Source organism: Eisenbergiella massiliensis (assembly GCF_003435485.1).
In genome coordinates, this window is record NZ_QVLV01000002.1 from 173,015 (window position 1) to 403,700 (window position 230,686).

The following is a 230,686-nucleotide window of genomic DNA, read 5'->3' on the forward strand; positions in this document are numbered from 1 at the left end:
ATAACCTGGAATATCTACCCCCGCAGGACAGAGTGCCACGCAGGGCACCGGCTGGGTGATGGAATAAGAGCATTTTCCGTGCTCAATATGATAGATAAAGTCATCTCTGCAGCCTTGGAGTCCTGCCAGCACCATGTGGGCGGCTTCAAAGCCGATGGCGCAGTCTGCGGAATCCGTAATGTTGTTGGCGGTTTCTTCGATAAGCGCCAGGGTATCCATGGTTGCGGTGCCGTCCAGAACCTGTTCCAGCAGATTCTGAAGCTGTCCCAGGCCTATACGGCAGGGTACACACTTACCGCAGGTCTGCGCATGGCACAGCTTGAGAAATGACAGCTGCAAATCCACCGGGCACAGACCCGGCGGGCTGGCAACGATATGACGCTCCAAATCCTTGTACAACCGTTCCACAGTCAGCTGGGCCCGGTCTGGTGTGCTGATTTTCAGTCGGCTCATTGATATGTAACTTCCCCTTTCCTTCTGCTTTTGCATATTTTATGTATTTTCTGATTCTGAGGATTTTAAGACTGTTAAAATTATAACATATATTTATCCTGTATACTAGCATAATTGAATAATTTTACCTTTTATATTTAAAAAAAATTAATATATTTTTACAAGAAGCAAATCAATTGTGTACACTTTAATATTCAATTGTGCCTTGCGTTTTACATAAATTCATGTATTTCACAGTCATTTTGACTGTAAAAAAGAATAATTAGGATAAGAAAATACAGGGAAGCTTTTCAGGAAACGAATCCGCAGGCTTTATGATTAAATAAAAAAAGCAGCGGCATCAGATGTTAAAAATCCGATGCGCTGCGTTTAAAAAATATTATGAGGAAGCACTTTCCAGAATAACCTCCACCGCCTTTTCAATCAGTTCATCACGGCCTTCCCGGATTCCCTGGATGGTGGGTTCCACATAAATATCCGGAGTCAGCCCCACCCTCTGTGTCTGCGACATATCCGTATCATAGACGCCCAGGCTTGTCATGGAGGTATGCACAGCTCCCGGAAATACCATGTTGGCCACATTGCCGTCGGCTCCGATGGAAGGGGAACCTATGACAACCGCGTTGGGCGCCTGCCTGAGCGCCATGATAGTAAATTCCGCCTGGCTCTGGGTACATTCATTCATCAAAAGAACCACTTTCCCTTTATAGTAATCCGGATTATCAACACCAACATACATGGGTTTATCTAAAATAAACCGGCCGGGGACCGTCAGGGACGGCCGGGACATGATAACATAGTTCTTCTGTTCCGGCATAATAAGGCAGCCCAGGGAATAAACGATGAAATCGCTGGGATAATGGCGCAGATCCACAATGATACCCAACGTATCCTTAAATTCTTCCATGATGGTAAAGATTTCTTTTGCCTTCAATGCACCCGGATCGATATAGCCGATGGAATTCTCAAGCAGCCGATGGGAAACCGGTTCAGGCTCATTGGAGGATTCACTCCTGACCCGTTCAATGCAGGGAACGGCAATATCAAAAATTTCATCGTCCCTTTTTACGGTCAGCGTGATTTCATCCGCATATCCCCGAAAAATATCTTCAGGCAGGTCATTGAGCACCACAGTGTCCCGGGAGCGGGATTTGATTTTGCTTTTCTCCGCGATATAATCCCATATCTCTATGCCGTCTGTTTTCAGGATGATGTCACCCGGCAGTACGGTTTCAATACCGGGCGGATAATCCGCGTCAATTCCGTCCACAACAATATTTTCTCCCGTATGGGTAAAAGTGAACGGTGCAATCAGCACGCCTCCCATCAGAGCTGCTGCCTCATCGAAAGCATAAGCATGGGAATCGTGTATTTTCGTTGTCAGCTCAGCACAGGCCATTTTATAAGAAAGCTCATCCGTACCCTCCATAAAACGGGGCAGGAATTCCAGGAATACACTGTCCCAGTCCTCCCCGATTATGTCCTTATAAGGATAATAATACTCTATCATATTCCAGTAACGGAAAAGGCCCAGCATTCGGTAGCCCTGATCGGCATAATTCATGTCAGGGTAGCTTTCCTCACCGGTGAAATGGGGAACCATTATATTATCAAAGGAAACATAGGAACGGTTTTTATCTATATAGCCTGATTTGGAAATATTGATAAGAAGGCTGCTCAGCTCCGGGGATAAGTAGCTGCTGTCATAAATCCAGTCCGTTCCGGCCTCCAGGGCTATCTCGCCTTTTTCCTCAGATTCATTCTCCTTAACCGTCCCCAGCTTATGAATCCAGCCATATAAAACAGCATTGACTTCCTCTTCGTCCGATGCGCCGATAACAGCCGGAAGGACGCGGAAAAGCTCATAATCCCAGTTGACATCGCCCTTCAGGATTTTAGGATGGTAATACTTTGCAAAACCCCAGACCCGGCACAGCTTATGAAGCCGCTGCGACATTTCCTGATCCGGCGAGCCGATGGAAACACGGCTTCCATCATCAAATTCATGATCAAACTGTCTGCCCCCTGCTTCTATCCTGTAGCAGAGAAAACAGATTAGAACCGTTATGCATGCAATCAGCCCCCATTTAACCCATGCGCGCGGCCCCTTCTTCCAATTTGACATATCCGGCCCCTCCTATACACATATACTTGCAATAACAGTCCGGCCCTGGACTGTTACTGCATCCGCCCATTAAAATTAGCCTTCGGCAAGGGGCGAATGCCTGCTGTCACCACGTTCCCTCACGGTTTGCGCAGTGGATGCGCAGACCTGCCTGAACTGTTATTGCTTTTTATCAGTATACCATCTTTCCAATAAAAAGTCCCGGCTTTTCGGTTAGTATATGGCAGTAAAAAAGGCGCTTATTCGCAACGGATGGCGCTGGGCTGTTACGCCTATTCTTTCACTCTGACAGCGGCCTGCAGGATATAGTCCTCATTTTCCCCGTTTTCATGTTCTATGGTAAAGACCTTCTGTATGAGATATTCTCCCGGCACTGTTCCCTCATACATAATGGAAAAATCGATGGTTTCTTCGGCGCTGCCTCCGGCGGGGATGACCCGCAGGACCTGAAGCCATGCCGTATTTTCCTTCATGGGCAGCTCGCGGTAGCCTCCGTTTTCTTTTAACAGCATACGGTATTCGTCATCGTAATAAACGGTCTGTCCGGTAAAGTTTGAAATGGTCAGGGTAATCCTGGTATCATCTGCGGTGCAGGTATCCCTGTCGGTTTCCATGAGAATACCCTCCTCCGGCTGTACCGGAGGAAACAGCTCGGCTTCTTCCTTTGTCATAAAATCAATGTTGGAATTTAGGATTTGACCGATAACAGCGGGATATAAACCATCAGGATACTTCTCTGAAGCATAGGCTTCCAGCTTCGCCAGAAGCTGTCTTGTTTTATCCCTGTCTGCGGAATACTCATACAGGGGGCCGAAAACCTCCTCCAGGCTGCTTCGTTCATACTGATAATAATAGGTGTTATTGCCTTCCTCGATAGCATAGCTGATTTTCCCTGCATTTTCTATTGTGGCGAAAAGCAAAACCGCATTGGAAAAGATCCACCCGGTATCCTCCGGCCGCTGGCTGCCGTCCTTTACCCGGTAGATCATACGCAGCTCATAAGGTTCCTCTGAGGTCTGCAGTTCCATTTTCTCATAGACCAGCTTCTCCGGTACGGGGAGCCTTCCAAACAAAGCCTGATCCTGGAAGGGGCTTCCGATATAAGGGGTCCTTCCGGCGGAAAGATAAGCAGCCAGCTCGTCTGCTGACAAAGCCTCCTCATCTGCTGGAATTGTCTCTGCCACAGCTTCCGGTCCGGGCTCTTTTCTTACCGGAGAAGTCAGAAGGACGACTGCAGCTGCCGCCACCAGAAGCAGCGCCGCAGCGCATAGCCAGCCGGCAGGCTTCCTGAAGCCAAGAGCGTGCTGAATCCGTTTTTTGGTATTGCTTTCTCCGAAGGCCATGGGCGCAAGCAGATGGATTCCGCTGCTTTTCATCCCCAGCTGCAGCAGTGTTTCCGCATAGCCGGCACGTTCCTGTGCCGTCATTCTGCGCAGCACCCTGTCATCGCAGGAGCGCTCCATGTCCTCTGTCATCAGCTTGAAATAAAGCCAGACAAGGGGATTAAACCAATGCAGCAGGGCGGCAAGAAAACAGAACGGCTTCACAAGATAATCCCGGCGGGAAAAGTGTTCGTTTTCATGGGAAATCACATGGCGCTGCTCTTCCTGGGACATCCCGGCGGGCAGGTAGATCACTGGATGGAAAAATCCCAGCAGAAAGGGTGTTTCCAACGCTGCCGATTCGTAAACCGGCGCCTGTCCTTTCTTTTTTGCCACAAGAATTACAGCTTGGGCCGTTCTTTTTTTCAGGCGCAGAAAGGTGCGCAATGCAGCCGCCAGTATTATGAACATTCCTAACAGCCACAGAGTAAAAAACATTCCCATCAGCAGTCTGTCCGGCGCGATGCCGCTTCTTCCGGCGGCGGCTGTCGCCCTGCGTATGGCGCTGTCCGGCGCAAGGCTGTTAACTACGGAGGTATAGGCCTGAAAGCTGGTGGAAACCATCCCTTTATAGGTTACCGTATCCTGCCGGACCGGAATAAGGCTGAGAGCCGATTCCAGGCTGAAGGGACACAGAAATCTTAAAAACACCATGAGCCAGAGCGCATAAAAATACCCCGCAGGCACTTTTTTCAGTAAGGCTCTCAGAAGCAGGACCACAATGCCCGCACAGGAAGCGGACAGGGTCATATTCAGTATTGTTGGAAAAATATGCAGCAGGCCTTCCATATTTTTTCTCTCCCTTCTTATGAATCGTTTCGTCCATCCGACATGCTTGCGGCATCTATCAGACGTTTCAGCTCCTCCGCTTCCTGCCGGGTCAGCTTTTTATCCCTGAGAAAAGCGGCGACAAAGGCAGGCAGGGAATTTCCGAAGCTCCGGTGTATCAGCTGTTCGCTTTCCTGCCTGCATACCTCGTCTTTTTTTACAATTGCGGTTACGGTTGCATTTTCATTTTTCAGGATGCCTTTTTCACACAGCTTTCTTAAAACGGTGTAGCTGGTGGCTTTCTTCCAGCCAAGGCGTTCCTGGGCTGTCTTAATCAGGGCTGTGGAATTTATGGGCTCGCTCTCCCATACAAGATCTGCAAAACGGTATTCTCCATCCGGGATTTTCGGTATTTCCATGAATGTCGGGCCTCGCTTTCTTATTTAGTGGTTAAAAAATGGTTTTGTTTATGTATGCAAAAAGGTTTATCATCATAAACCTAGTTTATAACAATAAACCTTTCCTGTCAATTTATATTGCCGCAATATTTTTTGGTAAATTTCAGCTTTTTTCCGGGTTTTCCGGGCAGACGTAACGAATCAGGCCCTTACTGTGTCCTCCGTATTCAATCGCTTCCGCCGGGCAGCGGCAGATACAGGCCATGCAGTGGGTGCAGTTCTTGCCCCATACTGGTTTTCCGTCTGCCAGGCGGATATTGTCCAGGGGACAGACCTGAACGCATTTGCCGCAGGAAATGCAGGAGTCGTCAGCATAAAATTTCCGGGCATGGACGAATACCGGATAAAAAATATCATTCACAATACCGCTGCTTATTTTATCCTTTAATGCGATGGCGGGCCGGGGAAAAGCCTTGCCCGTTTTTATCAAAAGGGCGGCCTCATCCAGTACTTTTCCCGACCGCCGGATAATCTCCCGCGCCTCGGCCTGTGCCGGCGCGGAATACATCGCAATATAGTTTTCCGGCATCACCACTTCCATGCAGCCGCAGTAATCAAGCTTCTTTGCATTGCATAATTTTTCAAGATAAGCGCCTGCGTTTCCGATACTGCCGCCGCAGGTCATTACAAAATAGATGCTTCTGTTTCCCGTAAGCTTTGTGTTCTCCAGCCATTCCTGCACGATGCGCGGTATCCTCCAGGCATAGGTGGGGACAACGATAACCCAGGGCCTGTTTGAGTGCAGCTGTGAAAAATCGCGGCTGCGGATTTTCTCAAATAAATTGACTGCGTCGTCATTGATTGTTTTGCCGATTCTCTTCGCGGCATATTCACTGTTTCCTGTCCCGGAAAAAAATAAAATCATAAGCTTCTTCCTCCTGTCATGATTTGCTGATATGCCGGACGCTTGCGTAGATAAGATTGATTACATCTGAAATCTCTTTCCACTGCGTTTCATCGGCGCTCAGATAATAATAATTTTTTGTTCCCTCTCTCCGCATTGCGACGATTCCGGCTTCTTTCAGGATCTGCAGATGATGGGAAACGGAAGGCCTCGTTAAATGGGTTTTTTCCGCAATCTCCCCCACCCGGATTCCCGACAGATCACTTTCCAAAAGCACGAGAAGAATCAACTGTCTCGTTTCATCGCCAATAGCGGTGAACGCATTCCGGCAGTCCCGGAACCCGGCCACGATTTTCTGTAAATTTTCTTCACATTCTTTTGCCATTTTTATTCCTCTACATATATTTGACGATTAATTTTTCGCGTTGTACGGAACGTAAGAATTTCACCTCCGGATAGCCCAGCACCAATGTCATGGCGGCACGTTTTCCCTTCGGAATGCCTATTGCCTTCCTGATTTTAGGGGAGGTATTTGCCGCCATTGTGAAAAATCCACTGAATAACACGCCCAGGCCGTTCGCCTCCGCCACAAATTCCATATTCTGTGCGGCGAGGATACCATTCGTTTTATCCCTGGCCAGAATAACAATCACTGTCGGGGCGTTAAAAAAGAAGAAGTGTTCATCGATTTTATTTTTTCGTGCCATGGGGCTGAACAAATCGGCAAACGGCTTTATTTTCCGGAACAGGCTGACAGCCATTTGCTCAATGCGGCCCTTTTCCTTATTGAGTACGACAAAGGAAACGTCCTGCATGTTTTTGGCCGTATGGGTAAGCCTGCCTGCTTCCAGAATCTGGCTGATTACTTCCTTTGGGATTTCTTTTTGTTTAAACTGCCTTATGGATCTTCGGAAACGGATGACGTCCAAAACCTCCTCGGGCTTCAGGCGGAGATCTTCTTTTTTCTCAATTTGTCCGGTATCGTAGCCGCTGATTGAAACGGCCCTCATAGGGCAGACTGCGGTGCATTGCCCGCACATCAGGCAATCGTCCAACAGGGTTACTGCTTTTTTGTCCTTTATCTCTATGCTGTGCGCGGGGCATACCCTGGTGCACATACCGCAGCCAATGCATTTTGACGTATCAATTTCCACTTGATGCTGTTTCATTATCCGGGCTCCTTTCGTTTAAGTTCATTAACCATTATACTATAACGAATCGGTCGGATTATTCAACATCGGTAAAGAAAATCGTTACCAAGCTTTTTATTCGCTCTGTGCTTCCCATGCTCTTTTCAGAAAGAAGGATGCGCCACAATAAAAAAGGATTCCGGCCGCTGTGCGGCTGACGAAATCCTTTTTTTCGGGAATTAATCCGGTATTGGTTTGAATATATAATTATGTTGCAAAAAATATCATGCTATAGCAAACTGATCATTTGAAAACTTTTCAAAATTATTTGTTACAAAAACCGGTTCCTGTAAGCGGAAGGCGACTCTCCCTCCATGCTCTTAAACACCTTGGTAAATACCCTGTAATCATGGAACCCGGCTTCACCTGAAATTTCGCATATACTCTTCCTGGTTGCAGCAAGCAGTGTTTTCGCTTTATCTATGCGGAGCCTTGTCAGGTAATCATGGTATTTCATGCCCAGCTCATTTTTGAACAGCTGGCTGATATAGGATGGATTCATGTGAAACTCATCCGCCAGGCTCTGAAGTGTGATATCCTCTGACAAATGCTGCTGCAGATAGGCTGCCAGCTGGAATACCGGCTTATTGTCTTTTTCTTCCGCCGCCGGCTGCTTTTCCCGGATAAGCTTAAGTTTTACGGCGTCGATTACCTTGCCGAATTCCCTGAAATCAACCGGCTTTAAGATATAATCCGTTATTTGCAGGCGGAGGGCTTCCCGGCAGTATTCAAATTCATCATAGCCGCTTACAATAATGCAGGCACAGTTCTCATTATGGCTCCGAATCATGCGCAGGGCATCCAGGCCGGACATTACCGGGATATTGATATCCATTATGATAATATCCGGCTTATATGTTTTTGCCAGATTGACAGCCATTACCCCGTCGTATGCTTCACAGACGATTTCACAGCCATAGGCCTTCCAGTCAAACAGCCTTTTAAACCCTTCCAATATTGTCACTTCATCATCAACCAGCATCACCTTCAGAGAATTTCCCATGCCTGCCTCCAGTTTAAAAATTATGCCTCTCTCATCAGTGTAACCTTAACCGCGCCGGAAGAATGTCTGCCTTCCAGAGATACTTCAATTATAAATTCCAGCCTGCCGCCGTCAAACATATCCGCATTAAAAACGATTTCAGCTTCAGCCTTTGAGCCGTACAGATTATTCAGGGGGAGCGTAAAGGCCCTTCCGTTTTTCAGTTCCACGCCGGACGGCATATAAACCGTAATCCTGGCCCACTGCTGCTGCCTCATCGTATGAGAATTGGTCACGGTTACTTTTACCTTACGCTCTTCTCCTGCTTTGAAGAAAACGGAATTTTCATAATCAACCATAAGATTAAAGGCAGGGAAGGAATATCTTACCACATAGGGAGACAGGCTGCAAAGCTCTCTGATGGGAAGCGCCTCATCCTTTCCGTTGCCGTTTATTTTAGGCAGATAATCCGTCGTCCTGCTGCAATACAGTGCTTTGCCCTCTTTGCATTCGATTGTCATTCCGCCCTCGGCAAAAATATCGCAGATATCCTGGCCCAGGAACCCGGGGGCTGCCTTCATTACCCGTTCTGTCAGTTCGGTTACCGTGGAGGGCACCCAGATTCCCCCGCTTGTTTTGTCAATACAGAGCGTTGCAATTTTGTCGTCAAGGGGAGCTGTCCATTCCTCCGGAAGGCCTGATGCGCCGGCTATGATTCCCAGTACTGCGCCTAATGTGGCGCATGTGCAGTCCGTATCTTCGCCGCAGGCCACCGCCATGCAGAGGCTTCTGCCGAAATCCTCTCCGCCATATAACCAGCCTGCAATAGTGAATGCCACATTTTCAGGAGCGTCAAAGCCCGGTGCTCCTGTCTCCATCCCTTCATTTCCTTCCACAGGGATTTCACTGAGGGTGCCGCTTTGAATGCCGAAGGTACCGGGAGCCGTGTTATGGATCTGGATGCGGGCTTCCCTGAAATCCGTATGCTTGTCGTAGCATTCCAGAGCCTTCAGGATCGCTTTTGCTGTTGCGCTTTCCTCAGGTATATAGGACAGGGCGATATCTATCAGGGTCCGTTTGTCGCTTTCCACAAAGGCGGCGCTCTGCAGAGCCGCGAAGAAAATTTCACCATACATGCCTTCGCCTTCATGATCGACAATGGCATCCTCGTAGGCATAGCGAGCCGCCAGATCCGGATTGCCGGGAGCCAGGCAGGCCCAGATTTCGGAGCGGATATAGCAGCCGCAGCTGTCCTTATAAGTATTATCGATCAGGCCCGAAAGGGGAGGCTGCAGGCCCGCCCGCAGGTTAGCCTTTCCTGTCCCGTATTCCACCCAGTTGGGAATACAATAGGAAAGCCAGTATTCTCCCAAAACAGAAGCATTTACATTCCTTCCATAACGCTCCACCGCGGCCAGCCAGATAATCTGCAGATCCAGATCATCGTTGGGCGGAGGCCCCATGGACAGATCCTGCGTGTAGAAGGAAATATCGTTTACCTGTCGCTTTCCTTCGAAGGGCGCCCCCAGCACGCCTCCGATGTTTTTTCCTGCCCAGCAGCCCATCACCTTGTCTTTGTAGGTTGCAAAACCCAGTTTCATTTTTTCATACCCTCTCTTTCTAAATTGTTGTTTATTATTAATGTCACCGTTACGCCGCCTTCCGGATTATCCTGATACGACAGGCCCGCCGTATCAGGGTAAAACATTTTCAGCCGCCTTTGTACATTAACAATCCCTATGTGCATTTCTTCCGATCCTGTTTCACAGGATTCATCCCCTGCATTCTTGAGCACATTCTCCAGAAGACTTTTCGTTCCCCGGGACATGCCTGCCCCGTTATCATAAATTTTTATTATAATTTTCTCTTCATTTTCTTCATCGCGGCATACGGAAAGCTTTACTTTCCCGCGGTATACCACCGCACGAAGGCCGTGCATGACGCTGTTCTCTATCAAAGGCTGGAGGATAAAATTAGGCATTTCCACCTGCAGCAGGGTTTCGTCTATTTCGTACTCACAGATAAGCTGCGGATATCTGCAGCACATCAGCTTCAGATATGCCTGTATCAGCCGGATTTCATGGCTTACCGTAACCATCTGGCTGTCCGCCTTTACGCTGAGCCTGAAAAAATCCACCATCTGCATAATCATTGCCGCCACGTCCCGGTCTCCATTCAGCTCCGCCTTTATCCGTATGGTATCCAGCGTATTGTAAAGAAAATGGGGATTGATCTGATTTTTTAAATAAAGCAGTGACATTCTCTGCTGTTTCAGCTCCGCTTCTTTCAGCCGGACCTTTCCCTCATATTCAGATTCAATCAGCTGGTTGATGATATCCATCATATTATTGAAGGAGGCAACCAGTTGGCCTGTTTCATCCTGTGTGGTGACCACAAAACGCATCCCCATATCGTCCTGGTCAAAATGAGCCATTGAATCTGACAGGAATTTCAGCGGCCGCAACATCCTTTTTGTCCCGTGAAAGGTCAGCCATACGGTAATTCCCAGCAAAATAACAAATATGATTACGGTTATACCGATAAAACGCATGGCATCCTTCCATATCAGCCCGACAGCCCTCCTGGTAACGAGGATCATACCGCTGTAATCCGATTTCTGGTAGGTGATAAGCCAGGGCACACCGTTGATATTTTCCTGAAAAACACCGCTGCTGCCGTTCATTTTATAATATATTTCAGGTGCTGCATTTTTCATGTTTTTTCCAAGACATACGGAGGCCTCGTCGCAGACAATGTCTCCCTCCTCCGTGAGCAGCGTATATTCAACCTCATCATCCAGATACTCATTCAGCACATCCCGGATATCCTCCATATTGGTAATGAGTACGATATGCCCTATCTGCTCATTGGGAGAAAAACTTTTAATCCCCCTGACCAGATAAATGCAGTGATTGGTGTATTCATTTTCAAGCCGTCTTAAGCTGTAGCGCATAAAGTCCGGCTGGGTACCCACAACAAGCCGGCATCCGGACACACTTTTTTCCCTTCGTTCCCACTCCTCCATTTTTTTGATAAAGCTACTCATGTCATAATTCCTTCTCTGGGAAGGATCCATGTTGTCCTGCCAGAAAATCAGGGAATCCAGGTCAAAAAGGTAAACGGAATTGATATCTTCCCTTATGGTAATCAGTGAGGTGTATAATTTTCTCAGATATTCCACACTTTCAAGCTGTTTGGCATACTCGTAGGAATTATAGGACTTTAATATTTCCTGGGTCCTTTCATCGGAATAGGTCATGAGGGAAACACGTCCCATATCCTTCAGCTTGTTATCTATGGAACTCAGCGTATTGGAAATATAAACATTCATTTTCTGCTTTTCATTCCCCAGCGTCAGTTGATAATTGATGGATACGGTTGCAATTATCAGGGTGATGAAAATCAGTAGAATAATGCTCACATTCATCCAAGTAATCTTGGCGCTGAGGCTCTTTTGGATCCGAAGTTTGTAAAGAATGCCTTTCATGCTTCCTCTTTTCGGGACTGCTTATCCTTTGATGGCTCCCTGTGTCAGTCCGGCGATTAAAAATCTGGAACCAAAGATGTAAAAAACTGCAATCGGACTCAGACAGATGACCAACGCCGCATACATAACCTCCAGAGGGAAGCCCTGTACTCCTGCCGTCTGTGTAAAACGCAGCGGGACTACCGAAATCGGCTGCAACGCTGTGTCATTTATAAAAATCATTGCCATCTGCAGCTCGTTCCAGGCGGAAAGAAATGTCTGAATCAGCACAAAAGCCAGTCCGGGTACAGCGATAGGCATCATGATGCTTGTAAAAATCCGTCCCTTTCCCGCGCCGTCAATTCGGGCGGATTCCATTAATTCATTGGGCAGCGCATCAAAATAATTTTTCAGTACCATCAAATTAAAGCAGCAGTTCAGGGTTGCGTACGGAAAAATCAGGGAAAAAGGGGTATTATTTATTTTAAGCCCTTTTACGATTTGAAACAATGGGAAAATCAATGCAGAGGTCGGTATCATCATTCCCGTTAAAAGCATATAGTAAATCGCCTTTTTGAAAGGAAAATCCAGCTTGGAAAAGGCAAAAGCCGCCATTGCCGCCACAGCAGATACAATGACAAGGGTACCGAAAACAACCGCGATGCTGGTAAGGAAATTGGGCGCCAGATTTACCGTTTTAAAAACCTGCACATAATTATTGATGCCACTTCCCTGAAAAGAGCGGATTACCATGAGCACCAGCGGAAACAGGAATACCGCGGTAGCCGCCAGACAGATCAGCTGTCCGGTTATTTTAAAAAGTAATGATTTTCTCATCAGCCTGCCAACTCCTTATCCTTATCATTCCGATAATAAAATTTCAGCTGTATCAGCGTTATTATCATTGCAATCAGAAACATCACAACTACAATTGCGGAGGCGGGACCCTGCTTAAACAGATTAAAGGACTGTTTATAAATATAGGTGGAAAAGAATTCCGTCGCATAATTGGGGCCTCCCTTCGTCAGTACATAGGGAAGATCAAAGCATTTCAGCGATCCCAGCATTCCCATAATGAAAAGCGTATAATGGGTGCCACGAAGCAGCGGAAAAGTGATTTTCACAAACTGCTGTATCTGCCCTGCGCCATCAATGGTCGCCGCTTCATAAAGATCCTGAGGAATATTCAGCATGTTTGCGTAGTACATCAGCATACTGTAGCCGGTCCACTGCCAGATATTTACGAAAATAATACATACCAGCGCCCATTTGGGATCGGCCAGCCACTGCTGGCAGAAGCCGTCCAAATGAAGGAACCGCAGGAATACATTCAGATATCCCCTGTTTGTTTCGAAAATTTTGGAAAAAACATTACCTACAATTGCAGGGGTAGCAATTACCGGGATATAAAAAATAATCCGGTAAAATTGCGAAAACTTAAGCTGCCTGATAAAAAAATTGGCAAATACCAACCCGAAAAATGCCTGGATGATTATGGTGAACAACGCAAAAACAACGAAGTTTTTAATAATCTTACGCATTATCGGATCACGAAGAACCGTTTTGTAGTTATCGAATCCCACAAATAATTTTTCGATATTAATCCCATTCCATTCAAAAAAACTGATAACGAAATTGTAACATATAGGATAGACAATAAATATCAGAAACAATATTATGATGGGAAGGATAAACAGGTAGCCTGAATAATCTTTCTTTTTCACGGTTGCCCTTCCTTTCAATACAGCGGCGCCCCTGTCCGGGCACCGCTGCGGGTATTATGGTTATCGGGACTGTGTCTGCGAAGCGGCTTCAATTGTGGCTGCCGCTTCCTCCGGTGTGGCTTCCCCTAAGGCAAGGACCGTCAGCTGGTCACTGATTACCTGTTTCAGATCCGCATAAGCCATTTCACGATAGCCGCCCAGATTATTTTCAGCCTGTTCCAATATGTAAGCCAGGTTGTCAAGCCCATCCTGGTTCATTCCCTGTACCTTCAGATCCAGATCTTTTCTGGAAGGACAATAGGAAAAATAATGGTTTATCAGTATATCCTGTCCCTCATGCAGCATGAAATCGATAAAGGTCCAGGCCGCATCCGCATTCTTAGTGTTTTTATTCATGCACAGACATACGTCAACAGAAGCCGTAACCGGACAGACCTTGCCGTCGTTATTCCAGTCAATCAGAAAAATATCATGGTCCGCGCCTTCCGAATTGAATACCTTATCCTGGTCCGGATCACCGCTTACATAAAAGCCAGCGGCCCAGGAACCATTCTGTATCATGGGAATGCTTCCTTCTTTTTCAAAAAGGTCTGAGGTATCATTATAAACACCCACGCCTAACGCTCCGTCCTGAAAAATCCCTTCCGTAAAGCAGGACTGCCAGATTCTGAAGGATTCCACCAGATCAGGATCGGTAAAAGGCGTTTTTCCCTCAATTGCTGAGTACAGCTTTTCTGAATTGATATCATTTGCCATGCTCATCCATGTATCGATGTTAATCCAGGCATCTTTAGCTCCAATGGTAAGCGGATATTGTCCATTCTCCCTGAGAACCCGGGCGCATTCTTTCAGAGCGTCATAGGAGCCGGGGACTTCCAGACCATATTCCTTAAGCATATTTACATCCGCCCAGGTAAAGCCGGCGTAGGTAAGTCCTAAAGGAAGGCCGTAATAGTGCCCGTCCTCGTTCAGGAGATCCATGCAGAAGTCCATGTATTGTGACTGCCAGTCGGAGCCCCAGGAGTTTTCCGCATATGGAGTCAAATCCATCTCAAAGTCTCTGAATTCCTTGATTGTTGCACCTGTCTGCATTCCGAAAACATCGGCTCCCTCGCCGCTTGCCAGATCAATTTTCAGCTTTTCCACATGATCAGTATAGGGCATATAAACATGATTTACTTTGATGTTGGAATACTTTTCCTCAAAAGCTGCAATGACCTCATCAATAGCTGCCCCTTCACCCGGATTCCATGTCTGGAAATTGATTGTCACCTGCTCCTGCGTTCCTTCGGACTGAGCAGTATTTTTACCAGTGCCCTGCTCAGGAGCTTCGCTTCCCGCGCTCCCTCCTGTCTGGGCAGGGCTGTTTCCGCAACCTGCCGTCAGTGAAGCCGCCATAAGAATTGCTAACACCATACATCCTAACCTTCTCTTCATAACGAATTCCTCCACAATTCAATACATTTGTTTTTAGTTGACAAAATTATTATATAAATTTATTTTGTGCACTTATACCCATTATTTATTGAAATATGTGTTATTTTTTTAGAATTTTATAAGCTGGTGATTATGATTAATTGGCCGCATTGTAAAATTGCTTATAATACAGCCTTTTTGCATATTGTAAGCAAACATTTTTATGAGACGGAAGTTGGTATTTTGATAGAGATATAATACAGGCGGATATATGATATTCTGATGGCGGTATAATCCAGACGGACAAATGATTTTCAGCAGATGAATGTATAATGCAAAAAATACCGGTTCCATTGTCAGGGAACCGGTATTTTTTAAATAAGTCTGTTCTATCATTGATTGTCAACTTGTTATTGTTAGCGAGTCACCGCATTCGCTGTACTGGCCAGCATAAAGTGCTGAACATGTGATAATTAAAATCTGTTTTACGATTCATATATCTCTATTTCCATAAATTTCGGTATTTTGGCTTTGCAACCTTTTCCCCCGGACAATATACGAAGAAACCCTTCTTCCTCCATTTTTACAGCTTCTTTTCTGGACCAGCCGAAATGGCTGCATAACAACTTATCCAGTCTCAGCGATAAGCCATATTGATTGTAAATAGCTACCAGGACTTTTTCCTTGATAAATTCCTGCCCACATTCAGTCGGGGATATTTGTGTCTTTTTATACTGTTTCTGAGACAATTGCGTCTGAAGCAAAGGTAATTTCGTAATCTCTACATCATACTCCACCTGTTCCCACAGCGCTTCCGCCTTGTTCCGGCTTAAAATCTCCTTACAGCAGCCATACTCTAATGCTGTTGTCCTGTCATTTCGCTGGAAACGTTCGTACAGCCTTCTGTCCAGGAAACCGGGAGAGATCCTTGTATAAATATCCAGATTCCAGCTAAAATTACATTTTTCACACCGGTAGATAAGCCACACATCTATTTTATTACCATTGGCATTTATCCGGAAGCTTTCACTGCTGTGAAATGCCGTTTTCCGACGGCATCCCGGACAGTTTCTGATGATTTCAGGTGCGGTTTTAGGCACTATGGCCCATTTTTCTATTTTCATAAGCTTGTCTGCATCTCCTTATTGTGTCTGATTGACATATACGGAAGCAGAAGCTATTTTATATTTTTAAGTCGATAAACTGTTCAATATCTTCACAGTTATTATATTTCATACAATAGCTTCTGCTATGCATGAAAAATATCTTCTGTCATAAATCGATCCTCCCTCTTGGGAAAAGAACAGTCCTTACCGGCAACAATTCAGATAACCGGACTGTTGCTTTAACTATTCTTTTTTCCCTGTATTTGCCGGCTTTTGTATTGTAACATTTCAAACCGGCTGCGGCGCTCCCAAATTCTTTTCTGAAAAAATGATGCGCCAAGCTGACAGTTCAAGGAACTGAACAGTCATGGCTGAACAAAAAAAAGGATCCCGTCCCGCCCTGCGGTTTACGAAATCCTTTCCCCTCCGGCTGCTCATGCCGGTCTCTTTTTCTCTTTTGCAATAATTCTCTGGATACTTTTTTCAGAAAGAAAATACTTCATGGATAATGTATCCGTTTTCATGCCTGACAGATAGTCCTCATAAATCCGGCGGTTCCTCTCATCCATTTCCCGGCGGTAATCCGTGGATTCTCCCCAGCATTTCCTGTTTTCTTCTTTCCTTGGTATATAAATATATTCTCCGTCCACATATTGCTGTATCAGTGCCACCACCTCCGGCGGCAATATTTTTTCTGCCTTTCTGTAGCCCATTCTGCCCTCCTGAAAAGTCAAATCCCCCGCAGTAAGCTGCGGACATTTGATTCCCTCGGCAGAAGCCAATTGGATATATAACCTGGCAGTGTTCACTGCATATCCGGCCGGCCTGCTGTCCGCGGGAATAGTTTCCCGGATGAGCAAAGGCTATTACAAGTCTTTCATATTATATGATTTATTGTCTGCAATAGCCTTTGCTATGCAGAATATATATCTGTAGTCATACAACAACCACCCTCCTTTTGCCTTAACCTTTCCTCATTATATACTATGGTGCTGCATCAGTCCAGCAAGAACTGATGCTACATTCCTCTGCTCCTGTATTCCTTAGGCGTCATCCCCGCCGCGTCCCGGAAAACACGGTTAAAGCTTCTCTGGCTTTCAAAACCTGCATCTTCCCATATTTCCGTCAGCGGCTTTCCGGTGGTGCGTATGAGCTGCATGGCATATTCCAGGCGGATACGGTTCAGGTATTCCCGGAAGCTCATCTGCAGGCGGCCGGAAAAGGTATGGGACAGGTAGTATTTATTAACATGCAGCTTCTTTGCCAGCTCTTCCAGGGTCAGAGGCTCCTGGAAATGCTCCATAATGTATTGTACCAGACGATAGGTCAGATCCATATTTTCCGGGCTTTCATCTTCGCAAAGCGTCAGGCGGGGAAACAGATACGCCAGTACCACCTGGATCCAGGCGCCGCACAGGCCCGGATCAGAGTTTATTTCTTTTTTGCACAGCCGTCTGAAAGCAAGGGCGGCATCCGCTGGGATATCCTTTTTCCCCAAAAAAGGATTGGCAGGATAATATTTCCGGATGCTTCCCGCATAAGCTCCGGCGATGGCCGAACCGAAAATCAAAAGAAGCGCTTTGCATGTATGCTCCGTCGTATAGCTGTGTACCCGCTCGGGGAAAATAACCGCGCATTCGCCGCTTTGCAGCAATCTTGTTTCCCCCATAACGGAAACCCGGATTTCCCCTTCCATGCAATAAAGCATTTCCACATCATCATGCAGATGCGCCGGAAAATTCATATTGTCCGATACACCGATCTGAAGCCTGCCGCTCCGCCTTTCATAAAAAGGATTCATTCCCCTTCTCCCTCCCGGAATATTGCCTGTGGCTGGAATGACCGCAATTTATGGCCACTAATGTTTTAGTTATGGCAATCATTATACGCGCCGTCCTGCTATAATACAAGCATAATCAAGAAAAGCGGAGGATTTGCTATGACAGAGAAAAATGTTTTGATTTTCCAGGGCGGATGGGATGGCCATGAACCGGTCAAGGTCGCCGCAAGATTTGCGAAGCTGATGGAGAAAAACGGCTACACATGCAAGATTTACGACAATCAGGAGGTGCTTCTTGATCTGGATCTGCTGATGCGTCAGGATCTTATTATTCCCTGCTGGACAATGGGCAAGATCGATGCCGCAGCAAGGGCAAACATTGTGAAGGCCGTAGCGGCCGGCACCGGACTTGCCGGATGCCACGGTGGGATGTGCGATGCGTTCCGTGAGGATGTGGAATGGCAATTTATGACTGGTGGACAGTGGGTAAGCCATCCCGGCGGCGATGGCATCTCCTATCAGGTTAATATCTGCAAGGGATCCAGCCCTATTGTGGAAGGCCTGGAGGATTTCCCGGTATGCAGCGAACAATATTATCTGCATGTGGATCCGGCGGTAGAGGTGCTTGCAACCACACGTTTCCCCATTGTTCCCTACTATCATATTTCCAATAAAGAAGTGGATATGCCTGTAGCCTGGACAAAATTCTGGGGCAACGGCCGGGTGTTCTATAATTCGCTGGGACATCACGATGACGTTTTTGAAAAATCCCCTGAGGCACAGATTCTTATGGAGCGCGGTATGCTTTGGGCAGCTCAGGGTAAAGAATATGCCTCAGAGCACAAGCTGACCACGGAGCGGTTTGAAAATACGGCAAAAATGTATTGATATCCGGATATTCCCCAGCAGGCCAGCGCAGTATCTGTGACGGAACTGAGCCGTTATGATACCTGTAATAATTCAACTATCTGAACCGATACATAGCATTGCCGGAAAGGAGTAATTATGGAAAAAGTAAGAATCGGCATTCTGGGACTGGGTGCCATCAGCGGAATTTATCTGAAAAATCTGACCGGGCTGTTTAAGGAAGTGGAGGTAATCGGCGTTTATGACCTTATTCCGGAAAAAACAGCACAGGCCCAGAAAGAATATGGAATCCCCAAAGCCTATACCTCTATGGAAGAAATGCTTCAGGATGAGGAGGTGGAAATCGTCCTTAACCTCACCCGCCCCTTTGAACATTATGCCACCACCAAAGCGGCTCTTCTGGCGGGAAAGCACGTATACAGTGAAAAGCCGCTGGCGGCCACTCTGGAAGAAGGCAAGGAGCTGGTTGCCCTGGCCCGGGAAAAAGGACTGCTTCTCGCAGGAGCGCCTGATACCTTCATGGGGGCGGCGATCCAGACCTGCCGTAAGCTCATTGACGATGGCTTTATCGGCCGGCCCATAGGCGCAACAGCGCAGATGATCTGCCATGGGCATGAGAGCTGGCATCCGGCACCTGCCTTTTACTATCAGTACGGAGGCGGCCCCATGATGGATATGGGTCCCTATTATATGACTGCACTGGTCAACCTTCTGGGCGGAGTTAAAGGATTGACCGGATTGACTGCAAAATCCTTTGAAACGCGCACCATTACCAGCGAACCCCAGTGCGGTACTGTAATTCCGGTGGAGGTTCCAACCCATGTAAATGGTATCCTTCAGTTCGTAAACGGTGCGGTAGCTACTGTTACCACCACCTTTGACGTGTATTATGACAGACAGGATAAACTTGAAATCTATGGGACACAAGGCACCCTGCGCGTTCCTGATCCCAACTGCTTCGGCGGGAGCATCACTCTCCTGCGCCCTGAAGACGGCAGCTTCAAGGAAATTCCTTTGGCCTTCGATTATCAGGAAAACAGCCGCGGCCTGGGTGTCGCCGATATGGCAAAAGCACTTCGCACCGGAAGGGCCTGCAGGGCAGACTGCAGCCAGACTCTGCATGTACTGGAAATCATGACCGCTTTTGAAAAAAGCAGCCTTGAGGGCCGCTATCTGGAACTGGAAACCACCTATGAGAGAGGCCCTGCCATGGCTCATAACCCTGTCCGCGGCATCCTCGATTAATGTTCTTCATTGACCGGTTTGGTAAATCATAAAGTGCCTGCTCTCCTGGTTTTCCGGGAAGGCAGGCACTTATCTTTCAGCAGATTTTCAGGTATGCTGGTAATAATCCAGAAATTATTCAAACTTTTTTCTTATCATTATCCTAACATAGATCCAAGTCTCCAGCACTGTGTAAGCTGCCATCCAGAAGAAATAAATCCACAGCCTGGAAAAATGAAAGTATTCCTCAGCACAATAATTAACACTTAAATCATATACCGGCGGCAGAACCCAGGTCACCAGACGTACGGCAGCGAACTTTTCGCCCACAGCCCCTTTAAGGACTATAATCAGTCCCATTAACACACTGAGAATCAAGGCTGTTTCTCTCTTATGGAAAATCCTCCTGTTGGCAAAAAGTCCCGTAATGCCTCCACTGATCCCTATAATCCAGAAAAGGAAAAAAGCGCTGATGATATCTGCAGCGGTCAGAGGTCTCATAAACAACCCTTTTTTATTCACCAGATCGCATAAAAAAGGATACACCGCGCTGACAGCGGCAGTCTCCAGACTGATATAAGCCACCAGAAGGCACCGGCCGCCAAACAGCAGCCCTTTTTCCTCCGTTTTGATAAATACGGTCTGATCAATCATGGGAAAGATAATATCCTCATACATAACCCCCATGGCAAGCATCAGGAGAAATACCACAAGGGAACAGATGCTGAAGCTGTCAAGTACATACTGGGGCGCCATAGAATAGGCTAAACCCAGATAAAAAAACAAAAGGATGGCCGGAAGGATCATCCGGCTGCTGTGCTTATATTTTTCCCTTTCATAACGGAAGATTTCCAGAAGATGTGCCGCCCGGGTAAAACGCTTTGAACCTGGAGCATTCGTTTCAGCTGTCATGTCTCATCCGCCTCCTCATATCTGACAATATGCCACTGCTTTTCCAGGCAGATTCCGAACAGCTTATCCGCCAGAGCGGTATCGGCCTCTATTCTGCAGATTGTCCCAAAATCCGTAATATTCCAGCCTTCTTCAGGAAGACATTGCTTCAGGATTTCCATTACACCCTGCCTGCTGCAGGGCTTAAAGAGAAGGCTGCATTGTTTTCTGTGTGTTCCATACACATAGGGAATGCCGTCAGCCAGCTCTCCTTCTTTGATCTCATAAATCCGGTCAGCCAGCTCTTCAATGAGATAGGTTTCATGGCAGGCCATAATCAGCGCCATTCCCTTTTCTTTTCTCTCTCGCAGCTCCTGTATCAGGGTCATCTGGGACAGCGTATCCTGTCCGGAAAGGGGTTCATCCAGAAACATCAGATCTCTTTTCCCAAGCAGAGCCTGAATCACCGCCGCCTTCTGCAGCGTTCCTTTGGAAAGATATTTCATGGGAGTTTTCAGCATGGTCTCCAGATGAAACTGATGCAGATAATGCGCCATACGGTCACGGCCTTCTCTTTCCGTTTCCATAAGATACATATGCTCCATGAACTTTCCAAGTGTCATATTGATCTTCTCATAACGGTCGGGAATGAAGGCCATGCGGGTTCCTGCCTGCAGGCTCACTTCTCCTGAGGATGGATTGCTGAGGCCGGCCAGAATCCGCAGCAGCGTGCTTTTTCCGCAGCCATTTACGCCCACAAGGCCAACAGCTTCCCCTCTTTGCGCCTGTAGTGAAATATCTTTCAGTACAGTTTTGTCATCGTATTTCTTTCTGATATTACTTGCCTCAATAATAAATTGTCCCACGCTCTTTCTCCTGCCGTTTTCTGCTGGCGGTAATCAATTACCGATTATTACTTTTTCTCCCGTTTGAAAATCTTCTCTGCCAGCATAATGAATGCGGTTCCAAAGGAAAACAATACCAGAACGGCAATTGCGATGCGCAGCAGAAAAAGTCCGAATTCATGGGAATCATTCCATTTATCATTAATGCAGTAAAAAACATCATCCATGGGAACATCATATTCATAGCAGATTCCATCAAGGCTGCCCTTCGCCTGCATATTAAGCGGTATTTTCCGGCCGACGGGCAGGGTGATTTCTTTTCCCATTTTCAGCTTCCTTGCCTCTTCCATCGGCAGCTGGGCCAGTATGTACGATTCATCCGGCAGCTGAAGCAGATAGAATTCCCCATATTCGTTGAAAACGTCCAATGCTGTATTGGTTATTACAGGCGCTTTCCAGCCGCCTCTGTTTCTGCGTGTCGGGGTGGTGTATGCGTCAACCCAGGGATGAAGGGCACCTACTCCTGTGGATATAATGCCCACAGGCTGTATCGTTATATAGTCAGTTGCCCAGGCTTCCTCCCAGCTATGTCCGTCCTCAATGAGGGGGATATCCCCGCCGGCAGGCCTGCCGATGTAATCCTCAGGAAGGCCGCCCTCAGTCATGGACAGGGTAACAGGCTCCTCCTTGCCCCGCATCAGATATTCCAGCCCGATATTTTTTCCTACATATACAGCCAGTACTATGGCTGCAATCACAAGTACGAAATCCAGTATTTTTAAAAACTTATCCATAGATTATTCTCCTGCGGTCTGCAGATCCTTTCTGATATTACCGGTGCTACCTGCCCCAGTTCATTTCCTCCCATTGTTCCGTCAGGGGACGGAATGGCTCATAAGGGAGAATATAAGTCCCTTTCAGATATTCTTCTCCCCTCACCTGAAGGAAATCCTTGATCCGCACCTGTCTTTCATCACATTTGGTACAGGTGAAAACCTCAAGCCAGCATGCGCGCCGTCCTGTGGGGATCTGCTCCTTTCCCGCAATCGGCTTCATATTCCTGCTCAGATACCCCTCGGGATCCCCATACTCCTGCTCAAAAGAGGCAGGTATCAGGAACAGATAAGTACGGGTAGAAGATTTTACAGCAGGAGCCTGGCATTTCCGGCAGAGAATTTTGCCTTCCGTATCGGCGGCAAGCGCACGTATCAGGGAAATGACGCCAAAAACCGCAATTACTGCCGCTATAACGAAGAGAATTTCCGGCATATAATATAACCAGCCCATTGCTACATCCTTCCTTCCGCCCTGGCCTTTGCCGCCTTCAGTATTTCCACGAAGGCATCGGCCTTAGATACCGCCTCAGCACCTATTCCGGATTTCGTACTCACCACCCGGTTGGTCAGAAGGGTCGGCATGGTTATTTTTTTACCATCCAGATAAAAAACAAAACGTATCCCTGTCATGGCGGAAGCGATTGTTTCAATACGGTCAATGCGGGAGGCATTGAAAATCTGGATTTTAAAAGGATTGTAGGAAGAAATAAAGCCAATCACGCCGTTTGTCATGTCGATATAGAGAATTCCGCCTCTCCCCTGAAAAGAGCTGTCAAACCGGTAAGGAAGCGAGTCAACCTCCTTCGCCGTCTTTTTTACAAACAGGCTCGAAAAATTACCCCATGCAATCATCATCAGCATGATAATCCAGATCATAATTCCGAAAATAAGCGACATAGCGAGAACCAGATCCACTCTGATCTCACCCATAACAATACACATGATTAATGATGCGACCAACGGGAGGATAATCCCTGCTGCCAGCACAAGCAGGATATAGCTCCTGCCCACTCTTTCAAATTTTTCTGTTTCCTTGTCCCTCATTGTCTTTTTTCCTTTCTTCTTTAGTAAATGCAAAGCATGCCCTGTGCCAGAGTCCTGCCCCGGCAAAAATATACCGGCATGCACTGGCAGCCGGCATATTTTTGCTCATTGCAAGGACTATTATACCATTTTCTGAATGCATACAGCAATTACTTATTTCTTAAAGATCCTTTAAGAATATTTGCTATATCATTTGAAAGTTATACATGTTACACATTGAAAATGTTATTTCTGCGCAATCAGAAGAAATGACAGAGGGAACCCTTTTTTATCATATGCTTCCGTTAAACCGATATCGTAGTCATACTCATTCAGTTTGCATACATTCATTTTCGAAAAGCAGACCGCATTGATAATGTCGGACATGGTGTGTGAAAAACTGGTAAAGGTTTTGGAGACATATTGCTCCGACATATATCCCATTCCTTCATTTTCGATCCATGGTTCCCTCCTGAAATAAGAATAGGCAATCTGATTCAGGTGCTTTTCATCAAATGCAGGCTCACCGGGCATGGCCAGCATATTCATAAGAGGATGATAATCATGGATAAGAAGAATGCCGCCCGGCCTCAGGCAGTCCGCCACTTTGGAAAATAGCTGCTCAAGATCCTCAAACCAGGTAATTGCACCGATGGTGAACATCACAAAATCAAAGCGGTTGTTGTATTCCTCCGGTATTTCCAGAATGTTGCAGGCAGTAAACCGGCAATTGTCAATTTCGGCCTTTTGAGCCGTATCGCGGGCCTGACCGATTATGTTTTCCGCAATATCAAAGCCATAGCCCTCCTTTGCGCCAAGCTGCATCAGAGAAAGCAGTTCCCGCCCATTGTTGCAGCAAAACTGCGCTGCTGTTTTCCCTTTAAAATCCATGGCTTCCAGCTCTTTTGCCAAATCAGGGCAAAAAAAGGGAAGGTGTTCATTCATCAGCCTTTCGTAGTTTTCTTCTCCCCATCCGGGAAGTTTGTGTTCGAAGGCCTCTTCCCAGGCCTTTTTGTTTTCATTAAAATAATTCATTTATTTTCTCCAATTCTGGTTATTAGTATATATATATTTGCATGTTTATAACAGCGCTTAATTACTGTTTCTTCCCTTCTGCATATTATTGGTAGTATTGTGCCTGAGCATTCCATAATTCATAGTATTTTCCATTCCTGTTTTGAAGAAGCTCATCATGTGTTCCGCACTGAATAATTTTTCCTTGATCGAATACCAATATCCTTTTGCAAAATCTGCAGGATGAAAGTCTGTGTGAAATGAATATGGCTGCTTTTGTACCGACAATCTGATTAAATTTGCTATAAATTTCAGATTCTGCAATTGGATCAAGAGCTGCAGTAGGCTCATCAAAAATAATAAAAGGGGCATCTTTATAGAAAGCTCTTGCAATTGCAAGCTTCTGCTCTTCTCCGCCTGAGATTTCCAGACCTTCAGCATCTATATTTTTAAATAGATACTGGTTAAGCTTTTCAGGCAGGCTTTCAGTCTTCTCATTAAGACCAGCCTTCGCTAGCGCATCCCATACTCTGTTTTCATCATAATGGACAGAAGCTGCAACATTTTCTCCTATTGGGAATGCAAAGATCCTGAAATCCTGAAATACAACAGAGAATAGTTCAAGGTATGCATCACGATCATAATTATTAATCCTGATCCCATTCAAAGTGATATATCCTTCCTGAGGCTGATAAAACCCACATAACAATTTTATCATTGTCGTTTTACCGGAACCATTTACTCCAACAACAGCGGTCTGGCTGTTTGATGTTATCCTAAAAGATATATTTTTTAATGCATATTCATCTGCTGAGGGATATTTAAAGCTTACATTATGAAATTCTATTTCCCAGCCCTTTTGTGCTTTTGGAATCAGACCTTCTTTGGACGATATCTTCGATATATCAATATATTCATACAAAACTTTCAGATAATCATTATTACTGATGATCTGTGATACCGAAACAAAAAGATTTTGAATAGAAGAAATCAGAATTACGATGGACGCGTAGCTTTGAGATACATTACCTAAACTGATATATCCTTTAAGTGCTCTTAAACCAATAACAACATATGTAAATCCACCAATAAATGTTGAAATGATTACATTGGTACCAAAATACTTTTGTGTCAGTCCGGATCTTCTGATTAAGATATTCATCCAGGGTTTGCGGGCTTTATTCCACAATTCATCAATAATTAAATCTCTTTGTTTAAAGATACGTATATCTTTGGCAGCCTTATCATCCTCCATGTAATTAAAATGGTAATAATCAACATAGCGGTTCGTGGCACAATTTTTATAAAGGCCAAATTCCTCCTTGCTTTCTTTGCGAGAATTTCTTACAGTCAATGCAATACACCCAATTATAATTAAAGTGTATAAAAAGCCGGCTCCAAATGAAGAAAAAAGATTACTTTTCCCAGATGTTTTTATAAGAACTCTTGCAATGATAATCACTGCAGTTATAAATGAGATACTGTTAGCTGCCATACTTGTAATCAGGTCAATGATACTTGTAATCCCTCCATTTGTCATAAACATGGAGCCCACAATCTTGGAATGAAGCTCATTATACTTTGGATCTTCCATTTTGTCATAATCTAATTTCAGCTTAAGGTTATTCAGAAATTTTTTGAATTCATGATGAAACGACACATTCATAATATTTATCTTTTCTTGCAAAAAGATAGATAATATATTGAAAAACAAAGTGCCTGATATTACAATAAGAACACAGCAAATTAATACATCAGAATTTCTCTCTCCGGCCAATTCGTCAATAATCAAAGCTGACAAACAGATTGCTATATAAGGAGTTAAGGCATCTATAAATGCTTTTATTAAATTGATATTTAACATATTAGGCGATAATTGTGAAATTATGGATAAAGCCCTCTTTATTAAACCTATATTCTCAGAAAAACTGCTCTTCTCTCCTTTCATTCTTTTCACGCCTCTACCTCCACGGCATCACCCTTATAGTATTGACTTTGTACGTCATATAGTTCTTTGTATTTTCCTGACAAATTCATTAATTCATCATGTGTTCCGCTTTCCACGATTATTCCATGATCTAACAATATGATGCGATCACAGAATTTTGTTGATGAAAGACGGTGTGAAATATAAATTGCAGTACGATTTTTAGTAAGCTCATTATATTTTAAGTACATTTCCTGTTCTGCAATTGGGTCCAGGGCGGCCGTTGGTTCGTCCATAACAATTAATGGGGCTTCTTTAAAGATTGCACGTGCCAGCATTAACTTCTGTGTTTCTCCGCCGGACAAGTTAATTCCGCCTTCAGTCACAGAAGGCACTAATTCTGTGTCCATACCATATGGCAGCGATAAAAGTTTTTCTTCCAATCCGGCCAATTTTACAGCCTTATGCAGTTTTTCCCTGTTGATACTGTTTTCATTGTTATATCCGACGTTCATTGCTATGCTCATTGGCAGAAGGCACACATTCTGAAATGACGCACTGATCATTTTATAATATTCATCCCTGTTATATTCACTTATATCAATTCCATTGAAGAAAATTTTACCTGATTTTGGCGGTAGAAGTCCGCAGGCCAGCTTAATCAGAGTAGTCTTTCCAGCCCCATTATTTCCCACCAATGCAAGCTTCTCACCTTTATGTATCGTTAAATTGATATGATTTAATATGGGACGATCAGTTCCCTCATATTGAAAACTTACATCTTCGAATTTTATTTCACATGCTGCCTTCACATTCGGGTTTACAGAGCTCTTTTCTCTGTTCATATGATCTTTAGTCTCAATCAGGTTACGATAATCATCTACAAGATAGTTGGCAATAGTTAAATTGCCGATTCTCGTTACGATTTGGCTTAACCATTGTCCCAGACCGGTAATTGCTCCAAAATAAAGCGTAAAATCACCGATTGTCATATTGGAATGGAACATTTTCCATAACAAATAAAAATATGCCCCTCCGGTACGGACAAATACCAATAATGCTTCTGCCAGATGCTGGTTTGTATCCTTTCTTAGCACCCTCTTCTCTAATTCATTTGATTCCTTTATATACTTATCCGTATTTTCATTGATCCAATTCATCATCTTATAGATTTTAATATCTTTTGCCATGAGTGAATTGCCAATATCGTCCAAAACATAACCCAGGCGCCTATTTACAGAAGCTCTTTCTTCTTTAACACTGTTTTTTCCTTTTTGTACTTTGACTGAAATAACTCCATCGATCAAATATGTAATAAGCAAAATCAATATAACAACCGGATCCAATAACAAAATAACTGTACTAAAGGAAATCAGTACCAGCACGCTCTTCAGAAATTCGGTCAGATTGATATAGTAGGATGCCATGTTAACATATACGTTTCTGTTTATGGCACTATGTCCTTTTTCAATCTTCATTTTTCCCTCTTTTGATGTTGCTATGCTATAATCCATATCCAGAGTTTTCCAGTCTTTCCCCAGGTAAAAGCGCATATTTAAGATTCGGATTGCTCCAATTATTATGCTTTGTTCTGAATAAAAACTTAAGTAACGGAAAATAACTAATACCACTGTTAAAATAACAATATGAAATAAAAATTCACTGCTGGAAATAGACCGGCTGATGGAATCCAATACTGCTTTTGGAAAATAGATTGCTGTTAATGAAACGACTAATTCGGAAAAAATACGTATTAACCATACAAACACTGGTTTTTTCTCAAAGTTCCATTGTTCCTTGAGCATAAACCTGAAATTATTTAGTACGCCGTGAGTTGTATGTTCCTTATTCCGTACATTGACATTCATGAAGCTTCCCCTTATATGCACTGACATTTTTATTCTGGCAATCGCTTTCCAGAACTGAAGCTGTTTAAGCTGTTTTAAGTTCTATTGTCGCAATATCACCAAACCTTCGGCCGGTAGCGCATATCTGTGACCGTATAAACCGTTATAAATGCCTCCGGATCCTCATGGTTAATATAATTCATCAGCTTCTGGTACTCGCTTTTATTTACAATAGTAATGATTTCGTTATGCTTTTCCAGATTGTAAGCGCCGATTGCCTCATAGACGGTAGCGCCACTGTGCAGGGTATTGATAATAAAATCTCTCAGCTGTTCTTCTTTTTTAGTGATGATGCAGACCCGCCGCTTTACATTCTGCCCGAAGATAAAATGATCCAAAATCATGCCGTTCAGGTAGGTTCCCAGGATGCTGAGGATTACCGTCTTTTTGTCATAAATCAGGGCGGAGGAAAGCGCCACGCACATTCCGGAAAGAGACATGGCCTTACCCAATTCCATATGCAGGTACTTATTCATGATTTTAGCCACAATATCCAGCCCGCCGGAAGAAGCATTTCTGTTGAATAAAATACTCAGCCCGATGCTGACTACGAAAATATAGCAGACCACATCCAGCTCCGCGCTGCCCGTCATTGACTGGTTATCCGGCAGTATCCGTTCAAAAATGCCTAAGAATACGGGCAAAAGAATGCTTGTGTAGACCGTCTTAACACCAAAGGTCTTTCCGCAGGTAAAGAAACCAATCACCAAAAGTATCACATTTAAAATCATTGTGATGGCTGATATGGATAAGGGAACAAAATTGGAAAGCACTATGGCCAATCCGGAAATACTGCTCACCGAAGCATGGCTGGGTATCAGGAAAAAATATACCGCCGCCGAAATAACGGCTACCGCTGCTGTCAATACCAGCATTTCCATAAACCATCCTGCCTGTTTTGCCTGCTTTTTTTGATTCTTTTCCATAGTTCCATTCTCCTTTTACCTGCTTTTTTCAGGACGCTTCCTGAAAGGAACGATTAAAACGTTCCCTTTTATTATCATTCATTTTTACCCTTCCGTCAATTCCAGCCATTCCTCCATTTTTTCATCAATCTGGTTTTCCAGCCTTTTTTTCTCAGTTTCCAGCTCCAGCAGCCTCTCATAATCAGTTCCTGCCGCTGCCGCATCGGCCTCGCAGGTGTTTTTTAATTCCTCCAGCATCCTGATTTCCTGCTCCAGCTGCTTCTGGCGGTATTGGTTCCGTCCGCTTCCTGTCGCAGCCGGTTTAGCCGGGGCAGTGTTTGTTTCCCACCTCCTTTCCGTTTTCTTTTCCGTTTCCTGAGCGGGCGCAATTGGCATGGCGGCTCTTTTTGCCTTTTCCTGCCGGTAATATTCATAATTGCCGGCATAGCTGCAGGCGCCCGTTTGCGTGATTTCCACCATCCTGTCAGCCATTTTGTTCAGGAAATACCTGTCGTGGGATACAATAAGAAGCGTCCCCTTAAATTGTTCCAGCGCTGTTTCCAGATTTTCTCTGGAAAGAATGTCCAGATGGTTGGTTGGCTCATCCAGTATCAGGAAATTGATGCCCTGGCTATTTTCTCCGGGAGTATACACCCCGGTCTGCATCAGCCTGGCCAGATAAAGTCGGCTTTTCTCGCCGCCGGACAGATTTTCCACCTTTTTAAAAACACTTTCACCGGTAAAAAGATATCTTGACAGTTCTTCACGTGCCTTGCCCTCCCCGATAACCAGTCCATCCCGAAAGGCCTCCAATACGGACACATCCTCCCTGGGGAAACGCACCTGCTGCGGCAGATAGCCGATTCTGGCGCTGGCGCCCACACGGATGCTCCCTGCGTCTGCCGGGAGCTCTCCCAGTATCATACGGAGCAGCGTTGTCTTTCCGCACCCGTTTCTTCCAAGCAGAGCCACATGTTCCTGATAATACACCTCCAGATCGAGATTGGAAAAAAGCTTTTTATTACCAAAGCTTTTTGCAACGCCTTCCAACAGCAGAACATCCTTTCCGGAACGCTCACCCTCCTCAAAAGTTACCCGCATTCCCGGGCCCTCGTTTTTCGGACGCTCCACTTTTTCCATCCGATCCAGCCTCTTCTGCATGGAAGCTGCCCGCTTATACATACTCTCATTATCAGCCTGCGCGGCCCAGGAACGCATATCCTTGATTGCCTTTTCCATAGCCTTAACTTTCTTCTGCTGTTCTTTGTAAGCATCCAGCTGCCGCTGCCTGCGCCGTTCCTTTTCCTCCAGGTAATAAGAATAATTCCCCAGATATTCCACGGCCGTCCCGTCCTCTACCTCCAGGATTCTGGTAGCCGCGGCATCCAGAAAATACCTGTCGTGGGAAACCATAAGCACAGTCCCTTTATAGTTCTTCAAATATTCCTCCAGCCACTGCAGCATGGACATATCCAGATGGTTCGTAGGTTCATCAAGCACCAGGATATCCGGATTCTGCAAAAGGACCTTTGCCAGGCAGGCCAGCGTCTTTTCACCTCCGCTGAGCGTCCTGAACTCCGCCTCCAGAAATTCGCCGGACAGCTTAAGCCCCGTACAGATACGCGCAAAACGCTCCTCCATTTCATATCCGCCGCCTGCCTCATACCTTTCCTGCAAAAGGGTATATTTTTTCAAAAGAACATCAATATCCTCTTCGCCCCCGGAACCTGCAGCATTCTCCAACGCTCTTTCCAGCGCCTGCATCTGCTCCTGCAGCATTACTAACTCGCAAAAAGCCTGCTCGCACACCTGCCTTACCGTCATTTTCTCTTCATAAACAGGCATCTGCTCCAGATAACCTGTCACCGCATTTTTGCGGATGGATACACATCCTTCATCCGGCGCCTCCACTCTGGTAATCAGCTTCAGAATGGTGGATTTCCCGCAGCCGTTTTTTCCAATTACGGCCACCCGCTCACCCTCCTGCACCTCAAAGGTAATGTTTTCAAGCACCAGCTGTGCTCCATAATACTTTTTCAATTGACTGCATGATAACTCTATCATTTTTTACTCTCCTTCTTCCCGAACCGGCCCACTCCCCTCATCCTGCCTGAGCCGGCTCCAACGCGCCTGTCACACGTTCTGCCGCCATAAAAAAAGCACCAACAGGCTGCCATAATTCAACGCAGCCTGCCAGGGCCTCTCCTTCTGTATACGATAAACACTCCGCGGCCCCGCACAAAAAAATGCAAAGCCCTGCCGGCTGTTCATCATATCCATCCATATAATCCTCAGATATACAAAAAAAGACCCGGGGAGCAATACCGCCCGGATCCTGATATCATCCTATAACTTCTCGATCGCCGCTTCCCGCACTGAAAGAATACGGAAAACCAAGTTCAGAAATCACTTACCCTGCCGCACAAAACGCGGCTTCCGGTTTCGGTTGCTCACTTCCTGATATGCAATTTTGGGCAGACTCCACCTGTGATCCGGAATAAACATGTATAATTCCGCACATAGATATCGGCAATCTGTCTAAAATTGTATGACCAGGAACAAATCCGACCATCTTTCTTTCCTTCCTTTGCAATCTTTGTGTTTTATGATAACATGACATAACAATAAAAGCAAGCCGGAATCTCAAACTCTTCGACAAACGAAATCCAGTCCCTACAGTTTTTCAAGCCGTTCGCACACGCGGTCTATGTCCTGAGCCTTCAGAAACCGTCTGTTATGGCGGAATATATCCGCCACCGCCGCAGAAAGCCCATAAACAGGCAGGGCGAAACGGTTTTCTCCCATATATCCGGCCGTAGCCAGCAAACCCGCCTTTCCGAAAACCGCGATGGAATAATAAGGAAGCCAGGGCATGTCTTTAAACTCCCACTGCATCCGGTCCAGAATCCGCTTATTTTCCAGGAAAGGATTATACAGATAATTGCGGCAAGAAAGAAACCAGCCCTCCCGGAAGGACTGTATCCAGTAACGCCCCTCCGGATTGCCGGAGATCACTCCCGGGAAATTCCCGGAATAAATTACATAAATACCTGATTCATGGATCATCACAACATCCGCACCGCCGGTCCGTCCCAATTCATCCGTCAGACACAGATCTGTCAGAATCCTTTTATATCCGGCCACAGGCCTGAGAATATCCAGAATCTCCTCCGTACAGGTTTCCCTTTTAGTAAAGGAGCAGTCATAATAAGAGCTATGACTGTACTTTACATCGTAGGGATTATAGGAGGCTCTTTTTTTATACATATAAATAAACAACAAAATTAAAACGAGTAAGCTCAGCATAATTTCCGCCGCTTTCCTCCTGCACTAACGGTACAGGACGTAATCCTGCATTTCTCTGATAAAACCGGCGCCGGACAGCGCGCCGGACACTTCTGCGGGATAATCCTTCACAACAATCCGTTTCAATCCGGCAAAAATACGCTTCTGCCGGAAATCCTCCACAAACAGCTGCATGAGCGCAAGGCATTCCTCCGGTGGACATCCGCCGAAAAAGCGGAGTGTTTTTCCCTGCCGCTCCATGACCGCAATGGGATTTCCGCCCTTCATGGCAACCAGGGTTCCGGGAATACAGGTAAAGCCTTTCCCCTCCTGATGCGTCAGCACCTTTCCCCAGATCTGCGCCGGATCAGACGCATTCAGCCATTTTATTTCCTGTTCTGGTTTTTCCAGGGCCAGTACCGTACTGTGAAAATCCTTTTCCCGGATAAACTGTGCCCCGGAAAGACCTTCCACAAAATACCCCCTGCGGACCTGTCCCGTATATTCCCGGATACGCAGGACGGAAAGCGCCGCCTGCCAGGACATATTCCAGGAGGCCACAGTTTCCCGGCACAAAATAATGCTGCGGTCAAAGCAGCGTTCCCATTCCTGGCCGTTTGTTTCCTTCTGAGGCCTTACCACGTCCCAGCGCCCTGCCTGCAGGGCCATTACGCGCGCGTTCACCCGCTGCCTTGCGGTTGCTTTTTTTATTTTATCCCGATCAAGCCACTGCCTGACGGGGACAAAGCTGTCTGCATATACAAGTCCCTTTTCCAGAAGGGAGAGCAGAATCCCGTGGGGAGATTCCCCTTCCAGCAGACCCTTCAGCGCCTGCATAAAGCTGGCGCCGCGCTTTAACAGAGCCTGGTAGATGATTTGTTCCTTTTCCGATAACGTTTCCAGATTAGGGGAAAGATCTGCTTCCCAGTCAGTGTTTTCCGGATCATCAAAGCGGAGCATACCGCCTTCCTCCATATGCCAGAAAAAGGTGCCTTCAGCTAAAATGGCGTCCAGCAGGGACTCTCTGTAGCCCTTCACTCTCGCCGGCAGAATAACGCTTTCCCATAATGACGCAGGGAAAGGGTGTCCTGCAAATATGGATAAGGTCCGTTCCAGCTGTTCCCCGGAAGGCGCATGAATACTCATTCTGGAAAGGAGCAGCGCTTCATAGGAGGCGGCTGGCCGTGTCTGTATCTGGTTTCGCCTGTTTTTCAGAGTCTGCCTGCGGGCTCTGTCATACAGTTTTCCGTGATAATACACACCTTCACTTTCCACGGCCTCTTCCCGGCAGACAAGCTCGTTCAGTATTTCCAGGACTTCTGTTTCCGTCCAGAAATAACGCTGTGCCGTCTGCCAGGCGGTCTGCCCTCCCCGGTATCTGAGCAGCCGCCTGACAATGTGAAGCCGTGCCTGGACCGTCTCTGTGTCCGTTTCCGGTTTTGCAAGCGGCAGAAGTTCCCCATCCTCTGATTCACAGACGGAAAGCGCATGGAGATATTCCTCCCTGTGTTCCATGGCTATCCACAGTCCGGGCTCAAGATATGCCGCCCGGCCCTGGGCAGCCAGACTTTCCAGCCACTCCACAGGGACCTCCAGTTCCCCGGCGGTAAGATCTCCTTCCGTCATCAGCAGGGTATGCAGCTGCTTTTCATCCTCCGGAAGATGGCGGCGTTGCTGCACATCCGCCAGTTCCTCTTTCCCGGCGGCAATCATCTGCGCCTGCTTCAGCTCATCCTCCACCGCAGCCTGGACTCCTCTGGTGGTGGGATAATAATCATACATGACCGCGGCTTCCTGTGCCCACTGCAGGGGAAGTGACATGGGAGAAGGTGTTTCCGAATGAAATTCGCGTACGCTGATTGCGCCGGATCGGATGTCATGAAGAATCTCCTTCACTCCCTCCGGATCCCATATCTGTGTCAGGCATTCCCGCATTGTCTCCCGGATCAACGGATGAGCCTTCTCCAGGGACACTCCTCCGGAAGTATCCTTTACCAACGTATCCAGCATTTCCGCACTGCGGAGACGCTGCATCCACAGAGGAAGCCTGCCGCTTTTTTTGACCCCCATCATCAAAGCCCTGCCGCTGTTATAACGGAAAGCAATACCGAAAATAGGCGTTGCCGGAAGAAGGGCTTCCAAAACAGGAACCACACTTTCCGGATCCACCTGATAAAGCAGGCCCTCCGGCATCCGCTCCTCTCCGTAGGAATACAGAAGGATGCCATCCTCTTCCTCCACACAGCCAACATTGATGCCGGCCTGCTGCCTGGCAGCCTGCTGCAGAAGCAGCGCAAGCGGCGCATTTACACGTTTGCCGAACAGGGAATGTATCATAATCTGCGCGTTGCCGGACTGATCCCGGAAATGCTCCACAAGAATCGTCTTATCGTCAGGCAGGCCATCCGTTGCCTGGACCTGTCTTTTAATAAAGCCAGCCGACAGATCAGCGGCCGCATCATCCAATCCAAGCCTGTTCAGCGCCTGAACCAGGCTTCCTTTCTCACAGGCCTCCTGCAATTCATGGTAAATACGGCCAAAGGCCTTACTGGTACGAAGATCCCTTCCTTTTAACTCTCCTTTCCAGAACGGCACTCTGGCTCCCTCCAAAGGCGCCTGGGCAACGGTGACCGAATCCCGGCTGATATCCTGAATCTTCCATGCAAAAGCGCCCAGCAGAAAACGGTCGCCCTTCTGGGATTCGTATACGAATTCCTCGTCTACCTCCCCCACCTTGACTCCATCGCCTGTACGTACTGTATAAAGACCTTTATCCGGTATGGTACCTCCGGCGGATACGGCAAGCATCCGGCTGTATCCGTCTCCTTCCACACGCCCGTGAATCCTGTCATATAATATCCTCGGGCGGACCGGAATATCCCTGTCATGCTCAAAATCCCCTGCCAGCATGCCAAGAACAGAGTGGACATCCTCCCTGGTTATTTCCCGGAAGGGATAAGCGCGCGGCAGGATTTCCATAACCTCATCCACCTCATAACCGCGGAAAGCCGCCATGGATACCAGATGCTGCGCCAGCACATCCAGGCAGCCCTCCGGCGGATTGGCATGCTCCACCCCGCCCCGCCTGGCCAGTTCTGCCGTCATGCCGCACCAAACGCCCTCAGGCGCTGTACGGGGAAAAAGATACATCACGCTCACCCGCCCCGGGTTATGCCCGGCGCGGCCCAGCCGCTGCATGGTGCCGGAAATGGTTTTCGGGCAGCCGACCTGAAGCACCTGGTCGATTTCTCCCACATCAATGCCCAGCTCCATGGAAGAGGTGGCGCACAAAAGGCGCAGGCTTCCGTCACGCAGCGACTGCTCCACCTCAAAACGCTGTTCTTTTGACAGGCTGCCATGATGAACCCTGGCAAAGCCGTCTCCTCCCAGAAGATTCACATAGTAAGCCAGTTTTTCCGCATAACGGCGTCCCTCAACAAAAGCGATGACGCTGCGGCTTCCCTGACAATGGCGGTAGACCAGCTCCGCCAGCTCTTCCCAGACAGGATCCTTGCGTTTCCCCTTAGCGGCATCCGCAAAGGGACTGGTTATCACAAGCTCCACTTCTTTTTTCATGCCTGGGGACACAATGGTTACCGGATCAGGTGACAGATAGGCCGCCGCCAGGGAAAGCGGTTCTATGGTTGCTGAAAGCCCGATGCGCTGCAGAGGCGCTTCGCAGATTTTATCCAGCCTGGCGACGGAAAGCATCAGATGCGCTCCGCGTTTGGTATCAATCATGGCGTGAAGCTCATCCAGGATAATGGCCCTGGCGCTGCTAAGCACCGACTGTCCTGATTTGCTTGTGAGCATCAGATACAGGGATTCCGGCGTGGTAATCAGAATGTGCGGCGGATATTTCACCATGCGCTGCCTGTCCCTCTGAGGCGTATCTCCGGTACGGATTGCCACGTCGATCAGATCGGTCCCGCCGCCGGAAATACCGTCCAGAGGACGGCGCAGATTTTCCCTGATATCGCCTGCCAGGGATTTTAACGGCGAAATGTAAATCAGCTGCAGCTTCCTTGGAAGCGTCCCCTCTCTCGCCTGCTTCATCAGCCTGTCAATGAACACAAGAAAGGCGGAAAGCGTTTTGCCCGTTCCTGTGGGAGCTGATACAAGCGTATGCTTTCCTCCTGCAATCGCAGGCCAGGCTTCCTTCTGCACTTGAGTGGGTTCTCCCAGCGCAGCCGCAAACCAGTCCGCAGTTGTCTTATCAAAAATTGTCCGCATATCCGTCATTCATATTCCTCATTCATTACTGTAAAAGGGACCGACAGACGGATTTCGACAGCAGTTCTAAAACTGAAGTGCCGCCTTTTTCCTCTGTCTGTCGCTTTTTTTATTTATATTTCATCCGCTTCCTCTGCATCCGGATTCTCCGCACTATTTTCTTCCGGCACGCTGTTTTCAGAGATACTGTTAGCTGATACGGAATTTTCGGAAATTCCCGGAAGCAGCCGCCAGGAAGCTGTCACCTCCTGTCCGATAATCCGGGACGCCCATTCTTCTATTTTTTCAAGCTGCGCCTTATCCAGGGGAGTATCTGTCTGAAGGATAAGCAGGTATTTTTCCACAACCACCTTCTTCTCTTCATCCAGCCCTCCCAGCGCGGCACAGTCCAGGTCCTTGATCTGGGGATAGAAAAGGGGGAGTTCGTCCATCAGCTGTTCCTTCAGAGAGGCGCTGAAGGAAAACTGGGCATAGGCAGGCCAGTACAGCTCTGTTTTCTCTGACAATGCCTTGGTTTTTTCCTCATAATCCAACTGGATTTCCTCTCCTGCCGCAATTTCCGAATTAATCAGGTTTTCCACCTCTTCCTTACTGATACCGCCCGTAAATTCCGTCTGCGTCAGGTACAGCTTCATGCCCTTTAGCTGGCTGTAATCTGCCAGAGACTGTTCGATTGCATCCCGTGTGGCGCTGTCCAGGCGCTTGCCCACCACAGCCACGCGTATGATTCCGTTCTGCGTATCCAGGCTTTTGGAAACCACCTGCGTCTCATCAAAATCAAACTGTTTGGAAATAAAGCTGCTAAACTGGCTGTTGACCGCGCTGGTATTGATCATCTGGTAGGCTAAATAGACGCTTGGCAGCACAGTGATAATCCCTACCAGCATCACATATATTTTCTGCTTGCGCAGCACCTTCCCGGAAATTTCCTGCTTTGCATGGACATGCATGATCTTGAGGACCACCACGGCCGAAAGGCAGATAAAAAAGCAGTTAATGAAAAAGAGGTACATGGCCCCGCCGAAAAACTTCCAGGAATGACGGGCGATGCCATAGCCCGCCGTACAAAGGGGCGGCATCAGGGCGGTGGCAATTGCCACACCGGGGATAACGTTGCTTACCTTCTCTTCCCTTGTAGTTCCGATAATTCCTGCAAGGCCGCCGAAAACGGCTATCAGGACATCCCATATGGTGGGCGAGGTTCTGGCCAGCAGCTCGTTGGACGGCGCTGTTATGGGCGACAGCATGAAATATACGGTGGATACCATCACACAGAACACCACCTGGAAGGCAAGCTTCATAAACGCATGTCTGACATATGCCATGTCATAGGTGGCAATCCCGTAGCCTATATTCATGATCCCGCCCATGAGCGGCGAAATCAGCATTGCCCCTATAATAACCGCGGTGCTGTTCATATTCAGTCCAATGGAAGCGATAAACATGGCTAAAATCATAATGCACATGTTCGTTCCCCTCAGCTGCCCTCCGCTCTTTATTCTGTCCGCTATTTCCTCCTGAGACGCACAGTCCGTGTTCAGATTAAAGGTGTCGATCAATATTTTCCGCAGCTGGTTCATTTCGTGGTACCGCCTTCCATAGGTTTCTTTTGTACAATTTGTTATGAAAATAGTAATGCTTTGACTTTCCTATTATATCGCGTTCCGTGATAGAATCCAAACGTATTTTTAATATTTTCAGGAACTGTTTTTAAATTTTTTTGAAACTGTCCGGTTCCTTCACAATTACTGCTTTCCTGACTGCCTTGAATACGCGTCATATATTTCCCTATTTATACATAAGGCCTTTCATCCCTGTAATAGACGGCATGTCCCTGATTATGCTTCAATCCTATGGAGCGGTAGATATCCTCTTCCGTTCCTTCCACAATATAGGCAACCGTAAAAGTATTTCCCAGTTTCCGGAGTTCTTCGGTAAGCAGGTTCCCCATACGGCCTGCAATCCCGTATTTATCCTGTTCAATTACAGAACCGTTATTATATTTAAGATTATCCCCCTGAAGCTCACATTCCAGACAGAATTCCCGGATATCTGCCGATAATCCGTCAAACATGGCGCGTATCAGCCCGACCAGCTTGTCCTCATAAAAAGCGCCGACGATGTATGCGGGAAATTTTAATGGCTTTACCGCGGTTTCTTTTCCATAACCGACCTCGCATATATCGTTGCGTATATAAAAATCCCATAACTGATCCTCTGTAATTTCAGGCATATATTGAATTATTATTTTGCTTTGCTCCATTAATTTTTCCCCTTTCCCCTTTCTACTGCATGAAGGCAGTTTGCTATTACAGTATTGTTTATACTCCGGTATTCCGATCGGCTTTTTGACATACGCATGGGCAGCTTGCGCATCCGTTCTTCCAACCGGCATAAACAGCGTATCGAATCCTCCGAGTGATTTTCCCATAGGGTCTGGAAAAAATATAACTCTGTCTGGCATACCGTATTTTTGGCGCCCGACAAAATAGTATCGGTTATATTAGTAATATACAAATCAATCATCTCCGCCGCCTTCATCCCCAACTGACGCATAAGCCCGTCCTCCCTGCTTTTCAGTTCGTTTCATTGATACCTATGCCTATCATACATTCCTTTCAAGGTTCCGGCAACTTGAATCTGCACGAGATGGAAAAACATCATTAAAATTATTTGATTTCGTCATAGACACGCAGCATTACAGTACCGCCTGCCATCCGAATGGAAAATTTTTATATTTGCATAATACCAGTTATAATACAGACAAAAACCAAACGACAGGTGCGCCTTGCGCAGAAAGGTAAAATATGAAGGAATGCCCTAACTGTCACGAACTGGTCGGCGACAGCGTAAAAATCTGCTTCAACTGCCATTATGATTTCAGCCTGAAAAGGGTGGTTGATTCCTCCCGGATTGCTGAAGAGAGAAGGAATGAGGAACTGCGTATCCAACAGCTCAAGGAGAACCAGAGGGAAGAAATAAAAAAAGGAACTTGTTATACCTGAATTCCGAATATAAATATGAAACTGTCGTTATAAACGATTTAATAACGGGAGAAATTGATTCGGAAAAGCTTCAGAAAAAACTGGAGAGCTATGCCCTTAACGGCTGGCGTCTGCATTCTGTATTTACAAATGAAGTGGGCAGGAACTCAGGCGGTTCTTTTACAAGCTTTCAGGGTGTTTCCATCAATGCTGCCATTGATCAGACCATACTTATTTTTGAACGGCGTATCAAGGTGTAAAAATTAATGACAGAACCGCCCGGCAAAGTCACTTTACCGGACGGTTCTGGTTTTGTATTCTCCAGAAAGCTTGCTGCTTTCCCTTAATTTTATACAAAGAGATTAACATTGGAGACTTCTGCATCTCCCAGATAAGAAGCTACGCCGGCTAACTCCACACCATCGATAAGCTCTTCTTTTGTTATGCCCATCACGTCCATGGACATGGTGCAGGCCACCAGGCGGACACCCTGGGCCATGGCCTGGCGCATCAGCTCCTCCAGAGAGCTTACGTTTTTATCCTTCATTACCTTTTTCATGAGCCTGGTTCCCATGCCGCACATGTTCATGTTGGAAAGCTTCAGCTTCCCTGTGCCCCTTGGCATCATCATTCCGAACATACGATCCAGGAACGGTTTTTTCACCTTTACCTTTTCCGGCTTACGCAGTGCGTTCAGGCCCCAGAAGGTAAAAAACATGGTAACCGGCCTGCCCATGGCCGCCGCCCCGTTGGCGATAATAAAGGCTGCCAGCACCTTATCCAGCTCACCGTCAAAAACGATGATGGTCTTACCCTGGTTTTCGGCAGGATACTGCGTTGTTCCGGAACCGGACGGACAGGCGCAGCCTGACGCGGCGTTTCCCTCCGCGGGATTTTTGCACCCTTTTTCAATCGTAACCTTATTTTCACGGTTTTCTCTTTCCACGTTTACCAGCCGGTTTCCGGTTCTGCTGCACCAGGCCTGCACATCCCTGGCAAAGCCCATATCTGTGGCTGTGACGCAGAGCTGCTCCCCCTCTTCCATCTCTTTGAGCGCTTCATTTACCTTCATGATAGGCCCCGGGCACTGCATGCCGCAGCAATCCAGGAGCTTTATGCTTCTCTCCTTTTTCGAAAGGCTTTCCTCTTTCATCTGCGGCTCCTTCTGAGGAAGGCTTCCCGCATATTCTTTGTAGTGATAGGATTTATAAAAGGCGCTGCCGCCCTCCAGGACCCGTACCTTCAGAAAGCCGGACTGCTGCAGGATGCGGGCCGCATTATAGGAACGCACGCCGATTGCGCAGTAGGGAATAATCAGCTTTGAACGATCCAGCTCATCCAGCCTGTCGCGCAGCTCTCCCAGGGGAATGTGGACGGAACCCGGCAGCGCGAAAACCATGTGTTCCACATTTTCCGTGATATCCAGGATCTGGTAAGTGTCCTTCGCAGCCTCATCTGCCTGCAGCTTTTCCAGTTCACGGACGCCTATGAAGGAAACCAGCCCGTTTCTCACATTTTCAGCAACAAAGCCGGCCATATTTACAGGATCCTTGGCGGAGGAATAGGGCGGCGCATAGGCCAGCTCCAGTTCTGCCAAAGCATCTGTTGTGCCGTGCAGACGCATGACGGAGGCAATGGTATCCACTCTTTTATCCACGCCGTCCTGACCGATGATCTGCGCGCCTAAAATCTTTGCCGCCCCATCAAAAATTAGTTTCAGCGTCATGGGAACCGCGCCGGGATAATAGCCTGCATGGGATTTCTGCTGAATCAGTATTGTGTCATAATCCCGCCCCTTCTTTTTCCCGGAGGCGAGGAGCGTCTTTTCATTGATTCCCACGGCGGCAGCCGTCAGGTCAAAGCATTTCGCCACACTGGCGCCCAGAGTCCCTTCATATACTTTTTTATCACCTACGATGTTGTCCGCACAGATTCTGGCCTGCTTGTTTGCCGGGCCGGCGAGGGGGATCATGGTTTTATTACCCGTAGTAAACTGAGTCACCTCAATCACATCTCCCACCGCATAAATGTTGGGGACGCTGGTCTGCAGATGGCCGTTGACCACAATGCCTCCCCTTTCGTTCAGCGCCAGGCCGGCATCGGCGGCAAGCGCGCTGTTAGGACGTACGCCGATGGAAAGAATGACCATATCCGCGTTTACCTTCCTGCCGCCAGACAGCAGGATTTTCACCTGCCCGTTCTCCTGTCCGAAGCTCTTAACCCCATCCTCAAGCAGCAGCCTCACACCGTTCAATTCCATGTTTTCATGGAGCAGTTGGGCCATTTCATAATCCATGGGAGCCATTACCTGGTTCTGCATTTCTATAATGGATACCGCAAGCCCTGCCGCATGAAGGTTTTCTGCCATCTCCACCCCGATAAAACCGCCTCCGATCACAGCTGCGCTGCGGGGATGGTTTTCCTGCACAAAGGCTTTGATCCGATCTGTGTCGGCGATATTCCACAGGGTAAAGATATGTTCTCCGTTAATTCCCGGAATACCGGGCTTCAGCGGGGATGAGCCTGTGGCGATAATCAGGTGATCATAGCTTTCCTCATAGGTTTCTCCCGTAAGCAGGTTTTTTACCGTTACCTTATTTTCTTCGGGCCGGATGGCGGTTACCTCATTCTTCACCCGGACATCAATATTAAATTTACTCTTCATTCCTTCCGGCGTCTGAAGCAGAAGCGCCTCCCTGCTTCGGATTACATCTCCTATATAATAGGGCAGCCCGCAGTTGGCAAAGGAAATATAACCGCCCTTCTCCAAAACCACGATTTCCATGCCCTCATCCCTGCGGCGCAGTCTTGCTGCTGCTGTGGCTCCGCCGGCCACACCGCCGATAATCACTGTTTTACTCATAAAAAATACACTCCTTTACAGTAAGCTGATGGACTCATCTTACCTTATGGAGTGTATTTCTTCCGTAACCAGGTCACATAACATACAGGGGTCCCTGCGCCCTTCATCATTCGGGAAAAGATACGTTTTGACGGCTGATTGATTCTGCTGCCATACACACCCTTCCTGCCGTTACTGCCTGGCCAGCTCCTTCAGCCGTTTCTTATCTTTCAGCCGGACCCTGCCCCGGCCCAGCTCCACTATATCCTCATTTTCAAAATATTTAAGCATCCGTGAAACAACCTCACGCGCGCTTCCCGTATATTTGGCGATCTGGTCATGGGTCATGGTCAGCGTATCCTTTCCTGTCTTTGCGGACTCATCGATGAGAAAAACTGCCAGCCTGCGGTCAAAGCTCATGAACAGGATCTGCTGCATCGTCCACATCACATCGGAAAAACGTTCTGTGGTCTGCTTGTAAACAAAATTTTCCACATATATATTTTCATCGGAAAGCTTCTTAAAAACAGCGGTGGGGATGACAGTTACCCTGCTGTCTTCCTCTGCGTCAATGAGAATCTCAAAGGTGATTTCCTGCATAAAACAGGATGCACTAAGAATACAGGCCTCCCCCTCTTCAATACGGAAAAGCGTAATATCCCTGCCATCCTCTGACTGGATATATACCCGCAGCGCTCCTGCCTGCACAAGGATTACCCCCACACAGTCCTCCGAAGCCTTGTGAATGAAGCTTCCCCTGGAATACGTCATCTCAGCGGCGCTGCGGCAGATACTTTCCATTTCCGCAGCAGTCAGCTTCTCCCAGAAAGGGAAAAAATCTTTCAGCTGCCCACCTTTTTCCTTCTCCATATATTCTCCCCTTTCCCGGCTGTTTCCTGCCGATATCTGAAAAAGTCCCGATAAATGAAAAGGGACCGCCGCAGGCGATCCTATTTCACCGGTACGAACTTCGCCTGGTTCATCAGCGGATGCTCCAGGGAAATCGCCCCTTTATTCGGGCAGGCCATTACACAACTGCCACAATAATAACATTCTCCCGGATAAATAACAAGAGGGTGCTTTCCCCTGACCGGGTTTGGTATCATAATATCCACCTGGCATACATCGGCGCAGCGGTTGCAGCCGACACACAGGCTTTCGTCAAACTTCAGCGGCCTTGCACTGCAGGGCACTACGGAAGCCGTCAGTTCCTTTTCCATGCTCGCTTCTCCTTCTACCGTAATCTGCTGCCAATATAATCCTGGTTCCGTTTTTCATATTCCTCTTCCACATCCCCGAAATATCCAAGCGGCACTCTTCCCTTCACGGCTTTCCCGTTTTCCTGGCGGATGGTGATAAAGCATTTGTCGGCTTCCGGGTCCATCTGCGGATAATCGCTTCGTTCAAAGCACAGAGGCTTTGAACTGGATTCCCGGAACAGACATGCCTGCAGAATCATTTTTGCAACCTCTAAAATATCAAACACCTCATGGGCGCGCATCAGCTCATGCGGGTTATCCGCCTTTACCAGGGGAACCGCTTCCTTCTCATAGCTGTTTAAGAGGGCCAGCCCCTCCTCCAGGAGAGCGCTGCATTTTATTCCGCCGCAGTAGTTCTGCATGGCCTTGGAAACCGCCATATTCAGCTCCCTCCAGTCCATGCCGTCCTCCACATAAAGCGGTGCATACAGGCGTGTTTTTTCCGCCTCGATTTGCTGCCTGTCTGGTACTGCCAGTTCCATATCCTCTATGGAATCCGCAGCCTTTCTGCCCGCATAATATCCGGTTGCGGCAGCAAAACCACAGCAGTCCGAGGCAAAAAGCTGATCCCCGGCAGCATAGATCCCGTCAATATTCGTTTTCAGATCCCAGTCATGCATGATGCCGCCGGGCGCGCCGAACAGCTGCCGTTCCTGAGCCAAAAAAGCCGCGGACTGCCAGCCGTTTCCGTAGCTCTGCAGCATATGCTTTTCCGGATCAAAGCCGCGTTTGGTGTAGTTTTCCAGAATCGGGATCTTGGTTTTTCCCTCTTCGCCTACCATCATACCCCAGATAACCTTGCGTTCCATTTCAGGCATTCGGCTCAAATCCGCATAAAAAGGAAGCTGGTAGCCGCGTTTTATCAGTTCGTCAAAGGGCAGGGTTTCCGGTCCTCTGTATTCATATTTCGCTTCGTCAATTACGCCGCCCTTGAGGAAGAATTTCTGCCCGGGCGCAGGATAATAACGTTCTGATACGGTTTTCAGCTCCTTGCCGTCCCGGTCCACATAAGGGATTTCCACGCCCCTGGCATCCACCATGGTGGCCGCGTACCAGGTATTGTGGTTATTTCCGGTGCCATAGGGAGGAAAGCTCCGGCCGGCCGCTGAAAACTCGCCCTTCACCGACTTTTCCATCATGGTAAATTCGATCCCGGCCCGGTATCCCATGGCATGGCCGCTGCCGATGCTCTGGGTGGGACGGAATTCGCACAGTCCAACCAGGTCAGGATTAAAAAGCCATACCCGGGCGGGACGAGACATGGTGAGTATTGTGGCCTTTGCCCTGAAAATCATGAATTTACCGGTACGCACATTCATGCCCAGCGCGCCTGTCCCTCTTTTTTTCCCATTTACCACGGCCGTCAGCAGGGCTGTGGCTTCCGTTCTGTCATAAACGGCCACACCAAGCTTTTTCAGCTCACGGTACAAAGCAGGCTTGAAGGTACTTCCCCACACACGGAGCGTAAAACGGTTTTTATAATCATAGGCGAACATGAGCCTGGTTTCTTCATCCCTGAACTCTGCGCCCTTGAACTCATCCTCCGTGTCCCGCACCTTTCCGCCGAAGCTTTCCATATCCAGCAGACGATCGTAGCCCTCCCTGCATTCGATATAGTGGGCGATACCGTTGCTGTAATAATCCTGCTCTTCAATATAAGCCTCTGCGATTTCCTTGGGAGTCACCCGGGAACAGGGATTGGTACAGGCGGATTCCCAGTGGTCAAAGCCGCTGCCGGCCGCGCCGCTGCGCTCGGTAGCCCCTTTTTCCACAACGATCACCTTTTTCCCTTTCCGGGCCGCCGCGATTGCCGCATAGCAGCCGGCAAGTCCGCCTCCCAGGACGAGGACGTCGCAGGAAACCTCCTCCTCCTGCCCGATTTCATTTTTATATGGCCACTGATATGTACTCATATTTCCTCACAAAATAATTATTTTCTGTAACTGTCCGGAATCCTCGCAGTTACTGTTTTTTTACAATACGGAGCATGCTTGGTGCGCTGTGCAGCCATTTGCCCTGCCGTATTTACACATGTACTTTTTTCCCGTCCTTATCCAGGCTGCTGAAAATAACCAGCGCCGCAGCGGATACCAGATAAGCGATCATCAGGGACAGGTCCACATTGATGATGCCGTAAAGCGGTCCGGGAATTCCGATAAAGAAGGAAACCACACCCACAATACCGCCGGCAATGGCAGCTGCGAACGCTCCTTTTCTGGTAGCGCCCTTCCATAAAAGTCCGCCCAGAAGGGGAACCAGCATACTTCCCATATACGGATAATTGAAAATAATCATGGCATCCAGGATGTCGGTCATTTTAAATGCAAACAAGATACCCGCGATGCTTCCGCCGAATACGGCAGCGCGTGAAATAAGCTTGGCCTTCGGAAGCTCGTCCAGGTTCTCCACCTCAGGATGGAGGAATTTATTGTAGAAGTCTCTGGAAAAAGAAGCTCCCAGGGACAGGATAACGCAGTTTGCGCTGGACATTGCCGCGGAAAGGATCGCTGCAATTACAATTCCGGCCAGGACCGGATGAAGCACGCCGGTTGCGGCAATGGTAAAAATACCGTCGGTTACGCCGGGGAACAGTATGGTTGACGCCGCACCGATGGTGGAACACAGAAGCCCGATGACAATGACGATAACACCGCCCCAGATACATCCCTTCGTAGCCGTCTTCGCATCCTTCGCCGACTGTATTCTCGCGTAAGCGTCATAGGATACGGAAATGGAAAGGAAGAAAGGCAGTACAAGATAAATGAATTTCGTTCCCATTCCCTGAGGAATAAACGGTGTCATATAGATATCGGCAATGCTTCCGCCCGCATGCATAAACTGAATCAGCGTGGCAATGGCCAGTATGGGAATACCCACAATAATAATTCCTGTCTGAATCACATCGGTTAAAACAACGCCCCACATGCCGCCGATGGTGCAGTAAATCAGAATAACCACGGCCGTGATTACAACACCTGCGCCGAAGGGAATGCCAAAGCCCGCCAGGATGCCGCCGCAGGCCAGCAGCTGGGCTATGAATATTCCAAGGAGGCTGGGAACATTGCTGATCCAGGCCCAGAAACGGATGCCTTTGCTGTCGCCGTAGCGCTTGGCAAAATAGTCAAGCGGTACATAGCCTTCCTCCTGACGCAGCTTTCTTGCGGTAAGAAGCCCTGCCAGAATCAGTCCGCCGCCGCAGCCTATAGAGTAATAGATTCCGGGCCATACGCCTTCGTTGTAGCCATTGGTCGCGCTGCTGAGCACGATTCCCACGCCAATTTGAACTGCCGCAAGGGTGATTGCCGTCATCGGCGCATTCAGCTTCCGTCCTGCCACCAGGAAATCCGAGGCCTTCTTATTTTTTCTGGATGCATAGATTCCCGTGCCGATCATGACCAGGAAATACACCACACAAATTGTTACAATAACTGTGTTTCCCCCCATAATTTCTGTCTCCTTTAGATGATTTATCTTGGGTTTTGCTTCGCTGCTTTTATGTGCTTTATTGCGCACACGCTTTAAAGCAGTAAAGCCATATTATTGTAACATTCCTGTACAAGGAAAGCAAGTCATTTTTCATTTCTTTTGCCTGCCTGAACTGTTACCCTGCTTTTTCGAAAGCTGAAGCTCTGTTTTTTTCTTATCCACCATGAAATTATCCCATAGGCCTGAAGCCGGCGTTCTCTGCTATCTCCTGTTCCCGGAACAGACTGCGGACGGCCTCCTCATAATCGCACAGACGCTGCGCTTTCCTGATCTTTTTTACATATTTTTCAGAGTTGGAAAACAGGCAGCCCAGATAGTACCATAATTCCTTCATCCGGAACAGTACATCCCGTTCGCCGGAAAGCACCTCTCTGTAATCCTGTTCCAGCTGTTCAAGGAAACGCTTTATTTCCTGCTTTCCTGGCCGCTCCTCTCCCGCCAGTTCTCCCGGCAGGCCGGGATTTGCCAGGATTCCCCTGCCCAGCATTACCGTTTCAGTCTGCGGAAAGGCAGAGGAAAAACGTAGGTAATCCTCTGTGGTAAAAATGTCCCCATTATAAGCGACCGGATTCCGGCTTAATTCCTGCGCTTTCCCAAAGGCCTCCCAGTCGGGCTTATTTTTATAATAATCCGTCTGTACCCTGGGATGGATAATCAGCTCCTTTAGCCGAAATTTATTGAAGATTTCCAGTAAAGGGCCGAATTCCTCAGCTTCCTCCAGCCCCAGCCTGGTTTTCAGGGATATCTGCATATCCAGAGCTTCAAATACTTCCGCAAGGAACCGTTCCAATGCTTCCCTCTCCCCCAGAAAGCCTGCCCCTTTTTTCTTGGACACCACGGTTCCCGAAGGGCAGCCCAGATTCAGGTTCACCTCCCGGTAGCCATATTCGGCAAGCTTTTTGGCCGTGCGGATAAAATCCTCCGCTCTGTTGGTCAGAATCTGCGGAACTACATACATCCCCTGATTGTGCTCCGGCAGAATATCATTCCGTTCTTTTGAATTCAGGGTCTTGTCCTGCTTTGGCGCAATAAAGGGTGTAAAATACTTGTCCATGGGATGGAATATACTATGGTAGGCATTCCTATATATGTAGCCTGTAATTCCTTCCATGGGGGCAAAATATAATTTCATTTCTGTTTTCCTTTCTGCATTGCTGTATCCCTGTGACGTTAAACGGGCCGGAGAATTTTCCCCCGGTCCAATGTTTGATTTTGCATACAAAAAATAACTTTTTTTCTACTCTATTTTTGTTAAACAGCAGCTCATTATAATCCGGTTACCATGACTTCCTCAGTTTTAATGCTCCTGATTCCCATAGAAACGGATATACATTAATTATTTCAAAACCTACCCCTTGATAAAAGGCAACAGTTGAATAATAAACCGGTTTTGATTCCGGCAATACCGTCATGACTTCTATCTGCCGAAAACCAATACTTTCCACATAGGCAGAAAATTGACTGATTAATAATGTGCCATAGCCCTTCCCTCTAAATTCTCGTTTAGTCGCAAACAGTGTTATATGCGGACTGCCATCTAAACACGTAAAAACTAAAAATGACACGATCTCACTCTCGTTCATAAGATAAGCAACGCTTTGAAAAAGCAGATCATTTGTGGTATCCGCTGGTACATTATCCGTGAAGAAATCTTCAGTATAACTTTCAGTAATTGAGATAATCTGTCTGACTGTACCTGCGGAGGCTTCCTTTTCTATACAAAAACGCATATATTTATCCTCTTATTAACTCTGCCGCATGTTTCTTTCATTTTCCTATTATACTACGTTGTGTATGAATAAGGAAAGGAAAGAATCTTGCTTTAATTGCTCTGGCCTTGGCAGAAGAACTACTGCTGCTTATTTATCGTATAACAACAGCCATCCCGCAGATTCTCGGGCAGGCTGCCGTTCTGTGATACGCCCTGTTTTCCGGTGTACCTTCTCATATGCCGCCGTTAGCCCAAGATAGCTTTTCATAGAAATGCTATCACCGCCGCTTCTATTCACTTCGTCGCTATTTTGCAGCTTTATCCCAATATACGGGACATCCTCTATTTCCTTCATAAGCTCTACCTTCTTTCAAGGTAAAACATAGCAATGAAAAATGACTTTTAAGTGAATCCCAGCTTATATAATTGTAAGGGGCAAAAACGGATTCGCATAATTTTAATGCTTTTACACATACTGTCAAAGAGGTGAAGCTGTAGTCTGAGTCGCCTCGGAACAGCCAAAGCTGTAAAAATAAAGGTACAGATCCATAGTGTCTTTTCAAAATATATCAGAGATGGAGCAGAATACCCAGAGATTTCTGGGAGAAAGGAAAAATCCAATTACTATCTGAATAATTGGATTATACGCGAGAATATGGCATCCTATGTATCCCCGGCAGTCCGGGATAAATTTGAATCATTATCAATTAATCTGAAAAATGTGATATTGGAAAGAAACGTTCAAATCAATGACGTTTACGATTTGATTGACGTCCTGGAAAGTATCGTTAAGGAGGAGGAGCAATAGCTTCCCCTCCTTAATTTCAGGTAGAATTTTGCTTTCAGTGAAATACTGTTGCGCCTCTGGAAATTTATTCTGCTTTCATAAGATATATCTTTTCCAGACTATAGTTATCAAAATCCATAATTCCATCTTTCACGGTATAGTTATTGGAAATGAACAGGGCTCTGCTTCCTGGTGTAAAACACATGGCGGCCCCGTTGGGGAGTTCATACTGTGCACGCGTGGCAACAGCCTTCTGGTCTCCGATATTATAGGTATAAATACCATAAGGTCCCCAGATTAGCAGATCTGAGTCTCTCCCGGCTCCCATCGTATCAAAGGCTCCCACATCATCAGGAAGGACATTGCTGTATTTTTCATCAATTGTGAAGTTTTGTATATCAAAGCCAACTATAGTAGGGATCCATTCATGCCCAGCCATAAGCACTCCGTAGACCTCTCCGTTTCTGGCCCGTCCCAGCCCCCGGACATCGCCGTCGTCACAGGTAATGCTGCCTGCCAGGGTGCAGTCTTCATTCAGAACCAGTATTCTCTGACTCTTCTTGGCGCCTTTCCATTCTGCCAGATAAATTCTGCCGTCTTTATCTGCAGCAATCGCCTGATAAGGCATTTTCGTCCCACTGATTTGATTAATATCAGCCTTTTCAAGTTCCTCTCCCTCAGGCGAAAGCTTCCACAGACAGGAGCGTACATTCTCGAAGGAACCATTTTCTGACTGGGTAAGAAGAAGGCAAAGATTCCCTTTCCCGTCGCATGTCATCATGGAAATATCCATGCCGTCAGGCACCTGTACCTCCATTTTCACCGGCTTATCACTGCCAAGCTCCAGCTGATACAAGCATGCCTGACTTCCATTCGCTTTATTGCTTCTTTCTCCGATATAAAGAGTATTGCCGAAAGCTGCCGCAGCATCAATGCGCATTTCGCCGCTGTAATTTATAATCTGATCCTGAGCCGTCAGCTCTAACTGTACCGGTTCATAGATTGCATCATACGCAGAATCATCCAGTTCTCCGGCGGCAGCTTTGCTTTCGGCCTCATGTATACTAAATTCCCGTTTTTCCCGGAAATCAATAATTTGCAGGATTTCTTCATCATTCAGTTCTTTTTCCGGTAAAAAGAATGTGCCGCGCGATGCAAGGAAGGCGACTCCGTTCCCATCATATTCCGATGCAGCCTCTATTCGTTTCAATGTTCCCTCCGGAAATACGCCCTCGTTATAATATTTCCCCTTCAGCTCTTCCATTTTCTTTTTTTCCATATCGGTCAGTTCCCTGGAATAAAAATCAGCCGGTGCGGCATTCAGCGATGCCTGGAAATGACTTGATCTTTCAGCCTCATTCATAGCCTCCATCCGCTGCCTAACGTAATTAACCGCTGCTGTTACCGTAACAGACAGTGTTGCAGCCAATGCTGCCGCAAGTATTATCACCTTCTTCCATGTAAACCGCCTTTTTTTCCCTGCGGGAAGGCAGCTCAGGATATTTTCGATATGTTTGTCAAAGTTTTGAGGCAGCTTCGGAGTTCTGTCCGCTTCTTTTTGAGCCAGCTTCATTATTTTTTTATCAAAATTATCAATCATAGTCCGCTCCTTTCCATCCAGAATCATACCAGCTGTTTCTTTAATATATCCTTAGCCCTGGACATCCTGGATTTAACGGTTCCCTCCGTGATATGGAGAATTTCACTGATTTCCTTTATTTTCATTTGATCATAATAAAATAAAATGATTACGGAGCGATATTTTTCATCAAGGGTTAATATAATGTCCCACAGTTCATCGTGTTTATCATTTTGTGACATTCCATACCGACTCACATCCTCAGTCAGTTCCACCCTTTTCCTTTTCCGGAAAATATGTTTTGCTTCGTTTGCGGTAATCATCATAATCCATTGCCTGAACTTATCGATCTCCCTTAAAGAATCCAGATGCTCATAGGCTTTTATCACCGCTTCGCCTACGGCATCCTCCGCATCCATTTCATTTTGCAGTATTCCATAAGAAAGCCGGTACATGGGCAGCTTATATTCTCTGATTAAATCCGCAAATTTTTCTTTTGTTATCCGCACCTGCTTTCACCTCTCTTTTTCAGAAGCTTATGATTATAAGAGTATCCTGTATGGAGAAAGGTTCCGTTTCACTTATAAAAATTTACAGAAGCAATTGCTGTTTTATGGAAATATATGTTGGTTAATGGAAAATAAAATGATAGTACTGATTGGCACAGGTAATAACCCGATGGTTGGCATGACCGCGGATTTTGCTGTCTCTATCGAAGAAACTGTAATTATGTCCGAAGAATTTACAGATTTTTCAAAAAAAAACCGTACCAACCATAAAAGGTCGGTACGGTCAATTATATATTTATGTCATTTACTTAGAACTTGCCAGCCTGAGCAGCCTCTTCAATACTAACAGCAACAGCCACGGTCATGCCGACCATCGGATTGTTACCTGCACCAATCAGACCCATCATCTCAACGTGAGCCGGAACAGAAGAAGAACCAGCGAACTGAGCGTCAGAGTGCATACGTCCCATGGTATCTGTCATACCGTAGGAAGCAGGGCCTGCTGCCATGTTATCGGGATGAAGTGTACGGCCTGTACCACCGCCGGAAGCAACGGAGAAGTATTTCTTACCCTGCTCGATGCATTCCTTCTTGTAGGTACCTGCAACGGGATGCTGGAATCTTGTGGGGTTGGTGGAGTTACCGGTAATGGAAACGTCAACACCTTCTTTGTGCATGATAGCAACGCCTTCACAAACATCGTTTGCACCGTAGCAGTTAACTTTTGCGCGAAGTCCTTCGGAATAGGATTTGCGGTATACTTCCTTTACAGTGTTGGTGTAAGGATCATATTCTGTCTCAACGAAAGTAAATCCGTTGATTCTGGAGATAATCTGAGCTGCATCTTTTCCAAGGCCGTTCAGGATAACTCTTAAGGGTTTCTTACGAACCTTGTTTGCTTTCTCTGCGATACCGATAGCGCCTTCAGCTGCTGCGAAGGACTCATGTCCAGCCAGGAAGCAGAAGCATTCGGTTTCTTCTTCAAGAAGCATCTTTCCAAGATTACCATGGCCAAGGCCTACTTTACGGGTATCAGCAACGGAACCGGGAATACAGAAAGCCTGAAGTCCTTCGCCGATTGCTGCAGCTGCGTCAGCTGCTCTCTTGCAGCCCTTCTTAATTGCAATTGCAGCGCCTACAATGTAAGCCCAGCAAGCATTTTCAAAGCAGATAGGCTGGATTTTCTTAACCTGGTCATATACGTCAAGTCCAGCGTCTTTTGTGATTTTTTCAGCTTCTTCAAGGGAAGCGATGCCGTAGCTGTTCAGTACGGCATTGATTTTATCAATACGTCTTTCATATGATTCAAATAAAGCCATTTTCGCTACCTCCTCTTATTCTTTTCTCGGATCGATGATCTTAACAGCATCAGCAACACGACCGTACTGACCTTTTGCTTTTTCATAAGCTGTGTTCGGATCGTCGCCCTGCTTGATAAAGTCTGTCATTTTTCCAAGGCTTACGAACTGGTAGCCGATAATCTGATCTTCTTCGTCAAGAGCGATGCCTGTTACATAGCCTTCTGCCATTTCCAGATAACGAGGGCCTTTCTTCAGGGTACCATACATAGTACCAACCTGGCTTCTTAAGCCCTTTCCAAGGTCTTCCAGGCCTGCACCTACAGGAAGTCCGTCTTCGGAGAACGCGCTCTGTGTTCTGCCGTAAGCGATCTGTAAGAACAGTTCTCTCATAGCTGTGTTGATAGCATCACATACAAGGTCTGTATTTAAAGCTTCCAGAACAGTTCTGCCCGGAAGGATCTCTGCTGCCATAGCTGCGGAGTGGGTCATACCGGAGCATCCGATTGTCTCAACCAAAGCTTCCTGGATAATACCTTCCTTAACGTTCAGGGTAAGCTTGCAGGCACCCTGCTGAGGAGCACACCAGCCAACACCGTGTGTCAGACCGGAAATGTCTTTTACTTCTTTGGATTTTACCCATTTTGCTTCTTCAGGGATCGGAGCACAGCCGTGAGCAACGCCTTGTGCTACTGGACACATTTCTTCAACTTCTTTTGAATAGATCATGTGAAAACTCCTTTCGATATGTAGATTGTATTAGCAAACAGTGCGGCGTCGTATGGTAAGGCGCCTTATTGATAACAAAATACCTCTGCGGCAAAAAGGCCGCAAAAATACCTGTCCCTAATCGCTCGTATTATTTTCTCATATTTCATCTTAAAAATCCAGCCTTTTTGAAAAAATTTGTCAAAGAATTGTCGAAGTGGTAAAAATAAGCGTATCCGATGCTTATGAAGGCTTCGGATACGCTTATAAAATCCACATTTCTGTTATCAGTTCAACATCATCCGGTCATAAACGACCGAACCAACTTTTCTGTTATCAGTTCAACATCATCCGGTCGCAAACGACCGAACCAACGTTATTGTTATCAGTTCAACATCATTCGGTCGTTGGCGAATTCTCCGCCGCTGGCCTGTTCGAATTTCTTCAGGAGGTCTGATACCTGAAGCTTCTTCTTCTCTTCTCCTGACACGTCATAGATAACTCTTCCTTCATGCATCATGATAAGGCGGTTTCCGTGAGCGATGGCATCCTTCATATTATGGGTAATCATCAGGGTTGTCAGGTGATCCCTGTCAACGATTTTTTCCGTGATATCCAGAACCTTTGCCGCTGTTTTCGGATCCAGCGCCGCCGTATGCTCGTCAAGGAGCAGAAGTCTGGGCTTTTTCAGGGTTGCCATAAGCAGGGTCAGCGCCTGGCGCTGGCCTCCGGAAAGGAGGCCGACCTTGCTGGTCATGCGGAATTCCAGTCCGAGCTCCAGAATTTTCAGCTGTTCCTGGTACTCTTCTCTTTCCTTCTGCGTAATTCCCAGCCTGAGGGTGCGGTGGCCTCCGCGGCGTGCCGCCAGGGCCAGATTCTCTTCTATCTGCATATTGGCGGCAGTGCCCGTCATCGGATCCTGAAACACGCGTCCCAGATATTTAGCCCGTTTATATTCCGGCAGCTTGGTCACATCGATGCCGTCAATGCTTATCGTACCCGCATCCGCATAAAAAACACCCGCCACTGCATTGAGCATCGTTGACTTTCCTGCACCGTTCCCGCCAATGACGGTCACAAAGTCTCCCTCCTGAAGCTCAAGGGAAAGGCCGTTCAGAGCTGTTTTTTCATTAATCGTACCTGCGTTGAAGGTTTTGGTAATATCTGTTAGCTTAAGCACGGGAAGCACCTCCTTTTTTTACCGTCTTTTTGGAATATCTGTCCTTCAGGTAAGGGATTGCCAGGAACAGAGCCACAACCAGGGCTGAGAACAGCTTCAGATCGTTGGAATTCAGGCCCAGCCACAGAACCACCTGCAGAACGATATAGTAGATAATTGCTCCCAGGGCCGCCGAAAACAGCTTGAAAGCAAAGTTCCCACGGACACGGCTGAAAATTACTTCACCGATAATAACAGCCGCCAGGCCGATAACGATAGCGCCCCGTCCCATATTTACATCCGCAAAGCCCTGATACTGGGCATAAAGCGCACTGGCAAAAGCAACGATTCCGTTGGAAAGCATAAGTCCCAGGATTTTACAGAAATCCGTATTGATTCCCTGTGCCCTGGACATATTCGGGTTGGAGCCGGTGGCGCGGATGGAGCATCCAAGCTCAGTACCGAAAAACCAGTAAAGTAAAGCGATCAGTACAATAAGAATTACGATACAAATCAGTATTGTATTTTTATAAAAAGGAACGCCCTTTATGTAGCGCAGTGAAACCAGCAGGGAATACTTATCCACGCTGACTGCCTGATTGGAGCTGTTGGCAAGAATTCTCAGGTTAATGGAATAAAGGCCGAGCTGGGTCAGTATTCCTGCAAGAATTGCCGGGATTCCCATGGCCGTATGAAAAATTCCCGTAACCAGTCCGGCAAGCGCCCCTGCCAGAACCGCGCATAAGAGGGAAAGGCCGATGGAATGTCCGCTTCGTATCATCATAATACAGACAGCGCCTCCGGTGGCCATTGTTCCATCCACTGTCAGGTCCGCCAGATCCAGTATCTTGTAGGTAATATAAACCCCGATTGCCATAATGCCCCAGATCAATCCCTGGGCGCAGGCGCCTGGCAGCGCGTTAAAGAGCGACATGATATTCACTTCATTTTACCTCCGCGTATCTTTTTAATTAAGCCTCTTTGGACTTTTCTTCATTTTTAGGGCTTTTACGTATTTTCACAGCCAAATATATATATTTATAACAGGAAAAAATATGATCTTCATCTCCAACTATAGAGTACGACAAAAAGCGGTAAAAAAGCAGGGCTTTTTTAACCGCTTCTGTACGTAAGGAACTAAAACTGTTCCCCAGTTCACCGCAGATGGCTGCGGGGATGTACTTTATGTTAGAAACATTGGTTATTCGGCTTTGATGGCAACATAGTCATCAGGCACTGTAATATTCAGTTCTTTGCAGATTGCTTCATTGTATTCCTTGGTTACATTGGGAGCGGATTCAATCGCCATGGTTGTAATATCCGCGCCGTTTACAAGAATATCCACTGCCATCTCGCCGGCTTTATATCCGATATCGTAATAGTTGATGGACAGGGTGGCCACGCCGCAGCCCTTGCAGATTCCTTCTTCACCGGCGATGACGGGAACGCCTGCGGGCAGACATACATTATTGATAACCTCTGTATTGGAAGCAGCCGTATTGTCTGTGGGGACATAGATTACATCACACTCTCCCGCCGCATTGGTGGTTACGGAAGCGATATCATTGGAGTCTGCGAAGGTGTAGGTCTTGCAGGTATATCCCAGCCCTTCCAGATGTTCCTGGATGGTGTTTGCCTGATATACGGAATTGGCTTCTGCAGAGCAGTAAAGCAGGCCGACAGTTTTGGCATCCGGGAAAAGCTCATTCAGCATGGCTGCCTGTTCCTTCAGGGGAGCCAGATCGGATGTTCCGGAGATATTCTTGCCGGTGGTTCCTGTCCACTCGTCAATTTCCAGCGCAGTCGCATAGTCTGTGATGGAGGTTCCAAGAATCGGAATGGTTCCGGTCCCTGCCGCTGCTGCCTGAAGGGAAGCTGTTGCATTTGCCAGAATCAGATCCACGTCTGCAGAAACAAACTGATTGATAATGGTTGCGCAGGTCGCGGAATCACCGGAAGCATTCTGCTCGTCAAATTCCACGTTATCCTCGCCAAGCTTTTCTATCATGGCTTCCTTGAAGCCCTTTGTTGCGGCGTCAAGCGCTTCGTGCTGCAAAAGCTGGCAGATACCGATCCTGTATACTTTATCCGAATCGGTCTGCGCTGCGGGCGCTTCACTGTCGGCTGCCGCCTGGCTTTCCGCAGGTGCCTGGACCGACTCCTGTACAGCCGGCTCCGAAGCCGTGGAAGCAGCATTCTGTGCACTGCTGCCGCAGCCGGCCAGCATGGCTGCCGTCATTGTTAAAACGGTTGCTACTGCTAATAACCTTTTCATAACTTTTTCCTCTTTTCTATGTATCTTTTACAGTTCGACGCTTTAGCGCGTGCAAGCATTAACGCGTCTAACAGTAACTATACACGAAAATAAGGCTTTCGTCAATAATAATTTCAATATTTCGTATATGGCCCGCAATATTTTGTAGCAGCTCATTTATTGAAGCTGTTATAAAATTTACCACTTATTCAAAAAAACTCATGTATTCCCCATAAAAATGGCAATCAAAAAAAGCGGGCAGATGCTCCACCCGCTTTTTTGATATATAAATATCCGGTTCATTCCATTGAAATTACTGTTTATCCGCCGTTTGCCAGTACTTACTGTCTGTCCGTACCAGCCTGTGTGCCGCGTTTTTCGGATATTTCCGTTCTGGTTTTATAAATGCTGTTGGCAGGTACAAAGCCCCTTACCATAGAGGTGGGATAAATATTGCTGTCCCTGCCGATTACCGTTCCAGGATTCAGGACGGAATTACAGCCGACCTCCACATTATCGCCCAGCATGGCGCCGAATTTCTTCAGGCCCGTATGGAATTCCTCTCCATTGCATCTGACTACAACGAGGGTTTTATCGCTCTTTACATTGGAGGTAATGGAACCGGCTCCCATGTGTGATTTAAAGCCGAGAATGCTGTCTCCCACATAATTATAATGGGGAACCTGCACCTTATTGAACAGGATTACATTTTTAAGCTCAGTGGAATTGCCTACCACGGCTCCTTTTCCAACGATGGCGCTGCCCCTGATAAAGGCACAGTGGCGGATCTCCGCTTCCTCGTCTACGATGGCCGGACCGTTGATATAAGCGGTAGGCGCAACTTTGGCAGATTTTGCAATCCACACATCCTCGCCGATTTTGTTGAATTTATCTGCAGGAAGCGTATTTCCCAGTTGTATGATAAAAGCCTTGATTTTCGGTAATGCCTCCCAGGGATAGGTAAGGCCCTCAAATAAAGGCGCTGCAATCGTTTCATTCAAGTTATACAGATTTATGATTTTACATTCTTCCATGTCTGCTCCTTACTGTGTCCGTGACACTTGCTGCCTGCTTACACGCTGCCTGCTGCCCCTTGGCCCGGTCAGGCTTCCTTCGCCTCCGGTTTCTTTCCGGCAGCCGCCCTGGAGGGCTGCTTCGTGTAATACTTTGAATTTTCCTCAAACTGCCTGTACAGAATCTGTTGATTGTTCAGCTGCTTCACGATGTTGGTTCTGCGTCCAACAAAATCGGTCAGCTTTTTCATATACTCCTGTGATGTAATCGTGCCGTCCGCTACCATGGTCAGGCCTTTTTCCCAGCTGGCCGTAAGTGCCGGATTCAGCAGAGGCCTGATGGAATCGGATACCACGTCATAAATCATTTCCCCCATCTGCGTGGGCGTGATGATCTGTGTTTTTTTATTCAGATCAAGATACTGGATGGATACCAGCTTCTTCAGGATCTCCGCCCTTGTGGCGCTGGTCCCGATACCGCTTCCCTTAATCTGGGCGCGAAGTTCGTCATCTTCAATGAACTGGCCGGCGTTTTCCATCGTCAGGATCATGGTTCCTGAATTATAGCGCTTTGGCGGAGATGTCTCCCCTTCCTTGATCTCCAGGCTCTCATTTACAAGCGGCGTGCCTTTTTTCAGCCCCTGGAGTATTTTCAGGAAGGCGGCATCGCATTTCACATCCTCCTGTGAGCCGTCTTTCTCCTCATTTCTGTTCTCTGCATTTGCAGGAACGTCTTCTTTTTTCCTGGAAAAAGAGAACTGGCTCACCTTCAGGTAGCCTTCCTCCGTCAGCACCCTGAAGCTGGCAAAAAAACGCTCTCCCTTCATAATACTGACCAGAGATACCTTCTGATATACCGCAGGCGGATAAAAAATACTTAAAAACCGTCTCACGATAATTTCATAAACCTTTGCGGCCGTGGCGGAAACGCTTTTCAGCGCCCCCAGTCCCTGTCCGGTAGGAATAATCGCATAGTGATCCGTAATCTGTTTATCATTGACGTATCTTGTTTTGGCAATTCCCTGATAGCTTTTGCTTTCCAGAATCTGCGCCGCAAAGGGGGCAACGGAACTGATTCCCCGAAGCCCGCTGATATTTTTGCTGATTTCCTTTGCAACAGCGGTGGAAAGCACACGGGCATCCGTTCTCGGATAGGTAGTCAGCTTTTTTTCATAAAGCTCCTGGACGATCCGCAGTGTCTCATCCGGGCTGATTTTAAAATATTTGGAGCAGTCATTCTGAAGCTCTGCCAGATTATACAAAAGCGGCGGATTCTTCTGTTCTTTCTTCCGCTCGATTTTATCCACAACGGGAATTTCCCTGGGCTCCTCCTCCAGGAAATTTATCAGCTTCTGCGCTTCTTCCTTATCCTTAAAGCCGTTTTCCTTATACAGTAAGGGCGACTGGAACCATCTGGAGCCTTCCACTGCCCTCCATTCTCCTTCAAAGCTGCGGCTGCCGTTCTCAGCGGCCGCCAAAGAAGCACTTGCCTGGTTGTCCTTCGCCTGGCAGGCAATGGAAAAGCGCCCGGTTACCCTGTAAAACGGCGTCTTCACAAACTGCCGGATTTCCCGCTCGCGGTTTACCACCATTCCCAGGACACAGGTCATTACCCGGCCTACGGAAATAACGGCCTTGTCTCTTTTCAGGTAGTTCTTCACCGGCGTGCCGTATTTCAGGGTCAGGACCCGGGAAAAATTGATGCCCATCAGATAATCTTCCTTGGCGCGCAGATAAGCCGCATCGCAAAGGCTGTCATAGGCAGAAAGATCCTTGGCTTCCCGGATGCCTCTGAGAATCTCTTCCTCTGTCTGGGAATCAATCCAGACCCGGCGGCGTTCCTTGCCATGGACGCCGGCCTGCCTTTCCACCAGACGGTAGATATATTCTCCCTCCCGTCCGGAGTCGGTACAGACATAAATTCTGGTGACATCGGCCCGGTTCAGCAGGCCGCTCACAATGTCAAACTGCTTCTGGACGCCGGGAATTACTTCATATTTATATTCCTCCGGAATAAAAGGCAGCGTTTTTAACGTCCACCTTTTTAATTCCGGGTCATAAGCATCCGGGTAGCTCATGGTTACCAGATGTCCGACACACCATGTGACGATGGCCTCGTTTGATTCCATGTAGCCGTCCCGGTTGCTCATATTGTATTTTAAAGCTTTTGCAAATTCGCGGGCAACACTGGGTTTTTCCGCAATAAATAAATCTTTGCCCAAATCATACCTCTTTTTTCAGGGCTTATTTTTTAGTAATATATCCCTGTGCTTTCAGCAGTTCCGCACACAGAACGGCTCCGCCTGCTGCTCCACGGACCGTATTATGGGAAAGTCCGATGAACTTCCAGTCATAAACCGTATCTTCACGGAGACGTCCCACGGAAATCCCCATGCCCTTTTCATAATCCACATCCAGGGAAACCTGCGGACGGTTATCTTCCTCCAGATACTGGATGAACTGCTTCGGCGCGCTGGGAAGCTCCAGCTCCTGAGGCAGGCCTTTGAAATTCACAAGCTTTTCAATCAGCTGCTCTTTGGTGGGCTTCTTGTTAAACTTCACGAAAACAGCGGCCGTATGTCCATTGAGTACGGGAACGCGGATACACTGGCAGGTGATCACCGGGCTTGTCGCCGGAACGATGACGCCGTCTTCAATTTTACCCCAGATACGGAGAGGTTCTTTTTCACTCTTTTCTTCTTCTCCGCCAATATAGGGAATGATGTTTCCAACCATCTCCGGCCAGTCCTTAAAGGTCTTTCCGGCGCCGGAAATCGCCTGATAGGTGGTGGCTACCACTTCTGTAGGCTCGAATTCCTTCCAGGCGGTCAGCACGGGGGCATAGCTCTGGATGGAGCAGTTGGGCTTTACGGCAACAAAGCCTCTTGTGGTTCCCAGGCGCTTCTTCTGGAAATCTATTACCTTCATGTGCTCCGGATTGATTTCCGGCACTACCATGGGAACATCCGGGGTCCAGCGGTGTGCGCTGTTGTTGGATACCACAGGGGTTTCCGTTTTCGCATATTCCTCTTCAATCTTCTTGATCTCTTCCTTTGTCATATCAACGGCGCTGAAAACAAAATCCACCTGAGCGGCAACCTTTTCCACTTCGTTGACATTCATAACCACGATTTTCTTAACCGCTTCCGGCATGGGAGTGGTCATTTTCCATCTGTCACCCACGGCATCCTCATAAGTTTTGCCTGCGGATCTGGGACTTGCAGCAATTGTGGTCACTTCAAACCAGGGATGATTCTCCAGCAGGGATATAAAACGCTGTCCCACCATACCTGTTCCGCCTAAAATACCTACCTTCAGTTTCTCACTCATTTTTTCTCTCCTCATCTTTCTTCTATATATATTCTAAATGTAACTGTTTAGGACGGTGTATCTTCTTAAATGTGGTTTAAGAATGCCATTCTTCCTTCAGGTATTCCCTGTTAACACGGATGACTTCCTTCATGGCCTCCATACCTGGCGCTCCCAGTGTCAGCCTTTTTTCCACGCAGGTTTTCAGTGATACCGCATCGAAAATATCTTCCTCAAATACAGGGCTGACGTTTTTGAGTTCCTCCAGGCTTAAGCTGTCAATGCTGGTATTCTTCTCAATGCAGTACAGCACCAGCCTGCCGATAATGCCGTGGGCATCCCGGAAGGGCACGCCTTTTCCCACAAGATAATCGGCGGCGTCCGTGGCATTGGTGAAGCCGTTTACCGCGCTCTTTTCCATGACGGCTTTGTTAAAGCGCATGGTCTTTACCATTCCGTTAAAAAGGATCAGGCAGTTCTTTACTGTATCTATGGCGTCAAAGGTCAGTTCCTTGTCTTCCTGCATGTCTTTGTTATAGGCGAGAGGAATTCCCTTCATTGTTGTCAGAATAGAAACAAGCGCTCCGTAAACACGTCCAGTCTTGCCTCTTGTCAGCTCAGCAATGTCCGGATTCTTCTTCTGCGGCATGATGCTGCTGCCGGTGGAATAGGCGTCGTCGATCTCCACAAATCGATATTCATTGGAGTTCCAGGTGATTATCTCCTCCGAAAAACGGCTTAAGTGCATCATCACCGTGGAAAGCGCTGATAAAAACTCTATCAGATAGTCTCTGTCGGAAACGGAATCCATGCTGTTTAACGTAGGACCCGCGAACCCCAGCAGGGAAGCCGTAATACTGCGATCCAGCGGATAGGTGGTACCCGCCAGAGCGCCGGCTCCCAGAGGGCAGTAATTCATGCGCGCATAAATATCCTTCATCCGAAGCCTGTCTCTTTTAAACATTTCAAAGTAAGCTCCCAGATGGTGTGCCAGCGTGGTAGGCTGCGCCTTCTGCATATGGGTGAAGCCTGGCATATAGGTATCCAGGTTCTCTTCCATCAGCGTTATCAGCGTTTCCAGCAGGTCCTTCAGGCAGCCGTCGATTTCCAGCAGCTCCTGACGCACATACAGCCTCATATCCAGAGCTACCTGATCGTTGCGGCTCCTTCCGGTGTGAAGCTTCTTTCCGGCATCCCCGATCCGGTCAATCAGGTTTGCTTCCACAAAGCTGTGGATATCCTCATATTCTTCGGTAATCACAAGACGTCCCTCTTCCACATCCCTGCGGATGCCGGTCAGGCCCTCCGTGATTGCTTCCTTCTCTTCCTCCGTCAGGATTCCCTGCTCCTTAAGCATCGCCGCATGGGCAATGCTTCCTTCAATATCCTGTGCGAAAAACCTTTTGTCAAAATTAATAGACGCATTGAACTGATATGCCAGCCTGTCCGTTTCCTTGGTAAAACGTCCGCCCCAGAGCTGTGCCATAAACATCCTCCATTCCGCCAAAAATCCGGCCTTTTATTCGATAAAAAATGACCTTAAAAATCAATTTAAAAATGATACTACCATAAAATGAACTTTATTGCAATAAAGTTTTCTTATCAAACGCCAGTATCTTCCGCAGACAGACAAAAAGCACCAGACCTGATGCCACAGTAAAGACAGCGGCCGCACTCCGGCGATTCCATAGCTGATTATTCTCCTCTCCCAGCGTCATTGCCACAGAAGCCAGATTGGACACGGCATGGACCAGAAACGCCGCCAAAAAACCGCCGCATTTTTCATAGGCCGCCGCCAGCACAAGCCCCAGTCCCGCCGCGTAGATCGCCTGAACCGGCCGAAGGTGGTAAATTCCGAAAAAAAGGGCGGTTATCAAAGCAGCCGCTCCAAAGCCCACTTCCTCCCGGAGCCTGCCGTATCCCAGCTCACGGAAAACCAGCTCCTCCGCAAAAGGAATCAGGAGACAGGAAAGCAGCAGCTGTTCCCAAACTGCGCTGCCGTAGATAAGCTCCGCCATCCCGTCATACATTCCGGACGCGCTTTCCAGCCCGGTGAGAATCAATAAGCCGTTAAGCGTAATGCATACCGAGATCCCCGCAGGGATGAGAAGCCAACCGCAGCCCAGGGCCTTTCCTCCCCAAAACAGCCTGTCCGTCAGGCCCTTTCCTTTTTGCAAACGTTCCCAGGCGAGCAGGGTAAGGATTGCTGCAGCAGCGCCAATCCCCGTCACCTCCAGCACGGAAAAACTGTGGGGACAGGAGAATGCAGCAGCTCCCAATGCCGCCAGGAACCATAGAAAAGGCCATAACAACCCCCACATAAGCTTCAAGCCCCGCATATATGCAGTCCCCCTTACATAAGCCGACAAAAAGCTGGCTTTTTCTTTTTATTTTACCATTTTTCCCTGTTTTCTTCCACTCGAAAAATACCGGGAAGGAACCATTTCCCCCCGGTTTCATATGATATGTTATATAACTGACCGGACCTGGATTGCCGCTGTGGGACCTGCCGCTTCCTTTCCCGGCCAGATTGGAGGATTGACATGGAAGATATCATACTCTCATTGAAAAATATAGCATTCTCCTATCACAGCCTGAATGGAGAAATAAAAGCACTCAACAATATATCCTTTTCGGTCAAAACCGGAGAATTCCTGGCCATCGTCGGTCCCAGCGGCTGCGGAAAATCCACGATTTTATCACTTATTGCCGGATTGCTTCAGCCTGAATCCGGCGATATTACTTTTTATACAAAGGATCCTCAGGACAAAAAGCCCGGCATCGGGTATATGCTTCAGCACGACCACCTGTTTGAATGGCGGGATATTTATAAAAACGTTATGCTGGGCCTGGAGATCAATAAGCAGATGACGCCTGAGAAGAAGGAAAAGGTTCTTGCCATGGTGGATGATTACGGGCTTACACCGTTCCTTCACAAGAAGCCCAGCGAGCTTTCAGGGGGGCTGAAGCAGCGTGCCGCACTGGTGCGCACCCTGGCTTTGGAGCCGGAAATACTGCTGCTTGACGAACCCTTCAGCGCCCTGGATTACCAGACGCGCCTGACCGTATCGGCTGATATCTGCCGCATTATACGTTCCGCCGGGAAAACAGCCATCCTGATCACTCATGATCTTTCAGAAGCCGTCAGCCTCGCAGAACGAGTCATTGTACTGAGCAACCGGCCCGCCCGGGTTAAGGCGGAAATTCCCATCCATCTGACCCTGAAGGACGACTCTCCGCTGGCCTCCAGAAATGCGCCTGAATTCAAGGATTATTTTAATCTGCTATGGGAGGAACTGACAGATGAATCATAAAAATAAAATGAAAAATATGACTCCGGCAGAGCTTTCCGCGTCTGCCCAGGAGCGTTTTGTTGCTGATCACAGAAGGCACCACAGAATGGTAACCTTCATGCGTTTTTTTATCCTGCTTGTATTCCTGGCTGTCTGGGAGCTGTGCGCTGATTTGAAAATCATCGACTCCTTTTTCTTTTCCAGTCCCAGCCGGGTGGTTACCTGTTTTATTACTATGCTGCAGAAGAACTCCTTATGCATGCATATTGGAGTAACGCTGTATGAAACCATTTTAAGCTTTCTGCTGGTATTCGGCTTCAGCATGCTGTGCGCCACCCTGCTGTGGTATTCCTCCAGGCTGACGGAAATTCTGGAGCCTTATCTGGTGGTGCTTAACAGCCTTCCCAAATCCGCCCTGGCGCCGCTTCTTATCGTATGGCTGGGAACCGGAATGAATACGATTATCGTGGCCGGTATTTCCGTTGCTATCTTCGGCGCCATTATCAATCTTTACACCGGCTTCCGTCAGGTGGATGAGGAAAAAATCAAACTGATTTACACCCTGGGCGGGAACCGGAGGGATACACTTTTTAAGGTGGTGCTTCCCGGTTCCATTCCTATTATTTTGAGCACCATGAAGGTGAATATCGGTCTTGCCCTTGTGGGTGTAATCATCGGGGAATTCCTGGCGGCAAGAAGAGGGCTTGGGTATCTGATCATTTATGGAAGCCAGGTCTTCCAGCTGAATATGGTAATTACTTCTATTATTATACTCTGTATTATTGCCATGGGACTTTATCAGATGATTCAGTGGCTGGAGCATTATTATAAAAAGAAATGATAAAAGAAAGGCCGTACAGCTTTGGTGTGCTGTATGGCCTTTCCTGTATTTTTCGCCGGATGCATTTTCAGGACGGATTTTCCTTCGCTGCAAACCTACATAAAATTTTTCCCTTCGCTGTAAAGCTGTACAAAAATGAGCTTTCTAAAGCCTGGTGTCCCACCTGCCGCAGAATACATTTTCCTGGTAACGTCCTTTGAATTCTGATTTTCCCATAATCTTTTCTATCGCGGCTTCCATAACTGTTTCGGAATCAAGATAGGCGTTGATATAGGTCCTGGCCATCGGTACATCAATGAGGTGGTTGGGAAAGCCAAGCGATAAAAAGATGGTGGGGATCTGTGAGACATACCAGGGCTGATCCGCAGGTGAGGCCCATTTGACACGCATCGAATTATACTGGGCAAAGCCTGTCACATGGAGGGCGACAATGCAGGCATCGTATTTTGCCTGGAAATCCTCCATTTTCCCTTTTCCCTGAGGCGTCTGGGCATCCACCTGGAAGCCCTGCTGCTGTAGCAGGCGGATCAGCTGTTCTTTTACTTTCTCACTGTTGTCCTTGATCAGCTTGCCGGCCACCACCATGCCTTCTCCGCCGCCGATAAATACAAGCTTCAGCCGCCTGCTTTTTTCAGGGGTCAGCGGAAGGATGCTTTGGGTATCCTTTACCAGTGTAATGAACTGATCCGCAGCCTTTTTCGCTATCCAGCGGTGTTCCCTGCAGCCCACAACCTCCAACGCTTCCCTGGGAGGCATAAGGGTGCCTTCCGCCTGCTTACGGTGGAGGCCGATGGCTGCTTTTACGCCCAGGATCCTGTAAAGCGCATCCTTCAGCCTTTCTTCCGTGATGATACCGCTGCGATAGCCCTCCAGCATATAGCCGAAGTCTTCTTCGGGATCATTAAAAAAGAGGAAGCAGTCACAGCCTGCGGCAATTGCCCTCGGCACCTGTTCCTTTCTCGGCATGGCGGCGAACATGCCTATCATATGGGACGCATCTGTTACCACCAGGCCATGGAACTGCATTTTTTCCTTTAAAAGCCCGGTAATAAGCTCAGGCGACAGTGTGGCCGGTAAAATCTCTTCATTTTTCAGGCCGGGATGGAGTTCCCTTTGGTAGGAAGGCAGGGCAATGTGGCCTGCCATAATAGTCATTACACCGTCGTCTATCAGTTCCTGGTATACTCTGCCGAAGGTATTGTCCCACTGCGTACAGGAAAGATCATTGATACCCATAAGCAGATGCTGATCGTTCTCTTCCGTCCCATCTCCGGGAAAATGCTTGCAGCAGGTAGCGAAGCCTTTTTCCTTTGCGCCGCGCATAAAGGCCTTTGCATAACGTATGGTATCCTCCGGGCTGTCATTGAAGGCCCTTGTCTGCACAATGGTATTTCTCCAGTTAAAAAGCAGATCCACAACCGGGGCAAAATTCCAGTTGCAGCCCACGGCGGCGGATTCGGAAGCGCCTACACAGGACATTTCATAGGCCAGCTCCTCAGAATCCGCTGCGGCGACCGCAGCTCCGTTGGCAACCGCGGTCCCGCCCTCAATTCCGCCATTTCCTCCGGCTTCACAGTTGGAGGCTATTAAAAGAGGAATTTTTGAATTTCCCTGAAGTATCCGGTTCTGTTCATACAGTTCTTCCTTAGGCGCATTGTGATAACGGATTGCTCCCACATGGAAACGGTCAAGAACCGATTTCATGACTGCTGGATCGCGGTTAGTTACCATATATACAAACAGCTGGCCGATTTTTTCCTCTGTGGTCATGCCGGCTATGGTTTCCTCCACCCATTTAATATCTTCCTCTTTCAGGTAGAAGGGTTTTTCTTTCAAATTTACCATGTTTCCTTTATCCTTTCATAACTGCGCAGCAATTTCACAGTTACATCCTTTCCATATTATGCTTTGCCTTTCAGATTGTCATGAAACAGGGCTGTCAGTTCTTCCTGGTACGTCCCGGCATAGCTCCCCTGCAGGAATTTGGGCAGCGCCTGCGTGCGAAAGCGTTCCCAGCTGGCCGTTTCCTGTTTTACAAGAACAGGGTAAAAAAGTACGTTGTTTGCCAGGGCCGCTTTTTCGTCCCCGGGGGCATCTCCCAGCATCAGGACATTTTCCGGAAAATATCCTTTTTTTATGAGTTCGCCGATACAGAAGGCTTTGGAACCGTCATCCTGCGTGAGGAGGACATCCGTCATGGGGGCAAGCCCGCAGCGCTGCCATTCTTCTTCCACCGCTTTTTTGTTGGCAGAAGATACGACGGCGATATCTGCTTCCCTGTGAGCCGCCTCCAGCGCTTCTTTTACTCCGGGAAAGGGCTGAAGCTCGTCCAGAGGCAGGGCTGCAATCTGTTCGTTTACCTTTCGCGACCAGGAAAGTGCTTTTTCCAGTATTTGAATTTCTTTCTGGTCTTCTTTTTCCCTGCTGTCCGCGATTTCCTTTTCCAGCGCCCTGTTGGAAAGCTCGTGTGAAGAAGCGGTCCATGAAAGCAGCCTGTCAATTCCAGGAATATGCCGATAGCTGCGGTCCGCTTCCTCCAGGGCTATCGAAAGCCCCTGGAAACGGTTGATTCCACGGGTCATGGAATACAGATTCGTGTTGTTCCAGCGTTGAAGGATTTCTTCCTGCCAGGGGGTAAGGGACCACTCTTCCACCATGGCAGGCCCGAAGCACCGAAAATGCTTGATATCCATGGTATCCATAGCACAGCCGTCGGAATCTACACAGATGAGATGGGAATGTTTGGAGGTGAGATGCATGTTTGTGTCCTTTCCCGGACATTGTCCGCATGCCTCTGCTTTAAAAAGCAGAAGCTTTCGTATTTAATATTTCCAGCAGGAAACGGAAATATGCTGAAACTGCGGTTTTTCCAGTCCCGGCCGTTTTACGAAAACATTATGGGAAACTATCGGATACCCCAACAGAAAATATACAAACAGAATGTTCTGAAAGTGTTTTTTAATTAGTTTACTGACAATATGTCATGGCTTCTCACAACCTGTATCCATATTGGCACTTTTCTTTGCACATTCTGCTTCATTTACTGTAGCACTATGGAGTTTTTTCAGAAATTTTGCTATTCTTATGCCATAATTATTAATATAGGGGGATTATATATGAGCGACACAAAATTCACTTTACTTACAGTCAGCTCTCTGGATAAAATTTTTCCGGATGAGCCGTTCCAGCCGCAGACTCCATGTACCGGCGCCGCCATGTTTCTGAATGAGCGTTTTTCTTTTCAGGCCGCCTATTGCCTGGAAGGCCCGCAGATTCTTCACGCAAACGTGGCGCTGTCTGGTTCCCTGAAGGATGAAGTTGTATTCAGACAGACGGGGCTTGTACCCAGTGAGCTTCCGATTTTTCCGGAGGCGGATGATTTTCTACTGCGTACCACGCCCGGACTGTATCCGGATCCTCTCTATCCGGTAAAGGAGCCTCTCACGTTGATACCCGGACAATGGCGTGGCCTGTGGTTTACGGTTCCGGCAGAATGTACGCTTCCGGCAGGAAGCTATGATCTTACTATCACCTTTACCTGTGATGATGGAGCTGTTCTCGGGAGCTGTACCTTTACTGTGGAACGTCTGGATGCCTGTCTTCCGGAGCAGACGCTGCTTCATACGGAATGGTTCCATACAGACTGTATTGCTGACTGGTACAAAACTCCTGTTTTCAGTGAAGAATACTGGACGCTTGTGGAAAAATACATGAAGGAAGCTGCAAAATATGGTATCAACATGCTTCTGACGCCTCTTTTCACCCCTCCGCTGGATACGGCTCCGGGAGGAGAACGCACAACGGTGCAGCTGATAGATGTATCTCTTTCGGACGGTACCTATACCTTTAATTTCGAAAAACTGGAACGCTGGCTTTCCCTTTGCGAACGCAGCGGTATCCGTTATATGGAGTTCTCCCATCTTTTCACACAGTGGGGAGCAGGACATGCGCCTAAAATTATGGCAAAGGTTGCAAACACAGGGGAAGGGATGCAGGGAAAAGAGACGGTAAAGCAGATATTCGGCTGGGCTACGGATGCGGCGAGTGATGAGTACAGGGAATTTCTGGAAGCATTCCTGCCTGGGCTGATGGAATTCATTGATGGGCATCAGCTGCGCGGGCGCTGCTATTTCCATGTTTCAGACGAGCCCTCCAGGCAGCATATTCCCGCCTACCTGTATGCGAAAAAGCTTCTGGAGTCCCAGATTGACGGCCTTCCCATTATGGATGCGCTGTCGGACTATGAATTTTATGCCCAGGGGCTGGTGGGTGTTCCTGTATGCAGTAATAACCATATTGAACCATTTCTGGAGAATAAGGTTCCCGGCCTTTGGACCTACTATTGCTGCGGGCAGTATCAGGAGGTGTCCAACCGCTTCTTCTGTATGCCGTCACAGAGAAACAGGATTCTCGGTATCCAGCTTTATAAATTCAGTATCCGGGGCTTTTTGCAGTGGGGCTTTAATTTCTGGAATGCTTCGCTTTCCCGCTACCGCATTAATCCTTACTGCGTTACCGACGCTGCCTGCGCATTTCCTTCCGGCGATGCCTTCCTTGTTTATCCGGGCGAGGACGGCCCGGTGGCTTCCATACGGGCTGAGGTGCTGATGGAGGGGCTTCAGGATATGAGGGTTCTGCAGCTGCTGGAAGAGCTGACCGACAGGGATACGGTTATTGCCCTTATGGAGGATGGCCTGGATACACCCGTTACCTTCAAGCAGTATCCGCGCGAAGCCTCCTGGCTGCTTTCTTTCAGGGAAAAATGCAACCGGGAAATTATCAGGCTTCTTTCTCAGAAATAAAACTTGCAGGGGGAACGGCCAAGAGGCTGTTCCCCTTTTTGGACGCGGTGAAAAACAGCCTCTTCCCGCCGCGCAGGATAATACAAAATTACCAGGCCAGAGGTGATTACAGAACCCGCTGAATCAACTTTGTCACCCCCGCCGAATAAGTTTCTTGCTTTTTCTGCGGGAATTGATTATGATAGAAAGACAAATACGAATGAAACACAGGAGGTAACGAATGATATCCTTTTTATTATCCATTTTATATGGGGCTCTTGCCGGCTGGATTTCCAGCAGAATCATGAAAACAACAGGCGGCACTCTCCGCAATATCATTACAGGTATCATCGGCGGTATGATTGGCAGCTTCCTCTTCAGCCTGATTGGCTTTTATGCCCATGGTTTCCTTGCAAACCTGATTGTATCCGTAGTGGGTGCATGTATTTTTATTTATATCGGCAAAAAGCTGTTTGGCGGCATGAAGTAAAAAAAAGGAAGTGGATTTTCCTGTATCATACAGGAATTCCCTTCCTTTTTTACTGCATAGATAATTCACGGTTTATTTTAAAACATCTGATTTCACATATCCAGTCTCGCCCTGGAACTTAACGCGTGTCCAGCCATCTGCCTGTTTCATCAGTATTTCAAGCTTCTCTCCTGAATAACACACTCCGATTCTGTCGGAATTTTCATTGGCGCTCTTTCTTACATTTACGGTCTCCGAAACCGTAAATTCACCACTGTTAGGCACCTTGCCGGAACTAGCTGCTGGCTGAGAGGGTGTAGGTGCCGGTTCTGGCTCTGAAGATGGCGTACCCATGCCTTCCTTTGACGTGCCTTCCTGAGACTGTGTATTCTCTGCAGACGCTTCCGGGCTTTCCGGTGCGTTCTTCTGTTCCGTCAGCGCTTCTCCAACAGCTACCTTCATATCATCCACATAGCCTGCCAGGAATGCGGAAAGCGCTTCGTCCCCCGCTTTCTTCTCTTCCGCTCCGGTCCTGATTCTGTCGTACAGTGCAGTGACATCCGCCTGCGCCGTAACTTCGTTGGAATAGGCGGCCGCCTCGGGATCGTGCTCCCAGTCATGAATATAGAAGCTTCCTTCCGCGTTTTTGCTTACATAAAAAGGCGTAAGTCCGGGAACCAGCGTGTCAAAACCTTCGAATTTCACATCATAGCAGGCATATACCACATAGCTGTCCGGTTCCAGACCGGATTTCGTATAGCAGACAATATTGTTATAGGACTCAATGTGGGAGCTGTTCTCCTGCATACGAAGAAGTTCCTTATCCTCCGAATAATCAAGCAGAGACTTTACTGTATCCAGATCGTCGGACTGCAACGCCGCATAATAACGGGTTATCAGTTCATTTACCTCAGGGTAGGCATTTTCAAGCAGCGGTTCCGCAGCCTCCTGTGATTCTCCTGTTTGTCCGCTTTCCTCCTGGGAAGCATTTTCCTGGAAAGCTGTTTCCTGTGAAGAGCCTTCCGTTTCACCGGAAGCCTTCTCCGTTTTCCCTTTACTCATGCCCCAGCTGACTAAAATAATGGTCCCAATCACAACTGCCAGCAGAACTCCCAGCACTGCGGACATGGCTTTATTCTTAATCATCCACTTTACGAGCATTGACGGGTATTCCAGCGGGCTTATTTTCCGTTTTCTTCTTTTCCTGTGACGGTTATTGTAATGCGAAGGATTTCTTCTTCTGTTATCCATATTCATTCTTCACTTCTTCCTGTATATATAAAATAAGCAGCAGCTGTTCCGTTTACGCACAGCTGCGGCAAATTATCTTAATTGTATTGTCCCATGCAATTAATCATAGCATAAGCAGTATTTATTGTCCATATAAGGAAAACTTAAGAAATTATGAATGTTTTATGACAAAAAGAAAATTCGCGTGAAAAGTGATTATATGAAAGGCCGGTAATAATCAAACAAATTGATAATATCATAATCGGATAAAACATCCTGGTGAAACGCCTTTTTACTAAAACCCGAACTAAAGTTTTGTCGCTTCAGTATATGGCAGAGGCATGCTCCAGCGATATCTGATATTCATTACCGAAATCGCCGTCAAACCAGTAGCTGATGCTTTGTGTTTCCTGATCGTAAGCCATGGACCATCGCGTCTTCCATTCTCCCTCCTGCGCAGTCCGCCTGAGAACCTCCGTCACCTGCTGTCTCGTCATTACTCCTGCGTTTGCTTCATAAGCGGAGCACAGTTCTTCATAGCGCTTCTGCGCGTTTTCCCCGCCGGCAGAGCTGTCGCCCTTCGCCAGATTAAAATTGGTGGCGCAGCTGGCGTTCACAGTGATCATCTTCCCGTCCATAAACTCCAGTACAACGGATTTTCCCGTGGCATCGGAAACAGCCAGATGATGGCTGATGCCGCCCGATGCATGGATATCATATTTTTCAAGCAGCGCTATCGCCTCGTCAGCCGTTGCGGCCTGATTCAGCAGCAGCCGGGTTGCTGTTGTCATAGTCAGATCCGGCCTGTCGGTATCCATATCTGTCATACCGCCTTCATTGACCTCCAAATCAGCGACACAGAGTCCCGCCTCATTAATTCCGTCCATGGGGACATAAAGAGCCGCTATCGTAAGCATTTTATTCATAAGATTATCCGGCCTGAGCTCCGTGCTGTTTGTAATATTCTGCAGATCACAGGTGGATATGGAAGCATAGCCGTCATCAGGAACACATTTTACAAGAACCGTCACAGTTTCTGTCCAGTCAAAATTGCGTCCCCACACATGCTTCCCATTTTCATCCATTGCGGAGATTACGCTGCATCCGGGGCCGCTCTCTTCTATTTCAACAGAGTAAAAGCCTTTTGATATATATTGGGTAAGAAAGGCAGCCACTTCATCGTCGGAAGAAGCTCCGCCCGCTTCCAGGAATTCCTGAAAATGATAGTCTCCGTTTACTTCCATGTAATAGACCGGAAGTTCCTCTGATTCCTTCCGGATACTTCCTGTAATCGCCAGTTCCTCCCGGAACGCAAGCCATGCTCCCCCTGCTGCCAGCAAAACCAGTACCACAACTATTATCAGTACAATCCAGACCATGTTCTTTTTTCGGCCGTTCCTTTTCATTTCTGCTCCTATCCGCCGCACCTGCAGGCACTTTTTACTCCAGCTGCTTCTCTTATCCTGAAAAACAGTTTGAAATTTTCCTGTCTGGTCAGTATAAAGCTTTGCTGCCTGTCCCGGCAACCAGCGATATCGTATCCTGCAGATTTACGGAGGTAAGATGCAAAAAAGGGACGGTAAGCTTCGCCCCGTCCCATAAAAATCCATTATGGAAAAACATTCCTGTACAAAAACACTTCCGGCCGGTAGTATCAGCAGAATAGGAAAAACACCGTACATCCGGCCTGGAAAACCACATTCTTATTCTGTATGATACCGCTCCTTCAGGCTGTCATTCATCCTGTCTGCCGTTTTTTTATCCTGATAGAAGGAAACGGCCAGCGTAATGGCATACACCCCCAGTATAAGAAGAATATATACAGCAACCTCCGCCGCCCTGTATATATTAATCCAGTTCCATCGCCATGCAAACCACAGCACAACGGCCACCACCAGAGGAATATGGATACAGAAACGCAGAAGCATTTTCTTTTTACCAAGCTCCTTCCGGGAACAGAATACAAGAAAGGTGGCGTCACTGAGCAGGCCCACCAGCAGAATCCCGCCAATATCAACAGGCGAAAAAACCGCCTCCGGATAAAAAATCAGGCAGGACAAATACATGGCCAGGGTCACCCCTGTCACTATGACAAAAAAAGATTGGAACATCACTTTCAGCAGATCCCTGACAGGCATTATATATCCCTCCTAAATCCCCAGCCTCTTTTTCAGGCCGGCAACGTATTGTCTGGAAATGATAACCCGTTCCCCATTATCCAGAATGGCTTCAAACCTGCCGTTCAGCGCAGGGCTGAGGCTTTTTATTTTACTCAGATTCAGCATCACAGATTTTGATATCCGCAGCATATCACTGTTGGCCAGGGATTCCTCCAGCTCGTAAAGCTTCTGTTTTGACTCATACACGGCCTCTTTACAGTAAAAAAAGGTTTTATTCTCCACCACTTCAATATAATAAATATCGGATGGCCGGATGCGGTGGATTTGCGTCCCAAGGTTTGCAACCAGTCCCTCCTGCGCTTTAAGGCGGGCTATGATTTGGAGAAGCTCAGGAGTCATTTCACGGCATCTGAAAATAATCTGTTCTTCTTCAGATTCCTTCGGCTCCTCAATTATAATTTTCAATGCCTCACCTCCTGCTTTCCTTTTACATCGTCAGTTTAACATATCTTCGCCTTCCCAGCCACCCTTTTTCCCGTCCACACGGAATCTTCTGCCGCCCGCCTGCTGATACAGGCGGTGTGATATGGAAATTACAGTACGCCGTTTTGATGCCTCCTGCAGCGCTGCCAGGACTTTTTTTTCGGTAACTGAATCCAGGTTGGCGGTAATTTCATCCAGCAAAAGTATAGCCGGCTCAGCCGCTACCGCTCTTGCAATGGACAGCAGCTGCAGCTGTCCCTGAGAGAACAGGCCGGGCTTGTAAGGAGTATCCCAGCCCTTTTCCAAAGCATTGACAGATTCCCACAGGCCTGCTGTTTTCAGCGCTTTTTCTATCTGTTCCGCGGAAATATCCGGGCTTTTAAGCGTAATCTGATCTGCTATGGTACCTGGAATTACGGGAAAGGACTGCTCCACATATCCGAAAAGCTTTCTTTTCTGCCTGTCCGGAATCTGATCCGCGTCCATTCCGAATATCCTTATCCGGCCGCTCCAGGGGCGGTACAACCCCAGCAAAAGCTTGAAAATTGTACTTTTCCCCGCGCCGGTGCGGCCGATAAGAGTTACATTCTCTCCGGGCATCACCGTCAAATCCACGTCATGAAGTATTTCCTGTTCCCTTTCATAACCAAAGCTTACCTTATCAAGCTCTGCCGCAGGCATATTGGTTCCGGCGCCAGGGGGTGCGCCGAAGTGGGCGGAATAACTGTTTTGGATATTCCGGAGCTTTGGCAGTTCTATATCCTCCGGCGGCATTTTCCGTTCTTCTTCCCGCAGGAATTCATTAATTCTGTACACGCCGGCCACCGCAGACTGAATATTCTGTATTTCCATGCCGATGCTTTCCAATGGTTCGAATACTTTTCCCACATAGGCGATAACCGCGACCGCCGTTCCGGCAGACATACCGAAAAAAGCCTGCATCGCTCCCCCCTTTGCAGCAAAAATCATCATAACCGCAATCAATACCGAGCTTATCGTAATGACAATCGGAGAATAGACTGCGTCATAGAAATTGGCTTTTTCCACCGCATGGTAGCTTTGCTGTATATAGCTGCCGTACTTTTTTTCCATAAAAGCTTCTTTATGGAAGGAACGGATCATTCTGATATTTTTTATCGTTTCTGGCACATGATTATTCGCCCGTCCAACCGCCGCCCGGTTGACCAGCTGGGCGGAAAGCATACGCTTCTGAAACAGGCGCGTCAACGCATATAAAAGCGGGGTAACGAGCATCATCAGGATTCCCAGGCCTTTGCTTTTAACGAAAATAACGGCAAGAATACTGATTACCTTACATAGATCTGCGGCCATGCCGATTATTCCGGAGGTAAAGAGCGCCTCCACCGTATCTACGTCATTAACAAAACGGGAAGCCGTAACGCCGGGTTCGTACTTCTGGAAATAAGCGGCAGGAAGCCTGGAAAGCTTGGCACACATCTCATGGCGCAGCCCCCGGGTAATCTTCTGCCCGAAAACCGTAATCAGGCTTTCTTTGGATGCGTCGAAGAGGCCGGCGGCAGTCAGGAGAAAAAAATAGGAAAATACAAGGAACGTCGAAAAAGTCCTGCCTTCTGTCAGCCGGTTAATCAATGTCTCCAGAACCAGCGGCGGTAAGATTCCCAGAATAGTCGCTCCTGCAATTGTAAACAGCAGGCCGGCGGAAAGCAAGGGATGTTCTCTTATCGTAACCAGAGCGGAGGAAAATACCGGGCTTTTATGCTTCATGGTGTCCGCCTCCCTTCTCCTGCATCCGATATAAAGCGGCATAATCAGCGTTCGTTCTCATCAGCGCCTCATGGCAGGATACGGTAACCCTGCCGTCGGACATCCAGAGCACCTGATTCAGTTCAGGAAAAAGCGCCAGCCTGTGTGTCAGAAGAAGGACAATGCTGTCGCGGGCCAATTCCCTTAGATTTTTCATAATTTCTTTTTCCGTTTCTGTGTCCACTGCGGAAAAAGGATCATCCAGTATCATTACCGGCTTTCTGTGGCAGAGCGTCCTTGCCAGTGCGATTCTCGCCTGCTGTCCTCCCGACAGACGCACACCGCCGTTTCCCACAAGCGTATGTATTCCATCCGGCATTTTGGCAGTTTCTTCTTCCATGCGGACCGCACGCAGATATTTTAGTGCATTTCCTTCGTCGCCCAGCAGGATATTTTCTTCAATATCCGCACTGATAAGCTCCGGCTGATGTCCCATGTATCCCACCATGCCGCTGAGCTCCTCCTGCGTCATTACGGACAGTTCCCGCCCGCCAATACGGATGCTTCCCTGGTAATCGGACTCCTGAAGGAACACTCTTCCCAGGGTGGATTTTCCGCAGGCGACCGGACCAGTTACGCCAATGATTTCACCCGGGCCGGCTGAGAAGGAAACCTCCTGAAAGACCGGAGGGCCGCCCTGGTAGGAAAAGGACAGTCCGGATACCACGAGACCCGCCGGCTCCCCTGCTGTTATATCCTGTTCCGGCTCCGCATCCTGCATAAAAGGCTGAATCCGTTTCCATGACACCTGTGCCTTCTGCACCGAATTAAACAGCTTGGCCGCCTTGGAGGATTTGGCAGCCAGCTTGGTAAAGCAGGAAAGAAATGTGGTAAATGCCGCGATATCCCAGGCGGTCCAGCCGCTGCCCAGCACATTTTTGCCGCCAAACCACAGAATAAAAACAGCTCCCATCATGGATATGATCTGATACAAAGGCTGCATGGCGTTTTCCCAGATATTCGCACTCACTGCTTTTTTCTCATAATCGGCAAGGCAGATTTCATAGTCGGCATTCCTGTTCTCGTCCTGTCCGTAGACCCGGTAGGTCAATGCGTTTTCCACACGATCAAGCGTGACCTCATTCAAACGCCCTGCGCTTTCCTTTCCGGCCGCAGCACAGCGTGATACTGTCTTTTTCAGCTTCTCCGCAATGAAATATGCGGCCGGAGGGAAACACATGGAAAGCAATGTAAGGCGCCAATCATAAATAAACAGCATAACGAGATAAGCCGCCATGACCACGCCCGTGTCAAAAATTTCCGTCGTGAATTTCCTCATTCCCTCCACACAGACATCCACATCGGAAATCGCTCTGGTCATCATGGCGCCTGCGCTTTCCTTCTCCAGCGCTTCTTTTTTCTTATGCACCAGGCTGCGGTAAAGGACCTGCTTCATGTCCCGGTTAATATGGTTTGCAAACCGCCTGACAAACAGCCGTTTCATATAACGCATGGTCTGCACCACAAGGATAACGGCCACATAGAGCAATGCCAGCCCCACCATATCCGCAAAAACCTTTTTCCCCAGAATAATATCACACAGACGCTGAGCCAGCTGACCTTCAAACCAGGGGCCTGCCGTCATGCCCACGTTGTAAAAAATACCGGTGACCGTTATGACGGCCAACGTCCATTTTTCCAGATGAAAATAGGTCGCAATCCGCTCCGGCTTTTCAATTCTCCGAGACTCCCCCTCCATGCTCAGTCCTCCTCCCCGCCGGAAAGCGTTTCCGGTCCGGGATGTTCCGCTCGTCCCCCTTCATCCTTCAGCCGTTTTGTAACATGGGGAAAGCCATTTCTGCTTTCTGTTTTGGAACGCAGGTAAAGAAGCTCAAGAATCTGTAAAAAATCCGCTTTTTCCTGTTCCGGCAGTTCCTCTATAAGCCATTCATAAAAAGCAGCTTCCACCGAGGCCTTGGAATTTTTAAGAGTATCCGCCTTATCAGTGGCGTAAAGCAGCTGGCTCCGGCCGTCTGCAGGGTTTCCTCTCCGGATAAGATATCCTTTCTGTTCCAGGCTCGCCACCCTCCTTGCCACCGCGCCCTTATCCATGTTCAAACGACAGCTGATTTCCTTCTGGGAAATCCCAGGCTCATGTCTTACCAGATGAATCAGATCAAATTCTCCCGTTCCAATACCTGACTCCCTCATTGTATGCAAAGTCAGTTTATTTACTTCTCTTGCGATTTTAGTGATTTGCCTTTTTGTTGCATCCATATTTATCCTCTTGATAAGTACTATTTTTTATTGGAAAGATATTGCAGTAAAGATGTACCATCAACTAAATAGATGATAGTACATCTTTCTCTTTAAAGCAACAAAATTTATTGCAGATATCATATTTGTATGACAAGTATACCTTTCAATGCTATAATCATAATATTGCTTTGCGTTTAAGGAGGATGATTATGTCAGGACGCTGTATGGAAAATCAAAAATTAATAAACGAAAAAACTTTACAGAGATATATTTATGAAATATTAACATATGGCAGTAAGAAGAAATTCTTATCCCTGTTTCCTGAGAAATTTAAGGGATTAGCACAGAAAAAAGTCAAGGTTATAATTCCTGAATATCCTGTTTCCTATAATGGACACAATAAACACATTACGGATTTCCGTATAATATTTACTGATCTTTCTTACCTTAATATCGAAGTTGAATGGCAGGTATCAAGATTTAATCATGGTAAAGAAGTTTATGATTATGCCTACAGCGGCACAAAGGGATTTATACTGGTTGTCAGTAATGATCGAAAAGCTGATTCCTTCATAGATTCGGATAATATATCTGTATTGGATGCTATTGATTTTTCTTACTGGTTTCTAAAAAAAGCAAAACATATAGTAGATGGCACAATAGGTAATTATCTCTCAGAGTATGAATCAAGAGCAAGTAAATGCTGGCTCGTCTTTCTTCCTTCTGCCGGCCGAAACGATGGTGACAGTCTGAATGATTATGTACTGCGTGGACGCAGCAAGGGAGTATGGGCCTTCAGATACAGTAATACACAGACTGTCATGAAAAATATTCTGGACATAACAGCAGGGGATACTGTAATTTTTGCTTATAATTTTAAATATGGAGAAGGAGTGAAGGGAAGGCAATTATATCCTGAAACAGAATGGAAATTTACAGGTTTAGATATCTTAAAAGTAAAAAAGGGGTATTATTGTGATTTAAGTGATGATACATTTGAAATTGAAGAGTGGACGCGGCTTCCAGAGGAAGATAAAATAAATTCCAAGCGTTATATGCATTACTTTCAGTATTTATTTCCTCCTGCAGATAATAATGAAAAATATTTTACCAGCAGCAAACTTCCTGTAACCCTTCGTAATGATTCTTCTACTCTCCCAGGGTGGTATGAATTTATTGAAAGTCTTCGTTGGTCCTGCTCTAATCAGGGCGCTCCTGCTGAATTATCTGATGAAGCAATGAATGCTTTATATTGTATTATTGGTGACGTCAATTAAATTTATGAAAATAACTAACTATGAAAGCAGAAGACATATGGGCAAAAACCTTCATATATCTTCTGCTTATTTTTATAAATCCTGCAAGATACTTATCCCAGCACCTCTTTATACACCCTCAGCACATTCCCGGAAAGAATTTTATCCATCTCAGATGCGCGGAAGCCTCCCTTTTCAAATGCGTTCACAAGCAGCGGCATACAGGAAGCATCCGGCAGCTCATCATGCGTCTTGATCCCGTCAAAATCAGTTCCAAGACCGAGGCAGTCAATCCCTCCCACCTTCACAATGTGCTTCGCATGCTCTACAATCGCGTCAATCGAACCATAGGTAGCCTCGCCATCCGGAACGTCGGTCAGAAATGCAGGGCAAAAATTAAGACCTGTCACACCGCCTTTTTCCGCCAGCAGGCGGATCATATCATCCGTCAGATTCCTCACCCAGCCGCAGACGGAACGGGCATTGGAGTGGCTGGCGACAAAAGGTTTTTTTGAAACACGCAGCACATCCATAAAGCCGGCATCGGACAGGTGGGACACATCAACGATCATGCCCAGCCGCTCCATTTCCTCAACAAAAGCAATCCCGGTCTCCGTCAGCCCTTGCGTAGTATTGGCTTTTCTGAAATCCGGGCGGAAGCTTTCTCTGTCTACTCCCTGTCCCGGCTGTTCCAGATTGGGCCAGCCCAGTTCATTGGGATAGTTCCAGGTAAGGGTAAGCATACGGACGCCCAGACGGTATAAAACTCTTAAAAAAGCCGGATTTCCCTTGCAGACGCCGCCCTCCTCGATTGTCAGAACAGAAGACATTTTTCCTGCAGCCCTGTTGTTCTCAATATCCGTATAGGAAAAGGCGGGCAGAATCAAATCTGAATTTTTCCCAATCTCTTCATAATATAAATCGGCCAGCTCCAAAACCTCTTCCAGCGGATTTTCACAGCCGCGAAGATGCACAAATAATGCAAAATTCTGAAAAAGGTAACCAGCCTTTTTCATTTTTTCCAGATCAATATGTAATTTGTTGTGTCTTAAGGTATTCTCCCTGATTTCCTCCGGATCACCCTTTCTTCTTATCTCCAGAAGTTCCGATATGGTGTCGCAGTGCATGTCTGCAATTCTCATGTCATATCCTTTCCGCGCATACCTTCCATGCGCCTGTTTTATTTTGGCCGGTAAAAATATCCAATTATTTCCCCGCAGTATGCTGCAAAGCTGAAAAGATATCAGCTTTCATACCACGGCCCTGCAATTCATCTATATTCGTTTAGTTCTGCTTCGATTCCAATCCCATATCCGGCAGTTCATTAAAAAGGGACGGCAGCTTAAAAAAACTGTCCGTCCATTCTCAATACTGCCCAAAAACCGTCTGCCGTTCCTGTTCTATTCCTTTCCGGAATCTTCTGCGGCATCCTCCGGCGCATCTTCCTTTTCCGGCTCTGATGTATTATCTGATTCCGGATGTTCATCGTCCGTTTTATTCTCCGCGGCTGAAGCAGCCTCTCCAGCTTCAGCGCTCTCAGGCTCTGCCTGCCAGGCAGTTCCGCCAGGGCCGACCCTAAAGGCCTTGACCCCTTTATTGGCAAGCATCTGGGAAACGATTACCAGGATAATGCCTGCAATCAGGGTAAAAATAGCGATAAACTGAGAGGTAGACAGACTGCCTACACTTCCTCTGCCCAGATCTCCCCGGTAAAATTCCAGGATAAAGCGGCCTATACTGTAAAAAATCAGATAAAACGCGCCGACCTGCCCTTCCGCCTTCTTCCTTTTTGCAATATTAATGAGTATAAAAAAGTTTACAAAATTCAGCAGGCTGGATATTTCCTGCGTGGGAATCAGGGCTACGCCGTTCGGTGCAAAATCCGAATGGGTAAAGGTAATTCCCAGAGGACTTTCAGTCTCTCGTCCATAGCAGCAGCCAGCCAGGAAACAGCCGATACGGCCGAAGCCCTGTGCCAGAGCAACGGAAGGCACCGCCAGGTCAAAGTAGGAAAGGAAGTTCACCTTCTTATGCCTGCAATACAGATATCCGCCCAGAATACCTCCTATCAGGCCGCCGTAAACCACCCAGCCGTTCTGAAGGGAATGCAGGATAAAAGCCGGATCGGCAATAATTTCATCAATTACGGTAATACAGTAAAGTATTTTAGAACCAAGATAACCGAAAATCAGGCACCACAACACCAGTCCGAATATCTTCTCCGGATCCAGCTTCAGCTTCTTTGCCCGGCTTTCCGCCGTCAGATATGCCGCAATGATACCGATTCCTATCATCAGTCCATACCCATAAACAGTAAATGGGCCAATGGAAAATAACTCATTCTTCATATGTTTCTTCCTTCCTTTATGCAGACTATCCATCAGTTACCGGCTTTTTCGTCAAACTGCCAAAAAAGCTTATCTGCTATTCTACCATTCTTCTTCTGACAGCGCAATCTTTTTAAAGGGCAAACTTCCGGCAATCTTTTAAAGGGCAATAAAAATCACTGCCGCTCCCAGCATAATCTGAATGATGGCAAAACGGAACACTGTCTGCGTATTGGACCATTCCCACACCTTCCTGGCCTGATCATGAAGCGGGGTCCTTACCCTGGTAAGGATTCTGATTTTGAGAAAGCGGAGCAGGAAAACCTTCACCAGTCCCAGCCCGCCGTCCAGGATCAGCACAAGAGCTACCGGGATGTACAAAAGAGGGCTTCCTGTTTTCAGCACCGCAATGCTGATAAACAGCCCCATGGCCCGGGATCCGGCATCCCCCATCATCAGCCTGCTGGGCGTGGCATTATACCACAGATATCCCAGAATGCACACACAGAACAGTAAAATCAGGTAGGAAAAACTATCGCCCCTGCTCTGCAGCAAATCCACCAGATATATTATCATCAGCGTAATAATGGTCAGCGTTCCGGATAATCCGTCCACGCCGTCCGAACAGTTCGTCACATTAATGGACACCCATACGAGCACCACAGTCAGAATGCCAAACAGGACAGGCGGTACGGTTATCGTAGTTCCCGTAAGAAGGATGGTAATATCATTGGAATTAAAGTTAAGGAAGGTTACGGCTACCATAACCGCAATCACCAAATCCAGGAACCCTTTTTTATACTCTCCCCATGGAGTCTTGGCGCAGTCATCAAGAAAACCTGTAATCATCGCCGCTCCTGTAAGTATCAGGTAAATCACCATCTCCCTGTTTACCTGTCCAAAAAGAAGTGCCGCCGCAATAAATACCAGGACAAATAAAAATCCGGCTCCTCTCGGTTTACCGGCGGATTTTTTCCCGTCTACTGCAAATTCCCTTCCCTGATCTCTGGGAAGCATTCCCATTCCCTTCCACATTACGAGGCACGTTGCCGCAAAGGCAAATAAAATCCCAATAAATGCTGTGGTCTTGATTCCGGCTTCTCCGGCGATAAAATTTATCATCTGTTTCAGATACCTTTCTGTAAAGATTGAATGTTCTGGCCATTCTTACATATTCTATCATTAACATGTCCAAAATGGAATGATATATTTCAATAAAAATCGGTTTTGCCCTTTTCAAATCCAACGAAAAAGGCTACAATAATAATGTTAAAGGAGGTATGCCTGTTATGAAAATCGACATGCATTGCCATGTAAAGGAAGGCTCTATTGACAGCAGGGTTTCCATGGAGGAATATATACAGCTTCTTCAGTCGAAAGGCTTCGGCGGCATGGTCATCACAGACCACGACACCTACAACGGCTACCGTTTCTGGAAGAAAAATCTGAAGGATAAAAAATATACGGATTTTAAAGTTTTTAAAGGAATCGAATATGACACCATCGGTGCCGGGCATATTCTGGTTATCGTCCCGGAGACGATCAAGCTGCGCATTCTGGAGCTGCGCGGCCTGCCTCTTAATATCCTGATTTCCATCGTCCATTCCTATGGCGGTGTGCTCGGTCCGGCCCATCCCTGCGGGGAAAAATATATGAGCTTCCGCAACACAAGAACCTACCGGCGTGACCCGAAAATCGTGGAACAGTTTGACTTTGTGGAGGTTTTCAACGCGTGTGAGGATGAAGAATCCAATGCAACAGCCTGCCGTCTTGCCGACAAATACCATAAACCAGGCGTAGGCGGAAGCGACTCTCACAAAACCGACTGTGTGGGACTGGCCTATACGGAGGTTCCCGACACGGTGCAGACCGAAACTGACCTTATTAACTGTATCCGTGCACAGGAGGTTATCGGCTGCGGCGGATCGCTCTACCGCAGGACAACCAAGGAACGGATTGGCAAGGTAAATACCGTACTCGTTTATTCCTTCTGGTTCTACAACAAATTTTTCACCCTTGTCAAGACGCATAAGCGCAACAGAAAGCTAAGGGCGGAATATTCGGATCGGGAAGCACAGATTTAGTGTCCGTATATCAACTTCATAAAGATAACTATAAGAGCAGGCTTCAACGGCATCAGCCGTTTTTCCTGCTCTTTTGTGTGCGAAGCTCTTTCCTGTCCCTGCGGACAAAATTAAAAACACCCTGCGGCAGTTCGAACACACATACAATTCCAAGGACAATGGCAACCGCCGCTTTGACAGCGGCAAAGCCGGCCTCTCCGGCTTCTGTCAGCTGATCCGTCACCATATAAAACGCGGACCAGTAAATACCGGCTCCCGGCACCAGCGGTATGATTCCCGATATCAGAAAAATGGTAACTGGACACTTCTCCCTCACAGCCCCCATCCGGGAAAGGAATATCACCAGCACCGAAGCAAAAAAGGTGGCTTCCGCAGCATTCAGCACCGGCTCCAGAAGACAATACATCAGCCAACCGGCTCCCCCGATAAGGCCGCAGTAGGGATAATACTTTCTCGGAACGCCGAAAAGCAGGGCAAAAGCCACGGTTCCCAGCGCCGCAGCAAGAACCTGAGTTACAATCATAGCAGCATACCTCCCGTCAGCCTGTGATAAACGGTAATGACCACCCCAACCCCCACTGCAATGCAAAGGAATACCAGGATCGCATCCAGCATCCGAACCGCACCGGCAATATAATCCCCGTCCGCAATATCCCGTATGCCGTTCGTGAAGGGGATTCCCGGGACAAGCGGGATAATGGCGCCGATTATCATGTGGTTCAGCGCATCTCCCAGATGAATTTTATACATGAAAATACACAGCAGTGTAACCAGCGCGCCGCCGCCGATATTACCTATAATTTTTGACATCCGCGGCTGGCTCAGTTCCAGCACATACACATACAGGAGGAAACCGGCGATAAACGCTCCCAGGCTGTCCCGGAAGCTTCCGCCGAACATGATGCAGAAGCAGGCGCTGCCTACCGCAGAGGCCAATATCTGCATCTGCTTTGTTTTACGCGGCATATTCTCTATCTGATTTAATTGTTCCCGCACTTCCTCTATCGTATAACGTCCTTCCACAATTTCTCTGGAAAGCTGGTTGACCGCCGCCACCCTGTCCAGCTGCGCTCCCCGCACAGGAATATGGCGCACCTGGGCGTAAACGGATTCCTTCTCATTGCCCGCCGTAATAAAAATACCGTTGCTTAAAATAAAAGCGCTTTCGGATTCCACACCGAAATGATCACACATCCGCGTTATGGTTTCCTCCACTCTGAAAATTTCCGCCCCGTTCTGCAGCAGGATATTCCCCGCCTGCATGGCGCATTCCAGAACCAGGCTCCTTTGGGTATTTTCCGCAGTTTCCTTTTGCGGTATTTGTGATTTTTGTGATGTAACTGCCGTTGCTGTCTCTTCCATTCTTCTGTCTCCCGGCTACATCTGCCTGCGCACAATGCGGTATTCGTCATCCAGCTGAAAATAGGGACAATTGTCAAAGGATGCACTTAAAAAACGCACCATTTCATCCTCGTCCAGATCCATATCACATATGTAGCAGTCATAATCCTCATCAAATTTATAATTGATGCAGCATTCACAGTTTCCCGATGCCATTTTCCATATCCTTTCCTATCCGTTTATAAATAAAAATAATAAAACCTTATTGCTGTCCACCCGCGCCGGCCCATGCATCCAGCATCGCTTTCACAGAGCGGGACATTTCTTCGCTGAAGCTGCAGTTCCACTTCCTTTCGCAGAAAGCACGTAAACGGCGCTCCAACTCCTCTCCATGCCAGTTTTCCTTATCCTCAAGCATTCTGAGCATGTTGTCGGATTTCTGAAGATCATATCTGTTTTCATGGACAATATCCTCCAGTGCAAAACGGGGAGTCTGTTTTCTCGCCGCCTGCTGTGCTGTAGGATAGCCGCCCACCACCATGGCAACCGGCGCCACATAATCCGGCAGCCCCAGCAGCCTGCGGTGCTCCTCATAGTTTTCAAGGATATCCCCGATATAGCAGGTTCCAAGCCCCAGGGCATCCGCGGCGGTTACAGCTGTCTGGGCGGCTATTATGGTATCCTCCGCCGCCAGCAGGAAATCGCCGTAGGAGGGCTTGCGAACCCTCTCCTCCACCTGACAGAACGCCTGATACCATCTTCTGTAATCCGCACAATAGACCAGGACAAGCGGCGCCGTTGCAATAAACGGCTGGTTGTCGCAGGTAACCGCCAGCCTGTCCTTCAGCTTTTGTTCCTTTACATCAATAATTGTATACAACGTCATGTTTCCTGCAGTGGCGGCGCGCAGGGAGGCCTCCAGTATCCGGCGCCTGTCAGCCTCCGCAATCTCCCTCTCCTCAAAAACGCGCACCGATTTTCTTCTCATCAGCAAATCCAGGGTTTCATTTGTATTTTGTTCCACAGTCGTTACATTCCTTTCCGTCCTGATTCTTTTATTATTCCTGAAATTTATTTTATATTTGCCCGTTACTGTCTGCCTGTTGCTTCGTATATCTTACCACACCTTCCTTGATCGTCTCAAGTACACAGATATCGCAGATTTTCCCTGGATCAACAGCCATGGGATTATCACTCAGGATCACCATGTCGGCAAGCTTGCCCTCCTCCAGTGTTCCCTTCCTGTCCTCTTCGAAATAAGCATAGGCTCCGTTGACCGTAACCGCCTGAAGCGCTTCATAAACGCTGACTCTCTGCTCCGGGCCGATTTCAACGCCGTTTCTTGTAATACGATTGACTGCGCACCATACGGTATGAAGCATTTTCGGCTGCACCACAAGGGGATCCTGATGGAAGTTCACCTTCAGCCCACGGTCAAAAGCAGAACGTGCCGGGCTTATCCGGCTTCCCCTCACCCTTCCCAGGTTTTTCAGATGAATATCTCCCCAATAATAGGTATGCGCCACAAAAATGGATGGTATCATGGAGAGCTCAGCCATCCGGTCCAGCTGATCATCACGTACGGTCTGGCAGTGTATCATCACCGGCCGCAGCTGATTTTTATGGGGATTATCGCTTTCCGACAGCGCTTTTTCGTAGAAATCAAGAAACTGCTCCGATGCGGCGTCGCCATTGCAGTGGGCAAGAAGCTGTTCATCTCTGGCTATGGCCTCTTTTGCATATTTGAAAACCTCTTCATCCGTTTTCGCAGGATATCCGCGGTAATCCTTTTCCCCCTCATAAGGGCTGCTCAGCCATGCTGTTTTTCCCTGAGGCGAACCATCAAGCACGATTTTCAAACCGCCGATTTTAAAATGGTTCCGGTAGGTTTTGTCATAATCCGCATATTCCTTCAGCAAATCACCTGTATTATCATCCATGACCGGATAGGAAACCACATCGATAACCAGATTCCCCTGGCTGGCAGCCCGGGCGAAGTTCTTGATATCGCCGGCGCCGGCGGCTCCGTCCTGGCAGGTGGTAATTCCATTTTTAAGATAGGTTTCCTGTGCGCTGACGATCTGCGCGTCCACATCCATTTTCAGCCTGGGAGCCGCAGCCATCAGCATCTGTCCGATGGCTCCCATCTCCTCCGCATAACCGTCAGGCTCCATCGTTCCCGCCACCCGTCCGAATCTCGCCCCTTCGGGATCCGGAGTGCTGCTGCTGATTCCCGCCAGCTTCAGCATGGCGGAATTACCTGCGCCCATATGGCTTGAGGTATGCAGCACATAAATCGGTATTTCTTCAGAAACCCTGTCAAGCACCGATTTATCAGGATGCCGCTGTTCTTTCAGGAAATTATGATCATAACCGAACCCCATGATGATACCATCCGGCCCTATCTGCTTTTCGGCCTGATAGGCCTTCAGTGTTTCTACTATACCATCAAAATCCGTACATTCCGAAAGATCCGCCAGTGACGTAAACTGCGCCACCATGGATATATGTCCGTGGGGATCGATAAAAGACGGCATCAGGGTTTTCCCCTGCAGATCTGTTTCCTCCGCCCCGTCCCCGCAAAGCTTTCTTGCACCCTCCAGGCTGCCTGTATAAATAATTTTTCCGCCTTCCTCCACCAGGCTTTCCACATAATCATTTTCCGCCTTCATTGTGAGAATCGGGCCGCCGTAATATAAGGTTTTCGCCATAATGCCTCCATTCCTGCAGACAGGGCATTTTTTCCCGCCCCGCAATCTGCCAATCCCTGTTATTATACATCTTTTTGCGGATAATATATCTCTTCATCAGTAAAATCGTAACTGTCCAATACCCTCACAGTTACTAAAAATCAAACTTTTTCAATCCTTCAGGCCCAACATACCTATTCTAGCACACTCCCCTGCGGCATGCCACAAGGTTTTATATTAACAGAAATAACAGGAATAAAAAACCGGCATAATAAAAAAAGCTCCGGTTCCGGATATTTCATCCTTCCCCGAAAGCTTTTCCAGCCGACTGCTTCACTGTATACTTTGGCGCTTTCCTGTGATTATTTTATCTATCAGGCCATATTCCTTAGCCTCCTGGGCTGTCATGAAATGATCCCTGTCCGTATCCCTTTCCACCTCTTCTTCCGTTCTACCGCAGTTTTGGGCCAGGATACGGTTCAGGCGGCGTTTGCTGCGCTGTATATGCTCCGACATGATTCGGATATCGCTCGCAGGTCCCTGGATGCCGCCGCTTACCGCAGGCTGGTGTATCATGATCTCGGCATTGGGCAGCGCCATCCGCTTTCCCTTCGTCCCCCCGGCAAGAAGGAAGGAACCGAAGCTTGCCGCCAGACCGATGCACAGCGTGCACACATCACATTTGATAAACTGCATGGTGTCATATATGGCAAAGCCGGCCGACACGGATCCGCCCGGACTGTTGATATACAGCTGGATATCCCTTTCCGGATCCTCCGCCTCCAGGTACAAAAGCTGCGCAATAATCAGCTCCGCCGATGCATCGCTGACTTCCTCTCCCAGAAAAATAATCCGATCGGACAGAAGCTTTGAAAAAATATCATAGCTTCTCTCACCCTGCTCATTTTTTTCTATAACATAAGGTACATAACTCATGCGGCAGCCCTCTCTTTCCAGTTGCTGCCCATGAAGGAGCTCTCCGCCCTGTAAAGCCGGTTTTCAATCACAGCCCTTGTTTTCTTCGGATAAAATACGCCGTTTCTCCGATAAATGCCCGGAGCACATTGATATTCCCTGTGAAATGCCAGCGTAAAGGCCTGCTGTGAATTATAGTGAGCCTCATAGGCTATCTCCACAATGGGTTTTTCCGTCTCCACCAGCTGCCTTGCGGCCTCCGTCAGCCTGCGCATCTGAATATATTTATATATGGTACAGCCCGTGACAACTGCGAAAACCCTGTTGATATGGAATTTGGAATAGCCAAGCTTATCCGCTATACTTTCCAGACATAAATCCTCATGCAGATTATCCTCCACGTATGCTGCCACCGCCTCAGCTATCTGTTTTTCGTCCAATGCTGTCGCTCCTTTGCTCTTTTGACTGTAATTATAGCAGGTATCACTCCCACAGTCTTTATATAAAATGACATCTTTTCCTGCAGCGGAGAAAGGTCGTTCACAGTTACTATCCAAACGAGGTGTAATTTTAACATATATTTCCCCAGTTAAAAACCGGGGAAAAAGCAGGATGCTTTCATTCCCCGGCTGTCGTTATTCTGTCAGATGCTTTTCAGCTTATCAATACGGCCATTTTGTATCGCTCCGATATTTTCAGCGATTTTCTCCTCCGGCCAATCCCACCACTTCAGCGCAAGAAGTGTGTCAATCGTTTCTTCGGGAAAGCGCTTTCTTATGGTTTTTGCCGGAATTCCTCCCACAATGGTATAGGCAGGGACATCCTTTGTCACCACCGCACGGGTGCCGATAACCGCCCCGTCCCCGATGGTCACGCCAGCCATAACCACTGCCTCATAACCGATCCAGACATCATTTCCTATCACAATATCACCTTTATTGTCCCAGGAAGCGGCGACATCCTTTTTATCAAGTCCCCATTCTTCGAAAAAAAGCGGGAACGGATACGTGGAAAGGGATTTCATACTGTGGTTGGCACTGTTAAAAAGGAAACGCACCCCGCAGGCCAGCGAACAAAATTTTCCGATGATGAGCCGGTCATGATTTATCGGATAATGATACAATACATTATTTTCTTCGAACAGAACCGGATCCTTTACGAAATCATTATACATGGTGTAATCCCCTACCGAAATATTCGGATTAGTAATCACCGATTTTAAGTAAACCGTCTGCCTGTCCCCGGTTCTGGGATATATTTTTTGTTCCGGAATAGTCATTTTTAAATCCTCCTGCTGATTTTTATTTACCGTTAACTATTCCGGCTGCTGCAATGCAGAGCCTCATAAACCTCACCCCGTTTTATTTGTAAATATGCCGGGAATTATGGCATTCCATATTTCCCGGCAAAAATTTTTATTTGCAGCAAATGTCTGGCTTCATCACAATTACTGTTTACTTTCCAGAATTTTATCAATACTTACCAGCTTTACGCAAAGGACAAAAAGCTTTGTCGCCTGGATCAGCTCATCCATAGGAGGGAATGACGGCGCAATACGGATATTGCTGTCATGAGGATCCCTGCCGTAAGGATAGGTTGCGCCGGCACTGGTCATTACCACACCGGCTTCCTTAGCTTTCGCCACAATTGCCCTGGCACAGCCGTCCAGCGCATCAAAGGAAATGAAATAACCTCCCTTGGGCTTTAACCAGGAACCGATTTCCAGTCCATCAAGCTCCTGTTCAAGGATATTCAGAACTGCTTCGAACTTGGGACGCATAACAGCCGCATGCTTCATCATATGTGATTTGATGCCGTCCAGATTCTTAAAATATCTCACGTGGCGCAGCTGATTCAGCTTATCGTGTCCGATTGTCTGGATGGCCATCTGCTTTTTAATATCCTTCAGGTTATTATAGGAAGCGGAAATTGCCGCAACACCGGATCCGGGGAAGCTGATTTTGGAAGTGGAGCTGAATTTGTATACCATATCCGGATTTCCGGCCTTCTCACATTCCTCCAGAATCTCCAGAATCGTATCCTGGTCATCCTCATAAAGATGATGTACATTATACGCATTGTCCCAGTAAATCCGGAAATCCTCTGCCGCGGGCTTCAGCCTTGCAAAACGGCGGACCGTTTCATCAGAATAGGTAATGCCCTGAGGATTGGAATACTTAGGCACACACCAGATGCCCTTGATCGCCGCGTCTTCGCTTACCAGCTTCTCTACCATATCCATATCCGGCCCTTCGGGGGTCATGGGTACGTTAATCATTTCAATACCAAAATATTCAGTGATGGCAAAATGCCTGTCATAGCCGGGAACCGGGCATAAAAACTTCACCTTATCCAGCTTGCACCAGGGAGTGCTTCCCATCACGCCATGAGTCATGGAACGCGCTACGGTATCATACATAACATTCAGGCTGGAATTTCCATAAATAATGATTTTATCGGCAGGCACCTCAATCAGGTCCGCCAACAGTTCCTTGGCTTCCTGAATACCGTCGATAACGCCGTAATTTCTGCAGTCAATACCCTCACGGCACTTTAAATCGGTGGTGCTGTTGAGAACATCCATCATTCCCATGGAAATATCAAGCTGCTCAGCTGACGGCTTTCCCCTGGACATATCCAGCTTCAGGCCTAAATCCTGGAATTTTCTGTATTCTGCTTCCAGTTCATTTTTGAGAGTGAGCAGTTCTTCCTTACTTCTGTCTTTGTACGCCTTCATTCCACTTCTCCTTTTCTCCTCATGATTATAAAAAGAAGCTGATTTCATTCAATCAGCCCCCACAACCCAAACAGCGAATCCTGTTTGGCGGTTGACAGCATTTTTTCTTATAATATTATGCACAATTAAGGTGAGTTGTCAAGTGTTTCCGTTTTAACGTGCTAATCTGTGAAAGGGAAATCCGAATGACAGACCTGTAATTTTCCGAAATAATCAGGATTCAAAACTGTGCCGGCAGAAAATTATGTATAATTTCATAATTCACGCCGCTCCCCATCCGTCAAAAAACGCAATTCATTAAAAATATGTCCTTTTTACCGGGGCAATCTGTAGTAATAGCCGAAATTATGCCCCCATCCGGCATTACCAGGTACTTTTAACGATATTATGAAAAGATTGAAGGAAGAATTCCCTCATACGCCCTCTTACATATAACGGCAGAATGCGCTGCTGTCTCCCCGCTTTTCCCCTCAAAAAGAAAGATAGGAGACCGGCACTTTATCCGTCAGCCATACTCCATTTTCAGAAAGGAAGAAACGCAACCCATCCTGCTGCATTTTTCCCGCATTAACCTTCAGAACCACAGGTTTTCCATGTCGTTTTCCCACCTTTAGCGCTGTTGCTTCGTCCCTTGATAAATGAACATACAAACGGCTCATGGGCCTCAGCCCTTCCTTTTTTATGCTTTCCAAAAAACGCTCAGCGGTTCCATGATATAAAAATTCCGGCGGCTCCGCTTCCGCCAATTCCACATCCACAGGCACGCTGTGTCCCTGATTGGCCCTTATCAAAGTACAGTCTTCATTAAAAGAATACCTTTGCTTCCCATCGGTGCGTACAATCTCTTTCAAAATGTCAAAATCGATTTTGCGCCCCGTATTTCTGATACCTTCAATGAGAGCGTCCACCTCCGCCCAGCCATGCTCATCCAGCTGAATATTGGCAGCCTCCGGTTTATGCCGTAAAACAAGGCTGATGAAGACGCTTAATTTATCTGTTTTTTCCATAAGCCCTCCTATTTTCTTAAAAACCACACTAAAATAATCAAGACTCCCTGCCGGTGTACCATAGACAGGGAGCCTTCTCCTGTAATATTCTTCTACCGGAAAAACCGGGAAATATCATTAAACATCACAAATACCATGAGTATCATCAGAACCACAAAGCCGGCGAAATGCACCATGCCTTCCTTTTCAGGAGGAACCGGTTTCCCACGGATCGCTTCAATAATAAGGAATACAAGCCGTCCGCCGTCCAGAGCAGGCAGCGGAAGCAGATTCATCACACCCAGGTTCACGCTCAGAAGCAGTGCAATGTTGATCATATTCAGAATTACCACCCAGATACCGTAAGGCTCCGCCTGTTCCCTCACCTCGCCGATTACCTGCGCCACGCCGATAGGTCCCGATATGTCATCCTTTGTGGCTTTTCCCTGAATCAGCATTCCCAGGCTCTTGATGGTTGCCCGAAGGCTGTAGCGTACCTCATAATAGCTGTATTTGAAAATTCCTGCATTCCGGCAGTCCACGTACTCTCCATAGCCGTTAAAGCCCAGCAGATACCGTCCTTCTTCTTCATTGTATTTGGGTGTCAGGGTAACCGTGTGCTTTTCCCCGTCGCGCAGGAATTCGATGTTCATGGTTTCTCCCGCGCCCACATAGGTATTCAGCCAGATTTCACGGGCTACATAAATACGTTCCCCATTCATTCTGGTAATAAGATCCCCCGGCTGCATCCCTGCTTCCTGTGCCGGATAACCGTCAATCAGACCGTTCAGCACCGGACGGTCGCTGCCCGTATAGCCGACTACAATCATGGCCAGGATATAAGCCAGAATGAAGTTGAAAAAGGGTCCTGCAAACACAGTGGAAATTCTTGCCCAGACACTGGCATTGGGGAAAGCGCCCTCCGACGGAGTCCCTTTGTCAGTATCAAGCCCGTCTTCACCTTCAAACATACACGCGCCGCCGATAGGAAAAAGGCGCAGTGAATATTCCGTTCCCCCCTTGTTAAAGTGAAGCAGCTTCGGCCCCATGCCCACGCTGAAATCCACTACCGTGATCCCGTTGACCTTCGCCAGAAGGAAATGCCCCAGCTCATGCCCGATCACAATCACTCCAAATATCAGGACAAATAACACAATAGTCAATTGATTCAGTTCTCCTTTATATGCTCAATATATTCGTAAGTCTCTGCCTCAGCCTGTAAAATCTCATTGACATTAGGATTCTCAATTACCCGGTGATGATTCATACATTTTTCAATCAGCTCCGGTATTTCCAGAAAGCCTATGCTGTGATTCAGGAACATCGCCACCGCTTTTTCATTCGCCGCATTGAATACCGTGGGCATGCTCCCGCCCGTGCGCGCCGCCTGCATTCCCAGCTTCAGTCCCGTAAAGACCTCCGTATCAGGCCGTTCAAAGGTAATCTGCCCCAGCTTGAAAAAGTCAACACGCTCTCCGGCCATCGGCCTTCTTTCCGGATAGAAAAGAGCGTATTGAATCGGAAGCTTCATATCCGGCATTCCCAGCTGCGCAATCACCGCGCCGTCCACATATTCCACCATGGAATGAATGATGCTCTGGGGATGGATGACTACCTGGATGCTGTCCAGCTCCACATCGAAAAGCCAGCGCGCCTCCATCACCTCAAGCGCTTTGTTCACCAGGCTTGCGGAATCCACGGTAATTTTACGGCCCATGGACCAGTTGGGGTGCTTCAGCGCATCCTCCGCCCGCATGCCTGCCAGCTCCTGCCTGCTTCTGCCGCGGAACGGTCCGCCGGAGGCCGTCAGCAGGATTTTGGAAACCTGCTTTTTGTCCTCTCCGTTCATGGACTGAAAAATAGCGCTGTGTTCGCTGTCAACAGGCAAGATGGGAACCTTGTGCTTCTTCGCAAGAGGCATGATCAGATGTCCTGCTGTCACCAGGGTTTCTTTATTAGCCAGAGCTATGGTTTTTCCGCTTTCAATTGCCGCAATTGTGGGACGGATGCCTATCATGCCCACAATTGCCGTCACCAGTATTTCATAGGAAGCATCTGAGGCAAGCGCCAACAGGCCTTCCATGCCAGAAAGAACCTTTACCGGCAAATCCGCCGTGCGGCCGCGCAGCTCCTTCGCTGCTTCTTCACTCCACATAACCGCCAGGGCAGGATGAAACTCCCTGATTTGTTTTTCCATCAGCGCTGCATTGCTGCCCGCCGCAAGCCCCATTACCTGTAAATCCGGATTATCCCTGACGATTTCCAGGGTCTGGGTTCCTATGGATCCGGTTGATCCGAGAATCGCTATTTTTTTCATGCCGTATCCTTTCCCGTAACTTTTTATAACCGTCCGGAAGCTATAGCCGGAAGCCTGAACCACCCGGAAGCCTGAACCGTTACGCCAAGTTACAACTGTTATTCAAAATGTATGAGCAGTATGGCCAGATAATAAATGATAGGCGCCGTAAAAAGAACGCTGTCAAAGCGGTCCATAATGCCGCCGTGTCCGGGAATCAGCTTTCCGTAGTCCTTAATGTCATGGTTTCTCTTTATCCCTGAAGCGGCCAGATCTCCCACCTGGGAAATAACTGCTCCCACGCCGCAGATAAGCGCGGCGATCCATGTCACATTCTGATCCGCAAACACTCTTTCCAGCGCAAAATAACCAAAAGCTGCACCCACCAGTGCGGAACCCACGACACCGCCCACGGCTCCTTCAATGGATTTCTTGGGACTGAGCACGGGCGCCAGCTTATGCTTCCCGATAGCCATACCTGTCAGATAAGCGCAGGTATCGCAAATCCACGAGCTGATAAAAATCATCCAGACCATGTAAATACCGTTCGGCAGGTTTCGTGTAAGGAAAATAAAGGTAAACAGCACAGGCGCATAAAAAGCGCAGAAAAAAGCCGTCATCACCTGTTCCGCCCTGAACCGGGGAAAAGAAAAAACATAAACGAACATCATTCCCAGAAAAATCAGGGCCAGCATGCCCACCCAGTAAACCGGGTTCTCGGAACCGTATACTACCAGATAATAGAGGACAATGCCTGCATAGCCCACCGCCTCCAGCGCATTGTTCTTTTGTCCCTCTGCGATAACGCCGCAGGCCTTCGTCAGCTCCCGGAAAGCTATCAGGGACAGTATCAGCATCCCCAGTGCGAGTACGCCGTCTCCGGTCAGCAGCAGAACCAGCGCCAGAATCACCAGCACCACGCTGCTCATCAATCTTTTACCAAACATAATTAACCTCCATGATTATCCGCAAAGAAGCCTTGCGCCTCAGTCCGGCCTCTGCCGGTGCTAAAGCGGACCCTTCCGCGCTATACGTCCTTTACCAGCCCGAACCTTCTGTCTCTATGATTATATGCTTCTACGGCTTTCAACAATTCTTCTTTTGTAAAATCAGGCCAGGCAACCGGGGTAAAATAAAACTCCGTATAGGCCAGCTGCCACAGCAGGAAGTTGGAAATCCGCTGTTCGTTACAGGTACGGATGAGCAGATCCGGATCAGGCAGCCCTGCGGTATCCAGCGCATTGCTGAAATCCTCCTCCGTCAGCTCCTCCGGATTTATAATTCCCTGCGCGGCTTTCCTGGCCAGCTTCTGCGCAGCTCTGCGGACCTCGTCCCTTCCGCCGTAATTCAATGCGATCTGGAAATGCAGGCCGGTATTGTTCTTCGTCGCTTCCTCCAGCTGATTGATTCTGGAACGGATATCCTCATCCAGCCCTTCCTTGTCACCGATAACACGCACGCACATATTGTTTTTCGCAGCGGTTTTCAGACAGGTCTTCATATAATTGCGCAGAAGGGTCATCAGCGCATCCACCTCGTCCTGGGGACGTTTCCAGTTTTCCGTGGAAAAAGCATAAACCGTCAGGTACTGGATTCCCATCCTGTATGCTTCCTCACAGATTACCTCCACGTTCTTAGCCCCCTGCACATGCCCGTAATTCCTGGGCATCCCCTTGGCCTTGGCCCACCGGCCGTTTCCATCCAATATTATCGCCACATGATTTGGTATGTTCATAATCTGCTATCTCTCCTGTCCTGTTCCTGAAACTGGTAAAAAGGGACAAGCCAAGTAACGCCTGCCCCTCTTATTTCAATTGTAATCCCTGTTTTGTTTAAACGGTCAGGATTTCTTTTGCCTTTTCCTCAACCAGCTTGTCGATTTCCTTTACGTATTTATCGGTCAGCTTCTGAAGGGCTTCCTCAAGCTCCTTGATTTCATCCTCAGAAACATCCTCTTTAGCCAGCTTCTTAAAGGTATCGTTGCCGTCCCTGCGGATATTGCGGACTGCAACCTTGCCTTCCTCGCCTTTCTTCTTTACTTCCTTTACCAGCTCTTTTCTGCGTTCCTCCGTAAGCTCCGGAATTACCAGACGGATAACGCTGCCGTCATTGTTGGGTGTAATTCCCACATCGGATGCCATAATCGCCTTTTCGATCTCTTTAATCAGGGATTTCTCCCAGGGTGAGATCTGGATCATCCTCGGTTCAGGAACCGTGATATTGCCTACCTGCTGAATCGGGGTAGGGCTTCCGTAATAGTTCACTTTAATCTTGTCCAGGATATGGGGATTTGCGCGTCCGGCACGGATTGTTGCAAAATCTGCAGCCAGATATTCATAGGCCTTGCTCATTTTGTTTTCAAACTGCTGTAATTTTTCGTTCATCGATATATCCTCCCTGTTTTTTATACGGTAACCTTGGTTCCGTTAAATTTACCTTTTACTGTATTTACAATGCTGTTTTCTTCATTCAGGCCAAATACCAACATCGGCATTTTATTATCCCTGGCAAGGATGGACGCTGTCATATCCACTACCTGCAGGTTCTTTGCGATGACTTCATCAATGGTCACTTCATCATATTTCTTGGCCGCAGGGTTCTTTTTAGGATCGTCATCATATACGCCGTCAATGGCCTTGGCAAGCAGGATAACCTCGGCTTCCACCTCCACTGCCCGCAGCACAACGCCGGTATCGGTGGAAAAATACGGATGTCCCGTACCGCCGGCAAAGAATACAACCATGCCCCTGTCAAAATACTTATTCGCCCTGTCCTTGGAAAAAAGCTTGGTAAAGGAGCTGCATTCAAAAGGTGTCAGCACTGCCGTCTGCATTCCTTCCGCCCTGCATATTTCGGAAACATAAATGCAGTTCATGATGGTTGCCAGCATTCCGATCTGATCCGCTTTTGTCCTGTCAATATTTTCACTGGTGCGTCCTCTCCAGAAATTGCCGCCGCCGATAACAACGCCGACCTGGACGCCTTCCTCCACCAACTGCTTTATCTGAAGGGCCACCTTTCTTACAGTAGGCTCATGAAAGCCTTGCTTTTCTTCTCCCGCCAGAGCTTCTCCGCTCAATTTCAGTAAAATTCTTTTCATTATAATACGCTCCTATCTGCGTGCTACGGCACGCTCACAGATCCGCAGGACTACTGCAGAGCCTTTGCTTTCTTTTCAAATTCCTTCCGGGCCATCCGGAAGCAGTCCATTAGCTTGGGATTAAACTGGCCGCATTCTCCGTCCAGTATCATCTGATAGGCCACATCATAGGAAAAGGCCGGCTTATAAACCCTGTCGCTCACCAGCGCGTCATAAACATCAGCAATGGAAACCACCTGAGCGGCCAACGGGATTTCATCCCCCTTCAGTCCATGGGGGTATCCTTTTCCATCCCATTTTTCATGATGGCTTAACGCTATGTTATAACAGAATTCCTTGAATACTCTGTTATCTGTAACAAAAATTTCCTTTATGATTTCCGCACCCTTCGTGGTATGCGTTTTCATCAGCCCGAACTCCTCCTGCGTCAGCTTCCCCGGCTTTAACAGAATGGAATCCGGCACCGTAATCTTTCCCACATCATGCATGGTGGACGCATGGGAAATAATATCAGCCATGTCCTCGTCCACGCCGTACTCTGGATAGTACTTCATGACATAGGTTAACAGAATCGCTGTAAAGGACCGTACCCTGTATATGTGGTTGCCCGACTCCATGCTCCGGAATTCCACAATGGTTCCCAACGTATCGATGATATGATAGTTCATCTCCGTCAGTTCCCGGTTCTTTTCCTTGATTTCCTCGGTCTGCTTCTCCACCATGGCTTCCAGATTGTTCTTATGTTGGTAGAGGTCCACCAGATTGCTGACACGCCTTCTGACAATAGGTACCTCAAAGGGCTTGGATACGATATCGGAAACACCGAGATCATAGCCTCTCTTCCTGGATTCACTTGAGGTATCACTGGTTATCAGGATTACCGGGACAGACATCATAAGCTCTTGCTCATGCATATAATCAAGGACTCCGAACCCATCCATTTCCGGCATTACAATATCCAGAAGAATCGCAGCAAGCTTCCCTCTGTTCAGATTAATATACTCTACTGCTTCTCTGCCGTTCTCCGCCAGGATTACTTCGTAATCATCCTCAAAGATACCCCGCAGTATCTCCCGGTTCATTTCCATATCATCGACAACAAGTATCTTATCCTTCACGACTTTTACCTTTCCTGCAGACCTGTGTCTACCTACAGCTGTCGGATTATCTGTGTCAGCAATTCGTAATTTTCTTCTGCGTCCTGTACAAATTCATCCAGCCGGTCATACTTCCGGCTCCGCAGCTCCTCAGTCAGTGCGGACACAACCGTATAGAAAGGATCCAGCCCCAGGTTGCCGGCAACGCCCTTCAGGGTATGTGCATCCCTAAACGCTTCTTCGTAATCTCCGGTGCTTATATGCTCCTTCAGCTGCGCGTAATTGGGATCCTCGGGAAAACGCTTCAGGAACTTCAGGTATAATGCCTCGTTGTTCATAAAGCGTTCCATTGTCTTATCCAAATCCACGCCAGCTTCAGTCAGCTGTTTTTTTATTGTATCATCCATCTTTTCCCCTTTAATTCGGGCAGTCTTTTTTCAGACTGCCCGGCCTATCCGTGATTGAATAAATTATAGCATTCTTTCCACACAATATGCAATCTATTTTTTCCAGGTATAAGGAACGAACAGAAGCAGCATGGGGAAAATTTCAAGTCTTCCTGCAAGCATGTCAAACATCAGCACATATTTGGAAAAGCCGGAAAAGAAAGCGAAATTCCCGGCAGGCCCCACCAGCGACAGGCCGGGGCCGATATTATTAAGCGCTGAAATAACCGCCGTAACGTTGGTTGTAAAATCAAAATTGTCTATGGTCAGCAAAAGGATGGACGCCACCAGGATTCCCGCATAGGAAATCAGGAATATATTAGCCGCCCTCACCACCGGGTGATCCAGCTTTTTCCCGTCCATCATTACAATCTTTACGCTTCTGGGGTGAATCAGGATCCCCAGTTCCTTTTTGATGGTTTTCATATACATCAGGATTCGGGAAACCTTAATGCCGCCGCCCGTGCTGCCGGCACAGGCTCCGATAAACATAAGCATCACAAGAAGCGTCCTGGAAAATTCGGGCCACTGGTCAAAATCCGTGGTGGCAAAGCCTGTGGTGGTCATGATGGAGGCAACCTGGAAGGCCGCATGCCGGAGGCTGTCCCCCACATTTCCCATCTGGGAAAGGATATTAAACGCTATCAGAAGCGTGGCCGCCGTAAAGATTGCAAAATAGGCTTTTACCTCCTCCATGCAGAAGGCATCCTTCACTTTTTTGGCAATGATCAGATAATAAAAAGCGAAATTGGTTCCGAACAGCATCATGAAAATGGTGACAATCACCTGAATATAGGGGCTGTAGCCTGCAATACTGTCCGAACGGATGCCGAAGCCGCCGGTACCGGCCGTTCCGAAGGCGGTGCAGACCGCATCAAACATGGGGATTCTTCCTAAAAGAAGAAGCACGATTTCCAAAACGGTGAGCGCCACATAAATTCCATAAAGGAAAAAAGCCGTGGTACGTATTCTCGGCACAAGCTTGCTCACGGAAGGCCCCGGGCTTTCCGCACGCATCAGATGCATTGTCTGGCCGCTTGACATAGGAAGAATCTGCAGAACAAATACCAGAACGCCCATACCGCCGATCCAGTGTGAAAAGCTTCTCCAGAACAGGATACCATGGGACAGATCCTCCACCCGGGGCAGGATGCTAGCTCCCGTTGTGGTAAAGCCGGAGATGATCTCAAACAGGGAATCCGTAAAACTGGGGATCTCACCCGTAAAATAAAATGGCAGCGCGCCAATCAGGCTCATCACAATCCATCCAAGCGCAACTCCCACATACCCTTCCCTCGCATAGAACTGCGTATTTTCAGGTCTCTTGAAGGAAAGAGCTGTCCCAAGGATAAAGGACAGCAGTGCACAGGCCAGAAAAACCGGCCATGTCTTTTCTCTGTAAAGAAGAGACACGGCCAGAGGAAGGAGGAGGAATACGCCCTCCACCTTCATGATCCAGCCGAGTATATAGCTAATACTTTTGTAATTCATGGTTACGATTGCTCCTTCTAGGCAAGAATATCGTCGATATCATCCAGGCCCTTGTGTGTGGTTACCACAATCACGGTATCTCCGGCCTTAATCATGTCCTGTCCGGAGGGCAGGATAATCTTTCCTCTTCTGATAATATTGCACAGCAGCAGATTTTTCTTCAGCTTCAGCTGGCTTAAGGGAACATCAAGCACCCTGGAATCCTTTTTCACGGAAAATTCCAGCGCTTCTACCTTGTTGTCTATGATCCGGTAAACAGCTTCCACGGCGCTTCCCATGGAATTCTGCATGCTGCGGACATATTTGATAATATGCTCCGCCGTAATATATTTGGGGCTGACTACGCTCCCGATATCAAAATTATCAATGATGCCGCCATAATTAATTTTGTTGATTTTGGTAATCACCTTGGCTTTGGACACCTTTCCCACATAGCAGGAAAGCATGACGTTTTCCTCGTCCAGCCCGGTCAGTGAAATAAAGGCATCCGTGCTCTCAATCCCCTCCTCCCGGAGAAGATCCGTCGCGGAGGCATCTCCGTAGATAATCATTGCCTTGGGCAGAAGCTCGCTGAGCTCGTCGCATCTGGCCCTGTTATTTTCAATAATCTTCACCTGAATTTTGGATTCCAACAGCTTTCTTGCCAGATAATAAGCCAGAGTCCCTCCACCGGCTATCATGACGTCCTTAATCATTTTGCTCTCGATGCCGATGCTTGCAAACAGCGCCTTCATTTTATCCGGGGAAACGATTACGGAAATATAATCCCCTTCATGAAGAATGGTATTGCCGTCCGGAATAATGACGTCATGGCTGCCGTCTCTTTCCACAACACATATCAGCAGGCTGAAGCCGAACTTTTTTGTTGCGTCGCTGATCTTCTTATCCGCCCAGGTAGAATTTTCCGGGATGCGGAACCTCACCAGATCCACCTTTCCCTTGGCAAAGGCGTCCACCTCCATGGCGGAGGGCACCCGGATCAGCCTGGCGATATCAGAAGCCGCAGCCAGCTCCGGATTAATGGCCAGGGACAGCCCCAGTTCTTCCTTAATAAACCCTATTTCGGCATAATAGCCAGGGTCGCGTACCCTGGCAATTGTCTGGCAGTGCCCCGCCTTTCTTGCGATCAGGCAGCACAGTAGATTCACTTCATCCTTATTGGTAACCGCTATCAGGAGATCCGCTTCCTTAACGCCCGCTTCCTCCTGTACGCGATAGCTGGTGGCATTGCCCTGGATGCACATAACATCCAGCACATTTCCCACCAGCCTTCCTTTTTCTTCATTGATGTCAATGATGGTCAGCTCGTGACCCTCTTCATTCAGCTGTTCGGCCAGGGCATATCCAACTTTGCCGCAGCCGGCGATTATGATTTTCATTTGTGTTTCCTTACCTTGTTTCCTTCTTCTTTAGTCTAAACATACTGCCTGCGGGAATAAAAAACATCCACATTATGCGCGTCCCAAAGCAGAGAGATAATAACGGTACAGATTCTTGTAGGTCCCATTGCTGAAATGGAGGCCGTCCGTAAGCGTATAGCCTGTCCCCTGAAGATAGGAATAGCTGTCTATCCAGTGGATTTCCGGGCTGAGGCGCGCCTGCAGCTTCCTGTTGAAATTGCTTACCATGGATTTGGTTATGTATTTTCCATTCTCCACAGGGTTCACGGAGGAATAATAGACGGTTGCGCCCTTCTGTATCCATTCTGCGGCCTTCCTGTTCACCAGCTCGGCATAAGCATTCACATTTGCCACATCGTTTACGCCGAGGTTAATGATGATCTTCGTCCCATTGCCAACCGCTTCATCGATCTGGGGTATGGCTTCGGATGCAAACCATTTATAACCCTGGGAGGATTTGGCTATCCATACAAAACCGTTGTCGCCCACCGCATTGTTCATCTGCACGAACCTGGAATCTCCCACGAAAATGATTTCCGGCCCTGCCGGAAGCTCTTCCTGTATGGCCGCCAGTCCCATAAATGCTTCAATCTGGGCATCCGTCATGGCAATCTGCTGCACCTGCGTCTGCTCCAGCGCCTGCAGCTGTCCCAGAAGCTGCAGCTGCGCCGCATCAATGACGGAGGCTTCCTGAAGCTGGGTAAGCGTCTGGATCTGTAGCTGTACCTGTTCCAGCTGCGTCTGCAGAATCTGGCGGATGTCCTGCAGCTGTCCGGTATACTCTTCCGGATCTGCCACAGGCAGGGGAACCGCCTCTTCACCGGCCGCCTGTCCTGTCCCGGAGGGCTGGACCGTATCCTGCACCTGTACAGCCGTCTGGATTACCTGTGTATCATCTCCGGCCTCTGCCGTTTTATCTGCCCGTATTGTCATGGACGGTACCGTCAGCGCACATACCGCTGCAAGCGTCAGCGCCGCTTTCAGTATCCTGCCTTTCACTTTTTTCGTCATACTAAATCCTTTCTGCGAAAACAAGTTTCCTGCAACCAAGCATCCTTATTATACGTTGACTTTCAGGAAAAGGCAATCCCTTCCTGCGATAATTGACAGAATGCGCCTTCAGGCAGCCGACAGTCTCCTTTGCAGCTGCGGCTGCCGCCTGAAAACCCGCCTTTTTCAGGGCTGTACGGGGCATGGCGAATCCTGCAGCAGATTATAATGTTTAAAAAAAGGGAAGAAAAAGTCCGCCACAGGCTTCTTTTTTCTTCCCGAAAATCCGGCATATTTCTACATTATTGGTTTGAATCCAAAACCTTTACCTGTTTATTCTGCCTTAATAAATACCTGCATTTCACCCTCGCCCCTGTTGGCCCAGGCAAAATAAGGAATCCACTGAAGCTGTACTTCTTCATATTCAGGCCTGCTGTACTCCTGATACAGCTCCCCTGCTTCCTCAGGCTGCATGACAAGGCGTTTTCCCTTTGTTGTCACAGTGACCATGCGCTGTCCAAGCTTTTCTTCCGCCTTTGCTTCCGGCGCAGGATCCGCCGCCAGGGAGCACAGATGGAGATTTTTGCCATTGTCCGCTTCCTCCATACAGTAAACGACAGGCCCTCTCATCACGGCGGCCTTGCCGATGTCCTCTCTCACCCTGCCGTCCGCCTGCATCAGGCGAACCTCCATGGGGAATTCCAGTTCCAGCTTTTCTCCGCCTTCCCATACTCTATCGATGATAAGGTAGCCGTCTTTCACCGTTCTGGTTTCACCGTTTTCGGTTACTGACTCGCCTTCCCGGAGGCCTTTTTTCCCGTTTATGGTATAATCCCTGCACCAGCCCGGAATGCGGAAAGCGATCCTGCAGGCTGTCGGCGCCTCGGCATTGACCTCAGCCGTCACCTTACCGTCCCAGGGGAAGTCGGAAGTAATTCGCAGATCCAGCTTTTTACCGCCGCAGTCCTTTTCCAGGACGCTGCCCATATACAGATGCACATAAAGGGAATCCTCCGCTTCCGTATAGGCATAAGATGCAATGGAGCTGAGTAGTCTTGCGATATTGGGAGGACAGCAGGCACAGCCGAACCATTTCTGGCGGACGGGTTTTACATGGAATTTACGTTCGTCCTTGTGGCAGGCCTCCGGCAGGCTTTCCAGAGGATTCACATAGAAGAAGCTTTTGCCGTCCAGAGCCATGCCGCTGAGGATGCCATTGTAAAGAGCGCGTTCCATCACGTCGGCGTATTTTCTGTCCGCTTTAATTTCCAGCATTCTCCTTGCAAAGAAAACGAGTCCGATGGAAGCACAGGTTTCCGCATATGCCGTATCATTGGGCAGATCGTAATTGAAGGAAAAGGCCTCGCCCATATGGGTGGCGCCGATACCTCCGGTGATGTACATTTTCTTACGGGTGATATTGTCCCAAAGCTTCTCGCAGGCCGCATAGAGCGCTTCATCTCCTGTCAGCCTGGCAATATCCGCCATACCGGAATACAGATAAACCGCACGCACCGCATGTCCTACGGCTTCATCCTGTTCCCGGACAGGCAGGTGGGCCTGGTTGTACTGATAGCGCAGCTCATCCTCATGGCCTTTTTTCACGGCTTCAGGATGCTCCGCATCAAAATAGTAAGGTCTGGTTCCACGCTGATCCACAAAGAAACGGCTCAGATTCAGATATTTGTCATCGCCCGTCGCTTCATAGAGACGCACCAGCGCCATCTCTGCGATCTCATGGCCGGGATAGCCCTTTTTCTTATCCGGTTCGGGGCCGAAACAGGAAGCGATATAATCCGCATATCTTTGCGCAGCCTTCAGAAGCTTATCCTTTCCTGTCGCCTGGTAATAAGCAACGGCACCCTCGGTGAGGTGCCCAAAGCAGTAAAGCTCATGGTTATCCTTAAGATTGGTGAATACCTTTGACATATCATTGATGATGTAATAGGTATCCAGATAACCGTTTTCCTGTTGTGCGGCGCATACGATGTCAATTGCCTCATCCGCTGTCTTTTCAAGCTCTGCATCGGGATGCTGGGTCAGAGAGTAGCCCACCGCCTCAATCCATTTGGAGAAATCGCTGTCCTGGAACAGGCAGCCGTAAAAACGATCCTCCATATGCTCCATATCCTCCGGCAGCGGCTGGAAAATAATAGGCCACTTTACTTCTTTATAATCCGCGCCCATTTCCTTTCTCTGCGCCGTTATTTTTCCGGCAATTTTAAAGTTGCGCATACAGAAGCTGGGATCAGCCTCCGGAATGCGGTCGTTTAACGCCTCCCACTGATAAGGAATGACTTCCCTGCGTACCAGCTCCATTTCATGCTTCCAGAATGCATCGGTTACCTGTACCTTTCTTAAGGAAACCGGACTGCTCTGTCTGTTTTTTTCCATATTTGTTATCCTCCTGCGCTGCGTCACATTTGGGACGTTTTCCAAATGCCGCTTGATTTATATTTATCCTAACAGGCACAGCAAAGCTTTTCCATTGCTATTATGGAAAGCAGCATGTATAATATGGAAAAGCAAGGTAACCCTTCAGTCAGCTGTTAACAGTAACTGTGAAGGGAATGAACCGTTAACGGAGGGCAATATGAGCGCTTATTTTCAGTTGATGAGCCCGCGGCGCGTCAGTTCGGCCAATTATATAACATTTATCAACCCCACGCCTCATCCGGACAGGGTTATGGACGAGCATGATTTCCTGTATATGCTTGATGGAAGCTGGCGGATTATGGAGGAAAACTCCTGTTATGAAATGCATTCCGATGATTTGCTCATTCTGCCGGCAGGCAGGCACCATTATGGGAAGGGGCTGTGCACCCCTAATAATAAACACATGTATATTCATGTAAAACCGCTGGAGGCGGAACGCATGGGGACTGCTTCCTCTTCCCGGCTGGCGGAATTTCATTCCCTGATTCACTGTCAGGATAATCCCCGGATAAAAGAGATTTTCCAGGAAATCATCTCCCTGCGGTGGAACGGCTCTTCTCTGCGTGAGGATAAGCTTTCCCTTCTCATAAACCTGCTTCTCTGCGAGCTGAAGGAGCAGCAGGAAAAGCCGGTGTCAGCCTCTTCCTCCCACAATATTCTGGCAGAAGCATCACGGCTGATTCAGACGACGCCCCAGACTTTTTTTACAGGGAAGGACCTGGCAGATCGTTTCTTTGTATGTGAAAGGACGCTTTCCAACCAATTTAAAAAGGCATACGGCAAGACGCTGTATGCCTATCAGATGGATGTAAAGCTGGAAATGGTGCGCCAGTTCCTGTTAAGCCAGCCGGAGGTCAAGCTGCATGAAACAGCGCTGAATTTCGGTTTCTGCGACGAATTCCACATGAGCCGGACCTTTAAAAGGAAATACGGCGTGTCTCCAAGCCAGTACCGGCAGGAGAACCTGGGATCTTAAAGCACGGAGGCCAGGGCGCACAGAGAATGCACTGCTGCAAGCGGCTGCGTGACCTTCCTTACGGCTTTATATTCCAGGCATCTGCCTGCCAGGGCCAGGATGGCCGTAAATCCTGCCACAGCAGCCACACTGGGCTGCTGCGCAGTTTCCTTTTTTAAATCAGCCCCACCAGCTCAGAAAGTTTTCCATCGCGTAAAAAGACAGGGATCACATCCAGATCTGCCTTTACAGTAACGGTCTGCCCGCCTTCGTATTCCGTACCGTCATGTACCAGCGTCCACTTTGCGCCTGCAGGAAGATATACCTGACACTCCACAGCGTCCTCATACATAACCGGGGCAACCAGCATGTCGCTTCCGTACATATACTGCTCCTTCATATCCCAGCAGCACTCCTGCTCCGGGAACTCATAGAACATGGTACGCATTACGGGCCTGCCCAGGGTATGGGCCTCTTCCATCAGCTTTCTGGTATAAGGTCTCATGGCTTCACGGAAACGGATGTATTTTACCAGGGTTTCACAGTTTTCCCCGCCGAAGCTCCATACCTCATTATCAGCGCCGGTGGGCTGCATCACCTCTCCCGCCTGATTCATCACTCTCTGAGAAGGGACACGGTCACCATGCAGACGCATTACCGGACAGAAGGTTCCCCACTCAAACCAGCGCACCAGCAGCCTGCGGAAGCTTTCGTCCTCCGGGTTTCCTCCGGAAAAGCCGCCGATATCGGTGGTCCACCAGGGAATCCCCGCCACGCCCATATTCAGGCCGGCACATACCTGTCTGCGGAAGGTCTCCCAGTCGGAATGGATGTCTCCTGACCATACAAGCGCGCCGTAACGCTGGCTGCCGGCCCATGCGCAGCGAAGCAGGTTAACCACATCTTCCTGCCCGGCTTCCGTCTGTCCTTCATAGAAGGTTCTCGCATAAGCCTGGGGATAAATGTTTCCAATCTGGGCATTGGTTCCCTGATAATAACGGTAATTATCGAAATCATAGCCGCTGTATTCCGGCTCCGCTTCATCCAGCCAGAATACCTTGATTCCCTTGTCATAGTAATTCTGCTTGCATTTGTCCCATACATATGCGCGTGAACGGGGGTTGGTGGCATCATAGAAGGTACTGTTGCCATTGTAAAGCATGGCGATGTCCACACCCTTTTCCGCCTTTACAAGAAGCCCCTTCTGTTTCATTTCCTCATAGTTTTCACTTTTCCAGTCGATCTGGGGCCATACGGAAACCATCAGCTCGATTCCCATGTCTTTCAGCTCCCTGACCATAGCGTCCGGATCCGGGAAAAATTCCTCGTCAAAACGGAAATCACCCATTTTCGGCCAGTGGAAAAAGTCACAGACGATGACATCAATAGGAATATTTCTCTTTTTATATTCCCTGGCAACCTCCAGCAGCTGCTCCTGATTCCAGTAACGCAGCTTGCACTGCCAGAAGCCCATTCCATATTCAGGCATCATGGGCACCTTGCCCGTAGCATCCGCATAGGCACGCTCGATTTCATCCGGCGTATCCCCTGCGGTAATCCAGTAATCCATCTGCTTTGTGCTTTCCGCATACCACTCTGTGGTGTTGGAGGCAAAGCTCACACGGCCGACAGCCGGATTGTGCCACAGGAAGCCATAGCCCTGATCCGACAGCACGAAGGGAACGCTTGCCTGGGAATTTCTGTGGGCCAGCTCAAGATTGCAGTTTTTTACATTCAGGATATCCTGCTGGTACTGTCCCATACCGAACAGCTTTTCCTTCGGCTCGGAAGCAAAGGTCACGGTCAGGTGAAAATCTCCTCCGATGATGGGTTTGAAGAAACGGTTTTTCTTATTCAGGGCGCCGCCCTCTCCCGCTTCCTTTAAAAGAAGCTTCCCATTCTGGTTGTAAAAAGAAATATCACACTTCTTTGACCAGTTGCTCACTTCAAGGACCGCACGGATTTTCCCGTTCACAATTTCCGAACGATACTCACCCACGGTTATTTCAGCTTTCACTTCATCCTGTTTAAGCAATGCATAATCCGTATCCTCCAGTTCTCCGAGAATCGTGGAACGGACACGGAAGCTGTTGGCTCCCCAGGGCTCTACGGAAAGCACCTCACCATCATAACGGTAAACGAGGGCATTTCCTTCCTGACTCATTGTATACATAGCAAATCCTCCTCTGTTTGGATAAGGAACTGTCAATATCTTGGACAGATCCAAAAATGGCAAACAGGCTGTTCACCTGTCTGCCACCATTATATTCATTCTTTTTTATGGATTCATTATGTATATTGACCAGTTTTTTAAGTATCCTGACCTTTTCTATATTTCTGCGGTGTGGTATGATACAGCTTCCCAAACTCTGTGGTGAAATAGTTCCCGCTTCCAAAGCCCACATCCAACGCAATCTTTCCCACCGGATCATCCGTTTCCTTCAAAAGGCGTTCCGCTTTCCGGAATCTGACCCGCTGCACATATTCCACAAAGGTCATATGGAAATTTTCCCTGAAGAAACGGCACAGATAGCCCTCGCTTACGGAAAGGTAGGCTGCCAGAGAGTTCAGGACGATGCGCTGGGTATAATTTTCCTCCACAAAACCTACAATTTTCCGGATCATTTCACTCTTTCTCGTATTGGCCTTCACCGGCTGGATTTCTTCCTTCTGAAGCATGATAATATCGTAAACCACCTGAAGAAGGTAAGCGCGGACAAGCAGCTCATAGCCCTTTTCCTTTTCATCGAAAACAAAGAAGGTTTTATTGAGCATTTCAAACAGCGCCTTCTGAATGCTGTTCTTCTCCCGCAGCAGGATATACCTGCCTTGCTCCTGCGCCAGCAAGGGCTGAAGATATTTCTGTTCAATTCTGTCATTGGCCATCCCGGAAAGGAAGCTGTAGTCAAAAACCACCGCCCTGAATTCCAGCTTTGTCCCGAAGCAGTCATGGGAGCCGTGGAGGGTATTGGGCTTAATTAAAAGCACATCCCCCTCCTCAATCACGAACTGTTCCGCCTCCACCTGAAAATTGGCCTTGCCTGAAGTAATGAAGAAAATCTCAATTTCCGGATGCCAGTGATAGCTCAGCGGCATCTGGAAATCCTCTTCCATTTTTGTCTCATATGCGCTGACAGGGAACAGTAAATCTCCATGCTTTCTGTTTTCTCTTAAGGGTCTGGGCTGTTTCATCTGCGGTTCCTTTTACTCCGGTTTATAATCATCCACGTCAAATTCCCGGTCTTTAAAATAGTATTTTCGATCCTCCTCCGTGATTGCGCGCAGCACCCTGCAGGGATTGCCCACTGCGATCACATTATCAGGAATATCCTTTGTCACAACGCTCCCGGCGCCGATTACCACATTGTTCCCAATGGTTACGCCCGGATTGATCACTGTATTGCCTCCCAGCCATACATTGTCGCCGATTGTCACGCTGATGCCATATTCATAGCCTGAATTCCTGGAATCAGGATGTACGGGATGGCCTGCGGTAAAGATTGAAACATTGGGTGCGATCTGTGCATTTTTACCTATGGTCACCTTTCCCACATCCAGGATTGTCAGGTTATAGTTGGCGAAGAAATTCTCACCCACTTCAATGTTGCTGCCGTAATCGCAGCGGAACGGCGGTTCAATGAAAATATTTTTCCCGCATTTTCCGATAATTTCCCTGATCAGCGCGCCGAGCTCTTCTCCCTGCTCCGGCGGCGTATTGTTATAGCGGTAGATCCGCTTCTTATTTTCCTCACGTTCTTCCGTCAGGCCGTCCAGCCATGCCTTATAAGGCAGCCCGGCCAGCATTCTTTCTTTCTGATTCATCGCTGTATCCATCCTCATTTCTTATAATTTACCGTAACTTTTTCCGGTTGCTGATTATCCTTTATAGCTCCTTTAAAGCTTTACTTCCCTGTCCTGCAGCGCATCCATATCCTCTACGATACGCTTCAGAGCAAGGCTTATCATGCCGGTTTCGTAATCCTCCTCCAGCTTTTCGGAGGTCTCCACACGGACGCGGAAGCTTCCGCCCAGCCGGCTTCCCACACGCTGTTCCAGAAGGCGGGACATATCAGCGGTGAAAAAATCACCATACAGGACAAAACGGGACGGTGCGGCGATACAGCTGTAGGAAACCAGGACCTCCTCCAGCTGGTGAAGCACCTGCTCTCCATCAAAATAATCCAGCTTATCCCACGGCACCGGCGTGTACATAGCTCCCATCTCTCCCGCAAAATGTGAAGCGCCATAGTAAATGCTACCGTTAAGGACCAGGCCCGCCCCGGGGAAAAAGGATCGCGGGAAATAAATCCCTGCCACACAGGCTTCTCCTTCTACGCATTTTGACTGATAATAGCCGTAGGTCATGGCATTGATATCATTTTCAAACAGGACAGGAACCTGATAGCGCTCCCTGATCCGGGGAAGAAATACACGTCCCTCCAGCCCTTTGAAATCGTTGATGATTACCTCATTGCCAATCGCCTCCCCCGGCAGGCCGAAAGCAATCAGCCCGGTATTGCCGAAGGCGGCAAATACCTCATCCAGAACGGAGTCAAAGCTCTCAGGACCGATCTCCTCCATGTATTCCTGCCGTTCCCACAGCTTTTTACCGTCCAGATTAACGGCCAGCGTATGTATGTAGCTTCGCCCCTCCAATTGATGCCCGTATACCACAGCCACTGTGCGGTAATCGTAGTTATAGCGGTACTGCATGGAGGGACGCCCGCCGCCGGAGGGCGCGTTTCCGCTTTCCTGCACCTCGCCGCTATAAAGCATTTCAGAGAGCAGGGCATTCACCGTCACCACGCTCAGGCCGCTGTATTTTGCCAGCTCAGGCTTGGTAGCCGTCCTTTTCTGTGAAAGGATGTTCCGCAGCGTACTTTTATTCAGTTGCTTCATTAATCTGGTATCTGCCTTCATCCATTCTCCCAATATCTGTTTTGCTTCTTATTCCCGTGCCCCTGAGGTTAATTCTTTGCCCTGTATTTTTCGGCAACACTTTAAAAAGATACTTTATAAAGGATATTTATAATGTAATGAGTTTTTTTCCTTTTGTCAATATTTTTATGAAAACAAAATCAATGTTTTTTCCTGCCAGTTCGTTCCGGTAACTGAATTATTGTAACAGCTCAGACGGGGCTGAAGCTTTGCTCCATCCGGCTACCGAAAGGTGGCGTGGATTTTCAGAAGATAATCCAGCAAAGCGAGCGTGCGCTCTTCCTGAGAAGGACCGTTTTCCTCTCCCAGCGCTGCATTTGTTTTCAGCAGCCTGGCATTTGTCCCTCCCAATACGACGGAAGGCTTGGTCTTTCCATGGAAATCACTTCCCATCGTTTCCAGCAGCTCCAGTTCCTCTGCCAGCCGATGAAACCAGGTTACATCCTCTGCAGTATGGTAGCTGCTGTAGACCTCCAGCCCTGATACGCCCATTTTCACCATCGTGCGTATTCTGTCCCGGTTTTTGCCTACGGTATTGGCCGGATGGGCTATCACCGATATTCCGCCTGTATCCTCTATCAGCTGCTGCGCTTCCTCAAAAGCAGGATAATCTGCCGGGAAATAGGCCGGCTTCCCCTGGGAACAGAAATCCCAGAAAAAATTGACATAGGGATTGTCTCCCCGCTCACCGCCCGGCCGGTAAGGAAGAAGCAGGGGATTGTTGAGATTGCGTTCATCTGCCAGTGCCGCTTCCGCAATAGTTTCTCCCACCACAATTCCATTCCGGGAAAGGGCCAGAACCTTTTCTTCCTCAAAAATAATCCCTATGTCCCGCAGTATCTTCATTGCACGAAAGGAAATTTCCTTTTTCCGGGAAAGTATCCTGTTTTCCAGTTCTGCGTATCTGCTGTCATGATAATCGATTCCATAGCCCAGCAGGTGCAGGTCCACGCCGTCAAAGGTGCAGTCCAGCTCCACCGCCGGTATCCCGCGGATACCGAAACGGGCGCAGGATACCATCATTTCTTCCACGCCCCTGACTGAATTATGATCAGACAGCGCCGCCACCTTCAGGCCTTTCTCATGGCAAAGCCCGGCGAGCTGCTTTGGAGAATATTCCCCGTCCAGGCTTACTTCCGAATGCATGTGCAAATCCAGCCAGCTCATGCTCTGCTTCCCTTTTTCTGACTGTCAAGAAGCTCCTGCAGCGCTTCGTCGCTGTCTTCAATCCATACATCCTCTTCCTGTGCATTCAGCCCGAGGTATTCACGAAGCGTACAGGGTTCGTCACTGTTATTCCATTTTTCAACATAATCATCGATTTCCTCAAATTCAATTTCTCCCGCAAGATAAAGCTCTTTAAATTTCTTTTCCAAAACAGACTCCTCTTTTCTGTAGTAGCGGTCCAGGATTTTCACAGCTATGTTAAACCACGGCCTCTATCAAAATCCTGTCACCGAATTGTATTTCCTTGATACCAATTTTACTGCTTTGTGCCTCTGCCGTAGCTAAAAAATAGTTATACAGGCGTACCTCAAAAATACGGTTTGCAATATCCACATTACCGCCGCTTATTTTTGCAAATCCAAACATCATTGCAATGTCTATCCATTGCAATGATGTTTGGATTTGCAATGTCTATCCATTGCTCATCAGGATTATATTATACAATTTCGGGTAACAGTAAAGCTGATGCGTATATCACCATTTTACCCAAATCCTGCCTGTTGATTCCTTGTCTGTCCTGCTGCCATGATATCATAGCAGACCTGAGACAGCAAGTTCATTTTAGGACCTGCAAAGAATCTGTCGTACAGCCATTTTCATCTACAACTTCCTCATTCGGTTCTGAAGTCCAGGTATGTTCTTCGCTGTCCAGGCGGAAAACTCTTGTTATGCCATTGGACTTGTGCATCAGCATATTATCCCTTGGATATATACAGGTATCTTCCTTTTCCACAGTTCCCACATCCAGCAGAACCAACGGTTTTTCCCCTGAATTGTAAAATGTATGCGCAATTCCCTCTCCCGCCGGCTTGGCAAAGAAATCTCCCGCCTTTACCGGAATACAATCATCATTAAGATGCAGTGTTCCGCATCCCTCCAGAACCAGAAAAAACTCTTCCTGCTGGGAATGGCTGTGAAAACGGGTGCTGTAAGCGCCAGGCGGCACACTGTCTATATTCACATAAAGGTTCCTGCTGCCTGCCGCTTGCCCCAGGGAACGGGTACAAAGGCCTATTTTGTCCCTCCATACGGCATCCTGCGGCAAATTATCAATATGATACAATTTTTTAACTGTCCCATCCTGTGTTGGTTTATTTTCCAATTAATCAGTCCATCCTTCTTCCCACATAAGTCACAACGCGCGTATTCAATTGTACTGTTCCGAAAGCTCTTGGTTCTACCCGCCTCTTCATACGTACCACCTGTAATTCCAAGTCATGATTCAGCTACCGTTTGCCATTTTTTCAAATACTTATTTTCCGGCAAATCAGCCCCAGGCACTGCGGAAGCGCAGCGCTGGGATTTTTATGCCAGTCAAAGTTCTCATATGCAGTGTCTTTTTCCTCATATAAATAATTATGGTTAGGCAAATCAGCAATCACACTGTGGAATTCTTCCATTCTCTCTATGAAAAAGCCGGATACCGCCAGAGAATTTACAAAATCCTGAATCCGCCAGTCAAAGGTAGTCTCCCCAGGAAAAGGCCCTGTCTCTTCGTAGGGCTTCCTAATCCTGAACTCGCCGTTTCCCAGAAGCTTTTTATCAAAAGGGCGGCTCCACGGATGTGTATCAAACATAATATAGCGGCCATTTTCCTTCAGTATCCGGTGGAAGTTCCGATACATCGTACCCAAATCATGTATCCAGACATGCACGCCATTAGAGGTATAAACCAAATCAAAGGTTTCGTCCACCAGTTCTTCCAGCTTCATGCTGTCCGAACAATAGTAGGTAATATCCAGGCCCCTCTGCTCAGCAATTTTTCTTCCATTTTCAACCTGTTTCCAGGAGATATCCGCGGCGGTAACTTTTGCCCCAAGCGCCTGAAAGCCGAACACAGCCACACTGTCACCGCAGGATGGGACACATACTTTTTTACCTTTCAAATCAGGAACATATTCTTTCATCACAGCCGCTATTGCCTTTGGAAAAGCGATATAAGGATCCTTTTCCAACTCCCGGAATAAAGCTTCATAGTCCCACTGGGCATACCATTCATCCGATCTGCTGTTCCAGTTTTCAACGAGCTCTTTCTGTCGTTCCTCATTTTTATCCAGTCCTGCCGGTAATTTCATATTATCCGCCTTTCTTACTTACTGTTGAACGCCATTCCTTTTTCCTATATCTTAATCTTCGTCCACTTCCCCGATCTAAACCGCAGGCTCGTCAATATAAACCGCACCAGCTGATCGGCGCAGACACCGAACCAGATACCGATAATTCCCAGCCCGGCGGTATAGCAGAGCAGATAGCTGGCAATGGGCCTTACAATTGTTACGCTGATGGTGGAAGCGATGGTGGTATAAATCACATCTCCCGCGCCCCGCAGGCAGCCCATATAGATAACCTGGGCAATCTGCAGCAGCACCACTACCACGATAACCCGCATGATTTCCACTCCCATGGCAATGATCTCCGGTTCCGTAAAGAACAGCCGGTACAGGAATGCGCCGCAGGACAGATAGATTACCGCCAGCACAACGGCGATCATCCGCCCGATATTCTGGCAGATCCCTCCGTATTTTTTTGCCATCTCCACGTCCTTTGCCCCAAGGCTCTGGCCGATAAGCGCCACAGCCGCTACCTGCATGCCATCCCCAAAGGAAAAGGAAAGGCTCATTACATTCATTCCCACCTGATGGGCCGCAAAGGCAGCTGTTCCCATTTTTGCCGCCATTACAGCCACGGAAAGGAAGCCGACTCTTACGAGAAGCTGTTCCGCCAGGACACTGGAACCGATTTTTATCATGCTCTTTGCGGATTCCAGCGTCGGCCGTATTTTCTCCTTCCACATATAAGGAATACTGATAAAGTCCCCCTTGCAGGCGGCTACGAGGCTCATGACGCAGCCCACCACGCTGCCGATTACCGTGGCGATGGCCGCTCCCGAAACTCCCAGCGCAGGGAAGCCGAAATGCCCCTCTATCAGCAGATAGTTAAAAATAACATTTACCACATTGGCCGCCACATTGGTTTTCATGGCAATTTTTGTATTTCCGGCCCCCCTCTGTGCCGCGTTAACCACCAGAGAGACAACAGTAAAAATAATGAATCCCATAATGATTCTGAAATACTGCACGGCCTCCGCATGGGAAGCTTCCTCCGAACCGCACAGCCGGATGATCGGATCTGCAAAAGCCACGCAGATCAGGCTGACCGCCACCGACATCACCAGAACAAACACACTCGCCGCGCACAAAACCTCATTGGCGCCCCTCCGGTTCTTCTGCCCCTTGCGTCTGGCAACCAGTGCGGATACAGATACATTCACCGCAATAAACATGGCAAGTCCGATAAATTTCGGCTGGGTAGTCAACCCCACCGCAGCCACCGCATGCGCGCCCACGCGGCTTACCATCAAAGAGTCCACCATTCCCACAAGCGCAACAAAAAACGACTCCAGTACGGACGGCCATGCCATTTTCAGCACCGTCTGTATATTTTCCTTACTGTACTTTTTCATCTTCTCCCCCCATTATCTGCGTTCCGGCGAGGAATGCAGCCATGCGTACAACCACAGCTCATATGAATATTTATGCATTACCACGCCTGAAACTCCTGTTCTTTTTATTGTACGTTACAATGATTGCCCTGTCCATAAGCGATGCGTCAAATTTGTGGTCGCTTTTTCGGCAAAAAGCCGATTGACGAACCTTTCTCTGTGGATTATGATTGGCAATGGTAAATATTTGGCAACTGTCTGGATGCGGGCGCAGTAACTGTGAAGTAACCAGGCAGCTGTAATTTTTAACGAAAAAAACGGGATGGATAAGCCCCGGTCCCCTGCAGAAGAAAGGTTTCCCAATGAAAAAAATACGTACTGCATTCAAAAAAGATCCTGTACTTTACATATCCGGTATTCTTGCCATAATCTCCGCATTTCTGGTTCCTCCGGACACCGCCTATTTTTCCTACATAGATTTCCGCGTTCTCGCCCTTCTTTTTTCCCTGATGTGCGTGATGAACGGCTTCCAGCAAATCGGCTTTTTTCAGAAGCTGGCCGTATTTGTACTGTCTAAAACGGAAAATACAAGGCAGCTGGCGGGCGTCCTTGTATTCCTGTGTTTTTTTATGAGCATGCTTATTACGAATGATGTGTCTCTGATTACCTTTGTCCCCTTTACCGTGCTGATTCTCACAATTACAGGACAGGAAAAGCTGATGGTTTTTGTCATCGTCCTGCAGACCATTGCAGCCAATCTGGGCAGTATGCTGACTCCTATCGGCAACCCGCAGAATCTTTATCTTTACAGTCTGTCCGGCATGAGCTTTTCCGAATTCCTGGGAATCATGCTTCCCTATACACTGCTTTCCGCGCTGCTGCTTCTTCTTTTCTTGTTCCTAAAGCCGGGAGAAAAGGTTTATGTGCAGGAGATTTTCGCGGAAACCGGGCCGATGCGGCGGCGGCCCCTGATCACATATACGCTGCTGTTCTTCCTGTGCCTTGGCTGTGTGCTTCATTTAATATGCTGGCAGGCGGTTCTTGTCATCGTTACCGTTGTACTGCTTTTTACTGACCGCGGGCTTCTGCGCAGAGCTGATTACGGACTGCTTGCGACCTTTGTATTTTTCTTTATCTTCATCGGAAACATGGGGCGTCTGCCTGTGATCGTTGACCTTCTGCGCACAGTGCTTTCCGGCCATGAGCTTCCTGTGGCCATTCTTGCCAGCCAGGGCATCAGCAATGTACCGGCCGCCATCCTGCTTTCCGGTTTTACGAAAAATTATCTGCCCCTGCTTGTAGGCGTGAACATCGGAGGGCTGGGCACGCTTATCGCTTCCCTGGCCAGCCTGATTTCCTATAAACAATATGCACAGACGCCAGGATGCGAAAAAGGACGCTACCTTTCCCATTTCACCGGGCTGAACCTTGTTTTCCTGGCAGCCCTTACCTGTCTTGCCCTTTTCCTTCTGTAGGATGGGCTCTGCCCTCATCAGGCGGGTGGCTTGGCAGCCCCTCCCGCCGCTCAGCCTGCATACATATTCCTGTCCCCGGCCGCATATAGTATAGAAAAAACTGTGAGGCCCGTATGCTTTCCATTCTGGAATACATCAATCAACTGCTGTGGGGTTTTCCCGTTCTTATACTCCTCTCCTCCGCCCATCTGTATTTTACCACGAAACTGAAGTTCCCCCAAAAACTCACCCTGAAGGCCATACGCCTGTCCGTAACCCCGGAAAAAGAGGGAAAGGGCGCCAATCTGTCCGGTTTTGCAGCACTTGCCACAACACTTGCGGCAACACTTGGAACCGGTAATATTGTGGGCGTCTCCACCGCAATTGCCATCGGCGGCCCCGGCGCGTTGTTCTGGTGCTGGATAACCGGTATTCTTGGCATGGCTACCTGCTATGCGGAATGTTATCTCAGCGTACTTTTTAAAAAGCAGAAGCCTGACAAAACCTATGTGGGCGGTCCCATGTATGTCCTGGAAAAAGGGCTGCACTGCCGGGGGCTGGGAATCGTTTACGCCCTCTGTGCCCTCTTTGCCGCATTTGGGGTGGGCTGCACCACACAGTCCTCCGCAATCACGGAGGCGGTAAACACCATTGCTCCCGTATCACCGCATATCATTGGCATTCTGGCAGCATTTACCGCCGGCCTGGTCATTCTGGGCGGCGTCAAATCCATCGGCAAATTCTGTACCCGCATGGTTCCGGCTCTGGGCTTCTTCTATATTGCCTGTTGTCTGTATCTGCTTATCCTGAACAGGGATTTCCTGCTCTCCGGAATATCGCTGATTGTAAGCAGCGCCTTCCGGACAAAAGCGGCCGCAGGCGGTTTTATCGGAAGCACGCTGCAAAGCGCCGCCCGCTTCGGCATTGCCAGGGGACTGTTCACCAATGAAGCCGGCATCGGCACCGCAGCCATTGCCGCAGCTTCCTCCGAAACCAGGGATCCCAGAAGACAAAGCCTGATTTCCATGACGGCGGTTTTCTGGGATACTGTAGTCATGTGTGCGGTTACGGGGCTGGTTATCGTCACCAACATTCAGAAAAACCCGGCATCCATCCGGGGCTTTGGCTCCGCCAGCCTCACCTCCGCCGCCTTTACCTACCTCCCCTTCGGCGGCGCGCCGCTCTTGTCCCTGGCTCTGGTGGCCTTCGCCATTACCACCCTCATCGGCTGGTGCTACTACGGGGAGCGCGCCGTGGAATACCTGTTCGGGGAGACCGGGATTATCTCCTATCATCTGTGCTATATAGTCATGATTTATATCGGCGCGGTACTCCCCATGGATCTGGTCTGGGGATTTACGGATCTGATTAATGGAATCATGGTCTTCCCTAATGTGCTGGCACTGTTTGCGCTGCGAAAAAAAATACATATCTGAGCGCCCTGTTCCAATTTTACGGAAAATCAAAGAGTTTCTTTAGAAATTCTTTGGTTTTTCCAGGGCCGCTTTTTCATTTTTCCGGGATATACTCTAATAAAAACCGGTGAAAATATTTCATACAGCGATTGCCGCCATCGGTAAAAAGATCGGAGAAGATGCCATGACCACCTTTACACTGAAAATGATTGCTTTAATCCTTATGGTACTCGACCACATCAGTTATTATTTTCCTTCCGCCCCCTTTTGGTTCCGATGGCTCGGGAGAGGCTCTTATCCCCTGTTTCTTTTCTGTATGGTGTGGGGATATCACTATACGAAAAACAGGAAGCGTTATCTGCTGCGCCTGTACCTGATGAGCATTTTTATGACCGTTTTTGGCTATGCCCTGGATAACTGTCTCATGGTAACGGAAAACGGCTATGGCAATCATAACATCTTCCTCCCCATGTTTTTGACCGGGGTCATCATCAGTACGATTGAGCTGTTCCTCCGGGACAGAAAAAAGGGAACGCTTCTGCTCATCGCCATATTCCTTGTGCAATTCCTGTATTACACTATTCCTTTCATTATTCCTTTTGCCGGTAATTTAAGCGGGGATACCCTGACAGGAATCATCCCCAGCCTCGTTCTGAATGAATACGGCTTTGACTTTATTGTCCTGGGAGTCCTGATGTACTTCCTGCGTGAAAAGAAAGACTGGCTCTGCGTTGTATACAGCATATTCTGTATTTACCAGTTCAGTTCGGAAATGTTTACATCAGGGACAGGAAACGCTACCCAGTGGATGATGATCATTGCGCTGCCATTCATGCTGCGATATAACAGGCAGAAGGGACCCGGGCTGAAATATTTCTTCTATGTTTTCTATCCCGCCCATACCTTCCTGCTGTTCTGGCTGGCGAATTACATATTTGCAAACAATGGCTGATGCCGTTGTGCAAAAGGGGGTATTACAAAAGGGGATATGGTTTTCCTTCCCGGAAGCCGTATCCCCTTTTGCACATTTCATTCATATGTTCCTATAAATCGCGCCATATCTTTATTTACCGTAACTATTTCTCATAATATAAAACGCCAAGCGTTCCCGGCCCGCAATGGCTGGAAATTACGCCGCCAGCCCTGGTCACCCGGATATCTTCAAAATGCTCCAACCCCTCCAGTAAATCCCGTACCTGCCGGATTACCTCATCAGGGCAGCCGGAATGGGTAATGAATACCCTGTGCCCGTCCGCCGCCAGCAGGTTGTCACGCATATCCTGCACATACTTCATGATGACCTTATCCTGGGCGCCTCTGTATTTCCTCCCGGCGGACATTTTTCCCTGGCTGACCTCAATCCTGGGCTTCAGGTTCAGCTTCCCGCCAAGCAGGGCTGTTACAGTGGAACATCTTCCTCCCATTGCCAGGTAATCCAGTCTTTCCACGACAAAGCTTGCTCTCACCTTGTCACGGGCTTCCTCGATTTCCTTTACTATTTCTTCCGCGCTCCGGCCCTCCTGCGCCAGCTGCGCAGCCCGGAGTACCTGCAGGCCGATACCTGTGGAAAGGTTCCTGGAATCAATGATAAACATTCTGTCATATTCCAGCTCCTCCTTTACCAGCCGCATCACATTGCAGGTCGTGGACATTTCTGAGGAAATTCCGATAAAAATCACTTCCTCCTGATTTTCCTTCATGCCCTTTACAAGCGCAAGCGCCCTGTCAAATGCGACAGCCGCTGTTTTCGGCGTCCGTTTATTGGCCTGTGCCCAGACATAAATCTCATCCGGGGAAATCTCTTCACCATCACTGTAGCTTGTCATATCCAGCACAATATTCAAAGGAAGAATGGTAATTCCATAATCCCGGATCAGTTCAGGTGACAGATCACAGGTACTGTCCGCCACAATTTTTATTGAACTCATTTTCTCCATGCCTTTCTTTTTTACGTACCTTCATCCCGATTCGTCAAGCAGGCCAGATGCCTGTTACGTCTTTCACAGCTTTCTAGCCGCTCTTTAAAGCAGGGCTTTTTCCACAATGCCAAGGCCAATCGGATAAGGGCCGGTGTGCACTCCAATCGTAGCCCCAATCTGGTAAACAGGCAGAGCCACCTCGCCGTATTCACCGCGCAGGCGTTCCAGGACAAGCGCCCGGTACTCCTGCGCTTCCGCCATGTCATAGCCGTAACCGACGGCGATGGAATAGCGGCTGATATCCGCAGCCCTCTCATGCAGATAGGCAAGGAGCAGATCAATTGTTTTCAGCATGGTTTTCTTTCTCACCCGACCGATTCCCGAAGGAAATATTTCTCCCTCCTTCAGAGTGATAATCGGCTTGATTCCAAGCAGGGCGCCTGCCGCGCCGGCCACCTTGCCGATTCTTCCGCCGGCCTTCAGGTATTCCATATTTCCTACCGTAAAAAAGATTCTGCCGGAGCTTCTGATTTCTTTGATCCTGGCAATCGTTTCCTCATACCCTGCCCCGCTCTCCTGCATGGCCGCCGCCTCAAGAACCAGAAGCCCCTGAAGCACCGTATTCACCGTCGCATCCATCACCGTAATTACCGCCTCAGGATAATCTTCCAGAATCAGCTCCTTTGCGGACAGAGCCGACTGCATGGAGCCGCTGAATTTTGTGGTGATGCAGATACAGAAAACCGGAACCTTCTCCCTGGCGTACGTTTCAAAGGCATCATAATAATCCTGGATGGAGGGGAGGGAGGATTTGGGATAAACGCCCGGGTTATCCACCATCTTCTGATAAAACTCCCGGATTCCAATCTCTTCAATTTCCTTCTGATAATTCTTATTATCGAAGGACACGTAAAAAGGCACCACCCGAATGTGTTTTTTTTCTGCCAGCTCCGGAGGCAGATCGCAGGAGCCGTCACTGATAATCTGAAAATTGCTGTCCATGTTTTTTCACTTTCCTGTTGATTTCCGCGGGCAACGAACCAGGCAGACACATCGGCGTGTCCTGCTGCTTTGCCGCACAAATACAGTTTTACCACTATTCCGCTTATCAGTAAAGCCTAATCTGCCATTCTATAGTAAATTCTCTGATAAATTACGGTCAGCCCGGACAGCATCTATCTTTTCCACAGCTTCCCGGCACGGATGCAGACGGGCTCACCGTCTACACTGATCCAGACGTCAAGAGCGGACGGGTTGTATACCATGTGCATGTCCGTACTGAAAACCAGGCTTCTGGCTGCTGTCACATAATCCTTGATCTGGATGTTCGTGGCATACCATACGTCCTCCTGATCCGCCGCCATTTTACAGAATTCTTCCATTACCTCCCAGTTGTCCGCACCATCAAATTCAAAGCTGTGGCCCCAGACATAAAAAAGCAGCATCTGATCAAAATCCCGTTCCTTAAACTGCTTCCAGAGTCCCTTCAAATCCCCGTTATGATGGGCTGTCGGATGCCATTTCATAAAATCCTCAGGAAGATCAAACCGGCCTGTGGCCTCCACCGTCCGGCTGTATTCCATGCCGCAGCTGCGGGCCAGCTCGATTACATGCTCCGAATATGCGCCGAAGGGGTAAGACATGCCGCGTACCGGATAGCCGCAGGCCGCCTCCAGCATTTTCTTATCCTCCAGTATTTCCGTAAGCACACCCGTATCGGGGATCTGCGTAAGATAAGGATGGGTCACCGTATGTACGGAAACCTCATGGTTGCGGTACAGCTGTGCCAGCACCGATTCCTTTACATAACGTTCCTTACCGATATTGCCGCTGTTAAGATGAAAGGTTCCCCTGATATGGTATTTGTCAAAAAGAGCCGCCAGACGGACATCAAAAAGCTGTCCGTCATCATAGCTCATAGTCAGTGCGCGTCTTACCCCGCCGGGAAATAAATTCGTCTTTACCGTCATTTTTCTTCTCCTTTGTTGTTACCGTGTCTCAGCCGCATTCCCGTAGGCGTAACCGCCAGTCCGCCTTTGGCCGTTTCCCTCACTGACTGGGGCATCGCCTTCCCTATGGCATACATGGCGTCCACCACCTCGTCAAAGGGAATATAGCTCTTCACTCCCGCCAGCGCCAGATCCGCAGAAAGCAGGGCATTCATGGCTCCGGAGGCATTCCTCTTAATACAGGGGATTTCCACAAGCCCGGCCACCGGATCACAGGTAAGTCCCAGTACATTTTTCAGAGCCATGGCCGCAGCATGGAATGCCGCCTCCGGTGAGCCGCCCAGCATTTCCGTAACAGCCGCCGCCCCCATGGCCGCAGCCGCTCCGCATTCCGCCTGGCACCCGCCTTCCGCTCCGGAAACCGTAGCCCGGCTGCCTATGATAATCCCTATGGCAGAAGCCGTAAATAAAGCATTTACCATACATTCCCGATCCAGTCCCCTGCTCTGCGCACATGCCAGAACAGCCGCAGGCACGATACCGCAGGAGCCGGCTGTAGGGCAGGCCACAATGCACTGCATGGAAGCATTGATTTCCGAACAGGAAAGAGCCATGCCCACTGCCAGCGATGCCACCTCTCCCAAAAGGCTTTTCCCTTCCTGACGGTACTGCTCATAAAGGCAGGCATTACCGCCGGTCAGCCCGCTTACGGAACGCACCGGTTCCCTCCTCGCTTTCTGCGCGGAGCGCTCCATCACAGAAAGCGACTGGTCCATCTGTTCCCTGAGCTCTTCCCTTGTCCTGCCGCTGCGTTCCATCTCCTGATTCAGTGCATATTCCCACAGCGTCTGATTGTTTTCCTTTAATGTATTGATCAGATTTTCCGTATCCAGTATAAACATAATCTTCCCTGCCCGCTGTCCTCCCGGCATCCCATTTCCCGGGACACCTGCACAGCTCCTTTCTTTCTTCGTAACTGTCCGGTTCCTTCACAGCCACTGCCGGGCGTCAGCCCACATCCCCCGGATTGAGCAGCAGTACCTGTTTCACTCCATATACCCTCTCCAGCGCATTTTTCAAATGCTCCGGAAGCTCCCCGTCCAGTTCCATATACATACATGCGGTCCGGCCGTCATCAGTACGGTTCACCTGCATATTTCCTATATTGATCCGATAGGCATACAGAATCGCGGTAATTCCCGCAATCACCCCCGGCTCGTCCGTATGCTTGGTGGCCAGAATCGGTCTTTCCCCTGAAAACTGCACCGTCACGCCATCGATTTCTGTAATGCAGACGCTGCCGCCGCCGATACTGCTTCCTGTCATGGTAAAAAGCCTGCCGCTTTGGGTGATAAGCTCCATGTGCACGGTATTCGGATGCACATCTCCCAGATCCGCGGGAATAAACTCCGCTTCAATCCCCTTTTCCGCCGCCAGCTCATAGGCCTGCTTCAGCCGTTCATCATCGTACCGGATTCCCTGAATCCCCGCCAGAAGCGCCTTGTCGGTTCCGTGCCCCTTATAGGTCTCCGCAAACGAACCATGCATGTAAAAGCGGGCCTTTTTTATATCCTCCCCGCAAAGATGCCTGGCAAGCAGGCCCAGTCTGGCCGCACCCGCCGTATGGCTGCTGGACGGCCCCACCATCACCGGACCAATCATATCAAAAACACCATAATGCTTCACCGTACGCTCCTCCTGAAAAGAGCCCTGCAAACCTGTGATAGCTGCAGGGCCTGTCTGTTCTGTTAGTATTTGTTTTTCCGTTTCTATTATACCTTTGCCATGCCGTTTATGTCCAGCATTTTCAGAGCTTTTGTGCCAAATTGTGTTATTTATGTTACTGTTCACACAGTACTGTGCATTTACTGCACAGTACGTAAGAAAGTGATTCAAGAGTGCATAAATCCCATTGCCGCAGGCAATTTTTAATGGATTTATGCAGTTACTGGTCACGGAGTGAACAGTAACTTATTTATAAATATCGTTCAGACGCTGGTATAGCGGAGACAGGCGTCCGTAAATATTTCGGAAAATTTCTTCATACAGCGTATTGTATATCTGATGCTGCTGCATATCCGGGGAAAAGAAATCTTTTTTGAAAACCATGCTGCCCACCGCTTCTTCATAGTCTGTAAACTCTCCCATACCCACAAAGGCCGCAATAGCGCTTCCGATCCCGGAAACCTCAAAGGTCTGTGTGCGGATAACGGGAAGTCCGAACATGTCCGCCGTAATCTGGCAGATTTCATCGCTCTGGGCCCCGCCGCCGCCCACATAGATCTCAAGGAATTTATGTCCTGACTGCTTCTCCAGAAGCTTCAGCCCGTCCATAAGCGCAAAATTAATCCCTTCAATTATGGCCCTGTAAATATGTATCCTGGTATGCACATCGGAAAATCCGATCACAGCCCCTTTTGCCACCGGCATGGTGGTATTCGGCGTAAAATAGGGCTGAAAAATCAGTCCCTCACATCCTGCCGGCACTTCCTTCAGCCGCCGGTTCAGCAGCTCCTCCGCGGAAATTCCCAAAGTCTGCGCCGTTTCGATTTCCTTGGCGGCAAATTCCCGCTTGAACCAGGAAACCAGCCAGTAGCCCCTGAAAATTTCTATCTCCGGCGTAAAATGTCCCCTCATCACCGACGCATAGGGCGGAATAAAACGTTCCGGCTCCACATAGGCATCAGTGGTAAAGGTTACCGTGGCCGTAGTTCCGAAGCTGATCGCCGCCTTTTCTTTCGTAATGCAGCCTAATCCCAGGATTTCACAGGCCTTATCCGAACCTGAGGCAATGAGAGGCAGCCCCTCCGGCAGCCCCGTATCCGCAGCTGCCTTTGCCGATACACGTCCCAGCATCTCTCCCGGCTCCACGATCTCACAGAGTTTTTCCGGTTCAATGGGAAAGACGGGCCTGGTGAGATCACTTTTTTTCTGCCAGGTTCTCGTCCGGTGATCAAAGGGAACCCTGCCCACCATACTGGCCGCGGAATCCACCATCTTCCCCGTCAGGCGGAAAATCAGATAGCCGCTTATCATCAGATATTTATAGGTCTTTTCCCAGTTCTCCGGTTCTTTTTCCCGCATCCAGTTGCACTGGGCCTTCCGGTACTGCATATTGGCCGTCTGCTCCATTCCCACAGCCTTCAGCATGATTCTGGAGAGCTGGGAAAAGCGCGGCGTCCCTTCCGCCTTCCTGTTGTCCAGCCACACAAAGGCCGGGCGGATGGGCGTCCCTTCCCGATCCACACAGACACAGGTACTGCGTATGGCCGTCAGAGAAACCGCCTCCACACGCGCCCACCGCTCCGGCTCTTTTTCCTTCAGTGTCAGGGCTGCCTCACAGAGCTTGCCGTAATAAAACTGCGCATCCTGCTCCGCATAGTCCGTATCCGGCGAAACATAAGGCGGCTCATGCTTTTTCTGCGCCTTTGCCAGGATAGAGCCTCTGTTATTGATAAGCAGCGCCCTGGTGCTCTGTGTCCCCACATCAAAAACCAGTACAATCCGTTCCTTTTTCTCTTGCTTCTCTTGCGTGAATTGCTTTCCTTCCATAATCCCCCGCCGCTTTCCATCCCTTTTCCGCCTGCATCACTCCTTCAGGAAACGCTTTTCCTCCTCAGGGACATCAAAGCCCAGCGTTCCTCCCGGGTTCATGCAGTAGTCCGGATCAAAATAATTTTTCAGTGCACACAGTACCCCATATTCCGTCCTTCCCAGCTGTCCTTCCAGCCAGGGTGCGAACATCTTGCCGATGCCGTGGTGATGGCTCATGGCAGCGCCGGATTTCTGGATGGCGTCCAGAATCGTACTGTGGTAAGCCCTGAATTTTTCCGCATCATCCATCCTGGTAATAAATATGAAATACAGGTTTGCCCCCTGGGGATAGCAATGGGACATATGGGTTGTGACGATGGTATTGGGCAGCTTATGACAGACCTCACGTACCTCCCTGTGTACTTTAGCCATATTGGACCAGTTGACAGTGCACTCCAGCGTATCTGTCATCACACCGAAATCCAGCATGGTATCCCTGAGATAGGGATCGGTAAAACGTCCGTGCTCCCAGCTTTTTGTCACATAGGAGGTTAAGCTCATGCCACCGAACTGCCTGGCGATTCGTTTTATATTTTTTGCCACGTTCCTGGAAAATCCCTTTTCCCCGTCCGTAAAGCCCAGGAAAAGGCAGCGCTCCATATCCTTGTAGCCCCTTAAATCGAACAGCTTCTGCAGCGGTGTTTCATCCACGTTGTAGAGCCGCAGCATCAGATTGGTTTCCTCCGGATCGGAAAGGCGGAACACGGAGGAAAAACCGGCTTCACACTGCATCATTTCCCTGGCCGCCGCCATCCCCGTTTCCCAGTCATGGAAAATAAAGGAAAAACGCTTCCTGTTTTCCGGCATATAGCGGAATACCTTCAGTGTCACCTCCGTCAGTACGCCGAAGGTGCCTTCGCCGCCCATCATAATCTGGTTCAGATTGGGTCCGGTGGCCTCCCTGGGATAACCGCTTGTCTGAATGGTTCCCACCGGCGTGGCATATTTCTGGCTCATGACAATATCCGTAATGCAGCCGTAATAGGTGCTGTTCTGTCCGGCGCCTCTGGTAACCACCCAGCCGCCTACGCTGCTGTATTCAAAGGACTGGGGAAAATGTCCGCAGGTATAGGCTCTTTTCGCCCCGAACAGCTCCGGCGCCCGGTTCAGGGTTTCTTCCAGCTTCGGCCCTGACATCCCGGTCTGTACAGTGATGGTCTGATCCGTTTCATTAAAGGAAAGCACCTTATTGTACCGCAGCCTCATATCCAGGGAAACACCGCCCTTCACCGGTTCCACGCCTCTGGTTACGCTGCTGCCGCCGCCGTAAACATAGAGTGGTATTTTGTGCGCCGTACAGTAAGCCACAATTTTTTCTATCTGCTCCGTGGTATCCGGATACACCACCACATCCGGCAGGCAGTCAATGCGTTTCTGGCGCAGCCGCAGCGCGTCATATCCGGTTTTCCCATAAGCCACCGCCAGGCGGGGGTAATCGTCCGTGGTGACAAAATCCGCCCCAACAATGTCCTTAAACGCCCGGATATGCTCCGGCGCCAGACGGCACGGCGCATTCAGCTCCACCCGGTCCATGCCGATATCCCCGTCATACGCTTTAAAATCCTCGTCCGTCATTCCGAACTTTTCCTTCATCATTTTGTACAGGGATTCCTTGGGATATTTCACAAAATCAGGATCTCCCCACCGGAAAACAGAACGGTAGCTGTCCTTTGGCGCCGGCTCTTTCACCCAGGCCGGTTCAAATTCTTTATATGGTTTGCTCATGTTACCCCTTTCCATTTCAAAATATTGCTGGTGGCTATCACATCCACACCCAGGCCGCATACATCAGGTATCACCGTTTCTCCTCTTCCCACAGGCCCGGTTATCAGCGCCTTATTGATTTCCTCCATCACCCGGAATATCATTTCCCTGGGTATCTGGGACGCTGTCCTTACCGGGATCACCGGCACCTTGGGATAAATGGTCCGCACGGTGGAGCATACGCTTCTTGTGGGAGCTGTCATCTCCCTGACCGCAAATTCTTCCCCTCTTTTGCACCGGTTCCCTGTGACCCTAAACCCGCCTTCCGCTTCCTCCACCATAAGCCGGCAGCCGTTGGGACAGACAATACAGGTAAGCTCTTTCATCCGCCGCCTCCTCTCAGGGTAAATAACAGGCGGGATCCCGCTGTTCTCCCCAGTTTTTTTAAATCCAGAGTCATCCTTTCCATTTCCGGCGGTTTCAAATCCTCATATTCCTTTTGGAAAAGAATATGTTCTCCGTCATGAATTTCCAATACCGCCCTGTCCAAGCTTCGGCTGCTTCTGAAATACAGCACAACAGGCTGCCCTGACGCCGCTTCCACCCTCTGAGGCACCAGGTAAAGCAGAGAAGGATCCGTTTCCAGCGTTATGTATTCTCTTTGGCGGCGGGTATAATGGGCCGCGTTTTTTCCCGCCCGCTCGCCGCTTTCGGACACATAGTCAACCAGATCATTTACATGCATGGCATTCCCGCAGGTAAACACTCCTTCCACATCAGTCATCAGGAAATCGTCGCATATCGGGCCTTTGGCCGCCGTGTCCATGGTCACTCCCAGCTGTTCTGCGATTTCATTTTCCGGGATCAGGCCGACGGAAAGGATGAGGGCATCGCAGCTTATCCTTTTTGCCGTTCCTGCAATGGGCTTCATTTTATCGTCCACACGGGCGATTTCCACGGCCTCCAGCCGTTCCTGGCCAAAAACTCTCGTTACCGTATGGGAAAGGAACAGCGGAATCTGATAATCCTCCAGGCACTGTCGGATATTTCTGGTCAGCCCGGAAGGCTCCGGCTTCACTTCATAGACCCCCAGCACCTTTGCCCCCTCCAGCGTCAGCCTGCGTGCCATGATCAGGCCTATGTCGCCGCTTCCCAGGATCACGCAGCGTTTCGTCACCATTTCGCCCAGAAGATTGACGAAATGCTGGGCGCATCCCGCTGTAAAAATCCCCGCAGGCCTGGTTCCATGGATGAAAACCTGCCTGGCCGTCCGTTCCCTGCAGCCGGTTGCCAGCACTACCGCACGGGCGCGTATACCGTTCACTCCCGTCCGGTCCACCACACTGATGGCAAAGCCCTGTTCTTCCTTATGTATCTGAGTCACAAAAGCCTGAATCCGGCAAGCGATTTCCCGCCGCTCAAACTCTTCTATAAAGCGTTCCGCATATTCAGGCCCGGTGAGCATTTCCCCGAACCGCACCAGGCCGAAGCCGTCATGGATACACTGCTTCAGAATTCCCCCCAGCCGATCCTCCCGTTCAATCAGCAGCACCCGGGCCCCTTCCTTATCTGCGGCAATTGCAGCCGCCAGCCCCGCAGGACCGCCCCCTATCACACAAACATCATATTCTTCCAAATCTATGGCTCCTTTCTGTGCCTGCACGGCTATCCTTTCGTAGGCCCATAGCTGATTACAGCTTCCGTTCCTGATTTCTTCACCCGGGAGAGCGGGATTCCCTCATGCTCGCTGATAATTTGCGCCACAAGCGGCATGCAGAAGCCTCCCTGACAGCGTCCCATGCCCGGACGCAGCCTTTTCTTAATACCGTCCACTGTACATACGGGAAGCGGTGAATTCAGGGCATCCAGTATTTCCCCCTTACTGATTTCCTCACATCTGCAAATGATAACGCCGTAATCAGGATTTTCCCTGATGAGCCTGTCACGCTCTTCCTCCGGCAGCTCCCGCAGCCTGGGAATCCCTTTTCTATTCGGCCGGAAGCCGGTATTGGGCTTTATCTCTTTCTGGCTGGAAAGGGCTTTCACCGCCATGGCGGCCACATCTATAGCCACGGCCGGCGCTGTGGTCAGCCCCGGCGACTGGATTCCTGCGCAGTGAATCAGATTCTTCGTCCTGCGTCCCATCTCGATAATAAAATCTTCTTCAAAAGTAGCCGCCCTTACCCCGGTAAAATAGGTAATAATATCTCTTTGCGTCAATCCCGGTGAAGTGCCCTTCTGTTTGGCAAATACCCGGTCAATGGAAGCCTGCTCCGTAGCAAAATTTTCTTTTTCCCAGGTTTCCACAGCATCCGGCCCCACCAGCACGTTATCATCCACCGTATGCAGCATTCCGCCGCCCTTGGTATGGCCCGTCGTCTTTTTCATCGTTCTCACGGAAGAAATGGAACGGACAAGATGGCCTGCCTTCTTATCCAGGATGGAATTCGTCCCTCTTCTGGGATGGATGGAATAAAAACGATCCTGAGCCATCTTTGCCACATCCTCCGCAAAGGTCCCCGCTGCATTTATCACCAGGGAAGGATAAATGCTCCCTCGGTTCGTATGGACGCACTGGATGATGCCCTCCTTCACCTCCATATCTGAAACCACGGTATTCAGTGAAATCCTGGCGCCGTTTTCCACTGCATTCTCCCCATAAGCTATGGTCAGTCCGTAAGGACAGACGCAGCCGGCTCCGGGATTGTATATGGCGAACTTAAAATCAGGATTCAGCTCCGGCTCCGCCCTGCGGAATGCTTTCCTTCCCACCAGCCTGGTGTCTTTCACTTTGCACCGGTACTTCTTTTCCAGTACATACAGAAAAATGACCGGCAGATAGCGCCACTGCGTAAAGCCCACATACTGCCCGCACCTGCGGAAAGGAACGTCCAGCTCCTCACAAATCTGATCGTACATTCGGTTTCCCTTCAGCACATATTCCTGCTTCAGGCTGCCTTTCCTCAAATCCACACCCGGATGTACCTCGCCGTCATTCCGTCCCGAGGACTGTACTGCCAGATCGGCCTCTTTTTCCACCAGCAGGATATCCAGCTGCCAGCGGGACAGTTCCCTTGCTATACTGGCTCCGGAGATGCCGCCTCCAATAATCAGGACGTCAGGCGCGGCGCCCTCTAATGAAGAATCCCTCAGGCCCGGCATACGCATCCCGGGATTGCTGCCGCCTTCGAAAGCAATATCATTTACCACATGCTTTTTCCGGTTCTTCTTCCCCTTCTGCACGCACATACCACAGGCTGCCACAATGTCTTTCCATTCCTTCAGGCGTCCGGTAACCACAATGTAATCCCCTTTATCCTCCGCCCGCACCTGTCCCCCATAGGCATCGTGCAGCCTTTTGTTAATTTTATCAATCCCCATATACGCCTCCTCAAGTCGTCCACACGACCGACTCTATGATTACAGCATAGCAGAGTGATGGGAAAAAGTCAAATAAATATGTATAGTTTTAATATTTTTACTTGATTCCTATTATATTTTATAGACATTTTACACAATATCAGCTATACTGATTTTTAAATACGGACAGCAAACGCAGTCCTTTATGTTTTATTCATTCAGGAAAGCAGGTATGTTTATTATGGCAGCTCCAAGAAAAGACAATGTGAAAGAATTAATACTGGATGCGGCGGAAAAGCTTCTGGAATCCAGGAAGCTTTCCGATATCTCCCTTTCCGAAATCGCCCATACTGCCGGCATTTCCAAGGGAACCCTCTATTACCACTATAAAAGTAAAAACGAAATCCTGTTCGATATTACGGATAAATATCTTGATGAGCAATGGAATGATCTCGTACGCTGGACGGAGGATGCCTCCAAAGACACCTCTCTGAACCGGCTGGTAAAATATGTGCTGGAAAGGGATGTTTCCACAGTGAATATGCGTCTCCATTTCTTTTATGACGCCATGCTCGGCAATGAGGAAATCCGCTTAAAGCTCCTCACCCGCTACCGGGAGTTTGCAGAGCTGATTGCAGGGAAAATCGCGGAACGTACGGAAAATGCAGATGCACAGTATCTTTCCTGGCTGATTCTTCTCCTCTCGGACGGCCTTTTCATCCACAAAACGCTTCGGAATGATGCGCTGGATGTGGACGACTTTATCGGCCAGACCGCAGAGTATGCCCGTCTCTTAAAGCAACATACGCCATTACCCCAAAAGCAGTCCGACGGACAATAAAAAAGGCAGCCTCCCCCGGCGCTCTGTTTGTTTCAAAGCGTGCCGGGCAGCTGCCCTTTTTTATTCCCGCGAGCAACGAGCCAAGTAGCCATGCTTGCATGGATATTTGGCGACTGCCGCGAGGGTCAAATACCCCGCTGCTCTGCAGCGCTGCAAGTTTGATACCCCGTTACTTGCAGCGGGGTCTTTGATTGTGTCCTGTAGCTTTACTTCCTGCCGTATTCTTTCGTTCTTTCGTCCGAAATAACTCCTGAATAGTTCATACCATAAGCAAAATCATAGGCATGGCCCTCTGAGTCGATGTATACGCGCATATCAAAGGCGCGATCCTCATCCTGTTCCTCCACAGTATCCATATCTGCAGGCATCTGTAAAGGAAGGAGGCCCGTAGGCTCATATTTTCCCGTAATCACCTCCAGCACCGCATCCGGTGATACCCCGAATTCTACCAGAATGGCATCCGCATAAGGCTCCAGTTCACGAAATACCAACGGATTTTTAACAGTCACGGAAACTATAACCGGTTTTCCCTTCATCTGTTCCTTCGTACGGATTACCAGATCCAGATCTTCTTCGTTCGCCGCCGTATTTGTTTTCCCAAAATAGGAACGGTTGGTGAAATCCTCCAGCGGGTCTCCTCCGGCCAAGCTTTCTTCTCTCGCCTTTTTTGCCGTGTAAGGCCTGTACTGCAATGTAACCGGAAGATAGCCGTTTCCGCCGGCAGCCCGATCTTCAGGACTGTATCCCACAGAAATCGGAGATTCAATGAAGCAGATGGCAACATCCGCTTCTTCTGCGGTTTCCACCACTTCAAACCACTTCGCGGCCGCCTTCTTCCCGGGAGGAGTAACCACGCTGTCATCAGTAAGAATACTTATAAAATTTCTGTAAGGCCGGATATGCCTGTCAGGAATATATACCTTTACTTTTTCTTTCAGCGGCAGCGCCTGGTTCCTGTTTTTCAGAAGCACAACGGAATGCAGCTGGGAATCAAAGCCCTTCTTGACAAATTCCGGATTTCCCACTGTATCCAGAGATTTCTGCAGCTCCAGGTAGGGATTTTCAAACAGTCCGGTACGGAAAATATTTTTCAGCAGCCTCACTGCCGAACGTTCAAAACGTTTCCGCATGGCTTCTTCACCATATTTTTCACAGCCCATACGATATGCTTCAAGGACAGGCTTGATATCATTGTTGCCGCCGAACTGATCCACACCCGCCTCCAGCGCCTTCAAGTGCCTCTCCTCTATCGTAAGCTCTTCCACACCCCAGCATTTTCCGGCGAATTCTTCTTCGGTTTTTCCGGTATTATGGGTAATTCCCCAGTCTGTACAGACGACACCGTCATATCCCAGCTGTTCCCGGAGCAGATTTCCAATCAGATAACGGCTGAAGGAATTTCCAACATTTTCTCCGTTTTCCTTATCCTGTCCGTAAGAAATTGTATAATAAGGCATTACCGCACTGGCGCTCTGTGTTCCGCCTTCCAGTGCAAAAGCTCCTTCAGAAAAGGGCCTCAGATGCTCTTCGAAATTTCCGCCCGGATAAACCGCATATTTCCCATACGCATAATGCGCGTCACGGCCGCCCTCACAGGGGCCTCCTCCGGGGAAATGCTTTACCATGGTATTAACGCTCTCTTCTCCCCAGCCGTCAGCGCTTCCTTCCGTAGTCTGAAAACCGTCACAGTAAGCCTTCGTCATTTCTACAGCCAGCCTGGTATGCTCCCCAAAGGTATCAGCAAAGCGCATCCAGCGAGGCTCAGTGGACAGATCTATCTGAGGCGACAGAGCAGTGGCAATTCCAAGCGCACGATATTCTCTGGAAGCTATTTTACCAAATTCCAATACCTCCTGCGGATTAAAGGAGGCGGTCAGGCCGATGCCATTGGCCCACTTGGAAATCGGCTCTCCTGTGATTCCCTTATATTCTGCGCCGGAGTCCGCTCCATGCCTGGGATCTGAACTGTTATTGGCAGGAATCCCAAAGCCCGTATTTTCTGCCAGCGCCTGCAGCCTGTTATTCCATTTCACTGCGGTTTCGGTGTCCTTTAATTCTGTAATCAGCACATGCCGCACCTTGTCCTCCGTCAGGAATTTCTTCTGCTGATCCGTTAATTCCCATGGCTCCGCCTGGCTTTCCTCAAAGCTCTTCCCTCCGTAAGTGGCGGAAAACGGCCCATTCATACCGTCTGCCGGGATTCTCTGATGCGCGCTGTACAGCATCAGGCCTGCAATATCCTCAATGGGAAGCCTTGCCGCCAAATCCTCGGCTCTTTCCCGGGCATCAAGACGCCAGTCCTCATAAGGAGCCAGCTCTCCGGTTCCCAGGAAATCTTTAAAAGCCAGGCCGTCTACAGTGATTAGCTTCACCCGGCTCCCATCGGACAGTCCCAGGCACTTTCCCCCTTCATTGCGAATCAGACGGAAACCATCCTTCTGTTCTTCCTTCCACAGTTTTTCCATACTCTTGTCCTCTCCTGCATTCAGTCTGTATTAAGAATAGAAATATACATCTGCAAATATTATACAGGAGTCCCTGCCCAAATTCCAGCCATAATTCTTATGTTGTTGCTCCCATGCCATTGCTCCCTAATACACCCGCAATTACTGTCCTTACCAGTATTCGTGTCCTTACCAGTATTCGGCAAAAAAAGACATCATCACGCATTTCCCTGCAAGTGATGATGTCTTTTTATTAATTCATGCTTTCAGCACATTTTCCAGTTCCGGAAATCAAAGACCCCGCTGCAAGCAACGGGGTACCAAACTTGTAACGCTGCAGAGCAGCGGGGTCTTTGGTCTACGCTCCGCTTCGGTCGGTGCAAAACATGTGCCACTGGCACATAGCACCCCTCGCGGCAGTCGCCAAATGTCCATGCAAGCATGGCTACCTGGCTCGTTGCTCGCGGGAATAAAGAGGTAGGGATTACATACCAGCCTGAGCTGCAACCTCTGCTGCGAAATCGTCAACTTTCTTTTCAAGACCTTCGCCAGTTTCAAAACGGACGAATTTCTTTACGGAAAGCTTAGCGCCGTTTTCTTTGGCAACCTGCTCAATATATTTGGCAACGGTCAAATCTCCGTCCTTTACATAAGCCTGCTCAAGCAGACATACTTCCTTCAGTTCCTTTGCAAGACGGCCGGTGATCATTTTCTCAATGATGTTAGCAGGCTTGTTTGCATTCTTGGGATCGTTCTGAGCCTGAGCCATCAGGATTTCCTTCTCATGCTCTTTGTAATCCTCCGGAACGTCTGTGGTAGCCACATACTTGGGAGAAAGAGCAGCAACCTGCATAGCTACGTTAGACAGGCACTCTTTTACAGCATCATTCACCACATCAGTATCAGCTTCTACGATAACGCCGATTCTTCCGCCGCCGTGTGTATAGGATACAACACAGCCATGCTCTGCGGTAACCTTCTCAAATCTTCTGATGTTCAGGTTCTCGCCGATAGTAGCGATCTTCTCAACCAGCGCTTCTTTTACAGTTTTGCTTGTGTCAACATTCCAGGGCTCAGCCATGAATGCATCCATGTCAGCAGCGTCAGAATCTACTGCCTGCTGTGCAACCGCTGCAACGAATTCCTGGAAGTTCTCGTTCTTGGCAACGAAGTCTGTCTCAGAGTTAACTTCAACAACTGCTGCTGTTGTATCATTCTTTACTGCAATACGGCAAAGACCTTCTGCTGCGATTCTGCCTGCTTTCTTCTCTGCTTTGGCCTGTCCGTTCTTTCTAAGGAACTCCATAGCCGCTTCCATATCGCCGTTTGTTTCATTTAATGCTTTCTTGCAGTCCATCATACCTGCTCCGGAAAGCTCTCTTAATTCTTTTACCATTGCTGCTGTGATAGCCATTGTATTATCCTCCATGAAATGCTTTGCTTTCACTCTTACAAGTTAAAATTATTCAGCTGCCGTCTCTGCTTCAACTGCCACTTCTTCAATATCGGTTGCTTCGGTAGCCAGGGCAGCTTCATCATAAACTGCCTCGCCCTGATTTGCTTCGATAACAGCGTCTGCCATCTTGGATGTGATTAATTTAACTGCTCTGATAGCGTCATCATTACCAGGGATGATGAAATCCAGTTCTTCCGGATCACAGTTGGTATCGCCGATACCGATCAGGGTAATTCCCAGAATGTGAGCTTCCTGTACGCAGATTCTTTCTTTCTTGGGATCTACGACAAAGATAGCATCCGGAATTCTTGTCATATTCTTAATGCCGCCCAGGTTCTTTTCCAGCTTTTCCCATTCTTTCTTAATCTGGATAACTTCCTTCTTGGGAAGAACGTCAAAAGTTCCGTCCTCGGCCATAGTCTCGATCTGTTTCAGTCTTTCGATTCTGCTTCTGATGGTCTTGAAGTTGGTAAGCATACCGCCCAGCCATCTTTCATTTACATAATACATTCCGCAGCGTTCTGCCTCAGCCTTAACAGCATCCTGAGCCTGCTTCTTGGTACCAACAAAAAGGATGGTGCCGCCCTGTGCTGCGATTTCGGAAACTGCATTGTAAGCTTCGTCAATCTTTCCTACGGACTTCTGAAGATCAATGATATGGATACCATTTCTCTCGGTGAAGATATAAGGAGCCATTTTAGGGTTCCATCTTCTTGTCTGATGTCCAAAATGAACACCTGCTTCCAGCAACTGCTTCATAGAAATAACGCTCATGTTTCTTACCTCCGTTTGGTTGAATTCTTCCGCATGCATCTCAATGGAAAGCTTTCTTCCCATTTTCCAGCCACTTCCGCGTTAAAGAAGCACCGGCCTGGAAATCAGCACGCGTGATTTTTGGTCACAACGTTTGGATTATAACATAAAAAATCCCCCTGCGCAAGGGGGATTACAAAAAAATACCATCTCAGTCAGGCATTTCGCAGCTGCCCATGTAACTGTACTGCTGTAAAGCTTACGCAGCTTATGATTTCATATTCTCTTCCATTTTCCTGACCTCTTCAAATACTACATCATTCCTGACTTTAATATAGGTTCCCTTCATTCCTGAGGAGCGGGACTCTATGATGCCGGCGCTTTCAAACTTGCGCAGGGCATTGACAATTACCGAACGGGTGATTCCAGCTCTGTCCGCTATCTTACTGGCGACCAGAACGCCCTCCATCCCGTTAAGCTCCTGAAATATATGGACTATCGCCTGGGTTTCAGAATAGGACAGCGTTCCGATGGCCGACTTAACCACCGCTATCTTACGGCTTTCCTCAGCGCTTTCTTCACTGACCGACCTGAGCATTTCCAGGCCTACGACGGTGGTACCGTATTCGCAGAGGATAATATCATCAATATCATACATATCGCCATGCCGGTAAAGGAAAAGTGTCCCAAGCCGTTCTCCGGCAATCTCAATCGGTGAAACCACGGCTGCAAACTTCATAAAAACCTGATTTTCAAAACCCAAAGTAGCAAGATTAACATTTTCTTTGGTTGACAGCACGGAAAGGAGCCTTTCGTTCAGCAGGGGATCGATGAAACTGCCCACCTCGTTCTTCAGCAGCTCCGCAATGACCTCATTACGGTCTGAAGTAGCCACTCCAAGTATCTTCCCTTTCCTGCTGATCACCAGCACGTTAGAAACCAGTATCTCACGCATTACCTTGCATATATCGTTAAAAACCACTTTACTGGAATTGTTGTTATGAAGCAACTTTCCTATTTTACGTGTTCTGTCCAGCAGTTGAACGCTACTCATGTTAGTTTTCCTCCGGCAGAATGCCCAAACTTATGACACTATTGTAGCACAGACCCCTGCCAGACGCAACGGATTTTGTCACCCCGCCAGTTCCGGACAACACAAGTACTTACAGCCAAATTGAGCAGTCTTTAATCTTCTGATTTCTTTTCCATTATATAGCCGCAATCTTCATTATAACAAACAAGCTTATTTCCTTTTTCCAGCATCAGTGAACCGCACTGCGGGCATTTTTCTTTGGACGGCTTCTGCCATACCATGAAATCACATTCCGGATTTCCGATGCAGCCGTAATACTTCCGGCCTTTTTTTGTCTTTTTGAGTACAATGTCCTTACCGCATTTCGGACAGGGAACGCCGACCTTTTCAAAATAGGGTTTGGTATTGCGGCATTCCGGGAATCCGGGACAGGCCAGGAAACGACCGTGGGGACCATATTTGATGACCATGCGCCTTCCACAAAGCTCGCATTCTTCATCGGATTCTTCATCCGCAATCTGCACCTGCTCCAGCTGCTTTTCAGCCTGTTCCACAGCTTCGTTCAGATCAGGATAGAAATTGGATACCACAATCTTCCAGTTAACATTTCCTTCTTCCACGCCGTCCAGCAGCGCTTCCATATTAGCAGTGAAGCTCACATCCACAATCGTGGGGAAAGCCTCCTTCATCATGCTGTTGACCACTTCGCCCAGCTCGGAAACATACAGATTCTTATTCTCCTTAACCACATATCTTCTTGCAAGAATGGTAGTAATGGTGGGGGCATAGGTGCTGGGACGTCCGATCCCCTGTTCCTCCAGCGCCCTTACCAGAGAAGCTTCCGTATAGTGCGCCGGAGGCTGTGTAAAGTGCTGGGCCTCCTGGAAGCTGTCAAAGGTGAGACGGGTGTCCTTGTCAATCCCTTTTACCAGGGTGTTCCCTTCTGCCTTCTCATCCTCCTCCTGGGTGTATACGCTCATAAAGCCGTCGAATTTCAGCTTGCTGGCCGCCACCGTAAAACGATGTTCCGCCGCATCGATTTTCACAGATGTTGTTTCATAAACGGCAGGAGTCATCCGGCTTGCCACAAAACGCTTCCAGATAAGCTGATACAGCCTGAACTGATCTCTGGAAAGAGATTCCTTCAGTTCCAGGGGCGTCCTTGAAATATCTGTGGGACGGATTGCTTCATGGGCATCCTGTATTTTCTGACCGCTCTTCTTTTCCTGTGTCTTGGCCCCGGTATATTCCGGGCCATAGTTCTTGTCAATGTACAGCGCAGCCTGATGCTCCGCTTCTTCAGATACACGGGTGGAATCGGTACGCAGATAAGTAATGATACCTACCGTGCCATTGCCTTTAATATCAATTCCTTCATACAGCTGCTGTGCCAGACGCATGGTCTTCTGTGTGGAAAAATTCAGCACCTTGCTGGCTTCCTGCTGCAGCGTGGAGGTAGTGAAGGGCAGAGGCGCTTTCTTTACCCGCTCGCCTTTCTTCACATCCGTCACCTGATAAGATGCGCCGTCCAGATCCTTTTTGACCTTATCCACATCCTCCTGGCAGGTGAGGTTCTGCTTCTGGCTGGTGGTTCCGTAATACTTTGCCGTCAGCAGCTTTCTTTCCCCCGGTATTTTAAAGGAAGCGTCCAGCGTCCAGTATTCCTCCGGGATAAACGCGTTGATTTCATCCTCTCGGTCGCAGATCATACGCAGGGCAACCGACTGGACACGTCCGGCGCTTAAGCCCCTTTTAACCTTTGCCCACAGCAGGGGGGAAATCCGGTAACCCACCATACGATCCAGCTCCCGCCTGGCCTGCTGGGCATCCACCAGCGACATGTCGATTTCCCTGGGATGCTTCAGCGATTCCTTAACCGCATTTTTCGTAATTTCATTAAAGGTGATGCGGTATACCTTTTTACCCGTTTTTTCCAGGTTCAGCGCCTTGGTCAGATGCCAGGAAATCGCCTCACCCTCACGGTCGGGGTCCGTTGCGAGATATATTTTTTCCGCTTTTTTCACTTCCTTACGCAGATTGGCAAGGATATCTCCTTTGCCGCGTATGGTAATGTATTTCGGTTCGTAATCGTTTTCAATATCAATTCCCATACGGCTCTTGGGCAGGTCCCGGACATGTCCGTTGCTGGCCGCCACTTCGTAATTGGGGCCGAGGAATTTCTTGATCGTCTTTACCTTTGCAGGTGATTCTACTATTACAAGATATTTTGCCATACAGACTTATTATCTCCTTCTCTTTTGCGCCGGACGCATTCGCGCCGCGCACCTCATACCTTCCGTGCCAGACGGCACGCAGTACCGGTTCACAAACCTTACTCCGTCGATTCCTTGCCGTAATCAAAACAGCCAGCAATCGTGAATCACTATACACCATATTTTCTGCCGTGGCAAGGAATTTTATAAAAATATCAGGTTTTCTTTTCGAAAATATTAATTTTTACCATTCCTGAAAAAATAGCCTCCCTCCTGTCCCGCCACTCCTTCCATATGCAGCTCCAGCAGCTGCTGCATGAGGATGGGAAGAGGAATGATACAGCCGCTTTTACGCATTTTTTCATAGAGCTGCCCCGGTGTCTGGGGGGTAAAATCAAGGCAGGCGGCCACCCGCTGCTTCAGGCTCTTCTCTTTCATGGGACGGTTTTCCTGGGAATTCCTCTCCCTTGGACAATTCGATACCGTCCGTTTTCCCGAAGGGATTTCCATCTGCCGCGGCCGGCAGTTTTGGCCCAGTTCTTCCAGAAGTGCCGACGGGCTGATTGCAACACCGGCTCCCTGCCTGATAAGCGTATTGCAGCCGCTGCTCAGGGCATCCGTTACCCGCCCGGGAATTGCAAATACCTCCCTGCCCTGTTCCAGAGCCATATCCACCGTAATCAGCGTACCGCTTTTTTCTCTGGCCTCCACCACAAGGATCAGGTCGGACAGGCCGCTGATGATACGGTTTCTGGGCGGGAACAGTCTTGCCTGGGGGAGGGTTCCCGGCGGATATTCGGACACAATTCCGCCCCGCGCAGGTATCCGGTCAAACAGTCTGCCGTTCTCCGCAGGATAACATACATCCACGCCGCAGCCAAGTACCGCATAGGTCCTTCCGCCGCAGTCAAGCGCCGCTTCCTGGCTGATGCCGTCAATCCCCCTTGCCAGGCCGCTTACCACCTGGACACCCGCTGCAGCCAGCGCGGAGGCGAAATATCTGGCCGCTTGTTTACCATATTCGGAACACATCCTGGCGCCTATCACTGCCACGCTCGGTGTCCCCTCTTCCGGAAGCCCGCCCCGAACGTAAATACCCTGAGGGGCATCCGGAATTTCCTGAAGCCTTGCAGGATACTCCGGATCAGAAACAGGGAGAAAACGGATTCCCCGCTTAAGAAGCATCTGATATTCCTGTTTCACATTTTTCTCTTTTCTGGCGCGCTGAAAGCTTTTCAGCTGGGCCGCAGACAGAAGCCCGGCCAGCTCCTGTTCTTTCATTTCATACACGGCCTGTGCGCTGCCGGCCCTCTTAAGCAGCCTGCCCGCTGTCACTCTGCCTATTCCTTCTATATTACATAGCCAGTAAGAAAATTCCCTTTCCGTCACCCTTTTTTCCTCCAGTATTTTCCATCGGCCATCCGGTAACAGGCCGCCTCGCTCAAATGAACCTGTTCGATAGTATCTTTTCCGTCCAAATCTGCCAGCGTACGCGCCAGGCGGATAATCCTGTGATATGCTCTGGCGCTTAACTGCAGTGCATGAAATAGCTGTTCCATATATTGCTGCTGCGCCAGGCCCAGACGGCAGTATTTCCTGATTTCCCCTGGTCCCAGCTGGGAATTAAAACGCAGCCCGGTTCCTGCATAGCGAGCCTCCTGCCTGGCTCTGGCTTCCATCACCTGCATTCTCAGGCTCCGGCTGTCTGCTCCCGTACCGGCATTTTCGCCTGCCAGTCCCGCAAAATCTATCCGTGATACCTCTGTAAAAATATCCATTCTGTCAAGAATCGGACCAGACACACGGTTCAGATACCGCTGAACCTCACCGGGCGTACAGCGGCACCTGTTTCTGTCAGGATAGTAGCCGCAGGGGCAGGGATTCATGGCAGCCACAAGCATGAAATCCGAAGGATATACATATGTACCGCTGTTTCTGGCAATCTGTACCCGGCGTTCCTCCATAGGCTGCCGCAGCAAATCCAGCGTGGCTCTTTTAAACTCTGTCAGCTCGTCCAGAAACAGGACGCCTCTGTGTGCAAGACTGATCAGCCCCGGCCTGGGCACCTGACCGCCTCCGGTGAGGGCCCGAGAGGTAACGGTATGATGCGGACTGATAAAAGGCCTGTTTTTAAGAAGCCCTGCCCCTTCTTCCATCAGTCCCGCCACACTGCGCACCTTCGTCACCTCCAGCCGTTCCTGGGTCGACAGAGGCGGCAGAATGGACGGGATGCAGCGGGCCAGCATGGTTTTACCGGAGCCGGGAGGGCCGATCATGAGTAAATGATGAAAGCCCGCGGCGGCTACCACAGCCGCCCGTTTAGTTCCCTCCTGCCCGGAAACATCCGCAAAATCCGGCAATATTTGAGCCAGGTCCGCTGTTCTTTCCATATTGGCTGCCACATTGCCTGACATGCTGTCTGCGTCTGTATTTTTTTCTGTTTTTTCCATATACATGATATCTTTATACAACAGGTTTTCCGGGACACCGTCACGGCACTGCAGAAGCTCTATCAGCTGTATGAGACAGCCGGCCCCCAGAATCTTTATTCCTTCCACCAGCTGTGCTTCCGCAAGGTTTTCCAAAGGGACGATACACCGCTTTAAGCCCTGCTTCTTCGCTTCCAGCGCCATGGGAAGAATCCCCCTCACCGGTTTGATTTCCCCGCTCAGGCCCAGTTCTCCCGCTATCATGGAGTCCTTTACGTAATCCTGCGGGATCATGCCCGTGGAAACCAGTATTCCCACCGCCACAGGCAAATCGTAGGAGGTGCCCTCCTTGTGGAGGCTGGCCGGAGAGATATTCACTGTAATACGCACAGGAGGCAGCGCCGCCTCCGCATTTTTTAAGGCTACACGGATTCGCTCCCTGGCCTCCTTGACTTCGCTCCCCAAGAGGCCCACCATTTCAAAGCCCGGCAATCCCCTGGAAGCGTCCACTTCCACCCGGGCCAGATAGCTCTCCATACCATGCAGCCCGCCTGTATAAACTGTACTGTACATTTTTTCTCCTGCAAATCAGATGAATGGCCTTGAAAAAGGCAACAGATAGTTGATCGATAAAAAGATTAAGATAATAAGAAAAAATAAAGAAATTATAAATAAGAAAATACAAGATTGCAATTTGCAATTTCTTTTCAGAATAAGAAATCACGATACGAAGGAACTGCAAATTGCAATATTCTTTTGTGCTTCGTTACAGGTAGTGGACCTCCATTTTTTCGAAGCCCTCACGCAGCTTGTTCAGAGCCCTTTTTTCAATCCGGGACACATAGCTTCTGGAAATATCCAGCTTTTTGCCGATTTCCCGCTGAGTGACCTCCTCGCCGCCGTACAGTCCGTAACGCAGACAGATGATTTCCTTTTCCCGTTCCGTTAACAGGGTATCAATCAGGCCGGAAAGCTTGCCGAGACTTCTCTCCAGCTCCATCTGATCCACGATGTCAGGCTGCTCCTGCGGCGTAACATCCAGCAGGCTGATTTCATTTCCCTCCCGGTCGGTGCCTATCGGATCATAAAGCGAAACCTCGCGGGATGTCTTTTTTTTGCTTCTGAGCATCATCAGCAGCTCGTTATCTATGCATCTAGCCGCATAGGTGGCCAGCTTGCTGTTTTTGGATGAATCAAAGGATTCCACCGCTTTGATGAGGCCTATGGTCCCAATGGATATCAAATCCTCCATATCCTCATCTACGTTCTGATACTTTTTTGCGATATGGGCTACCAGCCGCAGATTTCGCTCAATCAGTATCTGCTTGGCTTCCCTGGCTTTTACGCCGTCACTCCCCTGCAGCGCTTCCAGACACGCGCTTTCCTCCTCTTTCGACAGTGGTTTCAGAAAGGTTTTCAACAGGAGCCCCCATAGTCAATTTAATACTATTCTATGTGGCGCCAAAGCTTATAGTGCCAGTACTTTTCAAAACCTTTCAGGAGTCTTTCAGAATAAAAATTCGGAAAGCGCATAGTTACTGACGTCAATTCCATAATCAGTCAGCTTTAAAAATTCTTCGTGCACACCGTTTTTTTCCTGGGAATACCGTTCCAGCAGCCCTTCGTGCGTGAGCTTTTCCACCGGTCCTGCGTAAACCTCCTCCACAGTCCTGCCAAAGGCCTCACGGAACCGTCGGAGGGAAATACCTTCGGTAATCCGCAGGCCCAAAAACATGAATTCTTCCATCTGCTCCTCTGCGGACAGCGTCTGAACCGCCTGCTTCACAGGTGTGGCAAACCCTTCAGATGCAGAACCGGACAGGTATTCCTTCATATCCGATGTATTGTTCCAGCGCACATTCTGCCGAAGGGAAGCCGCCCCCAGCCCGAAGCCCGCGTAGTCGGTCCGTTTCCAGTAGGAGAGATTGTGGCGGCAGGAAAAACCCGGCCGGGCGTAGTTGGATATCTCATAACGGCCATAGCCGGCTTCTGCCAGATACGCCTTCGTCTGGCTGTACATGAGACGGTCCGTTTCCTCATCCGGCAGGGGCGGATGTCCCGCCGCCGGTCTTTCCCCGCCGTAAAACGTATAAAACGGCGTTCCTTCCTCAATGATAAGGCTGTAGGCGGAAATATGTTCCGGTTCAAGGGCTGCCGTTTTCTTCAGGGTATCCATCCAGGCCTGCGGCGTCTGGCCCGGAAGCGCCGACATGAGATCCACATTAATATTGGAAAAGCCCGCCTCTCTGGCCAGCTTAAAGCTGTTAAGGAACTCCCCCCAGGTATGGATCCGTCCCAACGCCTTCAGTTCCCGGTCATTGGCTGACTGCAGCCCGATGCTGAGCCTGTTGATTCCCGCCCTGCGGTACCATTCCAGATTATCTGCCGTAAGCGTTCCCGGATTGGCTTCCATAGTGATTTCCGGTGCTTCTTCCTCCGGGGCAAATGAAAAATTTTGCCGCAGGCATTCCATAATCCGGAAAAGCTCCTTCCCCGGAAGCAGGGACGGCGTGCCGCCTCCAAAAAAGACGGTCTTTACCACATAATCACTGTAAAGCGGAGCCTGGGCCCGTATTTCCGCAAGCAGGGCTTCCACATATTCTGTTTTCGTCTGTTCATCTGCGGGGGCTGAAAGGAAATCACAATAAAGACATTTGCGTACGCAAAAGGGAATGTGTAAATAGATGCCAAGGGGGGCCTGCTTCATTTGTTCTGCTCCTGTTCCTCTGCCGGGCCGGCTTCCTCTGCTGTTTCAGAATAACAGAAAAAAGTCCGGCTGGGAAGAGTGTAAATTATAAAATGTTTGTAAACTCGGGGTTTCCCGTTATAGTCCAAAAACTGAACCTTTACGTTTTTTTATATCAATCAAGATAAATAAGCTGCTCTGATTTTATGCTTTTATGCCTTATCTCACAGAAAAAGCCCATGGAAGCCATGGACTTTTTTGCTATTGTCCATTCGGAAGCAGACCTGCTGCGGAGGCTGCCGACGGACGTTTTATAAGTCATTTACTTCTTATCATCAAGCTTCAGTACGCTCATGAAGGCTTCCTGTGGAATTTCCACATTGCCTACCTGACGCATGCGCTTCTTACCTTCCTTCTGCTTTTCCAGCAGCTTTTTCTTACGGGAGATATCACCGCCGTAGCACTTGGCGAGAACATCCTTGCGCATGGCCTTCACGGTTTCCCTGGCGATAATTTTGCCGCCTACCGCCGCCTGAATTGGGATTTCAAACAGATGTCTGGGAATTTCGTCCTTCAGCCGTTCACACATTCTGCGGCCTCTCTCATAAGCGCTGTCCTTATGGACAATAAAGGAAAGAGCGTCTACTTCTTCCCGGTTAATCAGGATATCAAGCTTCACAAGCTCTGACTGTTCATAGCCCTTCAGTTCATAATCAAAAGACGCATAGCCCTTGGAACGGGATTTGAGGGCGTCAAAGAAATCGTAAATAATTTCATTCAAAGGAAGCTCATATTTGAGCAGCGCCCTTTTTTCCTCCATATATTCCATGCTCAGATAACGGCCTCTGCGTTCCTGGCAAAGATCCATGATGGAACCAATAAACTCGCTGGTTACCATAATTTCGGCGCTGACAATGGGTTCTTCCATGTATTCGATTACGGAAGGGTCAGGCAGATTGGAGGGATTGGTCAGATCCATGACCTCCCCGTTCGTCTTATGCACCTTATAAACAACGCCCGGCGCCGTGGTAACCAGATCCAGGTTGTATTCCCTTTCCAGCCTTTCTTCGATTACTTCCAGGTGAAGAAGTCCCAGGAACCCGCAGCGGAAGCCAAAACCCAATGCCGCCGAGGTTTCCGGCTCATAGAAAAGGGAGGCGTCATTGAGCCGCAGCTTTTCCAGGGCATCCCGCAGATCCGGATATTTTGCGCCGTCTGCCGGATACATGCCGCAGTAAACCATGGGATTTACTTTCTTATAACCGGGCAGGGGCTTAGCGCAGGGATGTTCCGCGTTGGTTACGGTATCGCCCACGGCGGTGTCCTTTACATTTTTAATGGAGGCGGTGATATATCCTACCATTCCTGCGCTAAGCTCTTCACAGGGAATGAACTGGCCCGCGCCAAAGTAGCCTACCTCCACAACCTCCTCCTGCGCTCCTGTGGCCATCATGCGGACAGGGGTTCCTTTACTCACTTTGCCTTCCATAATCCGACAGAAAATAATAACGCCTTTATATGGATCATACAGGGAGTCAAAAATAAGAGCCTGCAGGGGGTTGTCCGGGCTGCCGCCGGGAGCCGGGATCTTGCTCACAATCTGTTCCAGCACTTCATCGATGCCGATGCCGTTTTTAGCGGAAATCAACGGCGCGTCATGGGCTTCCAGGCCGATCACGTCCTCAATTTCCTCTTTCACCCGGTCCGGCTCTGCGCTGGGCAGATCTATTTTATTGATGACGGGGAATACGTCCAGGTCGTGATCCAGCGCCATGTAAACATTCGCCAGCGTCTGAGCCTCGATTCCCTGGGCTGCATCCACAACGAGCACCGCACCGTCGCAGGCCGCCAGGGAACGGCTGACCTCGTAGTTGAAGTCCACGTGACCCGGAGTGTCTATCAGGTTGAGAATATACTCTTCTCCGTTTTTCGCTTTATATACGGTACGGACCGCCTGGGATTTGATGGTAATCCCTCTTTCCCTCTCCAAATCCATATTGTCAAGCACCTGCTCCTGCATTTCCCTGCTTGTCAGGAGCCCGGTCCGTTCAATGATCCTGTCCGCCAGTGTGGATTTGCCGTGATCAATGTGGGCAATAATACAGAAATTCCTGATTTTACTCTGATCTATGGACATATATTTCCTCCAAATCTTTTGCATACTTCAGGAACCGGCCTGATGCAGCAGGTTCCTTTATTCATAAAATATTAGGTTTTTCAGGCGCTCAGGGTTCTGCGCGCCTTACATTTTCACCTGCTAAGTATAGCAAAATCAGGGTTCCCGGTCAATACAAACCCTTACCGGATAATTCCAGATCGAGAATGTGGGCAATCGGTGCGCAGGCATTCCTGATTTCTTCCACCGTATTTGTCTGTGCACCCAGCTCTATCAGCAGGGAACGGGGACGAAGATGCATGTTATACCGGTAACCCTTCAGATAAATACGTCTTGTCAGTCCCGGGTAATACTCATTTGCAATCACCTGCATCTGGAAGGAAAAAGCCAGATTATCGTCTATGTATGGGTTTTGTAAATACTCAATCTCTCCGTGGGCTTTAGTATAGGACAGTCCGTTAAAAAACATAAATTTCGCCGTGGGTTTTCCGTTCAGATCCATAACCAGCTTCCTGCCCTCCAGCACTTCATCCCTGTGCAGGTCAATCACCACTTCAATGGTGGGATTTTCCGCAAGCACCTGCTCTATGGCAGGCAGCGAATTGGAATAAGCATAGTCTCTGGCTTCCACATCGTATTCCCCGGTGTGGTGAATTACATTATAGCCGTACTCCTCCTGCAGTATCTGTGCCAGCAGCTCCCCGGCGCCCATAATAGTCGTGGAAGAATCCCCCGGTACGGAATCCACAAAATCCTCCTGGGAATGGGTGTGATAAATCAGGATTTGCGGCACATCCGGATTTTTTGTAATCGCCATGGTTTTGCCAAGCAGGGAATCCAGGTTCAGACGGGCGGGGCTGGCCTGCGTGGTAGCATCAACGGCATAAAATTCCTTAATCAACGCGTCAAAATCCTGATAATAGCTCCAGTTGTATTCCTGGCTTCTTCCTGCCGCCCTGATAAAGCCGAACTGATCTGCTGACGGGACCGGAGTTTCCTCCTGTTCTGCACTTTCCTCTTCCTCCGGCCGGCCTGTCTGATTTTCCTCCTGGAGCAGCTGCGTCATTTTATCATCCAGCTGTATTCTCCCTTCAGATGTTTCCGGCACCTCCAGCGCATCTCCGTCCTCGCTTTCCGTATATTCACTCGCTCCCTCCAACAAAAGGATCCGTTCATAGGTGCTTCCACTCTCCGTCTGCAGCCCACCGTCCTCCTGGCTTCCCGCATAGGCAAACAATGGGACCTGCTGTCCCAGCATATTGAGAAACCAGCTTCCCTGTGTACTGCTGCGGTCCGCAAAAGCAAAGGAAGGAAGCCATACATTCAGCACGCTTTCTTCCGCTTTCCCTGCCAGCGCTTCCTTCCATGAGAAACTGCTCCCTCCGCCTCCGTCTGAGGAGCTGCGCCCTGTGAACAGAAAATCCCCCAGGGCAATTACAAGAAGCACAAGCACACATTTATGAAAAATATTTCTTCCGTTCCATTTTTTATTCATAGAAGAATATATGCACCTGCGCTTCTCAATTATGCAGACAATCAGGCAATATCCAGTGCAATGTTGATCGCCTCGGAAATTGTAAAGCTCAGACGTTTTACCGTTTCGTCAATATCCTTGCTTGTGACGTACATATTATTCAGTTCAGACATGGCCTTAGGATGCTCGCGGTTAAAAAAATGTCCGCTTTCCCCGTATTCCTGCAGCATGCTTTCTATGGCATCGCCTACAATGGTCGCCGCATCAACTACGGTAGGCACGCCGATGGCAATCACAGGAACTCCCAGGCTTTCCTTTGTAATGGCATTCCGGTGATTTCCCACCCCGGATCCGGGATGGATGCCCGCATCTGAAACCTGGATAGTGCGGTTTAGCCGCTTCGTGCTTCTTGCCGCCAATGCATCCACCACTATCAGGGCATCCGGCTTCGTCTGATCAACCACGCCTTTTACAATCTCCGCAGTTTCCATACCGGTCATTGCCGTAACGCCCGGGACAATACTGCTGACCTGATGCATTTTTTCCCTGCCGTAGGCGGCTTTGCCATATTCCTTAATCACATGCCTGTTGATAAACAGATTATCCACCACCTCCGGCCCCAGGGCATCCGCAGTGACATCCCGGTTTCCCAGGCCTACCACCAGAATAGACTGCTCTTTTTCAATCTCCGGGATCAGCCTGCGCAGCTGCTTTGCCAGCTCCTCGGAAACCTCCCGGTGATAATCCTCATCCGGCTCTATCAGTGCCGGCGCTTCCAGTGTGACATAGGTACCCATCGGTTTCCCCATGGCTTTTGCTCCGTTTTTAGTATCAATGATGACACGGGTAATCTGCACCTCGCTCTTCTCACTCCGGGACTCCTCCACCCGTACCCCCCGCAGCTCTCCGTCTGCATCCGTAATACTTTCCCTGGCTTCCAGCGCCAGGTCCGTTCTTACCTGAAAACAACTCATCTGTACTCTCCCGCTTTTCCCTTTTTATATTTTGATTATTCGTGCTATAGTAACAGTTCAGACTCGTCTGAACTGATTCGTAATGACTATTTTTTGCAAAAATAAGCAAATTATGTATTGACATATAACAACACGTCAGATAGAATATATTCGTATGTTTCCATTAGAACGACCGTGTCCGGGTTTAATGAAACATTTTCATAAAGAATGGAAAATTTCGCTTGAAAATGGAGGTGAAAATCTTGGCTAACATCAAATCTGCTAAGAAGAGAATTCTGGTTAATAAAACCAAAGCTGACAGAAACAAAGCTATCAAATCTGGTGTAAAGACTTCTGTTAAGAAGGTATACACTGCTATTGAAGCTGGTGATAAGGCAGCTGCTCAGGCAGCTCTTCTTGCTGCTACATCTACAATTGATAAAGCAGCTACCAAAGGTGTATATCACAAAAATACAGCATCCAGAAAGGTGTCTCGTCTTTCCAAAGCTGTAAACCAGATGGCATAATTCAGATATACAATAGTTTATACAAAAAGCCCTGTCCTATACCGTCATGTAGGACAGGTTTTTTTTGTGTTTTCCGGCACCTTTCTTCCTGTCAATGCATTTGAAAAGCTGATGGTCTTAGCATTAAGCTCCACCCAGGCCGGGATAAAGCCGGACTGTACGGCATTTCTCACCGATTTCACATTTGCCCAGGCCACACAGTAGTACGGGACCCTGCCTGCGGCAAGAATTTCAAGCGCCAGCCTGCTTGTCAGGGCTGAAGCAATTCCCTGCCGTCTGTATTCAGGCAATACATCAATTCCTATCTGCCACATCGTATCACAATCGGCGGAGCATCCGGCAAGTCCCACCAGCCTGGCACCGTCATATGCGCCGACAGCAAGCACATCCAGTTCCCTGCATCCACTGGTAAGCGCATTGCTCCATTCCGGGACATAAAATTGCGTTAAATCCTCCGGCCTCAGCATTTCCATCCGGAAGCCGCATTCACGTTCCTTTAGCCGTTCCACATCAGGAAGAAAAAATTCCGCCATAAAACAGATACACATACCATCCCTGCGAAACGCATCATTCAATAAATAAATATTAGGGGTGCCAAAACAGTGCCCCGGTTCAAATTGTTCCAGATACTTTTCTACAGTTTCTTTTACTGCCGGATTTACGGAAGCGACAATATTGCTGCCGTAAGAAATCAGATTACAGTAGGCAGGCAGTGCCAGCTTTCTTCTTGCCCCCTTATTTCCGGTGGAAATTGTTACTATGTTTTCACTGCGGAAAAAGTCCTCCGGACTGCAATTCGCTTCAAGTGCAGACTGTTCCGTCGCAGTCCGCATAATATCTTTATTCGTCATTGTGCTGCTCCATTTTATTTTTACTTTACCGGTCTCCGCGTTTTCCGGCAAGCATGTAGCCATCATATACCATTGTTACATTTTGAGAATCCGGCATGGAAAAACCGCATTTCCTATAAAATTCATAGTTTTCAGGAGTGGTTCTTGCAGACCAGTTCCCGCACGGCAGCTTCTGCAGACAAAGGGAGATGAGAAAGCTTCCCAGGCCTTTTCTCCTGTATTCCGGCAAAATCATTAAATCCTGAACAGAAGCGACCATTACCTTGTCAGACACCACTCTTACCATTCCCACCAGTTCTTCTTTATTCCATACGGTAAATCCCCATGCCGAATTGCGAAGGGCCTCCGTGAATTTTTCATTCTGCCGCTGAGGAAGTTCTTTGCCGCACCAGCCAATTTTTTCATACAGTCCCCGTAGAAGCTCCGGCGCTATACCCTCTATTCCTTCCCGGATCAACAGTCCTTTATAGTATTGATACATGGGCTTTTCCTCTTTTATATTTATGCTTTATTTCCGGTTCCTTAAAATTGCCATTCCTGCATAGTGAAGCACATTAAAATGTTCAGGCGCCTCCGCTTCCAGCATCCGTCTGTGTTCTATGTCAAATTCCTCCACCTCTTCCCGGGAAAGCGACGCTCCGATTCCACGGCAGGCACGGATGCGTCCATTCCAGCTTTCGCGCGTAAACGGTACCTGAAGATCAAAAACTTCATTTTTTTCCAGCTCAAAATATTCACCATAAGCCTTCGGAACAGCAATGGGATGTCTGGTTTCTCCGCAACCGGACCAGGAGGGATTATATTTAAGAACCAGTCTTTCACTTTCTCCGGCAATCCGGTCCTCAAAAGGCAGCCATGCCATATATAAGATCACAAAGCGGCCGGAAGGCTTCAGTATACGGGAAAGCATGGGCGCAAGCATCTCATGGTTGAAATAAAAATAGCATTGGCAGGCAGTAATCACATCGAAGCTGTTTTCAGGAAAATCCATGTCCTCCGCACCAGTGCTCATAAAACGGATGTCCATATCCGCTTCCGCAGCCAGCCGCTTAGCTGTCTCGATCTGGTTTTCTGAAATATCGGTTCCGGTAAACTCCGCGCCATAAGAATACAGGCAGCGCGGCAGAACTCCTGTCCCTGTTCCGATATCAAGCACCTTCTGGCCATCCCTGCACAGTCCCTCATCCAGAATCCGCCGGTAAAACTCCTGCGGATAAATATCCCTGTATTTTGCATAATCTGAAGAGGTCTTACCCCAGTCGAAAGCCTTTCCTCCATCAATCCCCTTATCAATTATCATCCTTTTCCTCATTCTTTCCGATACGGCGCAGTCAGCTCAATATGGTTTCCTTCACTGTCCTCAAATTCCGAAACCCAGTTCTGCCCAATCCGCTTTAATGGAAATACAATTTTCAGGCCAGACAGCTTATTTTTCAGGATGTCAAGGGAATCCACCTCCAGGCTTGGCAGACAGTTGCTTCCAAATATGTGCTTTTCTTCTGCTTTTCCATAAGCAAAAAGGCCGAGTCGGAAGCCCTGGATGTCAAAAACACTGTAAAGTTCATCTTTTTCTGTAACCGGCTGCTCCAGAAAAGCTTCATAAAAACGGATAGCCCTCTCCATATCCCTGACACAAAGGTATAACGATTTCACGGTACAATTCATTGCTGTCTCTCCTCATTTCTGCCCCTTCTGCTGAAAATCAGCCATGATAACGGCTGACTCTGACACCATGGATATTCATTACCCGAACCCGCTTTGCGTCAGGCGTCAGAGTATAAAGAATATTATCAATTTCCATCACAGGGATGCTTCCGGTTGATTTCAACTCACAGATATGGCCATTGGACTCTAAAATGCTTTTTACCGCACTGATGCACTCCTCGCCATTGGGAAACATTGTTTCCGTTTCTATAAAGATGGTATTCTGTCTTTTTCCTGCCTCTGAACCACTCAGGAATCTGCTCAGCCCCTTCTCCGGCGCCACTTCGATTCTGCATGCAGTAAGGCTGCGTATAAAAGCGTTTTTAGCGGGAACTTCCTTCAGTACCTCTTCAAATTCCTTTCTTTCTTCAGGCAAAAATATTTCATCCCATTTACCATCCCGGCAAAGCAGCCAAATCAGGCACACATCCGCATCGGTAAGGATATTCTTTAAGACGGCGTTTTTCAGTAAAACCTTTTCACTTCTGTAACGGTTGAAATCGCTCCGGTATGCATTTTCTTTGATGCCATTCATACGATAATCGCAGTCCGATTCCAACAGTGAGGGTATCACATCCATCGTTCCAGCATCTATCAGTGCCTCCAGCTTCTTTTGCCGAATATCGGAACAGACTTTTCCCGGCAGCCCGGCAATGGCATCCATCCAGCTCTGCAGCGGGTAATATCCTGACTTATCCTTAAAAATACTACCGAAACTCTCTGCTGCCTCCATGTTTTTACCGAGCGCATATTCCCCATTTTTTTCTTCCAGCTTACCATCTGTAAGCAGTTCAAGGAACCGGGCAGCAACAAGGAAGTGGTCTTTTCGATTCTGCTCCGATCCATGTCCTGCTGCCTCCTCCCCATTGAAGGAAAGTATAACATACCTGTCTGTTAATAAATTTTTGCTCATTTGTATACCCCTTTCGAAATTACAGTCTGCATCTCATTGTCTTCTGAACATCTGAAAAACCCATTTTCTCATATAACCTGCTTGCTCCCTCATTGCCTGCAAGAACCCCCAGTTCTATATATTCCAGATTTCTTTCCTTGGCCCATGCTCTGGCCTGCTGGAGCAGCATTGTACCGACGCCCTTTCCCCTGCTGCATTCATCCACACAAATATCCATAATATATGCATATCTATGCGGTATAAAGCAATCATAAGGGGGAGTCTTTTTTTCCTGAATCAGCAAAAAACCTTCCGTATTGCCATTCTCTTCAGCAATAAGAATATCCGATTCCGTTTCTTCTATATTTTTTCTAATAAAAGCTCTGTCCGCAAATGCGGGACTTATAAAATCCGGCTGTAGTGCGGCCATAGCGGAAAAAAGCTGACTGTATAAGCTTTCTATTTCCGTTATATCCTGTTCCTCTGCAATCCTGATCCTCATTCTTTTTAACCTCCGGCCAGCTGCTATTTATGTCTGCGCTTAACGGCAAACATTCCAAGCGCTGCTGTGGCAATTATGCATAAACCGGTTACGATATATATGACAGTACTGTTTCCTATTTTACCTGCAATAAAAATACTGGTTGGACCGTCAGCTCCTCCGATAATGCTGACAGCAGTGTTATTTCCCCATAAACACATGATACTTGCGGCAATTCCTGCCACGCTGATAAGTGATAGTATAATCAATCCTGTTTTGAGTCCTTTTTTCATTGGTTTGTCCCTTTCTGCTTTTATTTGTTGGCCGTAAAACCAATTTTTAATGTACTTCCTTCCAGTACTTCACTTTTACTGCAGGTTATGGGCAGCTTCTGGTTTTCTGAAAATCCGAGGGTTTCACCCGCATGAAGTGTTACATTTCCGTCAAGTACATAATAAACGATGTCGAGCAGGAAATTGCGAAGTTCTTCCGGCTTTGCGTCCGCTTGCAGCACCTCCATCTCTTCCTTGCCGAACATCCGCATTCCATAGGTATAGGCGTTCCAGGTCTTTCCCTCCTGATATAGGCCGAAATAAATCCAGTTGAGTACCGGAAGGCCGCCGTCTGTCAGCATCTGCGCCGCATCCAGGTAAAACTGGGGCTGAAAAACGGTACCGCTGGTATATACACCCAGAACGGTTTCCTGTTTACAGCAGGCAGCAATAAATTTTACCAAAAGCTTCCCCCTCTCCAGAACCGGCGCCTGATTTCCCAATACAGCCACCAATATCTGCGCCGTATGAGCCTTTGCAGCTGCCACAGCTCCCGGCCACATATAATTATTTGCAGCATTCGCAACTGCTTCTTCCTCCGGCACCGGAGCTTCAATCAGGCTGACTGCGGCCATCATACCACCGACGCATATGACAAAAGAGGTATTATCTGCGTTTTCTTCTCCGTCTTCAGCCTCATTCTCATCCGCATTCCAGTCAATATCCCAGTCAGTTTTCAGATCTGTTTTCAGTTGTGAAAGGTTCCATTCCGGCTTTGAAAGCAGCACAAATCCCAGAAAAGAGCCTGCCTGGCTGTCATTTTCTTCCTTATCTTCTGCACTGTCATGATCCTTTGCCATTTTCCCGGCTTCGTATTTCTGTGCCTGTTCCATCCAGTAGCTGCGTATCATTTCAACCATTGCTATGGCTTTTTCTTTCGCAGTCGTTTCTTCATAAGGCTCCATTTCACTGAAAACGTGACCACAGTGCTCTGTTTCACCCGGTTCATAGCCGCCGCATACTCCCAGAAGCCATTTACCCAGAATACTTTTCTTATACTTAAAAATATAATAATGCAGCTCATGTAGGTCGAACTCACCCGCCAGTTCTATTTTGGCAGGTTCTTTTCCCAGCTCGTCCGGATGGGCAAGCCATTCTTTCATGCTTTTAAGCGCGGCGTTTTGCTGTTGATTCATAAATATCCTCCGACATAATATCCTGTCTTTTCTATAATTTTCATCTGCTGTATTGATATCCTGTATCTTAGCGGTTTAATTAAATAGATTTTTCACAGATATCTTTTTAGCGCCACACAGCTCCGTCTATTTTGGGTGACACTCCAAGTGTTTTTAAGAGATTACGGTATATGAGAAGTTGTGCAGCATCTGCAGGATGACAGCCGTCATTGCTGCAGTCACAGCCAAATAAAATTTCATCGATTTTCTTTCCGGAAAATAATAGATATTCCATGATATAATTATAATTATCTGCCAGGAGAACACCTTCCTTTTCAGCTACATCAATAATTATGTTAGCCACGTCCTCCATATGGTACAGACGGTTTACATAAGCTTCATTCATTACAGTTGAAGGGGTCGGTGTAAAAACAACCATCTCTTTTCCCTTCTCCCTGAAAAAACGAATCATCCATGAAAGATTATCCCGAAGCTCCTGCATGCCGTTTTCTCTTTTCCTGTCATTTGCCCCGAAAAAAAGGAATATAATATCGTCCCTATCTTCGCAGAAAAGCTGTTCAATCCCATTGCGCAATTGTCCGGAAGATGCGCCGCCACAGCCGTTATTTTCCAGTGTACACCCAGGAAATTTATCCTTCAAATAGGTTTCAAAACTGCCCCACCAGCTGTTTGGAGCAATCCTTCTCATAAAATTTTCTTCTCCGTCACAAAGAATAACTTTATCCGTTTTCCAGCTTCCAGAACTGCCGGCACCAGCCGCCAGGCTGTCACCAATAATATTTATATGCGCTCCCCGCTGCAATAATTGTCTGATTTCTATTCGCATTAAGCCTCCTTTGCTGCATTCAGGATATGCTGTTCCAGCCAGCCGGCGACTCCGTCCGCATCATTGTCTGCACAGACCTCATCCGCAAGCCTTTTTACGTCATCGATTGCATTTTCCATGGCCACACCGATGCCGCATCCCTGCAGCATTTCCATATCATTATAATCATCACCGAAAGCCACAATTTCTTCCGGGTCGATCTGATAATGCGCGGCAATTTCCTTCACTGCCCGCATCTTTTCCGCTTTTTTGTTCATTATCATTGCTACTGTATTTTCAGACAGCTGTATATACAAATCCTGTGGAAGAAGCGGCTCGTAGCGCTTCATGTCCTCCACCGATGCCGCCTCCAGCAATAGCTTATCCGCTTCCCCAAAGGGCAGATCCGTAAAATCCGTAAGTGTATATTCTATACCCTCCCAGATATTTCCGGGATCAAAATTCACATACAGCCGGTCCTGCATTTCCACACTGACATGGAGTCCGGGATGCGCATCCTGGAGAATGGAAATGATTTTTCCCGGATTAGGTATCCCGAACCCGGAAAAGGGTTCATCTCCCAGCTTTACAACAGCGCCATTGTGAAAAATTGCGCCGTCATAATCCGACTCGGAAAGGAAATCCTTCACAGCCCGGATTGGCCTGGCAGTTGCAATAATGAACAAAAGGCCTTTGTTCCTGCATTCTGTAATTATTTTCCTGGAATATTCGGATATGGTTTTATCTGTGCGAAGATAGGTTCCGTCCAAATCCGTTACTATCATTTTAATATTCTTCATCGATCCTGCCTCTCACTATTTCCTGCTTTTTCCGGTTCGATACTTTACAAACCATCCATAATTACAGCATTTTCAATGTTCCAATTCCGTTTCCTGTTTATAAATGCTGCTGACAAGCGCAGGTTATCTGTTTCCCCCTGCAAATTCACCCATATGTATATCCAGGACAACCCGCATGGGACTGATAATGGCATCTTCTTTCCTGCAAACCCATTTTTCATGATGGATGCCCTCCACCGTATTCCCGTCTTCAATAACATCTCCGTATTCAAACAGGTATGCCGCCAGGTTCCGCATAAAAACAACTACCTGGTTTGGTTCCAGATTTTTACAGTGGCACTGCAGATCCGGCAGTCCAATGGGTGTCAGCCCCAGTGTGTCAAACAACATCTCATTTGTTCCTGTAATATTAAAAAAACGTACATTCAGGCCGCCGTCCAGAAAATGAAGCTCCGGGGAATTCCAGGAGGAATGCTCGTAAACCTCTCTCGGCAGCAGGTTCTGGCTGTGCGGCCAATAGATACCGATACAATCCGGGAACAGTTCAAGAACAGCATCCGCATAATCGGCCAGAATTCCATACTGTTCCAAAACAGGCAGCCCTGCCGCCAGCATGTTGCTTGCCATAATTGAATAACGGCATCTTGCAATAAAAGCTTCTTTCTCAGGGCAGCTCCAGAACTGTGCCCGAACTGCTTCATCAAATTGGGCTGTATCAAAGGTATCCGCCCCATAAAGAATCAGCTGGGATGGAAATTCTCTTTTTTCCTTTTCGTAATAGACCTGGTGCTCCCACAGCACAAAGGATTTCAGTTCGGATGGCTTCTGCGGCATATTCTGTTCTTCAGCCAGTTCAGTTACCTTTCCGAATTTTTCAGCCAGTTTTGCACAAACAGCCTCCGCCGTCGGCATGATAACCGGATTTTCAAACAACGGGATAAAAAAATAAACAGAGGACCATTTATCCGTAAAACCATTTTCCTTTTTTTCCATTTTGCTCCTATCCGCACACCGAAGGTGCGCCTGCTATTCAGGGAAATTGAATATATTCTTCTTTATGATATTTTCCTGCCGATCTTTTTATCAAGCCTCCATGCGGGGGCGGGGCCGTCGTCTCCCCAGTATTCATCAACGCTTATAATCCTGTTATCTTCCATCCGGAAGAAGGATACCACATGAAAGGATAGAGTGCCGTCCTTTGTATGGACATGGGCCGCTGTGATCATCGTATCTCCTGCACACTCCATGCGCTGTATGCAGCCGTCCCATTCACCGGGGTATTCGCAGTTTGCCCTGATAAATTCATGTACGGTAAATTCTTCATCCGTATTATGCCATCTGATAAGGGCGTCTTCCCTAAAAAAATCAGGCAGTGTTTTTTCATCCTGCTCCAGTACAGCCTTCCAGTAATTTTCAAGGAAAATTTCTTTTTGTTGAATATCGCTCACAGCTTTTATGCCTCCTTTTTTATCCATCTTAACAGATATTTATTAAGATTTTATGTAAAATCTGCATTTTTCTCCCCATTCCGAATCATGAAGAAAAATAATGCTTTCTGCAGGTTCTTTTTCAGTCTGCAGGGGCATTTGCCGCATTCAGGGCTTTCTTCAAATCCTCCATATATACTTTCTGCTGTGTGGCAAGATACATTCCCGCAAAGGGCTTCATCCACACCTTTTTTGCGGTCACCTTTTCCGTAAAATCAAGCATCGTGCCTCTCTGTGTCTGTTCCAGAATACCGATCCAGTGTCCCTGGATATTTTCGTTTTCCATATCGAACTCATAGCGGTTCATGGGCTTACATACTGTAATCGTAAAGGTCGTAGCAAAGCCGTCACGTGTATATTCCCGGAACGTCCTTCCAGGCTCCAGGATTTCTATCCTGTCTAAATCACTGCGCCAGGAATAATTTTCCAGGCTGGTTATCAAATCCCACACCGCAGCTATGTCCGCGTTCACTTCTTCTTTTCTGTTTGCTTCTGCCATGTCTGATTTTCTCCTTATAAGCTGTTTTATTTGATAAGCTGTATTAAATCTGGTAAAAAACTGATTTCATATGCAGGCTTCATGGAATGGTTATAAGCTTTCCTGCTGCGATTATACCAGCAGGTATCCATTCCTGCCTCATTTGCACCAACTATATCTGTACTTATGGAATTCCCCACCATCAGGCAGACGGCCGGATTATTCACGTGTAATGTATTTAGAATACAGGAATAAAAAGCTGATGACGGTTTGATTGCGCCCACTTCTTCTGATATAAATACATGGGTAATATAATTCATAAACGGAGATATACGAGATCGCTGTATCTCTGTCAGACCGTTTGTTGCAAGTACCAGAGGGCAGTATTTTGACAGTGTCCGGCACACTGCAATAGCACCCTCTTCCGGCCAGAACTCTTCTTTATACTTCTGAAAATACAGTGCGCTCAGTTGTTCCGGCGGCATTCCCGTTTTGATTTTCTCTTCCAGATGGACAAATCGTTCTACTGCATAGCTGCGGTAATATTTGTGATAATTTTTTAGTATGTCTGCATTGTTTGTATTATCAAGATCATATTTCAACCAAACTTCATCGCATATCTCAATAAAAAGCTTTTGGAGCCTTTCCTCCGGTACGATTTTACAAGCTTCCATCGTCCTGAGAAAAGCATTCAGCTCGCATTTTTCAAAATTCAAAAGAGTATCGTCCACATCCAGTATCAGGTATTCATATTTTGCCATCTTATCCTCTTTTTGCCTCGTCAGTCTACCAGCTTTTATATTGTAACTGTTTCATTATATGAACCCGCTATTATCATTATTTCATAATGATTTACATATTATAGAATACCATATCCGTGCAGAAATGAAAAATGTTTTTATAAACAAAATCGGTATTTTCCAACAGCCCCCTTTTCTTTTGTGGAGATAAATTTATAGGGAGGGTGTGACCGTCATCGGTTACACCCTCCTTTATTGAGGCCATCATTTACCGACAGCCCCCTGACTACTTATTCTGTCCCAATGCCCAGACACTCATTGTAAAATGCCTCCGCTTCATCCAGCAGCGGAATCAAAGTCTCTTCGTTATATGTTTCCGTCGCCGGATAAACAACATCCAAAAGAAAATAAGTCCAATATTCATTGAAATCTTCACAGGTCCGCTCTCCAATCCTGTCATTTCCATGTCGGAATTCTTCATAAGCAGCATTATATAACTTCTTTATAGTAAACTGCATTCTGCTATATTCCTTCATTCTTTGACGATATTCATTGTAAGTCGTACCGCTTTCTTCATAGTAAGCTTCAAACTCCGCAAAATTGGATGCCGATTTAATTATTTTATCCTGCTCATCCATACACATCTTAAGTTCTTCTTCCGTAACAGAATACCCATTCTGTACCGCATAATAATATTGTTCCATCTGACCCGACAGCTTTTTCCTGACTGCCTGAACCACTTCCTGCCTCGGACTTACGTTTTCTGCCTGGTTAAGCATTTCTAACGCAAATAATGCCCGCAGGTCAGTTAAACTATAAGAGATATTCCAATCTTCTAACTGTAAGGTAAGCTGGATGATACTTTTCAATCGCTCCGGATCCGATATATCTAATTCATTGTCCGAGATTGCGTCAGCTTGGAAAACAGTTGATGTTGAATAAAAATACTGTGCAAAAAAATCCGCATTTTGATAAATTGTTCTATCCTCTGTTTCAACATACCACTTGTCTCCAGAAGAACCCATCTGAAAAAAGTAAAAGCTTTGTTTGGATTCATCATCGTATCTTAATGTCACAACATAATAATTTACTTCACGCCGAACAGTATCCTTTACCGAAGTATCCAAAGGAACAACCTCTTCAAGCGCTTCGACAAACGTACTGAAATCTCCCCACAAACTGTTTTCAGATGCACGTATTTTTAATCCATTAACCTGAATCATATTGATCTCTTTATCAGGAATTCTTATATTTTTTTCGTTCTCCGAATAACAGCCTGTTGTTATTGAAAACAAAATAACTGTTATTATGCCAAAAGACAAAGCTTTTATCTTATTATTGCACATATATGTTTTCCTTCCTGATTTAAGGCCTATAGTGTCGCATTTGCATCATAACACATCAAATGTCTTTTCTGTTTAAAATGGCCTGAAATAACTTTTTTTGACTGCCAATAGTTCTTTTCAGTCCTGTTTCAAAAAGACTTGTATTATTTTGCTCTTTATGGAAATCAGAAAGGCGGCCACGCCAAAGAAATGACATGACCGCCGCTGCAGGGAAAGAGAATCCCCCAATTACTTATTTTTATCTTCCGCAATCAGTTTACGCAGTGCGCCGATACCGGCGCGGATAGCCGCCTCCGTGTCGTGCTCCACAGGATTATACAGGCCCGCCTTCTCTCTTTCCTGATTTGCCACCACAAGGAATACGGAACCGCAGCGGACTTTCAGATAATCCGCAACCACAAAGAGTGCCGCGGACTCCATCTCGGAGGCCTTGCAGCCAAGGCGCAGCCACGCCTGCCATTTATTTTCCAGTTCATAGCTGACAGGCATGATTTCCGGTTCATGCTGTCCGTAAAAGGAATCCTTGCACTGCACAATCCCTTTGTGCCAGTCATGGCCGCTCTCTTTTGCCGCCGCAATCAGGGCATTTACCACATCGATGTCCGCTACCGCCGGAAATTCAATAGGGGCATATTCCCGGCTGGTTCCTTCATTGCGGATCGCTCCCGTGGCTATGACCAGATCGCCGCTTTTCACATCAATATCCATACCGCCGCAGGTACCGACCCTGACAAAGGTATCAGCTCCCGCTTTTACCAGCTCTTCCATGGCAATGGATGCGGACGGACCGCCGATTCCTGTTGAAGTTACGCTTACCCTTTCTCCGTCCAGATACCCGGTATAGGTGACAAATTCCCTGCTGTCCGCCACAAGCTTGGGAGAGTCAAAAAAAGCGGCTATTTTTTCACAGCGCTTCGGATCTCCCGGCAGGATTACATAGCGCCCCACATCCCCCATTTTTATTTGCAGGTGATATTGGATTCCGTTTTCCGTATATTTCATCTTTGCTCCTGTCTGCGCGCCGCAGCGCGCTCATGAATCAGCCGGACGACATTCCTGCCCCGGGCTTTACATCTTCCATTTCTTTTCCCCAAAAATCCCTTTCTCTATTCCCCTTATGGCTTACTGTAATGATGCCCCAAAGATTACTGTTCAGCCGCTTCGACTTTCTCCGTCCAGACCGAGGTTCCGTCCGATATAAAATCAGTTGCCAGCTGCTCCCCTTCTGAATAAAATGCCTGTACTCCGCATTCCTTCAGGCGTCCTGCGATTTCCTCATTCATGGACTCGGGACTTTCCTCCCGGCTGCCTGTAATAATTCCGTACCGCGGTTTTACCTTTTCCAGGAATTCTTTTCCTGTGGAATCCGTTTTTCCATGATGTCCCAGCTTCAGGACGTCAGCTGATATCTCCCAGCCGCTTTCCAGCAGTCTGGCTTCCGCTTTCTTTTCCATATCACCTGTCATGAGAAATGCGGTTTTTCCATAACAGAACCGCAGAACCATGGAATTATTATTATCCTTTTTCTTATATAGCTTATCCGGAATCCATACCTGTACTTTTGCTGCCCCAAGCTGCAGTGCCTCCCCGCCGGAAAGGGCAACCAGCCTGGCACCGTATTTCGCGGCCAGGGCAGGTACATCGATGGATTCATAAGTAACAGAATCCGCTGCCGACAGATAAATGCATTCGGTGGGGAAATCGGCCAGGACAGCCTCCAGGCTTCCTGTATGATCCTTATGCCCATGTGACAGGAAAATCCCTTTCAGCGAATCCACACCCTTCTGTCTGAGAAGCCTGGAAATCAGGGGGTAATCCTCTGCTTTTCCGGTATCGCACAGATAATAGCCATCCTCCGGAAGCTTCAAAAGAAAAGCATCGCCTTTTCCTATATTAATAAAGGAAAGAATCATCTGATTTTCTGACGCTTCGGTGGTTTCCCGGGCATCAGCCGACGCGCAGGAGGAAGGAAATCCGCCGCCCTCTTCCGTCGGGCCGCCCCTGTTTGCACAGCCTGTAATTAGCATCACTGTAAGAATAATGCAGATAAAGCAGGTTATTTTTTTTATCGGTCCGGTTCCGGTCTTTCTTTTTACAATCATTTTTCCTCCGAAAGCATCATTTTTTCAGGCTCTTGCAGGATTTCCAGTGTCAATGGCTGATCGTTTCCTGATAATACAGCGGCATACCCGCAGCAGGGTATGCCTCTCAGTTTATATTATTAAAGCAGCGGTACGAATCAATAAGCGCCGGCTTTATTTTATCTTCCATTTTCCTTTTGTGGACATGAAGGTTTTCCATTCTTCCACATTGCCCAGAATAAAGCTGTTTTTCGGGACCAGCAGGGAAAGTTTCTTCTGGACGACAACAACATAAATATTTTTGGAGCTGATAACCTTGGTGATGTCAGAGTATTGGAATACGGAATGCGCGCCGTTGTTGGAGAAGATTTCCAGGCCGTCCGAATAAAAGCTTATTTTTCTCTCCAGCGGTTTTCCCCCGTTATTCTCCACCTGCTTTGCGAACTTTTTATCCCTGGAGGAACGATACAGGAAGAAGGGCATTACAAGGCATACGATACCTACCAGCACAAAAATGAAGCCTGAGCTGAAGGCGCCCCCGAGAATACTGAAAAGTCCCAGGAAAATACTGAGGCCGCCCATTATATAATACAGCTTTCTGTACTGGCTCATGAATGCTTTCACAAATTCCAGATAAATTTCCTTTGTGATTGTAAATTCATTCTGGAACATCAGCCGGCCGCTGATATGGAAGCCTCTGGCCATCTTCGGAATGGGCGGTATCGTGCCGACGCCGTCATCGTCCTCCTCCTCCTCAGCTTCAGAATCGGCGTCTTCAGATGCCTCTTCAATATCGTTGTCTTCCGCTTCGGCAACGTCTTCGTTTGCACAGCCGGCTTCGTTTTCCGCTTCCGGCTCTGCGTCAGGGAGTATGTCCTCTTTTTCTTCCATGCCTTCCGGCGCGTTCTTTTGTTCTTCCATGTTTACCTCTCATTCCGCCGCCCTTTGGCAGCTTTTTCTGTTTTTAATAGTCCGCACCGCACAGTGTCTGAACTGCCTGTCAGTGCGTCTCAAAATCAAGCTTAAGTATTCACTGGACAGTACAATTATAATAAAAAGCTTCCTGTCCGTCTACCTCTATTTTCTTCGCTTCAGCGAACAGATATATTATCTGTGCATATTATAGAATAGAATACCATAACCGGATGTGAATGAAAAATGAATTCTTCAGAATATTATAGAAATTGTCCCTGCCGCAACACCTGCAGTCAGGACTGCTGCTGTCAGCAGGGACCACCCGGCCCGCAGGGGCCGCCCGGATTACAGGGGGAAACCGGGCCGCAAGGGCCTCCCGGCGCCAGAGGGGAACGCGGCCCGCAAGGGCCTGCAGGCCCTATGGGGGAACGGGGCCCTCAGGGTGTTCCCGGCCCCCGCGGAGAAAGAGGTCCCCAGGGTATCCAGGGGACCAGGGGAGAACAGGGGCTGCAGGGAATTCAGGGAATTCCCGGAGAGCGTGGGCCTGCGGGAGAACGCGGGCCTGCCGGCTGGCAGAATACTGCCTATGCCCAGTATGGAGTCACAGCCTCTCCTGCCAGCGGAAGCTTTCTTCCTCTGTATCCTGTATGGGGCGCAGGAGGGCTTACAAGCCTTCCCACGGATGATACCATTACGCTGCAGCCCGGATACGTTTATGCCGTATCCTATGTTTTCCTGGCAACACCGGAGCCCGGAAATTATTTTCAGATACTTCCCTTTATAAATGGCACGCCAAGGCTGCTTTATTCCTTTACCGGCAACGCGGCTAATGGCAGAAATGCCGCGGCAAGCGCATTTTTCCTCACAAATGAAGCTCTGTATGAGCCGGTTGATCTTTCTTTCTCCCTGACCTATCCTGATACTGTAAGGAATATTGATATTTCCGGGGCTGTTTCCATATATCCCGCTGCCATCGCTGTATCGGAGGAGTTCTTCTGACATCTGTTTGAAAATTGCTCCAGGGACAAAAAGAGGTTATCATTTCCGCAGTCTTCAGGAAATGATAACCTCTTTTGCTGGCACCGGCCCTTGCCGGTTACCGGCTTTTCCACGTCTTAGTTGGCGATGCGGAAGTGCTTTTCTTTTTTCAGGGGAATCTTTTCTTCTTCGATTCCGGTAATCTCTATCCATTGGCCGTTTCGCAGCTTTTCGGTGAGGAGATCTATGTCACGTTCCCGGCCCTGGACCTCCATTTCCACCCTGCCGTCCTCCAGATTTGCAACCCATCCGGACAGGCCCAGCTTACCGGCCGCCATATATGCCGTATAGCGGAAGCCCACGCCCTGTACTTCGCCTGAGAATATCATATGCTTTCTGATTTCCATAGACAACCCTTTCCTGAACATGGTATGAAAGCCCCTCCTCATTTTCCCTCCTCAAAGAATGCAGCACAGCATGTAAACGCTTTATCGTCTTACAGCTTCAGCTTTTTGAACAGGTCTCCCAGGGAAGTGGTTGCCTCTTCTTTGGAGCTGTATTCTTCGGCCTGATGCGCTTCCATTTCATCGGCTTCCGTGTTCTCTTCCACCGCTTTCATGCTCAGGCTGATTTTGCCGTCATTGGTGTTCAGCACTTTTACCTTTACCTTATCGCCGGTGTTAAGCACCTCGGAAGGCTTTTTGATTCTTCTTTGTGAGATCTGTGAAATATGCACAAGGCCGCTCAGGCCTTCGGGAAGGCTGATAAATGCGCCGTAAGGCATCAGGCTCTCTACCGTCCCCTCAAGGATAGTCCCGGGCGCCAGCATGGAAATCTTATGGTTGATTTCGGCTTCCGCTTTTTCCTTTTCAATGGCTTTGGCGGAAAGAACCAGCTTATTCTTTTCCTGATCTACGGTGATGACTCTGACTTCAAGCTGTTTTCCAAGCCATGGCTCCAGATCCTCCACATAGGTTAAGGACAGCTGGGAAGCGGGGATAAAGCCGCGTATTCCTTCTACAAAGGCTACTGCGCCTGCTTTTACGATTTCACTGATTTTTACCTGGATGCTTTTCTTTTCGTCCATGTAGCCCTTCAGGATATCCCAGGCAAGCACCTGGACGGCTTCCTTCTTGGAAAGGAGGATGTTTCCTTCGCCGTCGTCCGTTTTAACTACTGTGGCTTCAATGGTGTCTCCGGTTTTAACATCCTCCAGGATGTTAAAGTTCGGATCGCTGCTCATATCCTCCGCTTTAATTACGCCCTGGGCATAGTACTGCAGATCCAGAATCGCGCCCTCTTCGTTAACCGCAATTACGGTACCGGTGATGATGTCGCCTTCTTTGATGGAACGGAAGGATGCCTCCAGTTCCTTTGCGTAGTCTTCCATGGTTTCTTTTCTTTCTTCCACTGTTTCGTCCGTCCTTTCTGGGGTTTTTTATAATTATAATGAAAAGCTGTGTGATTGTCGAGGGGGATGGGGGGAATTCTTTTTTTTGAGGGGGACGTATAGAAAAACAGGCAGGCGGGGAGGGGGGAGGACGCTTTCATTCTTTGGCTGGCTCTGGATCGGGATTGCCTCTCTCTACCCCGCCATTGCATTCATAATTTGGCGTTTGCTGGTTTTGTGGGACGAAAGGGTTCTTTCGCCAAATTATGAATGTAGGGCTTCGCCCTATAGAAAAAAACAAGCAGGCAGGTCTTTGTGAGTAAACTCCCACGCTTTGCCTGCTTGTTTTTTTCTGCATGGCTCATGGGTTAGCATATCCTCGGCAACCCCTCTCCTATAAGTTCTGATAGGATGCGGGTGCCGCCTATGGGGGTGGTTAGGAGGATTTTTCCTTTTTCTTTTTGGGAAATATGGCCTATAATGGCGGCGTTCTCTCCGTAGCGGCTTTTTTTCATGCATTCCAGGGCGAGGGGGGCATCTTCGCCGGCTACTACTGCGGTCATTTTGCCTTCGTTTCCCATGTAGAGGGGATCCAGTCCCAGGAGGCCACAGAAGCCTTTGACGGGGGCGGATACCGGGAGGCGGTTTTCTTCAAGCTCCACGCAGCAGTCGGATGAAACCGCGAATTCATGCAGGACGGTCGCAAGGCCTCCGCGGGTCACGTCACGCATCGCTTTGATACGGACGCCCGCCTCCTGCATGGATTGTACCATTTCTCCCAGAGGAGCACAGTCGCTCAGGATCTGGTTTTCAATTCCCATCCGCGCGCTGAGAATCGCTGCATGATGCTCTCCCAGATAGCCGGAAACAAGGACCGCATCTCCTTCCTGGCACAGGGACGCACTTATGTTTACACCCTCCGGCACAAAACCCACCCCGGCCGTATTGATATAGACTCCGCCGTTTCCTTCTATGACCTTGGTATCCCCGGCCACAATCGTCACGCCTGCTTCCGAAGCAGTTTGGGCCATGGAGGCCGCAATCCGTTCTAGCTCCCCGCTCTGCGCTCCCTCTTCAATAATGAATCCGCAGGTCAGGTATTTGGGCTGTGCGCCGCTCATCAGCAGATCGTTCACCGTTCCGCATACGGAAAGCTTGCCGATATCCCCTCCCGGAAAAAAAATGGGGTTCACAACAAAGCTGTCGGTCGTTACCGCAATTCTCCCGCTTCCCGGAACCACGGCGGAATCTTCCATTCTGGAGAGCACTTCATTATTGAAATTTCGGGCAAATATATCCGCAATCAACTGAGAGGTTGCCCGTCCCCCGCTTCCATGCGCCATTGTTATCTTCATTTTCTTACCTCCGGCGTATCACAGGCTTTCCCGTGATACTGCATTAATTGTAACAGCTGTTAAAGCAGCTGCCCTCCGTGGAAACCATACAGGCTCCCTGGGGTGTCTGCGGCGTACATACCTTTCCAAACAGAGGACACTGGGAAGGCTTTATTTTTCCTGTGAGCACCTGCGCGCAGCAGCATGCGGAATTTTTTTCCCGATCCTCGGTCAGCTCCCGGCTGCCGGCGTCGAAGGCTTCGTATTCTTTCCGCAGCACCATGCCGGAACCGGGAATAATCCCCATTCCTCTCCACGCGGCATCCGCAGGTTCAAAATATTCGGCCACCGCCGCGCGGGCCTGAAGGTTTCCTTCTCTTGTCACGGCCGAAGGATAAAAATTTGCCACCCGGCCCTTCCCCTGAAGCTTAACCAGCGCCGCAATGGCAGTAAGGATCTGTTCTCCTTCAAAGCCTGCCACCACGAAGGGGATTCCAAATTGTGCCGCCAGCCCCTCAAAGGCCTTGCTGCCCGTGATCACACAAACATGCCCGGGCGCGAGGAAGCCGTCTATTCCGCAGTCTGCGCTGCCTGCGCACATCCAGGATATGACCGGCGGCATCACCTTCAGCGAGGTGAGAAGGCGGATATTTTTGATTCCTTTTTCCAACGCCTTTTTCAGCAGCATGGCATAAACAGGGGCTGTTGTTTCAAAGCCCACTGCCGCAAAAATATAAATATGCTCCCTGTCTTCCTCCGCCAGCCGTAAGATATCCATGGGCGAATAAACCATTTTCACCCGGCAGCCCCCGGCCTTTGCCTCGCTTAGGCTGCACCTGCTTCCAGGCACACGCAGCATGTCCCCGAAGGTGACGACGACATTCTGCGGTTCCTTTCCCAACTCGATCAGCCTGTCAATATATTCCGTTACGGTGACGCAGACCGGGCATCCAGGCCCTGATACCAGCTGTATGGAAGGCGGCAGAAGGCCGGGGATACCGTTTCTGTTGATTTCAGCCGTATGGGTACCGCAGACCTCCATCAGCTTCAGCGGCCTTCCCTGATAGCCCTGCAGATATTCAAGAATTTCCTTCACCCGCTATTTCCTCCAATTCCTCAAAAAGCTCCCGCAGCTGCCTGCCCTCCGTTTCCGACAGGACCTGTAAAATACAGCCCGCATGTACGAGTACCTGATCCCCCGGCTTCACCCGGACAAGCCCTGCCTCCGCCCGAACCGTATTCCCCTGAAAATCCACTGCTGCTGTTGTTCCTTCCACTGATACCACCCTGCCGGGCAACGCTACACACATATCTGTTCCGCTCCTTCTTCCTACTGTCGGCAGAAGTCCGGCAGCTTTAAAAATATAAAAACTGTCGGCCTGCTGCATATTTTTGCTTACTGTTTCATCGTAAGGGACGCCAGCCAGGCCTGCCCCAGCGCGATGCCGCCGTCATTTCCCGGCACCTGTTCGTTTACATATACCGTAAATCCGTCCTTCTCCAGAAGCTGCCGGCACCGTTCCTGTAAAATCACATTGGCAAAAACACCGCCGCCAAGCGCCACCTTGTTTTCATGAAACCGTTCTCTCAGCAGACGGCACATCTCAAGCACCATCCCGGCCGCCGCTTCATGGAAGCCCAGCGCCAGCGCCTGTATTTCCGGGCCAGGGGCATTTTTCTCCCCGTCTTTCCCCCGGTTTTTATCCCTTCCGAAGGCAACAAGCTCCCTGCACAGGGTGCGGATAAGCTCACGGCGATCCGCAGTCAGTCCCTCCGGTGTTTCCCTTATGGGAAAAGGCAGCCGGGCAGGCGCAAGTCCTTTTTCCATGGCCCCTGCTGCGGCGTTTTCCAGGGCTATTGCGCATTCGCCTTCATAGGTATTATACTCCCGGATTCCCAAAAGCGCACTTACCGCATCAAAGAGACGGCCCATACTGGTGCTTTTTTCCGTATTGATATGGGAGGCGACAGCAGCGCCCACGATGGCTGAATTACAATCAGGCAAAAGCTTTGCCAGAGCGTCATCCCGGGGAGCAAGCCCAGCATGGAGAAGATGGCACACTGCCGTCAGGGCAGCATCCTTTGCCGAGGCATCCCCGCCGCAAAGCTCTGTTTCATCCAAATGCCCCGCCCTGACAAAGGAGGAATCTGTGCATATGAGGAACTCCCCGCCCCAGATACTGCCGTCCGTTCCATAACCGGTTCCGTCAAAAATAACGGCGATACAGCTGTTCAGCCCGTGTTCCGCCATGACTGACGCCGCATGGGCATGATGATGCTGAAACAAAAGCAGCTCCAGGTTGTACAAAGACGCTATTTTTTCAGCCTGTGCAAAGGTAAGATATCCCGGATGCATATCGCATGCCACCGTTTTGGGATGCAGTCCGAAAAGCCGCTCCATCCGCTCTTTGGCAGCCATATAGGTCTGGAATACCTTATAATTTTCCATATCGCCAAAATACTGGCTCATATAGGCCCGGTTCCCTGAAGCAAGGCAAAAGGCCGATTTCAAATCCCCGCCCATGGCCAGCACCGTGCCGGCGCATTCCCCGGGAAGCAGAATGGGAGAGGGTACGAAGCCTCTGCTGCGGCGAAGCATCTGGGGCCGCCCTCCGGTAACACGCATCAGGGAATCATCCAGCGGCGTTACGATTTTTCTGGTATTCCAGGCTATGCCATCCAGGCAGGAGGGCTGCTGCTCCCACAGCTGCTGTATTTCTTCCTCAGTTGTAAGAATCGGTTCCTCCGTCACATTGCAGCTGGTCATAATAAGCGGCCCGGCCTCCTCCGTGAGCAACTGATGAAGCCCTGTACAGGGAAGGAAGGCGCCCAGATAACGGCTTTCACCGCCCACTGCATCCAAAAAAACTTTACCGCCTTCTTTCCAGGAAAGAAGGACAATCGGCCTTGCGGCGGAACACAGAAGCTTTTCCTCCTCTGCGGACAGGATACAGTATTCCCGGATGCTGTCAAGGGATGGAAACATGACCGCAAAGGGTTTTTTCTCCCTGTGCTTCAGTATGCGCAGCCTCCTGACAGCGTCTTCAGATGCCGGCTGGCAGGAGAGCTGGTAGCCTCCCACTCCCTTTAACGCCAGGACTCCGCCGTTTTTCAGCTGCCTTATGGCCGCCTCCAGCGCTTCGTCCCGGCTGAGCACGGCGCTGCTGTTATCCGTCCATAAAAGCTGAGGCCCGCAGTTCCTGCAGGAAATGGTCTGGGCATGCCTGCGTCTGTCCGCCTGCCGTGTATATTCCCGCTGGCACGCAGGGCACATGGGAAATTCACGCATGGTAATATGTTCCCTGTCGTAAGGAATTTCTTCAATAATACTGTAGCGGGGACCACAGTTAACACAGCTGATGAAGGGATAGTGAAATCTTGCGTCCGATGGATTGTGCATCTCGGCAAGGCAATCCTCACAGACAGGAAGATCCGGCGGGAGCAGCGGAATATCCGTTTCATTTTTCCCTTCGCTAGGCACGATATAAAAGTCTGCCGGGCAGTTCTCATCTTCCGGACTGTTTTGCACCAGCTTCTTGGCACGCACCTCTTTTACCTGGGCCGCCGGAGGGGCAGACGAACGAAGGCGACAGATAAATTTATCCATCGCCTCCTCGTTTCCAAATGCATCTATCTTCACTACGCCGCCGCTGTTGCAGACGCTGCCGCTGATATGAAGTTCTTCCGCCAGGACGGCAACAAAGGGTCTGAAGCCCACGCCCTGGACCACTCCCGTAATGGTGATTTCGTATTTCATGCTTTACCCTGTGCTTCGGAAGCGTTTGCTGCCGGGGCCGCATTTGCCTGCGCTGTATTTATCGTAGCCGAATTCGCCTGCGCCGTATTTACCGTAGCGGCATTTGCCTGTGCCGCAGGCTTTGACGCGGATGCAGCCGCCGCCGGGGCAGCCGGCTTAACCACAGGCTTTACCACCGGATCGGGCATATTTGTTTTCAGGAAGCTTTCCGTTTTCTTCACGTCCCCGGGCTGTGTATAGGTTTGCTTCATGGAAAGGCATTTCTTCGGGCACACCTCTACGCAGCAGCCGCACTGGATACAGCCAAACCGCTGGATTTCCCAGGTTTTGCCGGCCCGATCCACTGTAATGGCTCCGGTGGGACATTTTCTGGAGCACAGGCCGCAGAGCACACAGGTGTCTATATCGATTTCCACGTGGCCCCTTGTCCTGTCAGGATATTCTCTCGGCTGCTCAGGATAAGGCCTTGTGGCGGGCTTGCTGAACAGGTTCTTGAGAACCGTACCCGTGAATTTCATGGTGTTCATGTTTTTCATATTAACCTCGATTCCTGCGGAGTTCATACCGCATTTTCCGTCACAGTCCGTACATCTGAACTGTGACGACCTTTTTCTTTCCTGCCAATGCGCTGCAGTTTGGTCAGCCGCACTGAATGCAGCTTCAGCCGCCCTGTAACGTCAACGCTCCGTACAGCTGATGCAGGGATCGATTGTCAGAATCAGAATCGGCACATCCGCCAGCTGGCAGCCCTTTAAAGTTTCCAGCAAAGCGGGCAGATTGGCAAAGGTAGGGGTGCGGACCCTGAAACGGTCAATAAATTTCGTGCCGTTTGCCTTTACATAGTAGATGGCTTCGCCTCTGGGCTGCTCTTCCCTCATGAAGTACTCCCCTTCCGGGAAGCCCTTGAAGGGTACTGCCACTTCACCGCCGGGGATCCTGGAAATTGCCTGCCTGATGAGATCGATGGACTGGAAGATTTCCCGGATACGCACGTCACATCTTGCATAACAGTCGCCTATATCACTGGTCACGGGTTCAAAATTCAGATCTGAATAGGCTGCATAGCCCAGCTTCCTGTTATCCAGGGCGATTCCGCTGGCACGCATAAACGGGCCGACCGCTCCAAGATCATGAGCCTGCTGCTTTGTCAGGAAGCCCACATCGCGCAGACGGCTGTTAACAGCGGTATCTTCCAGGAAGGTCCTGGCCACCACCTTCAGTTCCTTTTCAATATCATTAAAATCAGCAATAAAACTGCGCAGCATGGAAGCATCCATATCCTTGCGCTGTCCGCCGATCTTGTTTACGGAAAAAATAACCCGGCCGCCGGTGGAAGCTTCAAACATATCAAGTACCTTTTCCCGGATTTTCCAGGACTGCATGAACAGGCTTTCGAACCCGAAGGCATCCGCCAGAAGCCCCAGCCAGAGCAGGTGGCTGTGGATTCTTGACATCTCACACCAAATGGTGCGCAGATACTGTGCCCTGGGCGGTATTTCTATGTTCATGATGTGCTCAACGGCTTCGCAGTAGCCCATACCATGCATAAAACTGCAGATACCGCAGATACGCTCCGCCACGTACACATATTCCGTAAATTCTTTTTTCTCAACGAGCTTCTCCAGCCCTCTGTGGACAAAACCAATGGAAGGGACTGCTTCCACTACCTTTTCATCCTCTAAAACCAAATCCAGATGAATCGGCTCCGGCAGAACCGGATGCTGCGGTCCAAAAGGAATCGTACTGCGTGTGGACATAATCTATTCTCCTTGTCATTACCCTCTGAAGGGTGCCTCTTGCTTGATACGGTACAGGTTGCCATGATAATCCAGGGTGATCATCTTAATGGGGATTCCAAAAAGATCATGGATTTCATTCTCATAAAGGAATGCCGGCTCATAAATATCACTGATGCTTACGATTTCCGTATCCGGTGAAATAACGAGCCGCAGCCCCACCATTTTATATTCTTTACCGAAGGAGTAGGTCACTTCCATTTTATCTCCCGCTTTCGCCGCACAAATCTGGACGATCCGGTAGTCCCTGTGCTTCAGCTTCAGGACCTCCGTAACCAGATTTTCCGGTTCCACCTGCATGATTTCGCCGTCAATCATTTTGCTCCTCCTTCCTGCTTCGCCTGTATTTTCTCTTCTTTCTTCCGCGCGGCGCGTTCCTCTCTCTTTTTATCCAGAAGAGCCACGGCCTTTACCACGCCGTCAATGATCGCTTCCGGTCTTGCCGCACAACCCGGCACATAGATATCCACCGGGATGATGGTATCCACGCCGCCGATAATATTATAGCATTCTTTAAAAATGCCGCCGTTGCATGCGCAGATTCCCACCGCTACCACCACCTTCGGCGAAGGCATCTGGGAATAAAGCTGCTGTACCACCGGTTTATTCTGTTCATTAATACCGCCGGTAATCAGGAAAATATCCGCATGCTTCGGGTTTCCCGTATTAATGACCCCGAACCGCTCCACATCGTATACCGGAGTCAGGCAGGCCAATACTTCTATATCACATCCATTGCAGCTGGAGCCGTCATAATGCAGCAGCCAGGGCGATTTTGATACTTTCATGTTACATCCTTCCTTTCCTGCTGCGATTACTTCATCAGCATGACTATCATCAGGTTAATCCCGCCGGCTGCCAGCGTCACGATCCAGGTCCATTTCAGCATGGTCTGCCATCTCACTCTGGGGAACACGTTATCGATCAGCGTTTCCAGAAGGAATGAGGCCAGACATACCAGAATGGCTGCAGGAATGCTCAACCAGCTGGAGTTGACGATGAAAAGTCCGATGACTCCCAGCAGGAAGACATTTTCATACCAGTGGGAAAGAGTTACCAGCGCCAGGATATTGCCGGAAAGCTCCGTAGTCAGGCCTCTGACCATTTCCTGATGGGCATGGTGGGAGGTACTGATGTCATAGGGTGATTTCCTGAACTTAATGGTCAGGATATAAAGGAAGCCGATAAAAAATCCGGGCAGAAGGCAGATTGCGGAAATATTGCTCTGCGCAATCTCCTTTACGGAAAAGCTTCCCGTCGCAATATAAAATCCAATGGCCGTCAGAAGCACCATCGGCTCGTAAGCCATCATCTGCATCAGCTCTCTCTGCGCCCCCATGGAGCTGTACGGCGCATTGGCCGAGCAGGCCGACATAATAAAGAAAATACCCGCCAGCGTCAGTGCGAAGAACACCAGCAGAATGTCTCCGCCCCAGAAGAACAATGCCCCTGTGAACACGACAAAAACCAGGAATCCGCAGACAAGGAAATCCTGCACGCTGTTTACCACAACGGACTGCTTTGCAAAGAGCTTGTTGATGTCATAAAAGGGCTGCAGCACGGAAGGCCCTTTCCTGCCCTGCATCCTGGCAGCGACCTTACGGTCAATGCCTTCCAGGAGGCCGCCGATAAAAGGCGCGCATACGATATACAGAATGGCAAACCAGAAATATTTTGACATTACAGCGCACCTCCTATCGTCATAATCATCAGAATAATCAAAGCCCCGCTGGCCAGTACCAGGGAAGGCAGAAGAAGCTTGTTTTCCGCAAAATAATCCGGCATATACCAGTTTGCCAGATACATATGCTTTTCTTCACCGAAGGAATCCGTGAAGTTTCTGTCGTCTCCCGCATTGGCTCCACCCATGTAGGACATGACGATCTTGTTTTTCTTTCCAAGTGTGAGAATCCGCACCGCTATCGGAAGAACGAGGATGGTACACAGCATCATGATCATGATGTACAGGTTGCCGGTTCCGATAAGGTTAGGCACGTACTGATGATACATTTCCATCAGGAAAGGCTCAATCAGATAGGTGGACACCAGAGGGAAGGTCAGGCACAGTGTAACCATGAGTACGCTCAGGGAAATCAAAGAGGTCCATTCGCTTTTCTTGGTCACGTTATTCAGGCGTTCCGAATGATGATGCACCGCTACCAGGGTGCCCAGCCACTTTGTCCAGTAAAAAAGTGTGGTGGCGCTGCCGAATACCAGGAAAATAACCAGCAGGATGCTTCCTGAATCCACATAAGCCTTTAATGCGGCCCATTTGGAAATCAGCATGCCGAAGGGCGCAAGGAACATACCTGCAATACCGATAATCATAACATAGGCCAGCCCGGGCAGCTTCACAATCAGCCCGTGCATATCTTCAATATTCCTGCTTCCCGTACAGTTCTCCACCGCACCCACGGAAAGGAACATCAGGGACTTGGACACCGCATGGAACATCATCAGAAGGATCGCAGCCCACACCGCTTCATGCATACCCACACCGGCACAGGCTGTAATCAGCCCCAGATTGGAAATTGTGGAATATGCCAAAACCTTTTTCCCATCGTCCTGGGAAATGGCCAGCATGGAGGTTACAAGGAAGGTAAAGCCGCCGATGGTGGTAACCATCAGGCCCGCCAGATTGCCTTCCATGGCGGGTGCCAGACGGATTAACAGGTATACGCCCGCCTTTACCATGGTTGCGGAATGCAGCAGCGCGCTGGTAGGCGTAGGCGCCACCATAGCTCCCAGAAGCCATCCGGAAAAAGGGAGCTGCGCGCTCTTGGTAAGTCCTGCAAAGGCAAGAAATACCACCGGGATCAAAGCCAGGCCCGCTTTCGCATCCGAGCTTACCGCAAGGGCCACCAAATCCTGGATATTGATAACCTGGAGGGAAATCGCCGCATAGGCAATTGCCACCGCAAAGCCCAGGCCGCCCAGCAGGTTCATCCACAGGGCCTTAAAGGAATTCTCCATGGCCTCATCCGTCTGATTGTAGCCAATCAGCAGGAAGGAACAGATACTGGTGATTTCCCAGAAGAAATAAATCCAGATCAGATTGCTGGAGAAAATCAGCCCCATCATGGCTCCCAGGAACAGAAACAGCATACCGAAGAAAAAGTATCTTCTGTCCTTGTAATCCAGATGGTGTCTGTTGTAATCCTTCATATATCCAATTGCGTACACACAGATCAGACAGCCTACTATACCGATGATCAGACTCATTGCAATGGTCAGCTTGTCCGCAAAAATATGATCGCCGGGTATCTCCGTCCGGCCGGTAAGCTCCAGCCAGGTCATCAGCCCCGTCTGCGCAATGGACAGCAAAGCACAATAATACTTTCTGAATTTAAAGCTGTAATAAAATACAAGAACTACCAGCGCCCATTCCACTACCAGCATCAGCATATCGATACCGTGTGTGTGAGGCAGGTAGGAGACGGTCTCCCCTGAAACCAGGCTGGTTACCGCAAATAAAATGACTGCCGCTACTAAAATCCCGCAGAGAGTAAACTGGACGCATCTTCTGACCAGTCCGCTCTTTCTCATGCATGACATAACGAGCGCAGCAAAGAATGGAAACAGAATTAAAAAACCTATCATTCCCATATGGAATATCCCCCGCTTTCGCCTTATTGGACTATTATTCAGGCTTCCAGGTGGGTAGTACGTGTGCCGGACGTATTGCTCATCTTTTGAAGTTTAAATCAGTCCTTATCCATCCTACTTCTCTTGTCCAAAAGTGTCAAGTGACAAGTACAAAAATTTTGTTAAAACAAAAAACATCACGACACTATTCTGTGGTATAATAAGAAAAAAGGTAAATTTTTAACAAACGCACTGAAGGCCGCAAATACGGGCGGAAACGCTTCTGCCTGTGCTCTGCCTGCCGCATTTTCTTAATTAAAAGGAGGATTTTCCATGAAATGTCTGTTCAGCTATGCCAATGAATATGTAAAGGAATCTGACTGGAAGGATCTGGCTCTGGTTAAATTCTGCCTGTGTGCCACAGGCGTCATGATAGGCCTTTGCATTCCCAAAGAAAAAAAGAAAGTGCCTTTATTGATTGCAGGCGCTGTTTTCACAGTGACCTACATACCGCTTATGACAAAATTTCTCCGTATCATACTTCGTAAGGATGAAAATGCTGCATGCGAAGAAGAATAGGATAGGGAAAATACGGACAAAAAGGGAACTGCCTGTGAAGAAAGGGCGGTTCCTTTTTTTGCCGTCACAAGGCTGCAGGCTGATCATAAATTTTTTTTATTTAAGCGGACCAAAATCCCCCTCCTGCCATCTAATCATTGTAATGACCAGAAAGTCCGGACGTTATTACAAGGAGAAAACTTATGAAAACACTGATTAAAAAAGCACAGCATAAGGATGCCGATGCCTTTGTGGAGCTGATGCAGGAAAACATGAAGGACATGTATAAGGTTGCCCGAGCCATTTTATCCAACGATGAAGATGCCGCAGATGCCATCCAGGACACGATCCTGGCCTGCTGGGAAAAGATACATACCCTGAAGCAGGAAGATTTTTTCAAAACCTGGCTCACGAGGATATTAATCAATAACTGCAACCTCATACTCCGAAAAAAACGAAAGCTTGTGCTGGATGACAGTATCATGGACATGCAGGCCGGCTGCGAATGCGACGGCTACGAAAACACCGAATGGAAAGAAATGCTTGGGTGTGTGGATGAGAAATACCGTGTCATCATTATTCTGTACTATGTGGAAGGTTTTAAAATCAGGGAAATCGGCGAAATACTCCACGAAAGTGAAAGCGCCGTAAAACGGCGGCTTGCATCCGCACGCAAGCAGATGGAGCTGGCCTATTATCCCGAAAAACGGAGGAATGCCGAATGAAACAAAGTGAAAAAATCATTTCCGGTTTACAGCAGGATATTGTGCTTCCCGATATAGTATTGCAGAAAGCCGATGACGCCTTCAGCCGTATTCTGGCCGAAAACGAAAAAGGAAAACAGCCTGCTGCCAGCCAGGGCAGAGGAAAAAACAGCCGCCATAAAAAAAGAAAACGCTTCCCGGTCTGGGCAAGGGGACTGACCGCTGCCGCCGCAGTGTTAATTGCAGCCTTTGGCATCTGTGCCGCCAATCCGGTTATGGCTGCCAAAATACCCATTATAGGCCATCTGTTCTCTCTTTTGCAGGACAAAATCAGCTTTTCCGGGGATTATACCGGCTATGCCGAACCTCTGGACGGCAACGTGCAGACAGATCCGGAAACCGGAGGGGACTCTTCTGTTACCGGCAATCGGGGAACATCTTCCTACTCACAGACAGTAAACGGCGTGACCGTAACTCTTTCCGAGGTTTACTGCAATCAGGAAGCTTTGAATATTTCCCTTATTATAGAGGGAAATGAAAATTTTCAGGACAAAATTATGACAAACCAGTTCGGGAAGCAGTCCCTCTTTCTTGATATGGATACCGATTTCAGCTTCCGGGATACTCCTGTTATGGCAGGAAGCGGCAATATTGAAGGCAGCTTTCTGGATGCCAGGACGTATGCGGGTGTCTGGCGGCTGGATTTAAAGGATGTTCTTTTCGACGTATCGGAAATCGACAGAATGACCAGCGAGGCGGAAGCAAAAGGCGAGGAATTCGTGGTGAACCAGGAGGTCCTGGACAAATATGGAAAAATGCTCACGCTGCCTGATGAATTCACACTGAATATCGATTTGAAAAGAATTGAAGGTATGCTTGCCAACCCGCCGGAAATCGACTGGGGTATGAGTAAGGAGGAGTTGGAGGCACTGTCTGATGAGGAGTTCCAGGCGCTTCATGACCGCATCTTTGAAAAATACGGACTGAACAAACATCCCAATACCATGCAGCATTACTGGTTCGAAGGCCCCTGGACCTTTACACTGCCCATTAAGGTCAATACCGCCAATAACCGCACCATATCCGTAAATGATGTGAATGAAGCCGGTATCGGGCTGGAATCCGTCACGGTTACGCCATTTGAAATCCATATCAATGAAGTCTATCTGAACCATGACAAGGCGGACTATTTCCCTGTTGTTCTTGACGCCCAGGGAAAATATATCGACTCCGCAGGTTCCGACGCCGCCTTCCTGCCCGTGGCGGATCACGATATTTCCAGAATTACCGTTTATCTGTGCGACTATCTGGAATATATGGATGAACTGAAAGGGCTGAAGTATGAAGATAATTTCAGGGAACTGCTGGAGGAACGGGCGGTTTATAAAAAAGAGGTTGTGCTTGAGTGACAGGGTATCGCGAATGGGAATGCCCGGATTAGCAAACATACTGGTCAGGGCCTGTCAATGACAGGCCCTGATGCAATACAACCACAAATTTTTAATTCTGTTTTGCTTCCAGCTCATCAAAGGAATCCTGGCTCACCGGATAATAATAATAGAAGCCGGTGGCATAATCACAGCCAATGCTCTTTAAATACTCCGCCTGCTCTTCGTTCTCCACTCCCATGCAAACCACCTTCAGATGCAGCTGACCGCAGAAATTCATGATGCTTTGGATGACCGTTTTCCCTTCCGGCTTATCAACGTGACGGATAAGGTCGTGCCTTAGCTTAATGCTGTCCACACCGCAGTCAAGGAAATCAAAAAAAACACGATCCAGTTCCAGCCCGGCCAGACAGATATGAAAACCATATCCGCGCAGTTTGCGGATTGTGTCCATAAAGCTGTCGGAACGGCTCATTTCGACCATCTGGTTCAGCTGTATTACAATTCTGTCCCGATCTATTCCATATTGCTCCGCAACCGTATTAAGTTCCTCCGCGAACTGTTCATCGCCTACGTTCTCAACCGTAAAATTAAACAGCAAATCCAGCTTTTTCCCCTTATCCGCCTCCTCTCTCAGGAAACGGCAGCCCTGACGGAAAATATCCATGTTCATTTTCCCTGTAAGCTGCTTACGTTTAATTACATCCAGGAAATCTCCCGGCTGCATAAGTCCCCGTCCCGGATTCTGCCAGCGTACAAGCGCTTCGGCTCCCATAATTTTCCCGCTACCTATCTCAACAATCGGCTGGAGATACATAATGAATTCCTGATGCATAAGGCCATGTATTGCCTCATGTTCCATGGCATATCCCGTTACGGTCTCCCGTTCTACCATTTCATCGTATACCGCGCATTCCATAAAATGGTTCCGCGCAAACTCCGCTGCAATTTCCGCTCTCTGAATTGTTTTCAAAGGCTCCGTTTCAAGTCCTGCCATGCGGTAAATACCGGTATGAGGTTCCAGGAAGTATCTCTTCTGCTGCTTCTTAACCGCTTCCGCGATCCCTTCATGGATCTTTCCGATTCTTTCTTTTATACTGTCCACACTGGTATACTGCAGGAAAAACACATAATAGAATTCATTGAACCGTGACATTGCTTCCTGTTTTTCATCCAGCATCGGTTCACAGAAATCACGTATTATCTGCAGCACCTTTTCAGATTCCGGATACCCGTATATATGGCTGATCGTTTCAAGACCGGCATCCAGGAAAAGCACCGCATAATGTTCCCTGTTGCCGTCGTTTATCCGTTCTGAAAATTTCTGTTTCCAGGCCGTAAAATTATCCCCGCCCGTCAGCTCATCCCGATAAGCAAGCCGTATTACCTCCCTCCGTTTTCTTATGAGGTAAAGAAAAAGCGCAAGGACAGCCAGCAAAAGGATTATAATTGAAATCCACATGTAAACAGCAGGCTTCCTGTTCTCCTGGTAAACAGATCTTGCATACTGCAGCAGCAGGTTTTCCAATCGTGCATCATCTATGCCATCCAGCCCGTCTTCCAGTTTTTTCAGGTCTTCTTCCTGCATGCTTTCCGTATAAGCAAGACAAATATTTACCTTATCTTCCCCTTCCTGGAATACAAAACTGACATTACTCTTCCTTAGTCCCGCCTCTTCCAGTTCTTTTTCGGACAGGTCCAGTGTCCATACAGCATCAACCTGTATATTTCCTGCCAGCTCCAGGCGTTTGTCTGTTTCCGACGGTTCCACATAATGGATACCGAGTCCGGATTGTCCCGCCGCTTCTTCCAAAATATCCGGCAATACTCCCTGGTAGTTTTTGCTCTGGCTGTCATAATATTCAAGAGGCCAGGAATCCGGAATCCCTGCCATATATATCACATCCTCAGCGCCAAAAACAGCTCTGAGAGGCACCAGGAACCATAGAGCGGTAAATATGGCCACCGCTGCAGGCCATCCCATAATTTTCCTTCTTTTCCCTTTATATTCACGCATTTTTGCCTTCCACCTTCTGTTCTTCCGATTGCTTCAGTTGAATTTTCTGACGCCGAATCTGTCCCCACACATTTTTCTTTTTCCGATAGCCGATAAATGCCGTCATTCTGGTGAACGCCTGTATAAAACGGAAAAATACGCTTTCTGAAATACACAGATAAATTGATTTAACCACATCCAGAAAGGACAGCTTGATGTTCTGCGTATAAATCCTTGCAAAAAAAGCAGTAATTGTAAGTACCGCTCCGTAAAGCGCATAAATCATGAAAAACAGCACCATAAAAGGGACGTTTATCAGATTAACCGCATATGCAAGTATAATAGTGAGCAGACCAAAAAGCTCAATAAACGGCGACAGCAGTTCATAAAGAAGATAGTATAAATAGGACACATAGCCCACCACGCCGAACTCAGGGGCAAGAAACATCCTGTGATGCTTGCTCAGGCACTGGAACAGCCCCAGATACCATCTGCGGCGCTGCTTCTTCAAATCCTTAATGCTGGACGGACACTGGCTCCAGCAGATGGCGTCCGGAACATAACGGATACTGTAGGGGATTTTATTTATCCGGCAAAAGGAATGGAGCTTTACCACCAGTTCCATATCTTCTCCCATGGTATTGGTATCATATCCCTTCACAGCGGCTGCCATATCCTTCCTGAATAAACCGAACGCCCCTGAAATAATCAGGTTGCCGTTAAATTTATCCAGGAAAATACGGGATGCCATAAATGAACGGTCATATTCCAGAATCTGCATCCCCACAATCGGATTCCAGGGCATATGATAGTCCACCAGTTCTCCTTCATTGAGAACCGCACAATTAGAAATACGTACCAGTCCTCCAACGGCTACTATGGTATCATCCTGCAGTACCGGTTTTACAATTTCCTTCAGCGAGTCCTTCTGCAGAACACTGTCAGCATCCATACAGATAAAGTATGGATACCTGGAGGCATTAATGCCCATGTTCAAAGCATCAGCCTTTCCGCCGTTTTCCTTCTGCACAAGGGTAACAGTAATACCATTCACTACCGTTTCATAAACGTTGATTACCCTTTTACAGGGAATCTGGCGGTTAATCGGGCGATTTACCTTTCTGAGCGAAAACGTATCAAGGAGCACCTGCGTTGTATTATCACTGGATCCGTCATCCACCACAACGATTTCATACAGCCTGTAATCCATCATCAGCAGGGATTTAACCGTATCCGCCACAGTGATTTCCTCATTATAAGCAGGAACGATAATAGTCACCGGCACATAATAATCATGTGATATTTCATTATGATATTTTTTCTTTTTGTTTTCTTTATACAGATCCAGTGAGCCATATATGACAGACAGCATCAGAAATGTGGAATAGCCCAGCAGATATATAACAAAAATGACGCCAACACAGCTGTAAAATAACTTTATCGCATCAAACATTTACCCGTCCCTCTTTCATTTCCTGCTGTCTGATTTGTTCCTTCTCCAGAACGTATCTGATGATTTCCCTGGCATACCGGTCTCTTCCGTTTTCCACATCGAAAAGCCGGAGCCTTGATATTCCCAGACCGTAAATCAGGGCCTCCGCGCAGTTAAGGCGAACATACCAGTTAGCCGCCTTCAGGCCTTCCTTCAGGCAGAAAACAGTATCCTCCCCCGGATAAGACGCAAGGGCGGAGGCGGCCATCGCCGCATACTCCCAGTCTATATATTCCTGATAACGGACGTAGTTCTGAAGAATTTCCCTGACTGGCTCATAGGGATATCTGCGGAAATAACGGATAGCTTCCAGCTGTATCTCCTTATCTTCATTTTTTCCTGACAGCAGCGTAAAAAACTGCTGCTGAAAGTCCCCTGTAAAAAAACGGATAAACTGCATGACCGGCAGAAAAAGTGTGGTGCCAAACTCTTCCCTGTGGGCGAAAAGCAGCTTTGCAAGCTCCTTCCTGTCTCCCTGGAAGCTCAAAAGGCCATCGGCCAGCAGCTTACGGCTGTGGCTAATTTCATTGTCCTCCAGCTTTCTCCATATGGCCAGAATTGCGCTTTCATTGCCAATAGCATAAAAAGCCCTCATTGCATTTTCACGGGCATTTACATCCTTGCCTGTAATCATATCCATGAGGAAATCCATAATGCCGTCAAAGCTTTCCCTTCCTTCATCAATTCTGAATTTTTCAATCAGATAGGCAAAATAAGCCTGCTCAATCGTATCCCTCTTACGGTATACGCCTGCCAGCTCCAGAAATACGCCCCGCAGGCTTCGCAGATATTCCGCAGTGTATTCCTCCGGCGCCTGTTGCTTTACAGTAAGCACGGAGTATTCAAATGCCCGCAGCTTTTCCGGATTTTTCAGTTCCTTCCTCAGCCTTTTGTAATGTGCGGCCTCAGGCTCCCCGGCCTCCTTCAGCCGTTCGATTTGAGCCGATATTTCTCCTACAAAGGACAGGCTTCTTTTTTCCAGCGCCCTTCCTTTATATTTGTCAGCAAAAATATAAAGGATATTGAAAACAAGCACGGATATGCAGCTTGCCATATAAATATACAGGATAACCTCCGGCCGGAATGACAGCACATGCATGATGCTCCTCCTTTATACTACCCGGCATTTTTTGCCCATATTTCCTTTACAGCATAGTAAGACTGCTTCAGGCGCTCATGATACTCGGGATTTTTTCCCCATCCCACCAGCGGCATTTCTCCCATTCTGATTCTTGTCCCTTTATCCTCCGACGATCCAAGCCCTGCATATATACTGTCAATCTTCAGATTCTCAATGCCGTAATTTTCATAGTAATCATCGTGTACCTGCTGTTCTGCGGGATTGGAAAAATTAAGAAGCTGCCAGGGAAGGCGGATTTCGATTTCATTGCCTTTTACAATAAAATCCGATACGGAATTATAGTCTTCACTGTAAGGGTTCCCGTTTCCAAAGGTGAGGCGGCCTGTCTCGAACCTTTCAGCCATCTTATCTTCTTCCTGCACTGCATTAATTTTACCGAGCTGCAGCGCCATATAAATATTGACAAATAACGGTGAATCTTTATCCGGGACATTAAAATAGGGATTTTCTTCCCCGTAATCTTCTGCAAAAATTACCCGGAATGCCTCGTATCGCTCCTGAACCAGTACCTTGCTGTTGTCTTCACCATCAAGAACGATCAGGAAATCTGCCTGACGGTCAAATTTAAGTTCTTCTTTTTTCGCATAATAGCTTCCTGTTTTCGGGGTAACATCGACAGGAATATAGAGAATTTCCTTCGGATTCGGATGTTCCTGATGTATTCTGAAATATATAAATTTCTCGTCGTATTTCATATACAGCCGGGAGCTTCCATAATCTGCAATCAGATCCTTCTCGCTCCATTCATCCACATCCCCATCCGTATAACATACGCTTGTCTCCTTGCCCGGATCAAAAGCCATAAGCCCGAAGAACTGTTCATTTGTCTGGAAATCACTCCAATATGCCGTTTTGGATAAATCAACATTAGCCATGGTATTCCAGGTCCGTTTAAACCATTCATCCTGCCAGGAAAAAATAACACAGCCGGCACATCCGGCCCTGCGGATGTCCTTATAGCTTTCCACAATAGCCGTCCCTTGTTCATGTTCCGACATATAGCCCTGGGATCGAGCTGTAAAAAAGTCAAGCTGCGCCCTTCCTCTGGAGGTAGGGGCGCCGAATTCCGATATGACCACCGGCATTTTATGATGCCTGCAGAGTAATTCCAGATAAATGCCATAGGTGTTATAATCACCATCTTCCAAACGATATTCTTCTGCGAACGGGATTTCATTCTTCCAGCTGTCATAGTGAGCCAGATAATCCGGATAATAGGAATACACATGATAAGAAGCAAATTGTCCTGATTTAAAACGATCCGTAGAAAGAATATGCTCCACATCCACACTGGCGCACTTCATAAAAAGCTTTTTGACCTCTTCCGGATAATCCAGTGGATCTGTTGTAGGCCAGTTGGAGAAAGCGATAAGCCGCTGTTCTTTATATTTTTCACTTTCATACCTGATGATTTTGTCTCCGACTTCAGCAAGCATAGCTTCAAATGGCGTGGCTTCTTCGGACGTATACATATAATCCCCATGATAGCTGTTGTTTTCCGGCTTCATATGATTCGTATAGGCGACGGTAACATCTTCCCATTCTACGCCCAGAATATAACCCAGCACCCAGTCTGAAATATCCTTATTATAAACGCCGCTGGCACTGGTCGCCTGATAACCCAGATTGATTTTACGCCTGCCGTGAATAACATCCACAAGCGTTCTGCAATCTTCCAGGAGCGCCTCTCTAAAAGAGTCATCATAGGCATCCACATGTGAATTCTGGACATAATCGTTCACCCATACACCATGCAGTATATATAAGGGATTAGGATTATCCTTGTTATATTCGTATACCGCCTCGTAAAAATCCGGTATCTGTATAGTATAAACACGGATGGTATTCGCCCCCATCTCCTGAATCATACCAAACCAGCGAAGATACGTTTCCTTATCAATCGCAAACTCTGTGGAAAAATATCCCGGTATTCCTACTCCCATGTCAACGCCCCGGATTTCAAAGGGCTCCATTCCCTTTCCCGTATCAGCCAGGATTTCTTTTCCCTGCGTAGTCGCAAAAAAAGAGACCTCCTGATCTTTATTTAAATCTATATATACGCCCCATCGGTAATACGCCATATCAAACAAAAAAAGGAGAAGGATTGCCGTAATTGCCGCAATTAAAAACTTTTTCAATTGATTGCCCCCAATCAGTGGTTAAACTTCTTATTTATCGATTCATGGCTGTAGGAACGCAAATCCTCAATATGCTCATCCATCCACCTCATACGCCTGACCAGACGCGTTTCATATTGTTCCACAGCAGCTTCATAGGAGCCTATTTTCCGCTCATCCTCATACAGCAGATCCTTTTCCGGCAGGAAACTGTATCCCCATTTTTCAAAATTGCGTTCTATGGCCGGGCCCAGATAACTCTGTACCCCGGCGATATAGCTTTCCACCGCTTCTTCACTGAGTATCCCCTTACGCAGCTGATGGTATCTTGTTATCACCTTTTCCATAAAAGCTTCATCCTTACACAGCATGAAATACCAGGGACGGTTCTGCATAAAGAAGCCTGCCATCGGAGTCTGATCTTCTATATAATTATCACAACAGTTATTGAAATCCCAGACGCACATTTTAAGCTTTCCGCTGACATCCTTATAAAAATAAGTGGAATAAAGACCCGCGTCTGTATTCTGGGTAACTTCATTTATGATAAAGTAATCGACAAAGCTGTCCACATCAATATAATTCTGATATCCGTATCTGGCCGTATCATAGTCAAAGGAATATAATGCTTTTTCAAATCTGGAAAAATCACGGCTGATGTATTCAGTCAGTTCCGGCGTTATCCGTGATGCTCCCGGATATTTTACCTCCAGCTTTCCGTTGATTCTCAAAGCATAGCTTGTAAAATTATCCAGGTACTGCACATCATTGACACTCTCACGGTCAGCACAGACAATATAACTGGAAATATTGGACTTTCCGTCATATTTCGTCATTTCGATTCTGCCTTCTCCCATACTGATCTGCTCAGCCATTACATAAAGCCCCTGATACTCGTGATCCAGAAAGACTTCACAGTACCGGACATCCGGCGCCCATTCCATAATCTGCCCTGCCAGATTGTACCACATGTAATTACGCATCAGTGTTTTATCCAGATAAGGCCCGTGAAGCACCCATGTGCTGTCCTTTTCCATACCCATGACTTCCAGTTTGCGTTCCATGCCCGCATCATCCGTAAATTTGAACAGATACCCCACTTTATCAAACGTCCTGGAGGAATTGCCCCTGACGCGAATATTGATTTTAGATTCCAATACAGGCTGGGAGCTTAGCTTATTCAGTTCCCCTTCCCTGTCATAAATCCGCATATCCGCCTGTATAAAGCTGTTCTCAATATCTTTTACATGCTGCCCCTGCTCCGGCCGGCCTGGAATAACCACCCCGCCAGTTTCGATACTGACCACCGGCAGATGTGATGAGAAAGTATCCTCATCAATTGACAGACTGGTATCTTCTACCTGTGTATTGTATGACAGATGCTGCTGATACCGCTGCTTTTCCGGATCGATATGCCTGGAAAGCAGCAAGGCTGCCAGAAGCAGAAGCACTACCAGTCCTGTGTAAATTTTCCTGCTGTTCATTTTCTTACCCGCTTATTTCATCATTCTGCGTCACGACGTTCACATACTCAATAGATTCCAGCTCATACAGCATTTCAACGATGCTTTTTTACTTTTTATTGGAAAGCAGATAAGTTTTCCGTGGCATTTCAAATATCAGCTCAATGGAATCCCTGCTGGTATTCTTGACACGCATCATGGCCTTTGCCTGAAAATAATCAAAAACCACCGCCTCAATTCTGCGTTCCATGTTTCTCGCGCCCCGGATGATGAGAAGTATCCTGTTGTCATTTTTTACTCTTCCCAGAATCAGAAGTACAATAAATACAGCGCCGCTACCAATAACAGCCACTATATAATCCCCTACGCCGCAGCAGATTCCAACGATTATTGTCCAGAAAATATATGCGGTATCTCTGGAATCCTTAATCGCCGTACGGAATCTGACGATGGAAAGCGCGCCGACCATACCAAGGGAAAGCGCTATGTTATTGCCGATAACTGTCATAACCGTTGCCGTAAGAATGGTCAGGGTGATAAGTGAGACGTTGAATTTTTTGGAATAGACGCCGCCTGCATGCGTAAAATAATAGGATAAGTAAATAACGCAGGCCAAAATTGATGCTACAAGGATATGCAGGAAAATTTCTTCCGTAGACAGAGAACCAGATTCCTGAAATATTGTATAAATATAATCTTTCATGAGTTTTTCCTCTCTTATGCACGATTGTTGAATTAAATACGGGTGAATCAGTTTTCACCCAAAAGCTGCTTCCAGCTTCAAACAGCAGCTTCCTATTAAAACAGATAATGAAGCCCGGCGCTCCTGGATAAACAGTATTTACTTACTGATGTGGGGGTTTTCCCTTCCAGACTCACCATCTGTTTAATATAACTGAGCATAAATCCGTTATACTTTACTTCCATTACCACAAGATACGGATCAAGTACCGGATTCTGATTTAATACAGGTGAAAACAGCCGGAAATCGCTTTCTGTCGCCTTAATTGCAAAATCAAAAGTAATTCTCGTTTTATTTTCACTGGCCACATAAGCCTTTCTCTGATATTCTACTATCGCTTTCGGCCTGTAGCAGAGCATATTCATCAGTCCATAGCACTCCATGGCAAAAGAATCTGTATAGTGAAGCAGGCAGGAATATTCTCCCCGTGACAGAGCTTCTGCATCCTCCCGGCCAAGGCGCAGAGAACGCTTTTTCTGATTTTCTCCCTGCTTCTGTTTCATTTCCAGCATGGCAAAATCAGAATCGGGTGAATATGTTCTCAGCCGGATTTTTCTCCGTATCTCAAGACCGTCTTCTTTTTCGTAAAAATCTCGCTCTTGCATGGTATCAAAATATAGACTTCTTATCGGATACCCCATCTTTCCATTATGTGAATCAGGATGCAGTACCTGTTCAAAAGTATGATCCAGCCTGCGGAACTGGTCATAGGAAAGCAGGTATTTCTTTTCCTGCCGAAGGACCTCATTCATGCATTCTCCTCCTTCTCCATAAGGTGCAGGCAGGGCTTCAGATAGTGCCAGGAAAATCCAAGATATTCGTAAGGATATTCCTGCCTGAGCCTCTCCCAGCTTTCCAAAACCGCGTCAAAGCCATCATAATAATATGTATTCTGTTCCGTCAGGCTGTGATATCCGGGTTTCTGCATTTCAGTAATATGGATAATTCCTTTTTTATACTTTTCAGCGAGTTCCATTTCACCTGCAATCTGTCCCGCTTCATCCCTTTTGTCGTAATTCATAACAGCAATACCGTCACAGCCTTTCTGTACCAAAAGCTCAAGCTGTTCCGTCAGGCCTGTTCTGTCATAAAAATTGGGGATACATACGATAACTGCCAGTTGTTCCTTTTGGGCTTCTTCATAGGCATGTATACAGTTTTCAACATACTGCTGCATATATTCTTCCCTGTTATCTTCCCATCCATCAAGCAGATATGGCTCCACATCCCATACAATGCCTGTAAATCCTTTTCCTTCTCCGGCTTTTCGGTTCCATTCTGCGGTATTTTTTACAGCTTCCAGCATGGAAACTGCATTTTCCTGCAGGCCCCATTCAGATGCGCCGGCAAGATAATACACCAGCTGCCCTTTTTCCCCGCGCCGTTTCAAATAATCAAGTACCTCCGCCTCCTGCGCATCCGACGGGATCTGCTGGTATACCACATTGCAGCCAAGCCGTTCCATCACCTTTTCTACTTCTTCCTCCATTTCCGGCAATATATACTCTTCTTCCCAGGAAAAAAGGCTTGTCTCACTTACCAATGCTGTCTTACTCTCCTTTCCAGGCCCGCATCCCGATAATACGATCGATGCTGCTGAAAGCCAGATTCCCGCTTCGGCAAATATGCAAAAATGTCTTTTCATAGCTTATGTCTCCGGTTTCTGTTTACGTAAACAAACCGCATGTTTTTTAAACATACGGCTTGTTTATCCTGAAAGGTATCAACTATACTCTTTGTCCCGACATAATTCAAGTACAAATCTTACTTTGCATTATTCTTTAATGAAATTATAATACTATTTTATCGTTTTATACACCAAAAATAATGTTATCACATACACCTTGCTTATGGCAAGTGTTTTATGAAATTTTTCCCGTCTTTTTATTCAAAAAAGCAGCCCGGAGTTTTTTATCTTCTCCGGACTGCTTTCGGCAGAATACTCTGTATATATTTACTTACATTGTCCATTTATTTTTGCTGTTATTCTACCCGGAACACCCTGGGCGCCGCCAGGATTCCCATTCTCTTCAGCTGATACTCATAGCTGTAGCCGGCCCCCTCCGTTCTCCATGCATTCGGGCCTGCCCAGGCGTTCTTCTCGTCACAGATATGGACGGTTCCGAAGGCATTATAACGGTTGCCGTAGGACGTCAGCGTAATGCTGTGCCTGCCTTTTTTCAGATATCCCAGGGATAACTGGTACGGGGAGAGGGCAATTCTTCCTGCAGCTTCCCCGTCTACCTCCACCTTCAGAAGCGGCGCGCGGAACTTTTCTGCGGCAATCACATACTCTCCGTCCTCTTCTGCATCCAGCTGTGCTTCATAAATCATGTTTCCTGCATAGAAGGGGAATCCCTGTGTGCTGTAATCACCGAAGGCCACGGTATCCGGCAGCTTTGTCAGGCAGGCCTCGCTGCCCTCCGCTCTTACGCCGAAGCTGCCCAGCAAATAGCACCATTCCGGGTTGGTGTCCCTGGAATATGCCAGCTTCAGGATAAGCTCCGAGGTGCCTGCGGGTATGGCGGGCAAAGGGAACCTGCGGATGCATTCGTCCACAAAATAGCCGCAGTCCTTCTTTTCCACTTCCTCCCCGTTTAAGTATATGGTGGTTGCGCCTGATTCTTCGAGAGCCAGCGAGGCATCCGTCACCTGGATTTCCGACCGGATGGTGAACCTCATTTCCAGCACATGCTCTGGCTGTGCCTTTTCCGATGTCCAGGGCTGTGCAAAGGCTTCCCTCCGAAGAGGATAACCTGCAGCCTTCCTGCATTCATTGTCCAATCTGAGAATCTCTTCCTTATCCTTCCAGGAGTCTCCATCCTTCCCGTCAAAACGGTACTCCGCCATGTCCAGAAGAAGCACATTCGGCTCCGACAGACGGTAAGGCATACGGGTAGGAAGCCTGCGGCCCTCCGCCTTTGTAAAGCAGGCTGCGTGGCCTTCCTTTACACCGGCTGCAGTACCGGCCGCCGGCACCTGCGTGGGAACCAGCTTCAGCAGCACGCTGGAATGATCATACATGCGGCGGGTAAATGATGTAACCCCGTTTTCTGTTCCTGCAGAAAGCACCTTAATTTCTCCGGTCATGGTATCATATTCCCAAACCTCCCAAAGCCCTTTCAGGCGGAAAGTGATATTTTCTTCCATGGGGATATCCTTGTTAACCGTTTTTTTGCCGTTTACAACGAACAGCCAGCGGCCGTCGCTATCCTGGCGCATCTGGTAAAGCAGATGATCTGCCAGGCTGCCGTTTTCGCTGCGCAGTTCCACTTCCCTGTAATCTTCCAGCGCTCTTACCAGCTCACTTCTGGAAAAACCAGCACTGCGGCTGTTTTCATAAAGCGCTTTTCCTTCTTCATCCGGCACAGCATCCACCAGTTCGGGGGCTGCGCCAAGGAAAAGGAGGTCGCCTCCTGCCAGACGGTATTCCTTCAGGCAGGAAACCGTAGTAGAACGCAGGGTTTCGCAGCCGGGAACGATAACCACATCATAGGCCATTTCTCCTACATGAAGCCTGCCGTCCTCCGTTTTTTCATACTGTATGGGAAGAAGGGATTCTGCGATAAAGTCAAAATCCAGCTGGGAGAAAAGGAGCCATTCCGTCAGGTTCCGGAATCTGCTTTCCATCTCTTCCCTGATCAGGGCAGTCTGTTCCTTCGGCCCATAGTGCAGCCAGTAGCTTTCAATCGGATGGACAACGCCGATGCGTACACGGGCCTTCCCGCGGGTAAGGGCCGTATTTACCCTTGCAAAATGATCCTCTATCATGCGGTATTCCTTATACCAGGGGGACTGATAGAAGATGGAGGCCGGATAGTCCCTCTTTGCCTCACCGTTCATGCTGTCCCAGGAAAGATGATGGACACGCAGGGTCACTCCCAGCGCCGCCTGCCAGTCTCCCGCCAGCTTATGTCCCCTGAAATCAAAATCCCAGTTGGTTACGCCGTACAGCTCGCTGAGCACGCCGGGACAGCCAAACTGATGGGATGCGGACTGAGCCTGTTTCGCCGTGGTGTATTCCCGCCAGTCACAGAGCATATCGATGCCCGGCATCTGAAAACTGCGGTAAGAACGCATGGCTTCTCCCAAAGCATTGGTCTGGGAGGTCAGCGTAGGCTCCTCCATCATATGTCCGGTGAGCATGATATTGTGATCCCGGCACCAGTTTCCGATGGTATCCGCGAAGGAGGAGGCAAAACGCTCCGCCACAAAATCATGATAATGATACCGGGCAACGGACACCTTATCCTCCGGAAGCTCCCAGATAAGCTCCGGCACTGAGGCAAAGAAATCTTCGCCATAAGCCTCCCTATATGCCGCCGGCAGCCCGTCGGTATAGGGAAGGATGACATCCTCTCCTGACTCGGCAAAGCTCAGCGTGGTTTTATGGGAAAACTGAGGCTCATCCGTAAAAATAGAGGGCACTGTTTTCCCGAATTCATCACCCACACAGTCCAGATACTGTTCATGCGTTTCTTCAATAAACCTGCGGATTGCCCTGGGATTCAGCGTATCCACATAGGTTTCGTTATTGTACCAGGGGCTTTCTCCGGCGATTTCTTCATACAGATACCAGACGTTGCTTCCTGTTTCCCCTTCCTGCAGCCGACGGTACTCCTTCAGGCAGCCGTCCTCCAGCGTGATATCATAACGGGCAAGAAGCGTTCCGTTCCCCTGTACGGCAGCCTTGCTGGAGGAATCAAAACGTTCCTCCTCCCTTTTCCTCTCTTCATTGGAAAAAGGAGTGAAAACCAGATATCTGCTGCGGTATTCCACATCCTTTGTCACCTTTCCTCCGGCCGCGCCGGAAGGCCAGCGATCCTCGTCATACAGATAGGCGTACATGCCGTCTTTCTTTGCCTTATCCACACAGGCGCGCACGCAGGCCTTATACTCATCGCCCAGATAAGGCGTGTCCAGACCCGTACGGCAATGCATATGAAAACCGCCGATCCCCATTTCCTTGAAATAATCGATGTGCTTTACCAGCACTTCAGGCGAAAGCGCCTGGTTCCACGCCCAGAACGGTGCCCCTCTGTATTCATTTGTTGGATTTTGGAACAATTCAGCACTCAGGCTTTTTTCTTCTTTTTTTGGATATAACATAGCCCTTCCCTTCTTTTTTCGAATAATACAACAGAATCCATTGCATTATGTATTTTATTTCTGTAAGATAATCATAGAAAATATGGAATAAATGTAAATGGGAAGAAGGCATAAAATTGTAATTTGGAATGATAAAAAACAATTTTAATTTTCCAGGGAAGGGAGACGGAAGGCTTTATGGACGGATTGCTTTTGCAGAAGCCTGAAAAAGAGGCGGCAGGGCAAAAAAAGGCGGAGAACTTCATCCGCATGGACAGGATTGCCCCCTATGTCAGATATGTGAATTATAAAATATTTGAAGGAGGGACGCTTCTGCCGGAACGGATCATCTATGATCATGAACTGATATACTGTCTCAGCGGGGAAGCCGTGTTTCTTTATAACGGCAGTGAATACCGGATCCGCAAGGGAGAGCTTTTCTATCTTATGCCCTATCTGCACAATACAATGATCGTTCCCGAGGGCAAAACCTTCCGGGCGCACTGTATCCATTTTGACTGGATTTCTCCTGAAGAACAGTATGATTTCCGGGCGGAGCAGGTCTATCTGCATATGGAGAATCTTCCGGGCACAGACAGTCCCGCCCCGGCGCTGTATAAAAAGCCCCATTCCACTCCGGGGAAAAATGAAGACAGCGCGCCGGCCAATGAGGAGGTTCTGTTAAGAAGGCCGAATCCGGAGGTGGATCCCGCCTTTTTCCCCCCGCTAATAACCGGGCTGGATTATGATACAACGGCTCCTGTTTTCAAAGAGCTGTACCAGAACTATTCCCAGCTTGGCACCGGGGCCAGGCTGCGGGAGCGTTCGCTCTTTCTTCAGATTGCCGCCGCAGTCTGCGACCTGTCATCGCCCGCCGGGAAAGCGCCTTCGGGTCTGTTCCATGAAAAAACCATCAGCGAATCCGTAAACTATATCCAGGAATATTATACGGAGGATATTTCCCTTCCGCTGCTGGCCTCCCATTCCGGGCTGTCTCCCAAATATTTCGGGCAGCTTTTTAAGGAACAGACCGGGATGGCCGTCCGGGAATACCTGACAGAGGTACGTATCCGGAACGCCAGGCATCTGCTCTCCCACACAGACAATACACTGGAGCAGATCGCAGCGGATACAGGATTTCAGGATAAGTTCTATTTTACAAAGGTGTTTAAGAGACAGACGGGGATTACGCCGGGAAAATACAGAAAGCTTTATGGCCACCTGGATCGCATGAAGAAAGGGGAACTGGCGCTTTCATGAGGATGGGATTATTTTTTGCAGCTGTGAAAGCTGCATGCTTCCGGCCGGCCAGTTGCATACGGCCGGAAGCATTTGCAAAGGAATACATTGGGTAATCTATATGATATAGTTGGTCAGCGTGCCGATTGGTGGAATTTCGCAGGTGACACAGTCGCCGGCTTTCATGAAGCGGGGCGGCCTGAAGCCCATGCCTACGCCTGCCGGGGTGCCGGTCGCTATAATGTCGCCGGGTTCCAGGGTCATGCCGCGGGACAGGTCTTCAATAATCTGCGGAAGGTCCGTGAGGAAAAAACGGGTGTTGGAGTCCTGCCTTTTTTCGTTGTTTACATAGCTTCTGACGTCTGCCTCCACAGGGAAGGGCAGGGCGGATTTGTGAAGGATTACAGGCCCCATGGCGGTATAGGTATCCAGGCTTTTTCCTTTGAACCACTGGCCATGCTGGTTCTGGAGCCTGCGGGAGGAGATGTCATTGAAAACGGAATAACCGAATATGTAGTTTTCCGCTTCCTCTTTCGGAATGTCCTTTCCTCTCCGGCCGATGATGACGGCAAGCTCCACTTCGTAATCAAGCTGGTCGTCCAGATCGGGCCTGGACTGGATTTCCCCGCCGTCCCCCAGGATGTGTATCGCTCTTTTCGCAAAATAAACGGCTCTTGGGGCAGCTTTAAAATCATTCAGCGCTTCGCTGGCTTCTTTCTGGTGATCCCGGTAGTTAACGCCCACGCAGAGGATATCGTGTATGGGTTTATCTATTGGAGGAAGAATTTTCACCTGTGCGGCGGGAACCGAAGGGCAGGCAGCCCCAGTATGCAGCGCTGTTTTCAGCTGCGCCAGCTCGTCCCCGGTGATATTTTCTATCAGCTCCTGCATTGTGGCATAACTGCGATGCGGCAAAAGGCCGGAAAGGGGCAGTATGTCCGTTCCGGCCTGGTTTAAAATTCCTATCTGTGTTTTGTCTGCTTGTTCGTAACGGATGAATTTCATGATGTTTCCTCCTGAAAATGAATGTTATCAGGCAGCTGTAGGTCGTAAGCTGCGGTTGGTTTCATTTTCAGTTTACTTCTGCGGAAACGGTGTGTCAATCCGCCAACGGGCCGAACAGTTACGGAAAAAGCTCAAATACGGCACAGTCACAGGGATTTAAAGTAATCTGAAGCGCTTCTGTCTGCTTTGACAGCAGTTTGCTTTCGGTAAGGCCGCTGTCATTGGACAGAAGAAGCTTTGCATTCTGTCCGGGCAGAAGCAGCGTTCTCTGCTCCTGTGCAAAATTTGCAGCAACCATGACCTGACGGCCGTTAAGACTGCGTGAAAAGGCAAAAATCCCGTCCAGCTCTTCAAAGGCGGGAATAAATTCCCCATAAGTAAAAATCTCCCTGTACTCCTCCGACTTACGCAGGGCAATCAGCCTTCTGTAGTAACAAAGCACAGAATCTTCATCATTTTCCTCATCCTGCACATTCACTGAAGTATAATTCGGGTTTACCTTCAGCCAGGGGGTTCCGGCCGTAAATCCGGCGTTTGCGCCGCTGTTCCACTGCATCGGCGTCCGGCTGTTATCACGGCTGAAACGGGCCGTCGCCTGCAGCGCCTCTTCCTCGCTCAATCCCGCTTCCAATGCAACCCTGTACTGATCCTTCGTGCTGATATCATCAAACTCTTCTATACTGTGGAACGGACAGTTCGTCATTCCCAGCTCCTGCCCCTGATACAGGAACGGGATCCCGCGCAGAAGCACGCTGGTCGTTCCCAGCATTTTAATTCCCCTGGGATTTTGGGCATGCTCCGGCAGATAGCGTGATGCGCCCCTGGGCTCATCATGATTCTCAATAATATTGGCTTTCAGGCATCCTATGCCCTGCCCCTCCAGCTGAGAAGCAAACAATGCAGAACGCCATTCCTTAAAAGATACCGGACGGCTGTCATACCATCCCTTTCCCCCGCCGGAAAGCACGGCTGCGGAGAAATCGAACATAGTGGAAAAATGCCCGTCCTCACCGATAAACTCCCGCAGCTCATCGTCCTTCATATTAAAGACCTCTGCCACTGTAAAAGCCCCATATTTTTCAAAGGTTTCTTTTTTCAGCTCCTCCAGCAGTTCTCCGACGCCTTCCACCTCTTCCACCATTTTGGTGCAGCTTACCAGCCCGTCGCTGCCGTCCGCCGGATAATCCGGGAAAGCAGGATCCTTCTTTATATTAATGATGGCATCAATACGGAACCCGGCCACGCCCTTTTCCAGCCACCAGTTCACCATATCAAAAAGCTCCCTTTTTAATTCAGGGTTCTCCCAGTTCAGATCCGGCTGCTCCTTTGCAAACATATGCAGATAATACTGATCCGTACCCGGCACCGGCTCCCAGGTACTGCCGCCGAAATAGGAACGGTAATTACTGGGCGCTTTCCCGTCCTTCCCCTTTCTGAAATAAAAATAATCCGCATATTTACCCTCTGGATCTGCCAGAGCCTTCTGAAACCATTCATGCTTATCGGAGCAATGATTGATCACCAGATCCATGATAATATACATGCCCCGCTTCTTCGCTTCCGCCAGCAGCTCATCAAAATCCTCCATCGTCCCAAACTCCGGGGCAATAGCATAATAATCAGATATATCATACCCCTGATCCACAAACGGAGACTGATAAACCGGAGAAAGCCAGATAATATCCACCCCCAGCTCCTTCAGATAATCAAGCTTCCCGATAATTCCCCTCAGATCGCCAATCCCATCCTCATTACTATCCAGAAAGCTTTTCGGATAAATCTGATAAGCCACCTTGTCATGCCACCATTTTTTCATCATAATTAAATTCCTCCATTTCCTTGCTTCCCAAAGAATAAGTAACAGTTCAGCCTTCGGCCGAACTGTTACTGCATCCGCCCATGATAAGTCGCCTTCGGCGAGGGGCGGATGCCTGCTGTCACCACGTTTTCTCACGGTTTGCGCATTCACTGCGCAAACCTGCCTGAACTGTAACAAGAATAACATAAGAAATAAAGAAATTTCTTGCATAAAACCAAGACATACTAACACAATCCTATGATCCTTCACCGCCTCCACCAATCAAAGACCCCGCTGCAAGCATGGCTACTTGGCTCGTTGCTCGCGGGAATAAAAAAACGGTGATGTTTCTTACTGCCCCGGGACGGCAGGCTTCTGTCGTCCTTAGCAACTTGCCTGACAAGTGAGACGACGGAAGCCGCTCACGAGGAGTTCAGTTGCGTTGACAGAAACCTGACGTTCCGGGACAGTTAAAAACACCCCGTTTTTTAAGTCTGGAACATAAAATATCCCCCGCACAGCCCGGAAAGGCCTGGACGGAACCGGTTTGGGACTGGCCGGCGCGGATCATGGCAGGGCGGCCGGGAGCACACACCAGGCCCCTCTACCCTTAGCTAATTCTAATACAATATCTTTTGAAGGGCACGGTATGCGGTGCAGAAGGCTTCCTCCCCGTCGGTCCTTCCGCGGCTTGCCGCTGATTTTTCCAGGTTCTTTAATCCGGCGAAATCAGCCAGATGGGGTTCCAGGCTCAAAAAGCCGTCAAACCCTTTTTTCTCCAGCCTGCCCAGGATTTCCGCTACCTGTCCGTCTCCTTCTCCGGCAGGCACAACGCTGCCGTTTTCAAAGAGGGCGTCCTTGATATGTACATAGGAAATATAAGGCTCCAGCATTTCATAGGCTTCCAAGGTATCCTGCCCGCACTGTACAAAGTTCGCGAAATCAAAGGTACACCGGAAGCTGCTGCCATAAAATTCCTTCATCAGGTCAAGGCAGCGGGGCGCCAAATCCCCATATATGTCCTTTTCATTTTCATGAAGCAGCACCAGATTTTTGGATGCGGCATAGTCCACCAGGCGGGACATCCTTTTCATCACTTCATCACGATATGACGACACGTCCGCACCCTCCGGCATAAAGAAGCTGAACATACGGATTTTGTCAGTCCCGTAAATTTCCGTCAGCTCCGCCATTGCCTGAAAGGTTTTAAAATGCGGCTCAAAATCCTGGGTAATGTCTATTTTACCGATGGGCGATCCCAGGGCGGAAATACGGATACCGGCGCCATCCAGCTTTTCCCGCAGCGCCTGCGCTTCTTTTGCTGTATAATCAGCCACGCCCTTTCCGTCTCCGCTGCGGAATTCTATCCAGGAGATACCCAGCTCTTTAAGCAGTGCAATCTGCTTATCTACAGAGGAATCTATCTCATCAGCAAAGCAGCTGATGGGTGAGTTGTGTAAAAGCTTGCGTTCCATATATAATTATCCTTCCTTGCTGTAACGCATTGTTTTCTTATAAATCCACAGGTCTTGCGGTCCGGGCGGATTCATAGGCGCCCAGCATCAGACGGATCGTTTCCCTCATTCCGGGAAGATCCTGCATAAAACGTTCCCCTGTGCGCACACAGCGGTAGAAATCCCCGATGCAATCCTTATGCCCACAGCCCCAGTAGCTCTTTCCCAGCGCTTCCTTCCTGTCTATCTCAGGCTTTTCCACGCGGCCGTCCCTGTAATAATAGGTAACGTCCAGATCCTCGATCCGGATAGTCATATTTTCACAGGAAATTTCAATCAAAGGCGGCACATCGTCACAATAGGCCGTGGTAGCATAAAAACAGGCGGTGCTGTCCGCAAAACGGATATAAGCCTCCATGGTATCCTCCACCTCGATGATGCCCTTCAGGTGGTGGTTCTGTATGCCGGCCTCCACAGCCAGGGGAGTTCCTAAAAAATATGCCAGTAAATCCAATGTATGTACGGACTGGTTAATCAGCGCCCCGCCGCCCTCTGTGGCAAGGCTGCCCCGCCAGCCGCTCTCCGTGTAGTATTCCCTGCCCCTGCTCCAGGTGACAAGTCCTCTGGCCCCGCGGATCCTGCCCGCTTCCCCGGAAGCGAGAAGCTTCTTTACTTCCTGTACGCTGGGATTATAACGGTTCTGGAAGCACAGGCCCAGACGCCTGTCGCTTCCGGCCACCGCCTCTTCCAGCTGCGCAAGCTGCTCTCCGGAAATGACGGGAGGCTTCTCCATAAATACATGCACGCCATGGGTCAGGCCATATACCGCCATGGGGACATGCAGATAATGCGGAGTGCAGATGTGCATTACATCCGGTTTTTCCTGATCCAGCATTTCCTCCAGGCAGGAATAAGCCCTTCCTCCATATTTAGCGACAAAGTTCTCCGCTCTTTCCTTTTTAATATCCGCAAAGCCAGCCAGCTCGCTTTCTCCCAGCTGGCTGAGGCTTGCGGCATGGACGGTGGCAATGCCGCCGCATCCGACTATGACTGATTTCATAATGTCTCCTCTTTTGTCCCGTAGCTTCCTGCCGTACTGAAGGTCACTTCCTGTACGTTTTCCTTCACCCTGGAGGTTTTTCTCAGCTCGTTCAGCTTCTCCAGGAACAGATCCTCATCAAAGGGAATGTCCACGGGTTTGCCCAGCCAGCTGGATAAATGCATGGCGTTGGAAAGGGTCAGGCCGTTAATGCCTTCCTCTCCCCGTGCGATAAGTGGCTCGCCGCGCAGGATATTCGCCGCAAACGCGCGCAGCACGCCCACATGCTGAGGGTTTTCCCCATCGGTGGTAAGAGCGACCTCATGTCCGGCAGGCTTGGCAAAGCCTTCCGTCGCCGTATAGCAGTACTCTCTTTCGCTGACCTCCAGCTCGTAGAAGCTCAGCCTGTCGTTTTCACATACCAGCTTTCCCCGTTCCAGGGTCACTTCAAACCGGTTGGTTCCCGGCGCATCCCCGGTGGTGGTAACGAATACGCCTGTGGCTCCGTCCGGGAACTCCAGGTATGCCGTCACATCATCCTCCACCTCAATATCATGCCATTTACCCACATGGCAGAAGGCCTGCACCCTGGAAGGCATGCCGCAGATCCACTGCAGCAGATCCAGGTTATGAGGGCACTGGTTCAGCAGGACGCCGCCGCCCTCTCCGTCCCAGGTAGCCCGCCAGCCGCCGGAATTATAATAGGCCTGGGTGCGGTACCAGTCGGTAATGATCCAGTTCACTCTTTTTATTTTCCCGTACTCGCCGCTGTGGACGATTTCATACATTTTCCGGTATACATGATTGGTGCGCTGATTGAACATCATGGCAAATACCCTGTCGGTTTTCGCCGCCGCTTCGTTCATTTCCCGCACCTGTTTGGTATAGACTCCCGCAGGCTTCTCACACAGCGCATGAAGGCCATGGGCAAAGGCCTCCATAACGAGCCTGGGATGTTCGTAATGAGGCGTTGCCACCAGGACCGCGTCGCAGCAGCCGGAGGCAATCAGGGCGTCCCCGTCTTCAAAAATACGGACGGATTCAGGCAGGTTTTCCCTGGCCCATTCCCTTCTTGATTCTCTTAAATCAGCTACCGCCGCCAGCTCCATATCCGGCACCTTTCCCTCCAGAATAGAGCCGCAGTGTCCGCTTCCCATGTTTCCGATTCCGATAATTCCCAACCTGACTTTTTCCATAGATGAAAGTATCCTCTCTTTCCCCTGTTCGTTTTTATCTGTATCCGGCAGCCGCCAGATTGTCATAGCTTGTTTTCAGGCAGTCGAAAGGACTTCCCTGACAGGTATCCTGCTCCACGAGCATGTATTCGCAGCTGGTATTCTCAAGCGCCTTCAGAATCGCCGGGAAATTAAGATTTCCTTCCATTACGGGGGCCATCAGCTGGCTGAAGCCTTCCACGGCCATATCCTTCAGATGCACGCAGGGAATCCTGTCGGAGAGTTCCGCGATCCACTGGCACACATCGCCGCCTGCCGCAGCCACCCAGTAGGTATCCAGGGTAAAGCCCATTTCCTCCGGCTTAAAGCCCTCCAGCAGATATTCAATAATCCGCTTCTCCCGATCTGCGCCGTTGTCCCTGCAGGGGGCAAGCTTCTGGAATTCAAAATTATGGTTGTGGTACATGAGCAGCTTTCCGGCATCCGCTATTTTCTTCGCCGGCTCCCTGAAATCATCCATAAAATGGGTGATCCATTCCTTCGTGCGGTACTTGTCCGGCATCGCGCCCAGCCCGATGTAGCGGCTTCCCAGGATATCGTGCTCTTTGATCAGATTTTCCGTATCATTGAGAATACGGTTCACATCGCTGTGGGTCAGTACGATTTCCAGCCCTGCCCCATCGCAGATTTCACGGACTCTTTCCGGCCTGATATCCTTCCCGATGCCTGATATCTGCACGGTTTTGTAACCCATTTCTGCAATTTTCCCTATGGTGCAGGAAAAGTCCTTTTCATTTTGCGTGTACGCCCTTACCGTATACAGCTGCGCTCCTGTCTTCATACTGTCATTTCCTTTCTGTGCCGGCTTTTTCCCATGTTTTCCGGGATATGTACTGCCCGACGGGCCCTTTTTACGTACCGGTCTGTTCCTTTCTAATATAGCTTTCCGGCCATATTTTTACCATTGTATATAGGAACTTTTTTATTGCAAAAATAGCGGTGGTGGATTATTCTGTAAAAAGATCCAGCTGTCAGGGTGTAAAACAGTTGCCAAAAGAAAGAATGCAAAGATCCGCCTGCCCTGCTCGTCAGGCAGCACAGGCCGCGGGAAAAAGCAATTTAAACGCAGGAAAGGAGCACCTTAATCAATGAATCCAGCCGCTTTTATACATACGGATAAGGTCAGCCTCGGCTACAGGGAAAGCGATGAGGCTACGGAGGACTATTTCCTTCATTGTCACAATTTTTACGAGGTCTATTTTTTCCTGGACGGGGACGTGGACTATCTGGTGGAAGGCCGGCAGTACAAGCCCACGCCCAACAGCCTTCTGCTGCTGTCCCCCCATGAGTTCCACGGGGTAAAAATAAACGGAGGAAAAACCTACAAACGGTTTTCCATCCATTTTCATCCGGATATCCTCTCTTTAGAGAGACGTTCCTTCCTTTTATCCGCGTTTCCGGCCTTTGAAAAACAGTCCTCCCGGAGAATTTACTATGAGCAGGTGGACCGGTACCGCATTCCCTGTTATTTTGAGGCGCTGGAGGACTGCGCCCTGAAAAATGAAGCGCTCCGGGATGCGCTGCTTCCTGTGTGTGTGGAAGCCCTGCTTGCCCAGATCGTTTCCATGGGGGATGCCTGCGAAAGCGCGCCCTCCCTGACCGGCGCACCGGACACCGTCACACGCATCATCTGGTACTTAAACCAGCATCTGAAGGAAAATATTACGCTGGATCAGCTTTCAGAACGCTTTTTTATCAGTAAGCATCATTTGAATAAGGTATTCCGCAAGGCTACGGGAACCACCGTTTTTGATTATCTGCTGCACAAGCGGATCACGGCGGCGCAGCAGCTTCTCATTACCGGCTACAGCGCCCAGGAAGCGGCTTCGCAGGCGGGGTTCGGCGATTATTCTTCCTTTTACAGGGCTTATACCAGAATAAACGGCCACTCCCCCCTTCGGGACCGGGGCGTCCTCCCTTCTCTGGATACCGGAAGGGATGCAGGGCTTATGGATGTGTGGCTGAAGGAATGATTTTGTCCGCATCCGTCCTTATACAGGCGGTTACCGTGAATTTACGGCCTGCAGTCTTTATCTCCATCCTGCCGTCATATTCCTCCACGATCTGCCTTACCAGCTTTAACCCCAGGCCGTGCAGCTCCTTATCCGTGCTCTTGCTCGTCCGGCAGACACCGTTCTTGAACTCCGGCACCTGTTGTGCCGTATTCTCCACCCGCAGGATAAGGAAACCGCTGCGGCAGTCTGCAGAAATCTTAATAAAGCGCTCTGTATCCCCATCCGTGATTTTCTCCGATGCTTCAATGGCATTGTCAATCAGATTGCAGAAAAGGCTGCAAAGATCCAGCGGGTCCACACCTGTTTCCTTATCCACACAGGTAATAATGTGCATAGGAATATTTTTTTCCTCCGCCAATCTTTTTTTCAGCACCAGCACGGAATTCACAATGGGATTTTCGCAGTAAACAGCTCTCTCACAGGTGCGGATCTGACGGAAGGCATCCTCCAGCGTATTTCTCACCGTCCCGAAGTCTTCCTTCTCTTCCAGCATTTCATAAGCCTTGTCCAGACGGCTCATGCAGTCCCGCCATATCCGCCTCCTCTCCTGCTCATACTGCACCCCCAGCCTGTGAATATCCCGGTTTTCCTGACGAAGCTCGTACAGCGTCTGTATTTCATTCTGGAGTCTGCGCACTGCAAGAAGATTCTCCACCGCATGGAGAACCATGGCATTTACGGTCCAGCTGAAAAAAAGCAGAACCGCTCCCGGGAAAAATCCCATTTCATCCCGGTCCCTGCATACATAAAAAAAGCAGGCCGCCATAATCAGCTGATAAACCGGAACCGCCGCCACCAGAAGCAGAGAACGGCTCCTTACCTTTTGCACTATGAATTTCCAGCCCGCCACGCCAATCATGACGCCGGCGGAAAGCAGGAATCCCGCATATATCCATTCCATCACACACCACTTTTCCCTGAAAGCAAAAAGGAGCCGATTTTCTACTTTTCCGCTCCATTTACCCGTTTCTTCAGTTCATCCATCAGTTCCCGGATCTGTTCTTCCTTACCGCCCTGCGCATAAAGCGCGTCCACCAGCTGCAGCTGGTTGGAGAAATCATGCCTCATGAGTCGCACCTCTTCCAGATAACGGCTGTTCTGAGCACAGTATTCCAGTTCTTTTCTCCGTTCTTCATTCAGGCGGTTCACCTGTTCTTCCATTTCCGCCCTCAGGTTCTGTCCGTCGATCAATCCTGCCGTAAGCCAGTCCAGCAGCAGGCTGAACAGGACAATCAGCATTCCCGCGCCCAGAACCTCCCGGGAAAAATCGCTGCACATGTAAAACATACAGCCAAGAAGCGCCAGCTGGTATACCGGAATCGTTATAAGCAGAAGGATATTTTTCCTGCGCTTTCCCTGCACCCGGAATTTCCAGATAACCAGAACAAGCATGATAAAAAACATTTCAATGATACATGCAAACAGCGTTGCGGTTACATGCAGCTCATTCAGGACATATAACGCCTCATAATTCACCCTGCGGATACAAAACAGCAGCCCCACCGCCATAAGCTCGGTTACAGCCTGGATGCCGCAGCTTAAAACGGACCACAAAAGCGCCTCCTTTATTTTTATCCGGTACAACAGGAACAAAAAAACCGCCATAATGAACATCATAACTGCCGTATAAATCCACAGGGGCAGGCTTTGCACCAGCGGCTTTAGAAGCAGGCTGCAGACAGACATGCCCGCTGCCCCCACGATCCAGGCCGTCAGCCTTCTTCCCCTTCTCGGTATCAGAATCTGATAAAAAAGGAAACAGGTAATAAATCCTATGATCAGGGTCAGAAAACAGCCATAAATCTCTATCATATCAGCCTTTCTCCCAGGTTCTTAAGAAACTTGTCCTTCGTTTCCGTATATCTGGCTCTGCTTACAGGTATCACCCTGCCGTCAATCAATACGATTCCATCCAGCGTAAATTTCCTGATTCGGTCCATGTTGACCAGATAGCTCTGATGGCATCTCAGAAAATATTCCGGCAGCAGCTTCTCCATGTCACTCAGCTTCATGAGAACGCGGCTGCTTTCGCCTGCTTCATAAATTGTCAGATTCCTGCGGCTGCTCTCCACATACCATATATCATCTATCTTAATTTTAACAATTTCTCCACGGGACTGAAGCAGGAGGCAGCTCCTGTCTTCCTCTTTTATTTTCTCCAAAGCCTTGTCTATTGCATCTGTAAGCTTTTTCTCTTTTATGGGCTTTGCCAGGAAGTAAAAGGGATCGGCCTCAAAAATATCAGCCGCATATTCCAGGTAACCCGATATGAATATGATCTTTACATTCCGGGTCAGCTGCTGCAGCGTCTTAGCCGCAGTAATGCCGTTATTCTGCTCAAAGACGATATCCATAATAACAATATCCGCCCTGTTGTCCCCGGAGGCCTGCCATTCTTCCAACAGACGCTGCACCTGACTGCAGACGGATATACTCACTGAGTTTCCATAATTTTTCTTTATCAGACCCACAATAGTTTCAAGTACATCCGGATCGTCATCACATACTGTTATTTTTATCATGAGAATCTCCATGTGCTTATTTGTCTGTTCACAGCTCACACAAACCGGCCGCTATACATTCCGGGCAAAGGCTCTGCGGCAAGTGCGGCTTTAAGTTACTACACATTTAAATCATAACATATTTTTTTCACAGATACCATTCTATTTTGCCTGTAAAAGCCACACCTTTTGTTTCCCGGCATATCTTAAGGTATGGGAGTATAACTTTCCCCAAATTTTTTCCGAAGAAAGGAGGATACCTATGAAAAATGCTACCAAATTCTGCATTATCACCATTGTCGTCGGTATGCTGCTGGCGTTCACTATTTTTACGCTCTTTGCAAACGGGATACTGACGCTGGCAAACCCGTCCCTTTTCTTTATCGTGCTCATCGCGTTCGCCTGCATCATACTGGCGGCAATACTGGCAGGATCTCTTGCGGCCAAAAATGAAGCCCGGCTGAGGGAGGCCTACTACTGCTGCGGCAATCTGGCGGTTACGGGAGGCACCTGTCTGACGCTCGCCGCATTTCTTACTTTCCTGAGTCCGGTTTCCACAGGTATAGTATTTGCCATCGGCATAGCCGTTTGTTTTTTCTTTCTCGTACTGCTCCTGGGCGGAATTCTCTGTTTCCTTCATTCCTATTTTTCCTACCGTTCCCCTTCCTGCGGCTCTCCTGCCGCTCCGGGACATACCTTTGGACGGCCGGGGTATGAGGAGCTTCCCCTCAGCGATGAAGGAAGCTGCCGAAGGAGGCCAATCCTGTAATATGCCCCCGGTTCTGGCGCAGGTTCTGTCCGCAGAATTCCAAAGAAAAAATCAGCCTCAGATTTCTCTGGGGCTGATCCTTCTTTTTGTTTCATTGCAGAATCGTTATTTTAATAGGTAAAAAGCTGTGTCCAGTAATTCACGCCGCCAATCTGCACATAGCCCACGCCGATAGAAGTGAACTTTTCATTCAGGATATTGGCACGGTGTCCTGCGCTGTTCATCCAGCCTTCCATAACCTGTTCCGGGGATTTCTGTCCCCAGGCAATATTTTCGCCGGAGCCTCTGTAGCTGACGCCCTGCTCCTTCAACGCCGTACTGAAATCTCTTCCGTCCGGTCTGGTATGGGAAAAGGACGTCTTGATTTCAACCGCCCTTACCTGTGCGGCCGCCTGTACGTTCTGATCAACCTGCAGCGGGGACAGGCCTGCTTTTGCACGTTCCTCATTTACCAGCCTTGCCACCTGGGCAGCAAAGGAAAGCTGGGTTTCATTATCCTGCGTTCCATCATTTCCCGTATCTCCGCCCGGTTTTTCCTGGTCGGGATTGTCCTGGCCCGGTTCGTTCTGATCCGGCTTTTGATCCGGCTTCTGATCCGGTTTGCCCTGGTCCGGCTGATCGGTTCCCGGCTTATTCTGATCCGGCGTGCCGTTATCGGGCTTTCCCGTATCAGGCTGGCTGCCGTCCGGCTTTCCTGTATTCTGATCGCCGCCGGGCGTTCCCGGAAACGTATCACAGGGAGGAATGATTACCGGGCAGTCGCCCCACTGGATAGAGCCAAAGGAATTTCCCAGGCCGTTCAGCTTATCCTTGATATCCTCCGCGCTGCTGCCCTGAATAACTATCATATTTTTATAGGCAGCGTTCTGTATTCCACGGCTGTTTCCAGCTGCATGTGCGGTTAATGCCGAGCCGGGAGTAATCCCCGCCGCCATTCCCAGAACAGATACCGTAACTGCGCCTGCTGTAAGTAATGTTAATTTTCTCATTGCTGTCTCCTTTACAATTATTACGAATTTGTTACAAATATGTTACAAACACATAATAATACAAAAAACAGCATTGTGATCGTGGAAAGTTATGGAAACAGCAGCTTTTGGCACTGTCCGGGCTGCTGGCATTACAGCCTGTGCTCCTGATAAAAATCCTTCAGGCCGCTTTTTATCTCCAGCGCAAGCTCCGTTTTCCGGACACCTTTAATTGCGCCCTCCAGCGCCGAAAGTCTGTGGATACACGCCGAAGTGTCTATACTTTGAATCTTCAGCCAGACCTGCGTTTTAATTTGCGGCCGAAAACAGGCTTCGCGTCAGAGAATATGCGGGCTATGGGCTATAACAACAGCAGCCCCCATATTGCCGCACATACAATCCCTGCAAGCCCCAGCGCCGGTTGCTGCTCACTCACGGAAAGGCCGGCCCAGTAGGAAGGGAAAATCCAAAGCAGGTACTTCATTCCGTCATGGATGAAAAATGCGCCGGCAGCCGGCAGCATTAACAGCGAGGACAGTTTCGCAGCCGCCATCCCTTCCAGCCTGTTTGATGAAAAACGCAGGATCAATAAAGCATACAGCAGGCCATAAGCGCCGCCATTAACCGCCAGGATTCCCACAGCCGGCCCCTGCAGCCTTTGCAGGGAAAAAGGAACCAGCAAAGCGCCTGAGGCCGCAGCCGCCAGAACCGCCGGAACGCCCAGCCGGGAAATCAGGTAGCCATTCCTGCCAAGCGGCGTAATACACAGATAGGAGGCCATGCCCTCATCCCTTTCTTCCAGCACCACCATTGCGGCGGCAAAGCAGAACATGGCCGGGGCAAGCATAGAATAGAACACATCCGTCAGTCCGTAAAAAGGGCTAAGAAGCTCCTTCTTTTGAAAATATGTACAAAGCAGTGCTTCCACTCCAGGGATGCCCAACCGAAACAGGATACCGCACACTACGGGAAGCAGACATGCCATTAGAAGCATACCGTCCTTTCCAATAACAGACAGCATTTGTAAAAAAGCCTTTTTCTGTGCCTTCATAGCTTCGCCCCTCCAAGACAGCACCACATTTTATTCATCCGCAGCCATGCAAATCCCGCCAATAAAAGCAAAGTGAACACCGAAACCGGCAAAAGCTCATACCATACAGTCTCAGTTCCCAGTAGCATTTTCAGGCAGGCCACCGTAGGGAAAAATTCAACCGGGCCTTTAACTCCCAGAAGGCACAGCGCCGGAGGGACGAAGCATATCATCTCTATGGGGACCGTCACAAGCAGATATTGGTTCAGACTGCTTATGCCCGAGGCTGCGGCCATTCCCAGCAATGAAAACAGCAGGGAGCCATACAGCGTTCCCACAAGCGCCCAGGCCAGCCGCCGCGGTCCAAAGCCTGCAAAACAGCCCAACACTGCCGCGACGACCAGTGAAATCAGGGCAAAGGATACTGCCTTTGCCGCCATATATTCCCAAATCCGCACCGGGGAGAGCGCCAGAACCTGAAGCACTCTCTGGCTTTTCTCCAACAAAATGCACGCACCCATAAAGAAAAGGCCCATTGCCGCCGGATCGGAAAAAATCAGCACCGCTGCTGCCACGCTCCGCCACGTAACCGGCAATGCCGATAAAAGCAGCAGATAAATAAGTGTAAGGGCTGCATATAAAAACCAAAAGCCATAGGTAATCTGAAACCGGATATCACCGGCCGTCAGCCGAAGAATTCTCATACCAGCGCCCTCCCTGTAATCTCCAGAAAAATATCGTTCAGATCCGGCTCACTGCTGTGCAGGGAGGTGAGCCGGTTTTCTGCCATCAGCCTGTTCAGTCTTACATCCTGCGAGGTATTGGATAAAAGGCATTCTCCCCGCCTTTCCCCGCCGTCCTGCCGTTTCCAGGTATAGGAAAGCCTGGCTGCCCCCCTGCCCATTATCAGGTTATGGGGCGTATCCAGCGCACATACCCTGCCATTTACTATAAAAGCAACCCTGTCGCAGAGCTCTGCGGCATCATGCATATTGTGGGTCGTGAGTATAATTGTTTTTCCTTTCTCCTTCTCTTCCAGAATCATATCCTTCATCACACGGCTGTTGGACGGATCCAACCCGCTTGTAGGCTCATCAAGAAAAAGAAGGCACGGATCATGTTGCAGCGCCCGCAAAAAGGCAAGGCGGGAGCGCATACCTTTGGAAAAACCGGATACCCGCTTATCACCATCCTTTCCCAGTCCCGCTTTTTCCAGGCTTTCCTGCGGCGGCCTGCACACCCTGCCGTACAACGAGGCAAAATACTCCAGATTCTGACGCGCCGTCAGCTTCTCATACAAGGCCGGGAATTCAAAATCTACGCCGATATCTTCATAAAATGCCTGCGTCCGGTTCCTGCACTCCGTTCCATTCACCCGGACGCTTCCCTGATAATTCGTTATCAATCCAGTCATAATCTTCTGGACAGTGGTCTTTCCTGCGCCCGAGGGACCCAAGAAGCCAAAAATTTCTCCGCTCTTCACCGAAAAATTCATTTTTTCAATAAAAGGCTTTTCGTCATAGCTGAATGTGAGATCCTTTACTTCTATCATAACACTCCTCCTTTTACTATTTGACCATAATGTTATTAACAGTCAAATAAAATATAAAATAATGTCCGCCGCCTGTTTTGTGCCGGCAGCGGACACATTGGCTATATTTATTTTAATTCAGCATCCCTGTTTGTTTTTCTGCTGTCATATAACTCAAACAGTTGCAGCACAAGGCCCCTGAGCAAAAGTCTGAGTGAATCCGTATTTCCGGTCATTCCTCCCTCATGCCCATAAATCATTGCAGCAAAAACTGTCCGGAATGCATCTCCGAACTGTTCCGCAGCCTTCTCCGCCTCGCCCTCCATGCCAGGGAAAAGTCTGGCAATGACAGTCTCCGCCATTCCGGCATCCTCCGAAAAATGGGCGGCCAGTTCATCCTGGGGCAGCTTTCTTGCCAGAATTTCCAGTTCACCGGAGTTCATCAGACGGATCACCGGAGCCTCATCCGCCTGTCTGAAAAAATCCATCAGCAAATCCGTTATTGCCTCCACCTCCGGCTCTCTGCCGGACATACGCTCCACACGCTGCAGAAGCTGTGTTTCTATTTTTTCATGAAATTCCATCAAAGCTTCAAATAGCAGCTGTTCCTTGGAATCATAAAACAAATAGAAAGTCCCTTTCGGTATCCTTACCCGGCGCACCAGCTCATCCACCGTGGTACGGCGGATGCCATAAACGGACATACAGTTCATTGCCTCATCCTTCAAACGCCTGATGATATATTCTTTTTCCTGATCCGAGTATGACTTTGGCAATGGCAGCACCTCTTTTCACCGGCTTTTTTATTTTTTGACTATTTTGTTTGTTTTAGTCATTATAGTTTTATTTTTCTGAACTGTCAAATGTTTTTCCAAGGCAGTTATTTATGGTAATTTATGCCAATCCTGCTGTTTTCCAGGCCAGTTCAGCAGTTACCTGTGAACACATGCTTCAGGTGCCTGCCTGCGACATCCGCCAGCCGGCAGACAGTCTCCACTTTTGTGGATGGCCGATCCGTCATTTTCCATCTGGGGAAAAAACGGGTCACATGTAACGGTATTTTATCGTCAACACCTGCTACCCAGGCCGCCAGCTGCTCCATCTGCCCCTCCGAATCATTTTCACCGGGGACAATCAGGGTGGTAAGCTCCACATGGCAGGCCGGGGCCGCCCTTTTTATAAACCGCTTCACAGTCTCCAAATCTCCGCCCAGGCTTCGGTAAAAGGCGTCCGTAATGCCCTTTAAATCAATATTCATGGCATCCGTAAATGGAAGGATTTCCTCCAGTACCTCTTCCGTCACGCTGCCGTTGGTCACAATAACATTTTTCATTCCCGCCCTGCGCACCAGCGCCGCCGTATCACGCACATATTCATAGCCCACCAACGGTTCGTTATAGGTATAGGCCACGCCGATATTTCCCTGCCTTTGAAGCTCCAGGGCTTTTTCCGCCAGCCTTTCGGGGGAAACATAAACCGTTTCAGGTTCCTCCTCGCACATGGATATCTCATAATTCTGGCAGAAGGGACAGCTTAGATTACAGCCGAAGCTGCCTGCCGATAAAATCCTGCTTCCCGGTGCAAACATGGCGAGCGGCTTCTTTTCAATGGGATCCAGCGCAAGGGCGGTCAGTCTTCCATAGTTTACCGGACGGCTTTTCCCGTTTTCATTTTTTCTTGCCCGGCACCGCCCGATCTGCCCCGGCTGAAGCAGACAGTGATGCATGCATATCGGACAGCGTATCTGCCTTTCTGCCATTCAATGCTCCTTTCCGCCATGCGCAGCTCTTTTCTGCTTTTGGCTGGTACTACCCCTTTTCACCGTGTCTGATCACTTCAAAACGTTCCAGGCTCACTTCATCCTCTTCCCGGATGCCTGCTTTTCTCCGGGCGATGGCAATCTGCTCTTCCACGCTGTCCACGCCGTCAAGATCGGGCAGCAGCAGCCCGCGTTTTCTCCCCTTTGTAACAATTACGCCATATTTCTTCACGTCCAGCTCTTCTTTGGAAGTGATCGCCTCAGGCTCTCCCAGCACGTCCACACTGTAAACCAGCCGTTCCAGTTCTTCCTCCTTCACCGGCTGGAATCTTGGGTCCTGTGTTCCTGCGCTTACCGCATTCCTGAGAATCTCCTCCGCCACACAGCCGGTAACCGGCGCAATGGTTCCGATGCAGCCCCGCAGCATGCCGTCTTTATGAAGGGAAACAAATACGCCGGCCCTGCGAGCAAGCATTTCGGATGGAAGTTCTTCCTCCGCCCTGGAAAGCGTCAGGCTTTTGCCGGTTCTGATATAGGTTTCCAGGGATTTCCTTGCCAGCCGCACATAGATATCCTCCCTGCCCTTATCTTCCACCGCTTTCCTACGCTGCTTTTCTTCATACCGTTTCAGGAAGGCCCGGGCTTCATCCGTTCCCGTTACCGTATAGGTGCAGATTCCATAACCCACACCGAAGGGGCCTTCATAGGAAAGCCTGCGCGCCTCCACAGCCCTGCGATCCAGGCAGCCTGCCATGATGGTAAAAGAACGGTGTCCGCACTCACCTGCTTTTTCACAAAAACTCTCCGGATACTCCAGGAGTTCTCCAAAAGAAGCCCTGCCCATGGTTTCCATAATCCGCTTATCATAAGCCGGCCCTTCCTCTTTGTATCCGTAAGGGCCGTCCTCCTTCAGGCGGTGGGACAGATCCCCGCTGGCGATAATTACGGTCCTTCTGCCCAGCTGCTCCGCTGTCTTTTGTATCAGCAGCCCGGCCCGGTAATGTTCGGCAAGGGACAGGCCGGAAAGCCCCACGCGGACAAGCCGGTAGCCGTCATAATATTGGTTCACAAAATACAGCGGCACCATGACGCCGTGATCCAGCTGTCTGTCCCGTTCTCCCAGCGTTCCCAGCGGGAAACTTTCCCTGTCGGCAAGGCTGCAGAGCTGCCGGACAAATTCCGTGTCATACTCCGCCTCCAGCTTAACCTGCCCCGCCCGGAACTGTCCGAAATCTCCCGACGCCCAATGTCCAGAGGCCACATGAAAATAATCCGCATACATCACCGTATGCGGCGACAGCACCACAATCGTTTCCGGACGGAGGGCTGCAATTTCCTCCGCCGCCCTCCGGTATGCCTCCTGCGTGTCTGTTATCGCCTGTTCTTCACCTTTTCCGATTGCCGGAACAATCAAAGGAGGGTGAGGTAGCATAAATCCGGCTGTCACTGCCATATGATCATCTCCAATCCTGCAGTGTTTCACTATAAATCATAATAAGCGCCAAATTCCGCCGGATGGGGGATCTGGCTGATTGCCCTGCTTTCCTTCCGCTTTCTTTCCAGCCAGATCTGAATCAGCCGTTCCGGGAAGACCCCATTTTTTGTCAGATAATCATGATCCTGCTCCAGCGCATCCAGCGCCTCGTCCAGTGACTTGGGAAGTGACCGGATACGGGCCTGCTGCTCGGGGGACAGCTCATAAAGATTATAGTCATAAGGCCCCCAGCCATTGGCCTGCGGATCGATCTGCTTCTCCATCCCGTCCAGCCCTGCCATCAGAATGGCGGCGTATGCATAGTAGGGATTGGCGGTGGCATCCGGGCTTCTTAATTCGAATCTTTTCAGCTCCGGCGTTTTCGCATATGCCGGAATACGGATAACCGCGCTTCTGTTGGAGGTGGCATAGCCGATGGTAACCGGAGCTTCAAAGCCGGGTACCAGGCGCTTATAGGAATTGGTGGATGGATTCGTCCATGCACACAGGGAGGGCGCATGCTTCAGCAGGCCCCCGATAAAATAATGGGCCTCACGGCTTAAGGAAGAATAGCCGTCTTTATCATAAAAGACCGGTTTGCCATCCTTAAACAGCAGCATGTGCACATGCATTCCGCTGCCCGCCTCCTGATAAACAGGCTTGGGCATGAAAGTTGCGGTCCGGCCTTCTGCGGCAGCCGCATTTTTTACGATATATTTTGTAATCATGGTTTTATCAGCCATGTCCACCATTTCTCCCAGCTCCACTTCGATTTCCAGCTGGCCGGGGCCTCCCACCTCGTGATGGTGGTATTTTACACGGATTCCCCAATCCTCCATGAGCATACACATTTTGCTTCTCAGATTATAGGAAATATCCTGGGGCGCGGCGATGTGATAGCCGCCCTTATGCTTCACCTCATATCCCAGGTTGCCGGTATCCGCAAGTCCGGTATTCCATTCGGCCTGCCTGGTATCCACCGCATAGGAAGCGCCTCTGGGAGATACCTGATAGTTTACGGTATCAAAAAGATAAAATTCAAACTCCGGCCCGATCGCAATAGAATCCGCCGCGCCGGACTGTTTCATATACTCTGCGGCCCGCAGCGCCACGTTTCTCGGATACTGATCGAAGGGCTTGTTTTCATCCGTTCCTATGACACACACATCCCCTGTCATGGAAAGTGTGGGGATTTCCGCAAAGGGATCGATCACCGCGCTGTCCGGATCGGGAATAAAAACCATATCGCTTTTTTCGATGGGCGCATAGCCATAATTGGAACCGTCGAACCCTATCCCCTGTGTAAAAATACTGTCTCCAAAGCGCTCCAACGGTATGGTAATATGCCGCCATCGGCCATCCAAATCCACCATTTTAAAATCAATCATACGAATGCTGTTTTCTCTGCACAGCTGCAGCACTTTTTCACTCTTCCCCATAAAAAATCCCCGCTTTCTGCGAACTCAAGCCGCATTTTTATGTATATGGGCAGCAGGATGGACGGATACGTCTGCACCCCTTTCCTGACTGCTGCCGTTCAACCTTATTTTAACACAAAAAGCCCCGGCGGAAAACCGGGACTTTCTCTCTGAGTTCTGTATAATATTTTACAGCTATGAATATTTTTTACGGCCTGGTACTGTTTATCCTGTCAAACAGCCTTGCACAGTCCAGAGTAAGGCTGTGAGGCACCACCGGGCTTTCAATACGCCCGTCCCTGATGCAGTTTACGGCTTCTTCAATTTCATAAAGGAAGCCATTCTCCGTCACAGTATCCTGGAAATGCATGACAAGTTCATTGTCTTTATTATAAAGGAAAGCCTCCTCGGCAAAATGGGGATGGGGAATGACTATTTTCCCTTCACTTCCATAGATTGCCATTCTCTCGTGGAGCGCTGCTGCAAAGCTTGTGCGCAGAGACGCCATCAAACCAGGGTAGCAAATTGTTACCTGATCAGACAAATCCACTCCTGTGTCGCTCCATACTGCGGATACCTGCATGTTTTCGATGGAACGGCCCGCCATGTAAGTGGTAAGTTCATAAGCATATACGGTTATGTCAAACGCGGCTCCACCACCCAGTTTGGGACTGTAATAGCGGTTATCCTTATCTACAGGAGCGAGAAAACCGATAGCCGTATCTATGAAAGACGGCGTTCCGATTTTTCCTTCATCCATCCACTGTTTTGCCATCTTTATTGCAGGAAGGAAACGGCTCCACATGGCTTCCATGACAAATACTTTTTCCTGTCTTGCTTTTTCAAATACTGTTTCTGCCTGGGCGCTGTTTACAAACATTGCTTTTTCACACAATACCGGGACTTTGTGTTCCAGGCAGAGCATAGTCAGGGCATAATGGGCATCCGTGGTCACTGCAATATATACGCAATCCGGCTTCTCTTCTATCAGCATTTTTTCATAGCTGTCATAAGCCGCCTTCAGGCCGTTTTTACGTGCGAAGGCCTGCGCCCGTTCCATGGATTTACTCGCAACCGCCGCCACCTCGCAGTCTGCGATACGGTTCACCGCATCGCAGAATTTGTTTGCAATATTTCCTGCCCCCATTACTGCAAATCTGAAATTAGTCATAACAATACCTCCTCTGTCCTTTTATCCTGTACAAACGGTCTTCTATTTTTCCTATCTGATAATAATAGCTTACTTTCAGGATAACTGCATTTTCAGGGAAAAGCAACCTGTTTTTTCGGCGCCGCGTTCCAGGCAGGGACCGCGGATACAGTCCGTAACAGCAGGAAGCGAATACTGCCTTTCATCCATATATTTTTTGTTTACCGCAGCTGCAGATTGACTCTTTACTATCAAAGTGATAATATTTTCATATATTTAAACAGGAGAATTAATTATGACAGATAAACTTATGGAATGCATAACCAATCCGGTAAAATGTAAATTACTGCTTGAAATATATTCTCAGGGACAGGCAAACGCGAAACACCTGTCCGATAAATATACCGATATCCCACCTGCTACCCTATACCGCCATTTGAAGAGGATGCTGCATGACGGAATTTTGAAGGTAGTTGAAGAAACTCAGGTGCGCGGCACCGTAGAAAGAACCTATGCCCTTGCACAGAATATCAATTCCAATATGGAAAAAATATTGGAAGAAAACTCCGGCGAACTTTATATGCAATATTTTATGCAGTATATCATGGGCTTTGCCAGACAATTTCAACAGTACTGCCAGTCCCCCAATATAAATATTAAGGAGGATATGACCGGCTTTTCTCTTTCCCCTCTCTATTTATCGGATGAAGAACTGACAGCCCTTGTAACGGAAATTTCTAAAACTATCAGTGCAGTAAAAAATAATGAACCAAATGCAGAGCGTAAATTACGGACAATTGGCGTAATCATATCTCCGGCTGAAAAATTGGATAACTAAAACTGCCGCTCTCAAATCAGGGCGGTTTCTATTGATCTTTTATTATCAATATGATAATATTAGCATTATGATACTATTATACCATTCACCAACTACAGGAGGTTAAATTTTGGACACTTTACTTAGGATTCTGCCTTTGCTTATTCCTGTTCTGATTGTGGATTCAGCACTTGCAGCAGCTGCTGTGGCTCATATTTTACGGCATCCGCATTATCATTTTGGCAATAAAACCCTGTGATCATTGCCACAGTCTTATTGCTTTTTGGGCCAATCTTCTATTTTATGTTCGGGAAGGGGGAAAATGAATGAATGTACTAACCATACAAAATCTGTCAAAAAGTTTTGGAAAGCAAAAAATCATAGACGGCCTCAGCATGTCTGTGCCGGAGGGAAGTGTTTTCGGTTTTATTGGCAAAAACGGTGCCGGGAAGACAACAACTATGAAAATGGTACTTGGCTTACTGCAGCCTGACAGCGGCAGTATCTTTGTCTGTAACGAACCGGTTCGTTTTGGGCAGACAAAGACAAATCAATATATCGGATATTTGCCTGATGTCCCGGAGTTCTATAATTATATGACGCCGATAAACTACCTTACCCTTTGCGGGAAAGTGATTGGTTTATCAAAAACTGAGATTACGCAGCAGGGACAGGAGCTGCTTACCCTTGTTGGTTTAGACGGCGTAACGAAACAAATCGGCGGTTTTTCCCGCGGCATGAAGCAGCGTCTTGGAATTGCACAGGCCTTGCTGACAAAGCCCCGGCTTCTGATTTGTGACGAACCGACCAGTGCGCTTGATCCGGCAGGGAGAAAAGAAATATTAGATATTCTCCGCAAAATCAGCAGTACAACAACAGTCTTGTTTTCCACCCATATTCTTTCCGATGTGGAACGTATTTGTGACCATGCTGCTTTTTTGAATGACGGGAAAATTGCTGTCTGCGGCACCCTTGCAGAAATTAAGTCTTTGCACGATCATGACAGTCTGCTTTTGGAATTTTCAACTGATAATGAGCTGCGGATTTTCAGGGAACAGGAAGCTGTAAAACCTCTCCTTCCCAATTCAGAGGGAACCAACAGGGAAATCATTATTCACAGCCGGAATATGGAAAAGGTACAGCACTCACTTTTCCTGGTCTTTGCCGAAACGGGGCTTTGTCCTGTCAAAATGGAAATTATGGAACCGTCTCTTGAAAGTCTGTTTTTGGAGGTGACAAAATGAACGGATATATTGCTTTTGTGAAAAAAGAATTTATGGAAAACATAAAAAATTATCGTTTTTTTATCTTGTTTGCGGTTTTCCTGACTTTTGGCATAGCAAGTGCATTTCTTGCAAAATTCACACCCGAGATTTTATCAGCTTTAGCTGCGGATATGGAAATGAATTCAGAACCCGTTGCATTGGATGCGTGGAAACAATTTTACAAAAATATCTCCGGTGTTGGTTTCAGTGCATTTATTATTTTATATGGAAGCTGTCTGTCAACTGAATACTCCAAAGGGACTTTAATTTTAATGGTAACGAAAGGGCTGTCACGTAAGGCTGTCATCCTCGCAAAATTTACTGTCGCAGCCATTCTTATGACCCTTTGCTATTGGGTCAGTTATGGTGCGGCTTACGGTTATACAGCTTACTTATGGGATAATACAAATCTGCCTTCTGTTGCATTTGCAGCATTTGCCCTTTGGATAGCCGGTTTTCTTTATTTAAGTATTCTTATGGTTGGCTGTGTCATTTTTAAACAAACCTTTACAAGCATACTTTTTACAGGCGGTATTGCCGCCCTTATCTCTTTACTTGGCATTATCAAACCTCTTGCCGGCTTCAATCCGTTTATCCTGACTACGAAAAATGTGGATTTAATTTCCGGCATGGCTGCCGTATCGGATTTTCTGATACCTGCATTGATTTCCATTGGCATATCCATCTCAGGATTGCTGACTGCAATCTGGCTCTTTAACAGGAAACAATTATAAATGGATGCAGTCTCCATACAATAAGTACATTGATTTTATGCAATTGCGTAGTTTGTATATATACTGTATAATAACATCAATCAGAAATGTATGCGCTTACATCATAAACAGCTACCGGCCTTCGCCGGACAAAGAGCAAAATAAAAAAGGAATGGATTTGATATGAATATTTATGATATTTCCAAGCAGGCCGGTGTGTCCATCGCAACGGTTTCCCGGGTTTTAAACGGCAGCGACAAGGTAAGCCCCGCCACCAGGGAAAAGGTTCTGAAGGTCATGGAACAAAACAGCTACACGCCAAACGCCTTTGCGCGCAGCCTGGGGCTGAATTCCATGCATACCGTAGGGATTCTCTGCGCGGATTCCTCCGATGTATACCTGGCTTCCGCTATTTATTATCTGGAACGGGAGCTTCGCTATCATTCCTATGCTTCCATGCTCTGCTGTACCGGCTATCAGCTGGAAGAGAAGAAAAAATATCTTCAGCTTCTGCTGTCACGCAATGTGGATGCCCTGTTTTTTGTCGGCTCCAATTTCGTGGAGGATACTGAAAAAAATAATGCTTATCTCTTTGAGGCCGCCGGCAAGGTGCCAGTTTTTATTCTGAACGGTTATCTGGCAGGCGATAACATTCATTCCGTGCTCTGTGATGACAGTCTGGCAGTGAGTGAAATGACAGACACATTGATTAAGCGCGGTTCCCGTTCCCCTGTCTATCTCTACCGCAGCCTGAGCTACAGCGGGAAAAGGAAACTGGCCGGATTTCAGGAGGCCTGTGAAAAGAACGGCATATCGGACGGAAAAGGACGCGCATTTTCCTGCCCGGCGCCTGTCCATGATACTATGACATTCCTTGCAGGGCTGGAAAAAGATCTTACCTTTGATGCATGCATAACAGCCGATGATGAGCTGGCCGTGGGCGCGGTAAAATACGCGTTATCTCAGGGAAAAAAGATTCCCGCAGAATTTCAGGTGACCGGCTATAACAACTCTCTTCTTTCCACCTGCAGCACCCCTGAAATCACCACGGTTGACAACCGCGTGGAATTTATGTGCACCACTGCCGTATCTTTGCTGATGCAGGTGCTGGACGGCAAGGATATCCCTGCCCGGACTATGTTTTCTGCTGACCTGATTCATCGGGAAACGACAAATTAGAAACCTTATCTATAAATGAAAGCACATACCGAATCTAACGTTTATCTCATGGTATAAATATGTTTGTATCCATAGACGTTAAAATATTTCAGGAAGCCTGACGTCACGACGTTGAACACTTTCAAAAAAGCGATCCCTGCATATCTCAGAGATCGCTTTTTCAAGAGCCAGCTTAAATGCAGCCTTTACCAACACCGTCCGCTCTAAATTCCATTTTTCTGGTTCTTCGTTCCATATCCATTAATGCTTATCTTTCCACTGTCCCCAATCGCCTAAAGCCTCCGGCTTTACAGGAAAATACTTCGTGGACAGGGCAATTACCGGCGCGGCTTCTTTCAGGCGTTCTTCAAAGCTCCGCCCATCGGTAAGCCCTTCCTCAGTCAGGACATTTCTGATTTTGCAGATATAGATCTCGCTTTCATTTCTTTCATCCAGGCGAAGTGTCTTGTCCACTTCCAGTTCAAACGTCCACGGGCTGCTTACCGGAACGGGTACATCAAGCACCGCTCCCTTTACAGACGGAATTTCCTTTGACTTATCAAAATCATAACCCGGATGGTTGCCGCAGTAATCAGCTGCAGGCAGCAGCGCTTCATTCACTACGGATGCGGAAAAAATGCCTGTCGCGCGTATTCTGTCGCGGGTCAGCTTGTTTTCCCCAATACAGGCAACAAATTTAAGCCCTTCATCCCAGCAGTAGGTAGCCCAGCAGAAAACACCGTAATTCGGTTCTCCATTTTCCTTATAGGTGCCGTACAAATACAGGCACTGCGGACAGAATTCATTAGAAACAGGTACGGAAACCTTTGCCATATGCATATCCCCCTTGCGTTCCCCGATCAACAGGGCCTTTCGCTCGGCCCCAAACATACGTTCCTATCTCATTTTAAATCCAAATCGGGGAACAGTCAAGCTGTTTCCGGAAATTCCGTTACAGATTCCGCTTTATCCTTCTTTTCATCCGAAACAGCTCAGATACCTGAACGGTTTCGTCATGCAACCATTTAAAATGGCTGCATGACAGGACAGTGCTTGCAATACTACTTTTCTTCCAACTTGAATCCAAAGTAATTCACTGCATTATTATAGGATATTCCCTTAATCATCTTTGTCAGCGCCTTTTTATCATAAGGATATTCTCCATTTTCTACCCAGCCGCCGATAAGATCGCAGAGGATTCTGCGGAAATATTCATGTCTGGGGTAGGACAGAAAGCTTCTGGAATCGGTCAGCATACCGATAAAGTTACCCAGCAGCCCAAGGTTGGCAAGCGAGGTCATTTGCTTCTGCATCCCCGTTTTGTTATCGTTAAACCACCAGGCGGAACCCTGCTGGATCTTGCCGATGGCATCGGAATTCTGGAAACAGCCAAGGATACTGCCGATCGCTTCATCGTCGTTGGGATTCAGGCTGTAAATAATGGTTTTAGGAAGGCTGGACGCCATATTGAGCGCATTCAGGAAATCTGCCATCTGGCTGGAGGGCGCGTAATTATTGATGCAGTCATATCCCGTATCCGGTCCAAGTAGCTGGTACATGGATGTATTATTATCCCTTTTGCAACCGTAATGAAGCTGCATCGCCCAGCCTCTCTGCGCATATTCCGCTGCAACAAAGGTCATAAACGCAGTTTTGAAGCCAAGCTCCTCCTGTCTCGTCACCCTTTCTCCGGCAAGCCGTTTTGCAAAAACCGCCTCCACCGTTTCTTCCGTTTCCGGGACATACATCACATATTCCAGCGCGTGATCACTTGCCCGGCAGCCAAGGCTGTCAAAATAATCCATGCGCTTCCGGAGAGCCGCCTTCAGATCCGCAAAGGATGCGATTTCAATGCCCGCGGCCTTTCCCAGTCTGTCCAGGTAATCGGCATAATCAGGCTTTTCAATATTCATGGCCTTATCCGGACGCCAGGCGGGAAGGACCTGCACCTCAAAGCTGCTGTCTTCAGTAATGGCCTTATGCCACTTCAAATCATCCGCCGGATCATCCGTGGTACAAATCAGTGTTACGGCAGACTGCCTGATAAGGTTGCGGACGCTCATGCTGTCCTCCTGAAGCTTTGCATTGCAAAGATCCCATACCTCCTGTGCCGTATCCCCGTTTAAAACGCCATAATAGCCGAAAAAGCGCTGCAGCTCCAGATGGCTCCAGTGATACAGAGGATTGCCGATTGCCTTCTCCAGCGTCTCCGCCCATTTCTGGAATTTTTCCCTGTCGGGCACGTTTCCTGTAATATAGTATTCCTCCACACCATTGGAACGCATCTGACGCCATTTGTAATGATCGCCGCCCAGCCATACCTGCGTGATATTTTCAAATTTCCTGTCCTCCGCAATTTCCTGCGGATTGATATGGCAGTGATAATCCAATACCGGCATTTTTTCCGCGATTTCATGAAAAAGGGTACGTGCGGTATCCGTACTTAATAAAAAGTCTTTGTCCATAAAAGGTTTCATAATTGCTCCTTTGCTCCTGTCTGCATACAGGCACGGGATATTTTTGGTTCCCGCCCGGTTATGTAAATGCTTACATTTTTTCTTTCATTATATCCTGTTTTTCTATAAAAATCAAGCCACTGTTCCATCACTTCCCAACTGCTGGCTTCCGCCCATTTAAAAACGCTGCACAACTGGCTGCCTGCCCGCTGCTACTTGTTCACGCAGACGGCGCAGCAGTTGGGCTATCCTGCCGGACAGCTGTAAAATCAATTTCTTTTCACTGTTTTTCTCATGAATTATTTCTAACAAATAAGGCAGAATGTATAAAGTTTTGGTGAGGATTGGCTTTTTTATGAAAAACGGGTTGACTGGCTGTAAAAAGAGGTGTACTTTAAATGTAAGCTCTTACAAATTATTAATTCAGGAGGAGTACATATCAGTATGCAGACATTTATCCGCATTCATCCCAAGGACAGTGTGGCCGTGGCGCTGCAGCCGCTTTCGAACGGAACCGTCATCAGGCTGGATGACCTGCAGTTCACCCTGAAGGAGGACATCCCCCAGGGGCATAAATTTGCGCTTCTTCCCATATCGGCGGGCGAAGCGGTCATTAAGTACGGCGCCCCCATTGGAACTGCCATTACGGGAATCGCACAGGGAAGCTGGGTGCACACCCACAACCTGAAAACCGGATTGGGCGATGTCCTTACCTATACTTATCAGCCCGGAGCAGATTCCAATATGGGAAACGGACAGGACAAATGCATTCATGATTCCGAATACGAAGTTTTTTATGGATACCGCCGCGAAGACGGCCGTGCCGGTGTGCGTAATGAAATCTGGATTATTCCCACCGTAGGCTGCGTCAACAATGTGGCCACCGCCATTGCAGATCGGGCGCAGGGCTTCTTACAGGATAATCTGGATGCCATTGCCGCTTTCCCCCATCCCTACGGCTGCTCACAGATGGGCGGGGATCAGGAAAACACCCGCCGCATCCTGGCAGATCTGGTGAACCATCCCAACGCGGGAGGAGTTCTCGTTTTAGGCCTCGGCTGTGAAAACAGCAATATAGAAGAGCTGAAAAAATACATAGGCCCTTACAATGAAAACCGGGTTAAATTCCTGGTTGCCCAGGAATGCGAGGATGAAATTGCCGACGGCCTTGCACTGATTAAGCAGCTTGCCGCCTATGCGGGAAAAGCCAGACGGGAGCCGATTCCCCTAAGCGAGCTGGTCATCGGCATGAAATGCGGAGGTTCGGACGGACTTTCAGGAATTACCGCCAATCCTGCGGTAGGCGCTTTTTCCGATTTGCTGATATCCCTGGGAGGCACCACTATCCTCACCGAGGTTCCCGAAATGTTCGGTGCAGAAACGCTGCTCATGAACCGTTGTGAAAACGAACAGCTTTTTGCGCAGACAGTGGATCTCATTAATGATTTTAAGAATTATTTTAAAAACCACAACCAGACCATCTATGAGAACCCCTCTCCCGGCAACAAAAAAGGTGGCATCTCCACACTTGAGGACAAATCCCTGGGCTGTACCCAGAAATCCGGTTCCGCTCCGGTACGCGGCGTTCTTGGCTACGGCGAAACGGTACAAAAGAAAGGCCTGAACCTCCTAAGCGCACCGGGGAATGATCTGGTAGCCTCCACCGCCCTTGCGGCCTCCGGAGCTCAGATCGTACTCTTTACCACAGGCAGGGGCACTCCCTTTGCTTCCCCTGTACCTACGGTAAAAATCTCCAGCAATTCCCAGCTTGGGGAAAAGAAAAAGAACTGGATCGATTTTGACTGCGGTACTCTCGTAAACGGCGGTTCCATTGCGGAGCTGGGAGAAAAGCTGTTTCAGTACGTCATCCGTGTAGCGAACGGAGAACAGGTAAAATCAGAAGCCGCCGGCTTCCACGATATGGCTATTTTCAAACAAGGCGTTACTTTATAGGAGGAAAAATAATATGGACAAATTATCTTATCAGACATTGCAGGAGGCCGGTTATGACGGTTATCTTCTGAAGGAAGCGCCCGAACGTGTGATTCAGTTCGGTGAAGGCAATTTTATGAGAGCCTTCGTGGATTATTTTATTGATAATATGAATGAAAAGGCAGATTTTAATTCCAAGGTGGTTCTGGTACAGCCCATCGCCCCCATTCCCGGCGCTTTCGATCTGAAAAACGCCCTCAATGAGCAGGACGGCCTTTACACCCTGTATCTGCGCGGTTGTGAAAACGGGGAAAAGGTGAATAAAAAAAGGATTATTTCCTGCGTAAGCCGCTGCCTGAATTCCTACACTGATTTCGATGCAGTCATGGACTGTGCCAAAAATCCGGAGCTGCGTTTTATTTCCTGCAACACTACGGAAGCAGGAATCACTTATGATCCCGCCTGCCGTTTTGAAGACCGCCCCGCATCAAGCTATCCCGGAAAGCTGACCCAGTTTCTGTACCAAAGATTCCTTACCTTTGGCAATGAACCGGGAAAAGGCTTTATTATTCTTGCCTGCGAGCTGATCGATGACAACGGAAAGGAGCTGGAAAAATGCGTCCTGAAATACGCTTCCCAGTGGAACCTGGGTGAGGATTTCATCCATTGGCTCCAGAGTGAAAATGTATTCTGCTCCACACTGGTAGACCGTATTGTCACCGGCTTCCCCCGTGCCGAAGCCTCCGCACTGAAAGAGGAAAACGGTTATGAAGACAATGCCATGGATACCGGAGAGGTATTCGGCTTTTGGGTAATCGAAGGACCTCAGTCCATCAAGGATGAGCTTCCCATTGAAAAGGCAGGCCTCCCCATCCTTGTAACCGACGATCATAAACCCTACAAACAGCGTAAGGTACGCATCCTGAACGGCGCGCATACTTCCATGGTTCTCGGCGCTTATCTGTCAGGACAGGATATTGTCCGCGACTGCATGGAGGATACAGTGATTCAGGGCTTTATGAACCAGGCCATCTATCAGGAGATTATTCCCACGCTCACACTGCCAAAAGAGGAACTGGAGGACTTCGCCGCATCTGTAACGGAACGTTTCAAAAATCCTTACATTGACCACGCCCTCCTTTCCATTTCCCTGAACTCAACTTCCAAATGGAAAGCGAGAGTCCTGCCTTCCCTGAAGGGATATATTGAGAAAACAGGAACGCTTCCTGCCTGCCTTACCGCATCCCTGGCTTTCTATATTGCTTTCTACAATGGAAAGGAACTGACGGAAAGCGGTCTTACCGCTACCCGCCCTGAGGGAAGCAAATATCAGATCAGCGACGACAGATCCATACTGGAATTCTACGACGCCCATAAAAATGACAGTCCCGAAGAGCTTGTCCATGCAGTGTGCACTCAGACCGGCTTCTGGGGAATGGATCTGACCACGCTGCCCGGCCTCGAGGAGGCTGTCTGCAAGGATTTAAGGACGATCCGGGAAAAAGGCGCGTATGCGCTGATGCAGGATTGCCTGAATAAATAATTCACTATAGTACAGGTTAAATTCATTTAGCTGTGCAGAAACGCTGAGCACTCTTCCGTTTCTGCACAGCTTTTTGCTATCACAAGCCAGTACAAATACCTCTGCAGTTCAGGCAAAAATTTTTCATAGCAGTACATTTTTACCTTCCTTTCTGCTATAATAAAATATGTTAGTTTTTGTCCGTTGCCCTCGTGGATTAAAATCAATATAAAGGCTCTTACAGTTAAGCCATATTTGTCGAGGCTTATACAGTCATGGGAATAAATACCGGGAGCTGAACAAAACATACTTATTAATAAATTCGGAGGAAAAACGTGGGAATTTATCTGAATAGCAGCACTGCATATACATTATATAAAAATGAAACTAAAAAACCCTATTTTGTTGATAAGACACTGATACTGGAACAATTATTCCCATTGGTTGATGAAGGAACAAATTACATTTGTATCACACGTCCACGGCGTTTTGGGAAAACGGTTATGGCTAATATGATTGCCTCTTTTTTTTCAAAAGCTCAAGATGCAGCAGATGTATTTGATTGTCTGAAAATAAGTCAGGATGCGGATTACCAAATATACCGAAATAAATACAATGTAATTCATATTTCCTTTAATGATATTTCCAGGCAGTGTACGTCTTATGAACAATATATCGCCCGGATTGAGGAACGACTAATTAAGGATCTTCAAAAAGAGTTTCCTGATGCCAAACTGGCACAGGAGCAGTCTGCTGTAGATGCACTTACTGATATCTATACAGATGATTGTTCCATACGTTTTATTTTTGTATTGGATGAATGGGATTTTATTTTCCATCAGCCTTTTATCACAGAAAACGAAAAAATGGCATATTTGTCATTCTTAAGAAGTCTGTTAAAGGATCGTCCTTATGTATTGCTTGTATATATGACAGGAATACTTCCTATTGCAAAATATTCAAGCGGTTCTGAACTAAATATGTTTACAGAATTTACTATGGCGAAATCTCCGGCATTTAGTGACTATTTCGGTTTTACTCAGGCTGAAGTGGATGATTTGTATTTGCGATATCAGAATACTTGCAAAGATATGCGTGTTACACGCACAGGGCTGCAGCAATGGTACAATGGTTATCACACGGCATCCGGAGAGCAGGTTTATAATCCACGTTCTATCGTACAGGCGCTTAGATTTAATGAACTTTCAAATTACTGGACCAGTTCAGGGCCATATGATGAAATTTATTTTTATATTGAAAATAATATAAGGGCTGTACGTGATGATCTTACCTTAATGGTTTCGGGTATGGCAGTTCCGGCAAAAATCTCAGAATATACTGCGACTTCAACTGACTTGAAAACCAAAGAAGAAATATTTTCAGCTATGGTGGTCTACGGATTCCTGAGTTACCAAAACGGAACTGTATCCATTCCCAATAAAGAACTGATGGATAAATTTTCAGATATGCTGAAGCAGGAACCATCTTTAGGTTATGTTTACCGTTTGGCAAATGAATCAGATCGTATGCTTCAGGCGACAATTGCCGGTGATACAGAAACTATGGAAAAAATACTGGATTTAGCACATGATACGGAGACTCCCTTACTAACCTACCACCATGAAACAGAGCTGACGGCTATTGTAAACCTTGTATATTTATCTGCACGTGATAATTATCGGATTGAACGGGAAGAAAAGGCCGGCATTGGATATGTCGATTTTATCTTTTATCCAGAAACGGACAAAAATGCTGATTGTATCATTTTAGAGCTTAAGGTTGATAATACACCGGATGCTGCAATCCAACAGATAAAAGATAAAAAGTATGCAATGCGTTTTCAGGGAAAAATTGGTGAAATGTCAAAGTATTCCGGCAGAATTCTGGCTGTAGGTATCTCCTATAACAGAACAAATAAGAAGCACAAATGTAAGGTCGAGGTTTTATAGTATATTCATTTCAAACTGAGAAGCGGCATAGGTTAACTCCTCTCCTATGCCACTCTTAGTTTATTCCAATTTGTACTCTTAGTCACTGAACTATTTTAAAAATTTATTTCCATTACAACTCCATCCACCGGGATAACAAAGCCCTCCCTTTCCTTTTTTAAACTCTCAATATCTCTTTTGCCACTGAGCTTTATTTCAAATTTATCTCTGATTTTATATCCGCACGGAACGGCATACTGATCAAGTTTTTTTCTGCATTGATTATGTATCCGATTAATAATTTCATTGAAATCCTCATGTGGATTATTTAAGACAACATGAGCGACAGGAATTACCTCATCATCGTTATCAATTCCTATGACCTCACACATTTTAACTCCTGCGTCCTGTAATATAATATTCTTAATTTCAAACAAAAAAATTCTGGCTCCATTCGGTGCAATAAAGAAATCGTTTTTTCTTCCCAGCACAAAAACCTGGCCGCTTTCATCCAAATACCCAATATCACCTGTACAAGCCCATTCCGTTCCATTTGAGTCAATTTTAAAAAAAGCTTCTGTCTCTTTTTTATTTTTATAATATTCTTTCATTCTGCTAGGTGAACATACGCGCAGCTCTCCCATATTGCCATAGGATAATTCCTGATCTGTATCTACGTCAAAAGCACTGACAATTACTTTGGGCAAAGGATATCCTGAACTTCCATATATACTTTCTCCTCCATTAGTTGCCGTTATCGTACTGCCTAATTCACACATTCCCCATCCCTTTTCCATTATTCCAGGACAATGATGGCGATTCAGAAACTCATTTATTTTCTTTTCTTCCTGTTCAGTTACCGCTTCCCCACCGGTAATAGGACATACTAAAAAGGATAGATCCTTCCTTTGTAAATGTGTATCTTCTATAGCCGCAAGCCATAAGCTGGTTGCCCCTAATACGTAATTTGGTTGATACCTGCATATATCCTTTGTAAAAGTTCCGGCATTGAAAACCGGTTCCAGAATAACTGTAATTCCATAGTACAAAGGTACCAGAATACAAAATATGATACCTGTAGAAAACCATATTGGCACTATACTTAAAAAGCTTCTCCTTCTATCTTCCCCAAGTCCGAAATTCAGCAGCCTGTATTGTGCTATCGTTGCATTTATCCCATCATTCGTAAGCACGATTCCCTTCGACGCCCCGGTTGTCCCAGAAGAATATACGATAATAAGAGGCCTTAATGGAACATAGAGTTCTTCTGTTTTTTCCTTAAATCTATCCCCTTTTTTTATAAACTCCTCCCATTTCAAAAAATTTTGCCCTTTCGGGGGGTGGAATCCCTTCACTTTTCTGACAAGATAATCCGCCAGCTTAATGTGTTTGGGCAATGATTGTGCAGCCGGAATTAATACTACATTTTTCAACGAAATACAGGGCAGCACATCCTTGATAAAAGAATACATTCCGTCCAATACAAATAAAATATCAGCTTCAGCTTCATTAATCCTGTCTATCAACTGCTGTTTGTCAAACAAGGGATTTATTATGTCTGCACAGGCTCCTATTTTGCTGCAAGCCAATATCAGGTACAGTACCTCCGGAGTTCCTGATACACATAGCATAATATTTTGTCCTGCGCTTACACCAAATTGCCTGAGCGCCTTTGCTGTGCACTCCACATTATCGAAAAGACTATTATA

At 48.3% G+C, this 230,686-nt stretch carries 210 protein-coding genes (2 of these 210 cut by a window edge); 31 read left to right on the forward strand and 179 right to left on the reverse strand.

What is annotated here, in order from left to right; all coding sequences use genetic code 11:
- From DXC51_RS03335 to DXC51_RS03415, 16 genes are all read right to left on the reverse strand, one after another.
- A protein-coding gene (locus DXC51_RS03335) for an NAD(P)-binding protein (protein WP_035324326.1) crosses the window boundary here: on the reverse strand, window positions 1-453 show its 5' portion. It extends 1,398 nt beyond the left edge of the window; 453 of the gene's 1,851 nt are visible here — the first part of the coding sequence; the start codon lies at window positions 451-453; its stop codon lies off the left edge, out of view.
- 379 nt (window positions 454-832) lie between these two features.
- Window positions 833-2,578, reverse strand: a complete 1,746-nt coding sequence (locus DXC51_RS03340) for a S41 family peptidase (protein WP_117543692.1) — start codon at window positions 2,576-2,578, stop codon at window positions 833-835.
- Between the two features lie 272 nt (window positions 2,579-2,850).
- Window positions 2,851-4,749, reverse strand: coding sequence for a M56 family metallopeptidase (locus tag DXC51_RS03345; RefSeq protein WP_025489824.1), 1,899 nt, complete (start codon window positions 4,747-4,749; stop codon window positions 2,851-2,853).
- A 17-nt stretch (window positions 4,750-4,766) separates the two neighbouring features.
- The gene (locus DXC51_RS03350) at window positions 4,767-5,147 is read right to left on the reverse strand and encodes a BlaI/MecI/CopY family transcriptional regulator (protein WP_025489823.1); all 381 of its coding nucleotides are present in this window, start codon (window positions 5,145-5,147) and stop codon (window positions 4,767-4,769) included.
- Window positions 5,148-5,289: 142 nt separating this feature from the next.
- Window positions 5,290-6,051 (reverse strand): EFR1 family ferrodoxin, encoded by a 762-nt coding sequence (locus DXC51_RS03355; protein ID WP_025489822.1) that lies wholly within the window; start codon window positions 6,049-6,051, stop codon window positions 5,290-5,292.
- A gap of 16 nt (window positions 6,052-6,067) precedes the next feature.
- A complete protein-coding gene (locus DXC51_RS03360; RefSeq protein WP_021635781.1) occupies window positions 6,068-6,415 on the reverse strand; it encodes an ArsR/SmtB family transcription factor in 348 nt (115 codons plus the stop codon).
- 10 nt (window positions 6,416-6,425) lie between these two features.
- Entirely contained in the window at window positions 6,426-7,199 is a 774-nt protein-coding gene (locus DXC51_RS03365) for a nitroreductase family protein (RefSeq protein ID WP_117543694.1), read from the reverse strand.
- Between the two features lie 292 nt (window positions 7,200-7,491).
- Window positions 7,492-8,223, reverse strand: a complete 732-nt coding sequence (locus DXC51_RS03370) for a response regulator transcription factor (protein ID WP_117530511.1) — start codon at window positions 8,221-8,223, stop codon at window positions 7,492-7,494.
- A gap of 20 nt (window positions 8,224-8,243) precedes the next feature.
- The gene (locus DXC51_RS03375) at window positions 8,244-9,803 is read right to left on the reverse strand and encodes an ADP-ribosylglycohydrolase family protein (RefSeq protein WP_025489819.1); all 1,560 of its coding nucleotides are present in this window, start codon (window positions 9,801-9,803) and stop codon (window positions 8,244-8,246) included.
- Entirely contained in the window at window positions 9,800-11,689 is a 1,890-nt protein-coding gene (locus DXC51_RS03380) for a cache domain-containing sensor histidine kinase (protein ID WP_117543696.1), read from the reverse strand. The genes DXC51_RS03375 and DXC51_RS03380 overlap by 4 nt, the downstream gene beginning before the upstream one ends.
- Before the next feature lie 21 nt (window positions 11,690-11,710).
- Window positions 11,711-12,505, reverse strand: a complete 795-nt coding sequence (locus tag DXC51_RS03385; RefSeq protein WP_117543698.1) for a carbohydrate ABC transporter permease — start codon at window positions 12,503-12,505, stop codon at window positions 11,711-11,713.
- Entirely contained in the window at window positions 12,505-13,392 is an 888-nt protein-coding gene (locus DXC51_RS03390; RefSeq protein WP_117530572.1) for a carbohydrate ABC transporter permease, read from the reverse strand. The genes DXC51_RS03385 and DXC51_RS03390 overlap by 1 nt, the downstream gene beginning before the upstream one ends.
- 60 nt (window positions 13,393-13,452) lie before the next feature.
- A complete protein-coding gene (locus DXC51_RS03395) occupies window positions 13,453-14,829 on the reverse strand; it encodes an ABC transporter substrate-binding protein (protein ID WP_117543700.1) in 1,377 nt (458 codons plus the stop codon).
- Window positions 14,830-15,293: 464 nt separating this feature from the next.
- Complete coding sequence (locus DXC51_RS03405) at window positions 15,294-15,932, reverse strand: DUF1062 domain-containing protein (RefSeq protein WP_117543704.1); 639 nt, start codon at window positions 15,930-15,932, stop codon at window positions 15,294-15,296.
- Window positions 15,933-16,348: 416 nt separating this feature from the next.
- Entirely contained in the window at window positions 16,349-16,627 is a 279-nt protein-coding gene (locus DXC51_RS03410) for a CD3324 family protein (RefSeq protein WP_025489812.1), read from the reverse strand.
- A gap of 305 nt (window positions 16,628-16,932) precedes the next feature.
- Window positions 16,933-17,715, reverse strand: a complete 783-nt coding sequence (locus DXC51_RS03415; protein ID WP_117543706.1) for an AraC family transcriptional regulator — start codon at window positions 17,713-17,715, stop codon at window positions 16,933-16,935.
- Between the two features lie 138 nt (window positions 17,716-17,853).
- On the opposite strand from DXC51_RS03415, the gene DXC51_RS03420 reads away from it, so the two are divergent.
- Window positions 17,854-18,582 carry a ThuA domain-containing protein gene (locus DXC51_RS03420; protein ID WP_021635790.1) on the forward strand — a complete coding sequence of 243 codons (729 nt, stop codon included), beginning with the start codon at window positions 17,854-17,856 and terminating at the stop codon, window positions 18,580-18,582.
- Window positions 18,583-18,699: 117 nt separating this feature from the next.
- Window positions 18,700-19,806 carry a Gfo/Idh/MocA family protein gene (locus DXC51_RS03425; RefSeq protein ID WP_025489809.1) on the forward strand — a complete coding sequence of 369 codons (1,107 nt, stop codon included), beginning with the start codon at window positions 18,700-18,702 and terminating at the stop codon, window positions 19,804-19,806.
- Window positions 19,807-19,920: 114 nt separating this feature from the next.
- On the opposite strand, the gene DXC51_RS03430 is transcribed toward DXC51_RS03425, so the two are convergent.
- The 15 genes from DXC51_RS03430 to DXC51_RS03505 form a co-directional block, all read right to left on the reverse strand.
- On the reverse strand, window positions 19,921-20,697 hold the full coding sequence (locus DXC51_RS03430) for a hypothetical protein (RefSeq protein WP_117543708.1): 777 nt from the start codon (window positions 20,695-20,697) through the stop codon (window positions 19,921-19,923).
- On the reverse strand, window positions 20,694-21,542 hold the full coding sequence (locus DXC51_RS03435) for an ATP-binding cassette domain-containing protein (protein ID WP_117543710.1): 849 nt from the start codon (window positions 21,540-21,542) through the stop codon (window positions 20,694-20,696). Before DXC51_RS03435 ends, DXC51_RS03430 begins: the two co-directional genes overlap by 4 nt.
- 47 nt (window positions 21,543-21,589) lie before the next feature.
- Window positions 21,590-22,315, reverse strand: a complete 726-nt coding sequence (locus DXC51_RS03440; protein WP_117543712.1) for a hypothetical protein — start codon at window positions 22,313-22,315, stop codon at window positions 21,590-21,592.
- Window positions 22,316-22,361: 46 nt separating this feature from the next.
- Window positions 22,362-22,808, reverse strand: a complete 447-nt coding sequence (locus DXC51_RS03445; RefSeq protein WP_117543714.1) for a hypothetical protein — start codon at window positions 22,806-22,808, stop codon at window positions 22,362-22,364.
- A 2-nt stretch (window positions 22,809-22,810) separates the two neighbouring features.
- The gene (locus DXC51_RS03450) at window positions 22,811-23,401 is read right to left on the reverse strand and encodes a hypothetical protein (protein WP_117543716.1); all 591 of its coding nucleotides are present in this window, start codon (window positions 23,399-23,401) and stop codon (window positions 22,811-22,813) included.
- Window positions 23,402-23,626: 225 nt separating this feature from the next.
- On the reverse strand, window positions 23,627-24,415 hold the full coding sequence (locus DXC51_RS03455; protein WP_117543718.1) for a class I SAM-dependent methyltransferase: 789 nt from the start codon (window positions 24,413-24,415) through the stop codon (window positions 23,627-23,629).
- A gap of 85 nt (window positions 24,416-24,500) precedes the next feature.
- Window positions 24,501-26,342 (reverse strand): ABC transporter ATP-binding protein, encoded by a 1,842-nt coding sequence (locus tag DXC51_RS03460; RefSeq protein ID WP_243003127.1) that lies wholly within the window; start codon window positions 26,340-26,342, stop codon window positions 24,501-24,503.
- 5 nt (window positions 26,343-26,347) lie between these two features.
- On the reverse strand, window positions 26,348-28,189 hold the full coding sequence (locus DXC51_RS03465) for an ABC transporter ATP-binding protein (RefSeq protein ID WP_181970020.1): 1,842 nt from the start codon (window positions 28,187-28,189) through the stop codon (window positions 26,348-26,350).
- Between the two features lie 95 nt (window positions 28,190-28,284).
- The gene (locus tag DXC51_RS03470; RefSeq protein WP_243003117.1) at window positions 28,285-29,154 is read right to left on the reverse strand and encodes a YitT family protein; all 870 of its coding nucleotides are present in this window, start codon (window positions 29,152-29,154) and stop codon (window positions 28,285-28,287) included.
- 84 nt (window positions 29,155-29,238) lie between these two features.
- Window positions 29,239-31,197 (reverse strand): ribosomal protection-like ABC-F family protein, encoded by a 1,959-nt coding sequence (gene abc-f / locus DXC51_RS03475; protein WP_117543723.1) that lies wholly within the window; start codon window positions 31,195-31,197, stop codon window positions 29,239-29,241.
- A 609-nt stretch (window positions 31,198-31,806) separates the two neighbouring features.
- The gene (locus DXC51_RS03485) at window positions 31,807-32,439 is read right to left on the reverse strand and encodes a nuclease-related domain-containing protein (protein WP_117543725.1); all 633 of its coding nucleotides are present in this window, start codon (window positions 32,437-32,439) and stop codon (window positions 31,807-31,809) included.
- A 24-nt stretch (window positions 32,440-32,463) separates the two neighbouring features.
- The gene (locus tag DXC51_RS03490; protein ID WP_117543727.1) at window positions 32,464-36,660 is read right to left on the reverse strand and encodes a DEAD/DEAH box helicase; all 4,197 of its coding nucleotides are present in this window, start codon (window positions 36,658-36,660) and stop codon (window positions 32,464-32,466) included.
- Window positions 36,661-36,764: 104 nt separating this feature from the next.
- Entirely contained in the window at window positions 36,765-38,231 is a 1,467-nt protein-coding gene (locus tag DXC51_RS03495) for a DUF389 domain-containing protein (protein WP_025489799.1), read from the reverse strand.
- A gap of 212 nt (window positions 38,232-38,443) precedes the next feature.
- The gene (locus DXC51_RS03500) at window positions 38,444-38,914 is read right to left on the reverse strand and encodes a hypothetical protein (RefSeq protein ID WP_117543729.1); all 471 of its coding nucleotides are present in this window, start codon (window positions 38,912-38,914) and stop codon (window positions 38,444-38,446) included.
- Entirely contained in the window at window positions 38,914-39,207 is a 294-nt protein-coding gene (locus DXC51_RS03505; protein ID WP_117543731.1) for a hypothetical protein, read from the reverse strand. Before DXC51_RS03505 ends, DXC51_RS03500 begins: the two co-directional genes overlap by 1 nt.
- 251 nt (window positions 39,208-39,458) lie before the next feature.
- Here DXC51_RS03505 and DXC51_RS03510 point away from each other — a divergent pair, with 251 nt between their 5' ends.
- Both DXC51_RS03510 and DXC51_RS03515 read left to right on the forward strand, forming a co-directional pair.
- The gene (locus DXC51_RS03510) at window positions 39,459-39,656 is read left to right on the forward strand and encodes a hypothetical protein (protein ID WP_117543733.1); all 198 of its coding nucleotides are present in this window, start codon (window positions 39,459-39,461) and stop codon (window positions 39,654-39,656) included.
- Window positions 39,644-39,895, forward strand: a complete 252-nt coding sequence (locus tag DXC51_RS03515; protein WP_117543735.1) for a DUF4177 domain-containing protein — start codon at window positions 39,644-39,646, stop codon at window positions 39,893-39,895. The genes DXC51_RS03510 and DXC51_RS03515 overlap by 13 nt, the downstream gene beginning before the upstream one ends.
- A gap of 89 nt (window positions 39,896-39,984) precedes the next feature.
- Here the strand turns inward: DXC51_RS03515 and DXC51_RS03520 are convergent, their stop codons facing one another.
- The 8 genes from DXC51_RS03520 to DXC51_RS03555 form a co-directional block, all read right to left on the reverse strand.
- Window positions 39,985-42,498, reverse strand: a complete 2,514-nt coding sequence (locus tag DXC51_RS03520; protein WP_117543737.1) for an FAD-dependent oxidoreductase — start codon at window positions 42,496-42,498, stop codon at window positions 39,985-39,987.
- Window positions 42,499-42,669: 171 nt separating this feature from the next.
- On the reverse strand, window positions 42,670-43,347 hold the full coding sequence (locus tag DXC51_RS03525) for a Crp/Fnr family transcriptional regulator (RefSeq protein WP_117543739.1): 678 nt from the start codon (window positions 43,345-43,347) through the stop codon (window positions 42,670-42,672).
- Between the two features lie 80 nt (window positions 43,348-43,427).
- Complete coding sequence (locus DXC51_RS03530; RefSeq protein WP_021635814.1) at window positions 43,428-43,697, reverse strand: 4Fe-4S dicluster domain-containing protein; 270 nt, start codon at window positions 43,695-43,697, stop codon at window positions 43,428-43,430.
- Window positions 43,698-43,711: 14 nt separating this feature from the next.
- Entirely contained in the window at window positions 43,712-45,649 is a 1,938-nt protein-coding gene (locus DXC51_RS03535; protein ID WP_117543741.1) for an FAD-dependent oxidoreductase, read from the reverse strand.
- Window positions 45,650-45,761: 112 nt separating this feature from the next.
- Window positions 45,762-47,180 (reverse strand): sodium:solute symporter family protein, encoded by a 1,419-nt coding sequence (locus tag DXC51_RS03540; protein ID WP_180998247.1) that lies wholly within the window; start codon window positions 47,178-47,180, stop codon window positions 45,762-45,764.
- Window positions 47,181-47,391: 211 nt separating this feature from the next.
- The gene (locus tag DXC51_RS03545) at window positions 47,392-48,354 is read right to left on the reverse strand and encodes a tRNA dihydrouridine synthase (RefSeq protein ID WP_117543743.1); all 963 of its coding nucleotides are present in this window, start codon (window positions 48,352-48,354) and stop codon (window positions 47,392-47,394) included.
- 145 nt (window positions 48,355-48,499) lie between these two features.
- Window positions 48,500-48,952: a GNAT family N-acetyltransferase gene (locus DXC51_RS03550; RefSeq protein WP_025489793.1), complete on the reverse strand. Its 453-nt coding sequence runs from the start codon at window positions 48,950-48,952 to the stop codon at window positions 48,500-48,502.
- A gap of 129 nt (window positions 48,953-49,081) precedes the next feature.
- Entirely contained in the window at window positions 49,082-49,288 is a 207-nt protein-coding gene (locus tag DXC51_RS03555; RefSeq protein WP_117543745.1) for a hypothetical protein, read from the reverse strand.
- A gap of 300 nt (window positions 49,289-49,588) precedes the next feature.
- On the opposite strand from DXC51_RS03555, the gene DXC51_RS29425 reads away from it, so the two are divergent.
- Window positions 49,589-49,741, forward strand: coding sequence for a hypothetical protein (locus DXC51_RS29425; RefSeq protein ID WP_044915364.1), 153 nt, complete (start codon window positions 49,589-49,591; stop codon window positions 49,739-49,741).
- 64 nt (window positions 49,742-49,805) lie between these two features.
- On the opposite strand, the gene DXC51_RS03560 is transcribed toward DXC51_RS29425, so the two are convergent.
- The 12 genes from DXC51_RS03560 to DXC51_RS03620 form a co-directional block, all read right to left on the reverse strand.
- On the reverse strand, window positions 49,806-51,320 hold the full coding sequence (locus tag DXC51_RS03560) for a hypothetical protein (RefSeq protein WP_147331818.1): 1,515 nt from the start codon (window positions 51,318-51,320) through the stop codon (window positions 49,806-49,808).
- Between the two features lie 23 nt (window positions 51,321-51,343).
- The gene (locus DXC51_RS03565; protein WP_147331819.1) at window positions 51,344-51,808 is read right to left on the reverse strand and encodes an RNA polymerase sigma factor; all 465 of its coding nucleotides are present in this window, start codon (window positions 51,806-51,808) and stop codon (window positions 51,344-51,346) included.
- A 308-nt stretch (window positions 51,809-52,116) separates the two neighbouring features.
- Window positions 52,117-53,127: a GGGtGRT protein gene (locus DXC51_RS03575; protein WP_021635823.1), complete on the reverse strand. Its 1,011-nt coding sequence runs from the start codon at window positions 53,125-53,127 to the stop codon at window positions 52,117-52,119.
- Between the two features lie 15 nt (window positions 53,128-53,142).
- On the reverse strand, window positions 53,143-53,835 hold the full coding sequence (locus DXC51_RS03580) for an iron-sulfur cluster assembly scaffold protein (RefSeq protein WP_021635824.1): 693 nt from the start codon (window positions 53,833-53,835) through the stop codon (window positions 53,143-53,145).
- Between the two features lie 364 nt (window positions 53,836-54,199).
- Window positions 54,200-54,994 (reverse strand): ABC transporter ATP-binding protein, encoded by a 795-nt coding sequence (locus DXC51_RS03585; RefSeq protein WP_021635826.1) that lies wholly within the window; start codon window positions 54,992-54,994, stop codon window positions 54,200-54,202.
- Entirely contained in the window at window positions 54,987-55,916 is a 930-nt protein-coding gene (locus DXC51_RS03590) for an ABC transporter permease (RefSeq protein WP_025489791.1), read from the reverse strand. The genes DXC51_RS03585 and DXC51_RS03590 overlap by 8 nt, the downstream gene beginning before the upstream one ends.
- 258 nt (window positions 55,917-56,174) lie before the next feature.
- The gene (locus tag DXC51_RS03595; protein WP_021635828.1) at window positions 56,175-57,248 is read right to left on the reverse strand and encodes an ABC transporter substrate-binding protein; all 1,074 of its coding nucleotides are present in this window, start codon (window positions 57,246-57,248) and stop codon (window positions 56,175-56,177) included.
- A gap of 320 nt (window positions 57,249-57,568) precedes the next feature.
- A complete protein-coding gene (locus tag DXC51_RS03600) occupies window positions 57,569-58,261 on the reverse strand; it encodes an acyltransferase (protein ID WP_102288956.1) in 693 nt (230 codons plus the stop codon).
- Between the two features lie 68 nt (window positions 58,262-58,329).
- Window positions 58,330-60,462, reverse strand: a complete 2,133-nt coding sequence (locus DXC51_RS03605) for a DNA topoisomerase (protein ID WP_117530519.1) — start codon at window positions 60,460-60,462, stop codon at window positions 58,330-58,332.
- Window positions 60,463-60,484: 22 nt separating this feature from the next.
- Complete coding sequence (gene asd, locus DXC51_RS03610; protein WP_025489787.1) at window positions 60,485-61,570, reverse strand: aspartate-semialdehyde dehydrogenase; 1,086 nt, start codon at window positions 61,568-61,570, stop codon at window positions 60,485-60,487.
- A 76-nt stretch (window positions 61,571-61,646) separates the two neighbouring features.
- The gene (gene argH / locus DXC51_RS03615) at window positions 61,647-63,035 is read right to left on the reverse strand and encodes an argininosuccinate lyase (protein WP_117530520.1); all 1,389 of its coding nucleotides are present in this window, start codon (window positions 63,033-63,035) and stop codon (window positions 61,647-61,649) included.
- 94 nt (window positions 63,036-63,129) lie between these two features.
- Window positions 63,130-63,888 (reverse strand): CPBP family intramembrane glutamic endopeptidase, encoded by a 759-nt coding sequence (locus DXC51_RS03620; protein WP_117530521.1) that lies wholly within the window; start codon window positions 63,886-63,888, stop codon window positions 63,130-63,132.
- A gap of 204 nt (window positions 63,889-64,092) precedes the next feature.
- Here DXC51_RS03620 and DXC51_RS03625 point away from each other — a divergent pair, with 204 nt between their 5' ends.
- A complete protein-coding gene (locus tag DXC51_RS03625) occupies window positions 64,093-64,863 on the forward strand; it encodes an ABC transporter ATP-binding protein (RefSeq protein ID WP_021635835.1) in 771 nt (256 codons plus the stop codon).
- On the forward strand, window positions 64,853-65,683 hold the full coding sequence (locus DXC51_RS03630) for an ABC transporter permease (RefSeq protein ID WP_180998253.1): 831 nt from the start codon (window positions 64,853-64,855) through the stop codon (window positions 65,681-65,683). The genes DXC51_RS03625 and DXC51_RS03630 overlap by 11 nt, the downstream gene beginning before the upstream one ends.
- 144 nt (window positions 65,684-65,827) lie before the next feature.
- On the opposite strand, the gene DXC51_RS03635 is transcribed toward DXC51_RS03630, so the two are convergent.
- Window positions 65,828-67,528, reverse strand: a complete 1,701-nt coding sequence (locus DXC51_RS03635) for a glycoside hydrolase family 3 protein (protein WP_117530522.1) — start codon at window positions 67,526-67,528, stop codon at window positions 65,828-65,830.
- A gap of 56 nt (window positions 67,529-67,584) precedes the next feature.
- The gene (locus DXC51_RS03640; protein ID WP_025489780.1) at window positions 67,585-68,442 is read right to left on the reverse strand and encodes an HAD family hydrolase; all 858 of its coding nucleotides are present in this window, start codon (window positions 68,440-68,442) and stop codon (window positions 67,585-67,587) included.
- Window positions 68,443-68,799: 357 nt separating this feature from the next.
- On the opposite strand from DXC51_RS03640, the gene DXC51_RS03650 reads away from it, so the two are divergent.
- Window positions 68,800-70,485 carry a DUF4091 domain-containing protein gene (locus DXC51_RS03650; protein WP_117530523.1) on the forward strand — a complete coding sequence of 562 codons (1,686 nt, stop codon included), beginning with the start codon at window positions 68,800-68,802 and terminating at the stop codon, window positions 70,483-70,485.
- A gap of 220 nt (window positions 70,486-70,705) precedes the next feature.
- Window positions 70,706-70,954: a GlsB/YeaQ/YmgE family stress response membrane protein gene (locus tag DXC51_RS03655; RefSeq protein WP_025489778.1), complete on the forward strand. Its 249-nt coding sequence runs from the start codon at window positions 70,706-70,708 to the stop codon at window positions 70,952-70,954.
- Between the two features lie 72 nt (window positions 70,955-71,026).
- Here DXC51_RS03655 and DXC51_RS03660 read toward each other — a convergent pair whose 3' ends face one another.
- From DXC51_RS03660 to DXC51_RS03695, 7 genes are all read right to left on the reverse strand, one after another.
- Window positions 71,027-72,190 (reverse strand): SH3 domain-containing protein, encoded by a 1,164-nt coding sequence (locus DXC51_RS03660; protein ID WP_025489777.1) that lies wholly within the window; start codon window positions 72,188-72,190, stop codon window positions 71,027-71,029.
- A 296-nt stretch (window positions 72,191-72,486) separates the two neighbouring features.
- Complete coding sequence (locus tag DXC51_RS03665) at window positions 72,487-73,569, reverse strand: linear amide C-N hydrolase (RefSeq protein WP_025489776.1); 1,083 nt, start codon at window positions 73,567-73,569, stop codon at window positions 72,487-72,489.
- Between the two features lie 297 nt (window positions 73,570-73,866).
- Window positions 73,867-74,301, reverse strand: coding sequence for a DUF3021 family protein (locus tag DXC51_RS03675; protein WP_025489774.1), 435 nt, complete (start codon window positions 74,299-74,301; stop codon window positions 73,867-73,869).
- 12 nt (window positions 74,302-74,313) lie between these two features.
- Window positions 74,314-74,748 (reverse strand): LytTR family DNA-binding domain-containing protein, encoded by a 435-nt coding sequence (locus tag DXC51_RS03680; RefSeq protein WP_025489773.1) that lies wholly within the window; start codon window positions 74,746-74,748, stop codon window positions 74,314-74,316.
- A gap of 30 nt (window positions 74,749-74,778) precedes the next feature.
- A complete protein-coding gene (locus tag DXC51_RS03685; protein WP_117530524.1) occupies window positions 74,779-76,512 on the reverse strand; it encodes an ABC transporter ATP-binding protein in 1,734 nt (577 codons plus the stop codon).
- Window positions 76,502-78,250, reverse strand: a complete 1,749-nt coding sequence (locus tag DXC51_RS03690; protein WP_117530525.1) for an ABC transporter ATP-binding protein — start codon at window positions 78,248-78,250, stop codon at window positions 76,502-76,504. The genes DXC51_RS03685 and DXC51_RS03690 overlap by 11 nt, the downstream gene beginning before the upstream one ends.
- Window positions 78,251-78,252: 2 nt before the next feature.
- Entirely contained in the window at window positions 78,253-78,768 is a 516-nt protein-coding gene (locus tag DXC51_RS03695; RefSeq protein WP_117530526.1) for a MarR family winged helix-turn-helix transcriptional regulator, read from the reverse strand.
- Window positions 78,769-78,959: 191 nt separating this feature from the next.
- Between DXC51_RS03695 and DXC51_RS03700 the strand changes: the two genes are divergently transcribed.
- Window positions 78,960-80,027 carry a hypothetical protein gene (locus DXC51_RS03700; RefSeq protein WP_025489770.1) on the forward strand — a complete coding sequence of 356 codons (1,068 nt, stop codon included), beginning with the start codon at window positions 78,960-78,962 and terminating at the stop codon, window positions 80,025-80,027.
- Between the two features lie 92 nt (window positions 80,028-80,119).
- On the opposite strand, the gene DXC51_RS03705 is transcribed toward DXC51_RS03700, so the two are convergent.
- The 3 genes from DXC51_RS03705 to DXC51_RS03715 all read right to left on the reverse strand — a co-directional run bounded on the left by DXC51_RS03705 (window position 80,120) and on the right by DXC51_RS03715 (window position 83,455).
- Window positions 80,120-81,148 (reverse strand): dipeptidase, encoded by a 1,029-nt coding sequence (locus tag DXC51_RS03705; protein WP_117530527.1) that lies wholly within the window; start codon window positions 81,146-81,148, stop codon window positions 80,120-80,122.
- A 258-nt stretch (window positions 81,149-81,406) separates the two neighbouring features.
- Window positions 81,407-82,354 carry a prolipoprotein diacylglyceryl transferase gene (locus tag DXC51_RS03710; protein WP_051358356.1) on the reverse strand — a complete coding sequence of 316 codons (948 nt, stop codon included), beginning with the start codon at window positions 82,352-82,354 and terminating at the stop codon, window positions 81,407-81,409.
- Window positions 82,355-82,492: 138 nt separating this feature from the next.
- Window positions 82,493-83,455 (reverse strand): MraY family glycosyltransferase, encoded by a 963-nt coding sequence (locus tag DXC51_RS03715; RefSeq protein WP_025489768.1) that lies wholly within the window; start codon window positions 83,453-83,455, stop codon window positions 82,493-82,495.
- 167 nt (window positions 83,456-83,622) lie between these two features.
- Here DXC51_RS03715 and DXC51_RS03720 point away from each other — a divergent pair, with 167 nt between their 5' ends.
- Entirely contained in the window at window positions 83,623-84,417 is a 795-nt protein-coding gene (locus tag DXC51_RS03720; RefSeq protein WP_025489767.1) for a PHP domain-containing protein, read from the forward strand.
- Between the two features lie 52 nt (window positions 84,418-84,469).
- Here the strand turns inward: DXC51_RS03720 and DXC51_RS03725 are convergent, their stop codons facing one another.
- The 22 genes from DXC51_RS03725 to DXC51_RS03835 form a co-directional block, all read right to left on the reverse strand.
- Window positions 84,470-84,937: a threonine/serine exporter family protein gene (locus tag DXC51_RS03725; RefSeq protein ID WP_243003128.1), complete on the reverse strand. Its 468-nt coding sequence runs from the start codon at window positions 84,935-84,937 to the stop codon at window positions 84,470-84,472.
- On the reverse strand, window positions 84,937-85,779 hold the full coding sequence (locus DXC51_RS03730; RefSeq protein WP_117530529.1) for a threonine/serine exporter family protein: 843 nt from the start codon (window positions 85,777-85,779) through the stop codon (window positions 84,937-84,939). Before DXC51_RS03730 ends, DXC51_RS03725 begins: the two co-directional genes overlap by 1 nt.
- A gap of 15 nt (window positions 85,780-85,794) precedes the next feature.
- Window positions 85,795-85,974 carry a DUF6472 family protein gene (locus tag DXC51_RS03735; RefSeq protein WP_021635858.1) on the reverse strand — a complete coding sequence of 60 codons (180 nt, stop codon included), beginning with the start codon at window positions 85,972-85,974 and terminating at the stop codon, window positions 85,795-85,797.
- A gap of 46 nt (window positions 85,975-86,020) precedes the next feature.
- A complete protein-coding gene (locus tag DXC51_RS03740) occupies window positions 86,021-86,782 on the reverse strand; it encodes a nitroreductase family protein (RefSeq protein ID WP_021635859.1) in 762 nt (253 codons plus the stop codon).
- A gap of 52 nt (window positions 86,783-86,834) precedes the next feature.
- Entirely contained in the window at window positions 86,835-88,469 is a 1,635-nt protein-coding gene (locus DXC51_RS03745) for an amidohydrolase (protein ID WP_021635860.1), read from the reverse strand.
- A gap of 312 nt (window positions 88,470-88,781) precedes the next feature.
- Complete coding sequence (locus DXC51_RS03750) at window positions 88,782-89,384, reverse strand: ATP-dependent Clp protease proteolytic subunit (protein WP_117530530.1); 603 nt, start codon at window positions 89,382-89,384, stop codon at window positions 88,782-88,784.
- On the reverse strand, window positions 89,381-89,803 hold the full coding sequence (locus tag DXC51_RS03755; RefSeq protein WP_021635862.1) for a helix-turn-helix domain-containing protein: 423 nt from the start codon (window positions 89,801-89,803) through the stop codon (window positions 89,381-89,383). Before DXC51_RS03755 ends, DXC51_RS03750 begins: the two co-directional genes overlap by 4 nt.
- Window positions 89,804-90,006: 203 nt before the next feature.
- A complete protein-coding gene (locus DXC51_RS03760) occupies window positions 90,007-90,642 on the reverse strand; it encodes a CatB-related O-acetyltransferase (protein ID WP_117530531.1) in 636 nt (211 codons plus the stop codon).
- A gap of 168 nt (window positions 90,643-90,810) precedes the next feature.
- The gene (locus DXC51_RS03765; protein ID WP_117543747.1) at window positions 90,811-92,100 is read right to left on the reverse strand and encodes an aspartate aminotransferase type Ic; all 1,290 of its coding nucleotides are present in this window, start codon (window positions 92,098-92,100) and stop codon (window positions 90,811-90,813) included.
- Between the two features lie 470 nt (window positions 92,101-92,570).
- The gene (locus tag DXC51_RS03770) at window positions 92,571-93,107 is read right to left on the reverse strand and encodes an RNA 2'-phosphotransferase (protein WP_102288976.1); all 537 of its coding nucleotides are present in this window, start codon (window positions 93,105-93,107) and stop codon (window positions 92,571-92,573) included.
- Between the two features lie 92 nt (window positions 93,108-93,199).
- Complete coding sequence (gene rseP, locus DXC51_RS03775) at window positions 93,200-94,249, reverse strand: RIP metalloprotease RseP (protein WP_117543749.1); 1,050 nt, start codon at window positions 94,247-94,249, stop codon at window positions 93,200-93,202.
- A gap of 5 nt (window positions 94,250-94,254) precedes the next feature.
- Window positions 94,255-95,403: a 1-deoxy-D-xylulose-5-phosphate reductoisomerase gene (gene dxr / locus DXC51_RS03780; protein ID WP_025489758.1), complete on the reverse strand. Its 1,149-nt coding sequence runs from the start codon at window positions 95,401-95,403 to the stop codon at window positions 94,255-94,257.
- Between the two features lie 98 nt (window positions 95,404-95,501).
- Window positions 95,502-96,329 (reverse strand): phosphatidate cytidylyltransferase, encoded by an 828-nt coding sequence (locus DXC51_RS03785; RefSeq protein WP_021635869.1) that lies wholly within the window; start codon window positions 96,327-96,329, stop codon window positions 95,502-95,504.
- Window positions 96,330-96,409: 80 nt separating this feature from the next.
- Window positions 96,410-97,117, reverse strand: a complete 708-nt coding sequence (locus DXC51_RS03790; protein WP_021635870.1) for an undecaprenyl pyrophosphate synthase — start codon at window positions 97,115-97,117, stop codon at window positions 96,410-96,412.
- A gap of 97 nt (window positions 97,118-97,214) precedes the next feature.
- Window positions 97,215-97,766, reverse strand: a complete 552-nt coding sequence (gene frr, locus DXC51_RS03795; protein ID WP_021635871.1) for a ribosome recycling factor — start codon at window positions 97,764-97,766, stop codon at window positions 97,215-97,217.
- Between the two features lie 20 nt (window positions 97,767-97,786).
- Window positions 97,787-98,482, reverse strand: a complete 696-nt coding sequence (gene pyrH / locus DXC51_RS03800) for a UMP kinase (protein WP_117543751.1) — start codon at window positions 98,480-98,482, stop codon at window positions 97,787-97,789.
- 50 nt (window positions 98,483-98,532) lie between these two features.
- Window positions 98,533-99,600: an HD-GYP domain-containing protein gene (locus tag DXC51_RS03805; RefSeq protein WP_117543753.1), complete on the reverse strand. Its 1,068-nt coding sequence runs from the start codon at window positions 99,598-99,600 to the stop codon at window positions 98,533-98,535.
- 32 nt (window positions 99,601-99,632) lie between these two features.
- On the reverse strand, window positions 99,633-99,986 hold the full coding sequence (locus tag DXC51_RS03810; protein ID WP_021635874.1) for an Hpt domain-containing protein: 354 nt from the start codon (window positions 99,984-99,986) through the stop codon (window positions 99,633-99,635).
- A 93-nt stretch (window positions 99,987-100,079) separates the two neighbouring features.
- Entirely contained in the window at window positions 100,080-101,516 is a 1,437-nt protein-coding gene (locus DXC51_RS03815) for a TrkH family potassium uptake protein (RefSeq protein ID WP_117543755.1), read from the reverse strand.
- A gap of 17 nt (window positions 101,517-101,533) precedes the next feature.
- Complete coding sequence (trkA, locus tag DXC51_RS03820; RefSeq protein ID WP_021635876.1) at window positions 101,534-102,895, reverse strand: Trk system potassium transporter TrkA; 1,362 nt, start codon at window positions 102,893-102,895, stop codon at window positions 101,534-101,536.
- Window positions 102,896-102,967: 72 nt separating this feature from the next.
- Window positions 102,968-103,927 (reverse strand): SGNH/GDSL hydrolase family protein, encoded by a 960-nt coding sequence (locus DXC51_RS03825; protein WP_117530532.1) that lies wholly within the window; start codon window positions 103,925-103,927, stop codon window positions 102,968-102,970.
- 312 nt (window positions 103,928-104,239) lie between these two features.
- Window positions 104,240-106,300, reverse strand: coding sequence for a glycoside hydrolase family 127 protein (locus DXC51_RS03835; protein ID WP_021635879.1), 2,061 nt, complete (start codon window positions 106,298-106,300; stop codon window positions 104,240-104,242).
- 199 nt (window positions 106,301-106,499) lie between these two features.
- On the opposite strand from DXC51_RS03835, the gene DXC51_RS03840 reads away from it, so the two are divergent.
- The gene (locus DXC51_RS03840) at window positions 106,500-107,318 is read left to right on the forward strand and encodes a helix-turn-helix transcriptional regulator (RefSeq protein WP_025489752.1); all 819 of its coding nucleotides are present in this window, start codon (window positions 106,500-106,502) and stop codon (window positions 107,316-107,318) included.
- Here the strand turns inward: DXC51_RS03840 and DXC51_RS30240 are convergent.
- The 11 genes from DXC51_RS30240 to DXC51_RS03885 form a co-directional block, all read right to left on the reverse strand.
- Window positions 107,315-107,446 carry a hypothetical protein gene (locus DXC51_RS30240; RefSeq protein ID WP_278336967.1) on the reverse strand — a complete coding sequence of 44 codons (132 nt, stop codon included), beginning with the start codon at window positions 107,444-107,446 and terminating at the stop codon, window positions 107,315-107,317. The two genes, DXC51_RS03840 and DXC51_RS30240, sit on opposite strands and share 4 nt — an antisense overlap.
- Window positions 107,447-107,472: 26 nt before the next feature.
- Window positions 107,473-109,470 (reverse strand): glycoside hydrolase family 31 protein, encoded by a 1,998-nt coding sequence (locus tag DXC51_RS03845; RefSeq protein ID WP_025489751.1) that lies wholly within the window; start codon window positions 109,468-109,470, stop codon window positions 107,473-107,475.
- A 137-nt stretch (window positions 109,471-109,607) separates the two neighbouring features.
- The gene (locus DXC51_RS03850; RefSeq protein ID WP_025489750.1) at window positions 109,608-110,489 is read right to left on the reverse strand and encodes an AraC family transcriptional regulator; all 882 of its coding nucleotides are present in this window, start codon (window positions 110,487-110,489) and stop codon (window positions 109,608-109,610) included.
- A 12-nt stretch (window positions 110,490-110,501) separates the two neighbouring features.
- On the reverse strand, window positions 110,502-111,119 hold the full coding sequence (locus DXC51_RS03855; protein WP_025489749.1) for a sugar O-acetyltransferase: 618 nt from the start codon (window positions 111,117-111,119) through the stop codon (window positions 110,502-110,504).
- Between the two features lie 72 nt (window positions 111,120-111,191).
- Window positions 111,192-112,217, reverse strand: coding sequence for an ROK family protein (locus DXC51_RS03860; protein ID WP_025489748.1), 1,026 nt, complete (start codon window positions 112,215-112,217; stop codon window positions 111,192-111,194).
- Window positions 112,218-112,457: 240 nt separating this feature from the next.
- The gene (locus DXC51_RS03865; RefSeq protein WP_117530533.1) at window positions 112,458-113,402 is read right to left on the reverse strand and encodes a PHP domain-containing protein; all 945 of its coding nucleotides are present in this window, start codon (window positions 113,400-113,402) and stop codon (window positions 112,458-112,460) included.
- Window positions 113,399-113,611 (reverse strand): hypothetical protein, encoded by a 213-nt coding sequence (locus DXC51_RS03870; protein WP_025489746.1) that lies wholly within the window; start codon window positions 113,609-113,611, stop codon window positions 113,399-113,401. The genes DXC51_RS03865 and DXC51_RS03870 overlap by 4 nt, the downstream gene beginning before the upstream one ends.
- A 49-nt stretch (window positions 113,612-113,660) precedes the next feature.
- The gene (locus DXC51_RS29430; RefSeq protein ID WP_181970021.1) at window positions 113,661-113,831 is read right to left on the reverse strand and encodes a hypothetical protein; all 171 of its coding nucleotides are present in this window, start codon (window positions 113,829-113,831) and stop codon (window positions 113,661-113,663) included.
- Between the two features lie 187 nt (window positions 113,832-114,018).
- Window positions 114,019-114,564 carry a cupin domain-containing protein gene (locus tag DXC51_RS03875; RefSeq protein ID WP_117543757.1) on the reverse strand — a complete coding sequence of 182 codons (546 nt, stop codon included), beginning with the start codon at window positions 114,562-114,564 and terminating at the stop codon, window positions 114,019-114,021.
- 142 nt (window positions 114,565-114,706) lie between these two features.
- Entirely contained in the window at window positions 114,707-115,537 is an 831-nt protein-coding gene (locus tag DXC51_RS03880) for a class I SAM-dependent methyltransferase (RefSeq protein ID WP_117543759.1), read from the reverse strand.
- 44 nt (window positions 115,538-115,581) lie between these two features.
- On the reverse strand, window positions 115,582-116,925 hold the full coding sequence (locus DXC51_RS03885; protein ID WP_044915340.1) for an MATE family efflux transporter: 1,344 nt from the start codon (window positions 116,923-116,925) through the stop codon (window positions 115,582-115,584).
- A gap of 341 nt (window positions 116,926-117,266) precedes the next feature.
- On the opposite strand from DXC51_RS03885, the gene DXC51_RS03890 reads away from it, so the two are divergent.
- The 3 genes from DXC51_RS03890 to DXC51_RS03900 all read left to right on the forward strand — a co-directional run bounded on the left by DXC51_RS03890 (window position 117,267) and on the right by DXC51_RS03900 (window position 120,725).
- Window positions 117,267-118,379, forward strand: a complete 1,113-nt coding sequence (locus DXC51_RS03890) for an SLC13 family permease (RefSeq protein ID WP_021635895.1) — start codon at window positions 117,267-117,269, stop codon at window positions 118,377-118,379.
- Window positions 118,380-118,492: 113 nt separating this feature from the next.
- Window positions 118,493-119,794: an alanine/glycine:cation symporter family protein gene (locus DXC51_RS03895; RefSeq protein ID WP_117543761.1), complete on the forward strand. Its 1,302-nt coding sequence runs from the start codon at window positions 118,493-118,495 to the stop codon at window positions 119,792-119,794.
- 106 nt (window positions 119,795-119,900) lie between these two features.
- Window positions 119,901-120,725 carry a TraX family protein gene (locus DXC51_RS03900; protein ID WP_243003118.1) on the forward strand — a complete coding sequence of 275 codons (825 nt, stop codon included), beginning with the start codon at window positions 119,901-119,903 and terminating at the stop codon, window positions 120,723-120,725.
- Between the two features lie 124 nt (window positions 120,726-120,849).
- Here DXC51_RS03900 and DXC51_RS03905 read toward each other — a convergent pair whose 3' ends face one another.
- From DXC51_RS03905 to DXC51_RS03950, 10 genes are all read right to left on the reverse strand, one after another.
- The gene (locus tag DXC51_RS03905) at window positions 120,850-121,701 is read right to left on the reverse strand and encodes a DegV family protein (protein WP_117543763.1); all 852 of its coding nucleotides are present in this window, start codon (window positions 121,699-121,701) and stop codon (window positions 120,850-120,852) included.
- Between the two features lie 93 nt (window positions 121,702-121,794).
- Window positions 121,795-122,694 carry a DegV family protein gene (locus DXC51_RS03910; protein WP_025489739.1) on the reverse strand — a complete coding sequence of 300 codons (900 nt, stop codon included), beginning with the start codon at window positions 122,692-122,694 and terminating at the stop codon, window positions 121,795-121,797.
- 173 nt (window positions 122,695-122,867) lie between these two features.
- Window positions 122,868-123,662, reverse strand: a complete 795-nt coding sequence (locus tag DXC51_RS03915) for a polysaccharide deacetylase family protein (protein WP_021635902.1) — start codon at window positions 123,660-123,662, stop codon at window positions 122,868-122,870.
- A complete protein-coding gene (gene sdaAA, locus DXC51_RS03920; protein WP_035321724.1) occupies window positions 123,659-124,543 on the reverse strand; it encodes an L-serine ammonia-lyase, iron-sulfur-dependent, subunit alpha in 885 nt (294 codons plus the stop codon). Before sdaAA ends, DXC51_RS03915 begins: the two co-directional genes overlap by 4 nt.
- Window positions 124,544-124,649: 106 nt before the next feature.
- The gene (gene sdaAB / locus DXC51_RS03925; protein WP_025489736.1) at window positions 124,650-125,327 is read right to left on the reverse strand and encodes an L-serine ammonia-lyase, iron-sulfur-dependent subunit beta; all 678 of its coding nucleotides are present in this window, start codon (window positions 125,325-125,327) and stop codon (window positions 124,650-124,652) included.
- Between the two features lie 285 nt (window positions 125,328-125,612).
- On the reverse strand, window positions 125,613-127,193 hold the full coding sequence (locus DXC51_RS03930; protein ID WP_117543765.1) for an FGGY-family carbohydrate kinase: 1,581 nt from the start codon (window positions 127,191-127,193) through the stop codon (window positions 125,613-125,615).
- Window positions 127,194-127,229: 36 nt separating this feature from the next.
- Window positions 127,230-128,960, reverse strand: a complete 1,731-nt coding sequence (locus DXC51_RS03935) for an FAD-binding oxidoreductase (protein ID WP_021635906.1) — start codon at window positions 128,958-128,960, stop codon at window positions 127,230-127,232.
- Window positions 128,957-129,325, reverse strand: a complete 369-nt coding sequence (locus DXC51_RS03940) for a DUF1667 domain-containing protein (RefSeq protein WP_117543767.1) — start codon at window positions 129,323-129,325, stop codon at window positions 128,957-128,959. The genes DXC51_RS03935 and DXC51_RS03940 overlap by 4 nt, the downstream gene beginning before the upstream one ends.
- On the reverse strand, window positions 129,322-130,575 hold the full coding sequence (locus tag DXC51_RS03945; RefSeq protein ID WP_117544016.1) for an NAD(P)/FAD-dependent oxidoreductase: 1,254 nt from the start codon (window positions 130,573-130,575) through the stop codon (window positions 129,322-129,324). The genes DXC51_RS03940 and DXC51_RS03945 overlap by 4 nt, the downstream gene beginning before the upstream one ends.
- 29 nt (window positions 130,576-130,604) lie before the next feature.
- Window positions 130,605-132,320, reverse strand: a complete 1,716-nt coding sequence (locus tag DXC51_RS03950; protein ID WP_117543769.1) for an NAD(P)/FAD-dependent oxidoreductase — start codon at window positions 132,318-132,320, stop codon at window positions 130,605-130,607.
- Window positions 132,321-132,540: 220 nt separating this feature from the next.
- On the opposite strand from DXC51_RS03950, the gene DXC51_RS03955 reads away from it, so the two are divergent.
- The gene (locus DXC51_RS03955; RefSeq protein ID WP_117544017.1) at window positions 132,541-133,140 is read left to right on the forward strand and encodes a TetR/AcrR family transcriptional regulator; all 600 of its coding nucleotides are present in this window, start codon (window positions 132,541-132,543) and stop codon (window positions 133,138-133,140) included.
- Window positions 133,141-133,346: 206 nt separating this feature from the next.
- Here DXC51_RS03955 and DXC51_RS03960 read toward each other — a convergent pair whose 3' ends face one another.
- From DXC51_RS03960 to gpr, 12 genes are all read right to left on the reverse strand, one after another.
- Entirely contained in the window at window positions 133,347-135,605 is a 2,259-nt protein-coding gene (locus DXC51_RS03960) for a glycoside hydrolase family 3 protein (RefSeq protein WP_117543771.1), read from the reverse strand.
- Window positions 135,606-136,068: 463 nt separating this feature from the next.
- The gene (gene tsf / locus DXC51_RS03965) at window positions 136,069-136,998 is read right to left on the reverse strand and encodes a translation elongation factor Ts (protein ID WP_035321667.1); all 930 of its coding nucleotides are present in this window, start codon (window positions 136,996-136,998) and stop codon (window positions 136,069-136,071) included.
- 48 nt (window positions 136,999-137,046) lie between these two features.
- Complete coding sequence (gene rpsB / locus DXC51_RS03970; protein WP_025489728.1) at window positions 137,047-137,814, reverse strand: 30S ribosomal protein S2; 768 nt, start codon at window positions 137,812-137,814, stop codon at window positions 137,047-137,049.
- A 247-nt stretch (window positions 137,815-138,061) separates the two neighbouring features.
- Entirely contained in the window at window positions 138,062-138,847 is a 786-nt protein-coding gene (codY, locus tag DXC51_RS03975; protein WP_021635914.1) for a GTP-sensing pleiotropic transcriptional regulator CodY, read from the reverse strand.
- Window positions 138,848-138,978: 131 nt separating this feature from the next.
- Window positions 138,979-141,060 (reverse strand): type I DNA topoisomerase, encoded by a 2,082-nt coding sequence (gene topA / locus DXC51_RS03980; protein ID WP_025489727.1) that lies wholly within the window; start codon window positions 141,058-141,060, stop codon window positions 138,979-138,981.
- Window positions 141,061-141,276: 216 nt separating this feature from the next.
- Window positions 141,277-142,428: a DNA-processing protein DprA gene (dprA, locus tag DXC51_RS03985; protein WP_117543773.1), complete on the reverse strand. Its 1,152-nt coding sequence runs from the start codon at window positions 142,426-142,428 to the stop codon at window positions 141,277-141,279.
- Window positions 142,425-144,041, reverse strand: coding sequence for a YifB family Mg chelatase-like AAA ATPase (locus tag DXC51_RS03990; RefSeq protein WP_117543775.1), 1,617 nt, complete (start codon window positions 144,039-144,041; stop codon window positions 142,425-142,427). Before DXC51_RS03990 ends, dprA begins: the two co-directional genes overlap by 4 nt.
- Before the next feature lie 193 nt (window positions 144,042-144,234).
- Window positions 144,235-144,888, reverse strand: coding sequence for an RNA polymerase sporulation sigma factor SigK (gene sigK, locus DXC51_RS03995; protein ID WP_021635919.1), 654 nt, complete (start codon window positions 144,886-144,888; stop codon window positions 144,235-144,237).
- Between the two features lie 87 nt (window positions 144,889-144,975).
- Window positions 144,976-146,175 (reverse strand): radical SAM family heme chaperone HemW, encoded by a 1,200-nt coding sequence (hemW, locus tag DXC51_RS04000; protein WP_117543777.1) that lies wholly within the window; start codon window positions 146,173-146,175, stop codon window positions 144,976-144,978.
- A 301-nt stretch (window positions 146,176-146,476) separates the two neighbouring features.
- The gene (lepA, locus tag DXC51_RS04005; protein WP_025489723.1) at window positions 146,477-148,291 is read right to left on the reverse strand and encodes a translation elongation factor 4; all 1,815 of its coding nucleotides are present in this window, start codon (window positions 148,289-148,291) and stop codon (window positions 146,477-146,479) included.
- Window positions 148,292-148,439: 148 nt separating this feature from the next.
- On the reverse strand, window positions 148,440-149,765 hold the full coding sequence (locus DXC51_RS04010) for a stage II sporulation protein P (protein WP_117543779.1): 1,326 nt from the start codon (window positions 149,763-149,765) through the stop codon (window positions 148,440-148,442).
- 41 nt (window positions 149,766-149,806) lie between these two features.
- Window positions 149,807-150,718 carry a GPR endopeptidase gene (gene gpr, locus DXC51_RS04015; RefSeq protein ID WP_021635926.1) on the reverse strand — a complete coding sequence of 304 codons (912 nt, stop codon included), beginning with the start codon at window positions 150,716-150,718 and terminating at the stop codon, window positions 149,807-149,809.
- Between the two features lie 242 nt (window positions 150,719-150,960).
- On the opposite strand from gpr, the gene rpsT reads away from it, so the two are divergent.
- Window positions 150,961-151,224 (forward strand): 30S ribosomal protein S20, encoded by a 264-nt coding sequence (gene rpsT / locus DXC51_RS04020; RefSeq protein WP_025489721.1) that lies wholly within the window; start codon window positions 150,961-150,963, stop codon window positions 151,222-151,224.
- Between the two features lie 44 nt (window positions 151,225-151,268).
- On the opposite strand, the gene DXC51_RS04025 is transcribed toward rpsT, so the two are convergent.
- The 18 genes from DXC51_RS04025 to DXC51_RS04110 form a co-directional block, all read right to left on the reverse strand.
- On the reverse strand, window positions 151,269-152,075 hold the full coding sequence (locus tag DXC51_RS04025) for a GNAT family N-acetyltransferase (protein WP_117543781.1): 807 nt from the start codon (window positions 152,073-152,075) through the stop codon (window positions 151,269-151,271).
- A gap of 25 nt (window positions 152,076-152,100) precedes the next feature.
- A complete protein-coding gene (locus tag DXC51_RS04030; RefSeq protein ID WP_021635931.1) occupies window positions 152,101-152,556 on the reverse strand; it encodes a GNAT family N-acetyltransferase in 456 nt (151 codons plus the stop codon).
- Between the two features lie 27 nt (window positions 152,557-152,583).
- Complete coding sequence (locus DXC51_RS04035) at window positions 152,584-153,375, reverse strand: class I SAM-dependent methyltransferase (protein WP_117544018.1); 792 nt, start codon at window positions 153,373-153,375, stop codon at window positions 152,584-152,586.
- Window positions 153,376-153,383: 8 nt separating this feature from the next.
- A complete protein-coding gene (locus DXC51_RS04040; RefSeq protein WP_117543783.1) occupies window positions 153,384-153,740 on the reverse strand; it encodes a VOC family protein in 357 nt (118 codons plus the stop codon).
- Between the two features lie 37 nt (window positions 153,741-153,777).
- Window positions 153,778-154,692, reverse strand: coding sequence for a hypothetical protein (locus DXC51_RS04045; protein ID WP_117543784.1), 915 nt, complete (start codon window positions 154,690-154,692; stop codon window positions 153,778-153,780).
- Between the two features lie 19 nt (window positions 154,693-154,711).
- The gene (locus DXC51_RS04050) at window positions 154,712-155,173 is read right to left on the reverse strand and encodes a GNAT family N-acetyltransferase (RefSeq protein WP_117543786.1); all 462 of its coding nucleotides are present in this window, start codon (window positions 155,171-155,173) and stop codon (window positions 154,712-154,714) included.
- A gap of 23 nt (window positions 155,174-155,196) precedes the next feature.
- Entirely contained in the window at window positions 155,197-155,445 is a 249-nt protein-coding gene (locus tag DXC51_RS04055; RefSeq protein WP_117543788.1) for an oxaloacetate decarboxylase, read from the reverse strand.
- Window positions 155,446-155,465: 20 nt separating this feature from the next.
- Window positions 155,466-156,620, reverse strand: a complete 1,155-nt coding sequence (locus tag DXC51_RS04060; protein ID WP_117543790.1) for a DUF4261 domain-containing protein — start codon at window positions 156,618-156,620, stop codon at window positions 155,466-155,468.
- A 106-nt stretch (window positions 156,621-156,726) separates the two neighbouring features.
- Entirely contained in the window at window positions 156,727-157,446 is a 720-nt protein-coding gene (locus DXC51_RS04065; RefSeq protein ID WP_117543792.1) for an SGNH/GDSL hydrolase family protein, read from the reverse strand.
- Entirely contained in the window at window positions 157,446-158,225 is a 780-nt protein-coding gene (locus DXC51_RS04070; protein ID WP_117543794.1) for an HAD family hydrolase, read from the reverse strand. The genes DXC51_RS04065 and DXC51_RS04070 overlap by 1 nt, the downstream gene beginning before the upstream one ends.
- 123 nt (window positions 158,226-158,348) lie before the next feature.
- The gene (locus DXC51_RS04075) at window positions 158,349-159,218 is read right to left on the reverse strand and encodes a DUF4261 domain-containing protein (RefSeq protein WP_117543796.1); all 870 of its coding nucleotides are present in this window, start codon (window positions 159,216-159,218) and stop codon (window positions 158,349-158,351) included.
- A gap of 62 nt (window positions 159,219-159,280) precedes the next feature.
- Entirely contained in the window at window positions 159,281-159,673 is a 393-nt protein-coding gene (locus DXC51_RS04080) for a nuclear transport factor 2 family protein (RefSeq protein WP_330413797.1), read from the reverse strand.
- Between the two features lie 121 nt (window positions 159,674-159,794).
- On the reverse strand, window positions 159,795-160,211 hold the full coding sequence (locus DXC51_RS04085; protein ID WP_117543800.1) for an SRPBCC family protein: 417 nt from the start codon (window positions 160,209-160,211) through the stop codon (window positions 159,795-159,797).
- A gap of 26 nt (window positions 160,212-160,237) precedes the next feature.
- Window positions 160,238-160,951 (reverse strand): HAD family hydrolase, encoded by a 714-nt coding sequence (locus tag DXC51_RS04090; protein WP_117543802.1) that lies wholly within the window; start codon window positions 160,949-160,951, stop codon window positions 160,238-160,240.
- Between the two features lie 269 nt (window positions 160,952-161,220).
- The gene (locus DXC51_RS04095) at window positions 161,221-162,276 is read right to left on the reverse strand and encodes a hypothetical protein (protein WP_117543804.1); all 1,056 of its coding nucleotides are present in this window, start codon (window positions 162,274-162,276) and stop codon (window positions 161,221-161,223) included.
- Between the two features lie 228 nt (window positions 162,277-162,504).
- A complete protein-coding gene (udp, locus tag DXC51_RS04100) occupies window positions 162,505-163,278 on the reverse strand; it encodes a uridine phosphorylase (protein WP_102289008.1) in 774 nt (257 codons plus the stop codon).
- Window positions 163,279-163,421: 143 nt separating this feature from the next.
- On the reverse strand, window positions 163,422-164,378 hold the full coding sequence (locus DXC51_RS04105) for a ComEC/Rec2 family competence protein (protein ID WP_117543806.1): 957 nt from the start codon (window positions 164,376-164,378) through the stop codon (window positions 163,422-163,424).
- A gap of 153 nt (window positions 164,379-164,531) precedes the next feature.
- Window positions 164,532-165,278 (reverse strand): YcxB family protein, encoded by a 747-nt coding sequence (locus DXC51_RS04110; protein WP_117543808.1) that lies wholly within the window; start codon window positions 165,276-165,278, stop codon window positions 164,532-164,534.
- A 414-nt stretch (window positions 165,279-165,692) separates the two neighbouring features.
- On the opposite strand from DXC51_RS04110, the gene DXC51_RS29255 reads away from it, so the two are divergent.
- Window positions 165,693-166,271, forward strand: a complete 579-nt coding sequence (locus DXC51_RS29255) for a collagen-like protein (RefSeq protein WP_021635950.1) — start codon at window positions 165,693-165,695, stop codon at window positions 166,269-166,271.
- A 116-nt stretch (window positions 166,272-166,387) separates the two neighbouring features.
- Here DXC51_RS29255 and DXC51_RS04120 read toward each other — a convergent pair whose 3' ends face one another.
- The 12 genes from DXC51_RS04120 to DXC51_RS04175 all read right to left on the reverse strand — a co-directional run bounded on the left by DXC51_RS04120 (window position 166,388) and on the right by DXC51_RS04175 (window position 178,133).
- Window positions 166,388-166,657 carry an acylphosphatase gene (locus DXC51_RS04120; protein ID WP_025489704.1) on the reverse strand — a complete coding sequence of 90 codons (270 nt, stop codon included), beginning with the start codon at window positions 166,655-166,657 and terminating at the stop codon, window positions 166,388-166,390.
- A gap of 89 nt (window positions 166,658-166,746) precedes the next feature.
- Window positions 166,747-167,640 carry a S1 RNA-binding domain-containing protein gene (locus tag DXC51_RS04125; protein ID WP_044915315.1) on the reverse strand — a complete coding sequence of 298 codons (894 nt, stop codon included), beginning with the start codon at window positions 167,638-167,640 and terminating at the stop codon, window positions 166,747-166,749.
- Between the two features lie 368 nt (window positions 167,641-168,008).
- A complete protein-coding gene (gene hypE / locus DXC51_RS04130) occupies window positions 168,009-168,995 on the reverse strand; it encodes a hydrogenase expression/formation protein HypE (protein ID WP_117543810.1) in 987 nt (328 codons plus the stop codon).
- Between the two features lie 43 nt (window positions 168,996-169,038).
- Window positions 169,039-170,070 carry a hydrogenase formation protein HypD gene (hypD, locus tag DXC51_RS04135; RefSeq protein ID WP_117543812.1) on the reverse strand — a complete coding sequence of 344 codons (1,032 nt, stop codon included), beginning with the start codon at window positions 170,068-170,070 and terminating at the stop codon, window positions 169,039-169,041.
- Window positions 170,054-170,284, reverse strand: coding sequence for a HypC/HybG/HupF family hydrogenase formation chaperone (locus DXC51_RS04140; RefSeq protein WP_021635957.1), 231 nt, complete (start codon window positions 170,282-170,284; stop codon window positions 170,054-170,056). Before DXC51_RS04140 ends, hypD begins: the two co-directional genes overlap by 17 nt.
- A gap of 86 nt (window positions 170,285-170,370) precedes the next feature.
- On the reverse strand, window positions 170,371-172,731 hold the full coding sequence (hypF, locus tag DXC51_RS04145) for a carbamoyltransferase HypF (protein WP_117543814.1): 2,361 nt from the start codon (window positions 172,729-172,731) through the stop codon (window positions 170,371-170,373).
- Complete coding sequence (locus DXC51_RS04150) at window positions 172,728-173,267, reverse strand: 4Fe-4S dicluster domain-containing protein (RefSeq protein WP_243003119.1); 540 nt, start codon at window positions 173,265-173,267, stop codon at window positions 172,728-172,730. The genes hypF and DXC51_RS04150 overlap by 4 nt, the downstream gene beginning before the upstream one ends.
- Window positions 173,268-173,408: 141 nt before the next feature.
- On the reverse strand, window positions 173,409-174,488 hold the full coding sequence (locus DXC51_RS04155) for a hydrogenase large subunit (protein WP_021635960.1): 1,080 nt from the start codon (window positions 174,486-174,488) through the stop codon (window positions 173,409-173,411).
- Window positions 174,489-174,506: 18 nt separating this feature from the next.
- The gene (locus tag DXC51_RS04160; RefSeq protein WP_021635961.1) at window positions 174,507-174,845 is read right to left on the reverse strand and encodes an NADH-quinone oxidoreductase subunit C; all 339 of its coding nucleotides are present in this window, start codon (window positions 174,843-174,845) and stop codon (window positions 174,507-174,509) included.
- Entirely contained in the window at window positions 174,842-175,315 is a 474-nt protein-coding gene (locus DXC51_RS04165; RefSeq protein ID WP_021635962.1) for an NADH-quinone oxidoreductase subunit B family protein, read from the reverse strand. Before DXC51_RS04165 ends, DXC51_RS04160 begins: the two co-directional genes overlap by 4 nt.
- A gap of 26 nt (window positions 175,316-175,341) precedes the next feature.
- Complete coding sequence (locus DXC51_RS04170; protein WP_021635963.1) at window positions 175,342-176,208, reverse strand: respiratory chain complex I subunit 1 family protein; 867 nt, start codon at window positions 176,206-176,208, stop codon at window positions 175,342-175,344.
- A complete protein-coding gene (locus DXC51_RS04175) occupies window positions 176,208-178,133 on the reverse strand; it encodes an NADH-quinone oxidoreductase subunit 5 family protein (RefSeq protein ID WP_021635964.1) in 1,926 nt (641 codons plus the stop codon). The genes DXC51_RS04170 and DXC51_RS04175 overlap by 1 nt, the downstream gene beginning before the upstream one ends.
- Window positions 178,134-178,445: 312 nt before the next feature.
- Here DXC51_RS04175 and DXC51_RS04180 point away from each other — a divergent pair, with 312 nt between their 5' ends.
- The 3 genes from DXC51_RS04180 to DXC51_RS04195 all read left to right on the forward strand — a co-directional run bounded on the left by DXC51_RS04180 (window position 178,446) and on the right by DXC51_RS04195 (window position 180,783).
- Entirely contained in the window at window positions 178,446-178,691 is a 246-nt protein-coding gene (locus DXC51_RS04180; protein ID WP_025489693.1) for a hypothetical protein, read from the forward strand.
- Between the two features lie 182 nt (window positions 178,692-178,873).
- On the forward strand, window positions 178,874-179,395 hold the full coding sequence (locus DXC51_RS04190; RefSeq protein ID WP_102289016.1) for an RNA polymerase sigma factor: 522 nt from the start codon (window positions 178,874-178,876) through the stop codon (window positions 179,393-179,395).
- A complete protein-coding gene (locus DXC51_RS04195) occupies window positions 179,392-180,783 on the forward strand; it encodes a DUF4179 domain-containing protein (protein ID WP_117543818.1) in 1,392 nt (463 codons plus the stop codon). Before DXC51_RS04190 ends, DXC51_RS04195 begins: the two co-directional genes overlap by 4 nt.
- A gap of 91 nt (window positions 180,784-180,874) precedes the next feature.
- Here the strand turns inward: DXC51_RS04195 and DXC51_RS04200 are convergent, their stop codons facing one another.
- The 9 genes from DXC51_RS04200 to DXC51_RS04240 all read right to left on the reverse strand — a co-directional run bounded on the left by DXC51_RS04200 (window position 180,875) and on the right by DXC51_RS04240 (window position 194,822).
- The gene (locus tag DXC51_RS04200) at window positions 180,875-182,779 is read right to left on the reverse strand and encodes a bifunctional diguanylate cyclase/phosphodiesterase (protein WP_117543820.1); all 1,905 of its coding nucleotides are present in this window, start codon (window positions 182,777-182,779) and stop codon (window positions 180,875-180,877) included.
- Window positions 182,772-184,211, reverse strand: coding sequence for a glycosyltransferase family 2 protein (locus tag DXC51_RS04205; RefSeq protein WP_117543822.1), 1,440 nt, complete (start codon window positions 184,209-184,211; stop codon window positions 182,772-182,774). Before DXC51_RS04205 ends, DXC51_RS04200 begins: the two co-directional genes overlap by 8 nt.
- The gene (locus DXC51_RS04210; protein ID WP_117543824.1) at window positions 184,204-185,349 is read right to left on the reverse strand and encodes a hypothetical protein; all 1,146 of its coding nucleotides are present in this window, start codon (window positions 185,347-185,349) and stop codon (window positions 184,204-184,206) included. Before DXC51_RS04210 ends, DXC51_RS04205 begins: the two co-directional genes overlap by 8 nt.
- 17 nt (window positions 185,350-185,366) lie before the next feature.
- Window positions 185,367-187,529: a hypothetical protein gene (locus DXC51_RS04215; protein WP_102289020.1), complete on the reverse strand. Its 2,163-nt coding sequence runs from the start codon at window positions 187,527-187,529 to the stop codon at window positions 185,367-185,369.
- A 14-nt stretch (window positions 187,530-187,543) separates the two neighbouring features.
- Complete coding sequence (locus DXC51_RS04220) at window positions 187,544-188,992, reverse strand: CotH kinase family protein (RefSeq protein WP_117543826.1); 1,449 nt, start codon at window positions 188,990-188,992, stop codon at window positions 187,544-187,546.
- An 88-nt stretch (window positions 188,993-189,080) separates the two neighbouring features.
- Window positions 189,081-189,674, reverse strand: coding sequence for a DUF4956 domain-containing protein (locus tag DXC51_RS04225; protein WP_330413798.1), 594 nt, complete (start codon window positions 189,672-189,674; stop codon window positions 189,081-189,083).
- Between the two features lie 95 nt (window positions 189,675-189,769).
- Window positions 189,770-190,465 (reverse strand): polyphosphate polymerase domain-containing protein, encoded by a 696-nt coding sequence (locus DXC51_RS04230; RefSeq protein WP_021635976.1) that lies wholly within the window; start codon window positions 190,463-190,465, stop codon window positions 189,770-189,772.
- Window positions 190,462-191,358: a hypothetical protein gene (locus tag DXC51_RS04235; RefSeq protein WP_243003120.1), complete on the reverse strand. Its 897-nt coding sequence runs from the start codon at window positions 191,356-191,358 to the stop codon at window positions 190,462-190,464. The genes DXC51_RS04230 and DXC51_RS04235 overlap by 4 nt, the downstream gene beginning before the upstream one ends.
- Window positions 191,359-191,696: 338 nt before the next feature.
- A complete protein-coding gene (locus tag DXC51_RS04240) occupies window positions 191,697-194,822 on the reverse strand; it encodes a glycosyl hydrolase (protein WP_117543828.1) in 3,126 nt (1,041 codons plus the stop codon).
- Between the two features lie 177 nt (window positions 194,823-194,999).
- Between DXC51_RS04240 and DXC51_RS04250 the strand changes: the two genes are divergently transcribed.
- Window positions 195,000-196,061 (forward strand): AraC family transcriptional regulator, encoded by a 1,062-nt coding sequence (locus DXC51_RS04250; protein WP_102289023.1) that lies wholly within the window; start codon window positions 195,000-195,002, stop codon window positions 196,059-196,061.
- A gap of 96 nt (window positions 196,062-196,157) precedes the next feature.
- Here DXC51_RS04250 and DXC51_RS04255 read toward each other — a convergent pair whose 3' ends face one another.
- The 6 genes from DXC51_RS04255 to DXC51_RS04280 all read right to left on the reverse strand — a co-directional run bounded on the left by DXC51_RS04255 (window position 196,158) and on the right by DXC51_RS04280 (window position 203,352).
- Window positions 196,158-197,045, reverse strand: coding sequence for a fumarylacetoacetate hydrolase family protein (locus DXC51_RS04255; protein WP_117543830.1), 888 nt, complete (start codon window positions 197,043-197,045; stop codon window positions 196,158-196,160).
- A 118-nt stretch (window positions 197,046-197,163) separates the two neighbouring features.
- A complete protein-coding gene (locus tag DXC51_RS04260; RefSeq protein WP_117543832.1) occupies window positions 197,164-198,864 on the reverse strand; it encodes an alpha-glucosidase in 1,701 nt (566 codons plus the stop codon).
- Window positions 198,865-199,463: 599 nt separating this feature from the next.
- Window positions 199,464-200,318 carry a sugar phosphate isomerase/epimerase family protein gene (locus DXC51_RS04265; RefSeq protein ID WP_117543834.1) on the reverse strand — a complete coding sequence of 285 codons (855 nt, stop codon included), beginning with the start codon at window positions 200,316-200,318 and terminating at the stop codon, window positions 199,464-199,466.
- Between the two features lie 37 nt (window positions 200,319-200,355).
- Window positions 200,356-201,357, reverse strand: a complete 1,002-nt coding sequence (locus tag DXC51_RS04270) for a Gfo/Idh/MocA family protein (protein WP_117543836.1) — start codon at window positions 201,355-201,357, stop codon at window positions 200,356-200,358.
- Window positions 201,354-202,532 carry a Gfo/Idh/MocA family protein gene (locus tag DXC51_RS04275; protein WP_117544020.1) on the reverse strand — a complete coding sequence of 393 codons (1,179 nt, stop codon included), beginning with the start codon at window positions 202,530-202,532 and terminating at the stop codon, window positions 201,354-201,356. Before DXC51_RS04275 ends, DXC51_RS04270 begins: the two co-directional genes overlap by 4 nt.
- A gap of 34 nt (window positions 202,533-202,566) precedes the next feature.
- The gene (locus DXC51_RS04280; RefSeq protein ID WP_021635988.1) at window positions 202,567-203,352 is read right to left on the reverse strand and encodes a sugar phosphate isomerase/epimerase family protein; all 786 of its coding nucleotides are present in this window, start codon (window positions 203,350-203,352) and stop codon (window positions 202,567-202,569) included.
- A gap of 307 nt (window positions 203,353-203,659) precedes the next feature.
- Here DXC51_RS04280 and DXC51_RS04285 point away from each other — a divergent pair, with 307 nt between their 5' ends.
- Window positions 203,660-204,544: an AraC family transcriptional regulator gene (locus DXC51_RS04285; protein WP_117543838.1), complete on the forward strand. Its 885-nt coding sequence runs from the start codon at window positions 203,660-203,662 to the stop codon at window positions 204,542-204,544.
- Here DXC51_RS04285 and DXC51_RS04290 read toward each other — a convergent pair.
- Genes DXC51_RS04290 through DXC51_RS04300 form a run of 3 tightly spaced genes read right to left on the reverse strand, consistent with a single transcriptional unit; the run spans window position 204,519 to window position 207,108 of the window.
- Window positions 204,519-205,487, reverse strand: coding sequence for an ATP-binding protein (locus DXC51_RS04290; RefSeq protein ID WP_117543840.1), 969 nt, complete (start codon window positions 205,485-205,487; stop codon window positions 204,519-204,521). The genes DXC51_RS04285 and DXC51_RS04290 overlap by 26 nt on opposite strands.
- A gap of 41 nt (window positions 205,488-205,528) precedes the next feature.
- The gene (locus DXC51_RS04295; protein WP_021635992.1) at window positions 205,529-206,398 is read right to left on the reverse strand and encodes a Spo0B domain-containing protein; all 870 of its coding nucleotides are present in this window, start codon (window positions 206,396-206,398) and stop codon (window positions 205,529-205,531) included.
- Entirely contained in the window at window positions 206,395-207,108 is a 714-nt protein-coding gene (locus tag DXC51_RS04300; RefSeq protein ID WP_025489669.1) for a LytR/AlgR family response regulator transcription factor, read from the reverse strand. Before DXC51_RS04300 ends, DXC51_RS04295 begins: the two co-directional genes overlap by 4 nt.
- Before the next feature lie 241 nt (window positions 207,109-207,349).
- Between DXC51_RS04300 and DXC51_RS04305 the strand changes: the two genes are divergently transcribed.
- On the forward strand, window positions 207,350-207,856 hold the full coding sequence (locus DXC51_RS04305) for a hypothetical protein (protein ID WP_117543842.1): 507 nt from the start codon (window positions 207,350-207,352) through the stop codon (window positions 207,854-207,856).
- A 110-nt stretch (window positions 207,857-207,966) separates the two neighbouring features.
- Here DXC51_RS04305 and DXC51_RS04310 read toward each other — a convergent pair whose 3' ends face one another.
- From DXC51_RS04310 to DXC51_RS04355, 10 genes are all read right to left on the reverse strand, one after another.
- Window positions 207,967-208,845 carry a CAP domain-containing protein gene (locus tag DXC51_RS04310; RefSeq protein WP_243003121.1) on the reverse strand — a complete coding sequence of 293 codons (879 nt, stop codon included), beginning with the start codon at window positions 208,843-208,845 and terminating at the stop codon, window positions 207,967-207,969.
- A 131-nt stretch (window positions 208,846-208,976) separates the two neighbouring features.
- Window positions 208,977-209,138 carry a TfoX/Sxy family DNA transformation protein gene (locus DXC51_RS30520; RefSeq protein WP_117544022.1) on the reverse strand — a complete coding sequence of 54 codons (162 nt, stop codon included), beginning with the start codon at window positions 209,136-209,138 and terminating at the stop codon, window positions 208,977-208,979.
- A 47-nt stretch (window positions 209,139-209,185) separates the two neighbouring features.
- A complete protein-coding gene (locus DXC51_RS04320) occupies window positions 209,186-209,875 on the reverse strand; it encodes an Rv2686c family ABC transporter permease subunit (RefSeq protein ID WP_117543844.1) in 690 nt (229 codons plus the stop codon).
- Window positions 209,872-210,558 carry a fluoroquinolone export ABC transporter permease subunit gene (locus tag DXC51_RS04325; protein ID WP_117543846.1) on the reverse strand — a complete coding sequence of 229 codons (687 nt, stop codon included), beginning with the start codon at window positions 210,556-210,558 and terminating at the stop codon, window positions 209,872-209,874. Before DXC51_RS04325 ends, DXC51_RS04320 begins: the two co-directional genes overlap by 4 nt.
- Window positions 210,555-211,406, reverse strand: coding sequence for an ABC transporter ATP-binding protein (locus DXC51_RS04330; RefSeq protein WP_117543848.1), 852 nt, complete (start codon window positions 211,404-211,406; stop codon window positions 210,555-210,557). Before DXC51_RS04330 ends, DXC51_RS04325 begins: the two co-directional genes overlap by 4 nt.
- A gap of 107 nt (window positions 211,407-211,513) precedes the next feature.
- Complete coding sequence (locus DXC51_RS04335; protein WP_117543850.1) at window positions 211,514-212,161, reverse strand: TetR/AcrR family transcriptional regulator; 648 nt, start codon at window positions 212,159-212,161, stop codon at window positions 211,514-211,516.
- 149 nt (window positions 212,162-212,310) lie between these two features.
- The gene (gene amrS, locus DXC51_RS04340; RefSeq protein WP_117543852.1) at window positions 212,311-213,144 is read right to left on the reverse strand and encodes an AmmeMemoRadiSam system radical SAM enzyme; all 834 of its coding nucleotides are present in this window, start codon (window positions 213,142-213,144) and stop codon (window positions 212,311-212,313) included.
- Between the two features lie 49 nt (window positions 213,145-213,193).
- Window positions 213,194-214,597: an AmmeMemoRadiSam system protein A gene (gene amrA, locus DXC51_RS04345; RefSeq protein WP_117543854.1), complete on the reverse strand. Its 1,404-nt coding sequence runs from the start codon at window positions 214,595-214,597 to the stop codon at window positions 213,194-213,196.
- A gap of 29 nt (window positions 214,598-214,626) precedes the next feature.
- The gene (gene glnA, locus DXC51_RS04350) at window positions 214,627-216,057 is read right to left on the reverse strand and encodes a type I glutamate--ammonia ligase (RefSeq protein WP_021636003.1); all 1,431 of its coding nucleotides are present in this window, start codon (window positions 216,055-216,057) and stop codon (window positions 214,627-214,629) included.
- A gap of 187 nt (window positions 216,058-216,244) precedes the next feature.
- Window positions 216,245-217,207: a Gfo/Idh/MocA family protein gene (locus DXC51_RS04355; protein ID WP_102289036.1), complete on the reverse strand. Its 963-nt coding sequence runs from the start codon at window positions 217,205-217,207 to the stop codon at window positions 216,245-216,247.
- 274 nt (window positions 217,208-217,481) lie between these two features.
- Here DXC51_RS04355 and DXC51_RS04360 point away from each other — a divergent pair, with 274 nt between their 5' ends.
- From DXC51_RS04360 to DXC51_RS04380, 4 genes are all read left to right on the forward strand, one after another.
- Entirely contained in the window at window positions 217,482-218,024 is a 543-nt protein-coding gene (locus tag DXC51_RS04360; RefSeq protein ID WP_117543856.1) for a helix-turn-helix domain-containing protein, read from the forward strand.
- Between the two features lie 305 nt (window positions 218,025-218,329).
- A complete protein-coding gene (locus DXC51_RS04370) occupies window positions 218,330-219,247 on the forward strand; it encodes an ABC transporter ATP-binding protein (protein WP_117543858.1) in 918 nt (305 codons plus the stop codon).
- Window positions 219,244-220,002 carry an ABC transporter permease gene (locus DXC51_RS04375; RefSeq protein ID WP_117543860.1) on the forward strand — a complete coding sequence of 253 codons (759 nt, stop codon included), beginning with the start codon at window positions 219,244-219,246 and terminating at the stop codon, window positions 220,000-220,002. The genes DXC51_RS04370 and DXC51_RS04375 overlap by 4 nt, the downstream gene beginning before the upstream one ends.
- 162 nt (window positions 220,003-220,164) lie before the next feature.
- Entirely contained in the window at window positions 220,165-221,160 is a 996-nt protein-coding gene (locus DXC51_RS04380; RefSeq protein WP_021636010.1) for a LacI family DNA-binding transcriptional regulator, read from the forward strand.
- A 240-nt stretch (window positions 221,161-221,400) separates the two neighbouring features.
- Here DXC51_RS04380 and DXC51_RS04385 read toward each other — a convergent pair whose 3' ends face one another.
- The gene (locus DXC51_RS04385; protein WP_102290281.1) at window positions 221,401-221,973 is read right to left on the reverse strand and encodes a flavin reductase family protein; all 573 of its coding nucleotides are present in this window, start codon (window positions 221,971-221,973) and stop codon (window positions 221,401-221,403) included.
- Window positions 221,974-222,200: 227 nt separating this feature from the next.
- Window positions 222,201-223,616, reverse strand: coding sequence for a glucuronate isomerase (gene uxaC / locus DXC51_RS04390; protein WP_117543862.1), 1,416 nt, complete (start codon window positions 223,614-223,616; stop codon window positions 222,201-222,203).
- 423 nt (window positions 223,617-224,039) lie between these two features.
- On the opposite strand from uxaC, the gene DXC51_RS04395 reads away from it, so the two are divergent.
- The 3 genes from DXC51_RS04395 (at window position 224,040) to DXC51_RS04405 (ending at window position 228,998) form a co-directional block, all read left to right on the forward strand.
- The gene (locus tag DXC51_RS04395) at window positions 224,040-225,548 is read left to right on the forward strand and encodes a UxaA family hydrolase (RefSeq protein WP_117543864.1); all 1,509 of its coding nucleotides are present in this window, start codon (window positions 224,040-224,042) and stop codon (window positions 225,546-225,548) included.
- A gap of 13 nt (window positions 225,549-225,561) precedes the next feature.
- Window positions 225,562-227,070 carry a tagaturonate reductase gene (locus tag DXC51_RS04400; protein WP_117543866.1) on the forward strand — a complete coding sequence of 503 codons (1,509 nt, stop codon included), beginning with the start codon at window positions 225,562-225,564 and terminating at the stop codon, window positions 227,068-227,070.
- Window positions 227,071-227,384: 314 nt separating this feature from the next.
- A complete protein-coding gene (locus DXC51_RS04405) occupies window positions 227,385-228,998 on the forward strand; it encodes an AAA family ATPase (protein ID WP_117543868.1) in 1,614 nt (537 codons plus the stop codon).
- Window positions 228,999-229,093: 95 nt separating this feature from the next.
- Here DXC51_RS04405 and DXC51_RS04410 read toward each other — a convergent pair whose 3' ends face one another.
- Window positions 229,094-230,686 carry the 3' portion of a class I adenylate-forming enzyme family protein gene (locus tag DXC51_RS04410; protein WP_117543869.1) on the reverse strand. Its footprint extends 177 nt past the window's final position, so 1,593 of the gene's 1,770 nt are visible here — the last part of the coding sequence; the start codon falls outside the window, past its right edge; its stop codon occupies window positions 229,094-229,096.

Coding starts and splice junctions, on each gene's coding strand:
- DXC51_RS03895 (WP_117543761.1), top strand. CDS start 118,493: ATGCTTTCCATTCTGGAATACATCAATCAACTGCTGTGGGGTTTTCCC.
- DXC51_RS03885 (WP_044915340.1), bottom strand. CDS start 116,925: ATGAAAAAGTACAGTAAGGAAAATATACAGACGGTGCTGAAAATGGCA.
- DXC51_RS03810 (WP_021635874.1), bottom strand. CDS start 99,986: ATGGATGATACAATAAAAAAACAGCTGACTGAAGCTGGCGTGGATTTG.
- DXC51_RS03880 (WP_117543759.1), bottom strand. CDS start 115,537: ATGAAATTACCGGCAGGACTGGATAAAAATGAGGAACGACAGAAAGAG.
- glnA (WP_021636003.1), bottom strand. CDS start 216,057: ATGGGGAAGAGTGAAAAAGTGCTGCAGCTGTGCAGAGAAAACAGCATT.
- DXC51_RS04255 (WP_117543830.1), bottom strand. CDS start 197,045: ATGAAATTCATCCGTTACGAACAAGCAGACAAAACACAGATAGGAATT.
- DXC51_RS03855 (WP_025489749.1), bottom strand. CDS start 111,119: ATGAATCAGAAAGAAAGAATGCTGGCCGGGCTGCCTTATAAGGCATGG.
- DXC51_RS04050 (WP_117543786.1), bottom strand. CDS start 155,173: ATGAGGATCAGGATTGCAGAGGAACAGGATATAACGGAAATAGAAAGC.
- DXC51_RS03375 (WP_025489819.1), bottom strand. CDS start 9,803: ATGAAACTGGGTTTTGCAACCTACAAAGACAAGGTGATGGGCTGCTGG.
- DXC51_RS03520 (WP_117543737.1), bottom strand. CDS start 42,498: ATGAGTAAAACAGTGATTATCGGCGGTGTGGCCGGCGGAGCCACAGCA.
- DXC51_RS29255 (WP_021635950.1), top strand. CDS start 165,693: ATGGGGGAACGGGGCCCTCAGGGTGTTCCCGGCCCCCGCGGAGAAAGA.
- DXC51_RS03705 (WP_117530527.1), bottom strand. CDS start 81,148: ATGAGAATTGCAGACATGCACTGCGACACCATATCGGAACTTCTGGAG.
- DXC51_RS03395 (WP_117543700.1), bottom strand. CDS start 14,829: ATGAAGAGAAGGTTAGGATGTATGGTGTTAGCAATTCTTATGGCGGCT.
- DXC51_RS03890 (WP_021635895.1), top strand. CDS start 117,267: ATGAAAAAAATACGTACTGCATTCAAAAAAGATCCTGTACTTTACATA.
- DXC51_RS03765 (WP_117543747.1), bottom strand. CDS start 92,100: ATGAAGGCGTACAAAGACAGAAGTAAGGAAGAACTGCTCACTCTCAAA.
- DXC51_RS03840 (WP_025489752.1), top strand. CDS start 106,500: ATGAGCGCTTATTTTCAGTTGATGAGCCCGCGGCGCGTCAGTTCGGCC.
- DXC51_RS03490 (WP_117543727.1), bottom strand. CDS start 36,660: ATGACGGATATGCGGACAATTTTTGATAAGACAACTGCGGACTGGTTT.
- DXC51_RS03640 (WP_025489780.1), bottom strand. CDS start 68,442: ATGCATCTCACCTCCAAACATTCCCATCTCATCTGTGTAGATTCCGAC.
- DXC51_RS04045 (WP_117543784.1), bottom strand. CDS start 154,692: ATGAGCAAAAATTTATTAACAGACAGGTATGTTATACTTTCCTTCAAT.
- DXC51_RS03430 (WP_117543708.1), bottom strand. CDS start 20,697: ATGACAGCTGAAACGAATGCTCCAGGTTCAAAGCGTTTTACCCGGGCG.
- DXC51_RS03760 (WP_117530531.1), bottom strand. CDS start 90,642: ATGACTATTCCGGAACAAAAAATATATCCCAGAACCGGGGACAGGCAG.
- DXC51_RS04035 (WP_117544018.1), bottom strand. CDS start 153,375: ATGATAATTGATAAGGGGATTGATGGAGGAAAGGCTTTCGACTGGGGT.
- argH (WP_117530520.1), bottom strand. CDS start 63,035: ATGGCACAGCTCTGGGGCGGACGTTTTACCAAGGAAACGGACAGGCTG.
- DXC51_RS04075 (WP_117543796.1), bottom strand. CDS start 159,218: ATGGAAAAAAAGGAAAATGGTTTTACGGATAAATGGTCCTCTGTTTAT.
- DXC51_RS04305 (WP_117543842.1), top strand. CDS start 207,350: ATGAAAAATGCTACCAAATTCTGCATTATCACCATTGTCGTCGGTATG.
- hemW (WP_117543777.1), bottom strand. CDS start 146,175: ATGAAGCAGGCCCCCCTTGGCATCTATTTACACATTCCCTTTTGCGTA.
- gpr (WP_021635926.1), bottom strand. CDS start 150,718: ATGAGTTGTTTTCAGGTAAGAACGGACCTGGCGCTGGAAGCCAGGGAA.
- DXC51_RS04330 (WP_117543848.1), bottom strand. CDS start 211,406: ATGATAGAAGTAAAGGATCTCACATTCAGCTATGACGAAAAGCCTTTT.
- DXC51_RS03350 (WP_025489823.1), bottom strand. CDS start 5,147: ATGGAAATACCGAAAATCCCGGATGGAGAATACCGTTTTGCAGATCTT.
- DXC51_RS03660 (WP_025489777.1), bottom strand. CDS start 72,190: ATGAATATGGATAACAGAAGAAGAAATCCTTCGCATTACAATAACCGT.
- amrA (WP_117543854.1), bottom strand. CDS start 214,597: ATGGCAGTGACAGCCGGATTTATGCTACCTCACCCTCCTTTGATTGTT.
- DXC51_RS04160 (WP_021635961.1), bottom strand. CDS start 174,845: ATGATTGACGGCGAAATCATGCAGGTGGAACCGGAAAATCTGGTTACG.
- DXC51_RS04085 (WP_117543800.1), bottom strand. CDS start 160,211: ATGGCAGAAGCAAACAGAAAAGAAGAAGTGAACGCGGACATAGCTGCG.
- DXC51_RS04230 (WP_021635976.1), bottom strand. CDS start 190,465: ATGAATGAGGTCCTTCGGCAGGAAAAGAAATACCTGCTTTCCTATGAC.
- amrS (WP_117543852.1), bottom strand. CDS start 213,144: ATGGCAGAAAGGCAGATACGCTGTCCGATATGCATGCATCACTGTCTG.
- DXC51_RS03745 (WP_021635860.1), bottom strand. CDS start 88,469: ATGGCGAAAACCTTATATTACGGCGGCCCGATTCTCACAATGAAGGCG.
- DXC51_RS04220 (WP_117543826.1), bottom strand. CDS start 188,992: ATGAACAGCAGGAAAATTTACACAGGACTGGTAGTGCTTCTGCTTCTG.
- DXC51_RS04095 (WP_117543804.1), bottom strand. CDS start 162,276: ATGTGCAATAATAAGATAAAAGCTTTGTCTTTTGGCATAATAACAGTT.
- DXC51_RS03850 (WP_025489750.1), bottom strand. CDS start 110,489: ATGAAACAGCCCAGACCCTTAAGAGAAAACAGAAAGCATGGAGATTTA.
- DXC51_RS04225 (WP_330413798.1), bottom strand. CDS start 189,674: ATGAAAGATTATATTTATACAATATTTCAGGAATCTGGTTCTCTGTCT.
- DXC51_RS03785 (WP_021635869.1), bottom strand. CDS start 96,329: ATGTTTGGTAAAAGATTGATGAGCAGCGTGGTGCTGGTGATTCTGGCG.
- DXC51_RS03635 (WP_117530522.1), bottom strand. CDS start 67,528: ATGGTAAATTTGAAAGAAAAACCCTTCTACCTGAAAGAGGAAGATATT.
- DXC51_RS03545 (WP_117543743.1), bottom strand. CDS start 48,354: ATGAAATTATATTTTGCCCCCATGGAAGGAATTACAGGCTACATATAT.
- abc-f (WP_117543723.1), bottom strand. CDS start 31,197: ATGATAGAGTTATCATGCAGTCAATTGAAAAAGTATTATGGAGCACAG.
- hypE (WP_117543810.1), bottom strand. CDS start 168,995: ATGAAGATAACAATGGCGCATGGAAGCGGGGGACGGGCAACCTCTCAG.
- DXC51_RS03450 (WP_117543716.1), bottom strand. CDS start 23,401: ATGAGGGACAAGGAAACAGAAAAATTTGAAAGAGTGGGCAGGAGCTAT.
- DXC51_RS03700 (WP_025489770.1), top strand. CDS start 78,960: ATGTCAGGACGCTGTATGGAAAATCAAAAATTAATAAACGAAAAAACT.
- DXC51_RS03345 (WP_025489824.1), bottom strand. CDS start 4,749: ATGGAAGGCCTGCTGCATATTTTTCCAACAATACTGAATATGACCCTG.
- DXC51_RS03405 (WP_117543704.1), bottom strand. CDS start 15,932: ATGAAAATAGAAAAATGGGCCATAGTGCCTAAAACCGCACCTGAAATC.
- DXC51_RS04155 (WP_021635960.1), bottom strand. CDS start 174,488: ATGTCCACACGCAGTACGATTCCTTTTGGACCGCAGCATCCGGTTCTG.
- DXC51_RS04260 (WP_117543832.1), bottom strand. CDS start 198,864: ATGATGAAAAAATGGTGGCATGACAAGGTGGCTTATCAGATTTATCCG.
- DXC51_RS03770 (WP_102288976.1), bottom strand. CDS start 93,107: ATGGAAAAAACAGATAAATTAAGCGTCTTCATCAGCCTTGTTTTACGG.
- DXC51_RS03730 (WP_117530529.1), bottom strand. CDS start 85,779: ATGGAAGAGACAGCAACGGCAGTTACATCACAAAAATCACAAATACCG.
- DXC51_RS04120 (WP_025489704.1), bottom strand. CDS start 166,657: ATGGAAATCAGAAAGCATATGATATTCTCAGGCGAAGTACAGGGCGTG.
- DXC51_RS03465 (WP_181970020.1), bottom strand. CDS start 28,189: ATGAATGTCAATGTACGGAATAAGGAACATACAACTCACGGCGTACTA.
- DXC51_RS03695 (WP_117530526.1), bottom strand. CDS start 78,768: ATGGATGCAACAAAAAGGCAAATCACTAAAATCGCAAGAGAAGTAAAT.
- DXC51_RS03525 (WP_117543739.1), bottom strand. CDS start 43,347: ATGGAGAAGGAAAAAGGTGGGCAGCTGAAAGATTTTTTCCCTTTCTGG.
- DXC51_RS04250 (WP_102289023.1), top strand. CDS start 195,000: ATGGACGGATTGCTTTTGCAGAAGCCTGAAAAAGAGGCGGCAGGGCAA.
- DXC51_RS03360 (WP_021635781.1), bottom strand. CDS start 6,415: ATGGCAAAAGAATGTGAAGAAAATTTACAGAAAATCGTGGCCGGGTTC.
- topA (WP_025489727.1), bottom strand. CDS start 141,060: ATGGCAAAATATCTTGTAATAGTAGAATCACCTGCAAAGGTAAAGACG.
- DXC51_RS03440 (WP_117543712.1), bottom strand. CDS start 22,315: ATGGATAAGTTTTTAAAAATACTGGATTTCGTACTTGTGATTGCAGCC.
- DXC51_RS03825 (WP_117530532.1), bottom strand. CDS start 103,927: ATGACGAAAAAAGTGAAAGGCAGGATACTGAAAGCGGCGCTGACGCTT.
- DXC51_RS04235 (WP_243003120.1), bottom strand. CDS start 191,358: ATGAAAAGACATTTTTGCATATTTGCCGAAGCGGGAATCTGGCTTTCA.
- DXC51_RS03485 (WP_117543725.1), bottom strand. CDS start 32,439: ATGCTGAGCTTACTCGTTTTAATTTTGTTGTTTATTTATATGTATAAA.
- DXC51_RS03665 (WP_025489776.1), bottom strand. CDS start 73,569: ATGAAAAGGAACGGCCGAAAAAAGAACATGGTCTGGATTGTACTGATA.
- DXC51_RS04400 (WP_117543866.1), top strand. CDS start 225,562: ATGGACAAATTATCTTATCAGACATTGCAGGAGGCCGGTTATGACGGT.
- DXC51_RS03960 (WP_117543771.1), bottom strand. CDS start 135,605: ATGGAAAAACTGTGGAAGGAAGAACAGAAGGATGGTTTCCGTCTGATT.
- DXC51_RS03815 (WP_117543755.1), bottom strand. CDS start 101,516: ATGAATTACAAAAGTATTAGCTATATACTCGGCTGGATCATGAAGGTG.
- DXC51_RS03420 (WP_021635790.1), top strand. CDS start 17,854: ATGACAGAGAAAAATGTTTTGATTTTCCAGGGCGGATGGGATGGCCAT.
- DXC51_RS03445 (WP_117543714.1), bottom strand. CDS start 22,808: ATGGGCTGGTTATATTATATGCCGGAAATTCTCTTCGTTATAGCGGCA.
- DXC51_RS03955 (WP_117544017.1), top strand. CDS start 132,541: ATGGCAGCTCCAAGAAAAGACAATGTGAAAGAATTAATACTGGATGCG.
- DXC51_RS04170 (WP_021635963.1), bottom strand. CDS start 176,208: ATGTCAAAATATTTCTGGTTTGCCATTCTGTATATCGTATGCGCGCCT.
- sdaAA (WP_035321724.1), bottom strand. CDS start 124,543: ATGTTTATACTGGATACGGAAAATCTGATCAATACATTAAAGGAAAAC.
- frr (WP_021635871.1), bottom strand. CDS start 97,766: ATGAACGAAAAATTACAGCAGTTTGAAAACAAAATGAGCAAGGCCTAT.
- DXC51_RS04240 (WP_117543828.1), bottom strand. CDS start 194,822: ATGTTATATCCAAAAAAAGAAGAAAAAAGCCTGAGTGCTGAATTGTTC.
- DXC51_RS03650 (WP_117530523.1), top strand. CDS start 68,800: ATGAGCGACACAAAATTCACTTTACTTACAGTCAGCTCTCTGGATAAA.
- DXC51_RS04105 (WP_117543806.1), bottom strand. CDS start 164,378: ATGATTGTAAAAAGAAAGACCGGAACCGGACCGATAAAAAAAATAACC.
- DXC51_RS03425 (WP_025489809.1), top strand. CDS start 18,700: ATGGAAAAAGTAAGAATCGGCATTCTGGGACTGGGTGCCATCAGCGGA.
- DXC51_RS04060 (WP_117543790.1), bottom strand. CDS start 156,620: ATGAATCAACAGCAAAACGCCGCGCTTAAAAGCATGAAAGAATGGCTT.
- DXC51_RS29430 (WP_181970021.1), bottom strand. CDS start 113,831: ATGATGTTTGGATTTGCAAAAATAAGCGGCGGTAATGTGGATATTGCA.
- DXC51_RS04010 (WP_117543779.1), bottom strand. CDS start 149,765: ATGAATAAAAAATGGAACGGAAGAAATATTTTTCATAAATGTGTGCTT.
- DXC51_RS04285 (WP_117543838.1), top strand. CDS start 203,660: ATGAATCCAGCCGCTTTTATACATACGGATAAGGTCAGCCTCGGCTAC.
- rpsB (WP_025489728.1), bottom strand. CDS start 137,814: ATGAGCGTTATTTCTATGAAGCAGTTGCTGGAAGCAGGTGTTCATTTT.
- trkA (WP_021635876.1), bottom strand. CDS start 102,895: ATGAAAATCATAATCGCCGGCTGCGGCAAAGTTGGATATGCCCTGGCC.
- DXC51_RS04380 (WP_021636010.1), top strand. CDS start 220,165: ATGAATATTTATGATATTTCCAAGCAGGCCGGTGTGTCCATCGCAACG.
- DXC51_RS04265 (WP_117543834.1), bottom strand. CDS start 200,318: ATGGAACGCAAGCTTTTACACAACTCACCCATCAGCTGCTTTGCTGAT.
- DXC51_RS03550 (WP_025489793.1), bottom strand. CDS start 48,952: ATGCGTTTTTGTATAGAAAAGGAAGCCTCCGCAGGTACAGTCAGACAG.
- DXC51_RS04065 (WP_117543792.1), bottom strand. CDS start 157,446: ATGCGAATAGAAATCAGACAATTATTGCAGCGGGGAGCGCATATAAAT.
- DXC51_RS04290 (WP_117543840.1), bottom strand. CDS start 205,487: ATGGAATGGATATATGCGGGATTCCTGCTTTCCGCCGGCGTCATGATT.
- udp (WP_102289008.1), bottom strand. CDS start 163,278: ATGAAATATACGGAAAACGGAATCCAATATCACCTGCAAATAAAAATG.
- DXC51_RS03370 (WP_117530511.1), bottom strand. CDS start 8,223: ATGGGAAATTCTCTGAAGGTGATGCTGGTTGATGATGAAGTGACAATA.
- DXC51_RS03630 (WP_180998253.1), top strand. CDS start 64,853: ATGAATCATAAAAATAAAATGAAAAATATGACTCCGGCAGAGCTTTCC.
- DXC51_RS03940 (WP_117543767.1), bottom strand. CDS start 129,325: ATGAAAGAGCTTACCTGTATTGTCTGTCCCAACGGCTGCCGGCTTATG.
- DXC51_RS03675 (WP_025489774.1), bottom strand. CDS start 74,301: ATGCCTGTCAGGGATCTGCTGAAAGTGATGTTCCAATCTTTTTTTGTC.
- DXC51_RS03750 (WP_117530530.1), bottom strand. CDS start 89,384: ATGAGTTATGTACCTTATGTTATAGAAAAAAATGAGCAGGGTGAGAGA.
- DXC51_RS03365 (WP_117543694.1), bottom strand. CDS start 7,199: ATGAAACAGCATCAAGTGGAAATTGATACGTCAAAATGCATTGGCTGC.
- DXC51_RS04375 (WP_117543860.1), top strand. CDS start 219,244: ATGAACGGATATATTGCTTTTGTGAAAAAAGAATTTATGGAAAACATA.
- DXC51_RS04140 (WP_021635957.1), bottom strand. CDS start 170,284: ATGTGTGTAGCGTTGCCCGGCAGGGTGGTATCAGTGGAAGGAACAACA.
- DXC51_RS04150 (WP_243003119.1), bottom strand. CDS start 173,267: ATGAAAAACATGAACACCATGAAATTCACGGGTACGGTTCTCAAGAAC.
- DXC51_RS03915 (WP_021635902.1), bottom strand. CDS start 123,662: ATGACGGTAAAGACGAATTTATTTCCCGGCGGGGTAAGACGCGCACTG.
- DXC51_RS03535 (WP_117543741.1), bottom strand. CDS start 45,649: ATGAGTACATATCAGTGGCCATATAAAAATGAAATCGGGCAGGAGGAG.
- DXC51_RS03530 (WP_021635814.1), bottom strand. CDS start 43,697: ATGGAAAAGGAACTGACGGCTTCCGTAGTGCCCTGCAGTGCAAGGCCG.
- tsf (WP_035321667.1), bottom strand. CDS start 136,998: ATGGCTATCACAGCAGCAATGGTAAAAGAATTAAGAGAGCTTTCCGGA.
- DXC51_RS03595 (WP_021635828.1), bottom strand. CDS start 57,248: ATGAAAAGGTTATTAGCAGTAGCAACCGTTTTAACAATGACGGCAGCC.
- DXC51_RS03865 (WP_117530533.1), bottom strand. CDS start 113,402: ATGAGCTGGCTGGATTTGCACATGCATTCGGAAGTAAGCCTGGACGGG.
- DXC51_RS04165 (WP_021635962.1), bottom strand. CDS start 175,315: ATGAAAGTATCAAAATCGCCCTGGCTGCTGCATTATGACGGCTCCAGC.
- DXC51_RS04295 (WP_021635992.1), bottom strand. CDS start 206,398: ATGATAGAGATTTATGGCTGTTTTCTGACCCTGATCATAGGATTTATT.
- DXC51_RS04395 (WP_117543864.1), top strand. CDS start 224,040: ATGCAGACATTTATCCGCATTCATCCCAAGGACAGTGTGGCCGTGGCG.
- DXC51_RS03580 (WP_021635824.1), bottom strand. CDS start 53,835: ATGATCTATTCAAAAGAAGTTGAAGAAATGTGTCCAGTAGCACAAGGC.
- DXC51_RS03495 (WP_025489799.1), bottom strand. CDS start 38,231: ATGAACCAGCTGCGGAAAATATTGATCGACACCTTTAATCTGAACACG.
- DXC51_RS29425 (WP_044915364.1), top strand. CDS start 49,589: ATGGCATCCTATGTATCCCCGGCAGTCCGGGATAAATTTGAATCATTA.
- DXC51_RS03340 (WP_117543692.1), bottom strand. CDS start 2,578: ATGTCAAATTGGAAGAAGGGGCCGCGCGCATGGGTTAAATGGGGGCTG.
- DXC51_RS04205 (WP_117543822.1), bottom strand. CDS start 184,211: ATGTTTGATGCGATAAAGTTATTTTACAGCTGTGTTGGCGTCATTTTT.
- DXC51_RS04180 (WP_025489693.1), top strand. CDS start 178,446: ATGAAATGTCTGTTCAGCTATGCCAATGAATATGTAAAGGAATCTGAC.
- DXC51_RS03355 (WP_025489822.1), bottom strand. CDS start 6,051: ATGATTTTATTTTTTTCCGGGACAGGAAACAGTGAATATGCCGCGAAG.
- DXC51_RS03935 (WP_021635906.1), bottom strand. CDS start 128,960: ATGAGCAAACCATATAAAGAATTTGAACCGGCCTGGGTGAAAGAGCCG.
- DXC51_RS04320 (WP_117543844.1), bottom strand. CDS start 209,875: ATGAAGGCACAGAAAAAGGCTTTTTTACAAATGCTGTCTGTTATTGGA.
- DXC51_RS03710 (WP_051358356.1), bottom strand. CDS start 82,354: ATGAAGAATGAGTTATTTTCCATTGGCCCATTTACTGTTTATGGGTAT.
- uxaC (WP_117543862.1), bottom strand. CDS start 223,616: ATGAAACCTTTTATGGACAAAGACTTTTTATTAAGTACGGATACCGCA.
- DXC51_RS03735 (WP_021635858.1), bottom strand. CDS start 85,974: ATGGCATCGGGAAACTGTGAATGCTGCATCAATTATAAATTTGATGAG.
- DXC51_RS04110 (WP_117543808.1), bottom strand. CDS start 165,278: ATGGAAGAACAAAAGAACGCGCCGGAAGGCATGGAAGAAAAAGAGGAC.
- DXC51_RS03505 (WP_117543731.1), bottom strand. CDS start 39,207: ATGCGTCAGTTGGGGATGAAGGCGGCGGAGATGATTGATTTGTATATT.
- DXC51_RS04175 (WP_021635964.1), bottom strand. CDS start 178,133: ATGGGAATGATAGGTTTTTTAATTCTGTTTCCATTCTTTGCTGCGCTC.
- DXC51_RS03385 (WP_117543698.1), bottom strand. CDS start 12,505: ATGAGAAAATCATTACTTTTTAAAATAACCGGACAGCTGATCTGTCTG.
- DXC51_RS03455 (WP_117543718.1), bottom strand. CDS start 24,415: ATGAATTATTTTAATGAAAACAAAAAGGCCTGGGAAGAGGCCTTCGAA.
- DXC51_RS04325 (WP_117543846.1), bottom strand. CDS start 210,558: ATGAGAATTCTTCGGCTGACGGCCGGTGATATCCGGTTTCAGATTACC.
- DXC51_RS03930 (WP_117543765.1), bottom strand. CDS start 127,193: ATGGAAGGAAAGCAATTCACGCAAGAGAAGCAAGAGAAAAAGGAACGG.
- DXC51_RS03835 (WP_021635879.1), bottom strand. CDS start 106,300: ATGGAAAAAAACAGACAGAGCAGTCCGGTTTCCTTAAGAAAGGTACAG.
- DXC51_RS04370 (WP_117543858.1), top strand. CDS start 218,330: ATGAATGTACTAACCATACAAAATCTGTCAAAAAGTTTTGGAAAGCAA.
- DXC51_RS03415 (WP_117543706.1), bottom strand. CDS start 17,715: ATGAATCCTTTTTATGAAAGGCGGAGCGGCAGGCTTCAGATCGGTGTA.
- DXC51_RS03905 (WP_117543763.1), bottom strand. CDS start 121,701: ATGAGTTCAATAAAAATTGTGGCGGACAGTACCTGTGATCTGTCACCT.
- codY (WP_021635914.1), bottom strand. CDS start 138,847: ATGAGTAGCGTTCAACTGCTGGACAGAACACGTAAAATAGGAAAGTTG.
- DXC51_RS03560 (WP_147331818.1), bottom strand. CDS start 51,320: ATGATTGATAATTTTGATAAAAAAATAATGAAGCTGGCTCAAAAAGAA.
- DXC51_RS04030 (WP_021635931.1), bottom strand. CDS start 152,556: ATGTATCAATACTATAAAGGACTGTTGATCCGGGAAGGAATAGAGGGT.
- DXC51_RS03950 (WP_117543769.1), bottom strand. CDS start 132,320: ATGGGGATTGATAAAATTAACAAAAGGCTGCACGATGCCTATGGGGGA.
- DXC51_RS04280 (WP_021635988.1), bottom strand. CDS start 203,352: ATGAAGACAGGAGCGCAGCTGTATACGGTAAGGGCGTACACGCAAAAT.
- DXC51_RS03625 (WP_021635835.1), top strand. CDS start 64,093: ATGGAAGATATCATACTCTCATTGAAAAATATAGCATTCTCCTATCAC.
- DXC51_RS03910 (WP_025489739.1), bottom strand. CDS start 122,694: ATGGACAGCAATTTTCAGATTATCAGTGACGGCTCCTGCGATCTGCCT.
- DXC51_RS03690 (WP_117530525.1), bottom strand. CDS start 78,250: ATGGAGGGGGAGTCTCGGAGAATTGAAAAGCCGGAGCGGATTGCGACC.
- DXC51_RS03540 (WP_180998247.1), bottom strand. CDS start 47,180: ATGGGGGGAAACACAGTTATTGTAACAATTTGTGTGGTGTATTTCCTG.
- DXC51_RS04190 (WP_102289016.1), top strand. CDS start 178,874: ATGAAAACACTGATTAAAAAAGCACAGCATAAGGATGCCGATGCCTTT.
- DXC51_RS04200 (WP_117543820.1), bottom strand. CDS start 182,779: ATGCGTGAATATAAAGGGAAAAGAAGGAAAATTATGGGATGGCCTGCA.
- DXC51_RS03790 (WP_021635870.1), bottom strand. CDS start 97,117: ATGAACATACCAAATCATGTGGCGATAATATTGGATGGAAACGGCCGG.
- DXC51_RS03510 (WP_117543733.1), top strand. CDS start 39,459: ATGAAGGAATGCCCTAACTGTCACGAACTGGTCGGCGACAGCGTAAAA.
- DXC51_RS03500 (WP_117543729.1), bottom strand. CDS start 38,914: ATGGAGCAAAGCAAAATAATAATTCAATATATGCCTGAAATTACAGAG.
- DXC51_RS04385 (WP_102290281.1), bottom strand. CDS start 221,973: ATGGCAAAGGTTTCCGTACCTGTTTCTAATGAATTCTGTCCGCAGTGC.
- DXC51_RS04275 (WP_117544020.1), bottom strand. CDS start 202,532: ATGGAAAAAGTCAGGTTGGGAATTATCGGAATCGGAAACATGGGAAGC.
- hypF (WP_117543814.1), bottom strand. CDS start 172,731: ATGAAATACGAAATCACCATTACGGGAGTGGTCCAGGGCGTGGGCTTC.
- DXC51_RS03860 (WP_025489748.1), bottom strand. CDS start 112,217: ATGAAGGCAGATACCAGATTAATGAAGCAACTGAATAAAAGTACGCTG.
- DXC51_RS03715 (WP_025489768.1), bottom strand. CDS start 83,455: ATGATAAATTTTATCGCCGGAGAAGCCGGAATCAAGACCACAGCATTT.
- DXC51_RS03380 (WP_117543696.1), bottom strand. CDS start 11,689: ATGAAAGGCATTCTTTACAAACTTCGGATCCAAAAGAGCCTCAGCGCC.
- DXC51_RS04055 (WP_117543788.1), bottom strand. CDS start 155,445: ATGAAAAAAGGACTCAAAACAGGATTGATTATACTATCACTTATCAGC.
- DXC51_RS04270 (WP_117543836.1), bottom strand. CDS start 201,357: ATGAAATCAGTCATAGTCGGATGCGGCGGCATTGCCACCGTCCATGCC.
- DXC51_RS03600 (WP_102288956.1), bottom strand. CDS start 58,261: ATGGAAGAATGTAAAATCATAAATCTGTATAACTTGAATGAAACGATT.
- DXC51_RS03720 (WP_025489767.1), top strand. CDS start 83,623: ATGAAAATCGACATGCATTGCCATGTAAAGGAAGGCTCTATTGACAGC.
- DXC51_RS04355 (WP_102289036.1), bottom strand. CDS start 217,207: ATGACTAATTTCAGATTTGCAGTAATGGGGGCAGGAAATATTGCAAAC.
- DXC51_RS04025 (WP_117543781.1), bottom strand. CDS start 152,075: ATGACGAATAAAGATATTATGCGGACTGCGACGGAACAGTCTGCACTT.
- asd (WP_025489787.1), bottom strand. CDS start 61,570: ATGAGTGAGAAACTGAAGGTAGGTATTTTAGGCGGAACAGGTATGGTG.
- DXC51_RS03575 (WP_021635823.1), bottom strand. CDS start 53,127: ATGGCTTTATTTGAATCATATGAAAGACGTATTGATAAAATCAATGCC.
- DXC51_RS04195 (WP_117543818.1), top strand. CDS start 179,392: ATGAAACAAAGTGAAAAAATCATTTCCGGTTTACAGCAGGATATTGTG.
- DXC51_RS03460 (WP_243003127.1), bottom strand. CDS start 26,342: ATGAAAGGAGAGAAGAGCAGTTTTTCTGAGAATATAGGTTTAATAAAG.
- DXC51_RS04210 (WP_117543824.1), bottom strand. CDS start 185,349: ATGCATGTGCTGTCATTCCGGCCGGAGGTTATCCTGTATATTTATATG.
- DXC51_RS03845 (WP_025489751.1), bottom strand. CDS start 109,470: ATGTATACAATGAGTCAGGAAGGAAATGCCCTCGTTTACCGTTATGAT.
- lepA (WP_025489723.1), bottom strand. CDS start 148,291: ATGTCCATAGATCAGAGTAAAATCAGGAATTTCTGTATTATTGCCCAC.
- DXC51_RS03685 (WP_117530524.1), bottom strand. CDS start 76,512: ATGAAGCATAAAAGCCCGGTATTTTCCTCCGCTCTGGTTACGATAAGA.
- DXC51_RS03990 (WP_117543775.1), bottom strand. CDS start 144,041: ATGTACAGTACAGTTTATACAGGCGGGCTGCATGGTATGGAGAGCTAT.
- DXC51_RS04360 (WP_117543856.1), top strand. CDS start 217,482: ATGACAGATAAACTTATGGAATGCATAACCAATCCGGTAAAATGTAAA.
- DXC51_RS03655 (WP_025489778.1), top strand. CDS start 70,706: ATGATATCCTTTTTATTATCCATTTTATATGGGGCTCTTGCCGGCTGG.
- DXC51_RS04300 (WP_025489669.1), bottom strand. CDS start 207,108: ATGATAAAAATAACAGTATGTGATGACGATCCGGATGTACTTGAAACT.
- DXC51_RS04090 (WP_117543802.1), bottom strand. CDS start 160,951: ATGGCAAAATATGAATACCTGATACTGGATGTGGACGATACTCTTTTG.
- DXC51_RS03555 (WP_117543745.1), bottom strand. CDS start 49,288: ATGAAGGAAATAGAGGATGTCCCGTATATTGGGATAAAGCTGCAAAAT.
- DXC51_RS04125 (WP_044915315.1), bottom strand. CDS start 167,640: ATGGAAGACTACGCAAAGGAACTGGAGGCATCCTTCCGTTCCATCAAA.
- DXC51_RS03620 (WP_117530521.1), bottom strand. CDS start 63,888: ATGCGGGGCTTGAAGCTTATGTGGGGGTTGTTATGGCCTTTTCTATGG.
- DXC51_RS04040 (WP_117543783.1), bottom strand. CDS start 153,740: ATGAATTGTACCGTGAAATCGTTATACCTTTGTGTCAGGGATATGGAG.
- DXC51_RS03470 (WP_243003117.1), bottom strand. CDS start 29,154: ATGGAAAAGAATCAAAAAAAGCAGGCAAAACAGGCAGGATGGTTTATG.
- DXC51_RS04070 (WP_117543794.1), bottom strand. CDS start 158,225: ATGAAGAATATTAAAATGATAGTAACGGATTTGGACGGAACCTATCTT.
- pyrH (WP_117543751.1), bottom strand. CDS start 98,482: ATGAAAAGAATTTTACTGAAATTGAGCGGAGAAGCTCTGGCGGGAGAA.
- dxr (WP_025489758.1), bottom strand. CDS start 95,403: ATGAAAAAAATAGCGATTCTCGGATCAACCGGATCCATAGGAACCCAG.
- DXC51_RS03410 (WP_025489812.1), bottom strand. CDS start 16,627: ATGGGCTACAGAAAGGCAGAAAAAATATTGCCGCCGGAGGTGGTGGCA.
- DXC51_RS04310 (WP_243003121.1), bottom strand. CDS start 208,845: ATGAGAAAATTAACATTACTTACAGCAGGCGCAGTTACGGTATCTGTT.